Origin of the sequence: Paenibacillus sp., assembly GCF_035645195.1 — a bacterium.
Lineage (GTDB): Bacteria > Bacillota > Bacilli > Paenibacillales > YIM-B00363 > Paenibacillus_AE.
Map to the genome: position 1 here is coordinate 56,787 of NZ_DASQNA010000018.1, position 224,219 is coordinate 281,005.

242 protein-coding genes, 1 tRNA gene, 2 pseudogenes and 2 riboswitches (2 of these 247 cut by a window edge) are annotated in these 224,219 nt (G+C 61.3%); of the genes and pseudogenes, 213 read left to right on the forward strand and 32 right to left on the reverse strand.

Annotated features, from left to right (window positions below; genetic code table 11):
* The 3 genes from VE009_RS09265 to VE009_RS09275 all read left to right on the forward strand — a co-directional run.
* Positions 1-135, forward strand: partial view of a 5-oxoprolinase subunit PxpA gene (locus VE009_RS09265; protein WP_325007113.1) — the 3' portion only. The gene continues 636 nt to the left of window position 1, outside the view; 135 of the gene's 771 nt are visible here — the last part of the coding sequence; its start codon lies beyond the left edge, outside the window; it ends in the stop codon at positions 133-135.
* Positions 125-943: an inositol monophosphatase gene (locus VE009_RS09270; RefSeq protein ID WP_325007114.1), complete on the forward strand. Its 819-nt coding sequence runs from the start codon at positions 125-127 to the stop codon at positions 941-943. The genes VE009_RS09265 and VE009_RS09270 overlap by 11 nt, the downstream gene beginning before the upstream one ends.
* Before the next feature lie 118 nt (positions 944-1,061).
* Positions 1,062-1,202 carry a DUF4023 domain-containing protein gene (locus tag VE009_RS09275; RefSeq protein WP_325007115.1) on the forward strand — a complete coding sequence of 47 codons (141 nt, stop codon included), beginning with the start codon at positions 1,062-1,064 and terminating at the stop codon, positions 1,200-1,202.
* Positions 1,203-1,267: 65 nt separating this feature from the next.
* On the opposite strand, the gene VE009_RS09280 is transcribed toward VE009_RS09275, so the two are convergent.
* On the reverse strand, positions 1,268-1,483 hold the full coding sequence (locus tag VE009_RS09280) for a hypothetical protein (protein ID WP_325007116.1): 216 nt from the start codon (positions 1,481-1,483) through the stop codon (positions 1,268-1,270).
* A gap of 167 nt (positions 1,484-1,650) precedes the next feature.
* On the opposite strand from VE009_RS09280, the gene lepB reads away from it, so the two are divergent.
* The 11 genes and pseudogenes from lepB to VE009_RS09335 all read left to right on the forward strand — a co-directional run bounded on the left by lepB (position 1,651) and on the right by VE009_RS09335 (position 13,344).
* Positions 1,651-2,199, forward strand: coding sequence for a signal peptidase I (lepB, locus tag VE009_RS09285; protein WP_325007117.1), 549 nt, complete (start codon positions 1,651-1,653; stop codon positions 2,197-2,199).
* Positions 2,200-2,227: 28 nt separating this feature from the next.
* On the forward strand, positions 2,228-3,727 hold the full coding sequence (locus VE009_RS09290) for an amidase family protein (RefSeq protein WP_325007118.1): 1,500 nt from the start codon (positions 2,228-2,230) through the stop codon (positions 3,725-3,727).
* Between the two features lie 13 nt (positions 3,728-3,740).
* Positions 3,741-4,557 (forward strand): annotated as a pseudogene (locus VE009_RS09295) (Gfo/Idh/MocA family protein); the annotation flags it as partial.
* Positions 4,558-6,324: 1,767 nt separating this feature from the next.
* On the forward strand, positions 6,325-6,768 hold the full coding sequence (locus VE009_RS09300) for a hypothetical protein (RefSeq protein WP_325007119.1): 444 nt from the start codon (positions 6,325-6,327) through the stop codon (positions 6,766-6,768).
* A gap of 76 nt (positions 6,769-6,844) precedes the next feature.
* Positions 6,845-7,273: a Fur family transcriptional regulator gene (locus VE009_RS09305; RefSeq protein ID WP_414694817.1), complete on the forward strand. Its 429-nt coding sequence runs from the start codon at positions 6,845-6,847 to the stop codon at positions 7,271-7,273.
* A complete protein-coding gene (gene yidD, locus VE009_RS09310; RefSeq protein ID WP_325007121.1) occupies positions 7,270-7,506 on the forward strand; it encodes a membrane protein insertion efficiency factor YidD in 237 nt (78 codons plus the stop codon). Before VE009_RS09305 ends, yidD begins: the two co-directional genes overlap by 4 nt.
* 370 nt (positions 7,507-7,876) lie before the next feature.
* Positions 7,877-9,850 carry a methionine--tRNA ligase gene (gene metG / locus VE009_RS09315; protein WP_325007122.1) on the forward strand — a complete coding sequence of 658 codons (1,974 nt, stop codon included), beginning with the start codon at positions 7,877-7,879 and terminating at the stop codon, positions 9,848-9,850.
* Positions 9,851-9,959: 109 nt separating this feature from the next.
* Entirely contained in the window at positions 9,960-10,976 is a 1,017-nt protein-coding gene (locus VE009_RS09320) for a metal ABC transporter substrate-binding protein (RefSeq protein WP_325007123.1), read from the forward strand.
* An 18-nt stretch (positions 10,977-10,994) separates the two neighbouring features.
* The gene (locus tag VE009_RS09325) at positions 10,995-11,795 is read left to right on the forward strand and encodes a metal ABC transporter ATP-binding protein (protein ID WP_325007124.1); all 801 of its coding nucleotides are present in this window, start codon (positions 10,995-10,997) and stop codon (positions 11,793-11,795) included.
* 19 nt (positions 11,796-11,814) lie between these two features.
* Positions 11,815-12,621 (forward strand): metal ABC transporter permease, encoded by an 807-nt coding sequence (locus tag VE009_RS09330; protein WP_325007125.1) that lies wholly within the window; start codon positions 11,815-11,817, stop codon positions 12,619-12,621.
* 15 nt (positions 12,622-12,636) lie between these two features.
* A complete protein-coding gene (locus VE009_RS09335) occupies positions 12,637-13,344 on the forward strand; it encodes a cytochrome c biogenesis CcdA family protein (RefSeq protein ID WP_325007126.1) in 708 nt (235 codons plus the stop codon).
* A 24-nt stretch (positions 13,345-13,368) separates the two neighbouring features.
* Here the strand turns inward: VE009_RS09335 and splB are convergent, their stop codons facing one another.
* Positions 13,369-14,430, reverse strand: a complete 1,062-nt coding sequence (gene splB / locus VE009_RS09340; protein ID WP_325007127.1) for a spore photoproduct lyase — start codon at positions 14,428-14,430, stop codon at positions 13,369-13,371.
* A gap of 145 nt (positions 14,431-14,575) precedes the next feature.
* Between splB and mntR the strand changes: the two genes are divergently transcribed.
* Complete coding sequence (mntR, locus tag VE009_RS09345; protein ID WP_325007128.1) at positions 14,576-15,001, forward strand: transcriptional regulator MntR; 426 nt, start codon at positions 14,576-14,578, stop codon at positions 14,999-15,001.
* Between the two features lie 111 nt (positions 15,002-15,112).
* A complete protein-coding gene (locus VE009_RS09350) occupies positions 15,113-16,129 on the forward strand; it encodes a patatin-like phospholipase family protein (RefSeq protein ID WP_325007129.1) in 1,017 nt (338 codons plus the stop codon).
* Here VE009_RS09350 and VE009_RS09355 read toward each other — a convergent pair.
* Positions 16,126-16,431, reverse strand: coding sequence for a hypothetical protein (locus VE009_RS09355; protein ID WP_325007130.1), 306 nt, complete (start codon positions 16,429-16,431; stop codon positions 16,126-16,128). The two genes, VE009_RS09350 and VE009_RS09355, sit on opposite strands and share 4 nt — an antisense overlap.
* A 4-nt stretch (positions 16,432-16,435) precedes the next feature.
* Positions 16,436-17,410 (reverse strand): DUF1385 domain-containing protein, encoded by a 975-nt coding sequence (locus VE009_RS09360; RefSeq protein WP_325007131.1) that lies wholly within the window; start codon positions 17,408-17,410, stop codon positions 16,436-16,438.
* 153 nt (positions 17,411-17,563) lie between these two features.
* Here VE009_RS09360 and VE009_RS09365 point away from each other — a divergent pair, with 153 nt between their 5' ends.
* The 6 genes from VE009_RS09365 to VE009_RS09390 all read left to right on the forward strand — a co-directional run bounded on the left by VE009_RS09365 (position 17,564) and on the right by VE009_RS09390 (position 22,316).
* Entirely contained in the window at positions 17,564-18,091 is a 528-nt protein-coding gene (locus tag VE009_RS09365; RefSeq protein ID WP_325007132.1) for a YqhR family membrane protein, read from the forward strand.
* Positions 18,092-18,200: 109 nt separating this feature from the next.
* Positions 18,201-18,644 carry a type II 3-dehydroquinate dehydratase gene (gene aroQ, locus VE009_RS09370; protein WP_325007133.1) on the forward strand — a complete coding sequence of 148 codons (444 nt, stop codon included), beginning with the start codon at positions 18,201-18,203 and terminating at the stop codon, positions 18,642-18,644.
* Positions 18,645-18,650: 6 nt separating this feature from the next.
* On the forward strand, positions 18,651-19,730 hold the full coding sequence (locus VE009_RS09375; RefSeq protein ID WP_325007134.1) for a Xaa-Pro peptidase family protein: 1,080 nt from the start codon (positions 18,651-18,653) through the stop codon (positions 19,728-19,730).
* Positions 19,731-19,742: 12 nt separating this feature from the next.
* Complete coding sequence (gene efp / locus VE009_RS09380) at positions 19,743-20,300, forward strand: elongation factor P (RefSeq protein WP_325007135.1); 558 nt, start codon at positions 19,743-19,745, stop codon at positions 20,298-20,300.
* Between the two features lie 141 nt (positions 20,301-20,441).
* Positions 20,442-21,695: an aspartate kinase gene (locus VE009_RS09385; RefSeq protein WP_325007136.1), complete on the forward strand. Its 1,254-nt coding sequence runs from the start codon at positions 20,442-20,444 to the stop codon at positions 21,693-21,695.
* Positions 21,696-21,773: 78 nt separating this feature from the next.
* Positions 21,774-22,316, forward strand: a complete 543-nt coding sequence (locus VE009_RS09390) for a hypothetical protein (protein ID WP_325007137.1) — start codon at positions 21,774-21,776, stop codon at positions 22,314-22,316.
* Here the strand turns inward: VE009_RS09390 and VE009_RS09395 are convergent.
* Both VE009_RS09395 and VE009_RS09400 read right to left on the reverse strand, forming a co-directional pair.
* A complete protein-coding gene (locus VE009_RS09395) occupies positions 22,306-22,773 on the reverse strand; it encodes a DUF441 domain-containing protein (protein ID WP_325007138.1) in 468 nt (155 codons plus the stop codon). The genes VE009_RS09390 and VE009_RS09395 overlap by 11 nt on opposite strands.
* A 173-nt stretch (positions 22,774-22,946) precedes the next feature.
* The gene (locus VE009_RS09400; RefSeq protein WP_325007139.1) at positions 22,947-23,756 is read right to left on the reverse strand and encodes a phosphosulfolactate synthase; all 810 of its coding nucleotides are present in this window, start codon (positions 23,754-23,756) and stop codon (positions 22,947-22,949) included.
* A 155-nt stretch (positions 23,757-23,911) separates the two neighbouring features.
* Here VE009_RS09400 and VE009_RS09405 point away from each other — a divergent pair, with 155 nt between their 5' ends.
* From VE009_RS09405 to spo0A, 27 genes are all read left to right on the forward strand, one after another.
* Entirely contained in the window at positions 23,912-24,184 is a 273-nt protein-coding gene (locus VE009_RS09405) for a YqhV family protein (protein WP_325007140.1), read from the forward strand.
* Between the two features lie 104 nt (positions 24,185-24,288).
* On the forward strand, positions 24,289-25,314 hold the full coding sequence (gene spoIIIAA, locus VE009_RS09410; RefSeq protein ID WP_325007141.1) for a stage III sporulation protein AA: 1,026 nt from the start codon (positions 24,289-24,291) through the stop codon (positions 25,312-25,314).
* Between the two features lies 1 nt (position 25,315).
* Entirely contained in the window at positions 25,316-25,837 is a 522-nt protein-coding gene (gene spoIIIAB, locus VE009_RS09415) for a stage III sporulation protein SpoIIIAB (protein WP_325007142.1), read from the forward strand.
* A gap of 13 nt (positions 25,838-25,850) precedes the next feature.
* Complete coding sequence (gene spoIIIAC / locus VE009_RS09420) at positions 25,851-26,054, forward strand: stage III sporulation protein AC (protein ID WP_325007143.1); 204 nt, start codon at positions 25,851-25,853, stop codon at positions 26,052-26,054.
* A gap of 12 nt (positions 26,055-26,066) precedes the next feature.
* Positions 26,067-26,456 carry a stage III sporulation protein AD gene (gene spoIIIAD / locus VE009_RS09425; RefSeq protein WP_325007144.1) on the forward strand — a complete coding sequence of 130 codons (390 nt, stop codon included), beginning with the start codon at positions 26,067-26,069 and terminating at the stop codon, positions 26,454-26,456.
* Positions 26,457-26,490: 34 nt separating this feature from the next.
* Complete coding sequence (gene spoIIIAE / locus VE009_RS09430; protein WP_414694818.1) at positions 26,491-27,627, forward strand: stage III sporulation protein AE; 1,137 nt, start codon at positions 26,491-26,493, stop codon at positions 27,625-27,627.
* 28 nt (positions 27,628-27,655) lie between these two features.
* The gene (spoIIIAF, locus tag VE009_RS09435; RefSeq protein ID WP_325007146.1) at positions 27,656-28,471 is read left to right on the forward strand and encodes a stage III sporulation protein AF; all 816 of its coding nucleotides are present in this window, start codon (positions 27,656-27,658) and stop codon (positions 28,469-28,471) included.
* A 5-nt stretch (positions 28,472-28,476) separates the two neighbouring features.
* Positions 28,477-29,112: a stage III sporulation protein AG gene (gene spoIIIAG, locus VE009_RS09440; RefSeq protein WP_325007147.1), complete on the forward strand. Its 636-nt coding sequence runs from the start codon at positions 28,477-28,479 to the stop codon at positions 29,110-29,112.
* Between the two features lie 63 nt (positions 29,113-29,175).
* Entirely contained in the window at positions 29,176-29,919 is a 744-nt protein-coding gene (locus tag VE009_RS09445) for a SpoIIIAH-like family protein (protein WP_325007148.1), read from the forward strand.
* Positions 29,920-30,098: 179 nt separating this feature from the next.
* The gene (gene accB / locus VE009_RS09450; protein WP_325007149.1) at positions 30,099-30,581 is read left to right on the forward strand and encodes an acetyl-CoA carboxylase biotin carboxyl carrier protein; all 483 of its coding nucleotides are present in this window, start codon (positions 30,099-30,101) and stop codon (positions 30,579-30,581) included.
* A gap of 24 nt (positions 30,582-30,605) precedes the next feature.
* Complete coding sequence (gene accC, locus VE009_RS09455) at positions 30,606-31,949, forward strand: acetyl-CoA carboxylase biotin carboxylase subunit (protein WP_325007150.1); 1,344 nt, start codon at positions 30,606-30,608, stop codon at positions 31,947-31,949.
* A 102-nt stretch (positions 31,950-32,051) separates the two neighbouring features.
* Positions 32,052-32,465, forward strand: coding sequence for an Asp23/Gls24 family envelope stress response protein (locus VE009_RS09460; protein WP_325007151.1), 414 nt, complete (start codon positions 32,052-32,054; stop codon positions 32,463-32,465).
* Positions 32,466-32,580: 115 nt separating this feature from the next.
* Complete coding sequence (amaP, locus tag VE009_RS09465) at positions 32,581-33,138, forward strand: alkaline shock response membrane anchor protein AmaP (RefSeq protein ID WP_325007152.1); 558 nt, start codon at positions 32,581-32,583, stop codon at positions 33,136-33,138.
* Between the two features lie 9 nt (positions 33,139-33,147).
* Entirely contained in the window at positions 33,148-33,393 is a 246-nt protein-coding gene (locus tag VE009_RS09470) for a DUF2273 domain-containing protein (protein ID WP_325007153.1), read from the forward strand.
* Between the two features lie 44 nt (positions 33,394-33,437).
* Positions 33,438-33,896: a transcription antitermination factor NusB gene (nusB, locus tag VE009_RS09475; RefSeq protein ID WP_325007154.1), complete on the forward strand. Its 459-nt coding sequence runs from the start codon at positions 33,438-33,440 to the stop codon at positions 33,894-33,896.
* Between the two features lie 56 nt (positions 33,897-33,952).
* Positions 33,953-34,813, forward strand: a complete 861-nt coding sequence (gene folD, locus VE009_RS09480) for a bifunctional methylenetetrahydrofolate dehydrogenase/methenyltetrahydrofolate cyclohydrolase FolD (protein WP_325007155.1) — start codon at positions 33,953-33,955, stop codon at positions 34,811-34,813.
* Positions 34,801-36,171, forward strand: coding sequence for an exodeoxyribonuclease VII large subunit (xseA, locus tag VE009_RS09485; RefSeq protein ID WP_414694819.1), 1,371 nt, complete (start codon positions 34,801-34,803; stop codon positions 36,169-36,171). The genes folD and xseA overlap by 13 nt, the downstream gene beginning before the upstream one ends.
* Positions 36,172-36,199: 28 nt before the next feature.
* A complete protein-coding gene (xseB, locus tag VE009_RS09490; protein WP_325007404.1) occupies positions 36,200-36,418 on the forward strand; it encodes an exodeoxyribonuclease VII small subunit in 219 nt (72 codons plus the stop codon).
* Positions 36,411-37,334, forward strand: a complete 924-nt coding sequence (locus tag VE009_RS09495; protein WP_325007157.1) for a farnesyl diphosphate synthase — start codon at positions 36,411-36,413, stop codon at positions 37,332-37,334. The genes xseB and VE009_RS09495 overlap by 8 nt, the downstream gene beginning before the upstream one ends.
* A gap of 848 nt (positions 37,335-38,182) precedes the next feature.
* On the forward strand, positions 38,183-38,788 hold the full coding sequence (locus VE009_RS09500; protein ID WP_325007158.1) for a hypothetical protein: 606 nt from the start codon (positions 38,183-38,185) through the stop codon (positions 38,786-38,788).
* Positions 38,760-40,673, forward strand: coding sequence for a 1-deoxy-D-xylulose-5-phosphate synthase (gene dxs, locus VE009_RS09505; RefSeq protein WP_325007159.1), 1,914 nt, complete (start codon positions 38,760-38,762; stop codon positions 40,671-40,673). Before VE009_RS09500 ends, dxs begins: the two co-directional genes overlap by 29 nt.
* Positions 40,674-40,715: 42 nt before the next feature.
* A complete protein-coding gene (locus VE009_RS09510; protein WP_325007160.1) occupies positions 40,716-41,549 on the forward strand; it encodes a TlyA family RNA methyltransferase in 834 nt (277 codons plus the stop codon).
* Between the two features lie 72 nt (positions 41,550-41,621).
* Positions 41,622-42,071: a hypothetical protein gene (locus VE009_RS09515; RefSeq protein ID WP_325007161.1), complete on the forward strand. Its 450-nt coding sequence runs from the start codon at positions 41,622-41,624 to the stop codon at positions 42,069-42,071.
* 1 nt (position 42,072) lies between these two features.
* Entirely contained in the window at positions 42,073-42,522 is a 450-nt protein-coding gene (gene ahrC / locus VE009_RS09520) for a transcriptional regulator AhrC/ArgR (protein WP_325007162.1), read from the forward strand.
* A 13-nt stretch (positions 42,523-42,535) separates the two neighbouring features.
* On the forward strand, positions 42,536-44,233 hold the full coding sequence (recN, locus tag VE009_RS09525; protein ID WP_325007163.1) for a DNA repair protein RecN: 1,698 nt from the start codon (positions 42,536-42,538) through the stop codon (positions 44,231-44,233).
* Positions 44,234-44,362: 129 nt separating this feature from the next.
* Positions 44,363-45,688: a SpoIVB peptidase gene (gene spoIVB / locus VE009_RS09530; RefSeq protein ID WP_325007406.1), complete on the forward strand. Its 1,326-nt coding sequence runs from the start codon at positions 44,363-44,365 to the stop codon at positions 45,686-45,688.
* A gap of 143 nt (positions 45,689-45,831) precedes the next feature.
* The gene (gene spo0A / locus VE009_RS09535; RefSeq protein WP_325007164.1) at positions 45,832-46,674 is read left to right on the forward strand and encodes a sporulation transcription factor Spo0A; all 843 of its coding nucleotides are present in this window, start codon (positions 45,832-45,834) and stop codon (positions 46,672-46,674) included.
* 142 nt (positions 46,675-46,816) lie between these two features.
* On the opposite strand, the gene VE009_RS09540 is transcribed toward spo0A, so the two are convergent.
* Both VE009_RS09540 and VE009_RS09545 read right to left on the reverse strand, forming a co-directional pair.
* On the reverse strand, positions 46,817-47,872 hold the full coding sequence (locus tag VE009_RS09540; protein WP_325007165.1) for a hypothetical protein: 1,056 nt from the start codon (positions 47,870-47,872) through the stop codon (positions 46,817-46,819).
* Positions 47,873-47,935: 63 nt separating this feature from the next.
* On the reverse strand, positions 47,936-48,670 hold the full coding sequence (locus VE009_RS09545; RefSeq protein ID WP_325007166.1) for a WxL domain-containing protein: 735 nt from the start codon (positions 48,668-48,670) through the stop codon (positions 47,936-47,938).
* A 75-nt stretch (positions 48,671-48,745) separates the two neighbouring features.
* A riboswitch (cyclic di-GMP riboswitch) is annotated at positions 48,746-48,833 on the reverse strand.
* A gap of 238 nt (positions 48,834-49,071) precedes the next feature.
* Between VE009_RS09545 and VE009_RS09550 the strand changes: the two genes are divergently transcribed.
* From VE009_RS09550 to VE009_RS09570, 5 genes are all read left to right on the forward strand, one after another.
* On the forward strand, positions 49,072-50,646 hold the full coding sequence (locus VE009_RS09550) for a spore germination protein (protein ID WP_325007167.1): 1,575 nt from the start codon (positions 49,072-49,074) through the stop codon (positions 50,644-50,646).
* A gap of 1 nt (position 50,647) precedes the next feature.
* Entirely contained in the window at positions 50,648-51,754 is a 1,107-nt protein-coding gene (locus tag VE009_RS09555) for a GerAB/ArcD/ProY family transporter (RefSeq protein ID WP_325007168.1), read from the forward strand.
* Positions 51,751-52,968 (forward strand): Ger(x)C family spore germination protein, encoded by a 1,218-nt coding sequence (locus VE009_RS09560; RefSeq protein WP_325007169.1) that lies wholly within the window; start codon positions 51,751-51,753, stop codon positions 52,966-52,968. Before VE009_RS09555 ends, VE009_RS09560 begins: the two co-directional genes overlap by 4 nt.
* Positions 52,969-53,032: 64 nt before the next feature.
* Positions 53,033-53,713, forward strand: a complete 681-nt coding sequence (locus VE009_RS09565; RefSeq protein WP_325007170.1) for a GAF domain-containing protein — start codon at positions 53,033-53,035, stop codon at positions 53,711-53,713.
* A gap of 3 nt (positions 53,714-53,716) precedes the next feature.
* Positions 53,717-54,094, forward strand: a complete 378-nt coding sequence (locus VE009_RS09570) for a helix-turn-helix transcriptional regulator (RefSeq protein ID WP_325007171.1) — start codon at positions 53,717-53,719, stop codon at positions 54,092-54,094.
* A 20-nt stretch (positions 54,095-54,114) separates the two neighbouring features.
* Here VE009_RS09570 and VE009_RS09575 read toward each other — a convergent pair whose 3' ends face one another.
* Together VE009_RS09575 and VE009_RS09580 are read right to left on the reverse strand one after the other, a co-directional pair.
* Positions 54,115-55,794 carry a PAS domain S-box protein gene (locus VE009_RS09575; RefSeq protein ID WP_325007172.1) on the reverse strand — a complete coding sequence of 560 codons (1,680 nt, stop codon included), beginning with the start codon at positions 55,792-55,794 and terminating at the stop codon, positions 54,115-54,117.
* Positions 55,795-56,325: 531 nt separating this feature from the next.
* Positions 56,326-56,955, reverse strand: a complete 630-nt coding sequence (locus VE009_RS09580) for a hypothetical protein (RefSeq protein ID WP_325007173.1) — start codon at positions 56,953-56,955, stop codon at positions 56,326-56,328.
* Between the two features lie 236 nt (positions 56,956-57,191).
* Here VE009_RS09580 and VE009_RS09585 point away from each other — a divergent pair, with 236 nt between their 5' ends.
* Positions 57,192-57,566, forward strand: coding sequence for a hypothetical protein (locus VE009_RS09585; protein ID WP_325007174.1), 375 nt, complete (start codon positions 57,192-57,194; stop codon positions 57,564-57,566).
* A gap of 24 nt (positions 57,567-57,590) precedes the next feature.
* On the opposite strand, the gene VE009_RS09590 is transcribed toward VE009_RS09585, so the two are convergent.
* Positions 57,591-57,851: a DUF2627 domain-containing protein gene (locus tag VE009_RS09590; protein ID WP_325007175.1), complete on the reverse strand. Its 261-nt coding sequence runs from the start codon at positions 57,849-57,851 to the stop codon at positions 57,591-57,593.
* A 166-nt stretch (positions 57,852-58,017) separates the two neighbouring features.
* On the opposite strand from VE009_RS09590, the gene lpdA reads away from it, so the two are divergent.
* From lpdA to VE009_RS09610, 4 genes are all read left to right on the forward strand, one after another.
* Complete coding sequence (gene lpdA / locus VE009_RS09595; RefSeq protein ID WP_325007176.1) at positions 58,018-59,460, forward strand: dihydrolipoyl dehydrogenase; 1,443 nt, start codon at positions 58,018-58,020, stop codon at positions 59,458-59,460.
* A 136-nt stretch (positions 59,461-59,596) separates the two neighbouring features.
* Positions 59,597-60,553, forward strand: coding sequence for a thiamine pyrophosphate-dependent dehydrogenase E1 component subunit alpha (locus VE009_RS09600; protein WP_414694820.1), 957 nt, complete (start codon positions 59,597-59,599; stop codon positions 60,551-60,553).
* Positions 60,554-60,558: 5 nt separating this feature from the next.
* Entirely contained in the window at positions 60,559-61,539 is a 981-nt protein-coding gene (locus VE009_RS09605; RefSeq protein ID WP_325007177.1) for an alpha-ketoacid dehydrogenase subunit beta, read from the forward strand.
* Between the two features lie 24 nt (positions 61,540-61,563).
* Positions 61,564-62,928: a dihydrolipoamide acetyltransferase family protein gene (locus VE009_RS09610; RefSeq protein ID WP_325007178.1), complete on the forward strand. Its 1,365-nt coding sequence runs from the start codon at positions 61,564-61,566 to the stop codon at positions 62,926-62,928.
* Here VE009_RS09610 and prli42 read toward each other — a convergent pair whose 3' ends face one another.
* On the reverse strand, positions 62,929-63,027 hold the full coding sequence (gene prli42 / locus VE009_RS09615) for a stressosome-associated protein Prli42 (RefSeq protein ID WP_325007179.1): 99 nt from the start codon (positions 63,025-63,027) through the stop codon (positions 62,929-62,931). It lies immediately after the preceding gene.
* Positions 63,028-63,112: 85 nt separating this feature from the next.
* Here prli42 and VE009_RS09620 point away from each other — a divergent pair, with 85 nt between their 5' ends.
* On the forward strand, positions 63,113-64,249 hold the full coding sequence (locus VE009_RS09620; RefSeq protein ID WP_325007180.1) for a M20/M25/M40 family metallo-hydrolase: 1,137 nt from the start codon (positions 63,113-63,115) through the stop codon (positions 64,247-64,249).
* A gap of 78 nt (positions 64,250-64,327) precedes the next feature.
* Here VE009_RS09620 and mciZ read toward each other — a convergent pair whose 3' ends face one another.
* The gene (mciZ, locus tag VE009_RS09625; RefSeq protein ID WP_325007181.1) at positions 64,328-64,579 is read right to left on the reverse strand and encodes a Z-ring formation inhibitor MciZ; all 252 of its coding nucleotides are present in this window, start codon (positions 64,577-64,579) and stop codon (positions 64,328-64,330) included.
* 98 nt (positions 64,580-64,677) lie between these two features.
* Here mciZ and VE009_RS09630 point away from each other — a divergent pair, with 98 nt between their 5' ends.
* The 22 genes from VE009_RS09630 to sigF all read left to right on the forward strand — a co-directional run bounded on the left by VE009_RS09630 (position 64,678) and on the right by sigF (position 83,152).
* The gene (locus VE009_RS09630; protein ID WP_325007410.1) at positions 64,678-65,226 is read left to right on the forward strand and encodes an NUDIX hydrolase; all 549 of its coding nucleotides are present in this window, start codon (positions 64,678-64,680) and stop codon (positions 65,224-65,226) included.
* Between the two features lie 7 nt (positions 65,227-65,233).
* Positions 65,234-66,427: an endonuclease Q family protein gene (locus VE009_RS09635; protein ID WP_325007182.1), complete on the forward strand. Its 1,194-nt coding sequence runs from the start codon at positions 65,234-65,236 to the stop codon at positions 66,425-66,427.
* Between the two features lie 92 nt (positions 66,428-66,519).
* The gene (gene spoIIM, locus VE009_RS09640; RefSeq protein ID WP_325007183.1) at positions 66,520-67,239 is read left to right on the forward strand and encodes a stage II sporulation protein M; all 720 of its coding nucleotides are present in this window, start codon (positions 66,520-66,522) and stop codon (positions 67,237-67,239) included.
* Between the two features lie 66 nt (positions 67,240-67,305).
* On the forward strand, positions 67,306-67,776 hold the full coding sequence (locus VE009_RS09645) for a Fur family transcriptional regulator (protein WP_325007184.1): 471 nt from the start codon (positions 67,306-67,308) through the stop codon (positions 67,774-67,776).
* 145 nt (positions 67,777-67,921) lie between these two features.
* On the forward strand, positions 67,922-68,548 hold the full coding sequence (locus tag VE009_RS09650) for a spore coat protein (protein ID WP_325007185.1): 627 nt from the start codon (positions 67,922-67,924) through the stop codon (positions 68,546-68,548).
* A 223-nt stretch (positions 68,549-68,771) separates the two neighbouring features.
* Entirely contained in the window at positions 68,772-69,533 is a 762-nt protein-coding gene (locus VE009_RS09655; protein ID WP_325007412.1) for an SDR family NAD(P)-dependent oxidoreductase, read from the forward strand.
* A 97-nt stretch (positions 69,534-69,630) separates the two neighbouring features.
* Entirely contained in the window at positions 69,631-70,746 is a 1,116-nt protein-coding gene (gene ald / locus VE009_RS09660) for an alanine dehydrogenase (protein WP_325007186.1), read from the forward strand.
* A 103-nt stretch (positions 70,747-70,849) separates the two neighbouring features.
* Positions 70,850-71,083: a DUF4227 family protein gene (locus VE009_RS09665; RefSeq protein WP_325007187.1), complete on the forward strand. Its 234-nt coding sequence runs from the start codon at positions 70,850-70,852 to the stop codon at positions 71,081-71,083.
* Between the two features lie 149 nt (positions 71,084-71,232).
* Complete coding sequence (gene xerD / locus VE009_RS09670) at positions 71,233-72,135, forward strand: site-specific tyrosine recombinase XerD (protein WP_325007188.1); 903 nt, start codon at positions 71,233-71,235, stop codon at positions 72,133-72,135.
* Between the two features lie 36 nt (positions 72,136-72,171).
* Positions 72,172-73,383, forward strand: coding sequence for a phosphopentomutase (locus VE009_RS09675; protein ID WP_325007189.1), 1,212 nt, complete (start codon positions 72,172-72,174; stop codon positions 73,381-73,383).
* Between the two features lie 5 nt (positions 73,384-73,388).
* Positions 73,389-74,237, forward strand: a complete 849-nt coding sequence (locus VE009_RS09680) for a purine-nucleoside phosphorylase (protein ID WP_325007190.1) — start codon at positions 73,389-73,391, stop codon at positions 74,235-74,237.
* 40 nt (positions 74,238-74,277) lie between these two features.
* Positions 74,278-75,126, forward strand: a complete 849-nt coding sequence (locus VE009_RS09685) for a purine-nucleoside phosphorylase (protein ID WP_414694809.1) — start codon at positions 74,278-74,280, stop codon at positions 75,124-75,126.
* Positions 75,127-75,130: 4 nt separating this feature from the next.
* Positions 75,131-76,474 carry a pyrimidine-nucleoside phosphorylase gene (locus tag VE009_RS09690; protein WP_325007191.1) on the forward strand — a complete coding sequence of 448 codons (1,344 nt, stop codon included), beginning with the start codon at positions 75,131-75,133 and terminating at the stop codon, positions 76,472-76,474.
* The gene (locus tag VE009_RS09695) at positions 76,474-76,860 is read left to right on the forward strand and encodes a hypothetical protein (protein ID WP_325007192.1); all 387 of its coding nucleotides are present in this window, start codon (positions 76,474-76,476) and stop codon (positions 76,858-76,860) included. Before VE009_RS09690 ends, VE009_RS09695 begins: the two co-directional genes overlap by 1 nt.
* A gap of 85 nt (positions 76,861-76,945) precedes the next feature.
* On the forward strand, positions 76,946-77,851 hold the full coding sequence (locus tag VE009_RS09700; RefSeq protein WP_325007193.1) for an ABC transporter ATP-binding protein: 906 nt from the start codon (positions 76,946-76,948) through the stop codon (positions 77,849-77,851).
* Positions 77,848-78,645, forward strand: coding sequence for an ABC transporter permease subunit (locus VE009_RS09705; protein WP_325007194.1), 798 nt, complete (start codon positions 77,848-77,850; stop codon positions 78,643-78,645). Before VE009_RS09700 ends, VE009_RS09705 begins: the two co-directional genes overlap by 4 nt.
* Before the next feature lie 38 nt (positions 78,646-78,683).
* Positions 78,684-79,277, forward strand: a complete 594-nt coding sequence (locus tag VE009_RS09710) for a TetR/AcrR family transcriptional regulator (protein WP_325007195.1) — start codon at positions 78,684-78,686, stop codon at positions 79,275-79,277.
* Positions 79,278-79,374: 97 nt separating this feature from the next.
* Positions 79,375-80,019: a hypothetical protein gene (locus VE009_RS09715; protein WP_325007196.1), complete on the forward strand. Its 645-nt coding sequence runs from the start codon at positions 79,375-79,377 to the stop codon at positions 80,017-80,019.
* 204 nt (positions 80,020-80,223) lie between these two features.
* The gene (locus VE009_RS09720) at positions 80,224-81,384 is read left to right on the forward strand and encodes a D-alanyl-D-alanine carboxypeptidase family protein (RefSeq protein ID WP_325007416.1); all 1,161 of its coding nucleotides are present in this window, start codon (positions 80,224-80,226) and stop codon (positions 81,382-81,384) included.
* A gap of 204 nt (positions 81,385-81,588) precedes the next feature.
* Positions 81,589-81,942 carry an anti-sigma F factor antagonist gene (gene spoIIAA / locus VE009_RS09725; protein WP_325007197.1) on the forward strand — a complete coding sequence of 118 codons (354 nt, stop codon included), beginning with the start codon at positions 81,589-81,591 and terminating at the stop codon, positions 81,940-81,942.
* The gene (spoIIAB, locus tag VE009_RS09730; RefSeq protein WP_325007198.1) at positions 81,939-82,385 is read left to right on the forward strand and encodes an anti-sigma F factor; all 447 of its coding nucleotides are present in this window, start codon (positions 81,939-81,941) and stop codon (positions 82,383-82,385) included. The genes spoIIAA and spoIIAB overlap by 4 nt, the downstream gene beginning before the upstream one ends.
* Positions 82,386-82,396: 11 nt before the next feature.
* The gene (sigF, locus tag VE009_RS09735; protein WP_325007199.1) at positions 82,397-83,152 is read left to right on the forward strand and encodes an RNA polymerase sporulation sigma factor SigF; all 756 of its coding nucleotides are present in this window, start codon (positions 82,397-82,399) and stop codon (positions 83,150-83,152) included.
* 46 nt (positions 83,153-83,198) lie between these two features.
* On the opposite strand, the gene VE009_RS09740 is transcribed toward sigF, so the two are convergent.
* Positions 83,199-83,615 (reverse strand): GNAT family N-acetyltransferase, encoded by a 417-nt coding sequence (locus VE009_RS09740; protein ID WP_325007200.1) that lies wholly within the window; start codon positions 83,613-83,615, stop codon positions 83,199-83,201.
* A 137-nt stretch (positions 83,616-83,752) separates the two neighbouring features.
* Between VE009_RS09740 and VE009_RS09745 the strand changes: the two genes are divergently transcribed.
* The 25 genes from VE009_RS09745 (at position 83,753) to VE009_RS09865 (ending at position 107,744) form a co-directional block, all read left to right on the forward strand.
* Positions 83,753-85,150: a PLP-dependent aminotransferase family protein gene (locus VE009_RS09745; RefSeq protein ID WP_325007201.1), complete on the forward strand. Its 1,398-nt coding sequence runs from the start codon at positions 83,753-83,755 to the stop codon at positions 85,148-85,150.
* 64 nt (positions 85,151-85,214) lie between these two features.
* Positions 85,215-85,844 carry a stage V sporulation protein AA gene (locus VE009_RS09750; protein WP_325007202.1) on the forward strand — a complete coding sequence of 210 codons (630 nt, stop codon included), beginning with the start codon at positions 85,215-85,217 and terminating at the stop codon, positions 85,842-85,844.
* Positions 85,841-86,269 carry a stage V sporulation protein AB gene (locus VE009_RS09755; protein WP_325007203.1) on the forward strand — a complete coding sequence of 143 codons (429 nt, stop codon included), beginning with the start codon at positions 85,841-85,843 and terminating at the stop codon, positions 86,267-86,269. The genes VE009_RS09750 and VE009_RS09755 overlap by 4 nt, the downstream gene beginning before the upstream one ends.
* A gap of 43 nt (positions 86,270-86,312) precedes the next feature.
* A complete protein-coding gene (locus VE009_RS09760) occupies positions 86,313-87,992 on the forward strand; it encodes a spore germination protein (RefSeq protein WP_325007204.1) in 1,680 nt (559 codons plus the stop codon).
* 94 nt (positions 87,993-88,086) lie between these two features.
* The gene (lysA, locus tag VE009_RS09765) at positions 88,087-89,424 is read left to right on the forward strand and encodes a diaminopimelate decarboxylase (RefSeq protein WP_325007205.1); all 1,338 of its coding nucleotides are present in this window, start codon (positions 88,087-88,089) and stop codon (positions 89,422-89,424) included.
* An 82-nt stretch (positions 89,425-89,506) separates the two neighbouring features.
* Positions 89,507-89,938, forward strand: a complete 432-nt coding sequence (locus tag VE009_RS09770) for a peptidylprolyl isomerase (RefSeq protein WP_325007206.1) — start codon at positions 89,507-89,509, stop codon at positions 89,936-89,938.
* Between the two features lie 125 nt (positions 89,939-90,063).
* Positions 90,064-90,229, forward strand: a riboswitch (FMN riboswitch).
* Positions 90,230-90,370: 141 nt separating this feature from the next.
* Positions 90,371-91,543, forward strand: a complete 1,173-nt coding sequence (gene ribD, locus VE009_RS09775) for a bifunctional diaminohydroxyphosphoribosylaminopyrimidine deaminase/5-amino-6-(5-phosphoribosylamino)uracil reductase RibD (RefSeq protein ID WP_325007207.1) — start codon at positions 90,371-90,373, stop codon at positions 91,541-91,543.
* Between the two features lie 12 nt (positions 91,544-91,555).
* The gene (gene ribE / locus VE009_RS09780) at positions 91,556-92,227 is read left to right on the forward strand and encodes a riboflavin synthase (RefSeq protein WP_325007208.1); all 672 of its coding nucleotides are present in this window, start codon (positions 91,556-91,558) and stop codon (positions 92,225-92,227) included.
* A 42-nt stretch (positions 92,228-92,269) separates the two neighbouring features.
* Entirely contained in the window at positions 92,270-93,520 is a 1,251-nt protein-coding gene (locus tag VE009_RS09785) for a bifunctional 3,4-dihydroxy-2-butanone-4-phosphate synthase/GTP cyclohydrolase II (protein WP_325007209.1), read from the forward strand.
* 16 nt (positions 93,521-93,536) lie between these two features.
* Entirely contained in the window at positions 93,537-94,007 is a 471-nt protein-coding gene (ribE, locus tag VE009_RS09790) for a 6,7-dimethyl-8-ribityllumazine synthase (RefSeq protein ID WP_325007210.1), read from the forward strand.
* A gap of 30 nt (positions 94,008-94,037) precedes the next feature.
* Positions 94,038-94,823 (forward strand): segregation/condensation protein A, encoded by a 786-nt coding sequence (locus VE009_RS09795; RefSeq protein ID WP_325007211.1) that lies wholly within the window; start codon positions 94,038-94,040, stop codon positions 94,821-94,823.
* Positions 94,786-95,418: an SMC-Scp complex subunit ScpB gene (scpB, locus tag VE009_RS09800; protein ID WP_325007212.1), complete on the forward strand. Its 633-nt coding sequence runs from the start codon at positions 94,786-94,788 to the stop codon at positions 95,416-95,418. The genes VE009_RS09795 and scpB overlap by 38 nt, the downstream gene beginning before the upstream one ends.
* 57 nt (positions 95,419-95,475) lie before the next feature.
* Positions 95,476-96,159, forward strand: a complete 684-nt coding sequence (locus tag VE009_RS09805; RefSeq protein ID WP_325007213.1) for a DUF2953 domain-containing protein — start codon at positions 95,476-95,478, stop codon at positions 96,157-96,159.
* Positions 96,160-96,230: 71 nt separating this feature from the next.
* Entirely contained in the window at positions 96,231-96,749 is a 519-nt protein-coding gene (ytfJ, locus tag VE009_RS09810; RefSeq protein ID WP_325007214.1) for a GerW family sporulation protein, read from the forward strand.
* A 163-nt stretch (positions 96,750-96,912) separates the two neighbouring features.
* A complete protein-coding gene (locus VE009_RS09815; protein WP_325007215.1) occupies positions 96,913-98,346 on the forward strand; it encodes a CAP-associated domain-containing protein in 1,434 nt (477 codons plus the stop codon).
* A 149-nt stretch (positions 98,347-98,495) separates the two neighbouring features.
* Positions 98,496-99,689, forward strand: coding sequence for a D-alanyl-D-alanine carboxypeptidase family protein (locus VE009_RS09820; protein ID WP_325007216.1), 1,194 nt, complete (start codon positions 98,496-98,498; stop codon positions 99,687-99,689).
* Between the two features lies 1 nt (position 99,690).
* Entirely contained in the window at positions 99,691-100,311 is a 621-nt protein-coding gene (locus VE009_RS09825; protein WP_325007217.1) for a nucleoside recognition domain-containing protein, read from the forward strand.
* 21 nt (positions 100,312-100,332) lie between these two features.
* Positions 100,333-100,866, forward strand: a complete 534-nt coding sequence (locus tag VE009_RS09830; protein WP_325007218.1) for a spore maturation protein — start codon at positions 100,333-100,335, stop codon at positions 100,864-100,866.
* Positions 100,867-100,944: 78 nt separating this feature from the next.
* On the forward strand, positions 100,945-101,283 hold the full coding sequence (locus VE009_RS09835) for a hypothetical protein (RefSeq protein ID WP_325007219.1): 339 nt from the start codon (positions 100,945-100,947) through the stop codon (positions 101,281-101,283).
* Between the two features lie 18 nt (positions 101,284-101,301).
* Entirely contained in the window at positions 101,302-102,054 is a 753-nt protein-coding gene (locus VE009_RS09840; RefSeq protein ID WP_325007220.1) for a pseudouridine synthase, read from the forward strand.
* Between the two features lie 46 nt (positions 102,055-102,100).
* Positions 102,101-102,634 carry a redoxin domain-containing protein gene (locus VE009_RS09845; protein ID WP_325007221.1) on the forward strand — a complete coding sequence of 178 codons (534 nt, stop codon included), beginning with the start codon at positions 102,101-102,103 and terminating at the stop codon, positions 102,632-102,634.
* 49 nt (positions 102,635-102,683) lie between these two features.
* Positions 102,684-104,285, forward strand: a complete 1,602-nt coding sequence (gene resB / locus VE009_RS09850; RefSeq protein ID WP_325007222.1) for a cytochrome c biogenesis protein ResB — start codon at positions 102,684-102,686, stop codon at positions 104,283-104,285.
* Positions 104,282-105,538 carry a cytochrome c biogenesis protein CcsA gene (gene ccsA, locus VE009_RS09855; RefSeq protein WP_325007223.1) on the forward strand — a complete coding sequence of 419 codons (1,257 nt, stop codon included), beginning with the start codon at positions 104,282-104,284 and terminating at the stop codon, positions 105,536-105,538. Before resB ends, ccsA begins: the two co-directional genes overlap by 4 nt.
* Positions 105,539-105,583: 45 nt before the next feature.
* A complete protein-coding gene (locus tag VE009_RS09860; RefSeq protein ID WP_325007224.1) occupies positions 105,584-106,300 on the forward strand; it encodes a response regulator transcription factor in 717 nt (238 codons plus the stop codon).
* Position 106,301: 1 nt separating this feature from the next.
* Entirely contained in the window at positions 106,302-107,744 is a 1,443-nt protein-coding gene (locus tag VE009_RS09865; protein ID WP_325007225.1) for a sensor histidine kinase, read from the forward strand.
* A gap of 763 nt (positions 107,745-108,507) precedes the next feature.
* Here VE009_RS09865 and serA read toward each other — a convergent pair.
* On the reverse strand, positions 108,508-110,097 hold the full coding sequence (gene serA / locus VE009_RS09870; protein WP_325007226.1) for a phosphoglycerate dehydrogenase: 1,590 nt from the start codon (positions 110,095-110,097) through the stop codon (positions 108,508-108,510).
* A gap of 457 nt (positions 110,098-110,554) precedes the next feature.
* On the opposite strand from serA, the gene VE009_RS09875 reads away from it, so the two are divergent.
* Complete coding sequence (locus VE009_RS09875; protein ID WP_325007227.1) at positions 110,555-110,881, forward strand: rhodanese-like domain-containing protein; 327 nt, start codon at positions 110,555-110,557, stop codon at positions 110,879-110,881.
* Here VE009_RS09875 and VE009_RS09880 read toward each other — a convergent pair.
* Complete coding sequence (locus tag VE009_RS09880; RefSeq protein WP_325007228.1) at positions 110,878-111,789, reverse strand: hypothetical protein; 912 nt, start codon at positions 111,787-111,789, stop codon at positions 110,878-110,880. The two genes, VE009_RS09875 and VE009_RS09880, sit on opposite strands and share 4 nt — an antisense overlap.
* 78 nt (positions 111,790-111,867) lie before the next feature.
* On the opposite strand from VE009_RS09880, the gene VE009_RS09885 reads away from it, so the two are divergent.
* Both VE009_RS09885 and VE009_RS09890 read left to right on the forward strand, forming a co-directional pair.
* Entirely contained in the window at positions 111,868-112,497 is a 630-nt protein-coding gene (locus VE009_RS09885; protein ID WP_325007229.1) for a CPBP family intramembrane glutamic endopeptidase, read from the forward strand.
* The gene (locus VE009_RS09890; RefSeq protein WP_325007230.1) at positions 112,472-112,633 is read left to right on the forward strand and encodes a hypothetical protein; all 162 of its coding nucleotides are present in this window, start codon (positions 112,472-112,474) and stop codon (positions 112,631-112,633) included. The genes VE009_RS09885 and VE009_RS09890 overlap by 26 nt, the downstream gene beginning before the upstream one ends.
* Here the strand turns inward: VE009_RS09890 and VE009_RS09895 are convergent.
* Positions 112,618-113,529: a polysaccharide deacetylase family protein gene (locus VE009_RS09895; RefSeq protein WP_325007231.1), complete on the reverse strand. Its 912-nt coding sequence runs from the start codon at positions 113,527-113,529 to the stop codon at positions 112,618-112,620. The two genes, VE009_RS09890 and VE009_RS09895, sit on opposite strands and share 16 nt — an antisense overlap.
* 140 nt (positions 113,530-113,669) lie before the next feature.
* On the opposite strand from VE009_RS09895, the gene VE009_RS09900 reads away from it, so the two are divergent.
* The 57 genes from VE009_RS09900 (at position 113,670) to VE009_RS10180 (ending at position 160,152) form a co-directional block, all read left to right on the forward strand.
* Positions 113,670-114,080, forward strand: a complete 411-nt coding sequence (locus tag VE009_RS09900) for a hypothetical protein (protein WP_325007232.1) — start codon at positions 113,670-113,672, stop codon at positions 114,078-114,080.
* Positions 114,081-114,333: 253 nt separating this feature from the next.
* Positions 114,334-114,930, forward strand: a complete 597-nt coding sequence (locus VE009_RS09905) for a genetic competence negative regulator (protein WP_325007233.1) — start codon at positions 114,334-114,336, stop codon at positions 114,928-114,930.
* A 130-nt stretch (positions 114,931-115,060) separates the two neighbouring features.
* Positions 115,061-116,314 (forward strand): Glu/Leu/Phe/Val dehydrogenase, encoded by a 1,254-nt coding sequence (locus tag VE009_RS09910; RefSeq protein ID WP_325007234.1) that lies wholly within the window; start codon positions 115,061-115,063, stop codon positions 116,312-116,314.
* A 39-nt stretch (positions 116,315-116,353) separates the two neighbouring features.
* Positions 116,354-117,049 carry a glutamic-type intramembrane protease PrsW gene (gene prsW / locus VE009_RS09915; protein WP_325007235.1) on the forward strand — a complete coding sequence of 232 codons (696 nt, stop codon included), beginning with the start codon at positions 116,354-116,356 and terminating at the stop codon, positions 117,047-117,049.
* 52 nt (positions 117,050-117,101) lie between these two features.
* On the forward strand, positions 117,102-117,254 hold the full coding sequence (locus tag VE009_RS09920) for a hypothetical protein (protein WP_325007236.1): 153 nt from the start codon (positions 117,102-117,104) through the stop codon (positions 117,252-117,254).
* 58 nt (positions 117,255-117,312) lie between these two features.
* A complete protein-coding gene (ypeB, locus tag VE009_RS09925) occupies positions 117,313-118,680 on the forward strand; it encodes a germination protein YpeB (protein WP_325007237.1) in 1,368 nt (455 codons plus the stop codon).
* Between the two features lie 149 nt (positions 118,681-118,829).
* Positions 118,830-119,474: a flagellar brake protein gene (locus tag VE009_RS09930; RefSeq protein WP_325007238.1), complete on the forward strand. Its 645-nt coding sequence runs from the start codon at positions 118,830-118,832 to the stop codon at positions 119,472-119,474.
* 84 nt (positions 119,475-119,558) lie between these two features.
* Positions 119,559-119,801, forward strand: coding sequence for a hypothetical protein (locus tag VE009_RS09935; RefSeq protein ID WP_325007239.1), 243 nt, complete (start codon positions 119,559-119,561; stop codon positions 119,799-119,801).
* A gap of 94 nt (positions 119,802-119,895) precedes the next feature.
* Positions 119,896-120,585 carry a (d)CMP kinase gene (gene cmk, locus VE009_RS09940; protein ID WP_325007240.1) on the forward strand — a complete coding sequence of 230 codons (690 nt, stop codon included), beginning with the start codon at positions 119,896-119,898 and terminating at the stop codon, positions 120,583-120,585.
* Position 120,586: 1 nt separating this feature from the next.
* A complete protein-coding gene (locus VE009_RS09945) occupies positions 120,587-121,174 on the forward strand; it encodes a lysophospholipid acyltransferase family protein (protein ID WP_325007241.1) in 588 nt (195 codons plus the stop codon).
* A 235-nt stretch (positions 121,175-121,409) separates the two neighbouring features.
* Positions 121,410-122,567 (forward strand): 30S ribosomal protein S1, encoded by a 1,158-nt coding sequence (gene rpsA / locus VE009_RS09950; RefSeq protein ID WP_325007418.1) that lies wholly within the window; start codon positions 121,410-121,412, stop codon positions 122,565-122,567.
* A gap of 44 nt (positions 122,568-122,611) precedes the next feature.
* A complete protein-coding gene (gene fni, locus VE009_RS09955) occupies positions 122,612-123,658 on the forward strand; it encodes a type 2 isopentenyl-diphosphate Delta-isomerase (RefSeq protein ID WP_325007420.1) in 1,047 nt (348 codons plus the stop codon).
* A 61-nt stretch (positions 123,659-123,719) separates the two neighbouring features.
* Positions 123,720-124,346, forward strand: coding sequence for a YphA family membrane protein (locus VE009_RS09960; RefSeq protein ID WP_325007242.1), 627 nt, complete (start codon positions 123,720-123,722; stop codon positions 124,344-124,346).
* 70 nt (positions 124,347-124,416) lie between these two features.
* Positions 124,417-125,739, forward strand: a complete 1,323-nt coding sequence (der, locus tag VE009_RS09965) for a ribosome biogenesis GTPase Der (RefSeq protein WP_325007243.1) — start codon at positions 124,417-124,419, stop codon at positions 125,737-125,739.
* Between the two features lie 14 nt (positions 125,740-125,753).
* Positions 125,754-126,356, forward strand: a complete 603-nt coding sequence (plsY, locus tag VE009_RS09970) for a glycerol-3-phosphate 1-O-acyltransferase PlsY (protein ID WP_325007244.1) — start codon at positions 125,754-125,756, stop codon at positions 126,354-126,356.
* Positions 126,357-126,370: 14 nt separating this feature from the next.
* Positions 126,371-127,393: an NAD(P)H-dependent glycerol-3-phosphate dehydrogenase gene (locus VE009_RS09975; RefSeq protein WP_325007245.1), complete on the forward strand. Its 1,023-nt coding sequence runs from the start codon at positions 126,371-126,373 to the stop codon at positions 127,391-127,393.
* A 69-nt stretch (positions 127,394-127,462) separates the two neighbouring features.
* Positions 127,463-127,735 (forward strand): stage VI sporulation protein F, encoded by a 273-nt coding sequence (locus VE009_RS09980; protein ID WP_325007246.1) that lies wholly within the window; start codon positions 127,463-127,465, stop codon positions 127,733-127,735.
* A gap of 160 nt (positions 127,736-127,895) precedes the next feature.
* Positions 127,896-128,078, forward strand: coding sequence for a DUF2768 family protein (locus VE009_RS09985; protein ID WP_325007422.1), 183 nt, complete (start codon positions 127,896-127,898; stop codon positions 128,076-128,078).
* A 16-nt stretch (positions 128,079-128,094) separates the two neighbouring features.
* Positions 128,095-128,388, forward strand: coding sequence for a 2Fe-2S iron-sulfur cluster-binding protein (locus tag VE009_RS09990; RefSeq protein WP_325007247.1), 294 nt, complete (start codon positions 128,095-128,097; stop codon positions 128,386-128,388).
* Positions 128,389-128,416: 28 nt separating this feature from the next.
* The gene (locus VE009_RS09995; protein WP_325007248.1) at positions 128,417-129,058 is read left to right on the forward strand and encodes a nucleotidyltransferase domain-containing protein; all 642 of its coding nucleotides are present in this window, start codon (positions 128,417-128,419) and stop codon (positions 129,056-129,058) included.
* Positions 129,046-129,384, forward strand: a complete 339-nt coding sequence (locus VE009_RS10000; protein WP_325007249.1) for a 2Fe-2S iron-sulfur cluster-binding protein — start codon at positions 129,046-129,048, stop codon at positions 129,382-129,384. Before VE009_RS09995 ends, VE009_RS10000 begins: the two co-directional genes overlap by 13 nt.
* A complete protein-coding gene (locus tag VE009_RS10005; RefSeq protein ID WP_325007250.1) occupies positions 129,378-130,145 on the forward strand; it encodes a hypothetical protein in 768 nt (255 codons plus the stop codon). The genes VE009_RS10000 and VE009_RS10005 overlap by 7 nt, the downstream gene beginning before the upstream one ends.
* A gap of 282 nt (positions 130,146-130,427) precedes the next feature.
* Positions 130,428-131,906 (forward strand): stage IV sporulation protein A, encoded by a 1,479-nt coding sequence (gene spoIVA / locus VE009_RS10010; protein ID WP_325007251.1) that lies wholly within the window; start codon positions 130,428-130,430, stop codon positions 131,904-131,906.
* Between the two features lie 237 nt (positions 131,907-132,143).
* Positions 132,144-132,416, forward strand: a complete 273-nt coding sequence (locus tag VE009_RS10015; protein WP_325007252.1) for an HU family DNA-binding protein — start codon at positions 132,144-132,146, stop codon at positions 132,414-132,416.
* A 96-nt stretch (positions 132,417-132,512) separates the two neighbouring features.
* A tRNA-Pro gene (locus tag VE009_RS10020) sits at positions 132,513-132,589 on the forward strand.
* 75 nt (positions 132,590-132,664) lie between these two features.
* The gene (gene mtrB / locus VE009_RS10025) at positions 132,665-132,889 is read left to right on the forward strand and encodes a trp RNA-binding attenuation protein MtrB (protein ID WP_325007253.1); all 225 of its coding nucleotides are present in this window, start codon (positions 132,665-132,667) and stop codon (positions 132,887-132,889) included.
* A gap of 115 nt (positions 132,890-133,004) precedes the next feature.
* The gene (locus tag VE009_RS10030) at positions 133,005-133,547 is read left to right on the forward strand and encodes a hypothetical protein (protein WP_325007254.1); all 543 of its coding nucleotides are present in this window, start codon (positions 133,005-133,007) and stop codon (positions 133,545-133,547) included.
* A gap of 93 nt (positions 133,548-133,640) precedes the next feature.
* Complete coding sequence (locus tag VE009_RS10035) at positions 133,641-134,483, forward strand: heptaprenyl diphosphate synthase component 1 (protein ID WP_325007255.1); 843 nt, start codon at positions 133,641-133,643, stop codon at positions 134,481-134,483.
* 15 nt (positions 134,484-134,498) lie between these two features.
* Positions 134,499-135,209, forward strand: a complete 711-nt coding sequence (locus VE009_RS10040; RefSeq protein ID WP_325007256.1) for a demethylmenaquinone methyltransferase — start codon at positions 134,499-134,501, stop codon at positions 135,207-135,209.
* Between the two features lie 2 nt (positions 135,210-135,211).
* A complete protein-coding gene (locus VE009_RS10045; protein ID WP_325007257.1) occupies positions 135,212-136,075 on the forward strand; it encodes a UbiA-like polyprenyltransferase in 864 nt (287 codons plus the stop codon).
* Positions 136,072-136,698, forward strand: a complete 627-nt coding sequence (locus VE009_RS10050) for a flavin prenyltransferase UbiX (protein ID WP_325007258.1) — start codon at positions 136,072-136,074, stop codon at positions 136,696-136,698. Before VE009_RS10045 ends, VE009_RS10050 begins: the two co-directional genes overlap by 4 nt.
* On the forward strand, positions 136,682-137,572 hold the full coding sequence (locus VE009_RS10055) for a menaquinone biosynthesis protein (protein ID WP_325007259.1): 891 nt from the start codon (positions 136,682-136,684) through the stop codon (positions 137,570-137,572). Before VE009_RS10050 ends, VE009_RS10055 begins: the two co-directional genes overlap by 17 nt.
* A complete protein-coding gene (locus tag VE009_RS10060; RefSeq protein WP_325007260.1) occupies positions 137,569-138,537 on the forward strand; it encodes a polyprenyl synthetase family protein in 969 nt (322 codons plus the stop codon). Before VE009_RS10055 ends, VE009_RS10060 begins: the two co-directional genes overlap by 4 nt.
* 88 nt (positions 138,538-138,625) lie before the next feature.
* Positions 138,626-139,069, forward strand: coding sequence for a nucleoside-diphosphate kinase (ndk, locus tag VE009_RS10065; protein ID WP_325007261.1), 444 nt, complete (start codon positions 138,626-138,628; stop codon positions 139,067-139,069).
* Positions 139,070-139,107: 38 nt separating this feature from the next.
* The gene (locus tag VE009_RS10070; protein ID WP_325007262.1) at positions 139,108-139,902 is read left to right on the forward strand and encodes a protein-glutamate O-methyltransferase CheR; all 795 of its coding nucleotides are present in this window, start codon (positions 139,108-139,110) and stop codon (positions 139,900-139,902) included.
* 88 nt (positions 139,903-139,990) lie between these two features.
* The gene (locus VE009_RS10075; protein ID WP_325007263.1) at positions 139,991-140,161 is read left to right on the forward strand and encodes a hypothetical protein; all 171 of its coding nucleotides are present in this window, start codon (positions 139,991-139,993) and stop codon (positions 140,159-140,161) included.
* Between the two features lie 162 nt (positions 140,162-140,323).
* Entirely contained in the window at positions 140,324-141,487 is a 1,164-nt protein-coding gene (gene aroC / locus VE009_RS10080; RefSeq protein WP_325007264.1) for a chorismate synthase, read from the forward strand.
* A gap of 16 nt (positions 141,488-141,503) precedes the next feature.
* Entirely contained in the window at positions 141,504-142,607 is a 1,104-nt protein-coding gene (aroB, locus tag VE009_RS10085) for a 3-dehydroquinate synthase (protein WP_325007265.1), read from the forward strand.
* Complete coding sequence (gene aroH, locus VE009_RS10090) at positions 142,608-142,976, forward strand: chorismate mutase (protein WP_325007266.1); 369 nt, start codon at positions 142,608-142,610, stop codon at positions 142,974-142,976.
* Between the two features lie 277 nt (positions 142,977-143,253).
* Positions 143,254-144,816, forward strand: coding sequence for an anthranilate synthase component I (trpE, locus tag VE009_RS10095; protein ID WP_325007267.1), 1,563 nt, complete (start codon positions 143,254-143,256; stop codon positions 144,814-144,816).
* Between the two features lie 15 nt (positions 144,817-144,831).
* Positions 144,832-145,875 (forward strand): anthranilate phosphoribosyltransferase, encoded by a 1,044-nt coding sequence (gene trpD, locus VE009_RS10100; protein WP_325007268.1) that lies wholly within the window; start codon positions 144,832-144,834, stop codon positions 145,873-145,875.
* Entirely contained in the window at positions 145,862-146,656 is a 795-nt protein-coding gene (gene trpC / locus VE009_RS10105; protein WP_325007269.1) for an indole-3-glycerol phosphate synthase TrpC, read from the forward strand. Before trpD ends, trpC begins: the two co-directional genes overlap by 14 nt.
* A complete protein-coding gene (locus VE009_RS10110; RefSeq protein ID WP_325007270.1) occupies positions 146,653-147,327 on the forward strand; it encodes a phosphoribosylanthranilate isomerase in 675 nt (224 codons plus the stop codon). Before trpC ends, VE009_RS10110 begins: the two co-directional genes overlap by 4 nt.
* Positions 147,327-148,529, forward strand: a complete 1,203-nt coding sequence (trpB, locus tag VE009_RS10115; protein WP_414694812.1) for a tryptophan synthase subunit beta — start codon at positions 147,327-147,329, stop codon at positions 148,527-148,529. The genes VE009_RS10110 and trpB overlap by 1 nt, the downstream gene beginning before the upstream one ends.
* Before the next feature lie 5 nt (positions 148,530-148,534).
* Positions 148,535-149,365, forward strand: a complete 831-nt coding sequence (gene trpA / locus VE009_RS10120; protein ID WP_325007426.1) for a tryptophan synthase subunit alpha — start codon at positions 148,535-148,537, stop codon at positions 149,363-149,365.
* A gap of 112 nt (positions 149,366-149,477) precedes the next feature.
* On the forward strand, positions 149,478-150,587 hold the full coding sequence (gene hisC / locus VE009_RS10125) for a histidinol-phosphate transaminase (RefSeq protein WP_325007271.1): 1,110 nt from the start codon (positions 149,478-149,480) through the stop codon (positions 150,585-150,587).
* Positions 150,584-151,675 carry a prephenate dehydrogenase gene (locus tag VE009_RS10130; protein ID WP_325007272.1) on the forward strand — a complete coding sequence of 364 codons (1,092 nt, stop codon included), beginning with the start codon at positions 150,584-150,586 and terminating at the stop codon, positions 151,673-151,675. Before hisC ends, VE009_RS10130 begins: the two co-directional genes overlap by 4 nt.
* Positions 151,676-152,523: 848 nt before the next feature.
* Complete coding sequence (locus VE009_RS10135; RefSeq protein ID WP_325007273.1) at positions 152,524-153,117, forward strand: RNA polymerase sigma factor; 594 nt, start codon at positions 152,524-152,526, stop codon at positions 153,115-153,117.
* Positions 153,114-153,722 carry a zf-HC2 domain-containing protein gene (locus tag VE009_RS10140; RefSeq protein ID WP_325007274.1) on the forward strand — a complete coding sequence of 203 codons (609 nt, stop codon included), beginning with the start codon at positions 153,114-153,116 and terminating at the stop codon, positions 153,720-153,722. Before VE009_RS10135 ends, VE009_RS10140 begins: the two co-directional genes overlap by 4 nt.
* Positions 153,723-153,870: 148 nt before the next feature.
* Positions 153,871-155,223, forward strand: a complete 1,353-nt coding sequence (locus tag VE009_RS10145; protein WP_325007275.1) for a hypothetical protein — start codon at positions 153,871-153,873, stop codon at positions 155,221-155,223.
* 64 nt (positions 155,224-155,287) lie between these two features.
* Positions 155,288-155,476 (forward strand): IDEAL domain-containing protein, encoded by a 189-nt coding sequence (locus VE009_RS10150; RefSeq protein WP_325007276.1) that lies wholly within the window; start codon positions 155,288-155,290, stop codon positions 155,474-155,476.
* A 180-nt stretch (positions 155,477-155,656) separates the two neighbouring features.
* Positions 155,657-156,094 carry a DUF2487 family protein gene (locus tag VE009_RS10155; RefSeq protein ID WP_325007277.1) on the forward strand — a complete coding sequence of 146 codons (438 nt, stop codon included), beginning with the start codon at positions 155,657-155,659 and terminating at the stop codon, positions 156,092-156,094.
* 208 nt (positions 156,095-156,302) lie between these two features.
* Positions 156,303-156,848, forward strand: coding sequence for a ubiquinol-cytochrome c reductase iron-sulfur subunit (locus tag VE009_RS10160; RefSeq protein ID WP_325007278.1), 546 nt, complete (start codon positions 156,303-156,305; stop codon positions 156,846-156,848).
* A gap of 18 nt (positions 156,849-156,866) precedes the next feature.
* Positions 156,867-157,538: a menaquinol-cytochrome c reductase cytochrome b subunit gene (qcrB, locus tag VE009_RS10165; RefSeq protein ID WP_325007279.1), complete on the forward strand. Its 672-nt coding sequence runs from the start codon at positions 156,867-156,869 to the stop codon at positions 157,536-157,538.
* Between the two features lie 20 nt (positions 157,539-157,558).
* On the forward strand, positions 157,559-158,452 hold the full coding sequence (locus VE009_RS10170) for a c-type cytochrome (RefSeq protein WP_325007280.1): 894 nt from the start codon (positions 157,559-157,561) through the stop codon (positions 158,450-158,452).
* An 89-nt stretch (positions 158,453-158,541) separates the two neighbouring features.
* A complete protein-coding gene (locus VE009_RS10175; protein ID WP_325007281.1) occupies positions 158,542-159,219 on the forward strand; it encodes a DUF1405 domain-containing protein in 678 nt (225 codons plus the stop codon).
* Between the two features lie 42 nt (positions 159,220-159,261).
* Positions 159,262-160,152: a sporulation protein YpjB gene (locus VE009_RS10180; RefSeq protein WP_325007282.1), complete on the forward strand. Its 891-nt coding sequence runs from the start codon at positions 159,262-159,264 to the stop codon at positions 160,150-160,152.
* Positions 160,153-160,160: 8 nt separating this feature from the next.
* Here the strand turns inward: VE009_RS10180 and VE009_RS10185 are convergent, their stop codons facing one another.
* Positions 160,161-161,045 (reverse strand): YitT family protein, encoded by an 885-nt coding sequence (locus VE009_RS10185; protein ID WP_325007283.1) that lies wholly within the window; start codon positions 161,043-161,045, stop codon positions 160,161-160,163.
* Positions 161,046-161,237: 192 nt separating this feature from the next.
* Here VE009_RS10185 and VE009_RS10190 point away from each other — a divergent pair, with 192 nt between their 5' ends.
* From VE009_RS10190 to VE009_RS10320, 27 genes and pseudogenes are all read left to right on the forward strand, one after another.
* Positions 161,238-161,573 (forward strand): nucleotide pyrophosphohydrolase, encoded by a 336-nt coding sequence (locus VE009_RS10190; RefSeq protein ID WP_325007428.1) that lies wholly within the window; start codon positions 161,238-161,240, stop codon positions 161,571-161,573.
* 62 nt (positions 161,574-161,635) lie between these two features.
* On the forward strand, positions 161,636-162,154 hold the full coding sequence (locus VE009_RS10195; protein ID WP_325007284.1) for a tetratricopeptide repeat protein: 519 nt from the start codon (positions 161,636-161,638) through the stop codon (positions 162,152-162,154).
* The gene (gene dapB / locus VE009_RS10200) at positions 162,151-162,963 is read left to right on the forward strand and encodes a 4-hydroxy-tetrahydrodipicolinate reductase (RefSeq protein WP_325007285.1); all 813 of its coding nucleotides are present in this window, start codon (positions 162,151-162,153) and stop codon (positions 162,961-162,963) included. Before VE009_RS10195 ends, dapB begins: the two co-directional genes overlap by 4 nt.
* Positions 162,964-162,977: 14 nt before the next feature.
* Positions 162,978-163,382, forward strand: a complete 405-nt coding sequence (locus tag VE009_RS10205; protein ID WP_325007286.1) for a methylglyoxal synthase — start codon at positions 162,978-162,980, stop codon at positions 163,380-163,382.
* Positions 163,369-164,073 carry a bacillithiol biosynthesis deacetylase BshB1 gene (bshB1, locus tag VE009_RS10210; protein WP_325007287.1) on the forward strand — a complete coding sequence of 235 codons (705 nt, stop codon included), beginning with the start codon at positions 163,369-163,371 and terminating at the stop codon, positions 164,071-164,073. Before VE009_RS10205 ends, bshB1 begins: the two co-directional genes overlap by 14 nt.
* Positions 164,074-164,125: 52 nt before the next feature.
* The gene (bshA, locus tag VE009_RS10215; RefSeq protein ID WP_325007288.1) at positions 164,126-165,298 is read left to right on the forward strand and encodes an N-acetyl-alpha-D-glucosaminyl L-malate synthase BshA; all 1,173 of its coding nucleotides are present in this window, start codon (positions 164,126-164,128) and stop codon (positions 165,296-165,298) included.
* The gene (locus tag VE009_RS10220; RefSeq protein WP_325007289.1) at positions 165,295-166,596 is read left to right on the forward strand and encodes a CCA tRNA nucleotidyltransferase; all 1,302 of its coding nucleotides are present in this window, start codon (positions 165,295-165,297) and stop codon (positions 166,594-166,596) included. The genes bshA and VE009_RS10220 overlap by 4 nt, the downstream gene beginning before the upstream one ends.
* On the forward strand, positions 166,593-167,597 hold the full coding sequence (locus VE009_RS10225; RefSeq protein ID WP_325007290.1) for a biotin--[acetyl-CoA-carboxylase] ligase: 1,005 nt from the start codon (positions 166,593-166,595) through the stop codon (positions 167,595-167,597). The genes VE009_RS10220 and VE009_RS10225 overlap by 4 nt, the downstream gene beginning before the upstream one ends.
* Before the next feature lie 275 nt (positions 167,598-167,872).
* Positions 167,873-168,799 (forward strand): 3-methyl-2-oxobutanoate hydroxymethyltransferase, encoded by a 927-nt coding sequence (gene panB, locus VE009_RS10230; protein WP_325007291.1) that lies wholly within the window; start codon positions 167,873-167,875, stop codon positions 168,797-168,799.
* A gap of 8 nt (positions 168,800-168,807) precedes the next feature.
* Positions 168,808-169,680, forward strand: a complete 873-nt coding sequence (panC, locus tag VE009_RS10235; RefSeq protein ID WP_325007292.1) for a pantoate--beta-alanine ligase — start codon at positions 168,808-168,810, stop codon at positions 169,678-169,680.
* 63 nt (positions 169,681-169,743) lie between these two features.
* Entirely contained in the window at positions 169,744-170,127 is a 384-nt protein-coding gene (gene panD, locus VE009_RS10240) for an aspartate 1-decarboxylase (protein WP_325007293.1), read from the forward strand.
* 93 nt (positions 170,128-170,220) lie between these two features.
* Positions 170,221-170,880, forward strand: coding sequence for a tetratricopeptide repeat protein (locus tag VE009_RS10245; protein WP_325007294.1), 660 nt, complete (start codon positions 170,221-170,223; stop codon positions 170,878-170,880).
* Positions 170,881-170,972: 92 nt separating this feature from the next.
* The gene (dinG, locus tag VE009_RS10250) at positions 170,973-173,855 is read left to right on the forward strand and encodes an ATP-dependent DNA helicase DinG (protein ID WP_325007295.1); all 2,883 of its coding nucleotides are present in this window, start codon (positions 170,973-170,975) and stop codon (positions 173,853-173,855) included.
* A complete protein-coding gene (locus tag VE009_RS10255) occupies positions 173,852-174,499 on the forward strand; it encodes a redox-sensing transcriptional repressor Rex (RefSeq protein WP_325007296.1) in 648 nt (215 codons plus the stop codon). The genes dinG and VE009_RS10255 overlap by 4 nt, the downstream gene beginning before the upstream one ends.
* Complete coding sequence (locus VE009_RS10260) at positions 174,496-175,806, forward strand: amidohydrolase (protein ID WP_325007297.1); 1,311 nt, start codon at positions 174,496-174,498, stop codon at positions 175,804-175,806. Before VE009_RS10255 ends, VE009_RS10260 begins: the two co-directional genes overlap by 4 nt.
* A gap of 1 nt (position 175,807) precedes the next feature.
* Positions 175,808-176,350, forward strand: a complete 543-nt coding sequence (locus tag VE009_RS10265; RefSeq protein WP_325007298.1) for a hypothetical protein — start codon at positions 175,808-175,810, stop codon at positions 176,348-176,350.
* On the forward strand, positions 176,347-176,478 hold the full coding sequence (locus tag VE009_RS10270) for a hypothetical protein (protein WP_325007299.1): 132 nt from the start codon (positions 176,347-176,349) through the stop codon (positions 176,476-176,478). The genes VE009_RS10265 and VE009_RS10270 overlap by 4 nt, the downstream gene beginning before the upstream one ends.
* A 130-nt stretch (positions 176,479-176,608) precedes the next feature.
* The gene (locus VE009_RS10275) at positions 176,609-177,145 is read left to right on the forward strand and encodes a hypothetical protein (RefSeq protein ID WP_325007300.1); all 537 of its coding nucleotides are present in this window, start codon (positions 176,609-176,611) and stop codon (positions 177,143-177,145) included.
* A complete protein-coding gene (locus tag VE009_RS10280; RefSeq protein ID WP_325007301.1) occupies positions 177,138-178,643 on the forward strand; it encodes an AAA family ATPase in 1,506 nt (501 codons plus the stop codon). Before VE009_RS10275 ends, VE009_RS10280 begins: the two co-directional genes overlap by 8 nt.
* A gap of 82 nt (positions 178,644-178,725) precedes the next feature.
* On the forward strand, positions 178,726-179,601 hold the full coding sequence (locus VE009_RS10285; protein ID WP_325007302.1) for a 3-hydroxyacyl-CoA dehydrogenase family protein: 876 nt from the start codon (positions 178,726-178,728) through the stop codon (positions 179,599-179,601).
* Positions 179,598-180,812, forward strand: coding sequence for an acetate kinase (locus VE009_RS10290; protein ID WP_325007303.1), 1,215 nt, complete (start codon positions 179,598-179,600; stop codon positions 180,810-180,812). Before VE009_RS10285 ends, VE009_RS10290 begins: the two co-directional genes overlap by 4 nt.
* 27 nt (positions 180,813-180,839) lie before the next feature.
* On the forward strand, positions 180,840-182,150 hold the full coding sequence (asnS, locus tag VE009_RS10295) for an asparagine--tRNA ligase (RefSeq protein ID WP_325007304.1): 1,311 nt from the start codon (positions 180,840-180,842) through the stop codon (positions 182,148-182,150).
* A 20-nt stretch (positions 182,151-182,170) separates the two neighbouring features.
* Positions 182,171-182,884, forward strand: coding sequence for a DnaD domain-containing protein (locus VE009_RS10300; RefSeq protein WP_325007305.1), 714 nt, complete (start codon positions 182,171-182,173; stop codon positions 182,882-182,884).
* A gap of 194 nt (positions 182,885-183,078) precedes the next feature.
* Positions 183,079-183,332, forward strand: a pseudogene (locus VE009_RS10305) (DUF2164 domain-containing protein).
* On the forward strand, positions 183,329-184,000 hold the full coding sequence (locus VE009_RS10310; protein WP_325007306.1) for an alpha/beta hydrolase: 672 nt from the start codon (positions 183,329-183,331) through the stop codon (positions 183,998-184,000). The pseudogene VE009_RS10305 and the gene VE009_RS10310 overlap by 4 nt, the downstream one beginning before the upstream one ends.
* The gene (locus VE009_RS10315) at positions 184,000-184,710 is read left to right on the forward strand and encodes a DUF1361 domain-containing protein (protein ID WP_325007307.1); all 711 of its coding nucleotides are present in this window, start codon (positions 184,000-184,002) and stop codon (positions 184,708-184,710) included. Before VE009_RS10310 ends, VE009_RS10315 begins: the two co-directional genes overlap by 1 nt.
* Positions 184,711-184,802: 92 nt before the next feature.
* Positions 184,803-185,393 carry a VC0807 family protein gene (locus VE009_RS10320; protein WP_325007308.1) on the forward strand — a complete coding sequence of 197 codons (591 nt, stop codon included), beginning with the start codon at positions 184,803-184,805 and terminating at the stop codon, positions 185,391-185,393.
* A 44-nt stretch (positions 185,394-185,437) separates the two neighbouring features.
* Here the strand turns inward: VE009_RS10320 and mtnB are convergent, their stop codons facing one another.
* The 6 genes from mtnB to proB all read right to left on the reverse strand — a co-directional run bounded on the left by mtnB (position 185,438) and on the right by proB (position 191,499).
* Positions 185,438-186,073, reverse strand: coding sequence for a methylthioribulose 1-phosphate dehydratase (gene mtnB, locus VE009_RS10325; RefSeq protein ID WP_325007309.1), 636 nt, complete (start codon positions 186,071-186,073; stop codon positions 185,438-185,440).
* Positions 186,070-186,756 carry a 2-hydroxy-3-keto-5-methylthiopentenyl-1-phosphate phosphatase gene (locus VE009_RS10330; RefSeq protein WP_325007430.1) on the reverse strand — a complete coding sequence of 229 codons (687 nt, stop codon included), beginning with the start codon at positions 186,754-186,756 and terminating at the stop codon, positions 186,070-186,072. Before VE009_RS10330 ends, mtnB begins: the two co-directional genes overlap by 4 nt.
* 16 nt (positions 186,757-186,772) lie before the next feature.
* Positions 186,773-188,017 carry a 2,3-diketo-5-methylthiopentyl-1-phosphate enolase gene (locus VE009_RS10335; protein WP_325007310.1) on the reverse strand — a complete coding sequence of 415 codons (1,245 nt, stop codon included), beginning with the start codon at positions 188,015-188,017 and terminating at the stop codon, positions 186,773-186,775.
* Positions 188,018-188,195: 178 nt separating this feature from the next.
* On the reverse strand, positions 188,196-189,098 hold the full coding sequence (gene proC, locus VE009_RS10340; protein WP_325007311.1) for a pyrroline-5-carboxylate reductase: 903 nt from the start codon (positions 189,096-189,098) through the stop codon (positions 188,196-188,198).
* Positions 189,099-189,116: 18 nt separating this feature from the next.
* Complete coding sequence (locus tag VE009_RS10345; RefSeq protein WP_325007312.1) at positions 189,117-190,364, reverse strand: glutamate-5-semialdehyde dehydrogenase; 1,248 nt, start codon at positions 190,362-190,364, stop codon at positions 189,117-189,119.
* Positions 190,365-190,389: 25 nt separating this feature from the next.
* Positions 190,390-191,499: a glutamate 5-kinase gene (gene proB / locus VE009_RS10350; RefSeq protein WP_325007313.1), complete on the reverse strand. Its 1,110-nt coding sequence runs from the start codon at positions 191,497-191,499 to the stop codon at positions 190,390-190,392.
* Positions 191,500-191,938: 439 nt separating this feature from the next.
* On the opposite strand from proB, the gene VE009_RS10355 reads away from it, so the two are divergent.
* Entirely contained in the window at positions 191,939-192,598 is a 660-nt protein-coding gene (locus tag VE009_RS10355) for a hypothetical protein (RefSeq protein WP_325007314.1), read from the forward strand.
* Positions 192,599-192,618: 20 nt separating this feature from the next.
* Here the strand turns inward: VE009_RS10355 and VE009_RS10360 are convergent, their stop codons facing one another.
* Positions 192,619-193,362 (reverse strand): HAD family hydrolase, encoded by a 744-nt coding sequence (locus tag VE009_RS10360; RefSeq protein WP_325007315.1) that lies wholly within the window; start codon positions 193,360-193,362, stop codon positions 192,619-192,621.
* 55 nt (positions 193,363-193,417) lie between these two features.
* The gene (locus tag VE009_RS10365) at positions 193,418-194,602 is read right to left on the reverse strand and encodes a pyridoxal phosphate-dependent aminotransferase (protein WP_325007316.1); all 1,185 of its coding nucleotides are present in this window, start codon (positions 194,600-194,602) and stop codon (positions 193,418-193,420) included.
* A 143-nt stretch (positions 194,603-194,745) separates the two neighbouring features.
* Between VE009_RS10365 and VE009_RS10370 the strand changes: the two genes are divergently transcribed.
* Positions 194,746-195,528: a carbon-nitrogen family hydrolase gene (locus VE009_RS10370; protein WP_325007317.1), complete on the forward strand. Its 783-nt coding sequence runs from the start codon at positions 194,746-194,748 to the stop codon at positions 195,526-195,528.
* Here the strand turns inward: VE009_RS10370 and VE009_RS10375 are convergent, their stop codons facing one another.
* Entirely contained in the window at positions 195,529-195,879 is a 351-nt protein-coding gene (locus VE009_RS10375) for a hypothetical protein (protein WP_325007318.1), read from the reverse strand.
* Between the two features lie 68 nt (positions 195,880-195,947).
* Positions 195,948-196,850, reverse strand: a complete 903-nt coding sequence (locus VE009_RS10380) for a LysR family transcriptional regulator (protein ID WP_325007319.1) — start codon at positions 196,848-196,850, stop codon at positions 195,948-195,950.
* Positions 196,851-197,002: 152 nt separating this feature from the next.
* Here VE009_RS10380 and leuC point away from each other — a divergent pair, with 152 nt between their 5' ends.
* The 3 genes from leuC (at position 197,003) to VE009_RS10395 (ending at position 199,855) form a co-directional block, all read left to right on the forward strand.
* Positions 197,003-198,427, forward strand: coding sequence for a 3-isopropylmalate dehydratase large subunit (gene leuC / locus VE009_RS10385; protein WP_325007320.1), 1,425 nt, complete (start codon positions 197,003-197,005; stop codon positions 198,425-198,427).
* Between the two features lie 24 nt (positions 198,428-198,451).
* Positions 198,452-199,045, forward strand: coding sequence for a 3-isopropylmalate dehydratase small subunit (gene leuD / locus VE009_RS10390; RefSeq protein ID WP_325007321.1), 594 nt, complete (start codon positions 198,452-198,454; stop codon positions 199,043-199,045).
* 102 nt (positions 199,046-199,147) lie between these two features.
* Entirely contained in the window at positions 199,148-199,855 is a 708-nt protein-coding gene (locus VE009_RS10395) for a hypothetical protein (protein WP_325007322.1), read from the forward strand.
* Positions 199,856-200,212: 357 nt separating this feature from the next.
* On the opposite strand, the gene VE009_RS10400 is transcribed toward VE009_RS10395, so the two are convergent.
* The 3 genes from VE009_RS10400 to VE009_RS10410 all read right to left on the reverse strand — a co-directional run bounded on the left by VE009_RS10400 (position 200,213) and on the right by VE009_RS10410 (position 202,662).
* Entirely contained in the window at positions 200,213-200,818 is a 606-nt protein-coding gene (locus VE009_RS10400; protein WP_325007432.1) for a TetR/AcrR family transcriptional regulator, read from the reverse strand.
* A gap of 93 nt (positions 200,819-200,911) precedes the next feature.
* The gene (locus VE009_RS10405) at positions 200,912-201,943 is read right to left on the reverse strand and encodes an ABC transporter permease (RefSeq protein ID WP_325007323.1); all 1,032 of its coding nucleotides are present in this window, start codon (positions 201,941-201,943) and stop codon (positions 200,912-200,914) included.
* A complete protein-coding gene (locus VE009_RS10410; protein ID WP_325007324.1) occupies positions 201,940-202,662 on the reverse strand; it encodes an ABC transporter ATP-binding protein in 723 nt (240 codons plus the stop codon). Before VE009_RS10410 ends, VE009_RS10405 begins: the two co-directional genes overlap by 4 nt.
* A gap of 236 nt (positions 202,663-202,898) precedes the next feature.
* Here VE009_RS10410 and VE009_RS10415 point away from each other — a divergent pair, with 236 nt between their 5' ends.
* From VE009_RS10415 to VE009_RS10470, 12 genes are all read left to right on the forward strand, one after another.
* Positions 202,899-204,452, forward strand: a complete 1,554-nt coding sequence (locus tag VE009_RS10415) for an N-acetylmuramoyl-L-alanine amidase (RefSeq protein WP_325007325.1) — start codon at positions 202,899-202,901, stop codon at positions 204,450-204,452.
* Between the two features lie 21 nt (positions 204,453-204,473).
* Entirely contained in the window at positions 204,474-207,182 is a 2,709-nt protein-coding gene (locus VE009_RS10420) for an S-layer homology domain-containing protein (RefSeq protein ID WP_325007326.1), read from the forward strand.
* Positions 207,183-207,372: 190 nt separating this feature from the next.
* Positions 207,373-208,077, forward strand: a complete 705-nt coding sequence (nth, locus tag VE009_RS10425; RefSeq protein WP_325007327.1) for an endonuclease III — start codon at positions 207,373-207,375, stop codon at positions 208,075-208,077.
* An 18-nt stretch (positions 208,078-208,095) separates the two neighbouring features.
* Positions 208,096-208,380 (forward strand): NAD/NADP transhydrogenase alpha subunit, encoded by a 285-nt coding sequence (locus VE009_RS10430; RefSeq protein WP_325007328.1) that lies wholly within the window; start codon positions 208,096-208,098, stop codon positions 208,378-208,380.
* Positions 208,381-208,534: 154 nt separating this feature from the next.
* Complete coding sequence (locus tag VE009_RS10435) at positions 208,535-212,242, forward strand: dynamin family protein (RefSeq protein ID WP_325007329.1); 3,708 nt, start codon at positions 208,535-208,537, stop codon at positions 212,240-212,242.
* 193 nt (positions 212,243-212,435) lie between these two features.
* Entirely contained in the window at positions 212,436-214,220 is a 1,785-nt protein-coding gene (locus VE009_RS10440) for an ABC transporter ATP-binding protein (protein WP_325007330.1), read from the forward strand.
* Positions 214,217-216,079, forward strand: a complete 1,863-nt coding sequence (locus VE009_RS10445) for an ABC transporter ATP-binding protein (protein ID WP_325007331.1) — start codon at positions 214,217-214,219, stop codon at positions 216,077-216,079. Before VE009_RS10440 ends, VE009_RS10445 begins: the two co-directional genes overlap by 4 nt.
* A gap of 73 nt (positions 216,080-216,152) precedes the next feature.
* Positions 216,153-217,328, forward strand: coding sequence for a Xaa-Pro peptidase family protein (locus VE009_RS10450; RefSeq protein WP_325007332.1), 1,176 nt, complete (start codon positions 216,153-216,155; stop codon positions 217,326-217,328).
* A gap of 249 nt (positions 217,329-217,577) precedes the next feature.
* On the forward strand, positions 217,578-218,891 hold the full coding sequence (locus VE009_RS10455; RefSeq protein ID WP_325007333.1) for a hemolysin family protein: 1,314 nt from the start codon (positions 217,578-217,580) through the stop codon (positions 218,889-218,891).
* Between the two features lie 265 nt (positions 218,892-219,156).
* Positions 219,157-220,134 (forward strand): TAXI family TRAP transporter solute-binding subunit, encoded by a 978-nt coding sequence (locus tag VE009_RS10460; RefSeq protein ID WP_325007334.1) that lies wholly within the window; start codon positions 219,157-219,159, stop codon positions 220,132-220,134.
* 73 nt (positions 220,135-220,207) lie between these two features.
* A complete protein-coding gene (locus VE009_RS10465) occupies positions 220,208-220,738 on the forward strand; it encodes a DUF1850 domain-containing protein (protein ID WP_325007335.1) in 531 nt (176 codons plus the stop codon).
* 2 nt (positions 220,739-220,740) lie between these two features.
* Positions 220,741-222,684, forward strand: a complete 1,944-nt coding sequence (locus VE009_RS10470; RefSeq protein ID WP_325007336.1) for a TRAP transporter permease — start codon at positions 220,741-220,743, stop codon at positions 222,682-222,684.
* 43 nt (positions 222,685-222,727) lie between these two features.
* Here VE009_RS10470 and VE009_RS10475 read toward each other — a convergent pair whose 3' ends face one another.
* The gene (locus tag VE009_RS10475) at positions 222,728-223,234 is read right to left on the reverse strand and encodes a ferritin (RefSeq protein ID WP_325007337.1); all 507 of its coding nucleotides are present in this window, start codon (positions 223,232-223,234) and stop codon (positions 222,728-222,730) included.
* A 161-nt stretch (positions 223,235-223,395) separates the two neighbouring features.
* On the opposite strand from VE009_RS10475, the gene VE009_RS10480 reads away from it, so the two are divergent.
* Positions 223,396-223,986 (forward strand): DUF421 domain-containing protein, encoded by a 591-nt coding sequence (locus VE009_RS10480; protein WP_325007434.1) that lies wholly within the window; start codon positions 223,396-223,398, stop codon positions 223,984-223,986.
* Positions 223,987-224,055: 69 nt separating this feature from the next.
* Positions 224,056-224,219, forward strand: partial view of a GDSL-type esterase/lipase family protein gene (locus tag VE009_RS10485; RefSeq protein ID WP_325007338.1) — the 5' portion only. It continues 616 nt past the right edge of the window; 164 of the gene's 780 nt are visible here — the first part of the coding sequence; it begins with the start codon at positions 224,056-224,058; its stop codon lies off the right edge, out of view.

Consider the following 224,219-nt stretch of genomic DNA (forward strand, 5'->3'; position numbering starts at 1 on the left):
GCGGAAGCGTCCGTGAATGCGGATACGATCTGCATTCATGGGGACGGACCGCATGCGGCGCTGCACGCCGAGGCGATCTACAAGGCGTTGACGTCCGCAGGCATTCGGATCGGAGGCGGCGGACATGATGAATGAAGAACGTCGTTTGGCGCTAGCGAAGCGCGTTGCCGTGGAAGCGGCGCAGGCCGCAGGACGGCATGCGAAAAGCCGTTTTGCATCCGAGTACGCCGTTGCCGAAAAAGGCGACCACGGCGACTTGGTTACCGATGTAGATATCGAATCCGAGCGCATCATCCTTGATGCGATCCGCGCGGAGTTCCCGGACGATGAGATCCGCAGCGAGGAATCGGGTTGGAGCGGCGTTCAGGGCGATTGGCTGTGGCTCGTCGACCCGCTGGACGGTACGAACAATTTCGCTATTGGATTACCGGCTTTCGGCGTAGCAATCACGCTCCTGCACCGCCGACGGCCTGTGCTCGGCGTCGTTCACGAATCGATGACCGACCGCACGTATTGCGCCGTCGAAGGGCAAGGGGCGGAATGCAACGGAATGCCGTTCATCATCGGCGAGGAACGCGCCGGCAAGCCGCTGCTGCGCCGAACAGTCGGATGGATCCAAGGTCACCAGGTACAGAAGGATCCCGAGGCAATGCGGCTGAAGTCACTTCTCGATGAAAGCTGCAAACGCTCGCTCCGCTTATGGGCGCCCGCGTTGTTGTGGACAATGCTCGCTCGCGGGCAGCTCGACGGCATCGTGCTGTACGATTCGGAAGGCGACGACTTGTACGCGGGCGTATTGATCGCGAAGGAAGCCGGCGCGAGCGTCGTTCGGTTCGACGGCTCTCCGTTCGATGGGATGGACGACCATCCGTTCCTTGTCGCCGGGCGAGGCGACGGGCTGCGACAGCTGCTCGAACTTGTACGCCGAAGCGAAGGCGCGTAACTCGCACCCCGAAGCTTTCCCATATTCCGCATAAAACGGTTCCCCTCGCAGAACGCTAAACCGTACCCGTGGGAGAAAGACGGACACGGCGAAGTACGAACGCGAAGGAGGGAACGCCATGACGTCGAACACGTCCGAATTCGTGCGGAAGGTGCACGAGACGCAAGTGAAGGACGAGTTAAATCGTAAACGGCAGGGAGCCGGCCATCCGGACGAAAAGCTGCCGAACCATCAGCATCGCAAAGGCAGAGGCGACTAAGCCTTTGCCCCGACGCCCCGTCTTGTTCCGGCCCGACACGGTCCGCGACGAGGCGGGGTTTTTCGTTAACCGGCGGCGCGGATCGCTTCCGAGAGACGGTTTTTAATGAATTGGATTTTCTTCCGGGCGAAAAATTGAAGCGGCGCTCCCGACAAATCCTTAGGCTTGATCGCAGCGTCGGTCTCGTTGTCGATGATTAGCACCGTACCGTTCGGATAAAACCGAAACGTGTAGTCGTACCCGCGTTCGATAAAACGAAAAATTTGCAATTGGTTTGTCATAGGAACACCGCCTTATGGGAACGTTTGTTTGTGTTTATTATAGCAAACGTTTGTTCGGTTGTGAAGAGAAAATTTCCAATTTTGAGGAGGCGTGTTCCGAAGCAGGAATTTTTCGGGTTCCGTTCGAATACATAAAGGGAATCACTTATAAAGGCGGAGACTTCGGAATGATAAGCAGTGTATTTGTACGTTCGGTATGGGACTGGACGAAAACGGGCGTCGTCGCGGTAACGGCGGCCGTATTGATAAACTCGTATGTGCTTCAGGCGTTCCAGGTGAAGGGCGAGTCGATGCTTCCCACCCTGCATAATGCCGATTCCACGTTCGCCCTCAAAATTCAATCTTCCTATGATTATGGAGATATCGTCATCATTGACAGCCGCATCGGGCAGCCCCGGGATTGGCTCGACCCGGTGCTCGAGCACCCGCTCGTCGCCAAACTGCTTGGATCGGAAGCCGAATATTTGTGGGTCAAACGCGTCATCGGCAAGCCGGGCGACATGCTCGAGTTTCGGGACGGTCAAGTCATCCGCAACGGCGTTGCGATCGACGAGCCGTACGTGCTCGAACCGATGCAGGCAGCGCCGGACCCGGTCATCGTTCCCGAAGGGAAGCTGTTCGTAATGGGCGATAATCGAAACAACAGCTTGGACAGCCGCGTCATCGGGCCCGTACCGGTGTCGAACGTCATCGGTAAAGTCATTTTCTCGTATTGAATCCGACACCCATCAAGGAGACGCATCCGTGGACTTATACTTCAACGATACGCTGCGGCGCAAAGCCGAAAACTGGCTGCCGGAGCGGACGATCACCCAACTTGCGGAAGCGCTGCGCCTAGGCGAAACGACGAGCGAAGAGCTCGTCCTCATGTATATCTATCGCATCTGGATTCACGACCGCGCCGGCGCCGGCTTGAACTCCGTTCTGGAAATCAATCCTGACGCCATGCGCATCGCCCGGCAAAAAGACGAGGAACGCCGCCGCGGTCTCGCCGCAAACCCGCTTCATGGCATTCCCGTGCTGCTGAAGGACAACATCGACACGGCGGACAGAATGCATACGAGCGCAGGCTCCATCGCGCTCGCCGATTCGTTCGCGGACGAAGACGCCTTCGTCGCGGCCAAGCTGCGAAAGGCAGGGGCGATTTTGCTCGGCAAAACGAACATGACCGAATGGGCGAATTTCATGGCCGAGAACATGCCGTCCGGATACAGCTCCCGCGGGGGGCAAGTGCTGAATCCGTATCACCCGGGAACGGCGTTCGTGGGCGGCTCCAGCTCCGGATCGGGCGCGGCCGTCGCGGCGAACTTGGCAGCCGCGGCCATCGGCACCGAAACGTCCGGCTCGATCATATCGCCGGCCAGCCAGCATAACGCCGTCGGCATCAAGCCGACCGTCGGACTCGTCTCTCGCAGCGGCATCATTCCGATCTCGCCAAGTCAGGATACCGCGGGGCCGATCGCCCGGACGGTCGCGGACGCCGCGCTCGTCCTGACGGCGATCGCCGGCTTCGATCCTTCGGACGCCGCGACCAACGTAATAGCGGGGGCTGCGGCGATCGAATATACATCGTTCCTGGACAAGAACGGTCTGCAAGGCGCCCGCATCGGCGTGCCGCGCGGTTACTACAAGGAACTGCCGGAACCATCGGCGAGTTGCATAGACGAAGCGATCGACGCGCTTCGGCGGGCGGGGGCGGAAGTCGTTGATCCGGTGTCGATCCCGTCCGAAAACGATCCGTGGGATTACATCGTACTGAAGTACGAATTCAAACCTGCGCTTAACGCTTACTTAAGCCGCTTGGGACCGCATGTTCCGGTACATTCGCTGCGGGACGTCATTCGCTTCAACGAAGCGCATGCGGACGTCGCGCTTAAATACGGCCAGTCCGTGCTGCAGGAGTCGGAGGCGACGACCGGCGCCCTTGGGGAAGCCGAATATATTGAAGCGAGGCGCTCCGACCTCGAACGTTCCCGAACGCACGGCATCGACGCCGCATTGCGGGAGCATCGGCTGGATGCGCTCGTCTTCCCCAACAACTGGGGCTGCGGCATCGCGTGCAAAGCCGGCTATCCGCTCATCACCGTGCCTGCCGGGTTCGCCGAACGCGAGCCGGTCGGATTGACGTTCGTTGCGGGCGCCTTCTCGGAACCGCTGCTGATTCGACTCGCATACGCGTTCGAACAAGCGACGAAACATCGGCGCGCCCCCGATTTAACTTCGAACTCGGTTTTGCTATCATAATGTATGAAATGCTCCAGAGTATGCGGCACATCCGAATGTCGAAATCGTCGCCTTCGTCGATCCGGCCGCCGAACGAGCCCAGAAGCTCGCGGACAAATACGGCGGCAAAGAGTACACCGACCATCGAACGATGCTCGCAGCCGAAAAGCCTGACGCGGTAAGCGTATGCACGCCGAACGCGTTTCACGCGCCGATTTCGATTGATGCGGCGAACGCGGGCGCGCACGTGCTTTGCGAGAAGCCGAGGCCGTCTCCGCGGAGGAAGCGCAGCGCATGATTGAAGCGGCTCGCGGCAACGGCGTCTATCTCATGATCGGTCATAACCAGAGGTACATGCGTTCCGCACCTCCTTCGGCCATCCCGGACCGAAAAATTGGAGCGTCGAAGGAAAAGAGGGATGGTTTTTCCAAAAGCACAAGTCGTTCGTCGGCACGCTCCACAAGGAAAATACGGACGTTGACGATAACGCGACCTGCATTTTGCGTATGAAAAGCGGCGCGATCGGCTCCCTAGTCGCGTCCTGGACGTATTACCGCGGCGAGGACAATAGCACGGTGCTCTGGTGCGCGAATGGCGTCATGAAAATCGGCACGCATCCGGAGGATCAAGTCATCGTCGAGCTCCGGGACGGGGCGGTGGAAAAGTACAACGTCGGCGGCATTTCGACGAACGAGAAGCAACTGACGAGCGGCGTCATCGACGCGTTCATCGAATCCATCGTGACGAGCACGCCACCGTCGATCTCGGGCGAGGAAGGCGCAAAGTCGCTCGGCGTCATCCTAGCGGCAATGGAGTCGCAAGCGAAGGGCGCGATCGTGAAAGTGAACTAATCGAAACGTTATCGCTTGAGCAGGCAGCCAAGCTCTCCACCCCGGAACTTCGGGGACGGGGAGCTTTTTTCGTATTGGGCGTCGCGTTGCGTCTGTCCAAAAATGTCCAATGCAAGATGCTCCGATTCAACAAAGGAACAAGATAGTTAGCCGGGGGTGAGGAGGACAGCATCGAGATGGACAATTAGGGCCAGGAACTCGATCAACTGAAAGGCGGCCGCGAAGTGCATGGCATCGGTTTGATGAAAATGACCGCGGGGCCCGGACAACTGCGGTTCTCCGAATTGAGCGCGGCATTGCGTTTGTCCAAAAATGTCCAAGACCCGGTGGCCAGTCTCAAGAAAGGAACCAGATAGTTAGCCGGGGGAGGGTGGGACAGCACCGAGATGGACAATTAGGGCCGGGAACTCGATCAACTGAAAGTCGGACGCGAAGCACATCGCATCGGGTTTGATGAAAATGACCGCGGGACCCGGACAACGGCAGTTCTCCGAATTGAGCGCGGCAATCCGCTTGTCCAAAAATGTCCAAGACCCGGTGGCCAGTCTCAAGAAAGGAACAAGATAGTTAGCCGGGGGAGAGGAGGACAGCTCGGGACAATTAGGGCCAGGAACTCGATCAACTGAAAGTCGGCGCCGCGAAGCGCACGGCATCGGGGGGGTGATGAAAATGACCGCGGGACCCGGACAACGGCGGTTCTCCGAATTGAGCGCGGCAATGCGTTTGTCCAAAAATGTCCAAGACCCGGTGGCCAGTCTCAAGAAAGGAACCAGATAGTTAGCCGGGGGAGGGTGGGACAGCACCGAGATGGACAATTAGGGCCGGGAACTCGATCAACTGAAAGGCGGACGTGAAGCACATCGCATCGGGTTTGATGAACATGACCGCGGGGCCCGGACAACGGTGGATCTCCGAATTGAGCGCGGCGTTGCGTTTGTCCAAAAATGTCCAAGGCTCGGTGGCCAGTCTCAAGAAAGGGAACAAGATAGTTAGCCGGGGAGAGGAGGACAGCATCGAGATGAACAATTAGGGCCAGGAACTCGATCAACTGAAAGGCGGCCGCACAGCGCATCGCATCGGGTTTGATGAAAATGACAGCGGGGCTCGGACAACGGCGGTTCTCCATATTGAGCGCGGCAATCCGCTTGTCCAAAAATGTCCAAGGCTCGGTGGCCAGTCTCAAGAAAGGAACAAGATAGTTAGCCGGGGGAGGGAGAGACAGCACCGAGATAGACAATTAGGGCCGGGAACTCGATCAACTGAAAGGCGGTCGCGCAGCGCTTAGCATCGGGTTTAATGAAAATGACCGCGGGGCTCGGACAACGGTGGATCTCCGAATTGAGCGCGGCAATGCGTTTGTCCAAAAATGTCCAAGGCTCGGTGGCCAGTCTCAAGAAAGGAACAAGATAGTATTTCCGGGAAGGGGGAATGAGTCAAAAAGAACAATTGGGGAGCCGAATCAGAACAGCGACAGGGAGGGAATGGGAGAAGCGTGAAAGCGGGGAGCTAACGGACAATTGGTGAAGTAGGGAGCCGAAACAGGACAAACAACTGCTGAATGGGAAATTCGGTCGCATAAGCGAATGCAATAGGGATCTGGGGGCGTACAGCAGTTGGAGGGGGGAGGGGATTATTGGGACCTACTTGCGAGGAGCGGGCTGGTACGCAAAAAGAAGTCGCTAGAGCGAGGAGGGGGATGGCGTAATTCGGGAGGACGACACAAGCGGACAACACGTTTGCGAATACAACATTATTATGGAGGGGTAAATGATGCCGCGCATTCAATGGACATATCCAACGCATCCATACGATCTATCCAGAAAATTAAAAGTGGAAGACTACCTGCTGCCGAAAACGAAACAGGAGCGCCGGGGCGCACTGAGACGGATGGAGCTCGAGTTGGACAAGGAGGCGTTGCTGTCTCCTCTGAAGAGGTATAAGTATAACTGGGATTTACGTAAAGTAGTTGCTTTGCTGCTGTCGGAGCAGGTCCGAATCGTCGCGACGGCGGGAGCGGATACCGGAAGGTATGTGCTTGCGCGGCGAAAGCCGAAGCCGGAGGAGCTCTGGCTTCCGGTTCCGGAGGCGGCTCGCCATGCGGGGTTGACGCCTGCCGCTCTCTATAAACGGATCCAACGCGGGAGCGTCGAGGCGCGTCGGGATCCGATGAGGGGGCTCTGCGTCGATGCGCTTCGGCTGCGGCCGCTTTGACGGAATCGCGTTTTTCGTGCATCATAGTAGATACTACTATGGGAATCGGGAGGGATTCGACGTGTTGGCGCAGGAAATGATCGAGGCGATGTCGAAACGCGGACTTCGCGTGACGGACCAGCGGAAAACGTTGGCGCGGCTGTTCGCGGAGGCTCCCGGTTACTTGTCGGCGAAGGACGTTTACGAAGCGATGGGCAAAGTGTACGGCGGCCTCAGCTTCGACACGGTGTATCGGAATTTGCGGGTGCTTCAAGAGATGGGCGTGCTGGAGCAGTTCGTCTTCGAGGACGGCGTAAAGTTTAAGGCGCACTGCCAGGAGCACGGGCATCACCACCACGCGATTTGCATGAACTGCGAGAAGACGTACGCAGTGCCGTTCTGCCCGCTCGACATTCAAGTCGATTTGCCCCAGGGCTTTCAGGTCGTAAAGCACAAATTCGAGCTGTTCGGGTATTGCGAGGCGTGCGGCGCCCAAGCGGAGACTGGAGGGGCCGGCGCGAAATGAAGCGTGTCGTGCAGGCGCCGATTCACGTGTACCGGAAATTGATTTCGCCGCTGTTTCCGCCGACGTGCCGGTTTTACCCGACGTGTTCGGCTTATGCGCTCGAGGCGATCGAGGTGCACGGGGCGGCGCGCGGGAGCTGGCTGGCGGCGAAACGGATCGCGCGCTGCCATCCCTTCCACCCCGGAGGGATCGATCCGGTGCCTCCGAGGCGGGGTGGCGGCAGCGCGACTTGACTTCCGCTCGGCGGAAAATTATAGTGGTGAATAAGTAGATACTTGTCGATTTCTATGAAGAGATGAGTACGGGAACGCGCGATTATCGCAGAGAGCCGGGGCAGGTGGAAGCCGGCATAATCGGAGCCCGGAAGATGGTCTCGGAGAATTGTCCGGCGAGCCGCGCAATCGAAGATGCGCGCGTGAGGCGGGCACGCAGTTCCGGCGTTAACGGAAGAGTCCCGCCGCGCCTACGGCAGCGGAGCGAGGACTCGGCAAGCCGATCCGGCGCGAGCCGGACGGGAACACGGGTGGTACCGCGTGAGCGAACAGAGCTCTCGTCCCTTGGAGGGGATGAGGGCTTTTTATTTTGGAATGGAGGCAGAAAAGGATGAGCGAAACACGGAACACATTTTACATTACGACGCCGATTTACTACCCGAGCGACAAGCTGCACATCGGGCATGCGTATTGCACGGTGGCGGCCGACGTCATGGCCCGGTACAAACGGCTGCGCGGATACGATGTCCGGTTTCTGACGGGCACCGACGAGCACGGCCAAAAAATCGAGCGGAAGGCAAAGGAAAAGGGCGTTACGCCGCAAGCGTATGTGGACCACATCGTCAGCGGCATCAAGGAGCTGTGGAGCAAGCTGCACATTACGCATGACGACTTCATTCGCACGACGGAAGAGCGCCATAAGCGGTCCGTCGAGCGCATTTTCCAGCAGCTGCTCGATCAAGGCGACATCTACCTCGGCACGTACGAAGGCTGGTACTGTACGCCGGACGAGGCGTTCTTCACGGAGCGTCAGCTCGTGGACGGCAAATGTCCGGACTGCGGTCGCGAAGTCGAGCTGGTGAAGGAAGAGTGTTATTTCTTCCGGATGAGCAAATACGCGGACCGGCTGGTCGAATATTACGAGCAGCACCCTGGATTCATCGAGCCCGAATCGCGCAAGAACGAGATGATCAATAATTTCATCAAGCCGGGTCTCGAGGATTTGGCGGTGTCGCGGACGACGTTCGATTGGGGCGTGAAAGTGCCGTCCGACCCGAAGCATGTCGTCTACGTGTGGATCGACGCGCTGTCGAACTACATTACGGCGCTCGGCTACGGCTCTGAAAACGATGAGCTGTATCAAAAATATTGGCCGGCGGACGTGCATCTCGTCGGGAAAGAAATCGTGCGCTTCCACGTTATTTACTGGCCGATCATGCTGATGGCGCTCGGCCTGCCGCTGCCGAAAAAGGTGTTCGGCCACGGCTGGTTCATAACGAAAGAAGGGAAAATGTCGAAGTCGAAAGGCAACGTTATCGATCCGGTCGTGCTCATCGACAAGTACGGCATCGATGCGCTGCGCTATTTCTTGCTGCGCGAAGTGCCGTTCGGGACGGACGGGACGTTCACGCCGGAAGGGTTCATCGAACGAATCAATTTCGATCTCGCGAACGACCTCGGCAACCTGCTGAACCGGACTGTCGTCATGATCGACAAATATTTCGGCGGCGCGATTCCCGCGTACGTGCCGAACGCGACGGAGTTCGACGCAACGCTTGTCGAAACGGCGACGTCGACGGTGCGCAAGGTGGAGGAGGCGATGGAGGACATGCAGTTCTCCGTCGCGTTGACTGCGATTTGGCAGCTCATTTCGCGCACGAACAAGTATATCGACGAAACGCAGCCGTGGAGCCTCGTGAAGGACGAAGGCAAGCGGGAGCAGCTCGGCTCGGTCATGTACCATCTGGCGGAGAGCTTGCGCATCGCCTCGGTGCTTCTCCGTCCGTTCCTGGTCAAGACGCCGGACGCGATCGAAGCGCAGCTCGGCTTCGCGGGCGCAGGCTTCGGTTGGGACAGCGCGCGCGAATTCGGCCTGCTCGCATCCGGCACGCGGGTGAGCAAGGCGGAGCCGATGTTCCCGCGACTCGACCCGGAAGCGGAGATCGCGTACATCCTGCAATCGATGAGCAAAGGCGCCGCCCCGGCGGAAGCGCCGCAGCCGGAGAAAAGCGCGGCAGCGCCAGAAGCCGCGGAGGGCGTCGCGCTCATCGGCATCGAGGACTTCGCGAAGGTGGAGCTGCGCGTCGCGGAAATCGTCGCCGCGGAGCCGGTGCCGAAGGCCGACAAGCTGCTCAAGCTGCAGCTCGACCTCGGCACGGAGCGCCGGCAGGTCGTCTCCGGCATCGCGATGCATTATAAGCCGGAGCAGCTCGTCGGCAAGAAAATCATCTGCGTTACGAACCTGAAGCCGGTGAAGCTGCGCGGCGAGTTGTCGCAAGGGATGATTCTCGCCGCTTCGGCCGGCGACAAGCTGACGCTGGCGACCGTCGAAGGCGATATCGCGAACGGCGCGAAGGTTAAATAGTAGAAATTACGATTAAATCGTTGACATGGATTCCGCACCCGCCGTATAATCTGTCTAGTAAATCGGAATATTTACGATTAATAGACGGAAATACGGAGGGTCTTTTTCCATGAACAAACGGTTTGCACCGATGTTGATCGGTTTGACGGCGGCGCTCGCGCTTGCGACCGGCTGCGCATCCCAAGGCGGAAGCGAAGCGCCGGAGGGCAAGGTGAGCGTCGTGACGTCGTTTTTCCCGCTGTACGATTTCGCGAAGACGATCGGCGGCGAACATGTGCATGTCGTCAACTTGATTCCGACCGGCGTCGAGCCGCATGACTGGACGCCGAAAAGCCAAGACATGGCGACGATTTCGAAGGCGCAAGTATTCGCATTCCAAGGCGCCGGCTTCGAAGGATGGACCGACGACGTGCTGGGCGGCATCGACGCGGACAAATTGGTCATCGTCGAAGCGAGCGAAGGCATATCCTTAATGGAAGCGTCGGCCGAGGAAGCGGAGCATGCGCACGAAGCCGAGGACGCGCATGCGGACGAAGCGCACGCGCATGAAACCGAGGACGCGCACGCGGAAGAGGCGCATGTCGAGGAAGGCCACGACCATGGCGCGTACGACCCGCATACGTGGCTTAGCCCGCGTTCGGCGCTGCAGATGGCGGAGAACGTGCTGGAAGGCCTGAAGCGGGCCGATCCGGCGCATGCGGCCGATTACGAAGCGAATTACGAAACGCTGAAAGCCGATTTGGAGGCGTTGGACGCCGCTTATATGGAGAAGCTGTCCGCCGTCTCGAACAAAGAGATGGTCGTGTCCCATCAAGCGTTCGGATATCTTGCGCGGGATTACGGCCTCGTCCAAATGCCGATCATGGGCATCTCTCCCGAAGGTGAGCCGACGGCGCAGGATTTGAAGGAAATCAGCGAGTTCGTGAAGGAGCACGGCGTGAAATACATTTTCACGGAAGAGCTCGTCTCGGACCGGCTGGCGAAAACGCTGGCGAGCGACCTCGGCGTCCAGACGCTGCCCCTCCATCCGTTGGAAGGGCTGACGGAAGCGGAAATGCAGGCGGGCGAGACATACGTTTCCTTAATGGAGAAAAACTTAGAGCAACTAGTGACGGCGCTGCAATAACGCAAGGAGGCGGAACGAATGACCGCTCAACAAGGTAACCGCGACGCGTCCGGGGATACGCCGGTCGTCAGCATCCGGAACCTCGGGTTTCGTTATGACGATAAAACCGTGATCGAGGATTTGAATTTCGATATTCATGCGCGCGACTTCGTCGGGCTGATCGGCTCGAACGGCGCGGGCAAAACGACGCTGCTGAAACTGCTCGTCGGCCTGTTGAAGCCGACGTCCGGCGAGCTGCAGCTGTTCGGCAAGCCGATCCGCTCGTTCGACGAATGGCACCGGATTGGCTACGTGCCGCAGAAGAACGCGCTCAACCCGCTGTTCCCGGCGACGGTCCGCGAGGTCGTCTTGTCGGGGCTTTACGGCAAGCGCAAGCTGTACCGCCGCGTTACGATGGCGGACCGCCAGCGGTGCGACGACGCGTTGTACGCGCTGCAAATCGCCGATCTCGCGGATCGGCGCATCGGGCAGCTGTCCGGAGGGCAGCAGCAGCGGGCGTTCCTCGCCCGGGCGCTGGCGAGCAATCCGGAGCTGCTCGTGCTCGACGAGCCGACGGTCGGCATCGACGCGGAGACGCAGCGCGCGTTCTTCTCGATGCTGCGCCACATGCATGCGCATCATCGCATTACGTTCCTCATGGTGTCTCACGATGTGGACATGATGCGCTCGTACCTCGGCGAGAGCCCGGTCGTGACGAACGGCAAGCTGAAATTTTTCGTGAAATCGATGGACAATACGGCGACGTGCGCCGAAACCGATTTGACGCATGCGTTGAAGGATTGGCCGGGGGCGGGCGAGCTCGTTCCCGCATACCAATAAGGAGGGCGGCGGAACGACGATGTGGGACATTTTCACGTTTCCGTTTTTCCAGCGCGCGCTCATCGGCGGCCTCTTGATCGGAGGCATGGCGCCGTTGCTCGGGGTGTTCCTCGTGCTGCGGCGCCTCTCCATGATCGGGGATACGATCGCGCACGTGTCGATCGCGGGCGTCGCGCTCGGCTTTTTGATCAACGTGTATCCGGTCGGCGTCGGCCTCGTGTTCGCGCTGTTGGCGGCGTTCGCGATCGAACGGCTCCGGAGCGCGTACCGGACCTACGCCGAGCTGTCGATCGCGATTATTATGTCCGGCGGCGTCGCGCTGGCGACGTTCCTGTTCACGGTCGGGGCGGGCTTTAATATGAACGTGACGAGCTTTTTCTTCGGGAGCATTTATTCGCTCAACATGGTCGATTTGTATACGATCGCGGCGGTGACGGTCATCGTTTGGAGCGTCGTCGCGACGTATGCGAAAGAGTATTTTTTGCTGACGTTCGACGAGGACGCGGCGAGCGTATCCGGGCTGCCGGTGCGGATGCTGAATCTGCTGCTGACGGTGCTGACGGCGCTCGTCATTTCGGTGGCGATCAAAATCGTCGGCGCGCTGCTCGTTTCGTCGCTCCTGACGATTCCGGTCGCCTGCAGCCTGCTTGCCGGCAAAAGCTTCAAGCAAACGATCATTTGGGCGGTCGTTTTCTCGGAAACGGCGGTGCTGCTCGGCCTGCTCGGCGCGGGCTGGTTCAATTTGGCGCCGGGCGCGTCGATTGTGTTATTATTGATCGTAATGTTGATCGGGCTCTTGACGGTAAGGAAAGGGTTCCGATTGTAATCACGGGAGGTTCCGATGGACGTTACGATTTGGGTCGCGTTCGCGGCGGGGCTGGCCTCGTTCATTTCGCCCTGCTGCCTGCCCTTATACCCATCCTACTTATCTTACATTTCCGGCATATCGGTATCGCAGCTGAAAACCGATCATACGAAAGAAGTGCGGCTTCGTACGCTGAGCCACACTTTTTTCTTCATTCTCGGGTTTTCGATCGTCTACTACGCGTTCGGCGCCGGCGCCGGCATCGTGGCCGAGCTGTTCCGGGATTATCAGGACTTGATCGCGAAGCTGTCGGCCGTGCTGCTCATCTTGGTCGGATTGTTTTTGATGGGCATTTTTCAGCCTCAGTTTTTGATGCGCGACATGAAGCTGAAGGTGAGCGGCAAGCCCGCGACGTACGCCGGCTCGTTCCTGATCGGCATCGGCTTCGCGGCGGGCTGGTCGCCGTGCATCGGGCCGATTTTCTCCGCGATCATCGGCCTATCCGCGACGGAGCCGGGCATCTGGTTCCGCCTGACGACGGCGTACACGCTCGGGTTTGCGGTGCCGTTTTTCGTCATGGCGTTCTTCCTCGGCTCGACGAAATGGATTCTCCGGTATTCGAACCTCATCATGAAAATCGGCGGCGCGTTCCTGATCGTGTTCGGCATCCTGCTTTATACGGGCCACATGCTGCGCATCACCGTCTGGTTTAACGCCATTACGCCGGAGTGGCTGAAATTTTAATTTCGCGGCAACGCGCTGCGAGGCTTACGTAAAATAGTCGATGGACGCCTTCGGGAAGTTCTCGAAAATGAGCTCCGTGAGATGCTCCCGGAGCGCGTTCGCCTGCTCGTTGGGGTACACGTATTTTCCTTGCCCGTAGCGTCCCCATTTGTATTTTCGTTTCGCCTCGTCCATCTCGAGCTTCGTCTTCGGGTAGCGCGACTCGATGACGCGTTTCGCCGTTTTCGTGAACCGGTGCTGGATGAGCTCGAACGTAAGGTCCGGCTCCGCTTCGGGCGGCACCTCGGCCTTCAGCTTCCGCATCAGCTCGGCGTAGCCCTCTTCCCAGCCCTCATGCCAAATGATCGGCGCGACGATGAAGCCGAGCGGGTAACCGGCACGGGCGACCTTGCCGGCCGCGGCGATGCGGTCCGCGAACGACGACGTGCCCGGCTCGAAATTGCGGATGACGTAGTCGGCATTGACGCTGAAACGAATGCGCGTGTGTCCGTTGTGCCTTAAGCCGAGCAGCGAGTCGACGTTGTTGAACTTCGTCACGAACCGGAGCCGGCCGTGCTCCTGATCCGCCATAAATTCGATCAGATGCGCGAGCGACCCGGTAATATGCTCGAGTCCGACGGGGTCGGACGTACAGGCCGCTTCGAAGCGCGTAATTTCGGGCTCGCGTTCGGCGATGTACTTCCGCGCCCGATCGATAATATCGTCGATATTGACGTACACGCGGACATACGGCTTCGCGCCGAGCGTCGTTTGCAAATAGCAATAATGGCAGTGCGCCATGCACCCCGTCGAGATCGGGATGGCATATTCGGCGGACGGCTTCGACTGGTCGAATTCGAGCGTCTTGCGGATGCCGACGACGAGCGTGCGCTTCGCGATGCGGTACTTCTCGAGCTCGCCCTCGCCCGGCAGATTCGTGATGCGGTTGTGCGACGTCGTCATTCGGATCGGCAGCCCTTGCTGCTCCGCCCATTTCAGAATGCGCGCGCCCATCGGATATTCGAGCGCGTCCGGCTCGAAGTAGACGAGCTCGGGGATGAACACTTTGATGTCCGTCATCGGTTTGACGGGCGTATCCAAAGCCATGCGGAACGCCTCCTTTTTTAGCTTTAGCGTATGTCCGGCAAGGGCCGGCAAGTCGCGGGAAAAGCAGTCAATTTCTTGCGTTGCGAGGCTGTGCACGGTATAGTACAAAGAAACGCAATCTCATTTTCGGAAGGGGAAGCAAGGTGTGCCGACGCCAAGCATGGAAGATTATCTAGAGCGCATTTACCGTTTGATTCACGAAAAAGGGTATGCGCGGGTCGCCGACATTGCCGAGGGCTTGGAAGTGCACCCTTCGTCCGCCACCAAAATGATCCAGAAGCTGGACAAGGACGAATACGTGGTTTACGAGAAGTATCGAGGCCTCATTCTGACGCCGAAAGGGAAGAAGGTCGGCAAACGGCTTGTCGAGCGCCACCAACTGCTCGAGCAGTTTCTCGAGACGATCGGCGTGAAGCAGGAGAACATTTACAAGGATGTCGAAGGTATCGAACATCACTTGAGCTCGGATTCGATTTTGTGCATCGAATCGCTCGTCGAATATTTCCGAAGAGATCCGTCGCGCTTGAACGAGCTGCGTTCGCTCCGCGAGCAGATGGATATGGAGTCGTAAGGAGCGCCCTTGGGGGCGCTTCTTTTGCGTTTCGGCGGTCGATGCGCATCGGGACGCGCCCGCTTCGCATACATACTCATGAGAGGATGCGAACGGGAGGGGGAGCGAACGATGCAGGTGAACGGCGTATTTCAGGGAGGCGGAGTGAAGGGCATCGGATTGGTCGGCGCCGTTTATGCGGCGGAGCGGCGAGGCATTACGTTTCGGCACACGGCCGGCACGTCGGTCGGCGCGATCGTGGCGGCGCTGCTGGCGGCGGGGTATACGGGGGAAGAAATGCGCGACCTGATGATGAAAACGCCGTTCACCCATTTTTTGCGCAAAGGATGGCTGCATTACATTTACGTCATCGGTCCGACGATCCGTCTGCTCACGAAGAAAGGGCTGTATTCGGGCGACCCGTTGGAGGAATGGATCGAGGAGGCGCTTGCGCGCAAGGGAGTGCGCACATTCGCGGATTTGCCGGAGCACGCGCTGCGCGTCGTCGCTTCCGATATTACGTCCGGCAAAATGCTCGTGCTGCCCGAGGATATCGCCGGCTACGGCATCGATCCGATGAAGCTGTCCGTGGCGCGGGCGGTGCGGATGAGCAGCAGTTTGCCGTTCTTCTTCGACCCGGTCTTGCTGCGCGTCCGCGGCCGAGCCGGCAAAAGCAAAGCCGTATTCGGAGCTCCGACGTACATCGTGGACGGGGCGATCTTAAGCAATTACCCGCTGTGGATTTTCGACCGGGAGCTGAAGGAATGGCCGGCGCGCATACCGACGATCGGCTTTCAGCTCGTCGGCTCGAAGGATCCCGGGCCGCGTACGATCCGGGGGCCGATCACGATGCTGCAGGCGCTGTTTTCGACGATGTCCGCCGCTCACGATTTGCGCTACATCGAGCGCCACAGCCGGTTCCGGACCGTCAAAATCCGCTCCGACATGGTGCATACGACGGATTTCGCGCTGTCCGCGGAGAAGCAGAAGGAGCTGTTCGAGGCGGGGGTGCAGGCGGTCGACGAGTTTTTCGCCTCCTGGACATACAAGGGGTATTCCGATGAAATGGACAAATGGCTTCAGAAGGCCCGCCCGGATCTGAAAACGAAAACCGACGGCCCGAATGGGCCGCCGGCGAAAAAAGCTTAATGATATTTCGGCACGTTGTCGTTATCGTCGTCACGCTTGGAGCCTTGGATGACGCGAAATTTTGCGCGCTGCGTCTTCCGCCCCTTCTCCTTCGGCGAAGGCGGGGCGTACCTCGGCTTCGCTCGGAAGGAGAACGATTTCCACCGGTGCGGAGGGAACTTATACAGCAGAAACACGCCGCCGAGCACGATAATCGGAATGAGCATGCCGCCCGGGTTGCGGAACAACGAACTCAGGATGCCGACGGCGATCAGGCCAAGAATGACGTAAAACAAAATCTTTTGTCTTTGATCTCTTCTCATGGCGTCACGCTCCTACGGCTTTGCTCGCTTCCAAAGGACGCGCCGCGTTGCGGCGGTCGACTTCCAGCATGCGCTCGAACGAGGCGATGGCGACTTCCACTTGGTCGTCGGTCGGCTGCTTCGTCGTCAACAGCTGCAGCCATAGCCCGGGGTAGCCGAGGTACCGAAGCACCGGAATGTCTCGCACGCTGTTCGTGAACCGAAGCACTTCGTACGAAATGCCGATGACGACAGGGAGCAGCATTAGACGGATGACGACCCGTTCCAAAATCGAATCCCACGTAAAAATCGGCAAAGAATACAAGATGACGCCGACGAGGACGGTCAACACGATAAAGCTGCTGCCGCACCGGTAATGGAGCGTATTGTATTTCTGCACGTTCTCGACGGTCAGCGGATCGCCGTTCTCGTACGCGGTGATCACCTTATGCTCGGCGCCATGGTATTGAAAGAGGCGCTTGATGAGCGGCGTTTGGGCGATCGCCAAAATGTAGACCACTAAGAAGATAAGTTTAATTAATCCTTCCAGCAGGTTGTGCAGGAAAATGCTTTCGAACCGTCCCTCGAACAACAAGCTCTCCACGATGGCCGGAACGGCCGTAAAGACGACCTTCCCGACGATGAACGACAGCACGCCGACGACCGCGACGCCGAGCACCATCGTAATGCTGTCGCCGAGCGTCTTCTTCTGCGGAGCGTCCGACGGCGCCGCGCCCTCCTCCTCCGCGTACGTTTCGGCGGAAAAGTTCAAGTGCTGCGAGCCCTTCGCGCTGGAATCGATTAAAGCGACGAGGCCTCGAAGGAACGGAACTTTCTTCAGGCGGGTCACCCATGCTTTCTCGACCCTGGGCGATTCGAAATATGCGATGGAACGGTCTTTCTTCCTTACGGCGGTGACGTTCACGGTTTTTCCGGCGAACATGACGCCTTCGATCACCGCTTGTCCCCCGTAGGCGACCGGTTTTTGGGCCTCTGACATGACGTTCCTCCTCAAGTGCGTTTCCTACTATTTTACTTGATTCCACCCCCGTTTGCCACCGGAAACCCCTGCATCGCCGCCGCGCGAGTTTACGCGCCGCCGCTTTGATGCATACTACGCTTACGATTTTTGCGAAGGGGGACATTGGCAACGATGGCGCATCCGAAGGACGCGAACCGGCGAAAACCGGGCGTACAAACCATTCAACAAACGAAAAAACTGCCATTCGCCCTGCAGCTCGGCTTCTTCGCCGGACTGATTTGGGGCGGGGTTCGGTGGCTGTTTTATTATTTCGGCTTCACCGACGTCGTGCCCGGCTTTTTGGTGGAACCGTTTTTTCTGCATGACTTCTTGGCGGGAACCGCAGGCTATTTCGTCGGCTACGCTTCGTTCATCGCGATGTCGATGATCGCGTCGGTGCTCTACACGTTCGTCGCGTACAAGCTGAAAGGCCCGTGGCCCGGGGTCGCTTTCGGCATCGTATGGTACGCGCTTATCTACTTGTTGATCGGCCCGCTGCTCGGCATGCTGCCGCCGGTCGGGGTGAACGATTGGGATTCGCTCTGGTTCGACGGCGCCTTGTTCGTGCTCTGGGGCGTGTTCATCGGTTATACCGTCAACTACGAGTTCACGGACGAACGGGAGCGCGGACAAGGAAAAAGCCTCGTCAATTTGCAGTAAAAAGATTCGTTTTACCCGGAAATCCGGCCGTTTCGAGCGAACAGTTCTCAAATAGGGGAAATCTGTGGTAAAATTGCTCTTGGTGCAAATCGGGAGGATGGTGCGTTCGGTGAAAACGGTGTTGGTATTGAACGGTCCCAACTTGAACGCGTTGGGTTGGCGGGAACAGGGCGTATACGGCTCGATGACGCTCGCCGATATCGAGCGCAGCGTCGCCGCCTCGGCGGAGAAGCTCGGCCTCGCGGTCCGATTTTTCCAGTCGAACCACGAGGGAGCGCTGATCGACGAAATTCATGCGGCGCGGGGGACGGCGGACGGCATCGTGATGAATCCGGGCGCGTTCACGCATTACAGCTACGCCATCCGGGACGCGATCGCGGCCGTCGATCTGCCGGCGATCGAAGTGCATTTATCGAACGTTTATAAACGCGAGCCGTTCCGGCACGTGTCCGTCACCGCGCCGGTCATGCTCGGCGTCGTCGCCGGGCTCGGGCCGATCGGGTACGAGCTGGCGCTGCAAGCGCTCGCCGCACATTTTGAACACGGAAGGTGACGGGGAATGGCTCATACGGAACATCGGCTTGAAAAGCTGCGCGGCGTCCTTCGCTCGGAAGGCCACGAGGCGCTGCTCGTGACGAATCCGGTCAATCGCAAGTATGTATCCGGCTTTACAGGCACCGCCGGCTTCGTCGTCGTCACGGCGGACCGGGCCTTACTGTTTACGGACTTCCGCTACACGACGCAGGCGGCGGAGCAGGCGAAGGGCTTCGAGATCGTCGAGCACGGCGCCTCGGCGCTCGCCTCGATCGGCGACGCGCTGCGCGCGGCCGGGGTGAAGCGACTCGGCTTCGAGCAGCGGCATGTCAGCTACGGCTCGTACCTCGCGTACGGCAAGGAGATCGGCGAAGGGGTCACGCTCGAGCCGACCGACGGCCTGATCGAGCGGCTTCGCCGGATCAAGGACGAGCAGGAGCTCGAGGTGATGCGGCAGGCGGTAAGCATCGCGGACGCGGCGTTCGAGCACATTTTGACGGTGCTGAAGCCGGGGCTGCGGGAGCGCGACGTCGCGCTGGAGCTGGAGATGTTCATGCGGAAGCTCGGCGCGTCCGGCAGCTCGTTCGACATTATCGTCGCCTCGGGCGAACGGTCGGCGCTGCCGCACGGCGTGGCGAGCGACCGAGTCATCGGCAGCGACGAGTTCGTCAAGATGGACTTCGGCGCGCTCTACAACGGCTACTGCTCCGATCTGACGCGGACGGTGGTCATCGGCAAGCCGACGGCGAAGCACCGCGAAATTTACGACATCGTGCTCGAGGCGCAGCTGGCCGCGCTCGCGGGCATTCGCGCGGGGATCAGCGGCCGCGAAGGCGACGCGCTCGCGAGGGACGTCATCGCGAAGTACGGCTACGCGGAGCAGTTCGGGCACGGCACCGGGCATGCGGTCGGGATGGACATTCACGAAAGCCCGCGCCTCAGCAAGATGGAGCAGGATTCGCTCGAGCCCGGCATGGTCGTCACCGTCGAGCCCGGCATTTATTTGCCCGGATTCGGCGGCGTGAGAATCGAAGATATCGTCGTCGTGACGGAAAACGGCTGCGACGTCTTAACTAAATCTAAAAAAGACTTCATAACACTCTAGGAGGATTCACCCGTGATCTCAGTCAACGATTTCAAAACAGGCCTTACGATCGAAGTGGACGGCGACATCTACACCGTCATCGATTTCCAACACGTTAAGCCGGGCAAAGGCGCCGCGTTCGTCCGCTCCAAGCTGAAAGGCCTGCGCAACGGCAACGTCGTCGAGAAGACGTTCCGCGCCGGCGAGAACGTGTCCCGCGCCGTCATCGACAACCGGGCGATGCAGTACCTGTACAACTCCGGCAGCGAATACACGTTCATGGACAACGAGACGTACGACCAAATTACGCTCTCGGAGAAGCAGCTCGATTGGGAAAAGAACTTCCTCATCGAGAACATGAACATCAACATCAGCTCCTACCAAGGCGAAATCATCGGCATCCAGCTGCCGAACAGCGTCGAGCTGAAAGTCGTCGAAACCGAGCCGGGCGTGAAAGGCAACACGGCGCAGGGCGCGACGAAAAACGCGAAGCTTGAGACGGGCCTCAACGTGCAAGTGCCGCTCTTCATTAACGAGGGCGACGTGCTGCTGATCGACACGCGCGAAGGCAAGTACATCTCCAGAGCGTAAGCCGAAACTCCGCCGCCGGACAAGCGGCGGTTTTTTTTGTGGGCGTCGGATTGCTGCGATGAATTTTGCCATGTAGCTCCGCCGTCCTTATGCTATAATGATAGAATATGCTCGAAAGTAAGCCTGAGGGAGTGAGTCTTCTTGGCGTTAGTTGTCATGAAATTCGGGGGAAGCTCGGTCGGCGACGCCGAGCGCATGAAGCGCGTCGCCAAACGGGTCGTGGAGAAGAAGCGCGAGGGGAACCGGGTGGTCGTCGTCGTATCCGCGATGGGGGACACGACGGACGATTTGATCGATTTGTCCAAACAGCTGACTGACAAGCCGTCCGCGCGCGAGATGGATATGCTGCTGACGACGGGCGAGCAAGTGTCGGTGGCGCTGCTCGCGATGACGATTCACACGCACGGCGAGAACGCCGTTTCGTATACGGGCTGGCAGGTCGGCATGATGACGGAAGCGAATCACGGCCGCGCCCGCATCACCGACATTCGCCCGGACCGCATCTTCAAAGCGTTGGATGCCGACCAGATCGTCGTCGTCGCCGGCTTCCAAGGCATGAGCGAGGACGGAGAAATTACGACGCTCGGCCGCGGCGGCTCGGATACGACGGCGGTGGCGCTCGCCGCCGCGCTGAAAGCGGACCTGTGCGAAATTTACACGGACGTCGACGGCATTTACTCGACGGATCCGCGGATCGTGAAGGTCGCCCGCAAACTGAACGAAATCTCGTACGACGAAATGCTCGAGCTCGCGAATCTCGGCGCGGCGGTGCTTCATCCGCGCGCGGTCGAATACGCGAAGCATTATTCGGTGCCGCTCGTCGTCAGATCCAGCTTCAATTACAACGAAGGAACGATCGTAAAGGAGGACGCAGCCATGGAACAAGGCGTGGTCGTCAGCGGAATCGCGTATGATAAGAACGTAGCGAGAATCAGCATTTTGGGCGTGAAGGATGTGCCGGGCCAGCTGGCGAAGGTGTTCACGGCGCTCGCCGACGCGGGCATCAACGTCGACATCATCGTCCAGAGCGGCGTATTGGACGGCAAAGCGGACTTCTCGTTCTCGACGGGGTCGAGCGACGCGGAGCAGGCGGTGGCGGTTCTCCGCCGCATCCAAAACGACGTCGGGTTCGACGACGTGACGAGCGAGACGAACCTCGTGAAGGTGTCGATCGTCGGCGCGGGCATGGTCAGCAACCCGGGCGTCGCGGCGAAAATGTTCGAAGCCATCTCGAGCCAAGGCGTCAGCATCAAGATGGTCAGTACGTCGGAGATCAAAGTGTCCTGCGTCATCGACGCCGAGAAGTTCCAAGACATCGTGCGCGCCCTGCATACGGCGTACGGACTCGATACGAACGAGCAAGCGTTCGTCGGCGGTCCTTCCGAGCGGAGATAAGGCACAAGCAACAATCGAGAGGGCTGCCGAACGAGCGCGAACGCTCGCCGGCAGCCCCTTATATTGGAGTGGATTCGGTTGATCAAAAAAATCGTCATCGGCGCGACGGCCGCGGTGCTCGGCGCTTACTTGCTCTTCATGATCGTCAGTCAAGTGGCGCCGTACGTCCAATGGATGCTGCAGCGCGGGGAGACGGTGAAGCTGAGCTTCGCCGACGCCGAGCAGTTCCAAGCGTCGGACGACGTCGCGGCGCCGGCCAAGGCGTGGCTGCGGCTGCCGGAGACGCCCGAAGGCGCGGCGCTGACCGTCGTCGAGTACGCGGACGACGGATTCACGACGCCGCAAATTACGGCGCGGTACGAGACGGACGGACGCCGGTTCATCACTTACAGCATCGGGGGCAACTACGAGCTGGCGCATTACCGCGGCCTCAAGACCGTCGACATCGGGAACGGCCTCTCCGGGGAAGTGCTCGTCGGCCGCGACAAATCCGTCGTCATCAAATGGAGGGACCCGGCAGGCCCCCCCTATCGATACTTATATTTTTACGAGCCGTCTATGACGGAGGAGCAAATGATCCGGTTCGCGGAACGTTTCGCCGCGGCCGCCGCTACCACTTGAATTTGTCGAACAGGAACGTGAAGGTTTTCAGCAGAAACGCCGTGATGCCGGCCGCCATGAGCGGGCCGACGGGAATGCCGCGGAGAAACAAGATGCCGAAAATCGAACCGATGACGAGCCCGACGATCAACTCGGGATCGACCTTCAGCAGATCGAGCCCTTTGCCGTTCATATAGGTGGCGATGGCGCCGCCGAGCAGCGCCAGAATCCCCGGCACGCTCGTGAAGACGGAGAGGATGTCTTTGTGCGAAATGCGTTCGCTCGCGAACGGCACGAGGACGCCCATCGTGAGGAACAGCAGGCCGAATTCGAGGCCGCGCCGTTCGATCGTCGGCAAATATCGCTCCAGCGAGACGAGCTTGATGATCAGCAACACGCACGCGGCGGTCGTTATGATGTGGGATCGCCCCACCATGCCGATGATAATTAATATAACGAGCAGCAGTTCACCGTTCATCGCGAGACCCCTGTCCAAGTGGATTCCCTTTTATTGTATGAACGGTGTATCGTTTTAGAACAACTCGTCCGGAGTCGGGGGAGGCTTTGGGGGATCTGTTCCAAGAAGTCAACAATAGCGCTTCTCGCCTCGAAGCAGGCCGTCCCGTATGGGGCGGCCTGCTTCGTTTCCTATTATACCTTCGCTTGCTTTCCCAAATGGAACGTATCCGAACGCAGCCCGCGCCGCAGCGCCTCGAGCGACAAGGCGTCCTCCGGCGCGACGTTGCCGATGTTGACGTTCGGACCGAGCGCCTGCAGCAGCTCGGTTTGCTGCGACTTAAGAGGCGCCTCCCACATGAGCGCATGCCGGTTCGGCACGGCGTTCATGATCGCCTCCACGTCGTCGGTTTTGCATTCGCCGTTCTCGTCGAAAATGCCGACGCCCTTCCCCGACTCCCTCGCTTCGATCGTCACGAACGACGCCCCGAGACCCGTGTCGATTTCGACCGTCCGCGCCAGTTCCTCCCATTCGATCGTCGAGCCGAACAGCTTTTTGCCGTATTCCGTAAACACGGTGAAGCCGGCGTCGATGCTCTTCACGATCAACGCGCTTCGCTGGTCCCGATTCAGTTCGATCGTGCCGTCGGACACTTCGAGCGCGGTAAAGCCGTACGCTTTCGCCGTATCGAGGAACGCGTCGACCAGCTGCTGCGTCACCGCCACTTCGAGGAACGTGCCGCCCGGCATCACGTGCACGCCCGCTTCCCGCGCCGCTTCGATTTTCCGAACGAGCAGCTCCTCCGGGTACAGAGCGGAAGTGCCGAAGCCGAGTTTGACGACGTCGATATAAGGGGCCGCGAGGCGGATCATGTCCTCGAACGCGCGGAGGCCCAGCCCTTTGTCGATGACCATCGTGAGCCCGGCGTCGCGCGGCTTCGCCTCTCTACGCCCGGTCGGGTCGACCAGCGCCGGGGGCCATTCCCGTTTTGCGTTGTGCTCCATTCGACTAAACTCCTCGCTGTTCTGATAGATTTCCTGAATCTGATGGCATCATATGCATTCCCGCCCAAGGGTGTGCCCGCCGATGCTAAAACCGGACGACCCCGCATATAGATGTACAAGTCGGCTTGTCACAAATCAGGGGAGGAAACCGGAACATGATGTGGGTGAACAAAATCGTACTAAGCATGGCGCTGCTGCGCGTGCTGTCGGGCTCGATCGAATTGATCGCCGCCTTTCTCATCTATCGGTTCAACAACGTCGAGAAAGCGCTCGTGATCAACTCTTCGCTCGCGCTGGTCGGACCGCTCATCTTCATTACGATCACGACGCTCGGCCTCGTCGGCATCGCCGATAAACTGTCGATCGGGAAGCTGGCGTGGGTCGCCGCGGGGGTGGCTTGTCTATTAATCGGCATTCTGAAAAAATAGCTAGCTTGTCATAAATCGATAGGCCAAGCATACATATGGTTGTAAGTTGGGCCAAGCCGGACGCGCGCCGCTGGCCGACTGACCGCCGAAGGAGGACTCTAGCGATGTGGGACGCCGTGCTTCAATGGCTGCCGGGCAGCGTTCGCGCCGTCCTGGGGCGCGTGAGCGGCGAATGGCCGGATCGCGCCGAAGAAATCCGCATCCGCGAAGGGCGGCCGCTCGAGCTCGTCGCGTCGAACGATTACGCGTTCGTCGGACCCGACGGACGGACGACCCGGCAGCCGGAGGGCGCCTTCCGCCCCTCCCGCGACGATTGCCTGAAGCTGCTCGACCGGGTGACGAACCATTCCGTCTACACGATGGAGGAGCAGCTGCGGCGCGGGTACATCACCGTCCCGGGAGGGCACCGGATCGGTCTCTCCGGCCGGGCGGTGCTCGATCGGGGCGCGATCCGGACGCTGCAGCAGATCGGCGGCTTCAACGTCCGGATCGCCCGCGAAGCGCGCGGGTGCGCGGCGGGCGTCGTCCCGCTGCTGTGGAACGCCGAAGCGCGGCGGCCGCATCATACGCTCATCGTCTCGCCGCCGCAGCGCGGCAAGACGACGCTGCTCCGGGACGCGGCCCGCCTGCTGTCCGCCGGAGGATGGGCGGACGGCGCGGGGTTCGGCGGCGAACGGGCGGACCGGGCGCGCAAAGTCGGCATCGTCGACGAGCGTTCGGAAATCGCGGCGCTCGTCGACGGCCGGCCGTCGTTCGACGTCGGGCCGCGGACGGACGTGCTGGACGGCTGTCCGAAGGCGGAAGGGATGATGCTGATGATCCGCGCGATGTCGCCGGAGGTGCTCGTCGTCGACGAGCTCGGCCGCCCCGAGGACGCCGAAGCGGTGCTCGAGGCGCTGCACGCCGGCATCGCCGTTCTCGCCACGGCGCACGGCCGCGACTTGGCCGACGTCCGCGGGCGCCCGTCGCTCGCCCCGCTGTTCGAGGCGAAGGTGTTCGGGCGGATCGTGACGCTGACGCCGAGCGGTCCGACGGGCGCGGTGCTGGACGTTCGGGACGCGGAAGGCCGCAGGCTGGAAGCGCCGCCGGCCCGGCCGGTAAACATTCGCGGCTTGGGGGGCTCGACATGACATGCTGAAGTGGATCGGCGCGACGATCATCTTGGCCGCGGGCACGGCGTACGGCTTCGCGCAGGCGTCGCGATACATGCGGCGGCCGAAGGAGCTGCGCCAGCTCGGCGCGGCGCTCGGCACGCTCGAATCCGAGATCGTGTACGGGGTCTCGCCGCTCCCGGACGCGCTCGCGCGCGTCGCGTCGACGGCGCCTCCGCCGATCTCGCGCCTCTTCGCCGAAGCGGCGGCGCGCATGCGCGACAACGCCGCGGAGCGGACCGCCGGCGAATGCTGGAGCGACGCGATCCGCGCGGAGGCGTCGCGCACGGCGCTGCGGGAGCCCGAGCTCGCTTCGCTGCTCGCGCTCGCCCCGACGCTCGGACTGACCGATCGGGAGGACCAGGCGAAGCACTTGCGCCTCGCGATCGCCCAGCTTCGGACGGAGGAAGAAACGGCGAGGGACGAGGCGGCGCGGTTCGGAAAGATGTGGAAAAGCTTAGGCGCCTTACTGGCAGCATTGATCGTTATTTTAATGTATTGAGGATGGTGCTCGGATGAACGAGGATGTCAACTCCGTCTTTCTGATCGCCGCCGTCGGCATCATCGTCGCCATGATTCATACCGTCTTAAAGCAGATGGGGAAAGAGGATTTCGCGCATTGGGTGACGTTAGTCGGCTTCGTCGTGGTGCTGTTTATGGTCATTCGAAAACTGGATCAACTGTTCCAAGAAATTAAAACGATCTTTTTGTTTCAATAGGCGGTGGCCGCCGTGGATATGATCCAAATCGTCGGCTTCGGCCTGATCGCGACCGTGCTCATCTTGATCGTCAAGGAGCAGAAGGCGATGGTCGCCTTCCTGCTCGCCGCCTTCGCCGGCATCGTCATTTTCCTCGCCCTGATCGACAAAATTTCGGAAATCATCGCGATGCTCGAGCGGCTGGCGGATCAATCGAACGTGAACATGGTGTTTTTCCAAACGATATTGAAAATTATCGGCATCGCGTATATCGCGGAATTCGGAGCGCAGGTCGTGCGGGACGCCGGACAGGAGGCGATCGCCTCGAAAATCGAACTGGCCGGCAAGGTGCTTATTATGGTGCTCGCCATACCGATCATTTCGGTCATCGTCGAAACCGTCATGAAGCTGATGCCGGCATGACCCGCAGCGCTCCGCCGCGGCGGCAGAAAGGGGGATTACCGTGTCGGCAACCGCATCGCCGAGCGCCGGCGGCGCCGGCGCGGTCGAGGAATGGGTGAAGGCGCAAACCGAAATCGTGCGCACGGACGAGGTTTCGAAGTATTGGGACACCTTGATGAGGCAGTACGGCGGATGGTTTCCGAACGGAAACCCGTCGTTCCAAGAAGCGCTCATGCCGGGCGGCGACGGGTTCCAGTTGTCCGATCTCGCGACGGGGCTCTTGCAGTTCATGCTGCACGAGGTTTTCGTCAACGGCAAGCTGCTCGCGATGATCGTCATCTTGACGGTGTTCAGCATCGTGCTGGAGACGCTCCAGAGCGCCTTCGAGAAAACGACGGTGAGCAAAATCGCGTACGCCATCTCGTATCTGGTCATCGTGGTGCTGGCGATCAACAGCTTCCGGATCGGCATCGATTACGCGCAGGCCGCGATATCGGACATGATTCATTTCATGACGGCGATGATGCCGCTCCTGATGACGATGCTGGCTTCGATGGGCAACGTCGCGACGGTGTCGATCCTGCACCCGCTCATCGTGTTCATGATTCATACGGTGGGCAATCTCGTCCATTTTTTTATCTTCCCGCTGCTGTTTTTCTCCGCCGTTTTACATATCGTGTCGACGCTGACCGACAAGTACAAGGTGACGCAGCTCGCGCAGCTGCTGCGGACGGTAGCGATCGGCACGCTGACGGTGTCGCTGACCGTGTTCCTCGGCGTCATCTCGGTGCAGGGAGCGACGGGAAGCGTCACGGACGGCGTGGCGCTGAAAACGGCGAAATACGTGGCCGGCAACTTCGTGCCCGTCGTCGGGCGCATGTTCTCCGAAACGACGGACACGGTGCTCAGCGCTTCGCTCCTTATGAAGAACGCTATCGGGCTCGCCGGCGTCGTCATCGTCGTCCTGCTCGCGGCGTTCCCGGCGCTCAAAATTTTGGCGCTGGCGTTCATTTACGGCCTGGCCGCGGCGCTGCTCCAGCCGCTCGGCGATTCGCCGGTCATCGTATGCCTGCAGACGATCGGCAAGAGCATGACGTTCGTGTTCGCGGCGCTCGCCACGGTCAGCCTGATGTTCTTCCTCGCGATCACGATCCTGATCGCCGCCGGCAACGCGACGGTGATGATGCGATGAAGCGGTCACGAAAGGGGGCGGCGGCGGCATGATGGAGGCGTTGGCCGGATGGCTCAAGCAAATTATTCTCGTCGTGCTGCTCGCGACGTTCATCGATTTGCTGCTGCCGAACCGGACGATGCAGCGGTACGTCAAACTCGTCGTCTCCTTGTTCATCTTGATGACGATTTTGAGTCCGGTGCTGCAGCTGCTCGGGTCGAACGCGAATGTGCGCATGTTGGCCGCCTCCGTGGAAGGCTGGTCGATCGACGGTTCGACGCGGCCCCCGTCGGGGTCGGGGGGCGGACCGGCGGCCGGGACGTCGATTCCCGCGCTCGGCGAAGTGCTCGCCGAAGGCGAAGCGCTCGAGCAGAGGCGCAACGCACAGTCGCTCGAGCTGCTGGCGGCGCGGCTCGAGTCGATGGTCGCGGATCACGTCCGCGAGCAGCACGGCTACGACGCATCGGCGAAAGCGGCGCTCGAGCTGGACCGCGACGGCATGCCCGTCCTCCGCTCGATCCGGATCCGGCTCGGCGCCGCGCTGCCGGAAGCGGGGGGCGCCGAGAACGCCGGCGCCGAGGCGGAGGACGGCCGCATCGCGGAGGTGCGCATCGAGCCGGTCGAGATCGAACCGGTGCGCATCGAACCGATCGCCCCTTCGGAGCCGGCGCAGCCCGCCGCGTCGCCGCGGTCTGCAACCGCGGCGGAGAGTGCGCCGGGGGCGGCGACCGACAAGACGCGGCGAGAGATCGCGGCGTCCGTGGCGAAGGCGTGGGGCCTGCCGGCGGCGAAGGTCATCGTCGAAGCGGTCGAAGCGTCCGGAGCTCGGGACGATAACGAAGCGGCGTCGCCGCGAAGGGGGTGAGGCGAATGGCGAAGTGGTGGAGGGCGCTCGAGGAGCGGTTCGGCGGCGCGCCGGAAGGGAGGCCTCGGGGCAATACGTTCCGATGGCTGCTTATCGCCGTCGGCGTCGGCGCGGTGTTCATGATTCTGAACACGTACATGGCGGTAGAGGAGGTGCAGCCGTACGACGGCGGGCAGCGCAGCGCGGAGGCCGAAACGCCGCCGGGCGGCGACGTCGCCGCCTTCGGAAGCGGCGCCGCGAAGGAATCGAAATTCGCGGCGTACGAGTCGGCTTACGAAGACGAGCTGAAGGAGATTTTGGAGAAGCTCGTCGGCGTCGGCGAAGTGAGCGTGCTCGTGACGATCGAGGCGACCGAGGAAATCGTCGCGGAGCGGAACGTGAGCGAATCTCAGCAGACGACGACCGAGCGCGACTCGAACGGAGCCAATCGGCACATCACGCAAACGACGCGAAGCGGGGAAATCGTTCTGTACGAGCAAGGGCCGATCGTCCGCAAGACGATCAAGCCGCACATCCGCGGGGTGTTCATCGTCGCAGAGGGCGCGGAGAACGCGACCGTCAAAAAGATGATGATCGAAGCGGTCGAACGGGGCCTCGGCGTGCCGCCCCATAAAATATCCATCGCACCGAGCAAGAGGTAACAAGGCCGATACCGGCGTTCCCATATTTTCAAAATTCAGATGAGCGCAAGGAGGAAATGAAACATGAACACGAGAAGACAAACGGTGTGGCTCGTATCGATGCTGGGGTTGATGGTCGTCCTGTCCGCATATTACCTGTTTACCGACGAAGCGGATCAAATTCCGGTGAACACGGAGCAGACGGCGGAGACGGAGATCGTGGTCGAAGGCGTAGGCATGATGGATCCGACGGCGGCGCAGCAAAGCGTGTCGATCGAAAACATCGCGACGATCGAAGAAGGCGAAGCGGCGGAAGGCGGTACGACGACGGAAGGCGAAACGGCGGAAGGCGGAACGACGACGGAAGGCGAAACGACGGACGGCGCCTCGGCGAACGCGGAGAGCGAAGCGGCGGAGACGACGGGCGAAGCGGTCACGAACGAGCAGGTGCTCGAGCAGGTGGCGAACCAGAGCGGCGCCGACGCGATCACGGCGATGCAAATCGAGCGCGACTCGCAGTTCTCGAAGCGCTTCGAGGAGCTGACGGCGCAAATGACGAACGAAGAAGCGACGGAAGAGCAAATCGCGGAAGCGGCGAACCGCCAGAACGCCCTCATGGATCTCGAAACGAAGATGATCGCGCTCGAGGAAAAGCTGCTCGCCGACTACGAGAACGTCGCGGTCATGTACGACGAAGCGAAGGAGCACTTCACGGTTCACGTCTCGGCGGCGCAGCTCGAGAAGAGCGAGGCGGTGTCGATCGTGACCGAAGCGATGAAGGATCTCGGCATCGCGATCCATCAAATCACCGTCAAGCTGTACAACTAAGATATGAAGTAACGAAATCGGCCAGCGGCGCGGGATACAAACGGCTGGAGCCCGGGGAAACTGGGCTCTTTCCATTTACTTCTTTTGTGGTATAATTACAACGTCGCTTTGCGGCCTGAAACAAGCCGTACCGCGCGGCGCCGCGAAGATTTAACCGCTTGAGGAGATGACGCACGACAATGTACAAACTTAACGAGATCAAAGAACTTATCAAATTGGTAGACAGCACTTCCATACAGCAGCTCGATATCGAAATCGAGAGCGGCAAGATCAGCATCCGCAAGGCTGACGCAGGCGCCGCCCAATTCGTAGCGGCGCAGCCCGCAGCGGCGCCCGTCCAGCCCGCGTTCGTTCCGGCTCCGGCCGCGCCGCAGGCTCCGGCCGCAGCGGTCGCCGCAAGCGCGGAAGCCGACGCCAAAGCGGACCTGCACCAAATCACTTCCCCGATGGTCGGCACGTTCTATTCCGCGCCGTCGCCGGGCGCGCCAAGCTTCGTCAAAGTCGGCGACATCGTGAACGAGAAGACGGTCGTCTGCATCGTGGAAGCGATGAAGCTGATGAACGAGATCGAAGCGGAAGTGAACGGTCAAATCGTCGAAGTGTTGGTAGAGAACGGCCAATTGGTCGAGTACGGGCAGCCGCTCTTCTTGGTGAAACGGTAAGCGCGACAACGGGAGGAAATACGGATGAAGTTTCACAAAGTGCTGGTCGCGAACCGCGGCGAAATCGCCGTTCGGATCATTCGCGCCTGCAGGGAACTCGGCATAACGTCGGTAGCGGTGTATTCGGAGGCCGATCGCGACGCGCTTCACGTTCGCCTCGCGGACGAAGCGTACTGCATCGGGCCGGTTTCGTCGAAAGACAGCTATTTGAACTTGGCAAACATCATGAGCGTGGCGACGCTGACCGGCGCGGACGCGATTCACCCGGGTTACGGGTTCCTCGCCGAGAACGCGGACTTCGCGGAAATTTGCGAACGCTGCAACGTCGTCTTCATCGGGCCGTCCCCGGACGCGATCTCGAAGATGGGCGACAAGTCGGTGGCGAAGCAGACGATGCGCGACGCGGGCGTACCGGTCATTCCGGGCTCCGTCGGCCTTGTCGAAACGGTGGAGGACGCGGTTTCGATCGCGCGCGACATCGGCTACCCGGTCATTATCAAGGCGACCGCGGGCGGCGGGGGCAAAGGCATCCGTCTCGCCATGAACGAGGAAGAGCTCATTCAAGGCATCACGGCGGCGCAGCAGGAAGCTCAGAAGGCGTTCGGCAACGGCGGCGTGTATTTGGAAAAATATTTGACCGGCATGAAGCACGTCGAGATTCAAATTCTCGCCGACAAGCACGGCAACGTCGTGCATTTGGGCGAACGGGACTGCTCCGTGCAGCGCCGCCGCCAGAAGCTCGTCGAGGAGGCGCCTTGCCCGGTGCTGTCCCCGGACGTTCGCCAGCGCATGGGCGAAGCCGCGGTGCGGGCCGCGCGGGCCGTCGATTACGCCGGCGCCGGTACGCTCGAGTTTTTGCTCGGGCCGGACGGTCAATTTTATTTCATGGAAATGAACACGCGCATTCAGGTCGAGCATCCGGTAACCGAGATGGTGACCGGCGTCGACATCATTAAGGAAATGATCAGCGTGGCCGAAGGGCATCCGCTCAGCTTCCGCCAGGAGGATGTCGAGATCGAAGGCCATGCCATCGAATGCCGCATCAACGCGGAAGACCCGTCCAAGAACTTCATGCCATCGGCGGGCAAGATCGGCTTCTATTTGCCGCCGGGCGGCGTCGGGGTGCGCGTCGACAGCGCGGCGTATCCGGGCTATACGATTCCGCCGCATTACGATTCGATGATCGCGAAGCTCATCGTATGGGGCGCGAACCGCGAGGAAGCGATCGCGCGCATGAAGCGGGCGCTCGGGGAATTCGCGATCGACGGCGTGCATACGACGATTCCGTTCCATTCGAAGCTGATGGATCACCCGAAATTCCGACAAGGCGATTTCGACATCAAGTTTCTGGAAGAGTACGAAGTATAAGCTTGGCGCGTATAGGACATACCGCCCGTTTTTCATAGGTTTGTCATAATTTTGGGCGGGTGGTATAGTTATTACTATAAGACAAGGGGAGGATGATCGATAATGAACACGATTGCCCCGGAATTCGCCAAGACCGAGATGGGGAGCATTCAGATCGCTCCGGAGGTCATTGAGATTATCGCCGGCCTCGCCACGATCGAGGTGGACGGCGTCACCGGCATGAGCGGCGGATTCGCCAGCGGCGTTGCGGAACTGCTCGGTCGGAAAAATTTGTCCAAGGGCGTCAAAGTGGAAGTGGGCCAGCGCGAGGCGGCGGTCGACGTATCGGTCGTCATCGAGTACGGGCGCCGCATTCCGGAAGTCGCCGCCGAAGTGCAGGCGAACGTGAAGCACGCGATTCAATCCATGACCGGGCTGAACGTCGTCGAAGTGAACGTACATATTCACGACGTCATGTTCAAGGGCCAGGAACGGCTTGAAGAAGAAGAGGGTACCGTCGTTTCCCGCGTGAAATAATCGCGAACGGCCGCAAGCTGCGCGGTCAACCAGAAACCCCCCGACGAACGCGTTCGGGGGTTTCCTCGTATGTCAGCGGCGGCAGGGATCGGAACATAAGGAGGAGCAGCATTTCATGGGCAGAGTGGCCGACAAGTTTCTGTTGTTTCTATTCAGCATCGCCGTATTGATCGTATCCGGAACCGGCATCGTGCTGTCGCTCGGGTGGCTTGACCCGGCATTTTTCGAGACCTTCTTTGATGCCATGTATATGCCGGGCTCGGCCCAATATGCCTCGATCGCGTTGTGCGTCGCGCTGTTTTTGCTGTCGATCCGATTTCTGTTCGTCTCTCTCCGGCGCAGCCGCGAGCGGTCGGGCTCGATCGATCAGCGGACGGAATTCGGCGACATCCGCATCTCGCTCGAGACGGTCGAAAATTTGGCGCTCAAGGCGGCGGGCCGGAGCCGCGGCGTGAAGGACCTCCGCGCGCGCGTGCGCGTCGACGAGAGCGGGCTGGACATTCAAATTCGCACCGTCATCGATGGCGAAACGTCGATTCCGCAGCTGACGGAGGACATGCAGCGCAGCGTGAAAGAACATGTCGAGGAAATTACCGGCATTCCGGTGGCTCTGGTAACGGTGTACGTCGCCAACATCGTGCCGTCTCAAACGTTCAAAGCTCGAGTGGAGTAGGTGAGGCCGATGTGGAAGCGTATCGCGGAATCGATCGCCGAGTGGGCCATGGCCGGGCGGGTCGGCCGCATCGTCGGCTCCGCGGCCGGAGTGCTCCTCGGGTTCGTATATTTGATTTGGGGGTTTTGGGATATGCTCGCGTTCGCGTTGATCGCCTTCGCGGGATATACGTTAGGTTTAAAATCGGACAATCGGGAAAAATGGGTGGATAGAAACGCCATCGCCCGATGGTTCACCGACAGATGGTATCGATGAATCCCATGGTGTGGGATTTTTTCGTTAGGGAGGATGTTACGATTATGAAGCGAAGATCCGCGCGGATTGTCGCGGTCCAATGCTTGTACCAAATGGAAATGAATCGCGTCGCGCCGGACGTGGCGCTGCACGCGGCCATGGAGGAGGCGCTGACGGACAACGAGGCGGGCACGGACGTGACGAACGCGGACGCGCTGCTCTCTTATGTGAAGGAGCAGCTTAAGCGGATGGTTCCGCTTATTCCGGAGATCGACCGGATGCTGACCGAATTTTTGACCGGATATCAGGTCGATCGGCTGTCGAAGGTCGACCGGGAAGTGCTGCGCCTTGCGGTGTACGAGATGATTTATTCGGACGACGTGCCGCCGAAGGTGGCGGTCAACGAGGCGATCGAGGTGGCGAAGCATTTCGGCACGGAGGAGTCGGGCCGGTTCGTGAACGGCGTGCTCGGCAAAATGGTGAAAAAAATCGACGAGCTGAAAGCGAACGTCGAGACGAAATAAACGGTTAGGGCGAATCGAAACAACGAATCGAACGGGGAAAAGGGGCGTTTCTATCCATGACGGCGACGATCATCGACGGGAAAAAGGTGTCGAGCGAGCTGAAAGCGGCGCTCGCGCAGGAAGTGCAGCAATTGACGGAGGCGGGCGTCCGGCCCGGGCTCGCGGTGATTTTGGTCGGGGAGGATCCGGCTTCGCAGGTGTACGTGCGTAACAAAGAGAAAACCTGCATCGATCTCGGCATGCATTCCGAGGTTCACCGGCTGCCGGCGGACACGCCGCAAGCGGATCTCATCGCGCTCATCGAGAAGTTGAACGCGAGCGACGCGATCCACGGCATACTGGTGCAGAAGCCGCTTCCAGGCCAGATCGACGAGAAGGCGGTCATCGGCGCGATCGCGGTCGAGAAGGACGTCGACGGCTTCCATCCGATCAGCATCGGCAATCTGCTCATCGGGGACGAAGGCTTCGTGCCGTGCACGCCGGCTGGCGTCATCGAGCTGCTGCGCGCATACGACATTCCGCTTGAAGGCAAGCGCGCCGCGATCATCGGGCGCAGCAACATCGTCGGCAAGCCGATGGCGGCGCTGCTCATCCGCGAGAACGCGACCGTGACGGTATGCCATTCGCGCACGGCCAACTTGCCGGAGGTGACGCGCGAAGCGGATATCGTCATCGCCGCGATCGGCCGTCCGAACATGGTCACCGCCGAGTACATCAAGCCGGGCGCCGTCGTCATCGACGTCGGCATCAATCGTCTTCCGAGCGGCAAGCTCGCGGGCGACGTCGATTTCGAATCGGCGAAGGAAGTCGCTTCGGCCATTACGCCGGTGCCGGGGGGCGTCGGGCCGATGACGATCGCGCTGCTTATGAAAAATACGGTCGAATCGGCGCGGAAGGCGCTGGCATCGCGGCAGTGAACGAGAATCAGCGCATTTTTTCGATCCGGGATTTGACCCGGTACATCAAAATGAAGCTGGACGCGGACGCGGTGCTCCAGAACGTGTGGGTGCGCGGCGAAATTTCGAATTTCACGAGACATTCCAGCGGGCACTTATACTTCACGTTGAAAGACAAGGACAGCCGCATCAAATGCGTCATGTTCGCGGGACAAGCCTCGCGCCTGCCGTTCGCGCCGAAGGAAGGCGCGAGAGTGATCGCGAACGGCAGCGTATCCGTCTACGAGCGGGACGGGCAGTACCAGATGTACGTGACCGGAATGCAGCCGGACGGGATCGGCAGCCTCTACCTCGCGTTCGAGCAGCTGAAGAAGAAGCTCGAGGAGGAAGGTCTGTTCTCCCCCGCGCGCAAAAAGCCGATCCCGAAGTTTCCGACCGCGATCGGCGTCATTACGTCGCCGACCGGCGCCGCCGTGCGGGATATTCTGATTACGCTGCAGCGTCGCAATCCGGCGGTCCCGGTGCTCTTGTACCCGGTCTCCGTGCAGGGGACCGCGGCGGCGCCGTCGATCGTGAAGGCGCTTCAAGCGATGAACGCGCGCCGCGAGGTCGATGTCCTGATCGTCGGCCGCGGCGGCGGCTCGTTAGAGGAGCTGTGGGCGTTCAACGAAGAGATCGTCGCCCGCGCCATCGCCGCGTCGGACATCCCGGTCATTTCCGCGGTCGGGCACGAGACGGACACGACGATCGCGGATTTCGTCGCCGATTTGCGCGCGGCGACGCCGACGGCCGCGGCGGAGCTCGCGGTGCCGAGCCGGCTCGAGCTGCGCCAGCAGCTTGCGCATTTGCGCCAGCGGATGACCGGCGCCCTGAATGGCTCGGTCGCCTCCCGGCGCGAAGCGCTGCTGCGCCTCAAACGTTCGCCGTTCCTGACGAACCCGAAGCGGCAGCTCATGATGCAGCAGACGGAGCGGCTCGACCGGTATACGGCGGCGCTCGCGTACCACGCGCGCTCCGCGAAGCGGGAGGCGGCGGACCGGCACGGCCGCCTCGACCGGCGCCTTGCGGCGGCGAGTCCCCGCGAAGCGGCGCGGCAGGCGTCGAAGGCGCTCGACGTCGCGAAGCTGAAGCTGCTCCAGCGGATGAACGCGGCGATGAAGGAGAAGCGGCACGCGTTCGACTCGCAGGTGCAGCGGCTCGACGCGCTTAGCCCGCTTAAAGTGATGCAGCGGGGCTACAGCCTCGTCTACGACGACAAGCAGCGTTTGGTGAAGTCCGTGCGGAGCGTGCAGCTCGGCGATCCGGTGCGCGTTCGGCTCGCCGACGGCGAGCTCGACTGCACCGTATGGGCGATGAAGGAGGAACGAGACGGTGACTGAGACGGAATCGATACAATTCGAAGAAGCGATGGAGAAGCTCGAGGTGATCGTCGCGAAGCTCGAAAGCGGCGACGTGCCGCTCGAGCAGGCGATCGAGCTGTTCCAGGAGGGGATGCGGTTATCCCGCATTTGCAGCCAGAAGCTCGAGAGCGTCGAACGCAAAATCGAGATGCTGCTCGAAGAGGACGGCCAAACCGTGAAGAAACCCTTCACGGCGGCTTTGGAGAAAGGTGACGCCCTTGAATAACGCGCATTCCGCGCCGCTCGAGCCGATCGAGCATTTTATATCCGATATCGCCAGCCGCGTCGCGGACGAGCTGACGGTCATCGTCCCCGCGTCGTGGGACGTGCCGGCGAAGCTGCGCGAGGCGATGGCGTATTCGCTGCTCGCCGGCGGCAAGCGGCTGAGACCGGCGCTCGCGATCGCGGCCGCGGAAGCGGTCGGCGGCTCGACGGAGCCGGCGTTCCCGGCCGCTTGCGCGGTCGAGCTGATTCATACGTACTCGCTGATTCACGACGATCTGCCGGCGATGGACGACGACGACTTCCGCCGGGGCCGCCCGACGAACCACAAGGTGTTCGGCGAGGCGATGGCGATTTTGGCCGGAGACGCGCTGCTGACGCACGCGTTCCACGTGCTCGCCGCCATACCCGAGAAGCACCCGAGCGTCCCTGCGGCGGCCGCGCTGCGCGTCGTGAAGGAGCTCGCGGCTTACGCGGGCGCGCCGGGCATGGTCGGCGGGCAAGCGGCCGACATGCTCGGCGAGCAGGGGGCGACGACGCTTAATGAGCTGGAGTATATCCACCTGCACAAGACGAGCGATCTCATCGTCGCGTCGCTGCGCTCGGGCGCAATCGTCAGCGGCGCGACCGAAGCGCAGCTCGACGCGCTCGCCGTGTTCGGGCGGTCCGTCGGCCTCGCGTTCCAAATCCAAGACGACATCCTCGACGTCGTCGGCGATCCGGCGAAGCTCGGCAAAAGCACGAACAGCGATGCCGCGCAGCAGAAGGTAACATATCCGTATTTGATCGGGCTCGACGAGAGCCGGCGGAAGGTCGCCGAGCTGACCGCGGAGGCGAAAGCGGCGGTCATGAACGGCGAACTGCCGGCGCCGGGGCGGCTCCTGCAGCTCGCCGACTATTTGCTGTCCAGAGAATACTAATAGACGAGCTTTACGCGCTTTCGGCCTTGCCGGAGGCGCGTTTTCGTTTGCGAGTGCAGGGCGCGGAACGGAACTGAGCGGCACTTCCATTGAGCCGAGTTTTCGCATTGTGGTATAATAGCGACAGGATTCGGAGTGGCGCAGTATTCTAGTCGGCCTACCGCTTTGAGGGCGAGCCTAAAAATTCGCCGAAGGGCACATCGATGAAGTTCCTGGTGCCGGCTTTCGACGCCCAGTCGGGGGCTGGTGGTGGGAGTTAAGGTTGCAGGGCGATCCGCAATGGCATGCGGGCGTTGACCCTGCTTCCGCGGAGGCCCAAGTGCGTGGCGGCGGGCTTGTCGTCTTGCTGACGATCAAGTGACCGGCCATGGCTCGGGGTATGAACCTGCTACCGTGCCGGCGTGATTTTGAAGTGATTTATTCGCTTATAAGATTACCGCAGGGTGCGGTGCAGCGTAGCCTGCCTTGAGTGGGCCAGCAGGGATTATAGATATAGGCGCATTCGGTCCTCGGCCAAGGACGTTTGCCGCCCACGCTATATGAAATCTGGTCTGCAAAAGAGGCTAAGAAGCGGTTCTTGAGCTGCCCGAGGAAAACTCCTAGACTGTTCATATCCATGAAGCTTCTTGGGGATTATAGTGTGGACTAAGTGGTAATCCAGTCTGACGAGCGGCAACGTCGTCAAGGCGCTCTTAAAGGGGAACCGCCCAGCCGGCGACGGGGGGTGAGCGCTTGGGAAAACCTACTGGACCTAAGCCACAGCATTTACTCAAGAAGCTGCCACTCCTACATATCCTTAAGAGAGGAAACTAACGCGCAAATTTATGAAACCTATCTGGAAGCACTCCATGCAATGGAGTATTTTTATTTCCATAGTAACCTTCGTGCTGGCGAGCGTGTTTTCGGTTGTCTCCACCGCGATGCTACAAGGCGTCGTTTGGGGCGTCGGCGTTCTGGTCGTGATGGTCATCGTGGCGATCGGCATCTTTTTCGACATGATGGGCATCGCGTCCGCGTCGGCGAACGAGCGTCCGTTCCATGCGATGGCGGCGGAGAAGGTGCCCGGCGCGAAGCAGGCGATCGCGATCGTCCGCAACGCGGACCGGTTCTCGAACTTTTGCAACGACGTCGTCGGCGACATCTGCGGCATTATCAGCGGCACGGCTTCGGCGCTCGTCGTCGTTCTGATGATCGGCGACGCCGGAGAAGGCGAAGGGTTGATGACCGCCGTCGTGACGGTCGTGTTTTCCGCGGTCGTCTCCGCGTTCACGGTCGGCGGCAAAGCGCTCGGTAAATCGTTCGCGATACACAATTCCATCCCGATCGTGCTTTGGATCGGCAAAGCGTTCTACGTGGTGGAGCATCGGTTTGGCATCCGCGTGTTAGGCGGCAGAAAGAAAACCAACGGAAAGCGGGGGAGCAAACGTGCTGCTCGATCGGATTCATCAGCCTAGCGATCTGAAGTCGCTCGATGTCGCCCAGCTGGAGCAGCTGGCCCAAGAAATTCGGGAGTTCCTGATTACGACGCTGTCCTCGACGGGCGGACATCTCGCGCCGAACCTCGGCGTCGTGGAGCTCACGCTCGCGCTGCACTACTTGTTCGACAGCCCGAAGGACAAATTGATTTTCGACGTAGGCCACCAAGCCTACGTACATAAGCTGCTTACGGGTCGGAAAGATCGCTTCCCGACGCTGCGCAAATACAAAGGCCTCTGCGGCTTCGTGAAGCGCTCCGAATCCGAGCACGACGTCTGGGAAGCGGGTCACAGCTCGACGTCGTTGTCGGCCGCGATGGGCATGGCCGTCGCGCGCGATTTGCAGGGCCAAGATTACAAGGTCATCGCCTTGATCGGCGACGGGGCTCTAACCGGCGGCATGGCGTTCGAAGCGCTCAACCATATCGGTCACGAGAAGAAAAATTTGACCGTCGTGCTGAACGACAACGAAATGTCGATCGCGCCGAACGTCGGCGCGCTGCACAATTACTTGTCCAAGGTACGTACGGACAGAACGTACATAAAAGCGAAAGAAGAAGTCGAAACGCTGCTCAAAAAAGTGCCCGCCATCGGCGGAACGCTCGCGTCGTGGGCGGAGAAAGTGAAAGACAGCCTCAAATACCTCGTCGTGTCCGGGGTGCTGTTCGAGGAACTCGGCTACACGTATTACGGACCGATCGACGGGCACAATTTGCCGGTGCTGCTCGAAACGTTCCGCCAAGCGTCCAAGGTGGAAGGCCCGGTGCTCGTGCACGTCGTCACGACCAAAGGCAAAGGCTACGCGCCGGCGGAGAAGGACTCTCACACGTGGCATGGCCTCGGGGCGTATAAAATCGAATCGGGCCAAGTGCTGAAATCGGCCGGCCCTCCGATGTACACGGAAGTGTTCGGCAAGACGCTCATCGAGCTCGCGGAGCGCGACGACCGGATCGTCGCCGTCACGCCGGCGATGCCGGGCGGCTCGGGGCTGCTCAAATTCGCCGACCGGTTCCCGAACCGGATGATCGACGTCGGCATCGCCGAGCAGCACGCCGCTACGCTGTGCGCCGCCATCGCGATAGAAGGCATGAAGCCGGTGTTCGCCGTGTACTCCACCTTCCTGCAGCGCGCCTACGACCAGGTCGTGCACGACATTTGCCGGCAAAATTTGAACGTCGTCTTCGCCATCGACCGAGCCGGCTTCGTCGGTCCCGACGGAGAAACCCATCATGGCGTATACGACATCGCGTACCTGAGGCACGTGCCGAACATGGCGATTCTGATGCCGAAGGACGAGAACGAGCTGCGACATATGCTGCACACGGCGATTCAATACGACGGCGGCCCGATCGCCGTCCGCTACCCGCGGATCCAAGGCACGGGCGTCGACTGGAACGACGAGCTGAAGCTCATCCCGTTCGGCGAATGGGAGACGGTGCGCGACGGCCGCGACGCGGTCGCCCTCGCCGTCGGTCCGATGGTGCAGGTCGCGTTAGACGCGGCGGAGAAGCTGGCTTCGCAAGGCGTATCGCTGCGGGTCGTCAACGCGCGCTTCCTGAAGCCGCTCGACGGCGCGATGCTGTCGGCGCTCGCGGAAGAACGTCTGCCGATCGTGACGATCGAAGAAGGCGCCGCGGCCGGCGGCTTCGGCAGCGCGGTGCTCGAATGGTTCGCCGCGGAAGGCGCGTACGGCGTGCCGATCAAAGTCATGGGCGTGCCGGACCGGTTCGTGGAGCACGGCTCGATTCAAGAGCAGCGCGACGAAGTGGGCCTTACGGCGGAAGAGCTCGCGGAGACGGTGAAACGGCTGCGCCCGAAGGCGGCCGCCGCCGAGAAGCCGCTCATGACGGGCACGAATATGTAATGCGGTAATTACGGATTTCGGGACGGAGCGGAAGGAACACGTATGTCGGATTCAACCGGGAAGGAACGCATCGACGTCCTGCTCGTCGAGCAAGGACATTTCGACAGCAGGGAAAAAGCGAAGGCCGCCGTCATGGCTGGCCTTGTCTTTTTAGAAGGGGTTCGTTTGGAGAAGGCGGGCATGAAGGTGCCCGCGAACAGCAAATTTACGGTGAAGGGCGAACTGCACCCGTACGTGAGCCGCGGCGGGCTGAAGCTGGAGAAGGCGATTCGGCATTTCGGCCTGGACCTTGCGGGCGCCGTCATGATCGACATCGGCGCTTCGACGGGCGGCTTCACCGACTGCGCGCTGCGGCACGGAGCCGCGTTCGTCTACGCGATCGACGTCGGCTACAATCAGCTCGATTGGTCGCTGCGGAAGGACGAGAGGGTGCGCGTCATGGAGCGGGTCAATTTCCGCTACGTGACGCCGGCGGATCTCGTCGGCCCGCAGCCGACGTTCGCGGCGACGGACGTGTCATTCATATCGCTGCGGCTCATTCTGCCGCCGCTGAAGCCGCTGCTCGCGCCGGGAAGCAAGCTCGTCGCGCTCATTAAGCCGCAGTTCGAGGCGGGGCGCGAGCTCGTCGGCAAGAACGGCATCGTCCGCGAGCCGAACGTTCATCGCGACGTGCTGCGAACAGTCGTCGGCTTCGCCGCCGCGGAAGGCTACGTCCTCGAAGGGCTGACGTATTCCCCGATTACCGGAGGCGAGGGCAATATCGAGTTTTTGGCGCTCTGGCGGTTCGACGCTTCAGGAGCCGAACTTCCGGCGAACGTCGACGACCTCGTCGAGGCGGTCGTGCGGGAGGCGCACGAAACGCTGCACCGTTCGTAAACTTTTTCGCGGAGGAAGAAGCAGGAAACGGCCGCTTCGCCGCGAATACGTTTACCGTGGAGGTGCAGCGTTTTGAACGACGATGCGCTTGGACTGACGGTAGTGCTTTTGGTGCTGGCGGCGTGGGGAGCGGTCGCGTTCCGGCGCTGGCTGCGGCAGGCGCCCGGCGTGAAAGCGCCCGAAGAGTCGCCGTCGCGGCGGCCGCGGGACGACGTCGCGCAGCTGCTCGCCGAGCACGGCTACGAGGTGACGCACGGGAAGCGCAAGGTGAATATCGGCGTCCTCGTCGACGACAAGGAGCTGGGAAGCAGCCTGTTCGTCGACTACTTCGCGCGGCGGGACGGCCGCGTCTACGTCGTCAAAGTGGCGCGAACCCGCAAGCCGCTGGACCTCGCGGCGGGGAGCGCGGTCCGGGAGCAGTTGCTGCCGTTCGCGCTGCTGTACGACGATGCGGGCGGCGTGCTGTATGTGGACATGCAGACGCGCCAAGTTCACCAAATTCGATTCGAGTTGGAGTTGTGACATGAAAGGGCAGCGACATATCAAGATCAGGGAAATCATCACGGGGAAAGAAATCGAAACGCAGGACGAGCTGGTGGACGCGCTGCGCGCGGCGGGCTTTCCCGTCACGCAGGCGACGGTGTCGCGCGACATCAAGGAGCTGCAGCTCGTGAAGGTGCCGTTATCGGACGGCCGGTACAAATATTCGCTTCCGTCCGACCAACGATACAACCCGGCGCTCAAGCTGAAGCGCGCGTTGATCGACTATTTCGGCTCGATCGATCATGCCGACAACCTGGTCGTCATGAAAAGTCTTCCGGGCACCGCGAACACGATCGGCGAACTGATCGACAATTTGGACTGGCCCGACGTCATGGGCACGATTTGCGGCGATAATACGGTACTCATCATTTGCCGCAGCGGCGAAGCGAGCCAACGCGTCGTCGACGAAATTCTCGGCATGCTCTCATAAGGGGGAATCCTTGTTGCTCCTTGAATTGAATGTAAAACATTTGGCCGTGATCGAAGAGGTGCGCGTCTCGTTCCAGAACGGTTTCCACGTCTTTACGGGGGAGACGGGAGCGGGAAAGTCGATCCTCATCGACGCATTGAGCCTGGCCATCGGAGGAAGAGCTTCAGCCGACCTTGTTCGTCACGGATACGACAAAGCGGAGATCGAAGCTCTTTTTGACGTTCCGGCGCATCATCCGGCGCGCGCCCAGCTGCGCGAGCTCGGCATCGCCGCGGCGGAGGACGAGCCGCTCATCGTACGCCGCGAAGTGACCGCGGCGGGCAAAAGCACCGCGCGCGTCAACGGGCAGCTCGTCACGATTCTCGCGCTCAAGTCGATCGGCGAAACGCTCGTCAACATACACGGCCAGCACGAGCATCAGTCGCTGCTGCAAACCGAGCGGCATCTGGAATGGCTGGACGCGTTCGGCGGCGAGCGGGTGGCGCCGGCGAAGGCGGCGTACCGCGAGGCGTACGAAGCGTACACGTCAACGAAGCGGGAGCTCGAGCGCATCGAGCAATCGGGCAAGCAAGCGCTGCAGATGGCCGATTTGTACCGATTCCAGTGGGAAGAGATCGAAGGGGCGAAATTGAAGCCCGGCGAGGACGAATGGCTGCTGGAAGAAAAGCAAAGACTATTCTATGCGGAGCGGTTGTTCGCTGCCGCGAACGACGGCTACGAAGCGCTGTACGGAAGCAAGAAAGCGCTGGAGTGGACGACGAAAGCCGTTCAGCGCATCGCCGACATCGCGAAATACGATCCCGCGAAGCTGAATCCGCTGCTCGAGCAAGTGCAGTCGGCGTATTACCAGCTTGAGGACGCGGCGTTCCAGCTGCGCGACTACCGCGAGGGGATCGAATTCAATCCGGACAAGCTCGAGCAAATTGAGGATCGGCTGCAGACGCTGCATTCGCTGAAGCGCAAATACGGCGATTCCGTCGAGGATATCCTCGCGCACGCGGCGAACATTAAGCGCGAGCTCGATATGGTCGAAAATCAGGAAGAGCGGGTCGCCGAGCTGTCGGCGAAGCTTGCGGCGCTCGAGGGGGAGCTGCGCGCAAGGGCAGAGACGCTGTCCGCCGCGCGGAAGGATGCGGCCGAACGGCTCGCCGCGAAGCTGATGGATCATCTGAAGGACTTACATATGGAGAAGACGCGCTTCCAAGTCGTTCTTCGCTCCGGCGAAGCCGGGTATCGGGCGGACGGCTGGGATCAAGCGGAATTCATGATTGCGCCGAATCCGGGCGAACCGCTGCGAGGCCTTGCGAAAATCGCCTCCGGCGGGGAGCTGTCCCGCATCATGCTGGCGATGAAATCGATCTTCGCGGCGGTGGACGAGGTGCCGACGCTCATTTTCGACGAGGTGGACACGGGCGTCAGCGGCCGGGCGGCGCAAGCGATCGCCGAGAAGATGGCGCAGCTCGCCCGCGGCGTGCAGGTGTTCGCGATTACGCACTTGCCTCAGGTCGCCTGCATGGCGAACGCGCATTATGCGATCGAGAAGAAGGTGAAGGACGGGCGTACGTTCACGGAGGTCAACGCGCTGCAAGGGGACGCGCGCGCACAGGAGCTGGCGCGCATGCTCGGCGGGGTCGAAGTGACGGATACGACGCTGCGTCATGCGCAAGAAATGCTTGCGATGGCGAATAGCAGAAAGTCGGGATGGATATAGGGGCGTCAGGAATCATTTCCGAGTTTAAAACGAGCGGCCCGGGGTACCTTAAAGGTACGTTATTGGCGACCGCGCCAAGCGGCTCAGGAAGTGGCTTAAGGCGTGAGAACGAAAAGGAGCGTGAGGCGTTTGACTTCCGGCAGCAAGAAAAAACTTTTCGGACTTATGCTCGTTTTACTCGTATTTATCATTACCTGCTCTCCTCCGTTTCAACGATTCGCGACGTTCCCGGAGACGCTGCGCGCGTTCGCGGGCGAACGCAAAGAGATCTCGCTCAGCATGCCGGTGCATGCCGTCGGGCTCGTCAAAGACCCGAACATCGTTGAGGTGAACGGTTCGAGCGAGCCGACGTTCGATCTCAATCTCGAAGAGCCGATTTCGCTTCGCACGCATAAGGCGGGACAAACCGAAATGCAGCTGAAGCTGTTCGGGAAAATTCCGTTCAAAACGGTCAAAGTGGACGTCGTGCCGGACTTGAAAGTCATTCCGGGCGGCCAAACGATCGGCGTCAAAATCAAATCGAAAGGCATCCTCGTCGTCGGACACCATCTCGTCCCATCCGAGGACGGCCGCAAGACGTCTCCCGGGGAAGAAGCGAAGCTGACCGTCGGCGACGTCATCCTCGAGATGGACGGCCAAAAGCTGAACGACGTCAATAAAGTGGCGGATATCGTGCAAAAAGCGGGCCGCGCGAACCGGCCGATCGAGTTGGTCGTGCTGCGAGCCGGCCAAAAGTTCAACACGACGATCACGCCGACGTACGACCCGTCGGATAAGGCGTATCGGCTCGGCATCTACATTCGCGATTCGGCGGCGGGCGTAGGCACCTTAACGTTCTATGCGCCCGATCAGAAGGCGTACGGCGCGCTCGGCCACGTCATCACCGATATGGATACGCAGACGCCGATCGTCGTCGGAGGCGGTCAAATCGTCCACTCGAACGTCACATCGATCGACAAAAGCGAGAACGGCGAGCCCGGCGAGAAGCGGGCGGTGTTGATCGACGAAGATAAAGTGCTCGGCGACATCCGCAAAAACACCGACTTCGGCATCTTCGGCAAAATGTACGAAGCCCCCGAGTACGCGAGCATGAAAGAACCGATTCCGGTCGCGTTCGCGGACGAAGTGAAGGAAGGTCCCGCGCATATTTACACTGTTGTCAACGGCCAGAAGGTTGAGAAATTCGACGTCGAAATCGTGCATGTCGCGAAGCAGACGTTCCCCGCGACGAAAGGGATGATCATCAAAATCACCGATCCCCGGCTCGTCGAGAAAACGGGCGGCATCGTGCAAGGCATGAGCGGGAGCCCGATTATACAAAACGGAAAGCTGATCGGCGCGGTGACGCACGTATTCGTCAACGACCCGACGAGCGGATACGGCTGCTTCATCGAATGGATGCTCCGCGATGCGGACATCTTGGTGGACAGCCGGGCGAATCCTAAGGCGAGTTAACCGGCCTTGGGGTTTTTTTTATGCCATTTTGTCGGAAATTAAATAATTTTCGACAGAAGGAATTTTCCTCCTCATGTCGAATTCATAAAAGACCAAGTTTTGGATGACACAACTGCTTTCATGACGTCTAAGGAGGATTCGCTTTGCACAAGATTGAAGTGTTGTTGGCAGACGATAATCGGGAGTTTGCGAATTTATTGTCGGAGTACATCGGCGAGCAAGACGATCTAGAGGTAGTCGGGGTAGCATATAACGGGGAAGAAGTGATGGAAATCATCGAGGACAAGGGCATCGTGCCCGACGTTCTCATTTTGGATATTATCATGCCGCATCTCGACGGGCTGGGCGTGCTCGAGCGTCTCCGGGAACTGAATTTGGAGCCGGCCCCGAAAATCGTCATGCTGACCGCGTTCGGCCAGGAAAACATTACGCAGAAAGCTGTACAGCTCGGCGCGTCATACTATATTCTAAAGCCGTTCGACATGGACGTGCTGGTCAATCGCATTCGCCAGCTCGCGTCCGGTCCGGTTCCGGCCGGCGGCAGCATGAACGGCGCCGGCTCGATGAACGGGCTCGGATCGCAGATGCGCAAGCGACAGACGTCTCTCGTGCAGACGAAGCCTCAAGGCAAGCCGAATTTGGACGCGAGCATCACGAACATCATTCACGAAGTCGGCGTTCCTGCGCATATCAAAGGGTACCAATATTTGCGCGATGCCATCACCATGGTTTACAACAATATTGAACTGTTAAGCGCTGTTACGAAGACGCTGTATCCGGCGATTGCCGAGAAATACCGGACTACTCCGTCCCGCGTGGAGCGCGCGATTCGCCATGCCATTGAGGTCGCTTGGACGCGCGGCAACATCGACAGCATTTCGCACCTGTTCGGCTATACGATCAACATTTCGAAGGCGAAGCCGACGAACAGCGAATTCATCGCGATGGTCGCGGACAAATTGCGCATCGAGCATAAGGTGGGGTAAATTGCGTCCAATTAAAGGGTCTCGTATGTAATTTACAAAAAATGAAAAACGAATGAACACCCCTATGGATTGGTTTGACAGTAAACCAATCGATAGGGGTGTGTTGTTTTGCTTATAATAAAGAAGAAGCCCGCGGGCGGCGTTACCTCCCGGGGGCTTGTCGGTTCGAACCGTTCTTTCTTCGGCGGATGATGAAGACTAGCGCGATAATGAGAACGATCGAAGCGGCGACGACGCCGGCAATCTTCAAGGCATCGGACTTCGTAATAATGATGGCCTCTTCCGAGAACGTCTCGCCGGTTTGTTGGTAATGGGTCGCTTCTGCGCGAGACACGCTCACACCCGTAAGGTTGTAGGCGAACGTTGTGCTTTCCGTCACCCCGGCGTACTCCCATGTCACTTCCGCCGTGTATTCTCCCGCTTTCTTCAGCGCGTTCGGCAGCTGTTGGAGGTTGTAGATGCCAACCTTCCCCGGGTAAATCGAGCCCATTTCGGCTTTTTCTGTATGCAGCAACGTTCCGTCTCGATAAATCCGAATTTCGCCCTTCAATCGTTCCACTTTATTTCCGTCATTGCGAATGGAAAGCGCCAATCCCAAGTTTGCGCCGTCCCATTGCGTTTCCATAGAAGCGAGCGTCAGCTTGTGCGTCTCCGCGCCCGGCACCGTGACCAGCACGCCGATCGCCTGCGCATAAGCTTTATTGATCGTTACCGATGTGCCGTCTTCGATCTCTTGCCGTTCTTGTTCCTTCAACAGGTGACGAAGGGTGAGAACCGCGACGTGGTCGCCCGGAGCGGCATCTTTCGGGATGGTAAGTTGAAGCGTAACGTCTTTTTTCTCGCCGGCACGCAGATGGATTTCTTGTTCCGGAACAAGGAACCAGGACCCGATTCCGCCGCGCTGGATATGTTCCGGATCGACCGCGCCCATGCCGCCGCCGATGGCGACCGGCGCATCGGAGACATACAAGAAACCGTTGGCGATGTGGGCGCCAGACGTATTCCGCGTTCCCAACTCGAAGGTAATGATTTCGCCGGGCTTCCCGATGAAGGAGTAATAACCGGCAACGACTTGATCCCCTTTGGCTTGAATGGCGACGATCCCTTCTTCGGCATCAGCCGCCGAAACCCGCGGTTCCATTCCGTATATCGTCAACAGCATAGCGGCCATAATGATCCCAAAGCATTTTGCGATCATTCATATCCCCCTTCCATAAAAAAGGCAACCAGCTCGAGCAGAGTGGTCGCCTGTGATTCATGCTTACGGCCCCGTTGCAACGGTGTAGGTTACCGTTGTGCTGTACGAACCTTCGAACAAACCGACTTGAGCAGGACGGTTCGAATTGGTTGCCTCATATTGAGAGCCCGCAGCGATATCGGAGAGTTGAGCAATCGAAATATATTGTGGAAGCTTCAAAGTGTAACGAAAACGTTGCGTATAGGCGCCTTGACCGAACATGACGTCCGCGTCCATGATGCGCACGCCGGAAGTCGTGACTTGACCGCTGTAAGCGGAGACGTTCGTCGTGTCCGACGAGTTCACGCCTGTCAGCGTGCCGTCCTGTACGACCTGAAGAATCGGCGTATTCGTATTATGAATAGGGTCCGGATTTGTGCTGTCCACCGGAAGATTTACCTTGAAGGTAGCCCCGTTCAAGGAAGGATCGTTCACGGTAGCGCGCAAGTCGGATGCCGAGACCGTGACTTTCCAACCGGCGCCTTGCCCCGTGTTGTCGTCGACCCGCACATAATCGTTGGCCGTAATGGCCGGCACGGCCGACCCCATGTCGATCAAGTACGAACCGAGCGACATTTGCGAAGTCGATTGTATCGTCGTAGGGGTTGTTGCCGGCGCTTGGTTCGGGTCCGAGGACACGTATACGTTGTCCGCCCCGTTAACGGCGGTGCCCGATGCCGCAGCGGTCGGTGTTCCAATGCTTGCGACGGATGCCGCGATCGCGGCGATCGCCGCGATAGTACGAAATTGCTTCTTCATCATATGACCCTCCATTTTGGCATAAAAAAATCCATCTGCCGAGGGGGATGGAAGTCGTGCTTGTATGTCCATCCTTCCAGCGGCCTGGCGATCGTGGCAGCATGGCTGCGTTAGACCCACGGCTTTGCGTCCCCGCGTTTCCGCGGGTTTGCCTTTGTTACAGGATTCAGTTTTCGTCGGAAAGCGGATCGCGATCACGTCTTACCTTACTGAGTATATTCGAATTTGCATCAAAAGCAATACTCCAAGTATAGACAACATGATAGATTCGATGAATCGTTTCCAATACGAAGAAGTCTCGGTTTCCGGTTCTGGGACGAGCTGCATGCGAAGTACGCGTTTTGCGTACAATAATTGCTACGCAATCGTACGCGAAGAGCGTACCTCCGAGGGGTGTAGCGATGTACCGCAAGTCCAATGCAGCCGGAACGGTTCGGTCGAAGGGCAAGGCGCCTTTCGGCCAAAGCTCGACTGCCGGATCGTCGTTTCAGGAGAAACTCGAATATTTCAAGTCCGTCTTCCATCATACGCAGGATTTCGTTATTCGGGATTTCGACGCGTTCGGCGGTACGTCGGCGGCCGCGCTGTTTTTCACGAGCTTGGTCGATAAGGACATGATCTCGGAAACCGTCATCAAGCCATTGATGCAGCTTTCGGCGAAGCCTGAGCCGGCGGATTCGTCGCGGGCCGCGGAACTCGTTCTCAAGCAAACGATGTTTCATGCGGACGGGAAAACCGCGCCGGATTGTCGGCTAGCCGTGAGCGACTTGCTGGCGGGGAGCGCCGTCGTGCTGATCGAAGGCTTCGACGAAGCGATCGTCGTGAACGTGCAGAAGGTCGAGCAGCGCGCCGTGGAGCAGCCGAAGAGCGAGCAGGTCATTCGGGGGCCGAGGGACGGCTTCATCGAAAATTTGCAGACGAACATTGCGCTGATTCGTACACGGCTCCCCACGGAACAGCTGAAAATGAAGACGCTGCAGCTGGGGCGGCTTACGAAAACGAGCGTCATATTGTTGTATTTGGACGGCATCGCGAACCCGAAGCTCGTCGAAGACGTGGAGCGGCGGCTGAATGCGATCGACATCGACCGCATTCTCGATGCAGGTTACATCGAGCAATACGTTCAAGACAACCCATGGTCGCCGTTTCCGCAAATTCGGAACACGGAACGGCCGGATGTAACGGTCGGCAATTTGCTTGAAGGCCGCGTCGCTATTTTGACGGACGGTTCACCGTACGCGTTGCTGTGTCCGACGTCCTTCGCGATGTTCTACCAAACGTCGGAGGATTACAACGAACGGGCGGGCATCATGAGCATGCTTCGGCTCGTCCGCTTGATGGCGCTGCTGTTTTCGCTTATTACGCCTTCGTTGTACATCGCCATTTTGTCGTTCCATCCGGAGCTCATCCCGACGAAGTTCGCCGTCGCCGTCGCCAGCGGCCGAGCCGGGGTGCCGTTCCCGACGTTTCTCGAGGTGTTCGTCATGGAAGTGGCGGTGGAGATTTTGCGGGAAGCGACCGTTCGCATGCCGCAGCAAATCGGCGGCGCGCTGTCGATCGTCGGCGTGCTGGTCATCGGGCAGGCGGCGGTCATGGCCGGCTTCGTCAGTCCGATCACCGTCGTGGTGATCGCGCTGACGACGATCAGCTCGTTCGCGACGCCGGCGTACAACGCCGCGATGGCGTTCCGTATGCTCCGGTTTCCGATTATCGCTGCCACCGGTCTATTCGGTTTCTTCGGCTTGATCTTGGCGTTGTTTCTCGTGAACAACCATCTGATTTCGCTGCGCTCGTTCGGCGTGCCGTTCCTCGCCCCGGTCGCGCCGCTGAATGCCGCGGGCCTCAAGGACGCGATCATACGAGCGCCGATCCGGTTTCTGCTGGACCGGCCGGCGGAGCTGCGACCGCGCGAGCGGCTTCGCGCCGCGCCGTATCCAAACCCGCGGAGCGGCTCGAACGGAAGGGGGACATCGTAGCATGCGCGAACGTCAAATTACGGCGGTGCAGGCTGCGGCCGTGCTCGTATCCAGCTTAATCGGCATCAGCGTCCTCGCGCTGCCGCGCATAACGGCCGAACGCGTGAATTACGGGGCGCCGCTGGCGACGCTCGTCGGTCTCGCCATTACGGCCGCAGGCCTCGTTGCGATAACGTTCCTTGGCACCCGGTTTCCTAGGGATTCGATCATAGAATACGCCAGGAAGCTGATCGGACGTCCTTTGGGTGATACGTTAGGATTTCTTTACGTTTCGTTCATTGCGGTTCTGTTAAGTTTAGCCGTACGGGAGTTTGCTGATATGATGAACACGATCGTGCTGTCGACAACGCCCTTTGCCGCGATCATTGCGGCCGTCTTGATCGCCGTCGGGCTGACCAGCCGCAGCGACGTGACGACGTTCGCGTATATTCAATTTTATTACGCCCCGCTGACGGCTGCGGCGATGCTGCTGCTGATCGCCTTAAGCGCGACGGAAATGAAGCTCGTCAACTTGCTGCCCGTGTGGGGCAACGGCACACATATCGGCGATTTTTGGTCGGCGGGCGTCCTCGTGGCGAGCATGCCGTTCGCGCAAATCGGCATGTGTATCTTAACGGTCGTCATTCCTTCGATGGCCGATCCCCGGCAGGCGTTCAAGGGAATGACGGCGGGGTTGATCGTCTCCTCGTTGCTTGTCGTGCTTACCGTCGCGGCGACGATGGCCGTCATGAGCGCGGAGGAGGCCGCGAACGACGTTTGGCCGGCGATGGCGCTGACCCGGATGATGCAGCTGCCTGCGCAAATTTTGGAGCGAATCGATCTCCTGTACTTAATGGTTTGGGTCGGCACGGCGTTGACCACGTTCTTGTCCGGATATTATTTGATCTGCTGCCTCGCTTCGCGCTTGTTCGGCCTGCGCAGCCACCGCACGGCGGCCATGCCGCTGATCCCGGTGTTGTTCGCTCTCGCCCTCGCGCCGCGCAATACGCTGCACACCTACTCCCTAATCCAGCTCGTCGGCGTCGGGGGGCTGGGGTTGACCGTCGGCTTTCCGATCTTGCTCGCGCTCCTGTCGGCATGGCGCGGGAAAGGACGGTCCGCCGCATGAGCAAAGGAACGATCGCGCTGTTGGCGCTGGCGATGCTGCTGACGGGCTGCTGGGATCGTGTGGAAATCGAGGAAAGGGGAACGGTGCTGGCGCTGGCGATCGATCCGGCGAGCGAAGAGGAGGCGGCCGCGGAGCCGCTGGTGAGCCATCCGAAGGGCGCCGCTCCGGCTTCGAAGAAAGGTAACCTGCTCAAAGTGACGGCGCAGCTCGCGATTCCGGGACAAATTCCGCTGGGGCCCGAGAGCGGCGGCGCGGGCGGCAACGGGGCGCAGGACAAGGTATGGGTCGTATCCGCGGTCGGGCATACGATGGACGACGCGCTGCAGAATTTACAGCAGTCGATCGCGAACGAGCTGTTTTTCGGCCATCTGCAGGTGGTCATTTTGAACCGGAACATTGCGGAAAACGGGATCGACGACATCAACGAATATTTGCGGCGCATGCCCGAGATCCGACGCACCGTGTGGCTTGTGGTCAACCATACCGACGCGGCCGGCACGATGACCGTTTCGCCGAAGCTGGAGCGCGTTCCCGCCCTGTATTTCGCCCAAACGTTCCGCCAAGCGACGAAGATGGGGAAATTGCCGGCATCGACGATGGGGCGATTTTGGATCGACCGGAGCAAAGAGGGAAAAGACGGATTTCTTCCCTACATTACCGTCAAAAACAAAGAAAACATCGAAGTGTCCGGGGTCGCGTACTTTCGCGACGACAAGATGCAAGGCGTGCTGAGGCCGCACGAAGTCGCCTACTTCAACGGGCTGACGGAGCAAAATCCGGGCGGCGCTTCGGCATATATCACCGTTCCGGGTACCGGGGGAGAAGCGATCATGTTTCAATCCGTCCATCGGGACGCTCGGTACAAGCTCTCGTTTCGCGGCGGTCGTCCGCACTTCGATGTGTACGTAACCGTCAAGGGAATCGTCAAGGAAAAGTCGAGCATTAAGGTCGATTTGGAAAAACCGGAGGACGTGGCCGCGATCGAACAAGGGGCGGAGGAGCAATTCCGGAAGGCGTTCGAATCGGTTATTCGGAAGACGCAGGCGGCGGAGGCCGATATTTTCGGTTTCGGAGATCAAATTCGCGCCTTCGCTCCAGGGTACTGGGACGCTCGAATTCGGGAAGCCGCCCGATGGCATCAGCAATATGAACAGCTGTCTGTATCGGTGCATCCGACGATTCGCATCATTCGCATGGGCATGAGTCCGAGGTGAGCATGGCGGGGCAAGCGTTTGCGCCGGGCGTTTCCTGGAAAAGATAGGTTACAGGAGGTATGACATGACACCTAGAAACGGCAGCAAGAGCGGCGGCGAATCGCGGATGCAGGAAATCGTTACGTACATGAAGAAATATTCGTTAAACAAAGAGGTGAAGCGGCTGCTCAGCGTCGTGAATCCGCTTCTCGCCCGCAAGGAAACCAATATACGCGTCCATCTGGAAGCGCTCAAGGATTGCGTCATCACCGAGGACGAATTCCGGACGATCGAAGCGAAAATCCAGTTGGGGCGATTGTGTCTCGATCTCGAGAAACTCATTCCGAAAACGCGCGTGACGCTCCTGTTTTACGATCAGGAAGAAAACCGCATTTATCACGGAGCCGCGCCGAGCATTCCCGTCGAATTTTTCGATTTTTTCGAGACGATCAACGAGGAAAACCTTCTCGACGAAAACTGCGGATCGTGCGGAAGGGCGATCTACAGCAAAACCGTCGCCATCACCGATATCGCAACAGATCCGGTGTGGCAGCCTTTCAAGGAACACGCGTTTCGGTACGGGTTCCGATCTTGCTGGTCGGTTCCGTTCTTCCGGGAGGAACAGGTGCTCGGGACGTTCGCCATTTATTCCTGGCTCCCGCTCGTCCCGACGCGCAAACAGATTCGTTTGATCAAGGACCGTGTCGTCCTGTACCGCGACGCCATTTTTCGAGTGTCGCACGAACTTACCAAGAAAGAGGCGTAGCCCATGCCCGTACCCTACGGACAACGTTTGAAAACCCTTCGCCAGTTGCACAAGATGACGATGAGCCAAGTCGCCGGGAAAATCGGCGTCTCCAAATCCAGCTATGCCGGATACGAGCAAAATTATCGCCATCCGCCGATGGACAAGCTGCTGCTGCTGAGCGAATTGTTTCAAGTGTCGGTCGATTATATTTTGTGCCGAACCGAAGATCTGTCCGCTTCCCGGCATACGACCAATGCCAAGGAGCTGCTGAAAACGAAGGATCTGCATTGGGACGGCGTGCCATTGTCGGAAACGGATCTTGAAGCGATTTTTCAGATGCTGGACCGCTCTTCTGCCCAGCGCAGAGGCGAAGCGCGTCTCGCCGGCGGAGATTCGTAAAGCCCGCGCGGGCGCGCCCTTCATCGCCCGCCGCGATAAAACCGATACGCGTCCGCCTTCGACTGTTTTGCCTCGTACAGCGCCTCGTCCGCGCATTTTTCGAGCCTCTTCCGACTGGCCGCGTCGACCGGGTACAGCGCGATGCCGATGCCGGCTCCGAGCGGAATCGCATGCCCTTCGTACTGCAGGGGCGTCCGGAACGAGGCCAGCATCCGTCGCGCGATCGTCTCGGGCGTCTCGGCGCCGTCGATGGCGGGCAATATAACCCCCATCTCGTCTCCGCCCAATCGGGCGACCGTATCCGTCGACCGAACGCAGCGCTTGAGCCGATCGGCGAACTCCTTGATGACGGCGTCCCCCGCGTCGTGCCCGTATTGGTCGTTCACCTTCTTGAAGTTTCGGCCGTCCAGCAGCATGACCGCGACCTGCTCGCCGGTGCGATCCGCTTCGCGAAGGGCCGTCTCCAGCCGATCGTCGAACGTCCTTCGGTTCGGCAGCCCTGTCATATAATCGTAATAGGCCAGCTTCTCCAGCATTTCCTCATGGTTTTTTCGTTCGGTCACGTCGCGGCTAATGATGACGATCTGTTTGATTTCTCCGTCTTCTATTACAGGGGTCGCCGTTCCTTCCACCCACAGCCAATGTCCTCCTTTCCGCTTTAATCGCGCCATCATTCGGGTCGATTTTCCGCTGTTTACTTTGGCCAAATGCTTCCCGACCTCAGGCAGGTCCTCAGGGTGAATAAGGTCTGTATAGTGGATCCCGATGTATGTTTCCTTCGCGTAGCCTAATGTATTTTCGCTGGAAGGAGAGATGTACTCTACGATCCCAGCCGGATTTGCTAACGCGATAATGTCGTAGGCGTGTTCCGCGATGACTCGGAACCGCTCCTCGCTTTTGCGCAGCTCCCTGGCGGCCGCCTTCAGGAGGGCGATGTCGTGCAGCGCGAGCTTTTCGGTCGTGACGTCCTTCGCGATGCCGTAGACGCCCGCGACTTCGCCGTCCACGACGATCGGGATATTGGTAACGCCGACGAAGACGCGTCGGCCGTTCTTATGAAGAATCGTCAGCTCGTAATGAACGGCTTCGCCGGACAAGCAGCGCGAGAAATAGGCGCGAACCGCTTCCCGGTATTCCGGCGCGACGAACGGCTCGAACGATTTCGAGCGCAGTTCGTCTTCGCTGTACCCGATAATTTCCATGGTACGGCCGTTAAAGCTCGAAAACGTGCCGTCTCTCGTGAGCGAAAACACGGCGTCCGGATTATGCATGAATAAAGACATATAACGCTGTCTGCTGTCCTGCAGCATCCGCTGCGCCTCTTTCTGCGCCCGAATGTCCCGGAATACGAGCGATACCGCCGTCAGTTTCCCGTCCTCGTCCAATACCGGGCTGTATGAGGCGGACACGTCGATCAGCGTGCCGTCCTTGGCCTTGCGCTGCGTCTCGAAGCCCGGCAGCTGCTTGCAGGACAAGAACGATTCGATGATGCGGCGCACCTCGTCGCGCTTGTGCTCCGGAATGATCGGCAGCTGCGCTGCTTTTAATCCGGCGACTTCGCTCTCTTCGTACCCGAACATATCCGTGAACCCACGATTGACCGCGATAACGGTTAGTTCCCGGTCCAGCACGACGATGGCGTCCGACATCTGTTGAAGCACCGATTGCAGAAACCGGGGATCGTCGAAGTACTCCTTCATGGCGATTCGCACCTCCTTACGGGGATGGAACGGCTTGCTCCAATGTCTTAGGGCGGTTCGGCAGGGAAGACGATGCTTGCGCCGGCCGCGGACGGTCCATACAACGAAAAAGGACCCGGTTTCCCGGGTCCCCGACGGCGCCGTTGGTAGTTTCACTTCTTCATCGAAAGCAAATCCGGTATTGCTACCGCGCGTCTAAAGCCCGTTACGAGTCTTTAGCGCATCCCTCGCCCTCTATTTCGAGTGAGAACCCTCCGAAGAACTGTCACGTTCCGCTGAATTCCTTACGTCCTCCAACGCAACCACGACCTTTCTCGTCGCCGTCGTAAGTATAGTATGTCCGCCGTTCGCCGTTTTAAACGTCCGCCCGCAGGAAATTTTCGCCAATGCGCGGCGTATCGTCTTTTCCCGTTCCGGAAAAACTAAAACAATCTAGGCTTATCCGAAGTCGGAATCGAGGAGGTTTTCGAACAGATGAACGGGTTGCTTCAATGGATCAACAAGCTAAACTTGGCCCTCGCGTTCCTGGTGTTATTCGCCGCGCACGGGCTGCTCTATTTCGGACTCGGCAACGGGGACTGGTTTTTCCTCGCGCTGTCGGCCGCGCTCGTCTGGACGGGCGTGCTCGCCGCCGTGCAGCTGTTCTCGCGGGGCCGCGCCCGCTCCAAGTGAACCGGCGGCGCGGCGCGCCCGAACGGCCGCCGCGCGCTTCGCCACCGGGGCGAGCAGCCACTGCGGCTTCAGATGCTCCGGGAGGTCGTCCCGAACGTATTTGCGAATGTCTTCCCCCAAATATTTGCGCATGCGCACCTCGGTCTCGGCTTTGGCGAAATGCCACAGCATCTCGAAGCTGGCCTTGTAGCCGCGGCACCAGTAGACGCAGCCGACGCCTTCCTCGTCCCGCCGCTCGTCGGTCACCTTGATGCCCTTCGTCCGCAGCCGGTGGCGGAGCTTCGCCAAATCGGCGGCGACGTCGTCCATCGCCCGCTGCAGCAGGTCGAGGTACGGCTGCTTCGTCTTCAGCTTGCTTTCCCGCAGCACCTTGGCGTCCCGGTCGAACACCGTCATCAGCAGGTTCAAAATCAACGTTTCTTTGATCGTGCCGAGCTCGTCGACGGCGGTGACCGGCGGGATGGTCGGGATCCGTTCTTGCTTCGCCATCTTGTCATCACCCACGATACGAATGTATGTTCTTATTCTATGCGATAACGGTGTTTCTATGCAAGGGGCGGAACCATTTTACAGGGCGGGACGAGGTATGATATAGTTACTTTTGGCTTCGCGCTTTAGAAAATTGTTCGAAATTTCGTCATGTTTGGAGGGAGCAGCATTCTCCCAAAAAGCGGGCGAGTCTTTATAATAGTAGGATGTAAACCGTTTGAGGGGGAAGACAGTGCATGTACAAGTGGATTATGGCGGTGCTCTTTTTCGGGTCGGCCGCGCTTGGCGTCGGCATCTTGTTTAACGAGCTTCCGCAGCCGCCGAGTGAAGAAGAATTAGCCGAAGCGGCGAACACGCTCGAAATCGTGGCAAGCAACTGGGAATTCGATCAGCAGGAGTACGTCGTCGAAGCGGGCTCCACGATGACGGTCAAGCTCGTGAACGATCAAGGGGTGCACGGAATTAACATCAGCGGCCTCGGCGTCGATTTGCAGGGCGCGCACCTGTCCCAAGAAGTGACGTTCGGCGAACCGGGCGAGTACGAAATCACTTGCATCGTTCTGTGCGGCGAAGGCCACGCGGAAATGAAAGCGAAGATTGTCGTTCAGTAAATAGGGAAAAATAAAAACAGCACCTTAGCGGCGCTGTTTTTTCTTTTCGCGAAAACGGGGGGCGACGTAGTTTCGCTTGCGGTCGCGGTAAAAAATCCAGCCGCCGATGAAGGCGACGCCGAGGATAAACAGCAGCAGACCCGCGAGAAACGACAGCCACGGGAACGCGCCGGGGCCGAACGAGGCGAACACCGCGTTCTTCATCAGCAGAAAGCCGTACGTCGCGGCCCAGCCCGGGATGACGAGCAGCAGCACGGCGATGAAACGCGAAAACTTCGTAGGCATGGTGAGATAGTTCCTTTCCATACATGTCGTCTTATTTTACCCTATCCCGGCATCGCGTAAAAAGAGTACAATAAACAAAGAGTCTAACAAATTCATGAACGAATATTTAGCGTCATAGACTCATAGTACAGGCATGCGGTTAGCCTATTATTTGGAGGATCTATCATTGACTCGTACATACGATATCGTAGTGCTCGGCGGCGGTCCGGGCGGGTACGCGGCGGCGATTCGCGCGGCGGAGCTCGGCAAGTCGGTCGCCATCGTGGAGAAGGCGGGGCTCGGCGGGACATGCCTGCATAAGGGATGCATCCCGAGCAAGGCGCTGCTGCGCAGCGCAGAAGTGTATCAAACCGTAAAGCGCGGGGAGGAATTCGGCATCGTCGCCGGCGGAGGAGCGGAGCCGTTCATCGACTTCGCCCGCGTGCAGGCGCGGAAGGCCGCCGTCGTCGAGGAGCTGCACCGCGGCTTGCAGCTGCTCATGAAGAAGCATAAGATCGACGTATATTACGGGAAGGGACGGCTGATGGGCGCCTCGATCTTCTCGCCGCAGACGGGCACGATCGCGGTCGAGACGGCGGACGGCGAGCCGGAGACGCTCGTCAACGAGCGGCTCATCATCGCCACCGGCTCGCGCCCGCGCGTCATTCCCGGCCTCGAGCCGGACGGCCGCTTCGTGCTGACGAGCGACGAGGCGCTCGAGCTGCCGGCGCTGCCGCAATCGATCGCGATCGTCGGCGGCGGCGTCATCGGCGTCGAATGGGCGTCGATGATGATCGACTTCGGCGTCGACGTCACGCTGCTCGAAGCGGCGGACCGGCTGCTGCCGACCGAGGAGGAGGACGTCTCGCGGGAGATGGCCGCGGCGCTGACGAAGCGGGGCGTCCGCATCGTCACCGGCGCGAAGGTGCTGCCGGAGACGCTGCGGAAGCGCGAAGCGGGCGAGCGCACCGAGGTGCGCATCGAGGCGGAGCGCGGCGGCGAGCGGATCGCCGTCGAGGCGGAGACGCTGCTCGTCGCGGTCGGACGAGCCCCGAACATCGAAGGCATCGGCCTCGAGAACGCGGACGTGGCGCTTGAGCGGGGCGCCATCCGGGTGAACGGCTGGATGCAGACGAGCGAGAAGCACATCTACGCGATCGGCGACGTCGTCGGCGGTCTGCAGATGGCGCACGCGGCGACCCGCCAGGGCGTCGTCGCGGCGGAGCATATTTGCGGCGCCGCGCAGCGTCCGTACGACGCGGCCGCCGTGCCGCGCGCCGTCTTCTCGCACCCGGAAGTCGCGTCGATCGGCCTTACGGAGGCGCAGGCGAAGGAAGCCGGCCGCGACGTCGCCGCCGCGAAGCTGCCGCTGCGCGCCGCCGGGAAATCGGTCGTGTACGGCGAGCCGGGAGGCTTCGTCAAAATCGTCGCCGACCGGACGACGAACGACGTGCTCGGCGTTCACATGATCGGGGCGAAGGTGACGGAACTGATCGGCGAAGCGTCGCTCGCTCAGCTGGTCGAAGCGACGCCGGGCGAGCTGGGCCAAGCGATCCGCCCGCATCCGACGCTGTCGGAGGCGGTCATGGAAGCGGCGCAGGCGGTTGACGGTCGTATCGCGGGACGGTAAGATGAACGAAAGGGGATTATGACCTGGTCATAATACTCGGTGCTAAGGAGGCGATCCGGTGATTGACGAAAAGGCGTTGAAAAACGGTCAGTCGAAGCATGCGCAAGTAGGCCTCAGCGACGACGATGTCATAAACATGTACATTACGATGGTGAAGGCGCGCAAGTACGACGAGCGCGCCACGGTGCTGCAGCGCGCCGGGAAGGTGCCGTTCCACGTGTCCGGCGTCGGCCAAGAATGCGCTCAGGTCGCGGCGGCGTTCGCGCTGCGGCCCGGCACCGATCTGTTCTTCCCGTACTATCGCGACTACGGCTTCGTGCTGTCCGTCGGCATGACGATTCGGGAGCTGATGCTCGCCTTGTACTTCAAGGCGGAGGATCCGAACAGCGGCGGGCGGCAGATGGCCGGCCATTTCGGCTGCAAGCGGCTCGGCATCTTCACGGGCTCGAGCCCGGTGACGACGCAGGTGCCGCACGCCGTCGGCGCGGCGTACGCGGCGAAGCTGCGCGGCGAAGAGAGCGTCGCGTTCGTGACGTTCGGCGAAGGCTCGAGCAATCAGGGCGACTTCCACGAGGGCTGCAACTTCGCGGGCGTCCATAAATTGCCGGTCATTCTCATGTGCGAAAACAACCGATACGCGATTTCGGTGCCGGAGAGCCAGCAGGTCGCGGGCCGCATCGTCGACCGCGCCATCGGCTACGGCTTCCCGGGCGTCCGCGTGGACGGCACCGATCCGTTCGAGGTGTACGCGGCCGTGAAGCAGGCGCGCGAGCGCGGCCTCGCGGGCGAGGGCCCGACCTTGATCGAGGCGATGATGTACCGCATCTCGCCGCATTCGACGTCGGACAACGATTTGCTGTACCGGACGAAGGAAGAAGTCGAAGAGCATAAAGCGAAGGACGGCCTTCCGAAGCTGAAGGCTTATTTGATCGAGCAAGGCCTATGGGACGAAGCGCGGGAAACGTCGCTGCTCGAGGCGATTCGCGCGGAGCTCGACGAAGCGACGCAGTACGCCGAGCAGGCGCCGTACCCGCGTCCGGAAGATACGCTGTTGTACGTCTACGGCGACGACGACGCGAGCGGGAGGAGCTGAAGCGCATGGCGACGATGAAATATTTGGAGGCGATTCGCGCCGCGATGCACGAGGAGATGGGGCGCGATTCGCGCGTGTTCGTGCTCGGCGAGGACGTCGGCAAGGGCGGCGTGCTCAACGCGACCAAAGGGATGCGCGACGCCTACGGGCCCGCGCGCGTGTTAGACACGCCGCTCGCCGAATCGGCCATCGCGGGCGTCGCGATCGGCGCGGCGATGCACGGCATGCGGCCGATCGCGGAAATGCAGTTCGCCGATTTCGTGTTCCCGGCGACGAACCAGATCATCTCGGAAGCGGCGAAAATCCGCTACCGTTCCAATAACGATTGGCATTGCCCGATCGTCGTGCGGCTGCCGTACGGCGCGACGGGCGGCGGCGCGTTGTACCATTCCCAATGCCCGGAGTCGGTGTTTTTCGGAACGCCGGGGCTGAAAATCGTGGCGCCGTCCACGCCGTACGACGCCAAAGGGCTCATGCTCGCGGCGATTCGCGACGCGGATCCGGTGCTGTATTTCGAACATAAGAAATGCTATTTGTCGATCTCGGGCGAAGTGCCGGAGGGCGATTACGTCGTCCCGATCGGGAAGGCGGACGTGAAGCGCGAAGGCGACGACCTGACGGTCATTACATACGGCATGACGGTGCATTACGCCTTGGCCGCCGCGGAGCAGCTCGCGGAGGAAGGCATCAGCGCCCACGTGCTCGATTTGCGGACGCTGCAGCCGCTCGACAAGGAGGCGATTCTCGCCGCCGCGTCGAGAACGGGCAAGGTGCTGATCGTGCACGAGGACAATAAGTCGGGCGGCGTCGGCGCGGAAGTGTCCGCGATTATTGCCGAGGAGCTGCTGTTCGACCTCGATGCGCCGATCATGCGGCTGTGCGGCCCGGACGTGCCGGCCGTCGGGTCGAGCCCGACGACGGAGAAGTTTTTCTTGCTGAACGCCGACAAGCTGAAGGAAGCCATGAGAACCTTGGCGTTGTACTAGAGTCGGTGCGAGAGGAGAGCGAAGATGAGCGATACGAAAACGATCGACGGCATCCCCGGCATCGCCGTGACGGTGCCGCACCTCGCGGAGAGCCTCGTGTCGGCCACCGTCGGCAAATGGTTGGTTGCGCCGGGGGATTACGTGAAACAATATGATGTCATTTGCGAGCTGGTGACGGACAAAGTGACGACGGAAATGCCGTCCCCGGTGGAAGGCGTCGTCACGCATCTGCTCGTGAAGGAAGGCGTGGAGGCGGCCGTCGGCGAGCCGCTGTGCATCTTGGCCGGCGCGGACGCGGCGAACGCGGCGCAGGCGCCTGCGTCCGCGCCGTCGGCCGCAACGGGCGGCGGGACGCCGCCTACGTCCGGCGCGGGCGCGATGCGCCGCCGGTATTCGCCGGCGGTGCTGACGCTCGCGGCGGAGCACGGCATTCGGCTCGACGAGGTCGATATCGTCGGCACCGGGCTCGACGGGCGCATTACGCGCAAGGACGTGCTCGCGTTCGTCGCCTCGGGCGCTCACAAGGCGCAAGCGGCGCGGCCGCAGGCGGCTTCGCCGGCTCCGGCTGCGGCGCCGCCCGCCGCCGTCCACGCGGAGTCGGCTCGTCCGGCCGAAACGCCGGTCCGTACGAGCGGGCTCCACCTGTCCGAAGAGCCTCGCATTCCGTCGATCGAAATCGAGCAGGGCAACGAGCGCGAATATTTGATCGACGTCACGCCGGTCCGAAGCACGATCGCGAGCCGCATGCGGCAGAGCGTCAGCGAAATTCCGCACGCGTGGACGATGATCGAAGCGGACGTGACGAACCTCGTCAATTTGCGGAACAAGGTGAAGGACGAGTTTTTCAAGCGGGAAGGCGTCAACTTGACGTACATGGCTTTCATGCTGAAGGCCGTCGTCAACGCGATCAAAGACTACCCGATCATGAACTCCGTGTGGGCGGTCGACAAAATCATCGTGAAGCGGGACATCAACGTGTCGCTGTCGGTCGGCACCGAAGACAGCGTCATGGTGCCCGTCATCAAGCAGGCGGATCGGAAAAACATCGCCGGCCTCGCCCGCGAAATCGACGAGCTCGCGCGCAAAACGCGGGCCGGGAAGCTGACGCTGTCGGATATGCAGGGAGGCACGTTCACGGTCAACAACACCGGCTCGTTCGGCTCCATTTTGTCGTATCCGATCATCAACTACCCGCAGGCGGCGATCATTACGTTCGAATCGATCGTGAAGCGCCCGGTCGTCATCAAGGATATGATCGCCGTCCGATCGATGGTGAACTTGTGTTTGTCGCTCGACCACCGGATTCTCGACGGCGTCATTTGCGGCCGGTTCCTGCAGCGAGTGAAAGAAAACTTGGAAAGCTTCGACGAATCGACCAATCTCTATTAATTAGGCGCCGAAGAAGCTGACGCCCATCAACAGCGTAGACACGATCATCGAGATCAGCGTCGCCCAAACGACGACTTTGATCCATACGCGATTACCCATAGCGAAACAACGCTCCTTTCGATGATGAACAAGCTTTAAGCCTGTATCCATTGTAACGCAACGACTTGACGGGAGGAAACCGAAAATGGTGGTGCAACAGCGACTGATCGACGAATTTTTCGAGCTCGTCCGCACCGACAGCGAGACGAAGCACGAGCGCGAAATTTGCGACCTGCTGATCCGAAAGTTTACGGAACTCGGTTTGGACGTGTACGAGGACGACACGGCGGCGAAAACCGGCCACGGGGCGGGCAATCTGTTCGCGACGTGGGCGGCGACGCCGGGCATGGAGGACGTCGCGCCGTTCCTGTTCACGTGCCACATGGATACGGTCGCGCCGGGGAAAGGCATTCAGCCGCGCCTCGACGACGACGGCTTCATCCGCAGCGACGGGACGACGATTCTCGGCAGCGACGATAAAGCGGGCCTCGCGGCCATCTTCGAAGCGATCAAGGTCGTGAACGAAAACAACGTCCCGCACGGGCGCATCCAGTTCGTCATCACGTCCGGGGAAGAGAGCGGCCTCGTCGGCGCGCGCGCGATGGATCCGAAGCGTCTCGACGCGAAATACGGCTACGCGCTCGATTCGGACGGCAAAATCGGCGAAATTTGCACGGCCGGCCCGACGCAGACGAAAATGCGCATCACCGTCGTCGGCAAATCCGCGCACGCGGGCGTCAATCCGCAGGACGGCATCAGCGCGATCACGGTGGCGGCGAAGGCGATTTCGCGCATGCCGCTCGGCCGCATCGACCACGAAACGACCGCGAACATCGGCCGCTTCGAAGGCGGCGGCGAGACGAACGTCGTCGCCGACCGCGTCATCATTACGGCGGAGGCGCGCAGCCTCGTGAACGAGAAGATGCAGGCGCAGGTGCAGAAAATGCGCGACGCGTTCGAATCGGCGACGAAAGAGTTCGGCGCGACGTACGAGTTCGAAGAAAATTACTTGTACCCGGCCTACAAATTCGACGACGACGCGCCGGTCGTGCGCGTCGCGGCCGACGCGTTCGATGCGCTCGGCATCCCGTGGAGCACGTTCCCGTCGGGCGGCGGCAGCGACGCCAACATGTTCAACGGCATGGGTGTGCCGACGGTCAATCTTGCGATCGGCTACGAGCACATCCATACGACGAAGGAGCAAATCCGCTTGTCCGATCTGATCGGCGCGGCCCGCATGGTCGTGGAGATCGTCCGGCAATCCGTCAAGGTGAAAGCGTAAGCGAACGCGCGTCAGAAAGGCCGCCTCCGGAAGAGAGCATCTCTTCCGCGAGGCGGCCTTTTCGCGCCGAAGCCGGCGTTACACCATCGGATACGAGCGGTAATCGCCGACGATCCGTTCCGCGCCGGCGCGTCCGGGCGAAACCGAAGCCGGCGCGCCGGACGCCGCGTTCGATTCGAGACCGAAGAACGCGGCCTCGGTCCGCGCGCGGAGCATGGCTTGAAGCGAGACAGCATCTCCGGATTCCCGGCGAAGCTGGCGAAGCTTCCCTCGAATTTGCCATGCTTTGCCGACCAGCCGCATCTGTCGGTCCCCGTAGTAGCTTTTCATAGTTTCAGCGCACCCTTCGTTTGATCTGGTATAATCACCGTATGCGCGAATGAGACGACTTATGACGGGGAGGCTATCCAAGAGTGGAAACGAAACCTATGGATTTGACGGAACGCACGATTTCGACAAGGCCGATATTCAACGGCCGCATTATATCGCTGCAAGTGGACGAAGTGACGCTGCCGAACGGCGGGACCGCGACGCGGGAGATCGTGAAGCATCCGGGAGCGGTGGCGGTCATCGCGGTAACCGGCGGCAAGCTGCTCGTCGTCGAGCAGTACCGCAAGCCGCTCGAGCGGCTGCAGGTCGAAATTCCGGCGGGCAAGCTGGACGGCGGAGAAGATCCGGCGGAAGCCGCGAAGCGCGAGCTGCGGGAAGAGACCGGATACGACTGCGAGAAGGTCGCGCTGCTGCATTCGATGGCGACGTCGCCCGGCTTCGCGGACGAGGTCATTCACCTGTACGTGGCCGAAGGGCTGACGAGCGGCGACGCGAGCCCCGACGAGGACGAATTCTTGAACGTCTTCGCATATACGCCCGAAGAAGCGTCGCAGGCGATCGCGGACGGCCGCATTTGCGACGCGAAGACGCTGATCGCGGTGTACGCGTGGCAGCGTTACATGTCCACAGGCAGCTGGGGAGTTTGATTCGACGTTGAACGATACAGACACATTGCGCACTTACTACGCGGACCTGCATATCCACATCGGCCGCACCGAAGCCGGGGCGCCGGTGAAAATCACCGGCTCGCGCGATCTTACGTTCTTCAACATCGCCCATGAGGCGAGCGTGCGCAAGGGTATCCACATGACGGGCATCATCGATTGCCAATCGCCCGCCGTGCAGGAGGAGATCGAGCGGTATTTGGACGCGGGCGAGATGGACGAGCTCGCGGGCGGCGGCATTCGCTACCGCGACACGACCGTGCTGCTCGGCAGCGAGCTGGAGGTGAAGGATCCCGGCTTCGGCCCGATGCACATGCTGATCTTCCTCCCGAAGCTGTCGGCGATGAAGGAATTCACCGCTTGGCTGAGCGGTCGGATGAAGAACGTGTCGCTCAGCTCTCAGCGGGTGTACGCGCTCGCGCGGGAGCTGCAGGAGGAGGCGGTCGGCCGCGGCGGCATCGTTATCCCGGCTCACATTTTCACGCCGCATAAGAGCTTGTACGGCAGCTGCTGCTCGCGGATGGAGGACGTGCTCGATCCCGCCGACGTCGCCGCCGTCGAGCTGGGCCTCAGCTCCGACACGGCGATGGCGGATACGATTCCGGAGCTGCGCCGGCACGCCTTCGTAACGAATTCCGACGCGCATTCGCTGCCGAAGATCGCGCGGGAATACAACGCGCTGCGGCTGGGCGAGCCGACGTTCGAGGAACTCGTCAAAGCGCTGCGCGGCGAAGGCGGACGGGGCATCGAAGCGAATTACGGCCTAACGCCGCAGCTCGGCAAGTATCACAAGACGTACTGCGAAAGCTGCGACGCGCTGATCGAAGCCGAAGCCGCGGCGTTCGCTAAGACGTGCCCGGCCTGCGGCGGCACGAAGCTCGTGCGCGGCGTGCATGACCGGATCGCGTTCCTCGGGCAGGCGGGGGAGCGGGACGTCCCGGTGCCGGAGCGTCCGCCGTACCGCCATCAGGTGCCGCTCGAATTCGTGCCGGGACTCGGGCCGAGGAAGCGGGAAGCGCTGCTCGCGCGGTTCGGCACGGAAATGCGCATTTTGCACGACGCCCCCGAGGCGGAGCTCGCCGATCTCGCGGGACCGGGCCCCGCCGCCGTCATCGCCGCGGCCCGGATCGGCGGCGTCGAAGTCGCTTCCGGCGGCGGCGGCAAATACGGCAAACTCAAGTAAATTGCATTCAAGGAATCTCTTACGCCCGTCATAGTTTCCCTTCTAGCTTCATATATTTGGTTACGAAGCGACATGGAAGGATGGGACTGCCGATGACGGGCGTTTTTCGTTTGTACTCCAAAGATTTGCTGCCTCTCTACTTATTTGTTTGCATCTTGTTCGTCATGGGCGTCGTGTTCGGCGCGCTGCTCGTCAATGCGCTTACGCTGCAGCAGAAACACGACGTCGCGCAATATATGAACAACTTTCTCGCGAACTATGGGGCGACAGGCGTTCCGGCGGGAACCGGCGACGCCGCCGGCGCTGCAGGCGCTGGCGCGGGCGGGGCGAACGCGGCGCCGGCATCCGCCGCGAGCGAGTCGAAGTCGCCGGCCGCCTCGGTATGGGACACGTTCGGCGCGCACGTCCGCTGGGTGTTTTTCATTTGGATTCTCGGTCTCTCCGTGGTAGGCGTGCCGATCATTTTGCTGCTCGATTTTCTGAAGGGCGTACTGATCGGGTTTACGGTCGGCTACTTGGCGGGTCAATGGTCGTGGGACGGCGTCGTGTTCGCCCTCGCCTCGGTCGCGCCGCAGAACGTCGTCGTCGTGCCGGCGATCATCATCTGCAGCGTCGCCGCCATTTCGTTCAGCAGCCTGCTCGTGAGCAACCGGCTCATGAACCGCTCCGGGACGATCAAGAAGCCGTTCGCCGCATTTTCGCTGACGGCGCTGCTGCTGGCCGCGCTCATGTTCGGCGTGTCGATGTTCGAGGTGTACGTTTCTCCCGAATTGCTGGAATGGGCCGCGCCTCGGCTGCTCGCCTCCGTTTGACGGGCGACAGTCCTCCCCCTATAATGAATAGAAGAGTCATAGAGGTGCGTGAGGGGGGACGACGCTTTGGAGGCGCGCATAGAGAAAATCAAGCAGCAGCTGCAGTCGCAAGGGTACAAGCTAACGCCCCAGCGCGAAGCGACCGTCCGGGTCCTGCTGGAGAACGAGGAGGATCACCTCAGCGCGGAAGACGTGTTCATGCTCGTGAAAGACAAAGCCCCCGAGATCGGCCTTGCTACCGTGTACCGCACGTTGGAGCTGCTCAGCGATCTTCACGTGGTCGAGAAGATGAATTTCGGAGACGGCGTCGCCCGCTACGACCTGCGCAACGACAGCGCGCATCACCACCATCACCATTTGATTTGCGTCCAATGCGGCGCGGTCGATGAAATTATGGAAGATTGGCTGGGCGAATTGGAAGAGAGACTCGAGCGCGAATTCCGCTTCGCGGTGCTCGATCATCGCCTCGACTTCCAAGGCATTTGCAGCCGCTGCCGAGACCAAGGCGTACCGGTTCCGAACCGAGCGAAGATGTAACGCGAACACTCCTTTCCGAACGGAAGAGGGGTGTTTTTATTTTGCGTTCGCCCCCCTCTCGAGGGAATAATTTCCTGTCCGTTGCAAAACAATGATAACGTGCCGCATAGGCGCAACATTACGGACGGGGGTCACGGAAACGACGATGAACACGTTAGGCGCACATGAATTGTTGGAACTGCACGAAGTATTGAGCGACGCGATCCACGGCTTGAACACGCTGAAGCTGTATCGGCCGCATGCGCGGGACAGGCAGCTTGCGGCGATGGTCGACGCCCATATGCATGCGCTGACGATGGAGTACAACGAGATGGTGCAGATGGCGCACCGAATGGGCGGCTCGCAGGCGGTGCCGATGCGCCGAAGCGCTTCGGCGGCGGGTATGGGCGCAGGCTTCGGAGGGCAGCGGCAGGCAGCGTTCCAGCCGACGTACGGACTGCACCAGCCGCAGCCGCAAACGCCGGCGTCCGGCGCCGAGGACATCGACGACGTCGACGTCGCGATCTGCCTCGTCAACTGCCACAAGCAAACGGCCTCGCTCAAAATGAAAGCGACGCTCGAAATGGCGCATCCGACGCTGCGGAGCATGCTGCAGTCGGCGGCCAACGCGTCGGCGAACATGGCGTACGAGGCGTTCCAGTACGCGAACCAGCGCGGTATGTACCAAGTGCCGACGATGAAGGACACGACGACGGAAACGTTCCTGTCGGCGTATGGCAGCGCCCCTTCCGCGTCGCAGGCGAATGCGCAGGGACAGCCGTATATGATGTAAACCAACGAGGGGAGTCGAGAGACTCCCTTTTTTCGTTGCCGGACGGCTGCGCGGCATCGTACATAATTTCCCATGGCGGAAGCAATCTAACGGGGAATAGCGAAGGGAAGGAAAGGAAGGTGTCGAATCTTTTATGGTGATATCGTTGTTCGCGAAGGAAGACAAGCGCGGGAGCGAACCGTCCGACGCCGGACGGGCGCCGGCGCGGCGCAGGCTCGAAGGCATGGCCGCGTTCGTGACCGGGGCGGGGTCGGGCATCGGCCGCGCGGCGGCGATCCGGATGGCCCAGGAAGGGGCGCGGGTGTGCCTCGTCGATTTGAAGGAGCGCAACGCGGACGCGGTGCGCGAGACGATTGAATCGCTCGGCGGGGAGGCGATCGTGACGGATACGGACGTGTCGGACCCGGGGCGCGTCGAGGAGGCCATGCAGGCGGCGGTAGACGAGTTCGGGAGGCTCGACGTCGTCTTCGCCAACGCGGGCATCAACGGGACGATGGCGCCGATCGAGACGATGACGCCGGAGCAGTGGGCGCACACCTTGACCACGAACTTATACGGCACGTTCTACGCGGTGAAATACGCGATTCCGCATTTGAAGGAAGACGGCGGCAGCATTATCATTACGAGCTCGATTAACGGCAACCGGAAGTTTAAAAATTTCGGCGGCGCGGCGTACAGCGTGTCGAAGGCGGGGCAGGTCGCGTTCGCGAAAATGGCGGCGCTCGAGCTGGCGCAATACCGGATTCGGGTCAACGCGATTTGCCCGGGGGCGATCCAGACGAACATCGGCGAAAATACGCAGCAGACGGACGAAGTCCAATCGATCGAAATTCCCATAAAATATCCCAAAGGCAGCCAACCGCTCGCGCATCGGGCCGGGCGGCCCGAGCAGGTCGCGGAGCTGGTCGCGTTTTTGGCGAGCGCCGAATCGAGCCACATCACGGGAACCGAGGTGTACATCGACGGGGCGGAGTCGCTGCTGTAGCCTAAACGCGCGGCGAGCGCCGAAGATACGGGGAGGCGCGTCAGGATGCGCGCGGATGCGCGGAGAAGCGCAAGGAGCCCAGAGGAGGAATGCGAACGTGATCGTAGGGGTGCCGAAGGAAATCAAAAATAACGAATACCGCGTCGCGCTGACGCCGGCGGGGGCGGCGATGCTGGCCGCCGCGGGACATACGGTCGTCGTCGAGGCGGGCGCCGGCGCGGGCAGCGGCTTCGAAGACGCCGACTACGCGGCGGAAGGGGCGCGCGTCGAGCCGTCGGCCGACGCCGTCTGGGCCGAAGCCGACATGATTCTGAAGGTGAAAGAGCCGCTTCCCGAGGAGTACGGACGGTTCCGGGAAGACCAAATCTTGTTCGCCTATTTGCACCTCGCCGCGGCGGGGGACCTTACCGACGCGCTGATCGAAAAGCGAGTGTCGGGCGTCGCGTACGAAACGATTCAAGCGCCGAACGGTTCGCTGCCGCTGCTGACGCCGATGAGCGAGGTCGCCGGACGGATGGCGGTGCAGATCGGCGCGCGCTACCTCGAAGCGTACCACGGCGGCCGAGGCATCCTGCTCGGGGGCGTGCCGGGCGTGCCGCCGGCCGAAGTGATCGTGCTGGGCGGCGGCATCGTCGGCCTCAACGCGGCGCGCATGGCGCTCGGCCTCGGGGCGCAGGTCGTCATTATCGAGCGCAGCCCGGAACGAATGCGGTATATCGACGAAGCGTTCGACGGGCGCATCTCGACGCTCATGTCGAATCCGCACAACATCGCCAGCGCCGTTCAGAAGGCCGATCTGCTGATCGGCGCGGTACTCATTCCCGGCGCGCGGGCGCCGAAGCTCGTCACCGAAGAGATGGTGATGCGCATGAAGAAAGGGGCGGTCATCGTCGACGTCGCCGTCGATCAGGGCGGCTCGATCGAGACGATCGACCGGGTGACGACGCACAGCGCCCCGACCTACGAGAAGCATGGGGTCATCCATTACGCCGTAGCGAACATGCCCGGCGCGGTGCCGCGCACGTCGACGCTGGCGCTGACGAACGCGACGATGCCGTATGTGCTCGAGCTCGCGAACAAAGGGCTCCGCCAGGCGGCGATGGAGGATGCCGCGCTGCGAGGCGGCGTCAACGTATACAACGGCCGCGTCGTGCACCGCGCGGTCGCCGACGCCGTCGGCAAGCCGCATGTGCCGTTGCTGGACATTTTGTGAGCGGAGAGCGGTCCTCAGCCGAGGGCGACAGACATAGCGGCCGGGACAAGTTCATATGATAAGCGTATACGTGCCTATCGTTCGCGGGAGGTGGCCCGAAGTTATGATCGTACCGGCGAAACGCTGGCTTCAGCGGCTGAAATATATTCTGCTGTTCATCGCGCTCACCTACGCGATGTACCATTTGTTCGATGTCGTCACCGCTTGGATCGAGCCCGACAAATATCGGGAGCCCGGCGGACGCGCCGTCAAGGCGTTCCAATCGGAGACGCCGCTGCGGGAGCATGAGGAAACGGCGCTCGACCGGCTGCGGCTGTTTTATTGGTACGGCGAATGACGCGCGCGCAGGGCGCCGGCGGCCGAAAGGCGCGCGGCGCCTTTTTCTTTGCCGCGCCCCGGCGGCAGGAATCGATTCGCCCCGCGGCGAACGTTATAGGTCGGAGCGCGCGGAAGGGCATTCGCGCGACGCAAAGGGGCGATCGATACGTGAAACATTTGCTGCGACAGTTCATCGATTATATCGCCGTGGAACGCGGCCTGTCCCGCAATACGCTGGACGCGTACGAACGGGATTTGACGCTGTATCTCGAGTATTTGAAGGAGAACGGCGTGGACGGCGTCGAGGCGACGACGTCCGCGCATGTGCTCGGCTTCATGACGGCCGGGAAGCGCAGCGGGAAGGCGGCGTCGACCGTATTTCGGCGGCAGGTGGCGATCCGCTCGTTTTATCGGTTCCTGACGGAGGAACGCCTCATTCCCGCGGATCCGACGGCGACGATGGGGACGCCGAAGCCGGGGAAGAAGCTGCCGTCCGCGCTGACGAGCGAGGAGGTGGAGCGGCTGCTCGCCGCGCCGTCCGCCGCCACGCCGAACGGGGTGCGCGACCGGGCGATGCTCGAGCTGCTATACGCCACCGGGATGCGGGTGTCCGAGCTGCTCGATTTGAATCTCGGCAGCGTCCATACCGGCATGGGCTTCGTGAAGGCGGTCGGCAAAGGCTCGAAGGAACGCATCATCCCGATCGGCCGCATGGCGATTTCGTGCTTGAACGACTATTTGCAGGGAGCGCGCGGGAAGCTGCTGAAAGGCGGGCGCCGGGCGGAGGACGACGCTTTGTTTCTCAACCATCTCGGCGGCCGCATGACGCGGCAGGGCTTTTGGAAAATCGTCAAAAAATACGCGCTCGAGGCGGGCATCCGGAGCGAGCTGACGCCGCACACGCTGCGCCATTCGTTCGCGACCCATCTGCTCGAGGGCGGCGCGGACCTAAGGGCGGTGCAGGAAATGCTCGGCCACGCCGACATATCCACGACCCAGATATACACCCACGTCGCGAAAACGCGGCTGAAAGAAGTGTACGACCGGACTCACCCGCGGGCGAAACGGTGACGCGCCGTTTTGCATCCTTCCTGGCGGAGTGAGATAATGGAAACTGACCTATGTTCGAAGGAGGAACGCGCCTTGCGCACATTCGATAAAATTTGCATGATCGTGCTCGACAGCGTCGGCATCGGCGAGCTGCCGGACGCGGAGAAGTTCGGCGACGCCGGGGCGCACACGCTGGGGCATATCGCGGAGCGCGTGCCGACGCTCTCGCTGCCGCATTTGCGCGAGCTCGGGCTCGGCAACATCGCGGGCGTCACGGGCATCGCGCCGGTCGAGAGGCCGAAGGGCGCGTACGGCAAAATGGCCGAAACGTCCGCAGGCAAAGACACGATGACGGGCCACTGGGAGCTGATGGGCCTGAACGTGACGATTCCGTTCCAGACGTACCCGAACGGCTTCCCGCCGAAGCTGATCGAGGCGTTCGAGAAGGAAACCGGCCGCCGCGTCATCGGCAACAAACCGGCGTCGGGCACGGAAATTCTCGACGAGCTCGGCGAGGAGCAGATGAAGACGGGCGCGTGGATCGTCTACACGTCGGCGGACAGCGTGTTCCAGCTCGCCGCCCACGAAGAGGTGATCCCGCTCGAGGAGCTGTACGACGCCTGCCGCGTCGCCCGCCGCCTGACGCAGGGCGAATTCGCCGTCGGGCGCGTCATCGCGCGGCCGTACGTCGGGGGACCCGGCGCGTTCCAGCGGACGAGCAATCGTCACGATTACGCGGTGAAGCCCCCGGCGCCTACGGCGCTGAACGTCCTGAAGGAAGCCGGCAAGGACGTCATCGCGGTCGGGAAAATCGGCGACATTTTCTCGATGGAGGGCATCACGGAATCGCTGCCGACGAAGAGCAACGCGGACGGCGTCGACAAGACGATCGCCGTCATGAAGCGGGATTTCAACGGGTTGTGCTTTACGAACCTCGTCGATTTCGATTCGCTCTACGGCCATCGCCGCGATCCAGTTGGGTACGCGCGGGCGCTTGAAGCGTTCGATCGGTCGCTGCCGGCGCTGATGGAGACGTTCACGGAGCGGGACCTGCTCATCGTGACGGCGGACCACGGCAACGATCCCGTCCATGCGGGCACCGATCATACGCGGGAGTACGTGCCGATTTTGGCGTGGAGCCCGGGGCTTGCCGGAGGCGGGACGATCGGCGTGCGCGAGACGTTCGCGGACGCGGGCGCGACGATTTTGGACAACTTCGGCCTTCGCCCGATGGAGCACGGCACTTCATTTCTTAAGGAGTTGAACTGATACTTATGGCAAACGCAAACGGCAGCCTGACCGCTTCGATTCGGGAGGCGGCGGCTTACATCGCGGAGCGGACGACGATCCGTCCGCAAATCGCTCTGGTGCTCGGCTCGGGGCTCGGCGTGCTCGCCGAAGGCATCGAGGACGCCGTGTCGATCCCGTACAAAGACATTCCGCACTTCCCGGTTTCGACCGTCGAAGGCCACGCCAGCGAGCTCCTCGTCGGCATGCTGGCCGGCAAGCCCGTGCTAATGATGAAAGGCCGGTTCCATATGTACGAAGGGTACGGGCCGGAGACGGTGTCGTTCCCGGTGCGCGTCATGAAGGAGCTCGGCGTGACGACGCTGCTCGTGACGAACGCGGCCGGCGGCGTGAACGCGTCGTTCCGCCCGGGCGATCTGATGCTGATTAAGGACCATATCAATTTCATGTTCCGCAACCCGCTGATCGGTCCGAACGACTCGTCGATCGGCGTGCGCTTCCCGGATATGTCCGAGGCGTACAGCCGCAAGCTGCGCGAGCTCGCCCGGTCCGTCGGGGAGAAGCTCGGCGTCGAGTTCCAAGAGGGCGTCTACGCGGGCGTGCTCGGGCCGTCGTTCGAGACGCCTGCCGAAATCCGGATGTTCCGCGCCCTCGGCGCCGACGCGGTCGGCATGTCGACGGTGCCGGAAACGATCGCCGCGCGCCATTCCGGCATCGAGGTGCTCGGCATTTCGTGCATTACGAATATGGCCGCAGGCATGCTCGACCAGCCGCTCAGCCACGACGAAGTGATGGAGACGGCGGAGCTCGTGAAGGAAGCGTTCATTCGGGTCGTAAAAGGGATCGTCGCGGAGCTGCCGGACGCGAAAGCGTAACCGGCGCTGCACGCGGCTTAACGGGAGGATGCTATAACTGATGGCTACATATATCGAACAACTGCAAGAAGCGGCGGACGCGCTCCGCGCGAAGCTCGGCGGCCGGCAGCCGAAGATCGGCCTCATTCTCGGCTCCGGCCTCGGCGACCTCGGCGACGACATCGCGGACGCGGTGAAGGTGCCGTACGACGAGCTGCCGCATTTCCCGGTGTCGACCGTGGAAGGACATGCGGGGCAATTCGTGATCGGCGAGCTGGAGGGCAAGACGGTCATCGTCATGCAGGGCCGCTTCCACTATTACGAAGGGTATGCGATGCGCAAAGTCGTGTTCCCGGTGTACGTCATGAAGCTGCTCGGCGTGTCGACGCTCGTCGTCACGAACGCGGCGGGCGGCATGAACCGCTCGTTCCAAGCGGGCGATTTGATGCTGATCGCGGACCATATCAATCTGACGGGCGACAACCCGCTCGTCGGCGCGAACGACCCGCGGCTCGGCGTCCGGTTCCCGGACATGTCGACCGCGTACGACGCGGAATACCGCGCGCTGGCTCGCCGGCTCGCCGAGGGCGTCCGGGGCGAGAGCGGCGAGCCGCTGCGCCTTGTGGAAGGCGTCTACTGCGGCATTAGCGGTCCGACGTACATGACGCCGGCCGAGCTGATCATGCTCGCCCGCGTCGGCGGCGACGCCGTCGGCATGTCGACGGTCGGCGAGACGATCGCCGCGCGGCATGCGGGCATGCGCGTGCTCGGCATCTCCTGCATCACGGACATGGCGATCGGCGAAGAGCTCGAGCCGCTCACGCACGAGCAGGTCGTCGCCGTGGCGAACCGGACGAAGCCGAAGTTCAAGTCGCTCGTCCGCGCGTTCGTGCGCGACGTCGAGGTGTAACGCGATGCGCGCGGTCGATCTCATTCGGGCGAAGCGCGACGGAGCGGAGCTGACGCCGGAGCAAATCCGGTTTCTCATCGAGGGCTACGTCTCCGGCGAGGTGCCGGATTACCAAATGTCCGCCTGGGCGATGGCGGTGTTTTTCCGGGGTATGACCGCGAGGGAAACGGCGGCGCTGACGCTCGCCATGGCGGAATCCGGCGACACCGTCGATTTGTCGGCCGTGCGCGGCGTGAAAGTCGACAAGCATTCGACCGGCGGCGTGGGCGACACGACGACGTTGATTTTGGCGCCGCTCGTCGCGAGCTGCGGCGTGCCCGTCGCCAAGATGTCCGGCCGCGGCCTCGGCCATACCGGCGGCACGATCGACAAGCTGGAGTCGATCCCCGGTTTTCGGGTGGAGCTGTCGCAGCAGGAATTCGTCGCGCAGGTGAATCGGATCGGCGCGGCGGTCATTTCGCAGTCGGGCAACATCACGCCGGCGGATAAGCTGCTGTACGGGCTGCGCGACGTGACGGCGACGATCGAAGCGGTGCCGCTCATCGCGAGTTCCGTCATGAGCAAGAAAATCGCCGCCGGGGCCGATGCGATCGTGCTCGACGTGAAGACGGGCGGCGGCGCGTTCATGAAGACGGTCGACGATTCGATCCGGCTGGCCGAAGCGATGGTCGCGATCGGCACGGAGGTCGGCCGCCGCACGGTCGCGGTCATCAGCGACATGAACCAGCCGCTCGGCAACGCGATCGGCAACGCGCTCGAGGTGCGCGAAGCGCTCGCCGTCCTGCGCGGGGAGAGCGGCGTGTCGCCCGATTTGATCGAGGTGACGCTGACGCTCGGCGCGCATATGCTCGTGCTCGGCGGCGCGGCGCCGTCGGTCGAGGCGGCGAAGGAGACGCTGCGGGCGAAGCTCGCCTCCGGCGAGGCGCTGCGCAAGTTCGCCGAGCTGCTCGGCGCGCAGGGGGGCGATCCGGCCGTCGCGGACGACCCGTCCCGCTTGCCTAGCGCCGCGCGCGTCGTACCGGTGCCTGCGCCTCGCGCCGGCGCCGTGACCGCCATCGAGGCCGAGGCGCTTGGCACGGCGGCGATGCTGCTTGGCGCGGGCCGCGCCACGAAAAGCTCGAGCATCGACCTGTCGGTCGGCATCCGCCTGCTGAAGCGGATCGGCGACACGGTCGACGCGGGCGAGAGCGTGGCGGAGCTGCACGTGAACGCGGCGATGGGTGGCGAGGCGCTGGACGACGTCCTGCGCCGGACGGCGGCCGCGTTCGAATTGCGGGACGCCGCGGCGGCCCCGCCGCCGCTCGTCCGCGCGGTCGTGACGAAAGACGGCGTCGAGCGGTTCGATTGATGATTAAGCCTGCGTCCTTAATTGGGACGCAGGCTTTTCTTGTGCTGGAGGGAAGCTCGCCGTCGCCCGCAGGCCCCCGCACCGCTGCCTCTCGCCGGAACCGCACAAAAGTTGTGCTCTTCCCGGCGAACCGCACAAATTTTGCGCTGTCGCCGCACATCCGGCTGCCTGCCGCACCCCGCGCCGCCGCCGTCACCCGCCGGAACCGCACAAAATTTGTGCTCTTGCAGGCGAACCGCACAACAGTTGTGCAAACCCACGGTGAGTGCGGCGTGCCAAAAATTTTTTTTAAGATTAGTACAATTTCTCATTTCAATCCCGGCGCGGTTTCGGAGACGTTCGAGCTTTATTTTTATACTCTTCGAGTATACCAATTAAATAAATAAAAGTATAAAAACGGTTGACACATGCACTAAATGAGAGTTAAAAATATACTATAAACAAATATAAAGTATAAATGAGGTGTCCGACATGCTAGCAATCGAAGCCGTGCGCGTGACGAAGACGTACGGCGCTGCCCGCGGCGTCAGCAACGTCGACCTTGCCGTGGAGCCGGGCGAAATATTCGGCTTTATCGGCCCGAACGGAGCCGGCAAATCGACGACCATCCGCATGCTGATGGGGCTGTCCCGGCCGGACAGCGGCGCCATCAAGCTCCTCGGCCGGCCGGTGCGGGGAGATGCGGCGGAGCTGCGGGCGTCCGTCGGCTATTTGCCGTCGGAGGTCGAGTTTTACCCCGAACTGACGGGCGAGCAGCTGCTCGCGTTCGCGGCGCGCGCCTACGGCTTGCGGCTCGAGCGAACCCGCGCCCGCGAGTATGCGGAGCGCCTCCAATTCGACATGTCGCGCCGCATCAAATCGTATTCGCTCGGCAACCGGAAAAAGCTCGGCATCATCGCCGCCTTGATTCACGAGCCGGAGCTGCTCATCCTCGACGAACCGACGTCGGGGCTCGACCCGCTCGTCCAGCAATCGTTCTTCGAGCTGCTGCGGGAGCGGAACCGGGAAGGGGCGACGATCTTTTTCTCGACGCACGTCCTCACCGAGGTCGAACGGCTTTGCAAACGGGTGGCGTTCCTGAAGGACGGGGAAATTCGCCACGTGTCCGAGGTGGACGCCATCCCCGGGCGCAGCCGGCTGCATATCGCGGTCGCCTACCAGGAGCCCGGCAGCTTGATCGAAAAATACGAGCTGCGGGCGATCGATCCGCAAGTCTCATACCGCGACGGCGTGCATCATTTTACGGCGGAGGGGCCGGCGATCCATGAGTCGCTCCGGGATATCGCGCGCTTGCCGATCGCAGACATCGACATCCGCAAGCCGACGCTGGAAGAGTTGTTCATGGCCTATTACGAGAAGGGAGGCGCCCGCCAATGATCAAAGCGAATGTGATCCAACTGGAATGGAAGCTGGGACGGCGGGGCTTCGCGACCGCGGCGGTCGTCGTTCTGTCGTTCCTCGCGATGTTCGCCGGCGTCGCGGACATGTATACCGGAAACGAGGAACTCATGAAGCTGGTAGAATCGTATCCGCCGGCACTGCTCGCCGCCGTCGGCATCGACCCGGCCGCGCTGACGACGTTCGAAGGCTGGATGTCGACGCAGCCGTACACGTTCTACACGCTGCTGATGGGCGTCTTCGGCTCGATGTGGGCGGCGGCGTCGATCGCCAAGGAGCGGGACCGCGGCACGGCGGAGTGGCTGTTCTCGCTGCCGTACGGCCGCGCGCAAATCTATTTCTCGAAAGCGGCGGCGCATGGACTGCAGGTGACCGCGGTGTACGCGCTCGGCGTCGCGGCGACGCTCGGCGTCGGATACGCGGCGGCGGACGTGAACGAGCCCGGTAAGGTGGCGCTGCTGCTGACCGGCGGGTATTTGACGGCGCTGGCGTTCAGCGGCCTCGGCTTCGCGCTGACGGCGCTGCTGCGGTCGGAACGCTCGGCGATGGGCGCCGCGGCCGGCATCGTCGTCGTTTCGTTCCTGCTGAACATGCTGGACGGACTGCAAGGCGGCATCCGCCGGCTGGCGCAGCTCAGTCTATTCCAAGCGTTCGACAGCGGCGACATCTTGGCCGAAGGCGTCTTGACACCGCTCGGCGTCGGGACTACATTAGGGATATATATCGTCGGCTTGCTCGTCGGATGGGCGGTGTTGCGCCGTCAGGACGTGTAAAGGGGAAGCGCGGCGGCGGCAGCGAGGAGCAGGGTAAGGTGAACGAACCGAAAAAGCCGAAAGAACAGGAGAAGCGCCGAAGCATCGTCGAAACGGCGGAGCGGCTGTTTTGCAGCCGGGGCATCGCCGAGACGAGCATGGACGACGTCGCGGAGGCGGTTCCCGTCTCGAAAATGACGCTGTATAAATATGTGGGGAGCAAAGACCAGCTGCTCGATTTGGTGCTGGACGCCTTGATGGAACGCGGGCAAGAGGACTTTCGGTCGATGCTGGAAGGCGCGCCGTCCCCGCTCGAAGCGTTCAAAGCGATGGCGCAGTACCGCGGAATGGATCATATCAACGGCGCGTTCGTGAGCGATTTGATGCGGCTGTATCCGGAGAAGGCGAAGCGGATCGTGCAGCTGCAGTATCAGACCGTGACGCCGCTGATGGAACGGCTTATTTTCGAAGGCCAGCAGAAAGGCCAAATCCGCAAAGATTTGTCGCCCCACGTCGTGCTGCTGTTCATGATGGGGCTGAAAGATTTCGTCGCCCGCTCCGAGGCGATGGGCGGCCCGCTCGACGTTCGTACGGTCGGGGAGCAGCTGCTCTCGATTTTGTATTATGGCATCGTCGCCCCGGATCAGGTATAATTTATAAAAAATACGGCCGCGAAGCACGCGCCGCTCGGTTCTCTTCAGGAGAACGGGCGGCGTTTTTGCGTTTCGCGGCGCAGGAGGACACGCGCGATTGAGTACGACGGCCGCATTCGAAACCGAGTATAAAAGCTGGCTCGTAAGCTTCGCGGCGGCGGGCGCCGGAGGGAGGAGGCCGACGCGGGCGGAGCGGCTGTTCGCGCGGCGCGTCTGGTGGCCGGCGTTCCGCTCGTTCGAGCGGCTGCGCCCCGGGGAGCGGGCGGGGGACGAGCGCGCGGGCCGGTTCGAATACGCCCGCGAGCCGTTCGCCATCGCGGTGGAAATCGACGGAGGCGATCCCGCGAAGGAGGCGAACGCCGCCTCGCGGCCGGCGCGCCCGCCCGAGACAACCGGGGCCGCGCCGACGATACGCGTCGCCGTCCGGTTCTCGTACGGCGACGTGCGGGACGCTCCCGAGCGGTGCCGCGAAGCGCTGGCCGCTTTGTTCGCGCGGCTGTATCCGGAATCGATCGCGAGCGACGGCCTCGCCCCGTGCGAGCGGGAAATCGCCCGTCTGGCGCAGCAAGCGCCGCGGCCGATTACGCCGGCGGACGTCTCCCGCCTGCTGCGAGTCTGCGACAAGACGGCCCGCAAAAAGCTGAAAGCGTTGGTCGCCAAGCGGGTGCTGCGTCCCGCCGGGCGAGGCGCGGGCCGCATCCGCGCATACAAGCCCGCCGAGGCGCGGGCGACCCTCCGCTGACGCCGGGAAATTTCCCGCGAAAAAAAGGCGCCGCCGCGCCTCGAGGGCGGCGTCCTTCCGGTATAAAACGGTCCAGCGCCGTCAACAATGGTAAAAGCGCACAAACCGCATTTTGCCAATTTCTCGCGAAGGGCAATGCAGAATCAGGAGGGGTAGAATTTGTTTAAAGCACAGACGAAACGACTTGCAACGACCATCCTCGCCATGCTTATCGCTTTATCGTTCAGCACCGCCGCCAGCGCTTCCATCGGGGCGGACGAAGCTGCCACCGCGCAGGCGCCGGCGGTCGACCTCGCGCCGAACGCGCGGTCCGCGATTTTGATGGACGCCGACACCGGCACCGTCATCTTCGAGAAAAACAAGGCGGAGAAGCTGCCTCCGGCATCGATCACGAAAATTATGACGATGCTGCTCATCATGGAGGCGCTGGACGCCGGCAAAATCAAGTTCGACGACCCCGTGACGACGAGCGAATACGCGGCTTCGATGGGCGGCTCGCAAATTTTCCTCGAGGTCGGCGAGACGATGACGGTCCGCGAAATGCTGAAGGGCATCGCGATGGCGTCCGGCAACGACGCGTCCGTCGCGATGGCCGAGAAAATCGCCGGCAGCGAAGCAGCGTTCGTCCAAATGATGAACGAGCGCGCGAAAGAACTCGGCATGAACAACACGAATTTCGTGAACGTGAACGGATTGCCGGCGGACAACCACTATACGACGGCGGAAGATATCGCGATCATGTCGCGCGAGCTCATGAAGCACGAGGAAATTACGTCTTTTACGAGCGTCTACCAAGACTATCTGCGCAAAGATTCCGAGAAGCCGTTCTGGCTCGTCAACACGAATAAGCTCGTCCGCTTTTATTCCGGCGCGGACGGCCTGAAGACGGGGTATACGAGCGAAGCGAAGTTTTGTTTGTCCGCGACGGCGAAGCGGGACAACTTCCGCGTCATCGCGGTCGTGCTCGGCGAGCCGGACACGAAAACGCGCAACGCCGAAGTGACGGCGCTGTTCGATTACGCGTTCGCTCAATTCCAGAACCACATTCTGATTAAGGACGGCGACCCGATCGGCACGATCCGCGTCGAGAAGGGACAGCAGCCGTACATCGAGCTGAAAGCCGACCACCAATACAGCGTGCTGCTCCGCAAAGGCGAGTCGACGAACGACATCCGCTACGAGTTAACCTACGACGAAAACTTGAAGGCGCCGATCGCCATCGGCCAACGAATCGGCAAAATCGTCGTCTATAAGGGCGACGGGGTGCTACGAGAGTACGATATCGAGTCGCCGGTCGACATCCAAACCGCCAGCTGGTGGACCATCCTGAAGCGAACCGCATCGAAGCTGTTTTTGATCGAGTGACCGAGTTCCGACCCTAACGTCCCCGCCGACATTCCGGCGGGGGCGAGGCGTCGTTCCGACGCTCATATCAACCTAGCAAATTCCCGAGGTTCCTGCGAAATAGAGTGGAAAATGTCGCATTGCTTCTAGTTTTGTCGGCAGGCAGGAAAGGAAGAACCTTCCGTAGAATTGGAACGGACAAGACCAGGAAGGAGAGGGAACAGCATGAGCTTCGGCATTCATATGGAGCAGCATCGTCAAGCGCTCATCGTCCGGATGACCGGCGAATTGGACCATCATTCGGCGGACTCGGCTCGCACGCAAATGGAAGACGCCATTATTCGGGGGAACGTCACGCATCTCGTGTTAAGCTTGAAAGATTTATCCTTCATGGACAGCTCCGGCATCGGCGTCATCTTGGGCCGGTACAAGCTGATCACGAGCCGGGGCGGCCGCATGGTCGTCTGCGACGTATCGCCGGCGGTTCGCCGCCTGTTCGATATGTCCGGCTTGTTCAAGATCGTATCGATCGAACAAAACGAGCGAGAGGCGCTCTCGAGTCTGGGGGTCGTATCATGAGCGAAACGAATTTCATGACGCTGCAGTTCGCCAGCCGGTCCGTGAACGAATCGTTCGCGCGCGTCGCGGTCGCGGCGTTCGCGAGCCAATTGGACCCGACGCTCGACGAGCTGACGGATATCAAGACCGTCATCTCGGAGGCGGTGACGAACGCGATCATTCACGGGTACAACGAGGACCCGAGCGGCGTCGTCACGATCCGCGGCCGGATCGAAGGCGACATGCTGTATTTGACCGTCGAAGACGAGGGCGGCGGCATCGAAGATTTGGAGCTGGCGCGCACGCCGCTCTACACTTCGAAGCCGGAGCTGGAGCGCTCGGGCATGGGCTTTACGATTATGGAAAACTTCATGGATCGCGTCGAGGTGTTCTCCGAGCCCGGCAAAGGCACGAAGGTAGAGATGGCGAAGCGGATCGAGTCGAAAAAAGTGATGTATAACTAGGAGTTGGGCAGATGGATGTCGATGTAAAGAACGCCTCGCACAGCTACCTTGACGACGCCGAAGTCAAGCGCCTGATCGCGCTCAGCCAAGCCGGCGAAACGACCGCGCGCGACACGCTCGTCAATTGCAACATCCGCTTGGTCTGGTCGGTCGTGCAGCGGTTTCTCAACCGCGGGTACGAACCGGAGGACCTGTTCCAAATCGGCTGCATCGGGCTGCTGAAGTCGATCGATAAATTCGACTTGTCCTACGACGTGAAGTTTTCCACGTACGCCGTGCCGATGATTATCGGGGAAATCCAACGATTCCTCCGGGACGACGGAACGGTGAAGGTGAGCCGATCGCTCAAGGAAATGGCGAACAAGGTGCGCAAGACGAAGGACGAGTTGTCCAAGCGCCTCGGCCGGCTGCCGACGATCGGCGAAGTCGCGGAGGAGCTCGGCGTCACGCCGGAAGAAATCGTGTTCGCGCAGGAGGCCAACAAGCCGCCGTCTTCGATCCACGAGACGGTGTTCGAGAACGACGGCGATCCGATTACGCTGATGGACCAAATCGCGGACGACTCGCAGGAGCGATGGTTTGACAAGCTGGCGTTGGGCGAAGCGATCAACGCGCTGTCCGAACGGGAGCGCTTGATCGTTTACCTAAGGTACTACAAGGACCAGACGCAATCCGAGGTCGCCTCCAGGCTGGGCATTTCCCAGGTGCAGGTGTCGAGGCTCGAGAAAAAGATATTGCAAAGCATCAAAGACCAGATCGCCCAATAGGGCGGTCTGGTTTTTTGGCTTGTTCGCGAAGGTGCGCCGCCGCAAGTCAGCCGGCCGTCCCGCCGATCCGCCGCACCATCGCTTCGCGGCGCACGAAGCCGTACTGCTCGTACAGGCCGTGCGCGTCCCGCGTGCCGAGCCCCATATGCGTATCCTTCAGCGTCGGATGCTCGACCGCGGCGGCGACCAACCGTTTGCCGACGCCCCGGCCGCGATGCGCCTCGTCGACGATGACGTCGCAAATCCAAGAGAACGTCGCCCCGTCCGTAATCGCGCGCAGAAATCCGACCTGCTTCCCGCCGGCGAACGCCGAGAGGCAGACCGAGCCTGCGATGCTCCTTAGAATCGTCGCCCGGCTCCGTTCGGCCGCCCAATACGAGCCCGCCAGCCATCCGCACAGCGCGTCGACGTCGATGCGCTCCGCTTCGTCCGTAATCGTGAGGTCGTCCCAAGTCCATTCCATGTCGGTTTGCCTCCTTGATCCTTCTCGAAATCTAGTTCCTTGGGTATGATTGGTATAATACCTTGAAAGCGAGATCCTCAGGAAGCGCGAGTTCGTTCGATTGTACGGGTACAAATTGCGCGGAAGGCGGCGATTCGATGAAAGAGGACAGCAAATACGCGGCGTTGGTGCGCTATGCGCTGGAGCGGATGGACGAAGGCGCTTGGAAGCCGGGGACGAAGCTTCCGTCCGTCCGGGAGATGGCGGCGCAGCGCGGCTGCAGCGTCAATTCGGTGCTTCGCGCCTACGAATACTTGCGCGACGAAGGCTATTTGTACGCGAAACCGAAGGCGGGTTTTTACGTCGCGACATCGGGCGGCGATGCCGCGGAGCGGCGGGACGCGGACGTCGTCGACTGGATGTCGGCCTCGCCCGATGCGTCGGCGATGCCGTACCGGGAGTTTCAAGCGGCGATGAACAAGGCGATCTTCCTGCATAAGGGGGCGCTGTTCGATTACGGCGACCCGCAGGGGCTGCCGTCGCTTCGTCGCGCGATCTCGCGGCAGCTGAAGGAGCTCGGCTGGTTCGCGGACGAATCGCGCGTGTTCGTCACGTCGGGCGCGCAGCAGGCGCTGCAGCTGCTCGCCGCGATGCCGTTCCCGAACGGCAAGACGCAGGTGCTCGTCGAGCAGCCGGCGTATCACGGCATGCTGCGCGCGCTGCGTCTTATGAACGTGCCGGCGATCGGCATCGAGCGGACGCGGGACGGCGTCGATTTGGACGAGCTCGAGCGGCATTTCCGCAGCAACCAGATCAAGTTCTTCTATACGACGAGCCGCTACCACAATCCGACCGGCTGGTGCTATTCGAAATCGCAGCGAGAATCCATCGCGCGGCTCGCGCGCAAGCATGACGTGTACATTCTGGAAGACGACTATTTGGCCGATCTGGCCGCCCCGGGCGCGAAGCAGGCGCCGATCGTCGCGAGCGACGGAAGCGAGCGGGTCATCTACGTGAAAAGCTTCTCCAAAACGATGCTGCCGGACCTTAGGCTCGGCGCGGCCGTGCTGCCGACGGCGCTCGCGGGAACGTTCCGCGCGTACAAGTCGGCTTCCGACCTCAGCTCCTCGACGCTGTCGCAGAACGCGCTGGAGCTGTTCATCGAGAACGGCATATACGCGCGGCACGCGGAAGCGATGCGGGGGCTGTACCGCGCCCGAATGGACGCGCTCGTTCGGCTGTGCCGCGAGGCGCTGCCCGACGCGTTCGCGATCGACGCGCCGGCGGGCGGCATTTTCGCCGCGCTGCGCCTTCCCGCGTCGCTGCCCGAGACGGAGCTCGTCCGCGCGCTGCGGGAGGCGGGCGTGCTCGCGCTGCACGGGGAGCCGTTCTACCTCCCCGACTTCCCGCGTCCGCAGCTGCTGCGCCTGTCCGTCATCCGCGCGGACGAAGCCGCGCTGCGAACCGGCGTCGAGCGGCTCGCCGCGGCGGCCCTGCGGCTGCTCCGCACGACGCCGAGAGAGCGCGCCGCGCTGCGGAACGAGCTGTGGCTGTAGACCGACGCGCATGACGAGCGGTCCCCTCACCCATACTATGGACACATGGTAGGAGGGGACTGCGATGAAGCCTGTTGTCTATTTGCGCCTTCGCAAGCGTTCGCGCGTGCCGCGGGGCGGCGTCGTCCGATTGCGGGACGTGGCGCAGCTGCTCACGGAGCCGGAGCTCGAGGCGAAGCTGCTTCCGCTCGTCGTGCATCGGCCGGACCGTTCGGAAGGCAATTTGGTGCTGATCGACATTTTGCGCGTGATCGAAACGATTCGCCGGGAGGCGCCGGAGGCGTCGGTCGAGGCGTTCGGCGACCCGCATACGCTCGTCGAAGTGTACGCGGGCCGCAAACCCGCGAGCCGGATCGGTTTCGTGATCGTTTGGCTGCTGTTGTTTTTCGGCTCCGGGCTTGCGATTATGAATTTTCATGAAGACGTGTCGATGCCGGCGGTCCATCAACGGATCGTCTTTTTGCTGACCGGCCGCACGGTGGAACATCCGTACGCGCTGCAGATCCCGTACTCGTTCGGCATCGGGCTTGGCATGGTCATCTTTTTCAACCACGTGTTCAAGAAAAAAATCAACGAGGAACCGAGTCCGTTGGACGTGGAGATGTTCAAGTACGAAGAGAGCGTTCATCAATACGTCGTGACGGAGGAATACAAACGGCTGGACGAAACTAAGCGGGAGAGGGGACGCCGATGACGGAAGCGCTCGCGTACGCGGCGGAGGCGTTCCTCGGTCTCGCCAGCGGACTCGCCGTCGGCAGCGGTCTCGTGGCGTTCCTCGTCGTGCTCGACGTCATCCCCCGCCTCGCGCAAATTACGGGCTCCACCTCGCGAGGCGCGGATCTCGAGCTCGCGGTCGTCGCCGGGGCGGTGTTTTGGACGTGCGCCGACCTGTTCGGCTTCTCGCTCGGCCTCCCCGAATGGGTGCTGCTCGCTGTCGGCTTGCTGACGGGCGGATTCATCGGCACGGTGGCCGCGGCGCTCACGGAGGTGCTTAACGTATTCCCGATTTTGGCGAGGCGGCTTCGGATGGAGCTGCAGCTGCGCTGGCTGCTCGCCGCCATGGTGCTCGGCAAGGTGCTCGGTTCGCTGTTTGAATGGCTGGCGTTCAGGACACATTAAAGGCAATGCAAGGCACCAGAGGACTTCTAAGGAGTGAGCGAGGATGAGCGCGACGGATCAGCGCGAACCGAACGGGACGAAGGATGTCGTATTCGTACCGGAAGGGAACATCGATGCGGTATTCGAGCCGGACGTGCCGTTCGGCGGGGCGGAGCCCGACTTGAAGGAACGCATTCGGGAAGGCATCCCGGCGAAGAAGGAGCCTCCGGAAAACGACTTATACGTGTATACCGAGGCGGAGAAGGCGTTCCTGTATACGGACGACATCCCGACGAATCTGGACGACGTCCTGCGAGTTATGGAAGAGCGAGCCGGATTCAACGCGAGCTTCGACGCGATCACGCGGGAGATGACGTTCGGCGGCAAGCGCACGATTTTGTTTTATTTAAACGGCTTCGTCAAAGACGAAGTGCTGACGATGATCATGAACCGCCTATCGCTGCTGTCGCCGAAGGAGCTGACCGCGGGAGCGGCCAAGAAGCTGTTCGAAAACTACCTCGTGCACGTGCAGGTCGACGAGCTGAAGACGATGACCGAAGTGATCGGCAAGACGCTCGCGGGCGGCAGCGCGCTGTTCATCGAAGGCGAAGCCAAGGCGCTCGTCATGGACGTGAAAAGCTTGCCGCAGCGCGGTACGGAGGAGCCGTCCGTCGAGAAGGTCGTACGCGGCTCGCGCGACGGCTTCATCGAGACGCTGTTGACGAACGTCACGCTGCTGCGCCGGCGGCTGAAGGACCCGCGGTTGAAGCTGGAGGCCGTCAAGGTAGGCAGGCGGACGAAAACGGACGTTTGCATCGCGTACATTCAGGATATCGCGGACATTAGTCTCGTGCAATCCGTTAAGAAAAAGATCGAGGCGCTCGATATCGACGGGCTCGCCATGGCGGATAAGGAGCTGGAAGAGGCGATCATCGGCAAAGGCTGGAATCCGTTCCCGACGGTGCGGTATACGGAACGGCCGGACGTGGCGGCGTACCATTTGCTCGAAGGCCATGTCTGCTTGTTCGTCGATACGAGCCCGAGCGTCATCATTTTGCCGGCGACGTTTTTCCATCATGTGCAGCATGCAGAGGAATATCGGCAGACGCCGTTCGTCGGAACGTATTTGCGCTGGGTGCGCTTTTTCGGCGTGTTCGCGTCGATTTTTTTGCTGCCGCTCTGGTTTTTGTTCGTGCTCAAGCCCGAGCTTCGTCCGATGGCGTTCGCCTTCGTCGGTCCGCAGGAGCCCGGCCGGCTGCCGATCATTGCGCAGTTTTTGCTCGTCGAGGTCGGCGTCGACATGATGCGGCTCGCCGCCATCCATACGCCGACGCCGCTCGCCTCCGCGATGGGCCTTATCGCCGCGATTCTCATCGGCGATATCGCGATTAAGGCGGGGCTGTTCATCAACGAGGTCATTCTGTATATGGCCGTCGCCGCGATCGGCATGTTCGCGACGCCGAGCTACGAGCTGGGGCTTGCGAACCGGCTCGTGCGGATCGGGCTGATCATCGCCGTCGCGATGTTCGGCATCCCCGGCTTCGCCGTCGGCACGATGCTGGTGATGCTCATGCTTATTACGCAGCGTTCTCTCCGCACGCCGTACATGTGGCCGTTCATTCCGTTCAACGCGCGGGCGCTGATGGACATCATTTTCCGCCGGCCGTTCCTTACCCATAGGTACCGGATGACGCTGACGAAGCCGCAGGACCGGACCCGGATGGCGCCGGGTGGACGCAAGTGATTTTTTATGGAAGCGGGCGTCCGGTTCTGTTTTTCCCCGCGGTTTTGTGATAATGTCAGTCAGAGAGGATTGACAAGCCAAAGGGGATACGAACATGCATTTATACGGAACGAGTCGCATTAATCGCCACGGCCGATTGGAAATCGGAGGGGTCGACACGGCGGACCTGGCCGAAAGGTTCGGGACGCCTTTATATGTGGTGGACGAGGCGCTCGTCCGCCAGCGGTGCCGGGAATTCATGGACGCGTTCCGCGCCTCCGGCGTGCCGTTCGAGGTGTCGTACGCGAGCAAGGCGTTCTGCGTGAAAGCGATCGTCCGCGTCGTCGAGGAAGAAGGGCTGGCGCTGGACGTCGTGTCGGACGGCGAGCTGTACACGGCGCTCGAGGCGGGCTTTCCGGCGCGCCGCATTCATTTCCACGGCAACAACAAGACGCCGGAAGAGATCGCGATGGGGTTAGAGGCGGGCATCGGCTGCTTCGTCGTCGACAATTTCACGGAAATCGCGCTGCTGAACGCGATGGCCGGCGAGCGGGGCATCCGCGCGAAGGCGCTGCTCCGCATTACGCCGGGCGTAGAGGCCCACACGCACGAATTTATCTCGACCGGACAGGAAGATTCGAAGTTCGGCTTCAACCTCGCCGGCGGCGCGGCGTTCGAAGCGGTCAAAGCGGCCGCCGAAGCGCCGCATCTCGAGCTGCTTGGCGTTCATTCGCATATCGGCTCGCAAATTTTCGAAGTCGAAGGCTTCCGCCTCGCCGCCGAGAAGGTGGCGGATTTCGCCGCGGACGTGAAGAAGCGGCTCGGCGTAACGTTCCCGGTCGTCAATTTGGGCGGCGGGTTCGGCATCCGCTACGTCGAAGGCGACCTGCCGCTCGCGGTCGGCGAGTACGTCAAGGCGATTACCGACGCCGTCAAGGAGCGGTTCGGGGCGCACGGCCTCGAAATGCCGAGCATTTGGATCGAGCCGGGCCGGAGCATCGTCGGCGACGCGGGCACGACGCTGTACACGGTCGGGTCGGTGAAGGACATTCCGGGCGTGCGCAAGTACGTCGCCGTCAACGGCGGCATGACGGACAACCCGCGCCCGGCGCTGTACGGCGCCGTGTACGAAGCCGTCATCGCGAACCGCGCGAACGACGCGCCGGAGGAGAAGGTGTCGATCGCCGGCAAATGCTGCGAAAGCGGCGACATGCTCATCTGGGACGTGGAGCTGCCGAAAGTGCAGACGGGCGACACGCTCGCGGTGTTCTGCACGGGCGCGTACAACTACTCGATGGCGAGCAACTACAACCGGCTGCGCCGCCCTGCGGTCGTGTTCGTGAAAGACGGCGAAGCCGATCTCGTCGTCCGCCGCGAAACGTACGAAGACCTCGTCTCGAACGACGTCATTCCGGAGCGTCTCCGAAAGCAGCCGGCGGTGAACGGACGATAACGGCGCGTTTGCGCCGGATTTGTCGCGGGACGGGGAATCGGGTACAATACGGTAGATATCGACTCAGGAGTGTGAGGAACGCATGACTAAGCAAGCAGTGATCAAACTGGCGGACGGCAACGAGGTCAAAATCGAGCTGTTCGAGAAAGACGCGCCGAACACGGTAGCGAATTTCGAAAAACTGGCGAACGAGGGCTTCTACGACGGCCTGACGTTCCACCGCGTCATTCCGGGCTTCGTCGCGCAGGGCGGCTGCCCGAAGGGCAACGGCACGGGCGGCCCGGGCTATACGATCAAGTGCGAAATCAACCCGAACAAGCATGAGCGCGGCGCGCTGTCGATGGCGCACGCCGGTCCGAACACGGGCGGCAGCCAGTTCTTCATCGTGTACAAGCCGCAGCCGCATTTGGACGGCGTGCACACGGTGTTCGGCAAAGTGATCGAAGGCATGGAGCATGTCGATGCGTTCCAAGGCCGCGACCGGATGGAATCCGTCCGCGTCACGGAAGTATAAGGTTCGATGGACCGAAGCCGGGTCTCTCCTCGCGGGAGATGCCGGCTTTTCGTCGCCTCGGGACCTGCCTAAGGTTGCAAAATGCGGTCCAAGGTGATATTATCGGCACAATAATACAATATTTTACGATCCTTCGGGGCCGGGTGAAATTCCCGACCGGCGGTGATGCGCCTTGGCAAGATCGCAAGACGCTCAGTCCGTGACCCGACGCGCACGGAAGCAGTACGCGCGGCGGTGGACTCGGTGAAAATCCGAGACCGACAGTTACAGTCTGGATGGGAGAAGGAGACGCAATGGCTTGAACGGCGGTTTATGTGCAATTTTTCACATGAATCAAACCGTTATTTTGCGTTGACCTAAAAACCGGACGCCCCGAAATCGGAGGCGTCTTTTTTGTTGCGGACGCCCGGTTCGACGGGAGGGATAAACCGAATGAACGACGTGGATTACATGCGAATGGCTTTGACGATCGGACGGACCGCGCTCGGGCAGACGGGAACGAATCCGTCCGTCGGCTGCGTCGTGGTGAAGGACGGGCGCGTGCTCGGCATGGGTGCGCATCTTCGCCAAGGCGAAGCGCACGCGGAGGTGCACGCCTTGAACATGGCCGGCGCCGAAGCGGAAGGGAGCACGGTGTACGTCACGCTCGAGCCGTGCAGCCACCACGGCCGGACGCCGCCCTGCGCGGACAGGCTCGTGCGAGAGAGGGTGAAGCGAGTCGTCGTGGCGACGACCGACCCGAATCCGCTCGTCGCCGGACGGGGCGTGGCGCGGCTGCGCGAGCACGGCATCGACGTGACGGTCGGCGTGCTCGAGGAAGAGGCGGCCGCGCTGCACGAGCACTTCTTCCATTGGATTCGCGCCGGACGCCCGTTCGTCGCCCTGAAGACGGCGATGACGCTCGACGGCCGCGTGGCCGCGCCGACCGGCGACAGCCGGTGGATTACGAACGCCGCCTCGCGCGCGTTCGTGCACGAGCTGCGGGAGCGGTATCAAGCGATTCTCGTCGGCGTCGGCACGGTGCTCGCGGACGACCCGCAGCTGACGGCGCGGGGCGACGCAGCCCCGAAGCGGGACCCGGTGCGCGTCATCGTCGACTCGCGGCTGCGCACGCCGCCGGACGCCGCCGCGCTGCGGCCTCGCGAAGACGGAGCGCCGCCGGCGATCGTGCTGACGACGACCGGCGCCGACGCGTCGGCCCGCGCCGCGCTTACAGCGCGCGGCGCGCTCGTCGTCGACTGCGGCCCGGGGCCGCGCGTCGACTTGGAAGCAGGTCTTAGGGAGCTGGGTCGGCTCGGGATCGCTTCCGTGCTCGTCGAAGGCGGCGGCACGGTGAACGGAGCGATGCTCTCGGCGAGGCTCGCCGACAAGGTGTACGCCTTCGTCGCGCCGAAAATCATCGGCGCCGGCGGCCCGTCCGGCTTCGAGTTTCCGGGGCCGCCGCGCATGGCGGAGGCGATCGCGCTGACGCGGCTGAACGTTCGCACGTTCGACGGGGACGCGCTGTTCGAAGGATACCCGGCATACCCCGAACGGCCCGGCGAAGCCGCAGGCTCCGGCGCCGAAGCGGCTCGATCCGGCGGGGATGCCGCAGAAACGAGGTGACGCACGACCGACATGTTTACTGGACTAATCGAAGAAATCGGCACGCTGCAGCAGGTGACTAGACAAGGCGAAGCGCTCGTCCTGACGATCCGCGCGAAGCGCATTCTCGAAGGCGTGAGGCTCGGCGACAGCATTTCCGTGAACGGCGTCTGCTTGACGGCAATCCGGTACGACGCGAACACGGTGTCGATGGACGTCATGCCGGAGACGTTCCGGCGCACGACGCTCAACCGGCTCGCGCCCGGCGACCGAGTCAACCTCGAGCGGGCGATGCAGGCGACGGACCGGTTCGGCGGCCACATCGTGCAGGGGCACGTGGACGGCACCGGCGCGATCCGCGGCCGTGAGTCGCTCGACAACGCCGTCTATTTCACGATCGAGCCGCACGACCCCGCCCTGTTTCGCTACATTTTGCCGAAGGGCTCCATCGCGATCGACGGTATCTCGCTGACGGTGGTGGACGCGGCGGAGCGGACGTTCCGCGTATCCATCATCCCGCATACGCTCGCCGAAACGGTGCTGCAGTACAAACACCCGGGCGACGAAGTGAACCTGGAAACGGACATCGTAGGCAAGTACGTGGAACATTTGCTGTCGTGGACGGCAAAGGGGGGCGCCGCGGCGCGGCCGGCCGCGAAATCGGCGCTCAGCGAGTCGTTCCTGAGGGATCACGGATTCGCATAAAGAAAACGATAAGAATCGGAGAAGCGGAGGAGGAGAATCCCTATGGCGAACGAGAAAATCAAGTTCGATACGATCGAGGAAGCGATTTACGACCTGATGATGGGGAAATCGATCATCGTGGTCGATGACGAGAACCGCGAGAACGAAGGCGATTTTATCGCCTTGGCCGAGAAGGCGACGCCGGACGTCATCAACTTCATGATCAAGGAAGGACGCGGGCTCGTCTGCGTTCCGATCACGGAGGAGCGCGCGACGGAGCTCGATTTGCCGCCGATGGTGCAGCGCAACACCGACTACCACGGCACGGCGTTCACGGTGTCGATCGACCATGTCGGCACGTCGACGGGCATTTCGGCGGCGGAGCGGGCAGCGACCGTCAAAGCGATGATCGATCCGCGGGCGAAGCCGTCCGATTTCCGCCGGCCCGGCCACATCTTCCCGCTCATCGCGAAGAAAGGCGGCGTGCTGCGGCGCGCGGGGCATACGGAGGCGGCCGTGGATCTCGCCCGCATGTGCGGCAGCTATCCGGCGGCGGTCATTTGCGAAGTGATCAAGGAAGACGGCGAAATGGCGCGCGTGCCCGATCTGCGCGAAATCGCCGACAAGTTCGGCCTGAAGCTGATCACGATCGAAAACTTGATCCGGTACCGCAACGAGAAAGAGAAGCTCGTGCGCCGCGAGGTCGAAGCGAACCTGCCGACGGACTTCGGCACGTTCCGCGCCGTCGCGTATACGAACGAGATCGACGGGAAGGAGCATGTCGCGTTCGTCAAAGGCGACATCGACCCGGAGAAGCCGGTGCTCGTCCGCGTCCACTCGGAATGCCTCACCGGCGACGTGTTCCATTCGCATCGGTGCGACTGCGGTCCGCAGCTCGCCGCCGCGATGGAAGCGATCGAGAAGAACGGCTCCGGCGTGCTGCTGTATATGCGCCAGGAAGGCCGCGGCATCGGCCTCATCAATAAATTGAAGGCGTACGTGCTGCAGGAGCAGGGATTGGACACCGTCGACGCGAATATTAAGTTAGGCTTCGCCCCGGATCTGCGGGATTACGGCATCGGCGCGCAAATTTTGAAAGATTTGGGCGTGCGGACGATCCGGCTGCTCACGAACAACCCGAGGAAAATCGCCGGTCTGGAAGGATACGGCTTATCGATCGCGGAGCGGGTGCCGCTCCAAATGACGGCGAACAAAGACAACAGCCGCTACCTGCATACAAAGAAAGAGAAGCTCGGCCACCTGCTGCAGTTCGAGGAGCAGGGCGAGCCGGCCGCGGAACCGACAAAATTGTAAAGGAGATCTCACATATATGGTACACTTGTACGAAGGCAATCTCATTTCCCAAGGCAAAACGTACGGCATCGTCGTCGGCCGTTTCAATGAATTCATTTCCTCGAAGCTGCTCAGCGGCGCGCTTGACGCGCTCAAGCGGCACGGCGCCGCCGAGGACGAGATCAGCGTCGCGTGGGTGCCTGGCGCGTTCGAAATTCCGCTCGTCGCCCAGAAGATGGCCGAAAGCGGCCGTTTCGACGCGGTGATCACGCTGGGCGCCGTCATCCGCGGTTCGACCCCGCACTTCGACTTCGTGTGCAACGAAGCGGCCAAAGGCGTCGCGGCGATTGCGCTGAAAACCGGCGTGCCGACGATTTTCGGCGTGCTGACGACCGATTCGATCGAGCAAGCGGTCGAGCGCGCGGGCACGAAAGCGGGCAACAAAGGCTGGGAAGCGGCCGTCACCGCCATCGAGATGGCGAACCTCGTGTCCCAGTTCCAAAAGTAATTACCTTACTGCAAACGGACTGAAGCCTGAATGAGCGTAACCTACAAGCTGCCAGCCTTCGAAGGACCGCTGGACCTGCTCCTCCACTTGATCGACAAGGCGGAAGTGGACATCACGAATATCCCGATCAGCGACATAACGGACCAATATTTGGGGTACGTGTCGATGATGGAGGAGCTCGAGCTGGAAGTGGCGAGCGAGTTTCTCGTCATGGCCGCGACGCTGCTGTCGATCAAAAGCAAAATGCTGCTGCCGAAGCCGCCCGCGATCGACCTCGACCTCGAGTACGAGGAGTACCCGGAGGACTCGCTCGAGGAGCTCGTGCACAAATTGATCGAGTACCGCAAGTACAAATCGATCGCGGAGCATCTGCGGGAAAAGGAGCTGGAGCAGAGCCTCGTCTATACGCGCGAGCCGCACGATCTGTCGCCGTATGCCGTAGAGATCAAGCGGAATCCGGTCGAGGGGCTCGACACGTTCGATTTGCTGCTCGCCTTCCAGAAGGCGCTCAAACGCGCGGCGAACCGGAACGTCGTGGCGAAAATTCGCCGCGACGAAGTGTCGGTCAAAGACCGCATCCGCGACATGATCCTCCTGCTGCGGAACGAGGGCGGACGCCTCTTGTTTTCCCAATTGTTCGACGAGACGGCGACGCGCGACGACCTCGTGGTGTCCTTCTTGGCGCTGCTTGAGCTCATGAAGATGAATAAGGTATCGTGCTACCAGCACGACCGATTCGGCGACATCGTCATCCAGGCGAAGGAAGGAGCGGATACCGATGACGAAGAGCTGGAACGATTGGAAATCGATCATTGAGGGTCTGCTGTTCGCGGCCGGCGACGAAGGGCTGGACGTCCGCGAGATCGCCGACGTGCTCGAAATCGATTGGCGCGTCGTCGAAGAGCTGATCGAGGATATGCGCGAGGCGTATGTCAGAGAAAATCGCGGCTTTCGGATCGCGAAAATCGCCGGCTCGTACCAGCTGACGACGAACCCGGACCATGCGCCGTACTTCGCGAAGCTGGCGCAGGCGCCGACGCGCGGCTCGCTGTCGCAGGCGGCGCTCGAGACGCTCGCCATCGTCGCGTACCGCCAGCCGATCACTCGAGTCGAGATCGACGAGATCCGCGGCGTCAAATCGGATCGCGCGCTGCATACGCTGATGGCCAAAGAGCTCATCCACGAGGCGGGCCGCGCCGAGGCGGTAGGCCGTCCGATTTTATACGAAACAACCAAGCAATTTTTGCAATATTTCGGCCTCTCCGGTCTGAAAGATTTGCCCGACGCCGAACGGTTCGCGGGCGAGATCGATCTGGAGGCGGAAACGCGCATGCTGTTCGAAAAGCTGGAAGAAAAGCAAATGACGATCGACGATTTACCGGAATCATCCAATTCCATCGATGACGCATGAAACGGCGGCCTCCGACCCGATACTAAGATGCAACGTATTGGGAACGGAGGTTTTTTTATGTGGTGGTGGATCGCATTGGCCGTCCTCGCCGTTCTGTCGTTCGCGGTGCTGCTATCCAACGTATGGATCGGGGCGGCCTATGTGCGCGAAGGGGAGAACGACGAAATCGATCTTTCCGTCCGCGCTTTGTTCGGGCTCGTCCGGCTGCGATACAAGGTGCCGACCGTGGAGCTGAAGCCGTGGCTTCGCGGCCTTCGACTGAAGGTGGACGAGGAGGAAAGCAGCACTTCGCTGCCCGTGCTCGATTTTACCCGCGAGGAAATCCACAATTTTATTTTGCGGGTGCGCGAGCTGATTCAACATATGAAAAACGTGCGGGCGTTCCTCGCGGGCACGCTGCAGCATATTCATGTCACCGAGATCGTCTGGTCGACGCGGTTCGGGGTCGGCGACGCCGCCGAAACCGGCATGACCGGCGGCGTCGTGTGGGGGCTCAAGAGCGCGGTCATCGGGTATTTGTCGCGCTGGGTGACGCTCGAACGCCGGCCCGAGATCCAAGTGGTCCCGGCGTTCAACAAAACCGAATTTCGCACGGACTTCCGTCTCGAAAGCCGCGTGCGGGTCGCGAAGCTGTTCGTCATCGGCGCCATGCTGTTTTACCGCGTGCTGAAGCGGCCGGGCGGCTGGAAGGTGTGGCTGCGGGAGCTGTTCCTGCGCGCTCCGGACGAGCGACCTGCCTAAGCCCGCATATTTTGGAGGGGCGGCGGGGATAGTACCGGAAGGGACAAACCCTTACCGAGGAGGAATAGCACATGAGCGAACACCCGATTCAAGGCTTAATGCGGACGGCGATGGAAAACCTGAAGCAGATGGTCGATGTCAATACGATCGTCGGCGATCCGGTGACGACGCCGGACGGTACGTTGATTTTGCCGATCAGCAAGGTCGGGTTCGGCTTTGCGGCAGGCGGCAGCGAGTTTACGGTCGAGCACGAGGACGACCGCGCGGATGTGACGGATCGCGGCGTGACGCCGTTCGAATCGAGAGCGACGTCGCAGGTCGGCTTTCCGTTCGGCGGGGGCAGCGGCGGAGGCGTGTCGATTACGCCGATCGCGTTCCTCGTCGTCGGCACGCACGGCGTCAAAGTGGTGCCGCTCGATAATTCGTCGCGCCTCGTGGAGCGCATTTTCGACTCCGCCCCGGGCCTTGTCGAGAAAATCACGAGTATGTTCGGCGGAGACAAGTCGAGCCCGAACGTGACGATGAACGAGTTCAACGACGTCACCATCGGAGCGCCGATGGAGCCGATCCCGAAAAGCACGATTTCTTAACAGATTGTCGTCTGTCGTCATCTGGCCTACCCGCCGCGGAGCTCCGCTCCGTCGGCGGTTTTTTGCTTGTAAATGTTTCCATTTGTCTCCTGGCGGTTTCTCTGCCTCCTCTAACCTCTTATACTGGAATAAGAGGCTTGACCTACTGGAGGGAGAGAACATCATGCGGCAATTTCAGATGCGGCATGCGATGCTGGCCATGATCGCGTTTCTGCTTACGTTCGGCGTCGCAAATTCCGCGGAAGCGGCTTCGTTCAAGGACGTTTCGGGGCATTGGGCGGCGGATACGATCCAATGGGGCGTCGAGACCGGTGCCGTGAATGGATTTCCGGACGGGAGCTTTCGGCCGAACGGCGCCGTGACCGAGGCGCAGTTCGTCGCCATGCTGTTCCGGGCGTTCCCGGACAAAGCTCCGAAGGAGAGCGGGCCGTATTGGTACAGCGCTTATTATCGGTTAGCGGCCGAGTGGAACTGGCCTGTCGACGCCGCCAAGGCGAACGCGCCGATGAAGCGCGGGGCGGTGGCGCAAACGGTGGCGGCCGCGTTCGGCAGCCAGCTGAGCGTCGAGGACGCCGTGGCGTTCCTGCTCGACAACGGGCTCGCGCAGGGGCGCCGGGCGGCGAACGGACGCGTCGACTTCGGAGAGAACGGTACGCTGACGCGCGCAGAGGCGGTACAGTTCGTGCGCAATGCGGCGTTATTCGCTCGAGATATCGGACCGGCGGACAAACCGCCGGCGAAGCCGAGCGACGCGGCGGCGATTCGCGTATCCGGCGTCGCGATCGGCGATACCGAAGCCGAGCTGCTGCAGGCGCTCGGCGCGCCGGCGCGCAAAGACGCGAGCGAATACGGCTTCACGTGGTACGTCTACAACAAGGACTACACATCCTTCGCGATGGTCGGCGTGAAGAACGGCGCCGTCGTCGCCTTGTACGGGAACGGCGCGAGCTTGCATCTGCGCGGCCTTCCGGACGGCGCCGTCGCGGCCGACGCCCGGAAGGCGTTCGGCAAGCCGCTCGCGCACATTTTGAAGGGAAATACCCAATTCTTGATCAGCTCCGACGGCGAATACGACGTGTTCGATACCGGCGGCGCGTTCCTTACTGTCTTCTACGACATTGTCGACGGCGGCGTCGTCGTCGGAGCGCTCGCGGTCGAGAAGAAGACGGAGTTGTCGCTCGCCGGCTTCTACGGTAACCCTTCCGCCGCGTTGAGGGACGCCTTCGAACGGCAGTCGCTCGACCTCGCGAACAGCGCTCGGGCGGCGCGCGGATTGTCTATCCTTACGTGGCACGAGGGGGCGGCGGCCGTCGCTAGAGGCCACAGCGAGGATATGGCGGAGAACGCCTTCTTCTCGCACACGAACCTGCGCGGCGAATCGCTCGGCGGTCGGCTCCAGGACGGGGATGTCGACTACCGGTCGGCAGGCGAGAATATCGCCTATGGCCAAACGAGCGCGATTTTCGCCCATGAAGGCTGGATGAATTCGCCGGGTCACCGCAAAAACATGCTCGGAGCTTTCGAACGCCTCGGCGTCGGCGTCGCCTTCGCGAAGGAGAAAGTGCCGTATTACACGCAAAACTTCGTTACGCCATAATCCTTGTAACTTTCGACAGGCCTCTTGCGGCCGGCGCCCCCGCCGGTTTTCGCAGGAGGCTTGTTTGCCGTTCGAATATCCGAGATGGATAAGCATATACATGTAGTAACTGTCGGACGGACAAACAGACCTACTGTCGGGAGGTACCGATGAAACCTGCATCTTTTCGTTTCGCTTCACTACTTGCTTCCGTCACCGCCGCGACGGTTTGGCTTGCGTCCGCGGCGCTGCCGGCGCCCGCGAAAGCGGAGCCGCCGCGCATTTCGACCCATGCGGCCGCCTCTTCGGTCATCGACGTCAAGTCGAACCGGATTGTGTTTCAAGAGAACGGCGACGAGCGGATGCGCATCGCTTCGCTGACGAAGGTCATGACGGCGATCGTCGCGATCGAGAACGCCGACTTGACGGACATCGTGAAGGTGAGCTCGCGCGCGTACGGGAAAGAAGGCTCGTCCATTTATTTGCACCTCGGCGAAGAAATGACGCTCCACAATATGCTGTACGGACTTATGCTGCGCTCCGGCAACGACGCGGCGACGGCGATCGCCGAGCATGTCGGCGGCTCTGTCGAAGGGTTCGTCTATTTGATGAACGAGAAGGCGCGCATGCTCGGCATGAAAAACTCGAGCTTCAAAAACCCGCACGGTCTCGACGAGGAAGGGCACTACTCCTCGGCGAACGACATGGCGGTGCTGACCGCTTACGCCTTGAAGAACAAAGTGTTCCAGGAAATCGTCAAAACAAAGGTCAAACGGGCGCCGAACCCGAACGAAGATTGGGACTACAAATGGGTCAACAAAAACAAAATGCTGAACATGTACGAAGGCGCCGACGGAGTCAAAACCGGTTACACGAAGCTGGCGCACCGCACCTTGATCTCTTCGGCGACGCGGAACGGCCAGCAGTTCGCGGTCGTGACGCTTAACGACGGCGACGATTGGAACGATCATAAACGTCTCCTGGATTACGCCTTCCAACATTACCCGTCGACGACGATCGTGCGCGCCGGCGAACGGGTCGAAGCGCCGAACCTCGTCGTGGCGCGGTCGTTCGAATACCCGCTCGCCCAAGGGGAAATCGGAGATTTGCGCAAAAAAATCGTGCTCGAAGACGAACTGTCGACGGATTACCGGCTCGGCGAGCGCGGACGGCTGGAGCTGTATCTGAAGGGCAAGCTGATCGGCTCGCTTCCGCTGTTCGAAGACGGCAGCGAACGCTATAAAGTGCAGGAACAGGCGACGTTCCTCTATACGAAATACGAGGAGCGGGAACAGAGCTACGGCGACGTGTTTCGGACGCTGCTCAAGGAGCTGCTGACGGGCGGCGCGAAAGAGGGTCCGTAATATGGTCAATTACATTTGGTTGTTCTTTATCGCCGGCGGCTTCGTCGTCGCGGCGATCAACGGCAACGTCGAGGAAGTGACCGCGGCGGCGTTCGACGGAGCGAAGACGGGCGTGACCGTCTGCTTCGGGCTGATCAGCGTGCTCGTCTTCTGGCTCGGAATGATGCGCATCGCCGAGGATGCGGGGCTGCTGCAGAAGCTGGCGAAGCTGCTCAGCCCGTTCGTGCGCTTCTTGTTTCCGTCGCTGCCGCGGGATCATCCGGCGTTCGGATACATCTTGTCGAACATGAGCGCGAACGTGCTCGGGCTCGGCAACGCGGCGACGCCTGCGGGCATTAAAGCGATGCAGGAGCTGCAGAAGCTGAATCCCGACAAAACGAAGGCGAGCGCGGCGATGTGCACGCTGCTCGCGATCAACACGGCCAGCATCACCTTGATTCCGACGACGATGATCGCGATCAAAATGAATTTCGGCTCGGAGCATCCGACCGATATCGTCGGCACGACGCTCGCCGCGACGGCGGTGTCGCTGCTGGCCGCGATTATGCTCGACAAATGGTACCAGCGGCGGGAGGCGCCGCCAGCCGAGGCGAAGCCGCCCGCTCCGCCGGCCGACAACTAGAAGGAAAGGGGAACGAACGCGATGTCTTCGCTGATTACCGCCATATCCGCTTGGGCCGTGCCCGTGATGATCGTGTTCATTCCCTTGTATGCCGCTTACCGCAAAGTGCCGGTGTACGAGTCGTTCACGGAAGGGGCCAAAGAAGGCTTCGACACGGCGATCCGCATCATCCCGCATTTGGTCGGCATGATGGCCGCCATCTCCGTGTTTCGCGCCTCGGGCGCGATGGACATGCTCGTGGGCTTGTTCCTCCCGCTGTTCGCTTGGCTCGGCGTGCCGGCGGACGTGCTTCCGCTCGCCTTGCTGCGACCGATCACGGGCGCGGGATCGCTCGCGTATACGACAGACCTCATGAAAACGCACGGCCCCGACTCGTTCGTCGCCCAGATCGCCGCGACCGTGCAGGGCAGCACCGATACAACGCTGTATGTGCTTACCGTCTATTTCGGAGCCGTCGGCATCCGGAACGCCGGCTACGCGCTTCGCGTCGGGCTGTTTTCCGACCTCGTCGGCTTTTTCGCCGCCGTCGCCGTCTGCTACCTCGCGTTCAGGTAATTCCTTCCTCGCAAGAACCCCCGCCGCCGGCCCCGCATAGTCTGTTACCATGGATCGGAACGGAAGGAGTTTCCGCGCATGGCAACAGGCATCGTCGTTCACCATTCCGCCTGTCCGTCGATCAACGGCAAAGGCTATGATTTTTACGTTACCCGCACGGGCTTCGTCATTCCCGGCGCCGAGCCGACGGAGCCGGGCGGGCGCATTCATGTCTGTCTCGAAGGCGATTTCAGCCGATACGACGGCACGGACCCCGATACGGAGGAACAGCTGTTCGTGGCGGCGAAGCTGATCTCCCGGCTCGCGGACGCGCTCGGATTTTCGACGGCCGCGATGTATCGTCACGAGGCGCATTGCCCCGGCGAACGGTTCCCTTGGGCAAAACTTGTGATTTCCATATCGGATGGGTATCATTAGCTTGAGGTGAAGCCCATCATGGAACGATTACAGAAAGTGCTCGCCGCCGCGGGCCTGGCTTCGCGGCGCAAGAGCGAAGATATTATTCGGGAAGGTCGAGTCACGGTCAACGGCAAACCGGTGACGGAACTCGGCGCGAAGGTCGACCCGACGGCCGATGAAATCGCGGTGGACGGAAAACCGATCGCGAAGCAGAAAAAAATATATTTGGCGTTTTATAAGCCCAAAGGCGTCATTTCGAGCGCGAAAGATCCCGAGGGACGGCAGACGGTCATGGATTATATGCATGGCATCAAAGAGCGCGTGTACCCGGTCGGCCGGCTCGATTACGACACCGAAGGGCTCATTTTGCTTACGAACGACGGCGAGTTCGCGAATTTGCTTATGCATCCGAGCTTTCACGTGCCGAAGACGTACCTGGCGACGACGAAAGGGGTGCCTCACGGTACGCTGCTGGACAAGCTGCGCAGCGGCATCCAGCTCGAGGACGGCATGACGGCGCCTGCGGAAGTCGAGTACGCCGACGTCGATCCGGACGGCAAAGAGGCGGTCGTGCAAATTACGATCACCGAGGGGCGGAACCGCCAGGTGCGCCGCATGTTCGATGCGATCAAGTTCCCGGTCGTTCGGCTCAAGCGCATCCGCTTCGGCTCCGTTCTGCTCGGCGGCCTGCAGCGAGGCAAATATCGGCATTTGACGAAAGCGGAGGTGGACGAGCTTCGGGCGCTGGCGGAACAACACGCGACACATAAAGTTCATAAAGGACAGTAAGCGTCCGCCCGAGGTTATCGTTATAATAAGTGTAGGGTGAAAAATCATGGGCAAACATAAAAAATGGATTCAGCTTTCCATCTTCGCCTTCGTCCTGTTGATCGCCGCGTATACGGTGGCGGGCAGCGTGTTCGGGGACGAGGAGCGGCCGCCGGAGGTCGGCGACCCCGTCGCGCCGTTCCAGCTCGCCTCGCTCGACGGAGAGAAGCTCGGCCCCGCGAGCTACGCGGGCCGTCCGACGGTTATCAATTTTTGGGGCACGTTCTGCCCGCCGTGCGTGGAAGAAACGCCGGCGTTGCAGCGCATGTACGAGAAATACGAGGAACAAGGCGTCGTCATCATCGGCGTCAACCTCGGCGAGAAACCGGTCGTTCGCGTGGAACAATTCGCGAAGCAATTCGGCGTCACGTATCCGATTTTGCTCGACCCGGATCTTGCGGTGCGAGACCGCTACGGCGTACGCTCGTATCCGACGACGTTCTTCGTCGACGCTTCGGGCGTCGTTCGCGAAGTGAAGGTCGGCGGCATGACGGAAGGGTATATCGAGGCCGCGATTCAGCGGCTGTTGCAACAATCATAATAACGCGGCCCGCCGTTTCGGCGGGCTGAAAGTGCGGGAGGTGGCGCGCGTGAGCGAAACGCCGAAGCCGCTCGACATGCGTTACGACGGCGCTCCCAGACGTTCGCAAAAGGCAGAGAAAGATTGGCTCGACCACGTGTGGAGCTTTTTTTCGTCGGTGAAGGTCGGGGTGTGGCTGATCGTATTGACGCTGGTCGGCGCGGCGATCGGATCCGTCTATCCGCAGGAGGAGGCTTTTCTTTCTCCTCCCGGATTGGATTATTACGCGGAGCGGTACGGCACGCTCGGCAAGTGGTACTACTTGCTAGGGTTCAGCCATACGTATACGTCTTGGTGGTTTCAACTGTTGGTGCTCATGCTCGGTACGTCCATCGTCGTCGCTTCGCTCGACCGGGGCGTTCCGCTGTACAAAGCGCTCAAAAAGCAAAAGCCGGATCGCACGGTCGATTTTTTGCGCAGGCAAGCGCTGTCGTACGAAACGGATCTGCCTTTCGACGCGGCGTCGGGCGAGGAAGCGGCGCGCCGGGCGGACGAGCTCGAGGCGGCGCTGAAGAAGCTGCGGTATCGGACGAGCCGCGCCGGCAATGCTGTTTTAGGCGAGAAAAATCGTTGGTCCCGGTGGGGACCGTACGTCAATCACGTCGGTCTGATCATCTTTTTGCTGATCATTCTGGTACGCACCTTGCCCGGCTTTACGCTGGAGGAATACGTGTCCGTGCTCGAAGGGGATACGGTTCCGATCCCGGGCACGAACTACTATGTGAAAAACGAGAAATTTACGGCGGAGTTTTACGACAACGAGGAGCTTCGGGGGCAATTTCGGGAGGAGCAGCGTCTCGTGCCGAAGCTGTACAAAACCGAAGCGGTGCTGTACGAGTGCATCGACCGATGCGGCACGTCCGCCCCCGAGCTCGTCGAAGTGAAGCGCGGTGACATTCTCGTCAACCAGCCAATGGAATACCGGGGGTTGTCGGTTTATCAGTTCGGCTACGAGGCGACGCCGCAAATCCGCAGCGTCACCGTGACGCTGAACGATAAGGAGACCGGCGAAGCGCATGGGCCGTTCACGCTGAAGACGCACGATCCGGATCTTGCGTACGAAGCCGGACCGTACAAGCTCCGGCTCGTCAACTATTATCCGGAATTCGCGCTCGACGCGAACGGGCAGCCGACGACGACGTCGGCGGCGACCCCGAACGCGCCCGCGTACATTTTCCAAATCACGGGTCCCGATTTGCCGGAAGAAGGCGCATCTTACTTGTACTTCCCTAGGGAGATCGACAAGGTGCGGTTCAATCAAGACGCGATCAACGCCGCGGTCGGCATCGGGAACAAGTTCGAAATCGCGGCGGGGGGCATGGAGAACGTCGAAATCGCTCAATTCACGAGCACCCTGACGGCTCGCAAAGATTTGACGGTGCCGTATCTGCTCGTCGGCGGGGCAATCTGCATGCTCGGTCTCGTTATGGGCTTCTATTGGCAGCATCGCCGCATTTGGGTGCGGATCGACGGCAATCGGCTGACGCTCGGCGCCCATACGAATAAAAATTGGCACGGCATGAAACGGGAGACGGCGAAGCTGTTCGAGCTGGTCGGGCTTGAGCCCGCGGCCGCGTTGTCCGCCGGCACGAAAGAGAGGGAGTCTACTTGACGTTGTACGACATTAGCAATACGGCGCTCGTGATCGCATTGTTTACGTATATCGCGGCGTTCGTCGCGTTCACGATCACGATCACGGGGCGCGGGTTCGGCGCGGCCGGCGCCTCCGCCGGCGCCCCGGCCGTTTCGTCGAAACGGGCGAATCGCGCGTTCGGCATCGCGCTTGCGGGCCTTGCGTTTCATTTGATTTATTTCGTTGTGCGTTGGATCGCCAACGGGTTCATCCCGGTCAGCAACTTATTCGAATTTATGACGTTCCTGTCGATGATGATCGTCGTCGCTTTCATCATCATTTATTTGATTTATCGCAAGCCGCTGCTCGGCGCGTTCGCGACGCCGGTCGCTTTCATTATTCTTGCGTACGCGATGGTGTTTCCTTGGGAGGCGCAGCCGCTCATTCCGTCGCTGAATCACGCATGGCTGTACATTCACGTCACGACCGCCGCGGCCGGGGAAGCGTTCTTCGCCGTCGCATTCGCCTCGGGGCTGATGTATTTGCTCCGCGTCGTCGATTTTAAGTCTTCCGACAAACGCGCGCGCCGGCAGCAGCGCGGCGTCGAGTTTACGCTATTTTCGCTGCTGATCGTCGTCGGTTTCATCGTGGCGTCGTTCACGTTCCGCGGCATCGGCTACGAAGCGTCGTTCGTCGGCGAGGCGACGGTCGAAGGCCAAGTCGTGGAGGAGACGATCGAATATACGATGCCGCCGATCGCCGCCCCTTACGGGTACGAGCTGGCCCAGATGGATTCGTTCCTCGGCATTCAGCAGCCGCTGTCCACCGCCCCGGAGTGGATGAAAGGGGTGAACGCGGGTCGGAAGTTCAATACGATCATATGGTCCGTATTGTTCGGTCTGTTGCTTTACGCGGCGATCCGGCTCGTCCTTCGCAAACCTCTCGGTTCGGCCATTCACCCGCATTTAAACGGCATCGATCCGGATGATTTGGATGAAATTACGTACCGCGCGGTCGCGATCGGGTTCCCGATTTTCACGCTCGGCGCGCTCATTTTCGCAATGCTCTGGGCGCATATCGCGTGGAACCGGTTTTGGGGCTGGGACCCGAAAGAGGTTTGGGCGCTCATTACATGGCTGTTCTACAGCGCCTATCTGCACCTTCGGCTCGGCCGCGGCTGGCTCGGTCTCCGGTCGGCATGGCTTGCGGTGCTCGGTTTCGTCGTCGTCATGTTCACGCTGATCGGGGTCAATCTCGTCATCGCGGGCTTGCATTCATACGCGGGCGTATAAGCGAACGGCTCGCAAGGTTCTCATTCGAGAAGGGAGCGGATAAGCATGGAAGAACGACAGCATTCGATTCTCGTGGTGGACGACGAAGAACGCATTCGCCGCCTGCTGCGCATGTATTTGGAGAAGGAACATTTCCATATCGACGAAGCGGAAGACGGAGAAACGGCGCTGCGGATGGCGCTCGAGACGGATTACGACCTCATCTTGCTCGACGTCATGCTGCCGGGCATCGACGGGGTCGAGGTGTGCTCCCGTCTGCGCGTGCAGAAGGCGACGCCCGTCATCATGCTGACGGCCAAGGGCGAGGAAGCGAACCGCGTGCAGGGCTTCGAGGTCGGCGCGGACGATTACGTCGTCAAGCCGTTCAGCCCGCGGGAAGTCATTTTTCGGGTCAAGGCGATTCTTCGCAGGTCGTCGGCGACGGCGTTCCTCGCCAAGGAATCGACGCCTTCCAGCACGATCGTGTTCCCGCATTTCATGATCGAGCACGACGCCCATCGCGTCACGGCGGACGGGCAGGAGGTCAGCCTGACGCCGAAGGAATACGAGCTGCTGCATTATTTGGCGGTGTCGCCGGATAAGGTGTTTTCCCGCGAGCAGCTGTTGAAGGACGTGTGGAATTACGAGTTTTTCGGCGATCTGCGCACCGTCGACACGCACGTGAAGCGGCTTCGCGAGAAACTGAACAAAGTGTCCCCGGAGGCCGCGGCGATGATTACGACGGTATGGGGCGTCGGGTATAAGCTCGAGGTGCCGAGGTAACGTGGCGCTCTGGAAAAGCGTAGTCGGCAAACTGTGGATGACGATCATCGTGCTCGTCGCCGTCGTCCTATGTTTGCTAGGCGTGTTTCTGCTGCCGTACATCGATATGGAGTTCACCTCGAACTCTTACGAAGTGAAGCGGCTGTTCGTCATTATCTGCATCATCGGCTTCTCGCTGACGACATTCTTCGCCTTCTTCTTGTCGTTCAAAATCACGCAGCCGCTCCTTCAATTGAAACGGGCCGCCGACATGATTACGATGGGCGAATACAAAACGAAGGTCGCGATCCGCTCGAGCGACGAAATCGGTCAACTCGCCCGCGCTTTCAATCATATGGGCGAGAAGCTGGAAGGCACGATTCGCGATTTGAATTACGAGAAGGAGCATCTAGCCAGCATTCTCGGCTCGATGACGGATGCAGTCGTGACGTTCGAGGCGAACGGGCGCATTATCTCGTCCAATCCGCACGGGGAGACGCTTCTCGCTGTGTGGCGGGAATTGATGCCGGCGGAAGGGGAAGACTTGCTCGGCCGCATCCCCGAACCGCTTAAGGAAGTATTCAAGGCGGTCGTCGCCGAGGAGAAGGAAGTGACGACGAAGCTGCACGTCGGCAGCGGCGTTTGGTCGGTCGTCATGGCGCCGCTGTATACGTCGGGAACGCTGCGCGGGGCCGTCGCGGTGCTTCGCGACGTGACAGAGGAAGCGCGGCTCGAGAAGCTGCGCAAAGACTTCGTCGCCAACGTGTCGCACGAGCTGCGAACGCCGCTGTCGATGCTTCAAGGGTATAGCGAGGCGCTGCTCGACGATATCGTTTCGACGCCGGAGGAGCGGCGCGAGCTGGCGCAAGTCATCTATGACGAGTCGCTCCGCATGGGCCGGCTCGTACAGGACTTGCTGGATCTCGCGCGCATGGAGGCGGGGCGTCTCGTGCTCAATGCGGTCGAGACCGATCTTACGCCGCTGCTGCAGCGGGTGCACCGCAAATTCGCCGCGCACGCGCGGGAGCGGGGCGTTACGATTACCCTCGAAGCGGACGCCGCGCCGGGCGCGTTGACGCTGCTCCGCGCGGACGAGGACCGTCTCGAGCAAGTGTTCACGAATTTGCTGGACAACGCGATTCGGCATACGCCCGCCGGCAACCAAATCATCCTTCGCGCCGCTCGGCTCGAAGGGGAGCAAGGAGCGTCGGTGCGGATCGAGGTGGAGGATCAGGGCGACGGCATTCCGGCCGAGGATGTGCCGTATATTTTCGAGCGCTTCTACAAAGCCGATAAGGCGCGGAAACGGTCGACGGGCACCGGCCTCGGGCTCGCGATCGTCAAAAACTTGGTCGACGCCCACGAAGGCACCGTCGCGGTGCGCAGCCGGATCGGACAAGGAACGACATTCACCGTCATCCTTCCGGTCGTGCCCAAATCGCTTTCTGTTGAAAAAAGAAGATAATTCTTGTTGTTCGTGGAACATCCGCGAACGAGCGCAAAAAGGATCGCCAGACGGCGGTCCATTTTTTTTTGCTTGTTAATGGGTGGGGGCGGGGTGGTGGGCGCGTCGGAAGGCGGTGGACGCGGCGGTCAGTGTGGCGGAAGGCGGCAAGCGTCGACAGCACAAATGTTGAGCGGTCGGCGGGGAGGAGCACAAAAAGTGTGCGGTCGCGGCGGAACTTGGGTTCGGCGGTGGACGCGGCGGTCGGTGTGGCGGAAGGCGGCAAGCGGCGACAGCACAAATGTTGAGCGGTCGGCGGGGAAGAGCACAAAAAGTGTGCGGTCGGCACGTGGGATAGACGAAGTGCAGGAAATTCGAAGGAGCGCGACTCGCTCGTAAAGTCCGGGCCAACACAAAATTTGTGCGGTCGGCGGGGAAAAGCACAAAAAGTGTGCGGTCGCGGCAGTACTTGGGTTCGGCGGTGGACGCGGCGGTCGGTGTGGCGGAAGGCGGCAAGCGGCGACAACACAAATGTTGAGCGGTAGGCGGGGAGGAGCACAAAAAGTGTGCGGTCGGTACGTGGGATAGACGAAGTGCAGGAAACGCGAAGGGGTGTGACTTGTCCGCAGCGCTCGGGACAGCACAAGATTTGTGCGGTCGGCGGGGAGGAGCGCAAAAAACGTGCGGTCGCGGCGGAAGGTCGGGTGCGATAGAAGTAAGGTCCACAGCACCGTACAAGCGCAAATCAAAAGGCGGCAGGAATCCCTGCCGCCTTCATGATGCATTACAACGTAATTTCTTTGGCGTTCGTCAAATCCGGAAGCTTCGTGAGCTCGTCGATGACGTGCTTCGGCGCCGGCTTGTCGATCGTGAGCACCATGATCGCGGAACCGCCGACGACTTTCCGGCCGACCTGCATCGTCGCGATGTTGACGTCGTTCTGGCCGAGCAGCGTGCCGACGCGGCCGATGATGCCGGGCTTGTCCGTGTGCGAAATCAGCAGCAGATGACCTTCCGGCGGAATGTCGACCGGGTACGGATCGATCTGCACGATGCGCGCGCCGTAGCCGTTCAACAGCGTGCCCGCGGCCGAGTGCTGGCCTTCGCGCGTTTTCAACGTGACGCTGATCAAGTTCGTGAACCCTTTCGTGGCGGTCGACTTCTGGACGACGACTTCGACGCCGCGCATCTTCGCAAGGTGGAAGGCGCTGACGATGTTCACCTGCTCCTTGCCGAGATGGTGCGCCAGAACGCCCGTCAAGATGTGGCGCGTGAGCGGCGTCGTGTCGACGTCCGTCAGCTCGCCGGAATAGCTGACCTGCACTTCGCTGACCGCGCCTACCGCCTGCTGCGCAAGGAACGAGCCCAGCTTCGTGCCGAGCGCGAAATACGGCTCGAGCTTCGCCAGCACAGCCGGCGGAATCGGCGGCATGTTGACGGCGTTCTTGAACGCTTCGCCGCGGAGAATGTGCAGCACTTGCTCGGATACGTCGATCGCGACGTTCTCCTGCGCTTCGATCGTCGATGCGCCGAGATGCGGCGTGACGATGATTTTCGGATGCGTCAGGAACGGATGGTCCGGGCGAGGCGGCTCTTCTTCGAAGACGTCGAACGCGGCGCCGGCCACGATGCCTTCGTCGATCGCTTCCTTCAGCGCCATCTCGTCGATGATGCCGCCGCGCGCGCAGTTAATGATACGCATGCCGCGCTTCATGACTTCGAATTGCGGCTTCGCGATCATATGACGCGTTTCTTTCGTGAGCGGCGTGTGTACCGTGATGAAGTCGGCTTGACGGATGATGTCGTCGACGGAGCCGAGGCGGACGCCCATCTTCTCCGCGCGGTCTTCCGACAAGAACGGATCGTATCCGATGATATCCATGCCGAACGCTTTCGCGCGCTTCGCCACTTCGGAGCCGATGCGGCCCATGCCGAGGACGCCCAGCACCTTGTTGCGAAGTTCGACGCCGAGGAACGACTTGCGGTCCCAGACGCCTTCGACCGTCTTGCGGTACGCCTGTGGAATGTGACGCGCGAGCGCCATCATCATGGCGAAGGTGTGTTCGCAGGTCGTGATCGTGTTGCCGTCCGGCGCGTTGATGACGATGATGCCCCGCTTCGTGGCGGCGTCCAGATCGATGTTATCGACGCCGACGCCGGCGCGGCCGACGACTTTCAGCTTCGTGCCCGCTTCCAAAATGCGCTCGGTCACGCGAGTTTGGCTACGAACGAGCAGTGCATCGTACTCGCCGATGATGGCGACGAGCTCGTCCTCGGACAGGCCGGTCTTTTTCTCTACGGCGATGTCTGGGGCGTCCGTCAACTGCTGCAGACCCTGATCGCTGATCGGATCCGAAACTAATACCTTAAGCATGGTTTCTTGTCTCCTCCCGGAATTTGGAAAAATAAGAAATAAAAAAACTCTCGACGCCATACGGGTTCCGTATGAAGGGACGAGAGTTTGATTCCGTGGTACCACCCTACTTCGCTGCCGATTCGCATCTGCAGCCTCATGCGGTCTTATACGCTAAGACCAGGAAGGATAACGGCATCCTTGGCCGGCTGCGTCTACTAATCCCGCTAGGGGATGTTCCACGCCGCAACTCCGGAGCGCTAGGGGGCTTCTCGCATCCGCCGATTCGCACCTTCCATCGGCTCTCTGGAGGATACCGCAAAGTCCCTTCTCCGTCATCGTTTGTGTCGTATTCGAACGTTTCGGCAAATCATTAATTCTGCACAATAATGTAACATGGGGTGGTAACCATGTCAATATGCAGGCAGACCTTATTGTTGCTATAATGGGATAACGCGCGCGCGGAGGAGGATGGAGAATGTACGAGTACGAGCATATAACGCCTTATGAATTTTTGCGGAAATACGATCGCGGGGAATTAGAAAACGGCCTCGTCATCGATGTGCGAGAGCCGTTCGAATGGGACTATTATCATTTGGACGATACCGTCTTGATGCCGCTGCAGACGATCCCCGGCAAGCTGAACGAACTGCCGCGGGACAGAACGCTGTACGTCGTCTGCGCCCACGGCGTCCGCAGCGAAACCGCCTGCAGATACCTCGCTCAGCAAGGCTACGAGCATCTGATCAATGTGCTCGGCGGGATGGCAGCGATCGCCGCGGCTAGAGGTTTCGCGTACGATTAATGAAAGAACGGCAGCTGCGGAAGCGTTTCGTCCCGGTATAGCTTTTCCTTAGAATGGATATAGTCGCCGCTGCGAATCGCGCCGGTTCGCAGCATCGTCGACATGGCGGAGCGCAGGTCGGTCCATTGAAGTTCGCCGATGCGCCCGGCCGCGTCGAGATCGTCGATACGAGCGGCCATATCCTGCGGGTAGAACGGAACGAACGTGCCGAGGCTTTGCAGCGCATTGGCGAGAAATACGTTTTTGCCGTTCAGCGGCAGCGTCCGCCATTCGTCGAACGTCAAATTGGGTTTGCCGACGAGCTCGGTCCCTGCGATACCGGGATCGTTCGCCTCGTGCCATTTCCAAATCGCTTCGTAATATTGGGCTTGAGCCTCGAGCGCGTAGCCGGACGCTTCGGCGACGTAGCCGTCTTGACGAACCGTCTCGGCGAGCGCTTTGCCGTCCGGACCGGACTGCAGCCGGTCCGCCGCTTCCGCGAACAAGGTTAAACTTTTTAAATAGTTTTTTTGAGCGTCCTGAAGCAGCGGAGACGCTTCGGGAATCGTCATCGGCTTGATCTCGTTCGTCTTCTCGCGGGCCAGCCTGCCGAGCTCCTTCAGCAGCGCGTCGGCGTCCGTCGTGCTGCCGCCGGTTTCGATCGTTTCCATATGGCGGAACCACGTATCCTGGAATTCGCGAAACGGCAGAAGCACCGTATGATAGAAAGAGACGAGCTGCTGTTGATGGTAAGAAATATTTTCGCTGTTCCTCTCGTCGGTCAGCTCTGCGAGGACCGCCTTGTATTTCGCGTCGATCTGCTCTTTCCCGGTTTGGAGTCCGAAGAAGAAGGCGCCGACCCCGACGATTAGCGTGAAAATAAAGCCGAGCACCAGAAGAATGTCGAATTTTGAAAGTTTTTTATTCATGCGAACCCCTCTGCTTCGGAGTGACCAACTATCTGTTTTAGTATAGGGGATACGCGCCAAAAAAGGAATTGTTGTTCTGTGAAAAAATACGACTTTAATAAATGGCGCCAGCTCCGTTTTCAAAAAGCGGATTTGTCGAAACTTGACGATTTCACGCTGCTGGTCAACGTATATTTGACGCAGGCGTTAACGCTCCTGTTGGCCGTCGGTTTGTTCTGGATCCAAGGGCGATCGCCGGTCGATGCGTTGAAATTCCCGAGCGGATCCGAACCGTGGCTGTGGGGGGCGGGCTTCGCCGTGCTCGTGCTGCTCGTCGACGGCCTCGCCGCCCGCTGGGTGCCGGAGGAAGTGACCGACGACGGGGGCATCAACCAAATGCTGTTCGGACGCCGTGCGCTTTGGCATATCGCCGTCCTGTCTTTCGTCGTGGCCGTCTGCGAGGAAATGCTGTTTCGCGGCGCGATTCAGCACTGGCTCGGCCCGTACTGGACGAGCATCCTGTTCGCGCTCGTGCACGTGAGGTACTTGAAGCATTGGCTGATGACCGGCCTCGTGTTCTCGATCTCGTACGGTCTCGGATGGATCGCCGTGCGGACGGGGACGCTCTGGACACCGATCGCCGCGCATTTTATCATTGATTTAATCATGGGAGTCATTATTCGTTATCGGGGGACCGAAAGCCGTGGAGATGGAAAAGAAAGAGGATGAACCGCTTCCGCCGAGAAGCCGCATTCATCCTTCCAATAAAATGAAGATGATCCGCATTTTTTACAATGTGCTGGTCGCCGCGTTTCTGCTGCTGACCGGCGGACTGATCGCATGGGGGTTTCAGCTCTTGGAATAGTCCGGATCGATGCGGGCCGGATCCAGGACGGAATACCCTTTTTCTTTTAATGCGTTCAGCAGCCCGTCGAGCGCCTCGGCGGTCCACGGAAGCTCGTGCATTAAGATATTGCTGCCCGGGTGAAGCTGCTCCAGCACGCTCTCGATCACCTTCCTCGGGTCGTCGTACCCTTTTTCCCAATCGCGCGAGCCGTTGGACCACGTCATGTACAATAGGCCGGCTTCCTTCGCCTTCGCTCGGACCGCCTCGCCCCCGGACCCGAACGGCGGACGGAAAAACGCCGGCGCCTCGCCGGTCGCCTCGCGCACGAGCGTCTGCACGTCGTCGATTTGCCGTTCCATTTCTTCCGGAGTCTGCTTCTTAAGGTCGACGTGATCCCAGGCATGGTTGCCGATATGATGGCCGCGTTCGCGCATCGACTTCAGCAGCTCCGGCTGGCGCTTCGCCCGGTAGCCGTTGACGAAAAAGATCGCCTTCGCTTCGTGCCGGTCCAACGCGTCGAGCATCGCCGCGAGCGTCTCCTCGTCCTTCGGACCGTCGTCGAAGGTGAGCAGCACGACCCGCTTGTCGCCCGATTCGTCCTTCGGACGCAGGATGAAGTTGGCGTCCATGTAATAGTCCCGATCGACGGGGACTGGGGCGGGCTCCGATTCGTCGGCGCGTTCTTCCGTCGGTTCGTCGGCGTTCCCCCCAGACGGGTCGCTAGGCTCGGACGGGGCCGGGGCCGCAGGAGCCGCAGGCGCGCCGCTTTCCGCGGGGACGGGTGCGTCGGTTCCGGACTCGGTTTCCGGCGGGACGGCGCCCGCGCCGCAGCCCGCCAGCAGCGCAATGGCCGCGATCGCCGCGATTCGGCCGAACATCCTCATGGTCGTCACGCTCCGTTTATCGAATTTCATTTCGGAACTGGATACCTCCATTGTAGCATGCCCCGAGCTTGTCCTTGACTCGTCCGATTTACCTTATTTTCAACAGCATGTTTTGCGGACCGGGGAGACAAAATAGGGCTGTAGTTATTCTTGAAATGGAGGGATATCCGTTGAAAATGAACGGGTTTGTCGTCGGCGGATTGTTGGGTGCCGCCGCGGCCATGTACTTCAGCCGCAGCAACAAGTCGTTCAGCTTCTCGGGCCTCAGCTCGGCCGGCCAAGCGCTGGACAGCATGGTTGAAAAGGCGCGCAGCAAAATGATGGACCCCGATAAGCGTTCGTATTACGGCGGGCAGTCGGGCTCGTCGAACGCTTCGAGCTCGAACGCTTCTTCCTCGATGTCCGGCACGTCGCCGATGTCCGGCACGTCGCCGATGTCCGGAACGACGTCGATGTCCGGCGCGTCGAGCAGCGCTTCCGGACTCGATCGGGTAGAATCGATCGTGAAAGAAGACCCGGTTTTGAAAAGCCAAGTGAACGACATTTTGTCGCAAAACCGCGACACCTCGACGATCCGCTAAGCGCGATCGCAGCGGACGCGGGAACGAAGCCGCCGGAGTACTCCGGCGGCTTTTTCGCATGCCGCAAGAAAGCGCAATACGCCCGAAAAAAGGGGGCCATTTCATAGTGCATTCCCGGAAAAATAATGATAACATGGGAGTACGCCGAGACAAGCGAACTTTTCCGGTAAAGCGTCTTCCTCGGCACACACCATTCCGGTCAAAGAACATACCTTGTTGTAACCGGATTTCTCGGATAAAGGAGGATCCTGCGATGAAAATCGAGAGGTTGGGCCATGATAAGATTCGGATTTTCCTTACATTCGACGATTTAACGGAGCGGGGCATCCAGAAGGACGACATGTGGCGCGAAATCCCGAAAGTACACGAGCTGTTCAACGAAATGATGGACCAAGCTTACTCGGAATTCGGCTTCGAAACGAACGGACCGCTCGCGGTCGAAGTGTTCGCGATGCCGGCGCAGGGCATGGTCGTCATCGTCACGAAAGGAAAGCATACGGACAAGAAAGACCCGTTCGACGATGACGATGAAGACGTATTCGAGATGGAAGTAACGCTCGAAGAAAGCGATCTGATTTCCTATACGTTCCGCGACATCGAACATCTCATTTCGGCTGCGAAACGAATCGGACCACAATATACGGACGCCGGCGTGCTGTATTCGTACCAGAACAAGTGGGTGCTGCAGCTGGAATACGATACGGAGGACGACCGCATGTTCGACAACCTCATTTCGGTGCTGTCCGAATTCGGCGAACCGAATTCTTATACGGACGCCATGCTGGAGGAATACGGCAAGGTCGTCATCGCCGAAGGCGCCATCGGCGTCCTTCGCACCCGCTTTCAATAAAAGCGTCAACGGCAGAAGCATCTTCTCCCTCCCGAGGCGAGAGATGCTTTTTGTCCATGTCCGCATGATCCGCTGGCCCATTTCGAACAATAGATACCATATCCTATGCAAACCGAACGAGGTGGCGTACGTGTCCGATACCGAAACGAGCAACGTGCTGACGTCGACGCAGACGGTCATTCGAGAGGCGCTGAAACGACTGGGTTATCCGGACGAAATGTTCGAGCTGCTGAAGGAGCCGCTCCGGATGCTGACGGTAAGGATTCCGGTCCGAATGGACGATGGCAATATCAAAGTGTTCACCGGGTACCGGGCGCAGCACAACGACGCCGTCGGTCCGACCAAAGGCGGCGTCCGCTTTCACCCCGATGTGACGGAGGACGAGGTAAAGGCGCTGTCGATTTGGATGAGCCTCAAATGCGGCATCGTCGATCTTCCGTACGGAGGCGGCAAAGGCGGCGTCGTGTGCGATCCGCGGCAGATGTCGTTCCGCGAGCTGGAGCGGCTGAGCCGCGGTTACGTGCGCGCCGTTTCGCAAATCGTCGGCCCGACGAAGGATATCCCGGCGCCGGACGTTATGACGAATTCGCAGATTATGGCATGGATGTTCGACGAATACAGCCGTATTCGCGAATTCGACGCGCCGGGCTTCATCACGGGGAAGCCGCTCGTGCTCGGCGGGTCGCGCGGACGCGAGACGGCCACCGCCAAAGGCGTCACGATCATGATCCACGAAGCGCTGAAGAGGAGGGGCATCGATATCCGCGACGCCCGCGTCATCGTGCAGGGCTTCGGCAATGCGGGAAGTTATCTCTCGAAATTTATGCACGAGGCCGGCGCGAAGGTGGTCGGCATTTCGGACGTGTACGGCGCGCTGTACGATCCGAACGGGCTCGACATCGAATACCTGCTGGACAAGCGCGATTCGTTCGGCACCGTGACGAAGCTGTTCGAAAAGACGGCGATCACGAACGAAGAGCTGCTTGTGCGAGATTGCGATATTCTCGTGCCGGCAGCGATCGAAAACCAAATTACGATCAAGAACGCCGCCGACATTAAGGCTTCGATCATCGTGGAGGCGGCGAACGGTCCGACGACGCTCGAAGCGACCAAGATCGTGACGGATCGCGGCATTCTGCTCGTCCCGGACGTGCTGGCGAGCGCCGGGGGCGTCATCGTGTCCTATTTCGAATGGGTGCAAAACAACCAGGGCTATTATTGGTCCGAGGAGGAAGTGCACGCGAAGCTGGAGGCGCTAATGGTGAAAGGCTTCGAGAACGTATACCAGGTGCACGCGACCCGCGGCGTCGACATGCGGCTCGCCGCGTATATGGTCGGCGTGCGCAAAATGGCCGAAGCGGTTCGCTACCGAGGCTGGATATAACCGTTCGGCCGCATACTTTTGTGGAAAGGGGGGCGCCCCATGGCAGTATTTTCGATCGCCGCGGCGGCCGCCGCTCCCGGGATCGCTTTGCTTTCTTATATTTATTTGAAAGATCGTTACGAAGCCGAGCCGATCGCCATGGTCGCGAGGCTGTTCGTTTTCGGACTGTTGTCCGTGTTTCCGGTCATGGTGCTCCAGCGGGGGTTCGAGCTGTGGCTCGACACGTCGAACCCGTTTCTATTCTCGTTCGTGACGACGGCCGCCCTGGAGGAATCCGCGAAATGGCTCATCATCGCCTTCGCCGTCCTCCGGCACGCCGAATTCGACGAGCCGTACGACGGCATCGTATACGCCACCGCCGTCTCGCTCGGCTTCGCGACGATGGAGAACATGTTTTATGCGTTCCTCGAGCCGTTCTCGATGTCGTCGCTCATGGTCCGCGCGCTGCTGCCGGTGTCGGGTCATGCCCTGTTCGGAATTATCATGGGCTACTATTTCGGCCGCGCGAAGTTCACCAAAGCGGAAAAGAGCAAGTTTTTCGCGTTCTCTTGGCTGTTTCCCGTGTTTTATCACGGCTTGTTCGACTTCATCCTGCTGACGGCGGCGCCGCGCTGGATGTGGCTGATCGTGCCGTTAATGGCCTTCTTGTGGGCGAGGGGGCTGCTGAAGATCAAGCGGGCGAATCAGCGATCCCCGCTGCGCGGATTTACGCGAGAAGAAGAGTTTAAAATGTAACCGATCCGTCGAGACTGAAGGAAGCATTACGACAAAAGGACGGGTTACAAGCATGACGAGAGTAAAAGTCTCGATTCGCTGCAACCGATGCGGCGAGCGTTTCGTGCTGCGGGGCAAAAAGGAGAAGGGCCGGATCGATACCGGCTTCAAACGCTGCCTCTGCGACAACGAGCACGATTTTCAAGTCGACGAAGGAAATGTATAACGGAGCTTCCTTCAACGAAAGCTATCGGTAAGTTTTCGTTGAAGGGGGACCATCCGAAGTGTACCAACGATTGAGCGCCGTCCTATTCCCGATTTTCGCGGTGTTGCTCGCCGGGACCGCATTCTGGGGATACCAGGAGCACCAGGAGAAGAACCGGATTCTCGTTAAGGCGGAAAATCAGTATCAACGCGCCTTCCATGATTTGTCTTATCATATGGACCAATTGCACGAAGAGCTGGGCAACGCGCTGGCGGTCAGCTCCACGTCGAATTTCCATCGGAAGGGCTTGATCAACATTTGGCGGCTGACGAGCCAAGCCCAATCCGAGGTAAATCAGCTCCCGCTGACGCTCATGCCGTTCCACGAGACGGAGTCGCTTCTGGCCAATCTGGCCACGTTTTCATACAAGACGGCCATGCGCGATTTGCAAAAGCAGCCGCTCAGCGCCCAAGAAATGAAAGTGCTGACGACGCTGTATCAGCAATCGAAGGAAATCAAGAACGATCTGCGCAAAGTGCAGGAATCGGTAATCAACAACCATCTCCAGTGGATGGACGTCGAAGTGCTGCTCGCTTCGGGCAAAGAAAACTACGATAACGATATTATCGACGGCTTCCAGCTGATGAACAAGCGCGTCGGCGAAAACGGCGATGTCGATTGGGGTCCGACCGTCTCCGCGATGAACCGGCGGCTGACGATGAAATCGCTCGACGGCCCGGAGATCACGCCGGAGGAAGCGAAGAAGAGAGCCGCGCAATTTCTGGGTCAAAGCGACATGTCGAACATGAAAGTGGTCGAAAACGGAGCCGACACCGATTTCGTGACGTATACGGTATCGATTCCTCGCAAAAACCAAGAGCCGATGCAGCTCGAGTATACGAAAAAAGGCGGCAAGCTCGTCTACTTCTTGACGGAACGAACGGTACCGCAGATGAAGCTGTCGATCGACCAAGCGGTGGCGAAAGGCGGCGAGTTCCTCAAGGAGCATGGGTACGACGGTATGAAGGCTGTAGCGTTCGACGAATACAACAACGTCGCAAGCATCGTGTTCGCCCGCGTCGTGAACGGCGTCACGGTATACCCCGAGAAGCTGACCGTCAAGGTGGCGCTCGACAACGGCGAAGTGAGCGGGCTGTCGGCGGGCGAGCTGCTCCAAGGCGGCCTGACGGACCGCATTCACGATCCGGGAATGACCGAAGCGGACGCGCGCAAGCTGCTCAACCCGAATTTCCGGGTGAAGGACGTCGGGCTCGCGATCATCCGCAACGATCTCGAAGAAGCGGTGCTGTGCTACGAGTTTCTGGGCAGCATCAACGGCGGCGATTACCGAATTTACTTGAACGCCGATTCCGGGTTCGAAGAAAAAATCGAACGCATTCGGACCTCCGACGCCGAAGCGTCGGACGGCAACAACCAAACGCAATGACCGTGCAGCGGGCCGAAAGGCCCGCTTTTTTTGCGCGTCTTACGGATTCTTATCTTCCCTTTTCTTCCGGCCCGTTGGTATAATGACGATAAACGAGCATATAGGACGTTGGGACCATCGACGGAACGGCAGAGAGGAGCCCGGATCGCGTGAAAATCAATCAAACTTTATTCCTTCAGGTGGCGTCTCTCAGTGAAGAGGAAAGCAAAAAACAATTCAAAACCCGGATCGCCGATATCGGCAGCGACAATATCGCCGTCGAGGTTCCGCTGGACGAAAAGACGGGCCGGCTGAAGCGGCTGGAGATCGGGGATCAAATATCCGCGCATTTCGTAACGAACGACGGCGTGAAAAACTTCTTCGAAACCGAAGTGCTCGGCTACCAAATGGACGTCGTGCGGCTCGTGCTGCTGCGAAGGCCCGAACCGGAAGCGATCAGCCGCGTGCAGCGCCGCACGTTCCTGCGCGTGCCGGCGACGCTCGAGGTCGCGTGCAAGCTGGGCGAGCATCTGCAGTTTTTGGCGATGACGGAAGACGTCAGCGGCGGCGGCATCTCGATCATTTGCGACGGGCACATCCCGGTTAAGTCGAACGATACGCTGAGCTGCTGGCTGCTCATTCATTACCGCAACGGAGCGATCGAGCACGTGCCGTTCAAGGCGGAGATCATTCGCACGAAGCCGCTGGAGACGGGAAAACAGCTCGTCATGATGCGGTTTTCGGACATCGCGGGAATCGAGCAGCAGAAGGTGATTCGCTACTGTTTCGAGCGTCAGTTCGAGATTCGCAAATAACGGCGCGCGCTTTGAATAAGAACCTTCCAAGGGCGGCAAAGTAAGGAGTGATTCGATTCCTATCGCCGCAAGGACGGATGCACGATGACTCCTCGATTCCAAGACCGCGTCGCCGAAGAAGAAAACAACTATATCGGTCGGTTTCTCAAGCTGTCCGCCGCCGTCGAGAAACGTCTGCTGCAAGCGATCGTCACGCTGCTTGCGCTGCTCGCGATATTTCAGGCGCTGCTTGCGATTGACGGCGTGCGAGAGCGAATCAGCCCGGTGGATCGACTGGAAGGACGTCCCACCGCCTTTGCACCGCAGCCGGATCATGTGTTATACTAGAACGGCGCGAAAGCAGGCCATAGCCTGCTTTTCTCTGCGCGGCGGCAACGTCTCGGGCCAAATGGACCGCACATGACGAAAGGGAGTACCTGCTTTGAATTGGCCTACTACTGGGAAGATTAACGTCGCGATCGACGGGCCGGCCGGTGCGGGAAAAAGCACGGTCGCGCGCAAAGTCGCGGAGAAATTGGGTTACATATACGTCGATACGGGCGCGATGTACCGCACCGTGACGTTGAAAGCGATCCGCGCCGGCGCGGACATGGAGAACGCGGAAGCGCTCGCCGACATCGCCGGCCGCGTGGACATCCGTCTCGTTCCCGAAGCCGGAGGGCAGAAGGTGTTCATGGACGGGGAGGACGTCACGGACCCGATCCGCGCGCAGGACGTCACTAGACTCGTATCTCAGGTGGCTGCCGTCCCCGACATCCGCAGCGTGCTGGTGCGTCTGCAGCAGGACATCGCGCGCGAGCGCGGCGTCGTGATGGACGGCCGCGATATCGGCACGAACGTGCTCCCGGACGCCGAAGTGAAGGTGTTCATGACGGCCAGCGTTCGTATCCGAGCCGAGCGCCGCTGGAAAGAGCTGAAGGACAAAGAGCCGAACGTGACGGTCGAAAGCTTGATGGAAGCGATCGCCGAGCGGGACAAGTCCGATTCGGAGCGGGAGGCATCGCCGCTGCGCCAAGCGGAGGACGCCGTGCTGCTGGATACGTCGGAGATGACCGCGGACGAAGCGGCCGATCGCATCGTCGAGTTGTGCCGGCAAGCGCTGGAGGTGTAACGTGATATATACCGTTTCCCGCGCCGTCGTCAGGTCGCTGCTGCTGCTCGTGTTCCGCGTCCGCGCGTCGGGGGGAAGCAACGAACCGCCCGAAGGGCCGGTCGTCGTCTGCGGCAACCACCGCAGCCTGCTCGATCCGCCGATGATCGCCTGCTTCCTCAAGCGGAAAGTGAAATTCATGGCGAAAGCCGAGCTGTTCAACATTCCGGTGTTTTCGTCTTTCATCCGCGCATGCGGCGCGTTCCCGGTCAACCGGGGCGGCATGAGCATGGAAACGATGAAAACCGCCATCAACGTGCTGAAGGAAGGAAATATGCTCGTCATTTTCCCCGAGGGCACGCGGCAGAAAACCGGCAAGCTCGGCGAAGGCAAGAAGGGCGCCGCCAGCATGGCGCTGCGCAGCGGAGCGCGCATTTTGCCCGTCGCGATCATCGGGCCGTATAAGCCGTTCCGCCGGATGAGAATCGTCTACGGCGAGCCGTTCGACGCTGCGGAAGCGGTCGCGGATTTGCCGTCCTCCGAACGCGGAGACGCGCTGACGGCGAAAATCATGACGGCCATTCAAGACTTGCTGGATCGCCATCAATAGTCGATATTAGATTACAAGTTTCCGAATGCCGGGCCCGTACAATTGATTTCTAGCGTATGGAAATGGTATTTTGGAATTATACTACATTCATCAAAAGGGTTTCTTGGAAACTGAGGAGGGTATCGTTATGACGGAAGAAACGAAAGTACACGGCAGCGAAGGGACCGAATCGGTCGGCGAGGCCGGTGCGAAGGCTGTGAACGAGGAAGCGGCGGATTCCGCGGATACGGTGGACATGGCGGAGGTGTCGACGGTAAAGAAGGGCGACATCGTCAAAGGGACCATCGTGAAGGTGGAGGATAACCAGGCGTACGTCGATATCGGTTACAAGTACGACGGCGTCATCACCGCTCGCGAGTTCTCTTCCGTCCCTCTTGACAATATATCGGACGTCGCTCAATTGGGACAGGAAGTCACTTGCAAGGTCATCAGCATCAACGACGCGAAAGAAACGTTGACGCTGTCCAAGCGCCAAGTCGAAGGCGAAAAAGCTTGGGATAAAATGCAGGAGCTCATGGACAACAACGAGACGATCGAAGCGAAGGTCGTCGACGTCGTCAAGGGCGGCCTCGTCGTGGACGTAGGCGTTCGCGGCTTTATCCCGGCATCGATGGTAGAGCGTCATTTCGTCGAAGATTTCAGCGACTACAAAGGCCGCACGCTGCGCCTGAAGGTCAAAGAGATCGACAGAGCGAACAACAAGCTGATCCTCTCCCAGAAGGACGTTCTCGAAGAGGAGTACCAAGCGAAGAAGCTGGAAGTCATGGAAAACTTGAAAGCCGGCGACGTGATCGAAGGCACGGTGCAGCGCTTGACGCAATTCGGCGCGTTCGTCGACGTCGGCGGCGTGGACGGTCTCGTGCACATCTCCGAGCTGAGCTGGCAGCATGTCGAGAAGCCTTCCGACGTCGTGAAAGAAGGCGACAAAGTAAAAGTAAAAATTCTTAAAGTCGATCCGGCGAACGAGCGCATCTCGCTCAGCATCAAAGCGGCTCAACCGGGTCCGTGGGAGCAAGCGGGCGAGAAATTCCAGATCGGCGATATCATCGAAGGCACGGTTCGCCGCCTCGTCGACTTCGGCGCGTTCGTGGAAGTCGCTCCGGGCGTGGAAGGTCTCGTTCACGTATCTCAGATCGCTCATCGCCGCATCGGCACGCCGCACGAGGTGCTTAAGGAAGGCCAGCAGGTGAACGTGAAGGTGCTCGACATCAACGTCGCCGAGAAGCGCATCTCCCTCAGCATCAAAGAAACCGAAGAAGCTCCGGAGCAGCCGCAGCGCCAAGAGCGTCCGGCTCGCGCGCCGCGCCAGCAGCAAGTGGACATTCCGGATGCGCAGTCGCTCAACTTGACTCTCGGCGAGCGCTTCGGCGACAAGCTGAGCAAGTTTAAGTAAGAAACGTGGAACACGGGGAATCGCGCGCGCGTCAGTCGCGCAAGATGGATCATATCCGCTATGCGCTGAGCACCGGCCAAAGCGGCCGCAACGGCCTCGCGGACGTTCGCTTCGTGCATAATCCGCTCCCCGACACGTCCCTAGACCATATTTCGCTTCATACCCGAATCGGCGAACTCGTTCTGAGCTCGCCGATTCTTATTAATGCGATGACGGGCGGGGCGGAGGAGACGGAGTCGCTCAATTACGCCTTCGGCGAAGCGGCGCGGGCGGCTGGCGTCGCGATGGCGGTCGGTTCGCAAATGGCCGCCGTGCGGGACCCGGTTCTCGCCGCGACGTACGCGGCTGCGAGGCGGGCGAATCCGGACGGCGTGTTGTTCGCGAATCTCGGCAGCGAGGCGACGCCGGATCAGGCGATGCGAGCGGTCGAGATGATCGAAGCGGATGCGCTGCAAATTCATTTGAACGTCGTGCAGGAGCTCGTCATGCCGGAAGGCGACCGCGATTTTACGGGGGCGCTGCGCCGAATCGAGCGCATCGCTCGCGCCGTCGGCGTGCCCGTCGTCGCCAAGGAGGTCGGCTTCGGCATGACCGCGGAGGCGGCGGGGCGGCTGTTCGAAGCCGGCGTCGCCGCGGTCGACTGCGGCGGCAGCGGCGGCACGAACTTCGCCGCGGTCGAGAACGCCCGCCGGGACAAGCCGATCGATTGGTTCGACGACTGGGGCATCCCGACGGCCGCATCGCTGCTTGAGGCCGGCGCGGCATCGCCGAGCGGGAGCCTCATCGGCTCCGGCGGCATTCGGACGGGGCTCGAGGCGGCGAAGGCGATCGCGCTCGGCGCGGACGCGGTCGGCGTCGCCGGGGCGTTCCTGCGCGTCCTTCGCGAGGAAGGAACGGAGGCGCTCGCCGCCGCGATCCGGGCCATGCATGACGAGCTGCGCCTCGTCATGGCCGCGGTCGGCGCACGCACCGTCGCCGAGCTGCGGCGGGCGCCGGTCGTCGTCGGGGGCGACACGGCCGTATGGTGCGCGGCGCGGGGCATCGACGCTTCGAAACTCGCGCGGCGATCCATCCGGAGCCGAACGGAGTAAAACGCCGCCTTGCGTGCGATAATAGGGAAAACGACGACTGTCGTGATCCGGAGGATGACGCATGAATCCCGGGTATCTTTCCTATATCGCGTTAACGCTCTCGCTGATTTTGGTCGGCTTCGGCTTTCGCGCGCACGCGATCGGGCGGAGCTCCGCCTGGTCGGCGGCGTCGTTTAGCGCCGCGTGGATCGTTGCCGCGGCCGTCGATTGGAACGTCGGCGCCGCCTCGGGGACGCTCGTGTACGCGCCGCTCCTCGCGCTGATCGCCGCCGGGTTCGCGGCGGAGCCGCTCGGGCTGAAGGAGAGCGCTTCGGCGCTGACGTTCGGCCTGCTGCTGGGCGCGCTCTATTCGCTCGTCGAGCTGGTCGAATCGGTCGATCCGCTCATCATCGCGGTGCATCCGTCCGTCGATCCGGCGCTGCTGACGACTGCGCTCGTCGTTTGCTTTACGCATCGCCCCGCGCTGCAGTTCGCGCTCGTCTCGATCGCGGCAATCGTGAACGACGCGTACATGGCGATGCTGTACGCGGAATGGCAGACGCCGTACTTCGGGGGACGGGCGTTCCAAGACGCATGGTGGCTGTGCGCCTTCTCCGTGCGGCTCGCAACCGTCGCCGCCGGAGCTGCCGCGGCCGCGCTGCGGCGGGGAGGCTCCCGGTGGCGCAAAGCCCCGAAAGCGAAACGATGACGCTTCGCAATCGGGGCTTCTTTTTGTTATGATGGTGGCTAGTAGTTCGTACATATAAGGGAGTGAAAGCATGGCCAGACCGATCGTGGCCATCGTGGGCAGGCCGAATGTAGGCAAGTCGACGATTTTTAACCGTATTATCGGGGAACGGCTGGCAATCGTCGAAGACCGCCCGGGCGTGACGAGAGACCGCATTTACGGTTCCGCCGAATGGAACGGCAAAGCGTTCAGCATCATCGACACGGGCGGTATCGAAATTTACGATGAAGACGAATTGCTCAAGCAAGTGCGGATGCAGGCGGAACTCGCCGTCGAAGAATCCGACGTCATTCTGTTCGTGGCGGACGGGAAAGTCGGCCTGACGCCGGCGGACGAGACGATCGCCCAGCTGCTGTTCCGTTCCAACAAGCCGATCGTGCTCGCCATCAACAAGATGGACAATCCGGCGAAGATGGACGAGGTGTACGAGTTTTATACCCTCGGCATCGGCGATCCCGTGCCGGTATCCGGCACGCACGGCACCGGCATCGGCGATTTGCTGGACGAGCTCGTGAAGCGCCTTCCGGAGAAGCCGGAAGACTTGTACGGAGAAGAAGTGATTAAAATTGCGCTCATCGGGCGCCCGAACGTCGGCAAATCGTCGCTCGTCAACGCGATTCTTGGGGAAGAACGCGTCATCGTCAGCGACATCGCCGGCACGACGCGAGACGCGATCGACACGCCGTTCGAGAAGGACGGGCAGAAGTACGTGCTGATCGACACGGCGGGCATCCGCAAGCGCGGCAAAGTGTACGAGACGACCGAGAAGTTCAGCGTCATGCGTTCGATGCAGGCGATCGAACGGGCGGACGTCGCGCTGATCGTCATCAACGGCGAGGAAGGCATTATCGAACAGGATAAGCATATCGCGGGCTACGCGCACGAAGCGGGCCGCGCGGCCGTGTTCGTCGTGAACAAGTGGGACGCCGTCGAGAAGGACGACAAGACGATGCAGCGGTTCACGGAAACGATCCGCGACCACTTCTTGTTCATGCCGTACGCGCCGATCGTCTACGTGTCCGCGACGACGAAGCAGCGGCTGCACAAGCTGCTGCCGGTCGTGCAGCACGTCGCGGAGCAGCATTCGATGCGCGTGCCGACGAACGTCCTGAACGACATCGTCGCCGACGCGGTAGCGGTCAATCCGCCGCCGACGGACAAAGGCCGCCGGCTGCGCATCAATTACGTGACGCAGGTGGCCGTCAAGCCGCCGACGTTCGTCCTATTCGTCAACGACCCGGAGCTGATGCATTTCTCGTACGAACGGTACTTGGAAAACCGCATTCGAACCGCGTTCCCTTTCGAAGGCACGCCGGTCAGGTTCGCGACGAAGCGTAAAAACGAAGGGGAATAAGGGGAGAGAAACACGTGAACACCGTGATCGCGGTTGTTTTGGGGTATTTGCTCGGCTCGATCAGCTTCAGCTTTTTGTTTGGACGTCTGTTTCAGGGCATCGACATTCGCAAGCACGGGAGCGGCAACGCCGGCGCGACGAATACGCTTCGCGTCATGGGCGTCGGTCCGGCCGTCACCGTGCTCGCGCTCGATATCGCGAAGGGCGTGCTCGCCGTATGGTGCGGCTGGTGGCTCGCGCCGGAATCGACGCTGGCGCCGATTTTGGCGGGTCTCGCCGCCATCATCGGCCACAATTGGCCCGTGTTCTTCGCGTTCCGCGGCGGCAAAGGCATCGCGACGATGATCGGCGTCGTCGCGACGCTCTGCTTCCTGCCGGGCCTTGCGGCGGGACTCGTCGGCATCGCGTCGATCGTCGCGACGCGCTACGTGTCGCTCGGCTCGCTGCTATTCGCCGGGCTGCTGCCGTTCTCGCTGCTGCTCTTCGGCCGCGAGCTCGAGCTCGTCTGGTTCAGCGTCGCTTTGGCCGCGCTCGCGTTCTACAAGCATCGCGGCAATCTCGTCAAGTTGGCGCAAGGGAAGGAAAATAAGATTTCGTTCCGGCGCTCGAACGGATAAAGGGGGCCGCTGCGATGAAGAAGGCAACCGTTTTCGTAGCGGGCAGCTGGGGCACCGCGCTCGCGAGCGTCCTCGCGGACAACGGCCTCGACGTGCTGCTGTGGACGAGGAACGAAGCGCAGGCCGCGGAAATCAACGAGCGCGGCACGAACGAGAAATACGTGCCGGGCGCGAAGCTGCCCGCCGGCATTCGCGCCACGACCGATCTGGAGGCGGCGGCGCGCCACGGGGAGGCGCTCGTGTTCGTCGCCCCGTCGTCCGCGCTGCGCGACGTCGCCCGCCGGGCGAAGCCGTTCGTCCGGGACGACCAATTGATCGTCCACGCGACGAAAGGGTTCGAGACCGAGACGCTTCACCGCATGTCGACGGTGCTGGAGGAGGAGCTCGAGCTGCGCGAGCCGCGCGGCGTCGTCGTCCTGTCCGGCCCGAGCCATGCGGAGGAAGTCATTCAGCGGTCCCCGACGACCGTGGTGGTCGCCTCGACGACGCCGTCGCTCGCCGAGGCGGCGCAGGATTTGTTCATCACGCCGTCGTTCCGCGTCTATACGAATCCGGACGTCGCGGGCGTCGAGATCGCGGGCGCGCTGAAGAACATCATCGCGCTCGGCGCCGGCATGTCGGACGGACTCGGCTACGGCGACAACGCGAAGGCGGCGCTGCTGACGCGCGGCCTCGCGGAAATCGGCCGGCTCGGCGTCGCGATGGGCGCGAATCCGCTCACGTTCGCGGGTCTCGCCGGCGTCGGCGACCTCGTCGTCACGTGCACGAGCCGCCACAGCCGCAACTGGCGCGCAGGCTACATGCTCGCGCAAGGGCGGCCGCTCGACGACGTGCTGAGCTCGCTCGGCATGGTCGTCGAAGGCGTGCGCACGACGAAGGCGTCGATGGCGCTCGCGGAGCGGTACGGCGTCGAGCTGCCGATCGCCTCCGAGCTGCACGCCGTCCTGTTCCAAGGCAAAGATCCCCGCGCCGCCGTCGAGGATTTGATGGGGCGCGGCCGAACGCACGAGATCGAGCATATCGTTCGCGACGTCTAGCGCCCGAAGCGCCTACACCAACCCTCTCTCCGTCTCATAGGATAAGGAAAACGGCGGAGGAGGTAGCGTATGGCGAAGCAAATCGGCAAGGACGTGCTGAACGTCGTCAAGAAGAAAACCGGGAAGTCGATTTCCGAAAAGGACATCCACAAGCTCGCGAGCGGCGTCAAACCGTCCACGATGCAGAGCGAAGCCGAGCTGAAGAAGCTGATCAAAAAGGTCGGCGCGATGGCCGGCGTGAACGTCTCGGATTCCCTCGTGCAGGAAATCGCGTCCGCGGTCAAGAAGAGCGGCATGAATCCGAACAATATGGAACAGATCATGAAAATGATGATGAAATAATCGGCATGCGTGGGCGTTACTCCGCTCACCGCGGGCGTTCGTCCTTCCGGGCGGACGCCTGTTTGCGTGCGGGGGCTCCCCAAGCTATGGTATACTGGAATGAAAAGCAAAAAAATCGATGCCGCGGCGCTGGCCGCCGCGGCCGGAAAAACAGGTGAGAATGATGTCGCCGCTGGATAAAATGTGGGCTTCGTTCGTCGCGATCGGGCTGATGGCGTTCGCCTCGGTGCTGATCACGTTCGCGCGGGCCAAAACGCAAGGCGCCGTGCGCCTCACGCTGTCGATCATCGCCTTCGCGATGCTCGTGCTGATGCTGCCGTTCGCGCTGCTATCGATGTTATAACGCCGGAGGACAAGCTATGCTGACGCTGAAAGGAAGAACCGTCTCGAAGACGGTGGACATCAAGATCGGCTCGACGCTGCTCGATCACGCGCTTGCGAACGGCATTGACCTCGGCTTCTCGTGCACGCGGGGCACGTGCGCGCGCTGCCGCTGCTACGTCGAGGAGGGCCGCGATCTATTGAACGCGCCGACGGACGCGGAGTACGACCGCATGGACGACGAAGAGCTGGAGCAGGGGTACCGCCTCGGCTGCCAAGCGGCCGTCGTCCGCGAAGGCGACGTGCGCGCCGTCAACCGCACGTATTTTTGAAGTGAGTTTCTTGCCGGGGGATGACGAAGTGAAGAATAGGACCGATACGCTGCCCGCGCCGCTCGCGCACGCCATCCGGACGGCCGCCGCAAGCTGGTCGAGCGTGCCCGCCCCGTGGCTGGTGGGCGGCAGCTGCGGGCTGGCGCTCCATGACGTGCCGCTCGGCGCGACGCCGCGGGACGTCGACATTTACATCGACGCGGAAGGAGCCGCGGCGTTCCATGACGCGCTGCGCGATTACGCGTCGGACGAGCAGCACTACAGCGAAACCGAGCGGTACCGCTCGACGCTGTCCCATTACGATATCGGCGGCGTCACCGTCGAGCTCGTCGCGGGCTTCGAGGTGCGCGCCGCCGGCGCGGACTACCGCATTGCCATCGCCGGCGCGATGGAGCGCCACGCGCTGCGCGCGGAGGTCGGCGGGGAGCCGGTCGGCGTCATGCCGCTCGCGCACGAGCTCGCCTTCAATTTGCTTCGCGGGCGCGAGGACCGCTACGAGGCGATCGCGGCGGCCATGCGCGCCGACCCCGCGGCGCATCTGCCCGCGCTGCGCGACATCGTGGCGGACAACCGGTTCGACGCGGCGTGGCGGGGGCGGCTGACCGAGCTGCTCGGGCTGACCGAGGACGCGTTCGCGCCCGGGGAAGGAGCGCCGCGATGCCGCGAGTAACGTTCTTGCCCGACGGCAAGACGATCGACGTGCGCCTCGGCACGACGCTGCTCGCCGCGGCCAGGATGGCCGGCGTCGGCGTTCGCACGCGATGCGGCGGCGTCATGGGCTGTCTCATGTGCAAGGTGAGCGTGCGCGACGGCTCCGCCGTTTCGCCGCCGCAAGAAGGGGAACGCCGGAAGATGGGCGCCGGCGCCGGCGGCATGCGGCTGTCGTGCCAAGCGAAGGCGCTCGGGGACGTCACGGTCGAAGTGCCGGAGGATCCGCTGAAGGCGGCGGTCCGCAAGCAGCTCGAACGGCAGAAGGAGGACGAGGATTTATGGTAACCGCGGGAGCCGTCCGGAGATGGACGCGGGCGGCGGCGTTGGCGCTGGCGCTGGTCCTGCTGTCCGGATGCATGTACCGCGCCGAGATCGAACGGCAAACGGCCAATCCGGCGTTCATCCGGGAGGAGCTCGACCGCGTCGCGGGAGCCGTGAAACGGTACTACGAGGCGCGAAGCGTGTATCCGATCGCGAATGCGAACGAATCGACGCCGATGTACGAGAAATACGTCATCGATTTGAACCGGCTCGTGCAGGCCGGCATGCTGAGCGGCGTGCCGCGGAATGCGTTCGAGGCCGGAGGGAATTATTATTATTTGTTGATCCGGCCGGAGACCGAACCCGAGCCGGTCGTCATGCTGATGGATATCGCGGCCGTGCAGGCGGTCGCCGAGCTGCAACGGCAGATCGACGGCTACCGGCGCGAGAACGGCCGGCTGCCCGTCGGACCGGAGACGGCGCCGGGCTTCTTCGCGGTCGACTACGACGCGCTGAAGCGCAAGGCGCCAGGGATCGTCAGCCGGCTGACGAACCGAACGCTGCCCGTGCTGCTCCACGAATCGGGCGAGGCGCTCATCGATTACGGCCTCGACATCGTGGAGGCGGCGCGGCGCGCGGGAGAAGGCGCTTCGCTCGCCGATGGAGCCGACGCCAGGGAGTGGCTCGTCCGCGCTTCGCCGCTGGCGCCCGTCCGCTCGTATCCGTACGCGTGGCGAAACGGGGAGCCGCAGCTCGTCGCGCCGTCGGCCGAGCTGCCGAAATAATAGATTCGACTTTGAAACCGCCGACAATCGGCGGTTTTTCGCGTTTCCGACATATTTCCGAACCATCAACCATACACCTAAGAAAGATTGACCGTTTCCGCGGCACTCCGTCCGAAGGGGGCGAAAACGCGCAAAGAAAATCAGTCATATCGGCCGCCGGAGTACATATATTGATACTAGTCCATTTGCATGTACGAGTTCCGACGTCTCACAAGGCTTGCCTAGAACGACGTGCGGCGACATCCTCATGACGAAACCAATACTGGCTGGGAGGAGATCTCATTGGAAAAAGTCGATATTTTCAAGGACATCGCGGAGCGTACGGGTGGCGACATTTATCTAGGGGTCGTGGGCGCGGTCCGTACAGGTAAATCCACGTTTATCAAGCGCTTCATGGAGGCCGTGGTGCTGCCGAACATCCCGAACGAGGCGGAGCGCGCTCGAGCGATCGACGAGCTGCCGCAAAGCGCCGCAGGCAAGACGATCATGACGACGGAGCCGAAGTTCGTGCCGAATCACGCGGTGCGCGTGCGCGTCGCGGAAGGGCTCGACGTCAACGTCCGCATGGTCGACTGCGTCGGCTACGCGGTGGAAGGCGCCAAGGGGTACGAGGACGAGAACGGTCCGCGCATGATTTCGACGCCGTGGTTCGAGGAGCCGATTCCGTTCCAGGAAGCGGCGGAGATCGGCACGCGGAAGGTCATTCAAGAGCATTCCACGCTCGGCGTCGTCATTACGACGGACGGCACGATTTCCGACATTCCGCGCGTATCGTACGAAGCGGCGGAGCAGCGCGTCGTCGACGAGCTGAAAGAAGTCGGAAAGCCTTTCATCATGATCGTCAACTCCACGAAGCCGCGCAGCCCGGAAACGCTCGAGCTTCGCGCGCAGCTCGCGGAGAAATACGATATCCCGGTCATTTCGGCCAGCGTCGCGACGATGACGGAAGACGAAATCTACGGCGCGCTGCGCGAAGTGCTGTACGAATTCCCGGTGCACGAAGTGAACGTCAACCTGCCGAGCTGGGTTATGGTGCTCGAAGAGCGCCACTGGCTGCGGGCGAGCTTCGAAAACTCCGTCCGCGAGACGGTCAAGGACATTCGCCGTCTGCGCGACGTCGACCGCGTCGTCGGCCAGTTCGGAGAATACGAGTTCATCGAGCGCGCGGGACTGTCCGGCATGAACATGGGCCAGGGCGTCGCGGAGATCGATCTGTACGCGCCGGATGAGCTGTACGATCGAATCTTGATGGAAGTCGTCGGCACCGAAATTCGCGGCAAGGATCACCTGCTGCAGATGATGGTCGAGTTCACGCATGCGAAGAAGGAGTACGACCGCTTCGCCGAGGCGCTCGAGATGGTGAAGACGACCGGCTACGGCATCGCCGCGCCTTCGCTCGAGGAGATGGCGCTCGACGAGCCGGAATTGATCCGCCAAGGCTCGCGCTTCGGGGTGCGCCTCAAAGCGACGGCGCCGTCGATCCATATGATCCGCGTCGACGTCGAAAGCGAGTTCGCGCCGATCATCGGCACGGAGAAGCAGTCCGAAGAGCTGGTGCGGTACCTGATGCAGGATTTCGAAGAAAATCCGGTGAAAATTTGGGAATCCGACATTTTCGGACGGTCGCTCCACTCGATCGTGCGCGAAGGCATTCAAGGCAAGCTCGCCATGATGCCGGACAATGCGCGCTACAAGCTGCAGGAAACGCTCGCGCGCATTATCAACGAAGGCTCCGGCGGCTTGATCGCCATCATCTTGTAACGCCTGCTTTCGCCCGCTCCCCGGTTCGGAGACTCCGAATCGGGGAGTCTTTTAATTAAGGGCATAAAGAAGATGCTTGCCAACGGTCATAGGTTTGTTTTATGATAATCAATGTCCTTGATTTCCTTAGGAATTCCTTGGAAAAAGTTGCGCGTTTTCGAATAGGGTATGTATATTCTTAATAGAAAACGTAAAAACAAAGAGTAGGACGCTTAAGTCGGTTGGGAGGTGAATGGAATGAACAAAACGGATTTGATCTCCAAAGTCGCCGAAACGACGGAGCTGTCGAAGAAGGACGTGACGGCCGTAGTGGAAGCCGTGTTCGATTCGATCGCGGACGCGCTGCAAAACGGCGAGAAAGTGCAACTGGTAGGGTTCGGGAATTTCGAGGTTCGCGAGCGCACGGCACGCAAAGGCCGCAACCCGCAGACGGGCGAAGAAATCGATATCCCAGCGAGCAAAGTTCCTGCTTTCAAGCCGGGCAAGGCGTTGAAGGACGGAATTAAATAATCGATACATAGGGATTGAGAGGCGGCCGCGGGCGGAGACGTTCGCGGCCCTTTACTGTCGCGCGACAAATTGCTATAATAACTTCTGTTACGGTTTCGGGGTATGGCGCAGCCCGGTAGCGCGCACCCTTGGGGTGGGTGAGGTCGCAGGTTCGAATCCTGTTACTCCGACCATGATAGAGACATCGTCGAAGTCGGTGTCTCTTTCTTTTTATCCGAACGGGCAGTCGCACTTCTTAAGGAGGTTCAATGATGGAGAACGCCCACAACGATTATTTCATCGTCAAGGCGAAGGAAAACGGCGTGCACGTCATCGGCTTGACCCGGGGGGCGGACACCCGCTTCCACCATACGGAGAAGCTGGACAAGGGCGAAGTGATGATCGCGCAGTTTACGGACCATACGTCGGCGGTGAAAATTCGCGGCAAAGCGATCATCGTGACGAAGCACGGCACGATCGAAACCGACGGCTGATCCGGTCATCCCGAGGACGGCCCGACCTTACACGCGCGTACAAGACGGCAGGCATAGCCTGCTTTTTTCTTTTGTACAATGTGTTAAGGGGTAAGAAGAAAGGGCGGTAGTCTCGATGACAGCATTCGTTCGTCTCGGCACGGCGGTGTCGATTGCGATTCTCATTGCGCTGGCCATTTCGTGGGTCGGGGAGCTGGACCGGTCCATCGTGGCGCCGAGCGGCGCGCCCGCGGTCGTCTACAGCGAGCACCGCGTCCGGACGATTTCCGAAGAGACGATCGTCGACGAGCTGTCGGCGCTCTCGCTCGCGGCGGACATTCGCCGGGTGACGCTCCGTTCGTCGATGCTGCAAATCGATCTCGAGGTGAGGGAAGGGTCCGCCGATCCGGACGACGTGCTCGCCGACGTCGGGGAGCTCGCGAAGCTGGCGCTCGCGGAGTCCGGCAACATCGCGCGCGTGTTCATCCGCGTGCTGGAATCGGGCGACCGCGGCGGCGGCGAGACGCTGCTGCTCGCGCTCGCCGGCGCGAAGACCGAGTTCCGCGAGGCGGAGCTGCAGCGGCTGCGCGACGGGGAGGCGCTGCCGGCCTCGTGGTTAGATGGCAAAATGCGGCTCACCGTGACGGATCGGTGGCGGGAATGGCAGGCGCAGCGCTGAATCTCGGGCCGCCGTGCGTCCGGGATGGCGTTATGCTATAATGTCAAGCATGAATGCGTACGAACCACGTCATCGGAGGGTGCCGAGATCGCAATGGACGGATTTAAGGAGACAGCCAGAAAATATACCGAGCACGATTTGATTAGCGCACATACGAAGCTCCCCGAATTTCCGGAGCTGCGCTCGCGGGTGTTCGCCGCTTTCCTGCGATACGCGACGACCAAGGCGCCGCACCCGAAGCTTCAAGAAGCGATCGGGCTCGCCGTATCGCTTATGCAGCATGGGCTCGACACGCACGAGCTCGTGGACGGCGCGGGAGAGACGCGCCGGCGCCAGATGACGGTGCTGGCGGGGGATTATTTCAGCAGCCGGTTTTACCAGGTGCTCTCCCAGGCGGAAAGCGTGCAGACGATCGGCCTCGTGTCCCAGGCGGTATGCGAGGTAAACCGATTCAAGATGAACATGTACTTGAAGGCGAAGCGGCTGCTGCTGACCGCAGAGGAATATTTGCGCGCGACGGTCGATATTAACACGCACCTGTTTCTTACGTTCACGTCGTGGATGGAAGAGGTGTACCGCAAGACGTGCCCGGCCGTGCTGCGCGCGGTCGCCGAGTGCGAAGTGATCGCGGCGGAGCTGACGCGGACGCGGCCGGACAACGTGAAGGACGGCTGGGCGTACTGGTACGTCGTCGAGAACGGCACGCCGGAAGAGGTCGAACTGCTCGTGAGCGGTCGGATGGACGAGAGCAGGCTTCAATCGGTGCTGCTGAAATACAATTTGATCGGCCGGCTGACGGATCGTCTCGAAGCGAACATCGAAGAGCTGCGGCAGCTGCTTCGGGGAATCGGTTCGGACAAGCTGGCGGAGGAGCTGCTCCGCCTCGCGGAACCGCTGTTCGCCCAACGAACGACGACGAGAGCGCAGGAAATTTGAGGTGAACGCGGAACGATGCGAGATATGAAAAACAAAGAGAAGCACGTGCATTCGGTGTTCGAAAGCGTCGCCCCGAAGTACGACATGATGAACGACGTCATCAGCTTCCGGCGGCATAAAGCTTGGCGCGATTACACGATGAAGGTGATGAACGTTAAGCCGGGCCAAACGGCGATCGACGTCTGCTGCGGCACGTGCGATTGGACGATCGCGCTCGCGAAGGCGAGCCGCACGGGCGAGGTCGTCGGGCTCGACTTCAGCAAGAACATGCTCGACATCGGCCGCCGGAAGGTGGAAGACGAAGGGCTCGCGAAGCAAGTCGAGCTCGTGCAGGGGAACGCGATGAGCCTGCCGTTCGAGGACGGGCGGTTCGATTTTGCCACGATCGGGTTCGGGCTGCGCAACGTGCCGGACATCGACGTCGTGCTGTCGGAGATGGCCCGCGTCGTGAAACCGGGCGGCAAAGTCGTCTGCTTGGAAACGTCCAAGCCGACGGCGGAGCCGTTCCGGACGGTATACTATTTCTATTTCGAACGCGTGCTTCCTCTGCTGGCGAAGTGGTTCGTGAAACGGTACGAGCAGTACAAATGGCTGCCCGAATCGCTCGTCACGTTCCCGAACCGCGAGGAGCTCGAGGAGAGGTTTCGCAAAGCGGGCCTCAAGGACGTAACGTCGCATGCCTTTTTCTTCGGCGCTGCGGCGCTGCATATCGGAACGAAGGTGTAGACATGAACAAGGTAAAAGTATTTTTAGAAATGATTAAGTTCGAGCATACGATCTTCGCGCTGCCGTTCGCGTATATGGGAGCAATTTTGGCGTCCATCGTCTCGAACGACGCGCTGCCCTCTTGGGCGCAAATCGGCTGGGTGACGCTCGCGATGGTCGGCGCCCGCAGCGCGGCGATGGGGCTCAATCGCCTCATCGACGCGGCCATCGACGCGGAAAACCCGCGCACGGCGCTTCGCGCCATTCCGGCCGGGCTGCTGTCGAAGAAGGAAGTGCTGCTGTTTATCGCGGCGTCGTTCGTCCTGTTGTTCGTCGCGGCCGCGCAGCTGAATCCGCTGTGCGTGAAGCTTTTGCCGATTGCGGTCTTTTTCTTAACGTTCTACTCTTACACGAAGCGGTTTACCTGGTTGTGCCACGTCGTACTGGGGCTCACCATCGGCCTCGCCCCGCTCGGCGGCTGGATCGCGGTCACGGGCGCGTTCGACGTCCCGGCGCTCGTCTTGTACGCGGCCGTTGCGTTCTGGATCGCAGGTTTCGATATTCTGTATGCCTGCCAGGACGCCGAGTTCGACCGGGAGAAGGGGCTGCACTCGATTCCGCAGCGGTTCGGCGTCGCCCGCGCGCTGCGCATCGCCCGGTGGTTCCATGTCGCCACGGCGATCGGCCTCGTTTCGATTTGGCTGCTGGCCGACCTGAACTGGATTTACTTGATCGGCCTCGCCATCGCGTATGTCGCGCTGTTTAATCAGCACCGGCTCGTGAAGCCCGGAGACTTGTCCCGCATTAATACCGCGTTTCTGACGATGAACGGGATTTTGAGCCTCGTGATGTTCACCTTCACGCTAATCGACGTGGCGGTATTATGAGCGCGGCGGGAAAACGCGGCTGGATCGTCGGATTGACCGGCGCGAGCGGGGCGGCGTATGGCATACGGCTGTGCGAACGGCTGCTCGAGATGGGCATTCCCGTCCATCTGATCGTCACCGACGCCGGCTGGCGCGTGCTGAAGGAAGAGCTCGACTGGGACGTCGCGAAGCGGGCGGCGACGCTTGCGGAGAAGTTCGGCGGACGGAAGGCTCAAATTCGATATTATCCGAATCAAGATATCGGCGCGGCGGTAGCGAGCGGTTCGTTCCGCGTGGACGGCATGGTCGTCGTTCCTTGCTCGATGGGGACGCTGGCCGCGATCGCGCACGGCATGTCCGACAATTTGCTCGAACGCGCGGCAGACGTAACGCTCAAAGAAGGGCGCAAGCTCGTGCTCGTGCCGCGGGAGACGCCGCTGCACGCCGTTCATCTGCAAAACATGCTGACGCTCGCCCAAATGGGCGTCCGCCTGCTGCCGGCGAATCCGGGGTTTTACAACCGGCCGCAAAGCATCGAAGACATCATCGATTTCATTGTCGGCAAGACGCTCGACAGCATGGGAATCGATCACGAATTGTATCCGCGTTGGGGAGAGGGAGCGCCGCATGACGAGGCCGATTGACGACAACGAAAGAGAGACGCGGGACATCCGCCTCGGCAAAATCGTATTCACGAACGTGTGGCCCGTGTTTTACGGCTTCCCTCCCGCGGGGCTGGAATCGCGCATTCGCGTGACGACGCAGACGCCGACGCAGCTGAACGCCGCTTTGTCCGCAGGGGAGATCGACGTCGCGTCGATTTCCTCGTTCGCTTATGCGAAGCACGCGGACAAGCTATTGCTGCTGCCCGATTTGTCGGTCAGCGCGAAGGGCTCGGTCGGTTCGCTGTTTTTGTTCACGCGGCGCCCGCTTTCGGAAGCGCTGCCGCAGCGGATCGCGCTGGCGACGACGTCCGCGACGACGGTCCATTTGCTGAAAATAATTATGGCGAAACGATTCGAATTTGTTCCCGAGTATGTAGATATGGCGCCGAATTTGGATACGATGATGGATACGTGCGACGCCGCGCTGCTGATCGGCGACGACGCGATTCGGGAGTGCCGTACCGGGGAACGACTCGGATTGCATCGTTACGATCTATGCACGCTGTGGACGGAGTGGACCGGCTACGGCATGACGTTCGCGGTGTGGGCGGTGCGGGAGGAGTGGGCGAGGGCGCGCGAGGCCGACGCAGCGCTCGTCCACGAGGCGCTGCTCGCTTCGAAGCGCGAAGGCACGAGGCTGCCGGAAGCGCTGCTCGACGAAGCCGCGAAGGCGGTCGGCGGCAGCCGGGACTTCTGGCGCGCGTATTTCGGCAATTTGATCTACGATTTCGGATCCGAGCAGCGGCAAGGGCTGGAGCTGTATTTCCGCTTCGCGCACGAGCTCGGCTATCTCGAATCCGCCCCGCCCCTGAGGGTATGGCGAAATCCCAAGATGACGCAGGTGACGGAATGAAGCTCTTGGATATATACGCGAAAATGACCGAGGATATCCAGCACATCGAACGGAGGCTGGACGAAAGCGTCCGTACCGAGGAAGCGGAGCTGAACGCCGCATCGCTGCATCTCCTGAAAGCCGGGGGCAAGCGGATTCGGCCCGTGTTCGTTCTGCTGGCGGGCCGTTTCGGGACGTACGACCTGGATCGACTGTCGCATGTGGCGGTCGCCTTGGAGCTGATTCATATGGCGACGCTCGTGCACGACGACGTCATCGACGACGCGGCGACGCGGCGCGGCCAACCGACCGTGAAGGCGAAGTGGGACGAGCGCATCGCGATGTACACGGGCGACTACATATTAGGCAAGGCGCTCGCGGTGGCGGCGCAGCTCGAGCGGCCGGACATACACCGCATCTTGTCCAAGGCGATGGTGCAGATGGTCATCGGGGAGATGGAGCAGTTCCGGCTGTTTTACCGCCTCGACCAATCGGTACGGGACTATTTGCTGCGCATCCGCCGCAAGACGGCGCTCCTCATCGCCGTCTCCTGCCAGCTGGGTGCGCTCGCGGCTGGCGCGTCGGACCGGGCGGCGCAGCGGCTGTACGCGTTCGGCTACAACGCCGGCATGGCGTTCCAAATTCGGGACGATATTCTCGATTTGATGGGCACGGAGCAGCAGCTCGGCAAGCCGCCGGGCAGCGACATGCGCCAAGGCAACGTGACGCTGCCGGTGCTGTACGCGATCCGGGACGAACGGGTGCGCGAGGCGGTGCGGGCGGCGACGAACGCGGAGCGGCCGGACGAAGCGGCGCTCGCGCGGGCGATCGAGCTCGTGCGGAGCAGCCCCGGCATCGAGGAAGCGGACGCGCTGTCGCGAAGGTACATCGACAAGGCGATTCGGGCGCTCGACGAGCTGCCGGACATTCCGGCGAAGGACGATTTCGAAGCCATCGCGAATTTTATCGCGGAACGCGCGTATTAACGTTTGTTTTCTCGGAAAATTGCAGTATGATAGGAACGATATGGCATAACGGACAAGCCCATGAACACATCGCAATGGAGGTATGGTCATGCAACGTACGTTTTTGATGGTGAAGCCGGACGGGGTGCAGCGGGGATTGATCGGGGAAATCGTCGCCCGCTTCGAACGCAAAGGGTTTCAATTGGTCGCCGCCAAACTGCTGCAAGTGACGCGGGAGCAAGCGGAGTTCCACTACGCGGAGCATAAAGAGAAGCCGTTCTTCGACGACTTGGTCGGCTTCATCACGTCGGGCCCCGTGTTCGCGATGGTCTGGCAGGGAGACGACGTCATCGCGCTGTCGCGCCTCGTCATCGGCAAGACGAACGTAGCGGACGCGCTGCCGGGCACGATCCGCGGCGATTTCGCGGCGCATACGCCGCGCAACCTGATCCACGGCTCCGACTCGCCGGAGAGCGCGGAGCGCGAAATTTTCAACTTCTTTACGGAAGCCGAGCTGGTCGGCTACGACAAGACGATCAACGCTTGGATCTGATCCGCGCAGCGGATTCGCTCGGAAGGAATGGGAACGGCATGGGAGAATGGGAAGGGGAGCACGATCCGGATTACGCAGCGTTTGTCCAAAGCTTCAAGAAATTGACGGGGATCGATTTATCGTTGTACAAAGAGGCCCAAATGAAACGGCGCCTCACGACGCTGCGGCAGCGGCGGGGGTATGATAGTTTCGCTTCGTACGTGCAAGCGGTCGCAAGGAGCCAGGAGCTGCTCGCGGAGCTGCTCGACCGGATGACGATCAACGTGTCCGAATTTTGGCGCAACCCGAACCGGTGGGAGGTGCTGGAGCAGCGTTTCCTGCCGGAGCTGCTCGAGCGGTCGCGCAGGCTCAAATGCTGGAGCGCGGCTTGCTCCACCGGGGAAGAACCGTATTCGCTGGCGATGATTTTGGCGGGCAAAGGGCTGCTCGACGCGTCTAAAATTATCGCGACCGACATCGACGACAACGCGCTCGCCCGGGCGAAAACGGGACTGTATCAGGAACGCAGCTTGAAGGACGTTCCGCAGTCGTACATAGACGCCTATTTTCGACGGTCGGGCGAATCGTACGCCGTCAGCGACGAGCTGAAGCGGGCCGTAACGTTCGCCAAAGGCAATCTGCTGACCGATCGGTTCGATACGGGCTACGATTTGATCATTTGCCGCAACGTCATGATTTATTTCACCGAGGAAGCGAAGACGATGCTCTATCGGAAATTCGCCGACGCGCTGCGACCCGGCGGCATTCTGTTCGTCGGGTCGACCGAACAAATCTTTACCCCGGGACAATACGGGCTCTCCTCCGCGGACACGTTTTTTTACCAAAAAGACTAATGCCGCTCTGGATGTATAAGCATTTCCAACAATTCCTATACTAAGGAAAGAACATGCTTATCGACAGGTCAGGAGGAGCCACCTACGAATGGACAAACGCAAAGTGATCACCGCTTATCGACGCGGCTTTCTCACGATCCAAGAATGCGCGCAAATTTTGGGCATCGACTCGCCGCAGATCATGAAGCTGGTGAACGATCCGCAAATGTCCGAGACGAAACCGTTCGCGCTGCCGAAAATGCCGGCGAAAACGGTGTAGCTTGAATTCGGAGCCCCCGGGAGAAACGCTCTCGGGGGTTCCGTTTTTGCGTTAAGGATGGTACACTATAGTAATGCAAAACACATTCGCGCATAAAAGCGTTAAAGTCCCGAAGGAACCGAAAGGGACTAGCGGCGGGATGGACTAAAGGAGGAACCGGTTGTGAGGTTTTTAACGGCGGGGGAGACGCACGGACCGCAGCTGACGGTCATCATCGAAGGAATGCCGAGCAACGTGCCGCTCACGGCGGAGACGATCAACGAGCAGCTTGCCAGAAGGCAAAAAGGATACGGCCGCGGCCGTCGGATGCAAATCGAGAAAGACGAAGTCGAGATCGTCGGCGGCGTGCGTCACGGCAAAACGACCGGCGCGCCGATCGCGCTCGTCGTCCACAATAAAGATTGGAAGCATTGGACAAGCATTATGGGCGCGGAGCCGATGGAAGAGGATGCCGAGGCGAAGCGGCGCGTCAACCGGCCGCGTCCGGGGCATGCCGACTTGAACGGCGGCGTGAAATACAACCAGCGCGACCTGCGCAACATTCTCGAGCGATCGAGCGCCCGCGAAACGACGGTCCGCGTCGCAGTCGGCGGCGTGGCGCGCGCGCTGCTCGCTCACTTCGGCATCAAGGTCGGCGGGCATGTCATCTCGATCGGCGACGTCGAAGCGCCTCCGGTCGACCTGCCGCTCGACGAGCTGATCGCGATTACCGAGGAGTCTCCTGTACGCGTCGTCGATAAGGCGGCGGAAGAGCGCATGATCGCCGCGATCGACGCGGCGAAGGCGGACGGCGACACGCTCGGCGGCATCGTCGAGGCGATCGTCGAAGGCGCGCCGATCGGCCTCGGCTCCCACGTGCAGTGGGATCGCAAGCTCGACGGGCGCATCGCGCAAGCGGTCGTGTCGATCCAGGCGTTCAAGGGCGTCGAAATCGGCATCGGCTTCGAAGCGGCGCGGCTGCGCGGCTCGAAGGTGCACGACGAGATCCATTACGATCCGGAGAAGGGCTTCGTGCGGCCGACGAACCGCGCAGGCGGATTCGAGGGCGGCATGACGACCGGCGCGCCGATCGTCGTGCGCGGCGTGATGAAGCCGATCTCGACGCTGTACAAGCCGTTGCAGAGCGTCGACATCGACACGAAGGAGCCGTTCACCGCGCAGGTGGAGCGGTCCGACACGTGCGCCGTGCCGGCGGCCGGCGTCATCATGGAGAACGTCGTCGCTTGGGAAGTCGCGAAGGCGATGGTCGAGAAGTTCGGCGGCGATTCGATCGAAGAGATGCGCCGCAACTACGACTCCTACCTTGAGTACGTAAGGAACTACTAATATGGGCGAGAACCGGATGAGAGAATTGACGGTTGATTTGGGCGACCGCTCCTATCCGATTTATATCGGGGAACATTTGCTGGACCGCTTCGGGGAAACGGCGGTCAAGCACGCGCTGCCGAAGAAGTCGCCGATCCTGCTCGTCAGCGACGCGGAGGTCGGCCCGCTGTACCTTCCGCAAGCTTCGGCGTCGCTGGAGGCGGCGGGCTATACGGTCGCGACGCATACGGTCGAGAGCGGCGAACAGGCGAAGCGGCTAGACGCGCTCGGCGACATCGTAACGACGGCGCTGGAAGCCGGCCTCGACCGCGATTCGACGATCGTCGCCTTGGGCGGCGGCGTCGTCGGCGATCTCGCCGGCTTCGCGGCGGCTTCCTACATGCGCGGCGTCCGCTTCGTGCAGGCGCCGACGACGATTCTCGCGCACGATTCCAGCGTCGGGGGCAAAGTGGCGGTCAACCACCCGCTCGCCAAAAACATCATCGGCGCGTTCCACCAGCCGGAATTCGTGCTGTACGACACGTCGACGCTGCGAACGCTGCCGCCGCGAGAGGTCCGCTCGGGCCTCGCCGAGGTGGCGAAGCACGGTCTCATCATGGACCGCGCGTTCACGGAGTGGGTCGAGGCGAACGCCGACCGGCTGCTTGCCCTCGATCCGGAGGCGCTCGCGTACGCGCTGTACGTCGGCTGCGGCGTCAAAGCGCGCGTCGTCTCGCAGGACGAACGGGAAGGCGGCCTGCGCGCGATTCTCAACCTTGGCCACACGATCGGGCACGCGCTGGAAGCGGTGGCCGGCTACGGCGAGCTGACGCACGGGGAAGCGATCTCGATCGGCATGTGCGGTTCGGCGCGTCTCGCCGTGCGGCTCGGCCATGCGCCGGAGGACGTGTACGCGGCGACGCGCCGGGTGCTGTCCCGCCTCGGCCTGCCCGTCGCGCTCCCTGCGCATTTCGATACGGATGCGATCATGGAAGCGATGATGCACGACAAAAAGTTCCGCGGCGGCGAAATGGTGTTCGTGCTGCCGAAGGAGATCGGCGTCGTCGATATCGTGAAGGGCATTCCGTCGTCGCTCGTGAGAGACGTCGTCGAATCGTTGAAACAAGGGGAGAGCGCGTAGATGTATACAAGGGGAATACGGGGAGCCACGACGGTAGAGCATAACGATAAGCAGGAAATTTTGGACGCGACGAGGGAGCTGCTTTCGACGATTATCGCCGAAAACGGCCTCGTGCCGGAAGATATCGGGTACGTGTTCATCACGGTCACCTCGGATCTCGACGCCGCGTTCCCGGCCGTCGCGATCCGCGCGCTGGACGGCTGGGATCTCGTGCCGCTCATGTGCGCGCTCGAGGTGCCGGTGCAGGGCGCGCTGCCGCGATGCATTCGGCTGATGGTGACGGTCAATACGACGAAATCGCAAAAGGATATGGTGCACGTCTACCTGAACGAAGCGAAATCGCTGCGCCCCGATTTGGCGAAGCGTTGACCGCGAACGGACAGCTGGTGTATAGTGGGGAGGAGCCGAGTTAGAGCCGAGTTGATTTTCGAGATGAGTGGAGTTCAGTCGAGACGAGCGAAAGCGTTAGCCTTTTGGGGGAAGACCTCGTTTGTTCGCGTTGCCGCGAAACGGGTCCGCCTGCCTTCGGGACGCTTTGCTTTTCCATGAAATCAATCCACCGGCCTCTACCGCAGCGTAGGGGCCTTTGTTTTTTTCGGAGGTTCATCCCGGCGCAACGGCACAATCACAGGACGGAGGCGTTCGTATGTTGTACCCCAACCGCGAAGCGTTCGGGCGATATGCCCGAGACTACAATTTGATCCCGGTGACGCGCACGCTGCTTGCCGATACGGAAACGCCGATCCGCGTCTTCCAGCAGTTCAGCGAAGAGCCGCACGCGTTCCTGCTCGAGAGCGTGGAGGGCGGAGCGAAATGGGCGCGTTATTCGTTCATCGGCACCGATCCGTTCCTCGTCGTTCGCGGCAAAGGCGGCAAGCTCGAGGTCGAGCGCCGCGGCGTGTATGAGACGTACGCGGAGCAGCCGGTCGACTTCCTGCGCGGGCTGCTGGCGCAGTACCGGAGCCCGCAGTTCGAAGGGTATCCCCGCTTTATGGGCGGCGCGGTCGGCTTCTTCGGCTACGATCTGCTCCGCTATTACGAGAAGAAGCTCCCGCCGCATCGCGTCGACGACCTCAAGATGAACGACGTCCAATTCATGTTCTGCGACCAACTGATCGTATTCGATCATTTGAAGCAGCACATGATGATCGTCGCCAACGCGCATGTGCCGTTGAACGCCGGCGAAGCCGAGCTCGACGAGGCGTACCGCGCCGCGAACGAGCGGATCGACCGGGCGGTCGCCCGGCTGCAGGGGGGCGGCGGAGCGGCCGCGAACGCGTTCACGCCGCGCACGCCGAGCGAGCCGGTCGCCATACGGGCGGAAGATTTGCGTTCGAACCTCACGAAGGAGGCGTTCCTCGACAACGTCGTGAAGGCGAAGGAATATATCCGCGCCGGGGACATTTTCCAAGTGGTGCTTTCGCAGCGGTTCGAGATGGATACGGACGTTTCGCCGCTGCACGTATACCGCGTGCTGCGCACGATGAACCCGTCGCCGTACATGTATTATTTGAAAATGGGCGAGGAGCGCATCGTCGGCACGTCGCCGGAGCTGCTCGTCCGCGTCGAAGGCGACAAGGTGCAGACGCGCCCGATCGCGGGCACGCGGCCGCGCGGCCGGACGCCGGAGGCCGATCTTGCGCTCGAGCGCGAGCTGCTCGCCGACGAGAAGGAGCTCGCGGAGCATCTGATGCTCGTCGACCTCGGCCGCAACGACATCGGCCGCGTGTCGGTGCCGGGCACGGTAAAGGTCGACGCGTACATGGACATCGAGCGGTATTCGCACGTCATGCATATCGTGTCGAACGTGTCCGGGACGCTGCGGAAGGATAAAGATTTTTACGACGCGTTCCTGTCGTGCATGCCGGCGGGCACCGTGTCGGGCGCTCCGAAGCTGCGCGCGATGGAAATCATCGCGGAGCTCGAGCAGGAGGCGCGCGGCGCGTACGCGGGCGCGATCGGCTACCTCGGCTTCTCGGGCAACCTCGACACGTGCATTACGATCCGGACGATCATTTTCCGCGAAGGCAAAGCGTACGTGCAGGCCGGCGCCGGCATCGTCTGGGATTCCGTGCCGGAGAAGGAATACGAAGAGACGGTCAACAAGGCGAAGGGCATGCTGACCGCGATCCGGACCGCCGAGGCGATCTTCGGCGGCGCGGCGCGCGAGGCCGTCACCGTCAATCAAGATTATTACGGTCAGCCGTAAGGGAGGGGACGAACGATGAGCGAAAAATCCATCGTACAGACGGCGATCGCGTCCGTCATCGACGGCGCGTCGCTCCCCCGGGAGACGGCGCGGCAGGTTATGGAATCGATCATGGACGGCGAGGCGACGCCGGCGCAAATCGGCGCGCTGCTGGCCGCGCTGCGCATGAAGGGCGAGACGGTCGAGGAGGTCGCGGGCTTCGCCGCGGGCATGCGCGCGAAGGTGAACCGGGTCGATACGCTGCAGGAAGGGCTGCTGGATACGTGCGGCACCGGCGGAGACGGCATGCATACGTTCAATATTTCGACCGCGTCGGCGATCGTCGCCGCGGCCGGCGGCGTCCGCGTCGCGAAGCACGGCAATCGGGCGATGTCGAGCAAGAGCGGCAGCGCCGACGTGCTCGAAGCGCTCGGCGTCAACATCAATCTCGGCAGCGAGCAGGCGGCGGCCTGCCTCCGCGAAGTCGGCCTCTGCTTCATGTTCGCGCAGGTGTACCATCCGTCGATGAAGCACGCGGCCGCGCCGCGGCGCGAGCTCGGCGTCCGGACGGTGTTCAACCTGCTCGGACCGCTGACGAACCCGGCCGGGGCGGACCGGCAGCTGCTCGGCGTGTTCGACCGCGCGAAGACCGAGCTGATGGCGGAGGTGCTGCGCGAGCTCGGCACCGCGCGGGCGCTCGTCGTCGCGAGCCACGACGGGCTCGACGAGATCAGCCTGTCGGCGCCGACGCGCGTGACCGAGCTGAAGAACGGCGAGCTGCGCACGTACGACATTACGCCCGACGATCTGGGGCTGCGCGAGTGCTCCGTCGGCGACATCGTCGGCGGCGACGCGGCGGAGAACGCCGATACGATCCGGCTCGTTTTCTCCGGGGCCAAAGGGCCGTATCGCGACATCGTCCTCGCGAACGCCGGCGCGTGCTTCTACGTCTCCGGCGTCAGCGGCACGCTCCAGGAAGGCGTGAAGCGGGCGGCGAACGCGATCGATTCGGGCGAAGCCGCCCGCAAGCTGGACCAATTGGTACAAGTAACGGAGGCGCTCAGCCATGTTTCTCGATAAAATCGTAGCGGTGAAGCGGGAAGAAGTCGCAAAGCTCAAGGAGCGTACGAGCGTCGCGGCGCTGGAGCGCGAGATCGCCGGCATGCCGGCGACGCTCGGCTTCCGCGCGGCGCTCGTCGAACGCGCGAAGCGGCCGACGGCGCTCATCGCCGAGGTGAAGAAGGCGTCCCCCTCGAAGGGGCTCATCCGCCCCGATTTCGATCCGGTGGCGATCGCGCGTTCGTACGAAGCCGCCGGCGCGGACTGCTTGTCCGTGCTGACGGACGAGCCGCATTTCCAAGGCAGCAACGCGTATTTGACCGCGGTGCGCGCGGCGGTGAAGCTGCCGCTGCTGCGCAAAGATTTCACGGTCGATCCGATCCATATTTACGAGGCGCGCGCGATCGGCGCGGACGCGATTTTGCTCATCGCGGCGATTTTGACGAAGGACGAGCTGAAGTCGTATCTCGCGGAGGCGGCGGGGCTTGGGCTGGACGCGATCGTCGAAGTGCACGACCGCGCCGAGCTCGACGTCGCGCTCGACATCGGGGCCGACTTGATCGGCATTAACAATCGGAATTTGAAAACGTTCGTCACGGATTTGGCCGTAACGGAGGAGCTGCTGCGCGACATTCCGCGGGATCGGTTCGTCATCAGCGAGAGCGGTCTCTCGAAGCCGGAGGATATCGTCCGGGTGCGGGAAGCCGGGGCGCGGGCGGTGCTGATCGGAGAGCATTTCATGCGGCAGCCGGACGTCGCGGAGGCGGTCGTCGCGCTGATGGGCGAGGCGGCGGTCCGATGACGGGCGCTCCGCTGCTTAAGGTGTGCGGGCTTCGCGACGCGGCGACCGCCGCCGGCGCCGCGAAGCTTGCGATCGATTATATCGGCTTCGTGTTCGCGCCGAGCAAGCGGCGGGTGACCGCGTCGGAAGCGCGGGACCTGATCGCCGCGATGCGGGAGGAAGGCGGCAGGCAGCGCTTCGTCGGCGTGTTCGTCAATCCGTCGCTCGATGAATTGGACGCGGTACTCTCGGAGGCTCCGCTCGACGTCGTGCAGCTGCACGGCGCCGAAACAGCGGACTTCGTCCGCGCCTTCCGGGAGCGCCATCCCGGCGTTCGCGTTTGGAAGGCGCTCGGCGTCTCCGGGGAAGCGGATCACAGCGCCGAGGCGGTCGCTTCGCGTTTGGCGCCCTTTGCGGGATTGTTGGACGGATTGCTGCTTGATGCGTACGATCCGCATGTCGGCGGGGGCACGGGCAAGACGTTCCGCTGGGACGCGATCCCCGCCTACGCGGCATGGACGGAGCGGGAGGGCATCCCGCTGTTCGCCGCCGGCGGGCTGCACGCGGACAACGTCCGCGAGCTGCTCGCGGCGCACGCGGTCGGCGGCGTCGATGTGTCTAGCGGCGTGGAAACGGACGGCGCGAAAGATTTGACCAAGATTCGTACATTCGTGGAAAGGGTGAAGCCGTGATGGCGATTTCGTTCGTGCCCGACCAGCAAGGCCGCTTCGGCAAGTTCGGCGGGCGGTACGTGCCGGAAACGTTAATGAACGCGCTCCTCGAGCTCGAGGAAGCGTATAAGCATTATTCCCAGGAGGAGTCGTTCCAACGGGAAATCCAGGAGCTGTACCGGCAATATTCCGGGCGCCCGACGCCGCTGTACTACGCGGAGCGTCTCTCTGAGCAACTCGGGGGCGCGCGCATTTATTTGAAGCGGGAAGATTTGAACCATACGGGCGCGCACAAGATCAACAATACGATCGGCCAAGGCGTGCTCGCGAAGCGGATGGGCAAGAAAAAGGTGATCGCGGAGACGGGCGCGGGCCAACACGGCGTCGCGTCGGCGACGGTCGCCGCCCTGCTCGGCATGGAGTGCAAGGTGTTCATGGGCGAGGAGGACACGAAGCGGCAGCAGCTAAACGTGTTCCGGATGAATTTGCTCGGCGCGGAAGTCATTCCGGTGACGTCCGGCACGCGCACGCTGAAGGACGCCGGCAACGAAGCGCTTCGCTACTGGGTCAGCCACGTCGAGGATACGTTCTACATTCTCGGCTCGGTCGTCGGGCCTCATCCGTACCCGATGATGGTGCGGGATTTCCAGCGCATTATCGGCGATGAGACGAAGGCGCAAATGCTCGAAGCGCACGGCCGTCTGCCGGACGCGATCATCGCCTGCGTCGGCGGCGGCAGCAACGCGATGGGCATTTTCTATCCGTTCGTCGACGACACGGACGTGCGCCTCATCGGCGTCGAAGCGGCCGGCGAAGGCGTCGACACCGACCGGCACGCGGCGACGATGACGCACGGCAAGCCGGGCGTGTTCCAAGGCTCGATGAGCTACTTGCTGCAGGACGAGCACGGTCAGGTGCAGGAGGCGCATTCGATTTCCGCGGGCCTCGATTACCCGGGCATCGGGCCGGAGCATTCGTACCTGAAGGACGTAGGCCGCGCGGAATACGTGCCCGCGACGGACAAAGAAGCGCTCGACGCGCTGCAGCTGCTGTCGCGCACGGAGGGCATCATTCCGGCGCTCGAGTCCGCGCACGCGATCGCGCACGCGCTGAAGCTTGCGCCGACGATGGGGCAAGATCAGATCGTCGTCGTCAACTTGTCCGGACGCGGCGACAAGGACGTCGAATCGATCATGAAATATATGAGGGGGAACGGCCAATGAACGCGGTGAACGCCATCGATGCGAAGTTCGCGCAATTGAAAGAAGAAGGCCGCACGGCGCTCATTCCGTTCCTGACGATCGGCGACCCCGATTTGGACGCGTCGCTCGCCTTGATTCGAGAGCTCGAAGCGGCGGGCGCCGACATGATCGAGCTCGGCGTGCCGTATTCCGATCCGCTGGCCGACGGTCCCGTCATTCAGCGCGCCTCGATGAGGGCGCTGTCCGGACGGCTTACGACGATCGTCGACGTCATCCATCTCGCGCAGCGGGCGAAGGAAGCCGGCGTGAAGCTGCCCTTTATCCTATTTACTTACTATAATCCGATTCTGCAGCTCGGCTTCGACCGCTTCTTCGATTTGGCGAAGGCGAACAATATCAGCGGCATGATCGTGCCCGATCTTCCGGTCGAAGAGGACGAAGAAATGCGCGCGTTGGCGGAGCGGCACGGGCTGCATCTGATTCCGCTCGTCGCGCCGACGTCGAAGCTGCGGGTCGAGCGCATCGCCGCCAAGGCGCGCGGTTTCGTCTACTGCGTGTCGTCGCTCGGCGTCACCGGGGAACGGTCGCAGTTCGCGGCCGACCTCGACGCGTTCCTCGACACGGTGCGCGGCGCGGCGACGGTGCCGATCGCCGTAGGCTTCGGCATTTCGAACCGCGAGCAGGTCGCCCGTTTCGAGGGCCGCTGCGACGGCGTCATCGTCGGCAGCGCCATCGTGCGCAAAATCGAAGAACAGGTCGAGAAACTCCGCGACCCGGCGACGCGCGACGAAGGCGCGAAGGCCGTCGGCGATTTCGTGCGGGAGCTGCGCGGCGCGGGCGCCGGCGCGAAAGCGTAAGCGCGCGAGCGCGTAATTGGAAGGGCACAGACGAGTTTTTAGGCGTGGATGCAGGTCCGCGTTTGCGCTACAATAACAGTAAATGACAGATTGGGCGAGGAGAGGTCGACGCATGCAACCGAAAGCGCGAATTATGCACCTGCCGGTGTACCAGCCCGGCAAACCGATCGAAGAAGTGAAACGCGAGCTGGGCCTCACGCACGTAATCAAGCTCGCTTCCAACGAAAACCCGTTCGGCTGCTCGCCGAAGGCGAAGGAAGCGATCATCGCGAACCTGGATCAAGCGAATATGTACCCGGACGGCGCGAGCGTCGATTTGAAGGCGGCCCTGTCCGCCCTGCACGGCGTGGAGCCGGATCAAATCGTGTTCGGCGCGGGCTCCGACGAAGTGATCCTGATGATCGCGAGGGCGTTCCTGTCCCCGGGCGACGAAACGATCATGGCGGATCGGACGTTCCCGCAATATAAGCATAATGCCGAAATCGAAGGCGCGACGGTCATCGAGGTGCCGCTCAAAGAGGGCACGCACGATTTGGACGCGATGCTGGCGGCGGTGACGGACAAGACGAAAATCATTTGGGTGTGCAATCCGAACAACCCGACAAGCACGATCGTCACGAAGGACGAGGTGGATGCGTTCCTGGCGAAGGTGCCTTCCTCCGTCATGGTCGTGCTGGACGAAGCGTACGTGGAATACGTCGTCGATGAGCGGTTCCCGAACGGCCTCGAGCTGGTGAAACGGTACCCGAACGTCGTCACGCTCCGGACGTTCTCGAAAGCCTATGGCCTGGCGAGCCTCCGAATCGGTTACGGCATCGGCCGTCCCGAACTGATTAAATCGATTAACCAAGTGCGCGAGCCGTTCAACACGACGCTGTTCGCGCAGGTCGCGGCGCTTGCGGCCGTACAGGATCAAGAGTTCATCGCCCGCTGCCGCGAGGCGAACGCGGCCGGCATCGCGTACCTTCGCGAGCAGTTCGACCGCCTCGGCCTCCGCAGCTTCCCGGCGCACGGCAACTTCGTACTCGTCGACGTCGCGCGCGATGCGAAGACGGTGTACGAAGAGTTATTGAAGAAAGGCGTTATCGTCCGCGGCGGACATACCGCGTCGATCGGCTTCCCGACGATGATTCGGGTAACGGTCGGCTCCGAAGAGCAAAACCGTACGTTTATCGAAGCATTGACCGCGGTGCTGGAAGAGACGGCTGTGGCTGCGGAATGACGAAAATCGCTATATTCGGCGTCGGGCTGATCGGCGGCTCGCTGGCGCTTTGCTTCAAAGGCAAGCCTGGCTTCCACGTCGTCGGCCATTCGCCGAAGGAAAGTTCCGCCCGGAAATACGTAGACCGGGGCGTCGTCGACGAAGCGACGACGTCTCTGACGGAAGCGGCGGAGGGCGCCGACTTCCTGTTCCTCTGCGTTCCGGTCGGCATGCTTGAGGATTATTTGGAGCAGCTGTCGCGCTGCCGGCTGAAGCCGGGCGCGATCATTACCGACGTCGGCAGCACGAAGGGCGAGGTCGTCGAAGCGGCAGCCCGCTACGACTTCGGACAAGCCGTCTTCATCGGCGGCCATCCGATGGCGGGCAAGGAGCGCTCCGGCGTGGAGGCGGCGACGTCGAAGCTGTTCGAGAACGCGTACTACGTGCTTACGCCGACGCCTGGCACGCCCGCCGATGCGTACGAAGCGCTGCACGGGCTGCTCGAGCACACGAGGGCGAAGCTCGTGAAGCTGGACGCGCGCACGCACGATGAAATCGTCGGCGCGGTCAGCCATCTGCCGCACATCGTGGCGGCGATGCTCGTCAATCTCGTGTCGCGGTTGAACGAGAGCGACGACGGTTATGAGAAGCTTGCCGCGGGCGGCTTCCGGGACATTACGCGGATCGCCTCGAGCGACCCGACGATTTGGCGCGACATTTGCGTAAGCAATCGCGGAGTGCTGCTGCAGCTGCTCTCGGAATGGATTCGCGAGACGGAGCGGTTCATGGCGCTGCTGCGCGCCGGGGACGGCGAAGGCATCGCGGGCGAATTCGCGTCGGCTTCCGCGTTCCGCAGCGCGCTGCCGGAACGGCGCGTCGGCATTGCGACGACGCATTATGAGTTTTACGTCCCGGTATCGGACGAGCCGGGCACGATCGGCAAGGTGACGACGCTGCTTGGCCGGGAAAGCATCAACCTGCGCAACATCGGCATCTTGGAGCCGACGCCGGGCGGACCGGGTTCGCTGCGGCTGTCGTTCGGCAACGAGGCCGATATGCATCGCGCGAAAACGCTGCTGGAAGCGGCGGGACATTGCGTGCACTTCTAAATGTGAACAGCCTCTCCGGGTCGCCGGAGGGGCTGTTTTTGCGTTGGCGGGGAGCGGCGGAAGTGCTTGCGAGCTGGCGAAGAAGGGAAGGAGGGTAGCAAAAGAAGCCACCCCCCAACTCATAAGAAGGGTAGGGTGTACACATAAGGCGTGCGGAGGAGCGGCGGAAGCGCGGCGAACGCTCAATCGAGTGGCGGCACAACTAGGCCATGCGAGCTCACGAGGCTTGCATGGGGGCTGCAAGCCGTCCCGGAGTGAGGCGAAAGGGAAGCCGAACGACGGAACGCCAGGAGGAGACAGCAACCGACCGGCAGGTCAGCGAGCAGGGCAAGGAACAGGCAGAGGACAGTGCAGGGAGCAGGGCAGCAAAAGCAGGGCCTTACGAAACAGCTGGGCGAGGCCGGTGCAATTAAACTTGTAAGCGCAATCTGAAAGCGTTTATAAAAAAGTGTTGACAAATTGAAAACGTATACATATACTAAAAGTACAGTATGGTTTCTCTCCACTCCTATCCGATATATGGCACTCTGTGCAACCGCCGATGAGGCGGTCTTTTTTTTGCCTTTTTGCTAAAAAACCCTCAGTTAATTATTTCCCTATAGCCATAAAATGGAATTTTCGTGTAAACTAATGGAATAGAATAAGGAGGGGATTATTGGGAATTGTCGAAGAAAGCAGGAATTACGCGAACGAACTCGAATATCATTCTACATATTAGGTTTTATCGCAATAGGTACATCGAATGAATTATTTTTTGATATAAAGCACCGCAACTTTTCCGTTCGGGGGAAGTATACAACAGTAAGACTCGAACGGAATCGATCACGGAAGCGGCAAGGAGGTTTTCCATGACCGATTCCCAGTTGATTCGGGAAATCAAGGACGGGAACGTTCAGCTCTATAGGGAACTGGTTGCGCGGTACGAGCGGAAAATCTTGCTTTTCATTTTTCATATGCTGAAAAATACGCGAATGGACCATATGGCGGAAGATATGTGCCAAGAGACGTTCTACAAGGCGTACCGGAGCCTGCATTCGTTCCGGGAAGTCGAAGCGTCTTTTTCCACATGGCTGTATACGATCGCCCGAAACACGGTCCTCAGCGAGCTTCGCAAAAATCGCAACGGCAACGTCTACCTGGAAGACAGCGGCTTCGAACCGATCACTACGACCGAAGCGCTGCCGGAACAGACGGTGCTTCGCAGCGAGAAGGTTAATAAAGTTCGCGAAGCGATCAACAGCTTACCGGAAAAGCAAAGATCCGCCTTAATTTTACGAGAATACGACGGACTAGACTATCAGGAGATCGCCAACATCCTCGGTCAAACGGTATCCTCCGTCAAATCGTTGTTGTTCCGTGCCAGGGCCAGCGTGAAAACCCAATTAGAAACGTATATGGGTGAACCGATCCTAGAGGAATATGAAGGGATGAAACAACGATGAAATGCGAAGAGATCCGGGAGATGATGCCCGATTACTGGGATCTGCCCGAGGGCGATTGGAATCGCGTACGCATCGATGAGCACGTGAAGCGTTGCGCGGACTGTGCGGAAGAATTTCAGATATGGAAGGAGAGCGCCGAGCTTATTCAGACGGCCGGATGGGGGGAGCTTGAGGAGCTACCCGCGAAGGGGAACGTCTCTTCCTCCGTCATGGAACGCATCTATTCGGACGAGAGCTGGCGCTTGCCGGTCGCGGAACGGCTGTATTCGATACCTCACCGCCTCCGCGTGCGGCTGCTGTCCCTCGTGGCAGGGTGTCTTGCGTTGTTCGGTTCCGCGTTTTTCTTCAATTTAGTAACGCCGGACGCGCCGTCGCCCACGGCGCCGAGCGCGGGCGTCATCGACGTGAGCGCGCTTGGCGAAGGCGAGATGACCGAATTTTCGCTCGCGAGCATTGAAGGCGTGCCGGTCGCCTCCATAGGAGACCCGGTCGTACTGAGCTTGCCGGTCGTAGATTCGTATCCGGACTATTTGTTCGTCCTGTCGATGCTCGGCCTCATCTGCGCCCTGCTGACGATGAATTGGCTCGCTCGCATTCGCGTGTAAATAGACGATGTCCGACAGCAGCGCCCCTTCGGGGGCGTTTTTTTTTGTGCCCAATTTTTCAAAAAAAATGTAGAACGGCGAATACTTTCTGTAAAAAGCCCAATAATGGGTAACAAAAGCGAGAGACGAAAGGCGGGAACGGCAAACGATGAATTTGGCTGACATGCTGAGCTATGCGGACATTCACCAGTTGAACCGAATCGCCAAACACTACGCATGCGACTGCAACACGAATTCGAAGCGAGAGCTGATTCAATCGATTCTCAACACGGTCAACCGGAGCGACGTGTTCGAGCGGTATGTCGAGCAATTGACGCTGGAGGACATCCGGTTTCTCAATTCGCTGCTGTTCGATCAGCGGGATGCGTTTTCGCTGGAAGAGCTGCTGGCTCGGGCGCAGATCAGCCGTTACGAAGCGGCGAAGCCGACCGGCTCGCTCTCCGCGCCCGGCGCGGGCAGCGAGCTGCTGACGACGCTCACCGTCGATCTGCGGGGGCTCGCGGAACAGAAAGCGGAGAAGAAGGAAAAGAAGCGCGAGACGAAAAAAGGGAAGGCCGCGGCGGAAGCGGAAACGAAGCCGTGGAGCCCGCGCGAGATGATCGTGAAATTCGCGCACCAAGGGTGGTTGTTCAACGGCTATTCGCAGCAGACGAAATATTTGTATCAGGTGCCTGCGGATTTGAAGCGGCGCTTCGGCGACTCGCTGACGCGCGCCTTCCAGCGGAGGCTGTCGTACATCGAGGAGCCGCACGCCTATCGAGACGAACAGCGGCTGCTCGCGGAGGACGTCCGAAAGTTTCTATCCTATCTGCGGTTTAACGACGTGGAGCTGACGGCGGAAGGCACGATGTACAAGCGGTCCCAGCTGGCGATTCTCGAATCGCTGCACGTGAAAGAGGAGCCGGTCGGCAAAGGCGGCTGGCGCTTCGGGTACGGACGGAAAATCAAAGACTACCCGAACCGGTTTTCGCTCATCTACGATTATTGCTATTACGAAGGGCTCATCGAAGAGGGTCCCGGCGCGCTGACGCTGACCGAGAAGGGCGAAGCGTTCGCGGCCGAAGGGCGGCTCTCCGATCCGGGCGCCATCTACCGATTCTGGCTCAAGCTGTATAAGAACCCGATCCACAACCTGCAATCGCTGACGCATTGGATCGATCGCCTCGCGGGGCGGTGGGTGACGCTGGAGTCGCTGAGCGACGTGTTGACCCCGCTTATTAAGCCGTTCTACTACGACGCGCCGGCTTCGATTTTATCGAATCGGATCGTCATGATGATGATGCACCAAGGGCTGCTGCGCATCGGAGAGCATCCCGAGGCGGGGACGGTCGTCGAAATGACGAAGCTCGGCAGCAGCATCGTCCGCGGCGTCTACGTGCCGGACGAGGACAAAATCGCGCTGCCCGACGAAGCGGCGGCGCCGTTCGCCAAAGGCGGTCCCGACCGCGTCTTCCCGGGCGGGCACGCGTACATTCCTAATCCCGGAGGGCGTTCGAACTAAGCGGCGCTCCCGTTTCCGAATATACAAAAGTATCACATTTAGATCCAGCCATGGAGGGTGACGTATGGATAAAATGGTTCCGGCAAACGAAGCGCTGCGCCATCTCATCGCGGAACTGATTCTGGACAAAGCCATACGCGAATACAGGGAAAAGGAACTCTACCGAGAGATCGACAAGGCGTTGGCGCAGGGGGATGAAGAAGCTTTTCTGCTGCTTACAAGCGAGCTTCGGTCGCTGCAGGGCATCGCGTAGCGGCTCGAGAAACAAGCGGTCTATGCCCGGAGGAAGGCATAGGCCTTTTTGTGCGGAAGCGGGAAAGCTGCGTTTTGCCGGAACGCCGTTTGGCTTCGAGGGGAGTTTATGGTATTTTGATGAATGACTGCGGCCGACGAGCGGCCCAGCTTCAAAGACTTTCGGCAAGGCGGGAAGAGGATGAAATTCAGCGATATCGACAAAGAACGATGGCCGGAGCTGCAGCCTTACATAGACACGGCGCTGCTCCCGTTAAGCGGACTGACCGGGAGGGAATCCCCGCACGAGGCGACGGAGGCGCTCGAGCGGCTGCGAGACGCGCTCGACCCGATCGAGACCGCGTACCGCGGACGCGTGGTCACGTATCCGGCGCTCCATTACGCGGAAGACGACGACGCGCTCGCGGAGCTGGCGGACAAGCTGTGCGCGCGCTTGCTCGACAGCGGCTTCGCTTATTGCGTGGCGGTCGCGGGCGACCCGAGATTGGCGGCGCTTAACATTCCGAACGCGTCCGCGCTAATCGCTCCGGAGCCGGCGAATCCGAACGCGCCGAGCGAGCAGTACCGTTCTCGGGCGAAACGGTTGATCGAAACGCTCTGGATGCGGCCGAAGGGGTGACGAATCCCGTCGGACCGAGGGCTGCATCGAGCGGACACAGTTGTGACAATTTCGTAACAGTTTCCATGAGACCCGCGTCCTGGCGCGATTTGCGCGGCCCGGTTTCCTTGACGCTTACTAGGTCGTAGGCTATTATAATTTATGACTTTGCATGTACTATTTTAGAGGCGATTTGACAGGTTTCGGCAAAGGGGGGTAACAACCGAATATGAGCGAACATCAACACCATGACAATCACGGGTCCGAACACAAGGAATCGAAGCGGCGCGAGATGTCCCGCCGTCAGTTCCTTTCCTATACGCTCGGCGGCGCCAGCGCGTTCATGGCGGCCGGTGTCGTCATCCCGATGCTCCGTTTCGCCGTCGATCCGGTGCTTCAGGCGAAGAGCGAGGGCACGTTCGTGAAAGTGGTCGAGGTCGAGAAGATTACGGAGGAGCCGACGGAGTTTTCGTTCAACGTGCATCAAGTGGACGGCTGGTACGAGAGCGACCCGAAGTTGGTCGCATGGATTTCGAAGGACGCGGAAGGCAACATTTTCGCGCTTTCGCCGGTGTGCAAGCACCTTGGGTGCGCGGTCAACTGGAACACGAATCCCGAGTATCCGAACCAGTACTTCTGTCCGTGTCATGGCGCACACTACACGGCTGACGGCAAGAACATGGCCGTTGCGCCGGCGCCGCTCGACGAGTATGAAGTGAAGATCGAGAACGGCTTCGTATACTTAGGACCGATCAAACCGAACGAACGGGTGTAAGAGGGGGCGTAAAGTCGTATGTTAAAAACTGTATACAACTGGATCGACGAGCGTCTCGACATTACGCCGATTTGGAGAGACGTTGCGGATCACGAGGTGCCGGAGCACGTCAACCCGGCGCATCACTTCTCCGCGTTCGTCTACTGTTTCGGCGGTCTGACGTTTTTCATCACCGTCATCCAAATTTTGTCCGGCATGTTCCTGACGATGTATTACGTGCCGGATATCGTCAACGCATATGCGTCGGTCGATTACTTGCAGCATAAGGTCGCGTTCGGCGTCATCGTCCGCGGCATGCACCACTGGGGCGCGAGCCTCGTCATCGTCATGATGTTCCTGCATACGCTCCGCGTGTTCTTCACGGGATCGTACAAACATCCGCGCGAAATGAACTGGGTCGTCGGGATGCTCATTTTCGGCGTCATGCTCGGCCTCGGCTTCACGGGATATTTGCTGCCGTGGGACAACAAAGCGTACTTCGCGACGAAGGTCGGCATCCAGATCGCTGCGTCCGTGCCGTTCATCGGCCAATCGATCGCAGTGTTCCTTCAGGGCGGCGACATCGTCGGCGCGCAGACGATCGCTCGTTTCTTCGCACTGCACGTATTTTTCCTGCCGGCCGTTTTGCTTGCGCTGCTGGGTACGCACTTCTTCCTGATCCGCAAGCAGGGCATTTCCGGACCGTTGTGATAAGGGGGTAACGAACAATTATGGCCGGTCATCATAACGGTAACCACGGCAATGAGAAAATCGTCTACGTCGGCGACTCTCGCGTGCCGAAGCCGACGAAAGTATATACGCCGAGAGACTACTCGGCGTATCCCGGCAAGTCCGAAGCGTTCATTCCGAACTTCCTGCTTAAGGAATGGATGGTCGGCTGCGTCTTCTTGGTGGGCGTGCTCGTTCTGACGGTTTCCCACCCGGCGCCGCTCGGTTATCCGGCGGATCCGACGAACACCGGCTTCATTCCGATGCCGGACTGGTACTTCTTGTTCATGTACCAGCTGCTCAAGTACCCGTACATGGCCGACGAATTCATCGTGCTCGGTACGGTAGGCATCCCGGGCCTCGCCTTCACGGCGCTGCTGCTCGCTCCGTTCCTCGACAAGAGCCCGGAGCGCCGCTTCTATCGCCGTCCGGTTACGTCGGCCGCGATGCTGTTGTCGCTCGCTGCGATCGTGTACCTGACGAACGTGTCGTGGACGCACTACCAGCACGAGCTCGAAGTGAACGGCATCACGCCGGAGCACATCGAGCGCGAGGAGAAGATGCGCGAAGAGCGCAAAGCGCGCGAAGCCGGCGAAGAGCCGCCGAAAGAAGCGACCTCGGTCGTGTTCGAGGACGATCCGGCTGCGGAAGTGTACCAGAAAGCGACTTGCGTCGCTTGCCACGGCACCGACCTTCGCGGCAACGGCGGCGTCCCGGGTCTCATCGGCGTCGGCGATCGGTATACGGAAGAGGAAATCGCCGGCATTATCCATGACGGCAAAGGCGGCATGGCGCCGCAATATGAAGAGAACATCAAGAAGGGCCTCACCGAAGAAGAGATCAACTCGCTGATCACTTGGCTCGCTCAACAGAAGGCCGAGAACGAAGGCAAATAATCTCGACGACGGGAAGCTTGGAATCCACGAATAGACAGACCTGACTGCAGCTGCAGTCAGGTCTTCTTCGTAAAGAGAGGTTGTATGACGTGTTCGAACGAATCGGCTTTTTGTGGAGCCGCGCCTTCTTGCTGTCGCCTTGGCTGCTCCACGCCTTGTTTTGGGTCAATGCGCTGGGTACGGTTTACGGCTATGAATGGTATCGCAAGCAGTTGATCGACACTTGGGTCAATTACGGGGAATGGCTCGTCGTATTCGTGCCGGATAGCCCGACGGCGAGTCTCTTTTTCTGCATCACGCTGCTGTATTTGCTGCGAGACGTCCGCGCCGAAGGACGGTCCGGGGCGCGTCTTGCGTCCGCCGGCGCGGCGCCGCTTGTGACGTGGCGGGGCGTGTTGGAAGCATTGGCCGTCATTACGCAAGTGAAGTACGGCATTTGGGCGGTCGCGATCATTTTCTGGGGCGCCTCGCAAGGGGACGCGCTGCAGTGGCAGGATTGGATGCTGGTCGTCTCGCATTCGGCGATGGCCGTCGAGACGCTGCTCTACATGCGTTTCTATCGTTTCACGGCGCTCGCGGTCGCCGTCGGCGCGATCTGGACGCTGACGAACGATTTCGTCGACTATACGTTCGGCGTGTATCCTTGGCTGCCGCGGCCGCTGTGGGACCAAGTCGGGGACGTGCAAATATTCACCGTCGCGCTGTCCGCGCTCGGCATCGCGTGCGCGTACACCGGCGTGAAGCTCGCGGCAAAATATCGCGTCTAAAGCGGGACATCCCTCCATATCATGTGATAGGAGGGATGTCCTATGGTGTTTACCCGGCGAATCCGCCGTGGCGCGTTGCTGTGTCTCGGAGCGGCGATCCTCGCGTTCGCCTCCGGCTGCGGCAGCGAAGCGCCGCGGCCGGAGACGGAATCGAATTCGAAGAAAGTGATTACGGATCTGCAGCGTCAGACGATGCGGCAAATGGACGAGGCGGCGGAGAGCGCGTTCCAAAGCGCTCAACGGGGAGACCTATCGGAAACGAAAACGCGCGTCGCGCAGCTCTCCGTTCTGTCGACGAAGCTGTCATACGACGGCCTCACGACCGTCGAAGGCGTGGAAGCGGTGACCGGCTCGATTACCGGCGCGATGCAGGCGCTCAACAGCGTGTCGCCGGACAAGGGAGCGGTCGTGACGAAGGTGGCGAGCGTGCGCCTTGCGGTCGACGCGCTCGCGCACCGGCAGCAGCCGATGTGGCTGGAGTACCGGGCGCCGCTCGAGGAGACGCTCGATCGAATGGCGTCGGCCGTCGAAGCGAAGGACGATCCGCAGGCGAGCGAGGCGCTGGCGGCGTGGCGCGTCCGCATCGCGGTCGTTCGTCCGGCGATCGTCGTGTCGCGCGACGCGGCGGAAGCGGTCAAGCTCGATTCCATCACGGCGTTCCTGACGAACGGTTTGCGTTCCGCCGATTGGGACGGCCTCGCGCAGGCGATGCCGAGCCTGAAGTCGGCGCTCGTCGAAGTGTTCGCCGGCGAAGATCGCGAGACGGTCAGCCCGCTGCTGCCGACGGCGGAGCCGCCGCATCCGATTCTTTGGTCGTTCGGGCTGGGCAGCTTCATCGTCGCGGTGCTGGGCTACGTCGCATGGCGCAAATATACGGGCGAACAAGGCGTCGCCCGCGTGAAGACGGAGCGCGATTTCGAAGGGCGCTGGTAAGGGGCGGACTACTCGTCCGCTCCGCTTTCCGATTTGAAGCCTTCCCCGAGAACGTCTTGCACTTCCGATACGATGACGAACGCACGAGGATCGACCCGCCGCACGAGTCTTTCGAGCCGGCGGGTTTCGTGTCTGTACACGACGCAGTACAGCATCTCTTTCGGCTGCCCCGTGAAGGCGCCTTTCGCGGGGATGAGCGTTACCCCTCGCTCGAGCTCCAGCATGATCTGCTTCGAGATCTCCTCCGTCCGCTCCGAAATGACCGTGAACGCCCGCGCTGCATATTCCCCTTGCTGAATGACGTCGATCATTTTCGCCGCGATAAAAACGACGATAAGCGTGTACAGCACGCGATCCATAGAAATATAGAAGAGCGATACGCCGATGACGATCGCGTCGAAATACAAGAAAAACTGCCCGATGCTCCAGCCGTATTTGCGATTGACGAGGCGCGCCAGGATGTCGACGCCGCCGGTCGTGCCGCCGAACCGGAACACGATGCCGAGTCCCGCCCCGAGCGTGACGCCGGCGTATAAGGCCGCGAGCAGCAAATCGTTCTCCGAGGCGAACGGCCGAATCACCCCCGAGTGCAGCACGCGTTCGAAGACGTAGAGGAAGAAGGCGAGCGACAGCGTGCCGAAGCCGGTCAGCCACATGCCGCGCCGCCCGAGGTACCGGAGGCCGAGCAAAAACAGCGGGACGTTCAGCACGATCGTCGATATCGACAGCGGCACGCCGAACGCGTAGTGGAGCAAGATGGAGATGCCCGTGACGCCGCCTTCCATCAGCTCGTTCGGCACGATGAAATAGTGAATGCCGAATGCGTAGATTGCCGTGCCGAGCAAGATCGGCGACAATTGTTTCGCGGTATTCCAAACGTTGAGACCTTTCATCTCGATAACCCCTGTCCTCTGCGAGTGTAAGCGGATCCGGATCCTCGGATCCGATTCGATTGTACCATTATTTTCATCCACCGTTCAAAAACGATTCTCCCTTACGCTCGTTTCCTTTCTTGTACAATCGCCCTAGTTTGCAGTAACATAGGAATAAACCTGAGGATGGAGCGAAAGGCGGAGAGCAAACGGATGCCGGATAAGTCGATGCGGCAAATGCAAAAAGAAGTCGACGCATACATATCTCAATTTAAAGAAGGTTACTTCAGTCCGCTCGCCATGCTGGCGCGCATGACCGAAGAAGTCGGCGAGCTGGCGCGCGAAGTGAACCATGCCTACGGCGAAAAGCCGAAGAAAAAGGACGAAGCGGAAAATTCGATCGAGTACGAGCTCGGCGACATTTTATTTATCGTCATTTGCTTCGCCAACTCGCTCGGCATCGATTTGCAGAAGGCGCACGATCTCGTGCTCGAAAAATTTAATACGCGGGACAAAGATCGCTGGACGAAACGGGACACCGAAGCGTAACCGCTCGAATATCGTATACCATCACCTTATCGGCAGTTTCAACCGCAAAGGGGGTGGTCGAGATGAGCGGAGAGAAGGAACTGCAGAAGGCTTACGAATCGCTCCTCGGGCAGCATTTCGAAGAAGCGGTGGAATGGTTTCAGCGGGCGATCGAGCAGGATCCCGACAATGCGGACTATCATTATAAATTGTCGATCACGTACGCTCGGAACGGCCGGGTGGAGGAAGCGCTCGATCATGCGCGCAAGGCGCTCTCGCTCGCGCCGGACGACACGGCGTGCGGCATTCATCTGCGGGTGCTCGAGGCGAAGCAGCTTCGGCGCGAGGCGGAGCGGCTGCTCGCAACCGGCGGGGGCGAAGCGCTCGCGGCGTCGTATTTGCGCGAGGCGCTCCGGCTTGATCCGCTGGAGGAAAGCACTTATGTGCTGCTCGCTTCCGCCTGCGCCCGGATGCATGAATACCAAGAGGCGCTCGCGGCGCTTCGGGAGCTGCTCGAGCTCGATCCGGAACATGCGACGGCTCGCGCGTTGATCGAACAGTACAAACAACGATTCGCGGAATATTTGGGGGAGAAGACATGAACGAACGAAACATACGCGTGGCGGTCGCCGGCGCAGGCGGCCGGATGGGCCGGGAAGTCGTGAAAATGGTGCTCGCGGAGAGCGATTTCGAATTGGCGGCGGCGATTTCTCCGTCGTCTAAGGGCAAGGACGCCGGCGAGCTCGTCGGCTTGCCGGCCTGCGGCGTCGCCGTAGGAAGCGATCTGGCGGAGGAACTGCTGAAGCTGGACGTCAAGCCCGACGTGCTCGTCGACTTCACGACGCCGCAGCTCGCGGTGCCGCATACGCGGATCGCCATCGAGCACGGCGTCCGCCCGATTATGGGGACGACCGGCTTCACGCCCGACGATATCGACAAGCTGGACAAGCTGTGCCGGGAGCGGGGCATCGGCGGACTGATCGCGCCGAACTTCTCGATCGGGGCGATCCTGATGATGAAATTCGCGCAGGAGGCGGCGAAATATTTCCCGCATCTGGAAATCATCGAATATCACGGGGATCAAAAGCTCGACGCGCCGTCCGGCACGGCGGTGAAGACCGCGGAGCTCGTCGCGGAGACGCGCAAGAAGCTGAAGCAGGGCAATCCGAACGAGCACGAGACGATTCCGGGAGCTCGCGGCGGCGAATTCGAAGGCTTCCGCATTCACAGCGTCCGACTGCCCGGCGTGTTCGCGCAGCAGGAGGTCGTGTTCGGCGCGTTCGGCCAAACGCTGAAAATTCGGCACGATTCGTACGACCGCGCAGGGTATATGGCCGGGGTCGCGACGGCGGTCCGCAAAGTGATGCATACGACGGGGCTCATCTACGGCTTCGAGCACATGATGGATTGACGGGGGAGAACGCCATGAACATTTCATTGATCGCGCACGACCGCAAAAAAGACGACATGGTCGACTTCGCCATCGCTTACGAGTCGGTGCTCGCGAAGCATCGCTTGTTCGCGACCGGCACGACGGGGCAGCGCATTATGGACAATACGGAACTGAAGGTGCATCGATTTTTGTCCGGGCCGCTCGGCGGCGACCAGCAGATCGGCGCGATGATCGCCCAGAACGAGATGGATTTGATCATATTCCTGCGCGATCCGCTGATGGCGCAGCCGCACGAACCGGACATTATCGCCTTGCTCCGGCTGTGCGACGTGCACAACATTCCGCTCGCGACGAATCTCGGTACGGCGGAAGCGCTCATCAAAGCGCTCGATCGCGGCGACTTGAGCTGGCGCGAGGTCGTTCATGCCGAGCCGTAAACCGGACAAGCTGGACCTGCTCGTCTTCGGCGCCCATCCCGACGATGCCGAGATCGGCATGGGCGGCACGATCGCGAAGCACGCCGCGGCGGGTTTCGCGGTCGGCATTTGCGATTTGACGCTCGCCGAGATGTCGTCGAACGGCGACCCGGATCTGCGGCAGCGGGAAGCGGCAGCGGCGTCCGAGGCGCTCGGACTCGCGTATCGCTCCAACCTCGCCCTGCCCGACCGCGGCTTGCGGGGCGGAGACGAACAGATCGAACGCATCGTGCGGGAAATACGCGCGCTGCGGCCGCGATTCGTCTTCGCGCCGTACTGGAAGGACCGCCATCCGGACCATGTGGCGTGCAGCGCGCTGATCGAGGAAGCGGTGTTCAACGCGAAGTTGCGTCGGTGGAAGCCCGAGACGCCGGCATGGACGGTGGAGAAGTTATACTTCTATTATATTAACGACGTGGAACCGCCGGCGGTCGCGGTGGACGTGACCGAGACGTACGAGGCGAAGACGGCGGCGCTGCGCGCGTACCGCAGCCAGTTCGAACCGACCGGGAGCGACGCCGTCGCGACGCCGCTGACGCAGGGGTACCTTCGGAAGGTGGAGCAGCGGGACGCTTTGCTCGGGAACGCGCTCGGCGTCCGCTATGCGGAAGGATTCGCGGCGAAATCGCCTCAGCTCGTTTCTCTATTTTGACGGATCCGCACATATACTACTACGAAAAGCTTGCCGGTCGGAGGTGACGCAAGTGAAAGAAACGTTAAACATCGGCATCACGTGCTACCCGTCGCTCGGAGGCTCCGGGGTCGTGGCGACGGAGCTCGGCAAACTGCTGGCGGAGCGGGGGCATCAGGTGCATTTTATAACGCACAGCATGCCGTTCCGGTTAAGCGGATACCATAAAAACATTTTTTACCATGAGGTCGAAGTTCCCGACTACCACGTCTTTAAATATCCGCCGTACGACTTGTCGCTCGCGGCGAAAATGGCGCAAGTCGCCCAAATGCAAAAGCTGGACGTGCTCCACGTCCATTACGCGATTCCGCACGCGGTGTGCGCGTATTTGGCGAAAGGCATGGTCGAGCAGCCGCTGAAGGTCGTGACGACGCTGCACGGCACCGACATTACGATTTTGACGCATGACGAAAGCATGGCGGATTTGGTTCGCCTCGGCATCAACGCGAGCGACGCGGTGACGGCGGTATCGAACGATTTGATCCGCGAGACGGTCGAGCGGCTCCATATTACGCGGCCGATCGATCTAACGTATAACTTCGTGGACAAACGGGTGTATTACCCGCGGGATTGTTCGCGTTACCGGACCGATTTCGCTCCGTGCGGCGAGAAAATTTTGATGCACGTCTCGAATTTCCGGCCCGTGAAACGGATCCAGGACGTCGTGGACGTGTTCTATCGGGTGAACGAGGAAGTGCCGTCGCGTCTCGTGTTCATCGGGGAAGGGCCGGAAATGTCGCGCACGATGGCGCGCGTCCGGGAGCTCGGGCTCGAGGAGCGCGTCTTGTTCCTCGGCAAGCAGGACGAAGTGGCGGAGCTGCTGTCCGTCGCCGACGTCATGCTGCTGCCGTCCGAGAAGGAGAGCTTCGGGCTCGTCGCGCTCGAAGCGATGGCATGCGGCGTGCCGACGGTCGGATCGACCGCAGGCGGCATTCCCGAGGTGGTCACGCATGGGGAAACCGGATATTTGTCGCCCGTCGGGGATGTCGCCTCGATGGCGGACGACTGCATCCGGCTGCTGACCGACCCGACGCTGTACGCCCGAATGTCCGAAAACTGCATTCATCGGGCGCGGACGGCGTTCTGCAACGATTTGATCATGCGGCAGTATGAGGACATCTACTACCGGATCCTCGGGCGGGAACGCCGTCCGGCGGAGCTGGAGCGGGTGTGCACGGCCGAATGACGGATTCGATTCGCTTCGAAGGCGGGATGGGAGAGGGCGGCATGGAAATCGTCCGGCGGTTGGCCGAGGCGGGACATGCCGCTTATTTCGTCGGCGGATGCGTGCGGGACGCGCTGCTCGGACGCGCGGTGAAGGATATCGATATCGCCACGTCGGCCAAGCCGGAAGCGGTGCTCGAGCTGTTTCCGAACGCGATCCCGACGGGGCTGAAGCACGGGACGGTGACGATCCCGCTGCGGGATTGGCAGTACGAGGTGACGACGTTCCGCGCGGAATCGGAGTATTCGGACGGGCGCCGTCCGGACGAGGTCGTCTTCATCGACGACGTAGAGGGCGATTTGGAACGGCGCGATTTCACCGTCAACGCGATGGCGGTCGGCGCGGACGGGCGTCTCGTCGACCCGTTCGGCGGTCGGCGCGACCTCGCCGCCAAGATGCTGCGAGCGGTCGGCGACCCGGCCGAACGGTTCGGCGAGGACGCGCTGCGCATGCTTCGCTTCGTCCGGTTCGCGGCCGAGTACGGCTTCGCGCCGGACGAACGGACGTGGGCGGAGGCGAAGGCCGGGGCGCCCGGACTCGCGGCGATCGCGATGGAGCGGGTGTTCGGCGAGCTGTCGCGCATGATCGCGGGCGCCGACCCGTACCGCGCGCTGCGGCTGCTCGCGGAGAGCGAGCTGCTCCGTTGGACGAAGGAGCGGCTGCGGCTGCCGCGGGAGCTCGGGCTCGCCGCGGGCGTCTCGGACGACCCGCTTCCGCGGCTCGCGCGCGTGCCGGACGAGCTTGCCCGGTGGGCGCTCTGGTTCGACCGGATGGGGCTCGGCCCCGAGGAGGCGGATCGGGCGTGTAAGGCGCTGCGGACGTCCGGCGCGTTCGCGGACGCGATCCGGCGGACGCTCGGGCTGCACGCCCACCTGCGGGGAGCGCCGGAGGCGGCCGCGCGGCGAAGCTGGATCACTGGCGCGCTGCGGTACGGCGAGGAGACGAGCCGGCGCTGGCTGGCGCTCGCCGCGGCGGCCGCGGAAACGGAGCCGTACGGCTGGGCCGCGCGCTACGTCGACTCCGGGCCGCTCTGGCTCGCCGAGATGAGCGCGCGCACGCTGAAGGAGCTCGCCATCTCCGGCGCGGACGTGCTGGCGGCGGCGGAAGGCCGCAAGGCCGGGCCGTGGCTGCAGGCGCTGCTGCAGCGCTTGCTCGAGCATACGGCGCTCGGCGAGCTGCCGAACGAGCGCGAAGCGCTGCTCGCGCAGGCGCGGGTATGGCTCGCGGAATCGGATGGAAGGAAGCGAGACGGCATATGAACGAGAAGCTGATCCGCTGCTTCGAGGAAGCGGCGGGCGAATACGTATCCGGCGAAAGGTTGAGCCGGGAGCTGGGCATCAGCCGGACGGCCGTGTGGAAACGGATCCGCAAGCTCGAAGAGGAAGGCTACGTGTTCCAGTCGTCCACGCGGCTCGGCTACCGGCTCGTCAGCGGGCCGCAGCGGCTGCGCGTCGACGCGCTGCTCGCCCGGCTCTCGGGCACCGGCTTCGAGCATGCGGTGCAGGTGCTGGAGAGCGTCGATTCGACGCAGAACGCCGCCCACGAGGCGCTGCTGGCCGGCGCTCCGGAAGGGGCGCTCGTGTTCGCCGAGGCGCAAACCGAAGGACGCGGGCGGCTCGGACGGGCGTGGTATTCGCCGCCCGGCAAGGGCATTTACATGAGCTTCATCCTAAAGCCCGACGTGCCGCTCGCGCTCGCTCCGCAGATGACGCTGCTGATCGCGGTCGCCTTGTGCCGCGCGATTCGCAAGGAAACGGGAGCGGACGCGACGATCAAATGGCCGAACGACATTCTGATCGGCGGCCGCAAGGTGAGCGGCATCCTCGTCGAGACGATGCTCGAGGCGGATGCGGTCAAAGCGATGGTGGCGGGCGTCGGCATTACCGCGAACGTCCGCGAGGAGGAGTTTCCGGAGGAGCTCCGCCCGCGGGCGACGTCGCTGCTCGAAGCGACGGGGCGGCCGACGGAGCGCGAAGCGCTCGTCGGCGCGTTCTTCGAGCAGTTCGCGCAGCTGTACGCCTTGTATAAGACGGATGGTTTCGCTCCGATCCGGTCGCTGTGGGAGGCGCTCTCGTCGACGCTTCACGGCCGCGTCGCGATCACGACGGCGCAGGGCGTCGTTACCGGCGCGGCGGAAGGCATCACCGACGAAGGGGCGCTGGTCGTGCGGGAGGACGACGGCCGCTTGCGCAAGCTGTATTCCGGCGACGTCGCCGCGCCGGCGCCGTCGTCCGGCGGCGGATCGGGTCGAACGGGCTGATCGCCGCCGAGTCGCCGCCGAGTCTATGTACAAATGAACATAGTTTGCTATACTAAAGAGAACGCAGAGGACGGCATCTTCCCAGAGCCGTACCTCGTGAGGCGTTCTCTTTTTTCTATGATGTTTCTGCTCTGAGCCGAAAGGACCGAGACAGAAGGATATCGCCGCGCCGCCCAGGCGCAGGTCTCTTTTTGTGTTGGATTCCTTTTCGGGTTCGGGCCCGGGAAGGTTTTTTTCGTTTCAAGGAATCCTATCCTCAAGGAGGGACAAAAGCGATGACGGATGCTGCAGGATCCAGAAAACCCCTGACGACGACGCGGCTGCGCGCCATGAAGGGGAAAGGCGAACCGATTACGGTGATTACCGCTTACGACTACCCGTCCGCCCAGCTGGCGGAAGCGGCGGGCGCCGACGTGCTGCTCGTCGGCGACTCGCTCGGCAACGTGGTGCAAGGACGGGAAACGACGCTGTCGGTGACGCTCGACCACATTATATATCATACGGAAATCGTCTCGCGGGCGGTGCGAACGCCGTTCGTCGTGGCGGATTTGCCGTTCGCGACGTACCACGGCAGCGTGGACGCGACGCTCGCGAACGTCGCCCGCGTCATGCGCGAAGGCAATGCGAAAGGCGTCAAACTGGAAGGCGGGCGCGACATCGTGCCGGCGGTGAAGGCCGCCGTCGCCGCGGGCGTGCCCGTGATGGGCCACCTCGGCCTAACGCCGCAGTCGGTGCACGTCATCGGCGGCTACAAAGTGCAAGGCAAGCAGTCCGCGGCGGCGAGCAAGGTGCTCGACGACGCGCTGCGGCTCGAGGACGCGGGGGCGTTCGCGCTCGTGCTGGAGCTCGTGACGGACGAACTCGCGGCGGCGGTGACGGAGCGGCTGTCGATCCCGACGATCGGCATCGGCTCGGGACCGCGCTGCGACGGTCAAGTGCTGGTGTTCCACGACATTTTGCAGTACGGGCTCGATTCCGCGCCCAAGAAGTTCGTGAAGTCGTACGCCGACGTCGGTACGATCATCCGGAACGCGCTAGCCGCATACGTCGGCGACGTGAAAAACCGGAGCTTCCCCGAAGAGTCGCATACGTTCCATATGGAAGAAGCTACGATCCCGCAGCTGTACGGCGCATCCGACCCCGGCGTCGGCGGAGAGCCGGAGGAAGCGCGCCGGGAAGCCGTTCCGGCCGATAAGGAGTGACGCCCGCTATGCGCATTTTTCGAACGATCGACGAATACAAGCGGTTTCTGGCGGAGCTGCCCGCCTCCCGGACCGTCGGCTTCGTGCCGACGATGGGGTATTTGCACGCGGGGCATCTGTCGCTCGTGGAGCGGGCGAAGCGGGAAAACGACGTCGTCGTGATGAGCGTCTTCGTCAACCCGCTCCAATTCGGGCCGAACGAAGATTTCGAGCGGTACCCGCGGGACGAAGCGCGCGATCTCGCGCTGATGGAAAGCGCCGGCGTCGACGCGGCTTTCCTGCCCGGCGTGCGGGACATGTACCCGAACGGCGCCGTGAAGACGACGGTGCGCGTCGCGGGCGTGACGGAGCGGCTGTGCGGCGCTTCGCGGCCGGGCCATTTCGACGGCGTGGCGACCGTCGTCTCCAAGCTGTTCCACATCGTTGAACCGACGCGGGCGTATTTCGGCCTTAAGGACGCGCAGCAGGTCGCCGTTATCGAGACGATGGTCGCCGATCTCAACATGAACGTGACCGTCGTGCCATGCCCGACGCTCCGGGAGCCGGACGGGCTCGCGATGAGCTCGCGCAACGTTTATTTGACGCCGGAGCAGCGCGAGCGCGCGACGGTGCTGTACGCTTCGCTCCAAGCGATCGACGGCTGGCGCCGGGCGAATCCGGACGTGACCGCCGCCGAGCTCGAGGCGAAGCTCGCCGAAGCGATTCGCCGGACGCCGGGCGCCGAGCTCGACTACGCGCAGGTGATGACGTACCCGGCGCTCGAGCCGATCGAAGGTCCGGTTCGCCGGGCCGGCCGGTTTATCGCCGCGCTGGCGGTCAAATTCGGCGGCACGCGCCTGATCGACAACCGTTTGTTCGAAGGCGAGGACACCGCTACCTAAGCCGGAGCACGCAATGATTTTTTATATACACTGAACCGATTTATAAGAAAGAGGTGAGCGCCCATGTTTCGCACGATGATGAAATCGAAAATTCATCGCGCCGTCGTCACCGAGGCGAATTTGAATTACGTCGGCAGCATTACGATCGACGAAGACTTGATGGACGCGGTCGACATTTGGCCGAACGAGAAGGTGCAGGTCGTCAACAATACGAACGGCGCTAGGCTGGAGACGTACGTCATTCCGGGCCCCCGCGGCGAGGGCACGATTTGTCTGAACGGCGCGGCGGCCCGCCTCGTGCAGCCCGGCGACGTCGTCATCATCATTTCGTACGCGGCGATGTCGGAGGAAGAAGCACGCCATTATAAGCCGAAAGTGGCCATTATGGGGGCGGGCAACAAAATCGTCCGGACGGACGACCACGAGGTTCACGCGACGATTTTGTGAAGTCCCATAAGCATTTGGCAGAATGAAAAGCCTCCCGGGCGCAAACAATGAGGGTACCTCGCGTCGCGAATCCAACCGAAAGGTGGGAGGCCCATGTTCAAGTACTTGTTTCAATCGATGAACGAGAAGCTGGACGGCATTCTCGAGGCGCTGCCCGTCGCACACGGGACGGCCAAGCAAGCGCTGCTCCGCCAGCTGCAAGAGCTAAGGGAAATCAGCGACGGCATGATCGAGGAATGGCTGCTGTTCGAAGAAAAACTTGCCCAGGCAGGCAAGCGGTCTTCGCAGCCCGCGGCCGCGTCGCCGGCGGGAAGCGCGGGCAAGCTGTTCGACCTGCCTGCGGAAGCCTCCGAGTCGCCGATGCAAACGATGCAGTACCAGCGGGGCGAAGGGTATTTCAAGCTGTACATGTTCGCCGAAGCGGCGAGGGAATTTCAGGCGGTCGTGGCGAAATTTCCTGAGTTTTTGCAAGCCCGGTTGTACTTGGCGTTATGCCTTCTCCAGAACGAAAACGTCGCGGAAGCTTACAGCCATCTTCAAATCTTAATATCGCTCGCGGACGACGGGAAGATGAAGGCGATCGCGTACAATGCGCTGGGCTGCGTGAACGCCGTGAAAGGAAACGTCGACCAGGCCTGCGAATGTTTTCGCACGTCGCACGCCTTGGATCCGAACTTTCAAGACCCTGTTAATAATTTGAAAGCATGCCAGACGGAAGGCGGCGTGCTCCATCTCGGCGTCGCCATCGGGTAAGTGGAGGTTTCTTCTATTTCCTTTTCGTCCGGCCGTTTGGTATCCTAAAAGGAACGAAACCACGATTATGCCGGAGAGGGAACGAAGAACGAATGAGATTTGCCGTATTGGATCTGGAAACGACGGGCGATCAGGCCGGCCGCGACGAAATTATCCAGGTCGGACTCGTGATCGTCAACGACTTTGAAATCGAACATACGTACGCTTCGTTCGTTCGCCCCAGCGCGCCGATCCCGCCGTTCATCCGCTCGCTGACCGGCATTACGGACGAGATGGTGGCGGACGCGCCGGAGCCGGACGACGTCATGAACGAGATCGTGCCGCTGCTGGACGGGGCGGTGCTCGTCGCGCACAACGCGATGTTCGACGTGGCGTTCCTGCAGCGCTCGCTCGGCAATGCGGGTTATCCCGCCTTCGCCGGGCGTATCCTCGATACGCTCGATTGGCTGCGGATGCTGTTCCCGACGCTGTCGAGCTATCAGCTGTCGTTCGTCTCCGCGGCGTTCGGCATCGAGCACGATCGGCCGCATCAAGCCGACAGCGACGCCGAAGCGACTGCACGCATTTGGATCCGCTGCATGGAGAAGCTGTTCTCGCTGCCGCTCATGACGCTGCAGCGGCTCGGCTTCTTGTTCGCGCATCCGGACATGGCCGGCGGGGATAACGCCTGGTTTTTGGAAGAAGTCGTCGCGTACAAGGAGCAGATAGCCGATGGGAGCGACCGAGAACCGGCGAAATCCCACCGGCAATTTGCGTTGGGCGTGGACGATTGGGCGACCGGCGAGGACGAGGGGCGCGAAGCGCTGGACCTCGATTTCGAAGCGTTCTACGAAGAAATGAAGCGCCGCATTCGCGAGAAGGTGCCGGATTACGAGGAACGACCGGCGCAGGAGCGGATGATGCAAGAAGTGTCGCAATCGCTCAACGACGAGAAGCATCTCGTCATCGAGGCGGGCACGGGCACGGGCAAATCGCTCGGCTATTTGATCCCGTCCATTCATTACGCGCTGCAGCATAAAGAGAAGGTCGTCGTCAGCACGCATACGATCAATTTGCAGGAGCAGTTGAGGCAGAAGGAGCTTCCGCTGCTGCACGAGCTGTCGCCGGCGCCGTTCAAATCGGCGGTGCTCAAAGGGCGCAGCCATTATTTATGCCTCCGCAAATTCGAACATAAGGTAAACCTGCAGGACTTCCCGAACGAGCGCGAAGATCGGATCATCGCCGCGCAGATGATCGTTTGGCTCGGCGAAACGGCGCACGGCGACGAAGAGGAGCTGAACCTCGGTCAAAAGGGCGGCGAATTTTGGTCCCACGTCGCGTCGGATGCGGATTCGTGCTTGAACCGGGCATGTCCTTGGTTCCGCAAATGCTTCTATCATCGCGCGCGGAACGAAGCGAACGAAGCCGACGTTATTATTACGAATCATTCCTTATTATTCACCGACGTGAAAGCGGAGCACCGCATCCTTCCCGCATATGGAAGACTGGTCGTCGACGAAGCCCATCATCTCGAGGACGTAGCGAGCCAGCATCTCGGATTGGAGCTGTCGTATTTCTCGCTCGTCGGCGCGCTGACGACGCTGCTCAAGGACAGCAAAACCGGTCAGCTGCCGCTGCTGAAGTCGCTCCTCGAGCAGCATCCGAACGCGAAAACCGAAGGCTGGAGCGAACGGCTAGGCGAGCTGTTCCCGGAGATCGTCAAAGCGAAAGAGACGTGGGACGAGCTGTTCGAAGCGCTGTACGACCGATTTCTTGCGCGGGAAGCGGCGGCGTCGGCGGAGGGCGGCGGCACCGTCGCGGTCCGCTTAAAGCACGATAAGCTTCCGCACGATTGGAATCAGTTCGAAGCGATGGAAGACAATCTGTATCTTACGCTGTCGAAAGTGCTCAAGGTGCTCGATCGGCTGATCAACGAAGGGAAAGAGGATGCCGACGATTTCGGGCTGGAGAGCCTCCTTACCGATCTCTCCGGCACCGTGAAGGACGTCTACCGGGCCCGCGACGCGCTCCGCCTGCTCATTAAGGCCGACGACTCCAACATGGTGTATTGGCTCGAGGCGAGTCCGCATTTCAAGTCGCGTTCCGTCCGGCTGTATGCCGCCCCGATCGACGTTTCGGGCCTCATGCGGGAGCACTTCTGGGAGCGGAAAGACGCCGTCGTCATGACGTCCGCGACGCTGACGGTCGAGAAATCGTTCGACTACGTCAAATCGCAGCTAGGCCTAAAAAGCGGCGGCGAAGACGGAGAGCGGCTGGCGACGGTGCAGCTGCCGTCTCCGTTCAAATACCGCGAGCAGGCGCTCGTGCTCATTCCCCGCGATTTCCCCGGCCTCAAAGGGGCGAACGCCGACCCGGCGTTCCTCGAGCGGCTCGTCGAGTCGCTGCGCGATGCGGCGGTCGTCACGAACGGCAAAATGCTCGTGCTCTTCACGTCGAACAAAATGTTAAAGCAAACGCACGGGCCGCTGCGAGACGCGCTGCAGCCGCACGGCATTCACGTGCTCGGCCAAGGGGTCGACAGCGGCAACCGCAGCAAGCTGACCCGGTTGTTCCTGCAGGCGAATTCGGCGGTGCTGCTCGGGACGAGTTCGTTCTGGGAGGGCGTCGACATCCCCGGCGAGGCGCTGACGTGTCTCGCCATCGTGCGCCTGCCGTTCCAGCCGCCGAACCATCCGATGGTCGAGGCGAAGAGCGAATATTTGCGGGCCCGCAACGAAAATCCGTTCACGAAGCTGTCGGTGCCGCAGGCGGTCATTCGATTCAAGCAGGGCTTCGGGAGGCTCGTCCGCACGGCGAGAGACCGGGGCATCGTGCTGATTTACGACACGCGCGTCATCGAGACGAACTACGGGAAACATTTCTTGTATTCGCTGCCCGGACCGAAAATCGAACATCTGCCTTGCGGATCGATTCCGGGGCGTATGCGCGAGTGGCTGGACGCGCCTTGGCCGGCGGGGAAGGAGGAAGCGACTTGAAATTTCCTAAAATTTCGGAGGCGGTCGTCCGCCGCCTGCCGATGTATTTGCGCAACTTGAACGAGCTCGCCAAGAGCGACGTGCAGACGGTGTCGTCCCAGGAGCTGGGAAGGCGCCTCGATCTGAACCCGGCGCAAATTCGGAAAGATCTCGCTTATTTCGGCGAGTTCGGGAAGAAAGGCATCGGGTACGACGTCAACTATTTGGTCGAGAAAATTCGAGGCATTTTGAAGCTTGACCAGGAAATCCGCGTCGCGCTCGTCGGCGCGGGCAACCTCGGGCATGCGCTGTGCAATTATAACGCTTATTTGAAGGATAATATGCGCATCTCCGCCGTGTTCGACGCCAATCCGAAGCGGGTCGGCGAAAGCATCAACCAGCTCAGCGTCCAGCCGATGCACGAGCTGGTCGAGACGGTTCGGGAGCAGCGCGTCCGCATCGGCATCATTACGGTGCCGGCCGCGGAAGCGCAAAACGTGGCCGACCAGTTCGTGGAGGCGGGCGTCGAGGGGATTCTCAATTTCGCCCCTTCGATCATCAAGGTGCCGCATCATATTCGGGTGCATTACGCCGATTTCACGATCGAGCTGCAAAGCCTCGCGTATTATTTGAATCGGAACGAGACGGAGGAAGACGAAGAATGACGAAGCGCACGGTAATTCGGAACGGCGCCATCCTGACGATGGCGGAAGGCGAACAGGGCACGACCGTGTTCGAAGGAACGCTGGTCATCGCGGGCGACCGCATCCAATACATAGGCAAGGAGCCGGTCCAGCCGGTACCGGAGGACGAAGTCGTCGACGGACGGGGCAAGCTGTTCATGCCCGGCCTCGTCAATACGCACGGCCACGCGGCGATGTCGCTGCTGCGGGGGCTCAAGGACGACGTCAATCTGCAGGTGTGGCTGCAGGAATACATGTGGCCGACGGAGGCGAAGTTCACGGCGGCGGACGTGCGGGCGGGAACGATGCTCGCGCTCGTGGAGATGCTGAAGAGCGGAACGACGACGTTCATGGACATGTACGACCACATGGACCAAGTGGCGGAAGCGGCGGCGGACGCGGGCATTCGGGCGTGCCTGACGCGCGGCGTCATCGGACTTTGTCCGGAAGACGTGCAGCGCGCGAAACTTGCCGAAGCGATCCGCTTCGCGAAGACGTGGCACGGCGCGGCGGACGGCCGCATCACGACGGCGATGGCGCCGCACGCTCCGTATACGTGCCCGCCGGAGTATATCGCGAAATTCGTCGAGGCGGCGCATGAGCTCGATCTGCCGATCCACACGCACATGTCCGAAACGGCGCGCGAGGTGGCCGACAACGTCGAGGCGTACGGCGCCAGACCGGTCGAACATTTGCTGAGGCTCGGCGTCTTCTCCCGCCCATGCCTCGTCGCGCACGGCGTACATCTGACGGACGAAGAAATCGCGATATTGGCGGAGCACGGCGTCGGCGTGTCGCACAACCCGGGCAGCAACCTGAAGCTGGCGAGCGGCGTCGCCCGCGTGCCCGAGCTGTTGAAGGCGGGCGTGCGCGTGTCGCTCGGCACCGACAGCGCCGCGAGCAACAATAACTTGGACATATTCCGCGAAATCCGGCTCGCCGCGCTCATCCACAAAGGCTTCAGCGGCGATCCGACCGCGGTGCCGGCGGCGACGGCGCTTCGAATGGGCACGGTATTCGGCGCGCGCTCGCTGTGGTTGAACGACGTCGGGACGCTCGAGGCGGGCATGAAGGCGGACGTCGTCGCGGTGGACGTGACGAAGCCGCACTACCAGCCGGAAGCGGATCTCGTGTCGCACATCGTCTACGCCGGCTCGGGCGGGGACGTGACCGACGTATGGGTGAACGGCAAGCGGGTCGTCAGCGGAGGGGCGTGTCTCACGCTCGACGAAGAGCGGATTAAAGCCGAGGCGAACGCGGCCTTGCGCCGGTTGAAGGGAACCGCGTAACATGGCCGAGCGGATGTGGAACGACGACGACCGGCGCCGAAAGCTCGGTTTGCGGACGATCCTCGCCGCCGGCTTGCTGCTGGCGGTCGGCGCTTTGTTCGGCAGCCGGTTTTACGGCACGGTGCAGGAGCCTTACTGGGACGTCGTCGAGCGAGCGGAGTCGCGAGCGATGGAAGAGCTGCAGTTCGCCGCCGTCACGTCCGTCGAACGGTTCGTCGGCGACCAGCCGATTACGGTCGTCACCGGCGTATACGGCGAGGGCGAGGAACGAACGCCCGTCATCGCTTGGCTGTGGGGCGAAGACGGGGCGCATGTCGAGCGCCTCGACGCGGGCGTCGCCCGCGAGGAGCTGAAGGCGCGCGTGCTGCGGGAGCGGCCGGAAGCGCGTCTCCTGCGCATCGCGCCGGGCAAGCTCGGCGAGGAATACGTATGGGAAGTGTACTACGAGGTTCAAGAAGACGAGGCGAGCCGGAAATATTACGAGTATTACCGGTTTCGCGACGGCGCGAAGCTGGAGACGTACCGGCTCGCGCTCGAGCGATGACGCGGCGCCAGACGCCGCCGAACGGAGGAACAGAGCAACGCATGAAGTGGTCGTGGAGAACGAAGCTGTGGTTTTGGTTGACGGTGATTTTCGGCGTGCTGCTGGTGCTGTCGCTGCTCATTCGATAACCGAATATTCAGGCGCCCAGCGCGCAAACGAGGCGCAGCCTTCCACACATTGCATCCCCTTTTTGAGCGTCTATTGTGATATACTCTCGTATATACGATCATGATAGATACTAGAAAGGGGGACGAAGTTGTGAAGCTGCGTCTCTTACCTGTCGCTATAACGTTAGTCGTTTCCTCCGCCGTCTTGTTCGGCGGTTGGTTTATGTATCAGGCGGTCGCGATGGAGGACCCGTTCCTCGAATCGATCGCCGCCGTGCCGGGCGTCGAAAGTCCGGAGCTCGAGCTCGGCCGCGAAGCGGCCGTCGTGCGTTTCACGCTGTCGCCCGACGCTAATTTGCGCGAGGCAGTGCAAGATATCGCCGCAGCGGCGGAATCGTCCCTTGGCGGACGCGCCGTCGCGATGCAGCCGGTCGGCCAGCCGAGCCGCGCGCTCGACGATTGGTGGGCCGGCGCGCTGTTCGACGTCGCGCAAGCGATGGAGACGCGTCAATATTCGCTTATTCCGGAACGGCTGAACGCCTTGGCGTCCCAATCGCCATCCGATATCCAGGTCGTCACCGAAATGGACGACGTGAACGTCTACATCACGATCTCGAACGGCGAAAACCGCAAATACGTCGTGCTGCCTCGCACGCCGGCGATGATGGGGGTGTGGCCGAATGAGTAAGTATGGGAAAGAGATCGCCATCGGCTTCGTACCGGTGCTGCTCGCGTTCTTGTTCTTCATCGGCGTCAATCCGGTTCCGCTGCTGCTCGTCGCCGTCATCGCCGGCTCGCTGCTGCTGATGACCCGGATGCGGGGCGGCGCCGGACTCGTCGGCGGCGAACGTTCGAAGCCGCGGGCGAAGCTGCCTTCGTTCCTGACGTTCGACGATATCGGCGGGCAGGATCGGGCGAAGAAAGAGCTGATCGAGGCGCTCGACTTCCTCGTGAAGCCGGAACTGATCGAGAAGTTCGGCATTCGTCCGCTGAAGGGCATCCTGCTGATGGGTCCTCCGGGAACGGGGAAAACGTTGATGGCGAAGGCGGCCGCCCACTACACGGACAGCGTGTTCGTCGGCGCGAGCGGCTCCGAATTCGTTGAAATGTACGTCGGCGTCGGCGCGTCCCGGATGCGCGACCTATTCAAGGAAGCGCGTCAGAAGGCGACCAAGGAAAACAAAGCGAACGCGATCATCTTCATCGACGAGATCGACGTCGTCGGAGGCAAACGGGACGGCGGGCAGCAGCGCGAATACGATCAGACGCTGAACCAGCTGCTCACCGAGATGGACGGCCTGCATACGTCGGAGTCGCCGCGCATCTTGATCATGGCCGCGACGAACCGGAAAGATATGCTCGATTCCGCGCTGCTGCGTCCGGGGCGATTCGACCGGCACATTCAGGTCGACCTGCCGGATGCCAAGGGGCGGCTGCACATCCTCGAGCTGCATGCGCGCAATAAGCCGCTGGCCGAAGGCGTATCGCTTCGGAAAATCGCCGATCAGACGTTCGGCTTCTCCGGCGCGCAGCTCGAGAGCCTCATGAACGAGGCGGCGATTTACGCGATGCGCGAGACGGCGGAGCGCATCGAAGAGCGCCATTTGCTGCAGGCGATCGACAAAGTGATGATGGGCGAGAAGACGGACCGGGAAGCGGCAGCGGAAGAGCGCGAGCGAGTAGCGATTCACGAACTCGGGCATGCTATTGTCGCCGAATCGGTGCGTCCCGGCTCGGTCAGCCAGGTCGCGCTCAGCCCGCGCGGGCAAGCGCTCGGCTACGTACGGCACAACCCGCCAGGGGACAAGTACCTATACACGAAACGGTACTTGGAGGAGCAAATTATGATCGCGCTCGGCGGCTCGGCCGCGGAGGAGATGTTCTACGGCGAGCGGAGCACCGGCTCTCGCAACGACTTCGAGCAGTCGCTCGGACTCGTGAAGACGATGATCGATTCCGGCCTTACCGAACTCGGCATCGTCGAATCGTCGATGCTGACCAAAGAAGAGTACAGCAAGGCGAACGCCGACATTTTGGACGACTTGACGGCGCGGACGAGGGAGCTGCTCGCCGCGTATCGACCGGTGTTCGACGCGTCGCTCGACATTTTGAAGAAGGAAGAGACGCTGTCCGGCGATCAATTCCGCGAACTGCTTCGCGGCGTCGAATTGCAGCCGACTGCATAACGCAAGATCCGACATGCTCCGGAAACGCGGTTCGCCGCGTCCCTCCGGAGTATCTTCATACATAATTGAGGTGTGGAAGAGCATGACAAGTTTAAAACGAATCGGCGTCATCGGCGCGGGCACGATGGGTCAGGCGATCGCCGAAATGTTAGGACATAAAGGGCTCGACGTCTATATCGCGGAGAAAAGCGCGAAAAACCTGGAGCACGGCCTGAGAGGCATCGAGATGAGCTTGGATAAGCAAATCGAAAAATGGGCGCTTACCGAAGCGGAGAAAAAGGTGATCCTCTCCCGCATGCACGCGGTCGACGGGCTCGAAGGGCTTGCCGATTGCGAGCTGATCATCGAAACGATCAGCGAAGATCTCGACGCGAAGAAGGACGTATTCCGACGCGTCGGCGATTTGTGCGGCGAAGACGTCATTCTGGCGAGCAACACGTCGACGCTCAGCCTCACCGAGCTGGCGGGCGTCGCGCGTTTCCCGGCCCGGGTCATCGGGCTCCATTTCATTCACCCGGTGTCGAACATCGACATGGTCGAGGTCATCCGCGGGCTGCAGACGTCGGACGACACGTTCCAGCGGACGCGCTCGTTCGTCGAGGACGTGCTCTCGAAGAAAAGCATTCTCGTGTACGAGTCTCCCGGCTTCGTCACGACGCGCCTCATCTGCACGTTGATCAACGAAGCGATGCATACGCTCGCCGAAGGCGTCGCCTCCGCGGAAGACATCGACAACGCGATGCGCCTCGGCTACGGGTTCAAGCACGGACCGCTCGAAATGGCGGACCGGTTCGGCCTCGACGCCGTGCTCGCCGCGCTCGAGCGCATGTTCCGCGACTACGGGGACCTCAAGTACCGTCCGGCCGTGCTGCTGCGCAAAATGGTTCGCGCCGGGCAGCTCGGCGTCAAGACGGGCTACGGTTTCTTCCGTTACGACGAGGATGGTGATAGAATATGAAGGTGTTGGTCATTAACGCCGGCAGTTCTTCCTTGAAATATCAGCTCTACGACATGACCGACGAGTCGGTGCTGGCCGCCGGCCGCGTGGAGCGCATCGGCATGGAATCCGCCATCTTGACCCATGAGCCGGCGGGGAAGCCGGAGGTGCGCGAGGTCAGCGAAATCCTGGACCATACGGCCGCGATCCGAAAAGTGCTGGCCGTCATTGTACATAGCGAGCACGGCGTCATCCGCTCGATCGAAGACATTCAAGCGGTCGGACACCGCGTCGTGCACGGCGGGGAATCGTTCCGCGAATCCGCGATCGTCACGCCCGAGGTGAAGCAGGAAATCAAGCGGTTGTTCGATTTGGCGCCGCTGCACAACCCGGCCCACATGATGGGCATTTCGGCGGTGGAAGCGAACTTGCCGGGCGTGCCGCAGGTCGTCGTCTTCGACACCGCGTTCCACCAGACGATGGACCAGAACGCGTACCTGTATCCGATCCCGCTGGCGCTGTACCGCCGGCACAAAATTCGGAAATACGGCTTCCACGGCACGTCGCACATGTACGTCAGCCGGCGCGCCGCAGAGTTCCTCGGGCGTAAACTCGAGGAGCTCAAAATCGTAACGTGTCACATTGGCAACGGCGCCAGCGTCACGGCGGTGAAGGGCGGCAAATCGGTCGACACGTCGATGGGCATGACGCCGCTCGAAGGCCTCATGATGGGCACGCGCAGCGGCGATTTGGATCCCGCGGTCGTCCCGTTCGTCATGGGCAAGGAAGATTTGACGATCGGCGAAGTGAGCTCGATGCTGAACAAGCACAGCGGCCTCATCGCCATCTCCGGCATTTCGAGCGACATGCGCGAAATTCAGGAGGCGATGGAGGAGGGGCATCCGAACGCGAGGCTCGCGTTCGAGATGTACGAGTACCGGCTGCGCAAATATATCGGCGCGTACGCCGCGGCCATGAACGGCATCGACGCGATCGTCTTTACGGCGGGCGTCGGCGAAAATTCGTGGCTGCTTCGGGCGAGAACGTGCCTGAATTTAGCGTATTTGGGCGTAGAAATCGATCCCGAAGCGAATTTGGTGCGCTCGAAGGAGGATCGGCGCATCTCGACGGCGAATTCGAAAGTCGAGGTGCTCGTCATTCCGACCAACGAAGAGCTCGTCATCGCAAGGGATACGTACGCGTTGGTGCGGTCGGAAGAGAGCGGCGCGTAATTTTTATCGAAAAGTAGGGGTCGAACTATGAGCGGAACGGATTCGATTCGAACGACGATACGGGACGTGTCTGCCCACGTGGGCCAGACGGTAACCATCGGCTGCTGGCTGCACCGGAAACGGTCCAGCGGCAAAATTTCATTCCTTCAGCTGCGCGACGGCACGGGCTTCATCCAAGGCGTCCTCGCGAAGAACGACGTCGCGGAAGACGTCTGGGCGGCGGCGGACAAGCTGACGCAGGAGTCGTCCTTGTGGGCGACCGGGGTCGTCCGCGAAGATCCGCGCAGCCCGAGCGGGTACGAGCTGACGCTGACCGGCGTCGACATCATTCATCTGACGTCGGACTATCCGATCACGCCGAAGGAGCACGGCGTCGATTTCTTGATGGACCACCGCCATCTGTGGCTTCGCTCGCCGAAGCAGCACGCGATTTTGACGATTCGCGCGCAAATCGTGCGGGCGATTCAAGAGTTTTTCGACACGCGCGGCTTTACGCAAGTGGACGCGCCGATTTTGACGCCGACGTCCGCCGAGGGCACCACGAACTTGTTCCATACGAAATATTTCGACGAGGACGCCTTCTTGACGCAGAGCGGCCAGCTGTACATGGAAGCGGCCGCGATGGCGCTCGGGAAAGTGTATTCGTTCGGCCCGACGTTCCGAGCGGAAAAATCGAAGACGCGGCGCCACCTGATCGAGTTTTGGATGATCGAGCCGGAGATGGCGTTCGTCGACCACGAGGAAAACCTGCGCGTGCAGGAGCAGTTCGTCTCGCATATCGTGAGCAGCGTGCTCGAGCACAACCGGAAGGAGCTCGCGGTGCTGGAGCGGGATACGTCGAAGCTCGAGAAGGCGATCGCGCCGTTCCCGCGCATTACGTACGACGACGCGGTCAAGTTTTTGAACGCGAACGGCTTTCCGGAGTTTACGTGGGGCGAAGATTTCGGCGCGCCGCACGAAACGGCGATCGCCGAAAGCTATGAGAAGCCGGTATTTATTACGCATTATCCGACGTCGCTGAAGGCGTTCTATATGAAACCGGATCCGAACCGGCCGGAAGTGGTGCTGTGCGCCGACTTGATCGCGCCGGAAGGCTACGGGGAAATTATCGGCGGCTCGCAGCGCATCGACGACCCGGCGCTCATGGAGCAGCGGTTCGAAGAGCATCATCTGTCCAAGGAAACGTACCGTTGGTACTTGGATTTGCGCACGTACGGCTCCGTACCGCATTCGGGTTTCGGGCTCGGCCTCGAGCGAACCGTTGCTTGGATTTGCGGGCTCGACCACGTGCGGGAGACGATTCCGTTCCCGCGTCTTCTCTATCGTCTGTACCCTTAAAGAGAAACGGAGGAACGACCATGGCGCCACTGGACGCGTACCGGGAAGGGCTTCGCGCGGGGTTGCGCCTCGGCGCGGCATCCGTTCCCGGCTTATTCTTGCAAACATACGCCCGGCTGGGCCTCTCGGAGATCGAAGCGATGCTTCTGATCCATCTGATGTATTTCCAAGAGCGGGAGCATACGGTGTTCCCGACGCCCGAGCAGCTCGCCTCGCGCATGTCGACGTCGCCCGATCGGGTGCTGTCGGCGATCGAGCGGTTCGTCCGCGAAGGCTTCCTGACGATCGAAGACGACGTCGACGCCGTCACCGGCGTCCGCGGCGAGCGGTACGATCTAGCGCCGCTGTACGACAAGCTCGCGGCGGCTTGGTCGGCGCAGCCGGAGTTAGACGAGTACGATGCTACGGTCGAGCCGGAGACGTACCGCCAGACGGCGGCGTCCTCGCCTGCGCCTCGCGAGACGGCCGCCTCGCGGCGCAAAGATCTGTTCACCGTCTTCGAGAGCGAATTCGCCCGTCCGCTGTCTCCGCTGGAGTACGAGACGATCGTCAATTGGCTCGACCAGGACAAATATACGGATTCGCTCATCATGGCGGCGCTGAAGGAAGCGGTGTTCGCCGGGAAGGTGCATTTCCGTTATATCGACCGCATCCTGATGGAGTGGGCGAAAAACCGAATTACGACGCCGGAGGAAGCGAAGGCGTATACGGAGCGGTTCCGGGGCGGTCGTTAACGGTTGCGCCCCTGCCCGGAGCGCCGCTCCTCGATACACCGTCCGACGCGCAGCATTGCGCGCGGGCGGTGTTTTTGTCGTTGCGCCGCCCGACTCGGCGCGGGGAGGGACCCGCGCTTCGGACGGTGCTTCCCGTCGTCCGGCTGTGATAAAATGGAAGGCGACTGCAATTCACGGAAACGAGGGCGAAGCGTATGTGGATCAAGCTGCCGAGAGAGCAGAAACAAGATATCGTCGAAGCGGTGCAGCGTTATTTCGAAACGGAGCGGGACGAATCGATCGGGTCGGTCGCGGCCGAGGGGATCGTCGACTTTTTTGTCGAGGCGCTGGCCCGCATCTGTATAACCAAGGCGTCAACGACGCGCGCCGCGTCGTCGCGGAGCGGATCGCGGCGGTCGAGGACGAGCTGTACGCGCTGGAGCGGCCGAACCCGCGATTAGGTCGATGAGCCGGAATCGCGCGTGTTTGCTGCTGCACGGATTTACGGGCGGCCCGTACGAGGTGGAGCCGCTGGCGCGCCATTTGCGCGCTTGCGGCTGGCATTGCGTCGCGCCGACGCTGCCGGGCCACGGGGAATCGCTGCGGGCGTTGAAGAACGTCCGGTACGCGGACTGGCTCGCGGCGGCGTCGGCCGCCGCCGAGTCGCTGATTGCGCGCACCGGCCCGATCGACGTCGTCGGATTCAGCATGGGCGGTCTGCTTGCCGCGCACATTGCGAATCGGTATCCGGTCCGCCGGGTAGCGCTGCTGAACGCGGCGGTCTATTATATTAGCCCGATGCGGTTTTTGCGCAACGCGGCAAGGCAGGTGCGCTCGGACGGATGGAAGGGGCTGCGCATCAAGCGCGAGACGCCGCCCTCGGCGATTCTCGAGTTCGCGAAGCTCGTTCGGGCGGTGCGTCCCGAGCTGTATCGCGTCGCCCAGCCGACGTTCATCGCGCAATCGGAGCAGGACGAAATCGTTCATCCGCGAAGCGCGCAGTACATTTATCGAGCGGTGCGGGGCGAGAAGGAGGCGGTCTTGTACCCGAACTCGCTGCATATGATATGCGGCGGACCGGATGCAGGGCTGTTATTCGCCCATATCGAACGCTTTTTTGCGAAGGGGGACGATTGATGCTTACGCTCGAGGTGCGGAGAGGGTCTTGGCTGGGCCATCCGGCGACGGCGGCGCTGTGCGCGGCATTGTCCGCCGGCTGCTGCGCCATGCTGGCGTTCCGGCCGACGCTGGCGGAGGAAGTGCGGTTTTTATTTTTAGGCTGGAATTTGTTCCTGGCGTGGCTGCCTTACGTCGCCGCGGCTGCGGCCGCGCTGCTGCTCCGGTCGCCGGCGCTGCGGCCGCTCTGCCGAGCCGGGGCAATCGCCTCGGGGATCCTCTGGCTGCTTTTTTTGCCGAACGCCTTGTATTTAGCGACCGATTTGATCCATTTGATCGCCGGGCGCAACCGGTATATCGAAGGCGGCTCCATCAGCTATTTGGTCTGGTACGATCTCTGTTTGTTTTTGGCGTTTTTTTGGTGCGGCGTGTTTCTCGGCTTTTTGTCCACGCTCATCATGCACCGGCTGACGGCGGACCGGTTCGGCCGCCCGGCGGGTTGGGCGTTCGTCGCCGTCGTGTCGCTGCTGTGCGGGTACGGCGTCTTTTTGGGCCGCATCGTACGATTGAACAGCTGGGATGCGTTGGTGCGGCCGAATGAGTTGATCGAGGAAGTATTGGGAAATCTACATTGGCGAGGGGCGGCGTTCAGCCTGCTGTTCGCCGCGTTCGCGGGAGTGACCTATTTATTTTTGTATCTGCTGCAGCGGCGGGGCGGGCGAGAGGATTAGGCGGGGCGAGTCTGACATACACTGAGAACGAACACGAGAGAAAGGGGACTTGCCTTACGAAAGGATCCGGAAAACTCGTTGTTTGCGATTTATTGTTTTACGCATTGCTCCCGTACGCCATCTGGATGTTCGCGCGCCATGCCGTTTCGGACTACCACGCGCTGCTGCTGTCGACCGTTCCCGGCTTCGCCTATACGATCGGGCGGTTCGCGATGGAGCGGAGCTGGAACGTCACCGGGCTTTTCTTGATCGCCGCGCTGCTCATCGGCACGACGATCGATTTGCTGTCGGGCGACGCGGAGACGATGATCCGCAATCATATTCGGACGCTGCTCGCGTTCGGGATGTTCTTTTTCCTTACGATGCTGGTGAAGCGTCCGATGGCGCTCTATTTTTTCGAGGATACCGCGCGGGTGCTCGGCTGGATGCCGGAGTCGATGCGCGACCGGGAGACGCTGCGCAGCGGGGGCCTGCTCCCGTATTTTCAAGCGCTGACGCTGCTGTTCGCGCTGCGGTACGTCGTCATCGCGGCGGTGAAGACGGTCATGTTTTCGATCCATGGCATCGAAGGGTACGGGCTGCTCATTTGGTGGCGCGTCGCCTTAAGCTGGGGCTTCGGAGCGATCATTCTGCTGGCGTCGCTGTACGTCGCCGGCCGGGTCAGGGAGCGGCTGGGGAGCTGAGCGGCTCGCCGGCCATACATAAAAAAACGGCGCCGAGGCGCCGTTTATTTCGTCAGGAGCAAATATTTGTAGCGGTGCTCGAACAGGAATTCGAACGCCTCCAGATGACGCTTCGCTTCGAACGCGTTCGCGCCCCAGGCGTAAATGCCGTGGTTGCGGAGCAATATGCCCGGAACGTTCGGACGGATCGCGCCGCCCACCAGCTCGGCGATGCGCGGAATGTCGGCGTAGTTCGGCAGGATCGGCACCTCGATAGCCGCGTTTTCCTCCCAAATGTTGAACGCTTTGATCAGCTCGACGCCTTGAATCGGCACATGGCCGAGGGACGCGTCATACTCCGAGATAATGTTGTTGTAAATCGTATGGACGTGGAAAATGGCGCCGCAGCCCGTGTGCTTGTAAATTTCGCAGTGGATGAGCGTTTCGGCGGAAGGCTTCAGCCCCGTCGGCTCCGTCGGCTTGCCGTCTTGGTCGACGAGCAGAAAATCTTCCGGCGTGTTGACGGATTTGTCTTTGCCGCTCGACGTGACGGCGAACGTAAACCGGTCCTGCGTGAAATCGCCGACGCGGACGGACAAGTTGCCGCTCGTGCCGGCGAACCAGCCTCGCGCGGCGAAATCGGTTTTGATCGCGCGCAGCTCGGCGAATGCGGCCATGCGCTGCTCTAATGGAAGGGTCATCGGACGTTCTCTCCTTGCGTTTCGGTAATGGTGTTCAGGACGCGAATGACGTCGTGGAACGTTTCGTATTCGTAATGCGGCAATCCGAGCTCGCGGCAGCGGACCGCGAGATGGGAGCGCGCGAACACGATGTCGGCGATTTTCGCGCCTTCGAAATCGGTGATGCTGTCGCCGATTAGCATTCGATAGTACTCTTCCTTCGGAAAGCCCCGCATGACGCGCGTTTTGCACATGCCGCAGTCGTTCGAGCAGGCGTCGTCGCACGGATGCGGCCACAAAATCTCGATGTGCTCCCCGCTGAAATCGGCCGAATTGCAATAGATGCGATCCTCGTCGATGTCGAAGGGCGCGAGCAGCGGGCGCAGGAAAAAGTCGACCCCGCCGCTCGTGACGTAGAACGGAATGCCTTTCGCCTTGCACAAGGCGAGCAGCTCGGCGAAGCCGGGGCGGATGCCGGCGGTCTCAAGCACGTAGTTCGTAATGGCCTCCTTCATGCCGGAGGGCAGAAGGGCGAACATTTCGCCGACGCCTTGACGGATGCTTTTGCGGCCGCCGACGATTGTATCGACGATGCCGGACCACCCCGGCGGATCGAAATGGCGCATGATCGCCACGATGTTGTCGCTGAGCGTGATCGTGCCGTCGAAGTCGCAGAATATGATCGGTTGTTTGCCTTGCGGCACGGCGTGGGCATTCACGTTACCGTTTCACTCCCCATCGTTCGATTGCGGTTTTCAGCGCTTCCCGGCCGGGCTCGGCCGCGTACGCTTCGAGGTCGACGCACGCGAGCGCCGCGTCGATCGCCTGGCGGAACGCTTGTCCGCCCGCCGCGGTGCCGAGCGGGTGACCGTGAATGCCGCCGCCGGCGTTGACGACCGACTGCAGGCCGAAGTCGCGGAGCAGCCAAGGCACAAGGCCCGGGTGAATGCCAGCGGACGGCACCGGGAAGCTCGTCTTGAGCGCGCCCGCGTCGGCGCGCAGCGCGTCGGCGATCGCCAGCGTCTCTTCCTTCGGCATGACGACGGAACCGTACGGCGACGGGAACAAGACGAGGTCGGCGCCGGCGAGACGCATCAGCTTGCCGAGCAAGAGCGGCGAAGCGACCCCGTATTCGAGCGCCGGGTACATCGCGCCCGCGAACGCCGGATGCGCCGCGATCGGGATGTTGATGTCGGGGTCCTCGGCGAGCTCCTGCAGCACGTCGAACCCGTATGCGAGCACGTTGAACAGCAGCGCGTTCGCGCCGGCGTCGATCGCCCGCTTCGCCCGTTCGCGCAGCTGCGACGTCCGGCCGGTCAAGTTCGCCGCGTACAGCAGCTTCTGGCCGGTCTGCTTCTCCGCCTCCTTAGCCGCGGCGATGCACGCTTCTACGCGCTTTTCGATCGGGGTCAGCGGGTTCTCGAACAAAATTTCGTCGTCCTTGATCAGGTCGACGCCGCCGAGCGCCTGGTGGTAGAACTGCTCGCGCAGCTCCGGCAGGTCGTAGCCGACGACCGATTTGAAAATGCTCATGAGCAGCGGGCGGTCATGTACGCCAAGCAGCTCGCGAACGCCGTCGATGCCGAATTTCGAGCCGCGGAAGCCGGCGCGGAACTCGTCGGAGAAGTCGAGGTCGAGCAGCTTGATGCGGCCGTCCATCGACAGCTTGCCGAACGCCGTGACGAGCAGCGCCGGAATGTCCCGGCTGAAGTTGACGTCCGGGTACGCGATTCTGATGTCCGCATAGCGGAGGGAGGCGAGGCTGCCGGGCGCGGCGCCGGCTTCCGGCTCGTGCACCTCGACGGACACGACCTTCCCGAGATGCTTCTCCATGTCTTTCTTCTTCGCTTCCGGCAGCTCGGTCCAGCTTCCTACCGTCAGACCGACCGCGATGCCGGTCGCTTTCTTATCGAAATCCGCTTTGTCGTCGAACGCGCGGTATGTAGCCGTACAATACGAATTCATGATCGAAAAACACCGCCCTTTATTAAAAATCGGTTCGCTAGCCGCAAACAACAGTTAATTATACTAGAAAAGCGGGACGGGGTAAATTTCGCCAGCAGCGGCGGCAGCGCCGGCCGAGGCCGGCGCGGACGCGAAACCGCCCGAATCGGCGCGGAGCCGAATTCGGGCGGCGGCGGGGTTACTCTTTCGCTTGCTGCAGCACGGAGGCGGCGATGTCGTCGCCCATCTCCCCGGCGCGGTCGGCCGCGCGCTGGATCGCTTGGACGACGCCCTCGCGGAATTGGAACCGCTCCAAGACGCCGATGGCGGCGAACGTCGTGCCGTTCGGCGATGTGACCTTGGCCCGCAGCGCCGCCGGATCCTCGCCGGTCGTCTCGACCATGTGCGCCGCGCCGAGCACCGTCTGGACGGCGAGCGCCCGGGATTCCTCGGCGGACAGGCCGCCCTGCACGCCGGCTTCGATCATCGCTTCCATCAGGTAGTACACATACGCGGGGCCGGATCCCGAAAGACCGGTGACGATATTCAGCTTGTTTTCTTCGACCGGCACCGTTGTGCCGACGGCCTGCAGCAGCTGCGTCGCCATCTCGCGCTGCGCCGCCGACACCGATTCCGAGAAAGCGAGGCCGGTCGCGCCGAGCCCGATCGTCGACGACGTGTTCGGCATCGTGCGGACGATCGGCTGCGGGCGGCCGAGAAGTCTCTGCATCGTGTCGATCGAGAGGCCCGCGACGACGGAGACGAGCAGCTGTTCCGGCCGGAAGGCGGAGCGGAACTCGATCATCGCGGCGCCGACGTCCTTCGGCTTCACGGAGAGTACGACGATATCGGCGTTCGCGACGAGCCGCTGCCGCTCGTCGTGCGCGTTCGTTTCCGGCGCGCGAATGCCGTATGCGGATTGCAATGCGTCGATACGGCTCCGGTCGTTCCGGTAGAGCGCGACGACGGATTGCGGGCGGACGAGCTTCGCTTCGACGATGCCGCGCAGGAGCGCTTCCGACATCGAGCCGGCGCCGATGAAGACGATTCGCTGTTCGGACAACGCCGCGCTCGTCGCGGCGGATTGCGAGGAAGTGTTCATGGTGTATCGATTTCTCCTTTAGCCGCGGATTTGGCCGTCGCCCGCGACGATGTATTTCGACGATGTGAGCGCCGGCAGCCCCATCGGGCCGCGCGCGTGCAGCTTCTGCGTGCTGATGCCGATTTCGGCGCCGAAGCCGAATTCGAAGCCGTCCGTGAAGCGGGTGGACGCGTTATGGTACACTGCTGCGGCGTCGACCTCTTGCAGGAACCGCTCCGCGTTCGCCGCGGAGGCGGTCACGATGCATTCGGAATGCTTCGTGCCGAACCGCTCGATATGCTCGAGCGCTTCGTCGAGCCCGCCGACGACTTTCACGTTCAGGATGTAGTCGTTGTATTCCGTCGCGTAATCGGCGTCGCCCGCTTCGTTCATCCACGGCACGAGGCGGCGGGCTTCGCCGCAGCCGCGCAGCTCGACGTTCTTCTCGCGGAACGCCTCGGCGAACGCAGCCAGGTGCGCTTCCGCGAAAGCGCGGTGCACGAGCAGCGTCTCCATGGCATTGCAGACGGACGGCCGCTGCACCTTCGCGTTCAGCGCGATGGCGAGCGCCATCGCCGCGTCGGCCGACTCGTCGACGAACGTGTGACAGATGCCTGCGCCCGTCTCGATGACCGGCACCGTCGCGTTCTGGACGACCGTCTGGATGAGCGACGCGCCGCCGCGCGGAATGATGCAGTCGAGCAGGCCGTTCAGCTTCAGCATCTCGTCGACGGAGGCGCGGCTCGGATCGGCGACGAGCTGGACCGCGTCCGCGGGCAGGTCGGTCTGCTCGAGCGCGTGCCGGATCGCGTCGACGATCGCCCGGTTGGACGACAGGGCGGAGGAGCCGCCGCGCAGCAGGACGGCGTTGCCGGTCTTCAGGCACAGCGCCGCGGCGTCGACCGTCACGTTCGGACGCGCTTCGTAGATGATGCCGATCAGGCCGATCGGCACCCGCACCTGGCGGATGCGCAGCCCGTTCGGCCGGTCGAAGGCGGCGAGTTGCTCGCCGACCGGATCCGGCAGCGCGACGACTTCGCGGACGCCCTGCGCCATCGCTTCGATGCGCTGCGGCGTCAAAGCGAGCCGGTCGAGCAGCGACGCGCTCAGTCCCGTTTCCCGGCCCCGCTTAAGATCCTCTTCGTTCGCCGCCACGAGCTCGGCGGTGCGCTCGATCAACGTATCGGCGATGCGCAGCAGCGCCGCATTTTTCGCTTCCGTGGACAGCGCCGCGAGCCGGTTCGTCGTCCGCTTCGCCAGCGCCGCTTTTTCTTTCACTTCGCTCATGTTCGTTTCTCCTCCTATAAACTCGTTAAAATAGGACCCATTCGTCGCGATGAATGACTTCGATGCGGGCTACGTCGAGCCGGCGCTGCACTTCCTCCGTCGACAGACCCGCGGCCGCCTGCAGCTGCCAAGACGCGTAATTGACGACGCCCCGGCCGATCGCCCGGCCGTCCTCCAGCGCCACCTCGATGACGTCGCCCGGATGGAAGTCGCCTTCGACGCGGCGGACGCCGGCGGGCAGGAGGCTCCTGCCGCCTTCGGCGAGCGCCTTCCTCGCGCCTTCGTCGACGATGGCGCGGCCCTGCGGCACGGAGTGGAAGCCGACCCATTGCTTCTTCATCGACAGCGTCTGCAGCTCGGCGTCGAAGTATGTGCCGTCGCCTTCGCCGTTCGCCGCCCGCCGCAGGTCGCCTTCCGCGGCCGCCCGGCCGATAAATACTTGCACGCCGCCGCGGATGGCGATCCGCGCCGCCTCGAGCTTCGATCGCATGCCGCCGGTGCCGACGTTCGAGCCGCTGCCGCCCGCCATGCGGAACAGATCGTCGTCGATCGCCTTCACGCGTTCGATGCGCCGGGCGTCCGGGTTTTTCCGCGGATCTTCCGTGTACAGCCCGTTCATGTCGGTGCAGATGACGAGGCAGCGCGCTTTGACGAGGTTCGCGACGAGCGCCGACAGCGTGTCGTTGTCGCCGAACTTCAGCTCGTCGACCGAGACGGTGTCGTTCTCGTTAATGATCGGCACGACGCCTCGGTTCAGCAGCTCCTCCAGCGTGGCGGAGGCGTTATGGATGCGGCGGCGGTTCGAGAAATCGGACCGCGTCAGCAGCACCTGCGCGACGACGAGGCCGCGCTTCGCGAACGCCTCGTTGTACGCCTGCATGAGCAGCGCCTGCCCGACGGCGGCGGACGCCTGCTTCTCGTGCGTCAGCTTCGGCCGCTTCTCGAAGCCGAGCCGGGCGAAGCCGGCGGCGACGGCGCCGGAGGTGACGAGAACCACCTGATCGCCGGCGTTCGCGAGCTTCGCAAGCTCCTCCGCGAAATATTCGATTTGCTCCCGGCGCAGCCCGCCAGCTAGCGCGGTAAGCGAGCTGCTGCCGATTTTGACGACGATGCGTCGCCGATTCGAGCCGTTCATGTTGAAGGCGCCTCCTTGCATGCAACTTTTTGAAAAAAAATAAGCTTCCGTCCTCTACTTCGCATAACAAGTAAAGGACGAAAGCTATCGGTTGTCGATTGTTCCGCGGTACCACCTTTATTGACGGCTCGTTCATCGGTCGGAACGCGCTTCGAGCGCATGCCGCGGCAGCCGTCCGGCTCCATGCCCTCATATCAGGAGGGTGCTGTCCGGCTCATCGCCGGCCGTTCCGGGGTGGGTCGGCAAACTCGCGGCGACGGAATCTTCCAGCCAATGAATCCGTTCTCTGTACGCCCGTACGAATGCTTACTGTCCCCTTCATCACGTTAGGGTATCAAGTTTTCCAATACTATATCATCTTCGCAGGCGGTTTGTAAATAAGCAGCCCGCCCGCAACATAAGGTCGTTCGCCGTCGTCTGCTAAAGTAAGAGGTGAGGGATGGTGTACAAAATGTCGTTCGGATCGATTTTGATCATGTGCCTCCTTTGCTTCGCGATCGGCGGACAAGACCGTCTGCTTTGGACGGCGATGCCGCAGGAGCTGGCCGCCGGCTTGACGGCGGCGAGCGAGCGGCAGGGAGCGGAGGAAGCGCCGGCGGATGTTGCGATCGCGGGCTTTGCGGTCGAATCGGCGCCGCTCCCGGGGGCGCGGCTCGAGACGCCCGGCTCGCAGCCGGGGGGAGCGGGGGCGATGGGGACGGTATCCGCGGGAGCCGCCGCCGTCGCGTGCGCGGCAGGCTTTCCGCTCGCGCTGCCGCCGGAAGCGACGTTAACATATGCGGTGCACGATTGGATGATCGAAAAAGGGAGAAAGGCGACGATCCGGTACGAGACGTCGGACGGCGGCCTGCTGGAGCTGACGCAGACCGCAGGCGCCGCGGGCGACACCGCGATGAAGCTGGCGCTGCCGCTGCCGCGGCACCCGGCCGCCGCCGGGCAGCCGGCCTTCGAAGCCGTCTGGCAGGACGGCGGCCGGACGTACGCGCTGCGCGCGTACGGCGTGCCGGAGGAGGCGGCGCGCCTGTGGGCGAACGCGCTGAGAGCGCCCGCGGGGTGTCCGCTCGCCGGAGAAGAAAAAAACGTCGGGCCCCTGAACTAAGGGGCGCCGACGTTTTTCTATCAACGGGCGAGAATGCCTGCCACCGCGTCCGGCACCTGCGCGATCGATTCCAGCTTCAGCAGCCGGTCCGTCTCGCCAAGCGTTACTTCCACGAGGTCGAACGCCCAATTGGACAGCGGCGGGATGTACATCGCGCCGATGCCGCATTCGATCGCGGGCGCGATGTCCGTGCGGAGCGAATTGCCGATCATCCACGTCCGGGACCGGTCGAAGCCGGTCTCCGTCAGGATGCGCGCGAGCGCCTCGCTGTTTTTATGCTGCGCGACGAAGATGCGGCCTTCGAAGAAGGGGGCGAGATTCACTTTCTCCGCTTTGCGGCGCTGGATCTTCTCGTCTCCGCCCGTGTACAAGGAGATCACGTGCCCGTCCTTCTTCAGCCGCTCGAGCGTCGCGACGACGTCCGGGTACAGCTCGAACTCGCTGTCGTACACGGTGTAGCCGAGCTCGACGACTCGCTTGCGCTCGTCCGCGTCGCTCGGGCGGCCGTACAACGCGCTGTAATGGTCGTACGTTTCCCCGAACGATTCCGGGAATCGATCCGCCGCGAACCCTTCGACGCGGATGCCGGCCAGGTCGAGCTCGAGCTGCGTTTTTTTCAGGTCTTCTTTGGAGAGCGGGAAGGAAGCAAACCAGGTCAGCATCAATTCGGCGAATTGGTCGATGACCAAATCGAAATATTTATTGCAATGGATGAGCGTGTCGTCCAAATCGAAAAGCAAGTTCAGCGTCGCTTTCTCCGCCATCGTTCCACTCCGTTCGCGTCTCGCTTCTTTGTTTCTATGAACTTATGAACCCCGCTTAAAACAATCCCAACCGGCCGATGCGCGCCGCCGCCTCGCGAAGCCGCTCCTCGGAGCTGAGCAGCCCGACGCGCACGTAGCCGTCGCCGTGGTCGCCGAAGCCGATGCCGGGGGCGACGACGACGTCGGCCTCCGCGAGCAGCTTGTCGGCGAACGTCGCCGACGTATAACCGCCGGGCACCGGCAGCCAGCAGAAGAAGGAGCCGGCCGGCTTCGGCGCGCGCCAGCCGATGTCCGCGAGCGCATCGAACAGCGCGTCGCGCCGCGATTCGTACGTCGCGACCAACTGGCGCACGGAATCCTGCGGTCCGGTCAGCGCTTCGGCAGCCGCGTACTGCACCGCGCCGAACAAGCTGACGTAGTAGTGGTCCTGCATTAAATTGATGAGCCGGATGATTTCCTCGTTGCCGATCGCGAACGCGACGCGCCAGCCCGCCATATTGTAAGTTTTGGACAAAGTATAAATTTCAATTCCGACGTCCATCGCGCCCGGCGTTTCGAGGAAGCTGATCGGGCGGTTGCCGTCGAAGCCGATCGCGCCGTAGGCGAAGTCGGAGACGGCGAGAATGCCGTGCTTCGCCGCGAACTCGACCGTGTCCTTATAGAAGGAAGCCGGGGCGACGGCGCTCGTCGGGTTGTTCGGATAATTGAAAAACATCAGCTTCGCCTTCGCGAGATCCTGCGCCGGCACGGCGCCGTAATCGGGCAAATAGCCGTTCGCTTCCGTCAGCGGCATGAACGACATACGGCCGCCCGCCAGCGCGACGCCGGACCAATAATCCGGGTAGCCCGGATCCGGCACGAGGCAAACGTCGCCCGGGTTTAGCATGATTTGGCTGATTTCGACGAGACCGGTTTTGCCGCCGAACAGGACGGCGACCTGCGTTTGTGGATCGACCGTCACGCCGTAATCTTCTTTATACCGTTTCGCGACCGCTTCCTTAAGGAAGCTAAAGCCCGAAAACGGGGGATACCGGTGAAACTGCGGATTGTCGGCGGCTTCCCGAAGCGCCCGCACGACGTTGTCCGGCGTCGGCCGATCGGGATTGCCTTGTCCGAGATTAATGACGTCCCGGCCCGCCGCGACGGCGGCGTTCGCCTTCTGGACGAGAGAGGCGAAAAATTGCTTCGGCAGCGCGGTCATCCGGTCCGCGGGCCGAAAGCGCAGCTTGGATTCGTTCATGGGAAAGCTCCACTCCGTTCATCGCACGTAAATGCTATCTATCTTACCAAAAACGGTTAGCGCTGTACACCGAATCGCGCCTTGACTTCGGAGGGGAGTCGCGTATCATGAAAGGAAATGTTTTGCGAAGGGGGAAGGGACGCATGAAGGTTGCGGTAATTCAAATGGACGTTACGATCGGCGAACCGGAGGCGAATCGCGAGCGCGCCCTCGCGCGCATGAGCGAAGCTGTGAGCGGGCCGGACAAGCCGGACGTCGTCATGTTGCCGGAAATGTGGAACACGGGTTACTCGCTTGAAAATATCGAAGACATCGCCGACGACGAGGGAGAGCCGACGCGCGCGCTGATGGCTGACTTCGCGGCGAAGCACGGCGTGAACGTCGTGGCCGGTTCGGTCGCGACGAAGTCGGACGGCGGCGTCAAAAATACGATTTTGGTTTTCGATCGCACGGGCAAGCAAACGGCGGATTATTCGAAAATTCATTTGTTCCGGTTGATGGAGGAAGAGAAATATTTGAAGCAGGGCGGGGCGATCGGGAAGCTTGCGGTAGACGAGGCTCCGGCCGGCATGATGGTGTGCTACGACATCCGGTTTCCGGAGCTGACGCGCAGGCTCGCCCTGGACGGGGCGAAGGTGCTGTTCGTGCCGGCGCAGTGGCCGAAGCCGCGATTGCACCATTGGCGAACGCTGCTGCTGGCGCGGGCGATCGAAAACCAAATGTTCGTCGTCGCCTGCAATCGGGTCGGGACGAGCCGCGGCACCGAATTTTTCGGGCATTCGATGATCATTTCGCCGTGGGGCGACATTTTGGCGGAAGGCGGGGAGGAAGAGGCGATTTTGACGGCCGACCTCGATCTTGCCGAAGTCGACCGGGTCCGAGGCACGATCCCGGTATTCCAGGATCGCCGCCCCGAGCTTTATTAATTACGCGTTCGTCAGCAGCCCCGCCATGACGCGGTAATTGTCGTGGCGGCGGCGCAAAAAGTCGACCTCGGCTTTCCAGCGGTCCGCTTCCTCCTGCGCTTCGAGCAGCTCCGCAAGCAGGGCGGCGGCGTTCGGCGCCGGCGCGGCGGCGCTCGATCTCCGATACGCCGCCCGCTCCGCCGCGAAGGCGTCGGCTTTCGCCTCGGCTTCGGCGAGCAGGCTCCGCTTCTCGGACAGCCGGCGCTCGGCTTCGTAATAGCGGGTTTCCGCTTTGCGGAGCAGCTCGGGCAGCACCTGGAGCTCGTCGATAATCGTTTCGGTCAGCAATCGGCGCGTGGCGTGGGTCGTCATTCGGATCATCCTTTGGTCCGTCGCATAGGACAAGTTTTTACTAGAAATGTATGCGGCGGCGAAGGACGTTATGACTGTTCGAGCCGTTTCGTCACTTCCATCAGCGTGTCGATGAACGCTTCCGCGGCTTTCGTGAAATATCGACCGCGGCGTTCGGCAATGACGAGCGTCCGGCTCGGCGCCGGATCGGTAAGCGATTTATAAACAGGGACGTAGCGGCCCTTTTTCGACTCGGCGACCATGCTCGGGATGAACGCGACGCCCATGCCCGCGGCGACGAGCGACTGCACCGTCTCGATGTTGCTGCTTTCGAACACGATGCGCGGCGCGAATCCGGCTTCCGCGCAAATATCTTGGGCGATTTGGCGGAAGCCCTGCCCCTTTTTCAGCACGACGAACGCTTCCTGGGCCAGCGCGCGGACCGGGATCGGCTCGGGGCGCGCCGCGAGCGGATGAGCTTCCGGCACGGCGAGCAAAATGTCTTCCGTCGCGTAAGGGCGATAATCGAGCGTGGGCTCCTCGATCGGCAGCGACAAGAGGCTCAGATCGACGGCGCCCGACGACGTGAGGTGCTCGAGATTGGCGCTGGTGTCCTCGACGAGCGAAATCTCGATGCCGGGGTGGCGCTTCGCGAATTCGGGCAGCACGATCGGCAAAATGTGCGATCCGGTGATCGGCAGCGTGCCGACGACGAGCTTGCCTTTGCGCAAATTCGAAATGTCGTTCATCTCGCTCTTCAGCTGTTCGACGAGGTCGAGGATACGCTGCGCCTTCGCGACGAACACTTCGCCGGCGTGCGTCGGCTCGACGGCGTTCGTCGTCCGGTGAAACAGCGTCACGCCGAGCTCCTTCTCGAGCTTGGCGAGCTGCTGGCTGAGCGACGGCTGCGCGATGTGCAGCTTTTCCGCGGCGCGCGAAAAATTTTTCTCGAAATAGATTTGAACGACGTACAGCAGCTGGCGGAATTCCATAGGGGATCATCCTTTGTTCGCCGATCGGCGATGTCGTTATAAGAATTACCAATCAAATTTATAGATATTATATCTTGGAACAATGACGAAAGAAATGATAGGATACGTTATAGAGGTTTTGTACAATGCGAAAACGGGGAGAGGTGAACTGAATGACGAAACGTACGATGTTCGAGAAAATTTGGGACAATCACGTCATTCATCAAGAAGAAGGCAAACCTAGCATTATTTATATCGATTTGCATTTGGTGCACGAAGTGACGAGCCCGCAGGCGTTCGAAGGCCTGCGCCTCGCCGGCCGCAAGGTGCGCCGTCCGGAATTGACGTTCGCGACGATGGACCACAACGTGCCGACGAAAGACCGTTTCAACATTACGGATCCGATCTCGAAGCAGCAGGTCGACACGCTGACGAAGAACGCGCAGGAATTCGGCATCACGCTGTACGATCTCAACTCGATCGACCAAGGCGTCGTTCACGTCATGGGTCCTGAGCTCGGTCTCACGCACCCTGGCAAAACGATCGTCTGCGGCGACTCGCATACGTCGACGCACGGCGCGTTCGGCGCGCTCGCGTTCGGCATCGGCACGTCCGAGGTCGAGCACGTCCTCGCGACGCAGACGCTGCAGCAATCGAAGCCGAAGACGATGGAAGTGCGCGTGAACGGCCAGCTGCCGTTCGGCGTGACGGCGAAGGATTTGATTTTGGGCATCATCGCCAAATACGGCACGGATTTCGCGACGGGCTACGTCATCGAGTACACGGGCGAAGCGATTCGCGGCCTGTCGATGGAGCAGCGCATGACGGTCTGCAACATGTCGATCGAAGCGGGCGCGCGCGCCGGCATGATCGCTCCGGACCAAACGACGTTCGACTATCTCCGCGGCCGCGAGCACGTTCCGCAAGGCGCCGAGTTCGACGCGGCGGTCGAGCGCTGGAAGCAGCTCGTGACGGACGAAGGAGCGACGTATGACCGCGTCGTCGAGTTCGACGCAACGACGCTCATCCCGCAAGTCACGTGGGGCACGAGCCCGGGCATGGGCACGAACGTGCTCGCGCAGGTGCCGAATCCGGCGGACTTCCCGACGGAGAACGAGCGCAAAGCGGCCGAGAAGGCTTTGGAATACATGGATTTGAAGCCGGGCACGCCGATGACGGAAGTCGAGATTAACTACGTGTTTATCGGCTCCTGCACGAACGGCCGCATCGAAGACCTGCGCGCGGCGGCGAAAGTCGCTCGCGGCTACAAGGTGTCGCCGAACGTGACGGCGATCGTCGTTCCGGGCTCCGGCCGCGTCAAGCTGCAGGCGGAGAAGGAAGGCTTGGATAAAATCTTCATCGAAGCAGGATTCGAATGGCGCGATGCCGGATGCTCGATGTGCCTCGCGATGAACCCGGACGTCCTGAAGCCGGGCGACCGCTGCGCATCGACGTCGAACCGTAACTTCGAAGGCCGCCAAGGCCGCGGCGGACGCACGCACCTCGTGTCGCCGGAAATGGCTGCCGCTGCTGCCGTTACGGGTCGCTTCGTCGACGTGCGCGATTGGAAATTCAAGACGGAAGTCGAAGTCGGCTAATCGAGGCCGGAGGAGGATACGAACATGCAAGCATTCACGAAACATACGGGCATCGTCGCTCCGGTCGACCGCGTGAACGTCGACACGGACGCGATCATTCCGAAGCAGTTTTTGAAGCGCATCGAGCGCACGGGGTTCGGCCAGTTCCTGTTCTTCGAATGGCGCTGGGACGAACAAGGCAACGTGAACGAAGATTTCGAAATGAACAAGCCGCGCTACCAGGGCGCATCCGTCCTGATTTCGCGCGCGAACTTCGGCTGCGGCTCCTCCCGCGAGCACGCGCCTTGGGCGATTCTTGACTACGGCTTCCGCGTCGTCATCGCTCCTTCGTTCGCGGACATTTTCTACAACAACTGTTTCAAGAACGGCATCCTGCCGATCAAGCTGAGCGAGGAAGAAGTCGAAGACTTGTTCCAGCGCACGGCGAAGCACGAAGGCTACAAGCTGAACGTCGACCTCGAGAACAAAACGATTACCGACGACTACGGTTTGTCGCTGTCGTTCGATCTCGACGAGCACCGCCGCCAGTTCTTGCTGCAAGGTCTCGACGATATCGGCCTGACGCTGCAGCACGAAGACAAAATCGCCGCGTACGAAGCCGCTCGCGGTTTGGCATAATAGGTTCATATTCGCGTTAACGACGCAAAGCATGCGCCGTCTCCCGGTTCGGGGGGCGGCGTTTTTGCGTTGGGGCCATTACTATTATGGGGAGGTTTTGTCGTGGACAAATCTTTCGAGGAAGCTCATGGGCTTTGGTTTCGTAAGCATTGGAAAGAAAGCGGCGGAGAGCGCCGCCGGCTGCTGGAGCGAAGGGTGGAGAAAGAGGAGAAATTCGGCGAAGACGCTGCGGAAAAACGGTTCTTGCGGGACGTGTGGTGGCCGGTTTTCGGATGTCTGGACGAGCTGCATCCCGAATACGAAACGGTCGACGCGCTTGGACGCACTCGTTTTCTGGATATTGCTTATATTCGATTTCCGCTGTTGGCGGATATAGAAATCGATGGATTCGGGCCGCATCTGAAGAACGTATCTCGTTACGACTTTGCGGACGAACGGCGTCGGGATGCCGCATTAGGCGTGCTGGGGTGGAGGGTTTTGCGGTTCTCGTATGACGATGTGAGGGAGAATCCGTTGCTGTGTCGGGAGTTGTTAAGGCGGTGGATGGAGGCTGCGGCTCCGAAGGAAGCGACGGAAGATGCCGTTAGGGAGGAAGTAATCCGGTTGGGATATTACCAATCCTCGTTCGGGATCAGCGATGTGATGAAACTGCTGGGTTGGTCCGAAAACCCTGCCAGAAGTCTCCTCAAGCGCATGCTGGCCGACAAGATGTTGGTCTCGCTCAGCGGGAGCGTGCGCCGGGTTCATCAATATGCACTTCATGAAAATTATAGGCGTGCTTATCTTTCGTCAATTATAAGGTACAAATGAAACTGGGATGGCGGTCGGCGGGTCGTTTGGCGGGGGATAGGCGCAAAAATGCAGCTATATCTCGGTCAGCGGGTCGTTTGGCGGGGGATAGGCGCAAAAATGCAGCTATATCTCGGTCAGCGGGTCGTTTAGCGGGCAATAGGCGCAAAAATGCGGCTATATGGCGGTGAACGGGGCGTTTGGCGGGGGATAGGCGCAAAAATGCGGCTAAATGGCGGTCAGCGGGTCGTTTAGCGGGGGATAGGCGCAAAAAAGCGGTTATATCTCGGTCAGCGGGGCGTTTGGCGGGGAATAGGCGCAAAAATGCGGCTGCACGAACGGGCCGCGGCTCCCCAAGAGGAGTCACGGCCCGACGGACTACGCGCGAGGAGCGCCGAGGCCATGTATGATGAAATCGATCGTGCGCTCGATTTCCGCTTCGTCGTCCCAGGCATATTCGGGCAATAGGAAGTAACGCGCCAGCAAAAAGCCGAGTATGTTCGTCATCGTCAACCGAACGATAGACTCCGGCGGGAAGTCCACGCGTAGAGAACCTTGCGCCTGAAACCGCTCGGCGACGTTCCGAAGGCGCGGGATGATGTTGGCGGCGACCATGTCTTTGAACGGTTCGCGCAGCTCTTCCTGAAACGGGATTTCCTGCAGAAAGATGCGAAGCGCCGGCAAATGCTTATGAATGAAGTCGATCCGATTCCGCAGCACCGCGCGCAGGAAACTTTCGTACGTCGAGTACGGAGCGTCCAGCACCCTATAAAAATCTTTCATAACGAACGGAGCGACGAGCTTAGCGACAATCGGCGTCACGATGGAAAACAGCAAATCTTTCTTCGTTTTATAATGGCGAAATATCGTTCCTTCGGCGACGCCGGCTTTGGCGGCGATTTCGCTCGTGGACGAACCGGAGTAGCCTTTCTCGACGAACACCTCCATGGCGGCGTTGACGATTCTAAGCTGCTTTTCCGTCATTTTCGTATCGTCATCCGCCGTGCGGAGCAATTCCTCGAGCCATTGCTCCTGGCGTTCCTCCCGGCCGTTCCGTTCCTCCACGGTCGTTCCCCCTTACACCTTGCGGAATTTGCGCAGCGCCAGCACATTGGCCGCCATGAATACGGCGGAGAATCCTAGCAGCACATAGACGTAAAAAGCAATATCGCTCCAGCCGCCGCCGCGCACCATCACTTCGCGCAGCGCGTCAGCGCCGTAGGTAAGCGGCATCGCGTACGATATCCATTGCAGCCACGGATCGAGCGAGTCGATCGGAAACAGTCCGCAAAAAAATACTTGCGGCACGATGACGAGCGGGATGAATTGAATCATTTGGAACTCGTTGGCGGCGAACGCCGACAGGAAGATGCCGAGCGACAGCGCGGTAACCGACAGCGCGGCCGTGACAAGGAGCACGTATCCGAACGAGCCCGCTAAAACCATATCCAGTATACCAACCGCGAACCAAGCGATCAATCCGGCCTGCGCGAGCGTAAAGACGCCGAACCCGAGCACGTAGCCGGCGACGATTTCATGGCGGCGGAGCGGGGAAACAAGCAGCCGCTCCAGCGTGCCCCCGGTCCGCTCGCGCAAGAACGCGATGCCCGCGATCAGGAATACGAAGAAGAACGCGAAGACGCCGATCAATACGGGGCCGAACCAATCGAACGAAACGGCGTCCTCGGACCCGTGCAAATACGCGACTTCGAGCGGCGGGGAGACGTCGGCGGAAGGAGGAGCGAACGCGCCGGAGAGAAACATGCGCACCCCGGCCGCGACGTTCGGATTGCTGCCTTCGAGAACGAGGCGGGGGGCGCCGGCGTCCGCGAAAAACAGCGCAGCGTCCGCTTCGCCGCTCGCGAGCAGCGCGTCGGCTTCCTCGGCGCCCGAAACCTCGACGGCGCGGGCGCCTTCGTTCTCGAGACGCTCGAGCAGCGCCGGCGGCGCGTCCACCGCAGCGATTGTGGGTTCGTAAGGATCGCCGTTAAACAGCAGCGACATTAACGTTAAGATGAGCAGCGGCGCGGCGTACATCATGGCGAGCGTCCTTTTGTCGTGCAAAAATTGGCGGCAGATGCGGGTAAACAGGGCGGCGACGCGTCTCATACGGCAGCCCTCCCATACGCGAGGAACGCTTCCTCGATCGTGGCGCTGCCGGTGGCGGCCTTGAGCTCAGCCGGCGAGCCCGCAGCGATCAAGGCGCCTTCGCGCATCAGCGCGAGCGTTCCGCAATGCTCCGCTTCGTCCATCACATGCGTCGTGACGAGAATCGACGTGCCGGACCGGCGAATCCGCTCCAGCTCCGCCCAAATATCGCGCCGCAGCAGCGGGTCGATGCCGACGGTAGGCTCGTCGAGAATGAGGACGGCGGGCTCGTGGAGCAGCGCGACGGCGAGCGACAGCCGCCGCTTCATGCCGCCGGAAAATTGACCGACGCGCTTGCGGCGATCCGACGCGAGATTGACGAGCTCGAGCGCCGCTGCGACGCGAGCTTCTTTCCTGACGCCGCGAAGTCCGTACAAGGAGGCGAAAAAGTCAAGATTTTCGCCGGCCGTCAAATCCGCGTACAGCGCATCCGACTGCGCCATGTACCCGATGCGGGGCTGCAGGGACAGCTTCGGCATCCGCTCGCCGAGCACCTCGACCGAACCGGCGCTCGGCGTTTCGAGGCCGGCGATCATTTTGACGACGGTCGTTTTGCCGGCGCCGGACGGTCCGAGCAAGCCGTAAATGTGGCCGGGCGGCACGTCGAGCGTGACGTCGCGGACAATTGTGCGCGCGCCGTACGCTTTGGTTACGCGGGTCAAACGAATTCGTGCTTCCATGGGAATCACCCTCCGAATAAAAGTGAGTAATTACTCACTCGCATTATATGCCAACAGTTTGCGTTTGTGAAGTGAGTAATCACTCACAACCAAAAATTTTTCTCTTTCGACCCAATCTAGCAACTTTTGCTATTTTCCTGCGTCTATTAATTGTCGCTTTTGTCGGAACGACCGCCTCTATGTTTTTTTCTGGCGGTTTTTGATAGACTTAACATGTGCTAGATTCGGAGGGGCTTATGAGAAACGGATGGAAGACGTTGAGCTGGGCGCTCGGCGGGTTGGTCGCCGCGGCGGTTTGGACGGCGGCGGGAACGCCGGCGACGGCGCTCGCCGCGGAGAAAGAGTCGGTTCTGTTCGTCGACGGGAAAGAGAGCGAGCTTTCCGCGGTCGTAAAGGACAAAGTCCCGTATATCTCTTTGGAGGCCGCGGCTTCGTTGGGCGCTAAGGTGAAGGCCGAGACCGGCGGCGATACATACACGATTACTTCCGGCAATAAGGAAGTGCGTTTTACGATGAAAGAGAAGCGGCGCTTCGTCGACGGCACCCCGGTAACGGACGAGCAGCTCGCCTTGCAAGTCGACAAGCGCGTGTACGTGCCGGCCGCCTGGCTGAAGGACATGCTTCAATTGAAGATCGTTACCGACCGGTTCACCTCGTCGGTGTATGTGTTTCGGCAGCAGGACGGCGGCGCGAAAACGTATTCGGCGCCGGCGGCGCCGCCCGCCGGACAAACGCCCGTCGGTGCCGCCGCCCCGTCTATCGGGTCGCAGGGGGCCGGCGCGGTCAAGCCGAGCGCGGGAGCAGGGACGAACGCGCCTTCGGGAAGCGCAGGGACGAACGAGGGAGTAGCTCCTGCAGCAGGGGCGCCAATGATCGACGCGGCGCCGGGGGCCGGAGCGCCCGTGACGGTCGTCACGGCGCCTCCGACAATGACGGCGCTCGAGCTGTCCGGCGACTCGCTGCGCATCGCGACGACGGGGGAAGTGAGCCCGAACGTGTTCGTGCTCAAATCGCCGAACCGGATCGTCGTCGACCTGCCGAACGCGACGATCGAGAAAGCGTTGGACGGCAGCGTCAGCGGCTCGGTCGCGGTGTCCGCGGACCATCCGTACGTCGCCGGCATCCGGTACTCGCTGTTCGCCGCTGAGCCGTCTACGGTTCGCGTCGTCATCGACCTGAAGGCGCCGAAGCCATATCGTCTCGTCGCTGCGGAAGACGGAACGGGCGCCGTGCTGCATTTCACCGAAGCCGAGCCGGTCCGGGTCATGATCGACGCCGGGCACGGCGGCACAGACCCCGGCGCGATTTCCGTGACGGGCAAATTCGAGAAAAACCTTACGATGCCGATCGCTTTGAAGGTGTACGAGCGCTTGAGCCGAACGTCCGCGATCGAACCGGTGCTCGTCCGCTCGGACGACACGTATTCGTCTCCCGCGGATCGGGCGAAAGCCGCGAATCAAGCCGACGTCGATCTTTTTATCTCGATCCATGCGAACACCGCGCCGTCGGCGTCGGTCAGCGGCACGGAAACGTACTACTGGCGCGACGACAGTTTGAATTTCGCGAACGCCATCCATAAGGCGCTCGTCAAAACGATCGGCTCGCCGGACCGCAAAGTGAAAAAAGAGCGCTTCGTCGTCGTGCGCGATACGACGATGCCCGCCGTATTGCTGGAGCTGGGATTCCTGACGAACCCGTCGGACGAAGCGAAGCTGTACAACGAAGAGATGCAAAACCGTATCGCCGATACGATCGTCGAAACCATTAAATCGTATTATTCCATTCCATAATCCACGCAGGAGGAATCGCCCATGAAATCAAAGGTACGTATCCCGTTCGCCGTCCTGACGTCCGCCGCCTTAAGCGCTTCGCTGCTGCTTGGTACGGGCGCGGTCCCGGCGCACGCGGAAACGACGCCGACGACGCAAGCGTCCGCCGCCGTTACCATTACGTTCCCAGACATCGTGCCTACGCATTGGGCGAGAGGCAGCGTCGCGAAGCTCGCCGCTGCCGGCATCATCAGAGGATATCAAGACGGCAACTTCAAGCCATCGCAAGAAGTGACCCAGCAGGAAGCCGTCGTCATGGTAATAAGAATGATCGGTCTCGAGGACGAAGCGAACCAAATCATGGACGGCGTCGTCACGGGGCTGCAGGAAGACGCGTTCTTCACGAAGTACGTCGTGAAGGCGCTCGAAGAGCGGATTCTCGATTTGACGGCGGAAACCGTCGCCGCTTCCACCGGAGATACGCCGTGGGGCAAACGGCCGGCGACGCGCGAGTGGGTGGCGAAGCTCGTCGTGCGCGCCATCGGCGAGCGGCCGGCGGCCGGCGGTTTGACGTTCGCGGACGCGAGCGCCGTCTCCGCCGACGCGGCGGGCTACGTCGCCAAATCGCAGGAGCTCGGTCTCGTCACCGGCTTTACGGATAACACGTTCCAGCCGAAGACGGCGGTCACCCGCGCGCAGATCGTCACGATCCTCTCGCGCGCCGATAAGTACATCCCTGACGACGAGTCTCGCTACGCGAGCGGCACGGTCGCGGCCGTCGACGGCACGACGCTTCAAGTGCGAACGTCGACCGGAGCGACGCGCTCGTTCGGTCTGAACGGCGAGTCGCTCGTGTTCGACGCCGAAGGCAGACAGCTTGACGTCGCCGATCTCGTCGAAACGACGCCGGTCCGGGTGCTGTACCAGAACGGCCAGGCGTATTACATCGAAATCTCTCCTGCGACGGAGGCCGTATCCGTTCAGCTCGAAACGTTCGAAGGCGAGCTGGCCGCGCTCGACATCGCCGCGGGAACGCTCGTGCTGGAGCATAAGGACGGTTCGCTCGAGCCGTTCAAGCTCGCGGCGAACGCGACCGTGACGGACGCGCGGGGGACAGGTTTGTCGCTCTCGCAGCTGACGGAAGGGAGCGACCTGAGGCTGCAGCGCGCTCAGGGCGCGGCCGACGTTACGGCGGTCGTCGTGCTGGAGGCGGCGTTCAACGCGACGGGAACCGCGGTGGCGCAGGCGGTGAACGCCGCAAGCCGCACCGTGACGTTCGCGGACGCGCAGGGCGCAGCCGTCACGTATCCGGTCGACGCGAACGCGTCCTTGAAGCTGAAAGGCGCCGCGATCGCGAGCCTCGATACGCTGCAGGTCGGCGATACGTTCGCATACGAAATTAAAGACGGCGTCATCGTGTCGCTCGACATCACCGTACAGAAAACGGCGACCGTGTCCGGCCAATACCAAGGCTACGCAGGCAATACGATCACGATCATGGAAAACGGAACAGAGCCGCGAGCATATTTGTTGAAAACGAACGTGGAAGTCAAAATCGAAGGGCTGACGGGGACGACGATCGACGATCTGCAGCAGGGCGATCTCGTGCAGCTGCGCATCTCGGGCGCGACGAACCAGGTCGAATCGATTACGGTCTCGAATCGGAACGTCACGAAAATCCAAGGCGCCGCGATCGAATCGTTGAAGGACGATTACTTGACGGTGCGGGACGACAAAGGCAAGCCGTATTTGCTTTATATTACGTCTCGCTCGAAGTTCGTGCTCGACGGGACGGAGATGACGAAGCAGCTGTATACGGCGTACTTGACGACCGGCCGCAAAGTAAACATCAGCGTATCGGCGGACCAGCTCGTGCGTCTCGACGTCGTAACGAAGGTGAGCGGCACGGTGACGGAGCTCAATACGGCGTCCCGCACGATTACGGTTCGCACGGCGAACGGCGAAACCGTCAAGGTGCCGTACGCGCAGTACGTCAGCATCGAAGTGCCGCAGCAGTCGAGCGCGGGCCTCGCCGATATCGGCGTCGGCAGCGTCATCCATTTGAACATGGGCATGAATTCGGACGCCGCGAGCTCGATCCAAGTCGAGCGCTCCTTCGTCTACACGCTGACGTCGGCGAACGCGTCGACGCGGACGCTGTACGTCACCGACGCCAAAGGCACTCCGCTGACGTTCACGCTGCCGAGCGACGCGCGGGTCCTCGGCCGCGACGGGCAACCGGCGTCGTTGAGCGCGCTCGCGGCGGGCAATCCGATCGTGCTCAATTATGCAGGACGCGCCATCATCTCCGTTCAGGAGCCGGCGGCGACGCTCGGCAAAGTGTCCGCGCTGGATACGACCGGCGGCAGGCTGTCCGTGACCGATCTCGCCGGCAATGTAAAAAGCTTCAGCTTAAGCGGCGGCATTAACGTTCAGAAAGGGAACACGTTGACCGCTTCCGCATCGGCGCTGCAGTTGAACGACCGAGTGCTCGCGGTGACCGACGCGCAAGGGAAACCGTACGTGTTCGTGGCGCGGACGGAAGTTCGCAAATTCAGCTCGTACGATGCGTCGAAGCACGAGATCGCGCTCAAAATCGCGAAGCTCGGCGACCAGAGCAAATACGCGCTGAGCCCGAGCGTGACCGTCCGAACCTCGGCCGACGCGCCGCTCGCGCTCAACCAGCTGAAAGAAAACGACCAAATCACGATCTATTTGCTTCAAGGCAAAATCGTCGAGATCGTAAAATAACCACGGTGCCCTGCGGCGCGCGCGGGCGGGACGCAGTCGTCCCGCCCGCATTTTTGTTTGAAGAATGTTCGAAATCTCCCCGCTCTGGCACCTGATTAGCCATTGAAAAAGAAGTGGCGGTTCGTTACACTAGAAGACGCTACTATCTTTCGACGGTTTTCGCGCGAAAAGGAACGGGAGGGACGGACGAATGAACAAGGCGCAGATTCGCGAAGCGTTGGACATCGTGGCCGGCATGTTCCCGGACGCGCATTGCGAGCTCGTTCATTCGAACCCGTTCGAATTGACGATCGCCGTGCTCCTGTCCGCGCAATGCACGGACGAAACGGTGAATAAAGTCACGAAGGATTTATTCCGCAAATACCGTACGCCGGAAGATTACTTGTCCGTTCCCTTGGAGGAACTGGAGAACGACATCAAGCGGATCGGCCTGTTCCGCAACAAGGCGAAGCATATTCGCGCATTATGCCAGATGCTGCTGGACGAGTACGGCGGCGAAATTCCTTCCGCCCACGAAGAGCTCGTCAAGCTGCCGGGCGTCGGGAGGAAAACGGCCAACGTCGTCGTGTCTACGGCGTTCGGCGTTCCGGCGATCGCGGTCGACACCCACGTGGAGCGCGTCTCCAAGCGGCTTGGTATCGCCGATTGGGACGATTCGGTGCTGGAAGTCGAGAAGAAGCTGATGCGCAAAGTGCCGAAGGACGAATGGACGGCGACGCATCACCGGCTCATCTTTCTGGGACGGTACCACTGCAAGGCGCAGCAGCCTCGCTGCGACGGCTGTCCGCTGCTTGCGCTGTGCCGCGAGGGCAAACAACGTATGAAACCGAAGAAAACTAGAAAGACTAGTGCTAAAAGTAGAGAACCAGAGCGCGTCGACGCGGCTCGCGGCTAACAGAAGGGTGAGAACGCAATGAAATGCATTTCCGTGTATACGAACAACTTCGAGCAGTTTTCGGACATTTACGATAAAGTGCTGAACACGAAGCTGGCAGAAGACGAAGAAACGGTCGTCGAAGGCGTGACCGTCATGGAATCCGGCGAAGTGCCGGAGCACTATATCGATCGGATGCGCGCCAAGCGCGGCGTCGTCGTGATGAAGGAAAAAGAGCGGGACATTACGATCCTGCAGCACGGCGAAGTGTTCGAAATTTTGGTGCCGGAGGCGCACGAGATCAAGACGGCCTCCGTGCAATAACGATCGGGCGGTACGATAAACACCCGTTTCGCGGCGAACGATGCCGAGAAACGGGTGTTTTTTGTCGAATCGGCGCTGTCCGACGCCGCCAGGCTGTTGTATAATTACATTCTGTGCGTAACGAGAACGGGTGCGGAGTAGGAGTAGATGAGAGATGGGTGCGGAGAACAAAAACCGGGTGCTTGAGGAATTGGCGGCGCTGGAGCGGGCGCTGCGGGGACAAGGCGACGAGCCGCTCGCGGAGAAGGCCGCCTCGCTGGCGGACAAGGGGCGAGAGGATGCGCTGTACATCGCGTTCTGCGGTCATTTCTCGGCGGGGAAATCGAGTTTGATCAACCATTTGTGCGGGGCGCGGCTGCTGCCGTCGAGCCCGATTCCGACGAGCGCCAACATCGTGGCGATCAAAAGCGGCGAGACGTCCGAAGCGGTGCTGACGTACCGGGACGGCCGCGAGGCGCGGGTAAGCTTAGATGAGGTGACCCGTTTCGCCAAAGAAGGGGAAACGGTGCGCTCGGTGGAGCTGCGCCATCCGATTGCGCTGCTCGGCGAACGAGGCGTGCTGCTCGACACGCCGGGCGTCGACTCGACGGACGACAATCATCGGCAGTCGACGGAATCGGCGCTCCATTTGGCCGATATAGTCGTCTACGTTATGGATTACAATCATGTGTTATCCGAGATGAACATGGACTTCGCGAAGCGGCTCTCCGGGATGGGCAAGCCGCTCATCCTCGTCGTCAACCAGATCGACAAGCACCGCGAAGAAGAGGTGTCCTTCGAGGACTTCCAAGCGGGCGTCGCCGACGCGTTCCGTTCGTGGGGCGTCAAGCCGGCGGCATGCTTGTATACGACGTTGAAGGAGCCGGACCATCCGTGGAACGAGTCGCATCGGCTGCGTGCGCTGCTCGCGGCGGCGGTGCGGCAGGGCTCTGAGCTGGCGCTTGCGGGACTCGCGTCCGCCGCGGTGGAGCTCGCCGAGGAGGGGGGCCGCGCCGTGCGCGGGCGCAACGAGGAGCGCCGAGGAGCGCTCGAGCGGCTGGCCGCCGCCGAAGACGAAGGCGCGGCGGCGCGATACGAGGCGCTGCAAGCGGAGCTCGCGGCGCGCGCGTCGGTGCGCGAGCGGCTCGCCGACCGGCTGAAAGCGGAGGCGGCGAGCATCGCGGAGAACGCGAACTTGACGCCGGCGACGACGCGCGATTTGGCGCACCGGTTCCTCGAGAGCCGGCAGCCGAACTTCCGCGTCGGGCTGCTGTTCGCGGCGGCCAAGACGGAGGAGGAGCGCCGCCGGCGTCTTGCCGCGTTCCGCGAGGAGTTCGCGGAGCATGTGGAGGCGCGGCTCGTGTGGCATGTGCGCGACGCGGTGCAGAAGGCCGGGCGGGAGCTCGGCCTCGCGGACGCGGCGGTGGAGGCGGCCGCCGCGGCGGTCGACATCGCCGTGACGCCGGAGTGGCTCGCGGGCAAAGTGCGCCCGGGCGCCGTCGTTTCGGGCGAGTATACGCTCAACTACGCTAAGGAGATCGCCGGCGACGTGCGGCAGGAAGCGCGGCGCGCGGCCGCCCGGGCGGCGGAGCTGCTAGCTGACGCGGCCGAAGCGATGTACGCGCAGGACAACCGCGCGCTGGAAGAAGAAGCGGAGGCGCTCGCGGAGAAGCTGTCGCATCGCCGCGAGCTGGCCGCCCTGGAAGCGCAGGAGCGCGAGGCGCGCGAGCGGCTGCTGGCGCTGCTGCCGACGGCGCGGGCGCTCGCGAGCGAAGGCGTGCGGCTGCCGGACGCGAGCCTGCTGCCGAACGCGCCGCAGGAGAGCGGAGCCGCGCCGGCCGCCGCGCCGACCGCGCCGCGGTCCGCGGCGCTCGATTTGTCGCAGGCGGCCGCCAGCGGCGCCGCTGCCGGCGGCGCGTCGGCCGGCGAACCGGCGGCGCGCGCGGCCGGGCTCGACCTGACGGCCGGCTTCGCGGCGGCGGCGGCGCTGCTCGAGGAGGCGAGCCGCGCGGCGGCGGCGCTGCCCGCGCTGCAGGACGCGGCGGACGCGCTGCTCGAGAAGGCGGGGCGCCTCAGAGAGCAGCGGTTTACGGCGGCGCTCTTCGGCGCGTTCAGCGCGGGCAAGTCGTCGTTCGCGAACGCGCTGCTCGGCGAGCCGGCGCTGCCGGTGTCGCCGAACCCGACGACGGCCGCGATCAACACGATTCAGCCGCCGACGCCGGAATGGCCGCACGGCACCGCCCGCGTCACGATGAAGTCGCGCGAGGCGATGATCGACGGGCTGCGCCACTCGCTCGCCGCGCTCGGCGACGAGCCGCCGGCGAACGCGGACGCTCCCGCGCTGCTGAAGCGCATCGCGGCGCTGCTCCGGACGCGCGACGACGTTCCTCCGGGCGGCAAGCCGCATCTCGCGTTCCTGAAGGCCGCCTCGGAGGGCTGGAGCGACGCCGAGCCGACGCTCGGGACGGAGGTGCGCGCCGATCGGGACGCGTTCCGCGCATTTGTCGCCGAAGAGCGCAAGTCGGCGTTCGTCGAACGCATCGAGCTGTACTACGAATCGGCGCTGTCGCGCCAAGGCGTGACGCTCGTCGACACGCCGGGAGCCGACTCGGTCAACGCGCGGCATACCGGCGTCGCGTTCAATTACATGAAGAACGCCGATGCGATCTTCTTCGTAACGTACTATAATCACGCATTCTCCCGCGCCGATCGGCAGTTTCTCGAGCAGCTCGGCCGGGTGAAGGACGCATTCGAGCTCGATAAAATGTTCTTCATCGTCAACGCCGCCGACCTCGCCGCAAGCGAGGAGGAGCTGAACGACGTGCTCGAGCACGTTCGCTCGAACCTGCTCGCGTTCGGCATCCGCCATCCGCGCCTGTTCCCGGTGTCCTCGCTGCAGGCGCTGCAGGCGAAGCTCGCCGGCGACGCCGCGGCGGTCGCCCGCTCCGGCCTCGCCGGCTTCGAGGAGCAGTTCGCCCGCTTCGCGCGCGTCGAGCTGTCGAGCCTCGCGTACCGCGCGGCGGGCGCCGAGCTCGCCCGCGCGGCGCAGCTCGCGGCGACGGCGCTCGAAGGCGCGAAGGCCGGCGAGACGGAACGGCAGGCGGCGATGGAGCGGCTGTCGGCAAGCGAAGCGGCCGCGACGGAGGCGCTGCGGGCGATCGAGCTGGACGCCGTTCGCAAAGACGCGTGGAAGGAAGCGAACGAACAGCTCTATTACGTGAAGCAGCGGTTCCAGTTCCGCTTCGGCGACTGGTACCAAGCGTCCTTCAATCCGTCCGCCTTAAGGGAAGACAGGGGGAACGTGAAAGAGGCGCTCGCCTTCGCCTGGCGGGATCTTGTCGCGTACGTGCAGACCGAGCTGACGAACGAAGCGTTGGCCGTCTCGCTGCGGCTGGAACGCTTTCTTAACCGTTCGCTGGGCGACGCGGTCACCCGGTGGAACGACTCGATCAAACGGGCCGCGCCGGCGTACGAACCGCCGGCCTGGGAGGATTTCCCGATCGCGACGCCCGACGTCGGGACGGTGTGGGACGGCGAATCGCCGGACGCGAAGTTGCTCGCCGCGCATTATAAATCCGCGAAGCAATTTTTCGAAGGCGACGGGCGGAAGGCGCTCCGGGAGGCGTTGGAGCGCAGGTGGCAGCCTTCCGTCGCGCAGGCGGTCGATGCGCTGTCCGACCGGTTCGCATCGTGGATCGACGAAGAGCTGCGCAGGCTCCATCCGGCGCTGAACGAGCGCTTGGAACGAGCGATCGCACAGTCGATTCGGAACGCCCGCGCTTCCTGGGAGCGGCCGGTCGATCCGGCGGCGGCGGAGCGGACATGGCGGCAACTGCAGGGGCTGCAAGCCCGATTCGAGGACGCTTCGAGGATCCGGCAGTAATGTCGCTCGAAAACGGAAGATTTTAATGAATGGTTCCTGTTGTGCGAACATTTTGTGGAAATAAGCGAAAATAAACCAATATATGCCGGAATACCCTTTTTGAATGTTCTGTGACACGGTGCTAAACTGCACTAAGGTTCGAAAACGTTACACAACAGCTTGCTTGAGGCGGGCGGGCGAGAGGGGATCCGGCATGGAGGTTTTTAAACAGCTACGAAGTTTTTATTGGCCAGGGAAACTAAAGTATCTGGCGATGGCATCGATCGGATGCTTGGCGATTTCAACGGCGCTTGGTCTAGTATATCCCTACATGTTGAAGGTGTTGGTCGACGACGTCATCATGTTGGGGAACTATGACCAGGTGCCGTTCGTCGCATTGACGGTGTTTGGGGTCGTTTTGGTGAAAGCGCTTTTCCAATTTCTGCACGGCTTTTCGGGGGGGCGGCTCGGCAACCGGGTGGCATACAATCTCCGCAAAGCGCTGTATGAAAAACTGCAGTACTTATCGTTCCAATATTACGATAAAGCGCGCACGGGCGATCTGATGTCGAGGCTGACGGGCGATCTGGACGGCATCCGTCAATTTATCGGCTTCGGGTTCCCTCAATTTTTAAACCTGTTCCTCATGGTCGGCTTCGGGGCGGCGATGATGACGTCGCTGAACTGGAAGCTCATGCTCATTACGCTGGTGACGATGCCGTTCCTCGTGTTCACGGCGTTCCGGTTCGAGTCGAAAATTCATCCGGCGTTCCGCGAAATCCGCAAATCGATGTCCGATTTGACGACGGCGGTGCAGGAGAACATCACCGGCGTGCGCACCGTCAAGTCGTTCGCGAGAGAGGCGTTCGAGGTCGAAAAGTTCGCGGCGCGCAACGAACATTTCCGCGACAACTTGACCGGCACGGCGTTCATCTGGGCCCGGTACTTCCCGATCATGGAAGTGCTCGCGAACCTCAGCATCGTCATTCTGCTCGGCGTCGGCGGCGCGATGGTCGTAAATAAGGAAATGACGACGGGCGAGCTGCTCGCGTTCTTCTCGCTCATCTGGTACATCATCGGTCCGCTGTGGGGCCTCGGGTTCCACATCAACCAATATACGCAGTCGAAGGCGTCAGGCGAGCGCGTGCTCGAAATTCTTAACCAGTACGTTCACGTGAAAAATAAACCGGGCGCGGCGGATTTGACCGACGAAGAGTCCAAGGGCCACATCCGCTTCGACAACGTGACGTTCGCGTACCCGGAAAGCGCGCCCGCATTGATCGATTTCTCGGTGGACGCGAAGCCCGGCTCCGTCATCGGCCTGCTCGGCCCGACGGGCTCCGGCAAGTCGACGGTGTTCCAGCTGCTGCTGCGGGCGTATAACGTCAAGGACGGCCGCATCACGTTCGACGGAAAGGACATCCGGGACGTAACGCTGGAGAGCCTGCGGTCGCAAATCGCGATTGTGTTCCAAGAAACGTTCCTGTTCTCGTCCACGATTCGCAACAATATCGCGTACGGGCAGCGGGACGTGCCGATGGACAAAATCATCGAAGCGGCGAAGCTCGCGCAGGCGCACGATTTCATCATGGAGCTGCCCGAAGGCTACGACACGATCGTCGGGGAGCGCGGCATGGGGCTCTCCGGGGGGCAGAAGCAGCGTATTGCCATCGCGCGCGCGCTGCTCGAAAACCCGAAGGTGCTGCTGCTCGACGACGCGACGAGCGCCGTAGATATGGAGACGGAGCACGTGATCCAGCAAGGGCTGAAGCAAGTGATGAAAGGGCGGACGACGTTCGTCATCGCGCACCGAATTTCGTCGCTGCGGCATGCGGACGAAATTCTCGTCCTGGACGGCGGCCGCGTCGTGCAGCGCGGGACGCATGAGGAGCTGCTCGCGCAGCCGGGGCGGTATCGCGAGACGTACGATATTCAATATGCCGATCATCCGGACGTGGCGGCGAAACGGATGTCGGAGCGGGGAGTGGCGCACGGATGACGACGAACACGAAGGCGGAGCGGCCGGGGGCGGCGGCCTCCGCCGCGGCGGAAGCGAAGGAGAAAGAACGATTCGTCTACCAAGACGACGAGGTGATGGAGAAGCCGTTCGACTGGGGCCAATTCAGACGGCTAGCCTCCTATATTAAACCATATGCGCGGCAGCTGCTGCCGGTCATCATCGTCATGATGGTGCTCGGCACGATCACGAAGCTGCTCGTGCCGCTGCTTATCGGGCTCGCGGTCGACGAGATCGGACCGAAAGGCGATCAAAGCATGCAGCAGCTTTGGACGTACTGCGGCGCGATCGCCGCGCTGTTTCTTGTGCAGTGGGGCGCAGGGTACTACCGGATCCGATTCACGAACTTGATCGGGCAGCGGGTCATTTTCGATCTCCGGGCGCATTTGTTCCGGCACATTCAGAAGCTCAGCTTCCGCTTTTTCGATAAGCGGCCCGCCGGCTCGGTGCTCGTGCGCATCACGAACGACGTCAACTCGCTGCAGGAACTGTTTACGAACGGGGTCGTCAACATCCTGATCGACTGCGTGCAGCTGGTGGGCATCATCATCATTTTGCTGGCGCTGAACGTCAAGCTCGGGCTCGCGATCATGGTGACGGTGCCGATCATGTTTTTCCTGTCGACGTCGCTCCGCAAACGGATTCGCCGCGTGTGGCAGGACGTGCGGATGAAGCAGTCGCGCATTAACGCGCATTTGAACGAAAGCATTCAAGGCATCAAGGTGACGCAGGCGTATACGCAAGAGAAAGAGAACATGAAATTCTTCGACCGAATGAACACCTCGAACCGCAAAGCGTGGGACCTCGCGTCGATGATGAACCAGGCGTTCAACCCGCTTATCGAAGTGACCGCCGGCATCGGAACGTTCATTCTGTTCTTCTACGGCGCAGGGCTCATCCAAAGCGGGGAGCTGACGCTCGGTCTGCTGCTTGCGTTCGCGACGTACGTCGGCAACTTCTGGGAACCGATCAACCGGCTCGGCCAGATGTATTCGCAGCTGCTCATCGCGATGGCGTCGTCGGAGCGAATTTTCGAGTTCATCGACGAGGAGCCGACCGTGGCGGAGAAGCGCGAAGCGAAGACGATGCCGCCGATCCGCGGCGACGTCTCGTTCCGCGACATCGTGTTCGAATACGAGAAGAACCGTCCCGCGCTGCGAGGCGTCAGTTTAGAAGCGAAAGCGGGACAAACGATCGCGCTCGTCGGGCACACGGGGTCGGGCAAGAGCACGTTCATCAACCTGCTGTGCCGGTTTTACGATCCGGTCGGCGGCGAAGTGCGCATCGACGGCATCGACATACGCGACGTCACGATTCAAAGTTTGCGTTCGCAGATCGGCATCGTGCTGCAAGATACGTTCATTTTCTCGGGCACGATCCGGGAAAATATCCGCTTCGGCAAGTTGGACGCGACGGACGCGGAAATCGAAGAGGCGGCGAAGGCGGTCGGCGCGCACGAATTCATCGTGAACATGCCGAACGGCTACGATACGCAAGTCGAGGAGCGCGGCAACGTGCTGTCGATGGGGCAGCGCCAGCTGATCTCGTTCGCGCGCGCGCTGCTTGCCGACCCGCGCATCTTAATTTTGGACGAAGCGACGGCGAGCATCGACACGGAAACCGAGGCGAACATCCAAAAGGCGCTCAAGAAGCTGCTGCACGGCCGGACGTCGTTCATTATCGCGCACCGTCTGTCCACCATTCGCGGCGCGGATCAAATCGTCGTGCTCGACCACGGCCGCATCGTGGAGCAGGGCAATCACGACGAGCTGATGCGGGTGAAGGGCGAATACTGCGGCCTTATCGAAGCGCAGTACCGTTTTCTAGAGGAAGTCGGCTGATGCGAACCGGGCCTGGGGAGGCGACTTCCCGGGCTTTCGTCATCCATATATAACGAAGGAGGAGCGGAACAAAATGCATAACCAACGAATCGAGCGGCTGCAGGACAAGCTGCGAACGGAGGGGCTGGACGGCTTCGTCGGCACGCACCCGGTCGACAATTTTTATTTTACCGGCACGATGCAAAGCGGATTTCTGGTCGTCCCGGCGGACGGGGAAGCGGTGTTTTTCGTGCGCCGCAGCGTCACGAGGGCGAAAGAGGAGGGCGCGGTGCGCGTGGAGCCGCTCGGGAGCCTCAAGACGTGGAAGGATCGCGTCGGGGCGGCGATGCCGCGTCTCGGATCGGGCTGCAAGCTGGCGGCGGCGTTCGACACGCTCGTCGTCGACGGATTCGAGCGGCTGCGCGCGGCGCTGCCGGAGGCGGAGTGGGCGAACGGCTCCGCGCTCGTGCGCGCGGTGCGCATGACGAAGGACGAGCAGGAGCTCGACTGCATGCGCCGGGCGGCGCGCAACGTCGACGAAGCGCTGCGGGAGGCGCTGCCGAAGCTGAAGGCCGGCATGCGGGAGATCGAGCTGCTCGCCGAGATCGAATATGCGCTGCGCCGCCGCGGGCATCTGGGGCTGATGCGCGTCCGGGCGGCGGGCGCCGAGCTGGTGACCGGCATCGCGGCGAGCGGCGCCGCCGTCGCGAAGCCGTCGGCGTTCGACGGTCCGGCCGGCGGCGAAGGGCTGCATCCCGCGTTCTCGAAGGGTGCAGGCTGGAGCACGATCGAAGCGGGCGAACCGATTCTGCTCGATATCGGGTGCAACGTAGACGGTTATGTCACCGACCAGACGCGGACGGCCGTCATCGGCGAGCTGCCGGCCGATCTCGCGGCCGCGTACGACGCGTCGGAGGCGATTCTTCGCGAGATAGAATCGATGCTGAAGCCGGGCGCGGTATGCGAGGAGTTGTACGAGCGGTCGGTTGCGATGGCGGCTGAATTCGGCCTCGCAGAGCACTATATGGGGTTCGGCCAGGACGCGGTCAAGTTCGTCGGGCACGGCATCGGCCTCGAAATCGACGAGTGGCCGGTGCTCGCGCGCGGCTTCCGAACCGAGCTCGCCCCCGGCATGGTGCTCGCGATCGAGCCGAAATTTACGTTCCCCGGCCGCGGCGTCGTCGGGATCGAGAATTCGTACGCGATCACGGAAGACGGCTTCGAGAAGCTGACGATTTCGCCGGAGGGGCTGTGGCGCATCGAACCTTAAGCGTCTCTAGGGCGAAAAAACGGCGCCGCGTTTCGGTTTTTCCAAAATTTCGTGTATAATATATTGTTAATTACGTAACCGGGAGGGAAACCGATGGACGACGAGCCCGGGGAAGCGGACAGTAGAGCGACGATTCCCCCAGTATTGATTAGAGTAAAGTACAGGAACGGCACCATGTTCGAATTGACCGAGTGAGTGAACGAATCAACCGACCCGCATATTAATTTGGAAAAAGAAGGGGATAGGGATTTGTTCACCGCATTCATTATTCTAATCTTGCTGATCGTACTGAATGCTTTCTTCGCCGCTTCGGAAATCGCGCTCATTTCGCTCAACGACAACAAAGTCAAGACGATGGCCGAAGAGGGACATAAGAAAGCAAAGCTGCTGCAGCATCTACTTAGTGAACCGAGCCGTTTTTTAGCCACGATCCAAATCGGCATTACGCTTGCCGGCTTTATGGCCAGTGCGTTTGCCGCGGACCAGTTCTCCGGACCTTTCGCAGACTTGTTGTACGAGGCAGGGGTTCCGCTGCCGATCCGAACGCTGGACGCGATCGCCGTCGTATTCATTACGATCGTATTATCGTATTTTACGCTCGTGTTCGGCGAGCTCGTTCCGAAAAGGCTCGGCATGAACAAAGCCGAACCGATCGCGATGTTCGCCGCCGTGCCGCTGACGCTGCTGCTCAAGGTTTCCGCTCCGTTCGTGAAACTGTTGACCGTCTCGACGAATTCGCTCGTAAGGCTGTTCGGGGTCGACCCGAATGCGCAAAAGGAGCAGGTGACCGAGGAAGAGATTCGCATGATGGTCGATATCGGGAAAGAGAACGGCGCAATCCAGGAAAACGAAAAGATCATGATCAACAACATTTTCGAACTGGATAACAAAACGGTTTCCGACATTATGACGCATCGCCGTTACGTCGTCGGCTTGTCGGTCGACACGCCGCTTCGCGAAGCGGCCGAGCTCATCAATCGGGAGAAGTTTACGAGGTTTCCCGTGTATGACGAAAATATCGACAGCATCGTGGGGATCTTGCACGTGAAAGACTTGTTCCAGTACATCGGAGCGGAACTCGTCGAACCGGTGGAGCTTTCTCGGCTCATGCGCAAGCCGTTTTACGTTCCCGAAAGCAAGCGCACCGACGAGCTTTTGAAAGAAATGCAGACCAATAAAATTCACTTGGCCGTCGTCGTGGACGAGTACGGAGGCACGGCCGGCATCGTGACGATCGAGGATTTGCTCGAAGAGATCGTCGGCAATATTTACGACGAACACGACGAAGTGGAGAAAGAGATCGAGAAAATCGACGAGTCGACGTACGTCGTGAACGGAACGACGAGCTTGCGCACCGTGCGAGAACTGTTCGACATCGATGTGCCGTTAGACGAATACGATACGCTGAGCGGATGGATCATTGGGGAGTTGGGAAAAATACCCCAGACGCACGAAGAGGTATCCTTCTCTTGCGGCGGCGTCGAATTTACCGTGTCCCAAGTCGACGAAATGCGGATCGCCAAAGTGACGGTTCGCCGTTTGCCTCAAATCCAGCACTCATAAACCATCACACGTCGCCCCGCAGGGAAGCCGCTTGAAGCGTCCACCCCGCGGGGCGTTTCGGTTACGTCAAGGCATCGGAAGGCGAAGATTACAGATGATGTCATATATATAAGGAAATCGAATATTATATTACCTAAGGTCAATTTTTTCAATCCCTATATATGAAAACGATATCAGAATTGACCACGAATTAATTTAATTATCAGATTTATTGATAACTGAAAGGTTTTGGTTTAATATGTTGAAAAAAGAGAGGAATGATTCTATGAAGCGTTACAAAAAGGCGGTCTTAGTACTTATGGTTTCGGCGTTCGGCGCGCTCGCGGCATGCTCCGGCGGCGGCGGCAGCGGCGGCAGCAGCGATCCGAGCTCGCTCAGCATCGCGACGGGCGGCGCATCGGGCACGTATTACCCGCTCGGCGGCGGCATGGCGCAAATTTTCACGGACAATGTCGTCAATACGACGGCGGAAGTGACGGGCGCCTCGGTCGAGAACATGCAGCTGATTAAAAACGGCGACGTCGACCTCGCATTCGTGCAAAGCGATATCGCGGATTACGCCTCCAAAGGCATTCTCATGTTCTCGGAAAGCGGCGCGGTCGAAAACTTGAACGCGGTCGCTTCGTTGTACAACGAGACGGTGCAGGTCGTCGTCGCGGCGGACAGCGATATTCAAAGCTTCGAAGATTTGAAAGGCAAACGCGTCTCCATCGGCGCGCCGGGCAGCGGCGTCGAAGCGAACGCGCTCCAGCTTCTCGAAATTCACGGCATGAGCGAAGCCGATCTCGGCCAAGTGCAGCGTCTGTCGTTCGGCGACTCGACGAGCTACATCCAAGACGGCACCCTCGACGCCGCGTTCGTCACGGCCGGCACCCCGACGTCCGCCGTCACCGAGCTCGCGGCAACGAAGGGCGTACGCGTGCTGAACATCGCGGACGACAAGATCGCGGCGTTGATCGAGAAGTATCCGTATTACGCGGAGCAGACGATCGAAGGCGGCACGTACACGGGCTTCGAGGAAACGGTGAAAACCGTAGCGGTGAAAGCGCAGCTCGTCGTTCGTTCGGAGTTGAGCGAAGATCTCGTATACAACCTGACGAAATCGCTGTTCGAGAACCTGGACGCGATGGCGGCCGTCCACGCGAAGGGCGGCGAAATCAAGGCGGAGGGCGCGCTGGAAGGCGTCAGCCTGACGGTTCACCCGGGCGCCGCGAAATATTTCAAAGAAGCGGGAATTCAGTAACTCGGCTATAATAAATGTATCGCGGAGAGAGGGGGCGCGGCCTCCTCTCTTTTTCGGGAAGCGGGGATCTTCGATGCTCGATTCTATGCGGCAACGCCGCTTCCGCTTGGCGGCGCTCCTTTTGACGGGGGCGTCCCTTGCATGTCTGCTGCTTTTTTGGCCGTTCACGCTGTCTTTAACGGTAACCGAGGAGGAGACGAACGAGCTCGCGCTCGCCGTGTCCGTCCGCCCTGGCGACACGTTCGGCATCCGCTTCATCCATTCGGTGCATCGAACGCCGGTGGAGGAGACGTACCGCATCGATGCGAATTCGGTCATGGTACTGGAGCGGGTCGTGTACGAGACGTACGGCGTCGGCAATCCGTCCGGCGCGGAGCCGGGGCAGCGGTTCCGCATCGAAGACGGCAAGCTGATCGTCGAATCGTTCGGCCGTACGTTCGATGTTATCCGACTGCGCATCGGACAGAAGGTCGCTAATCACGAGTTAATCGCGGACGGGGTATCGGTTCCGCTGGCGAATGTGAGCGAACCGGGAAGCCGCGTGCGCATTGAAATCAAAAAATTGTCCGTTTGGCGTTTGCTTCACGCGACGGAGAGGAGGTAACTATGACGAGTACGAATCAAACGGCGGCGCCGGCGGATCCGAACGAGCTGCTTTCCGCGTACGATCCGGAGTCGAGATACCGCAAGCTTGGCGGAAAGCTGGGCTGGCTGGTCGGCGCTTGGCTGGTTGCATTTTCGTTGTATCAGGTCGTGTTTTCGATTCGGCCTGCGCCGCCGGCGCAAATGCACTTGGCGATTCATCTGGCGTTCGGTCTGGGAGCGATGTTTTTGCTGTACCCGGCGACGAGAAACAGCGCCAGGACGAAGGTCGCGCCTTACGATTTCGCTTTGGCTGGGATCGCCGTTGCGGCGGCCGGCTACTGGGTGTATAACTTTGACGCCTTGCTGCAGCGTATCGGCAATTATTCGCCCTTGGATTATTTCGTGGGCGCCGTCGTCATTATATTGATTTTAGAAGCGGCCCGGCGCGTCGTCGGCATCCCGATCGTCGTCATCGCGACGCTGTTTTTGCTGTATGCGATGTTCGGCGATTATCTCGGAGGATTTTTGCAGCACCGCGGATACAGCTGGGAGCGGGTCGTCAGTCAAATGTATTTCACGACGGAGGGGATCTTCGGAACGCCTCTGCAGGTGTCCGCCAAATACATTTTCTTATTTCTTTTGTTCGGGGCGTTCTTGGAGAGAACCGGCGTCGGGGCGTATTTTAACGAGCTGTCGCTGGCGATCGCCGGCCGGCGCGTCGGGGGTCCCGCGAAGGTAGCGGTATTCTCTAGCGCCCTGCAGGGGACGATCTCGGGCAGCTCCGTGGCCAATGTCGTCACTTCGGGTTCGTTCACGATTCCGATGATGAAGCGGATGGGGTACAAGAAGGAGTTCGCCGGCGCCGTAGAGGCGGCTTCGTCGACGGGCGGGCAAATCATGCCGCCGATCATGGGCGCCGCGGCGTTCCTGATGGCGGAATTTACCGGCGTCGACTACTGGAGCATCGCGCTGGCGGCCGCGATCCCTGCCGTGCTGTATTTCACCGGCATTTGGATCATGGTGCATTTCGAAGCGCGGCGGCTCGGCCTGCGCGGATTGAACGAGGAGGAGATGCCGGATCGGTGGGATGTGCTGAAGCGATCGTATTTGCTCGCGCCGATATTGGTCGTCATTCTATCGCTTATGTTCGGCGCGTCGCCGATCCGCGCGGCGCTGTACGGCATCGCTGCGTGCATCGCCGTCAGCTTCTTCCGCGCGGACACCCGCATGTCGATCGCGGATTTCGTGCTGACGCTGCGCAACGGGGCGCGGTCCGCGCTCGGCGTCGTCGCGGCGACCGCGGCGGCCGGCATGATCGTAGGCACCGTCCTGCTGACGGGTCTGGGCCTTAAGTTCGCCAACGGGCTTATCGATTTGTCCGGCGGCGTGCTGCTGATGACGCTGCTTCTGACGATGTTCTCCTCGATTTTGCTCGGGATGGGCACGCCGACGACGGCGAACTACATCATTACGGCGACGATCGCCGCGCCGGCGCTGATTCAGCTCGACGTGCCGATTTTGGCGGCGCATATGTTCACGTTCTATTTCGGGATCGTCGCCGACATTACGCCTCCGGTGGCGCTGGCCGCGTTCGCGGCGGCGGGCATATCGGGCGGCGGGGCGATGCGGACGGGCGTGCAGTCGAGCAAGCTGGCGATCGCGGCCTTCCTGATCCCGTACGTGTTCGTGTTGTCGCCGGCGCTGCTGTTGATCGACGCGGCATGGTACGAGACGCTGTTCGTGGCGCTGACGGCGACCGCCGGCATGTTCGGGGTCAGCGCAGCCCTCATCGGCTTCTGGCTGCGGCCGCTTAAGGTCTGGGAGCGCGTATGGTCCGCCGCGGCGGGACTGCTTTTGATCGTCCCGGGCTGGCTCACCGATTCGATCGGCCTCGGTTCGCTGGCTCTTCTCGTCGCGCTGCAATGGGTGGATACGCGACGCGCGAAACAGCAAGCGAACGCATAAAAATAAGCCGGGCGTCCCGAAGGTGCGGGGTGCCCGGCTTCTTTTATTCCGCCGGCGGCGTGAACGTCCGCTTGGCGAATTCGGCGTCCATCATGATGAACGCGTTCGAATCTTTTTCGATCAATTTCAGCTTATGTACGATATTGTCGAACAGCGCTTCTTCCTCCACCTGTTCGTCGATGAACCATTTCAGGAAGTGCATCGTCGCGTGCTCGCGTTCGTTCAGCGCGATATCGGAGAGGCCGTAAATGCGCCGCGTCACTTCTTTTTCATGCGCGTAGCCTTTCTCGAAGGCGTCCCGGATCGAGTCGAATTCGACGACAGGATCTTTCATGCCGGTCACGATCGCCCGTTTGCCCAGCGTATTGATAAAACGATAAATTTTCATGGCGTGGAACTTCTCTTCTTCCGCCTGCACCTCGAAGAAATTCGCGAATCCGTCGAAGCCCTCCGCGGCGCAATACGACGCCATGGACAAATACGTTTGGGAAGAATAAAACTCGTAGTTCATTTGTTCGTTCAACGCTTGTAATAAGTTATCGCTTAACATCAGGTCTCGCCTCCCCTAGTTTTCGTTTCATTGTACACGAAGAATCATCTCCACTGCAAAAGGTCGCTATGCGTCCGGCGCGAGAGCGGGAGGCGATTTTTTTCCAATGCGGCGGGGTACGTTATAGGGAAAAAGAGGGAGGCTCGAACCGCGTGAAGGGGATGGATTGGATCTGGATGGCGGTGCTGATGACGCTGACGGGATTCGTGCTTCTACGCCTCGTCGGCCGAAAGTCGATTTCGCAGATGACGATCCCGACGACGGTCATCATGATTTCGATCGGGTCGATCATCATACAGCCCTTCATCGAGAAAAACATTTGGAAAACGATCGGCAGCGCATTCATTATCGTGTTGCTGCTCATACTCGTGGAGAAGCTGCAGCTCAAATTTCCATGGGTGGAAAAATTGTTCGGCGGTCAGGCGCTGCTCGTCGTCGAGAACGGCAAATTGCTACCCCGCAATCTGAAAAAAATGCGCATGACCGTCGATCAGCTCGAAATGCGGCTGAGGCAGATGGGCCACGGCGGTTTCGAGGAGATCGAGACGGCGACGGTCGAATCGAACGGCCAAGTCGCGGTGCTGCCGAAACCGGAATATCGGCCGCTCACGCCGAAGTCGCTGCGCGAAGCGTTGGACGCTTATTTTGCGGCGAAACCGGCCGAATCCGGCGAACGCGAGCTTCCGCCGCTGTTCCGGGAAACGGCGGAATCGGGCCATCCGGAAAAGGACATTCCGCGTTCGCTGGAATAGCCGATTTGCGCGCGGGCGGCAAATTAGCTTACTCTGAATAAGAAAGCAAGCGCGACGGAGGGGAAGAACATGCAGCGTTCGAGATGGTTGTGGAGGACGATCGCCTTGTGCGGCGTCGCGTTCACGGCGCTGTTCGTCTTCGGCTTCGCGTACGCGGTGAAGACGGTCATGCTGCCCGAAGGGGCGGCGCCGCCCGCCGCCCGCGCGCCGGAGACGCCGATGGCCGGCGCGGA

What these genes read in the sequence shown, in the direction of transcription:
- VE009_RS09270 (WP_325007114.1), top strand. Translation starts at nt 125, where the DNA reads ATGATGAATGAAGAACGTCGTTTGGCGCTAGCGAAGCGCGTTGCCGTG.
- VE009_RS09275 (WP_325007115.1), top strand. Translation starts at nt 1,062, where the DNA reads ATGACGTCGAACACGTCCGAATTCGTGCGGAAGGTGCACGAGACGCAA.
- VE009_RS09280 (WP_325007116.1), bottom strand. Translation starts at nt 1,483, where the DNA reads ATGACAAACCAATTGCAAATTTTTCGTTTTATCGAACGCGGGTACGAC.
- lepB (WP_325007117.1), top strand. Translation starts at nt 1,651, where the DNA reads ATGATAAGCAGTGTATTTGTACGTTCGGTATGGGACTGGACGAAAACG.
- VE009_RS09300 (WP_325007119.1), top strand. Translation starts at nt 6,325, where the DNA reads ATGATGCCGCGCATTCAATGGACATATCCAACGCATCCATACGATCTA.
- VE009_RS09305 (WP_414694817.1), top strand. Translation starts at nt 6,845, where the DNA reads ATGATCGAGGCGATGTCGAAACGCGGACTTCGCGTGACGGACCAGCGG.
- yidD (WP_325007121.1), top strand. Translation starts at nt 7,270, where the DNA reads ATGAAGCGTGTCGTGCAGGCGCCGATTCACGTGTACCGGAAATTGATT.
- metG (WP_325007122.1), top strand. Translation starts at nt 7,877, where the DNA reads ATGAGCGAAACACGGAACACATTTTACATTACGACGCCGATTTACTAC.
- VE009_RS09320 (WP_325007123.1), top strand. Translation starts at nt 9,960, where the DNA reads ATGAACAAACGGTTTGCACCGATGTTGATCGGTTTGACGGCGGCGCTC.
- VE009_RS09325 (WP_325007124.1), top strand. Translation starts at nt 10,995, where the DNA reads ATGACCGCTCAACAAGGTAACCGCGACGCGTCCGGGGATACGCCGGTC.
- VE009_RS09330 (WP_325007125.1), top strand. Translation starts at nt 11,815, where the DNA reads ATGTGGGACATTTTCACGTTTCCGTTTTTCCAGCGCGCGCTCATCGGC.
- VE009_RS09335 (WP_325007126.1), top strand. Translation starts at nt 12,637, where the DNA reads ATGGACGTTACGATTTGGGTCGCGTTCGCGGCGGGGCTGGCCTCGTTC.
- splB (WP_325007127.1), bottom strand. Translation starts at nt 14,430, where the DNA reads ATGGCTTTGGATACGCCCGTCAAACCGATGACGGACATCAAAGTGTTC.
- VE009_RS09350 (WP_325007129.1), top strand. Translation starts at nt 15,113, where the DNA reads ATGCAGGTGAACGGCGTATTTCAGGGAGGCGGAGTGAAGGGCATCGGA.
- VE009_RS09355 (WP_325007130.1), bottom strand. Translation starts at nt 16,431, where the DNA reads ATGAGAAGAGATCAAAGACAAAAGATTTTGTTTTACGTCATTCTTGGC.
- VE009_RS09360 (WP_325007131.1), bottom strand. Translation starts at nt 17,410, where the DNA reads ATGTCAGAGGCCCAAAAACCGGTCGCCTACGGGGGACAAGCGGTGATC.
- VE009_RS09365 (WP_325007132.1), top strand. Translation starts at nt 17,564, where the DNA reads ATGGCGCATCCGAAGGACGCGAACCGGCGAAAACCGGGCGTACAAACC.
- VE009_RS09375 (WP_325007134.1), top strand. Translation starts at nt 18,651, where the DNA reads ATGGCTCATACGGAACATCGGCTTGAAAAGCTGCGCGGCGTCCTTCGC.
- VE009_RS09395 (WP_325007138.1), bottom strand. Translation starts at nt 22,773, where the DNA reads ATGAACGGTGAACTGCTGCTCGTTATATTAATTATCATCGGCATGGTG.
- VE009_RS09400 (WP_325007139.1), bottom strand. Translation starts at nt 23,756, where the DNA reads ATGGAGCACAACGCAAAACGGGAATGGCCCCCGGCGCTGGTCGACCCG.
- VE009_RS09405 (WP_325007140.1), top strand. Translation starts at nt 23,912, where the DNA reads ATGATGTGGGTGAACAAAATCGTACTAAGCATGGCGCTGCTGCGCGTG.
- spoIIIAA (WP_325007141.1), top strand. Translation starts at nt 24,289, where the DNA reads ATGTGGGACGCCGTGCTTCAATGGCTGCCGGGCAGCGTTCGCGCCGTC.
- spoIIIAB (WP_325007142.1), top strand. Translation starts at nt 25,316, where the DNA reads ATGCTGAAGTGGATCGGCGCGACGATCATCTTGGCCGCGGGCACGGCG.
- spoIIIAC (WP_325007143.1), top strand. Translation starts at nt 25,851, where the DNA reads ATGAACGAGGATGTCAACTCCGTCTTTCTGATCGCCGCCGTCGGCATC.
- spoIIIAF (WP_325007146.1), top strand. Translation starts at nt 27,656, where the DNA reads ATGATGGAGGCGTTGGCCGGATGGCTCAAGCAAATTATTCTCGTCGTG.
- spoIIIAG (WP_325007147.1), top strand. Translation starts at nt 28,477, where the DNA reads ATGGCGAAGTGGTGGAGGGCGCTCGAGGAGCGGTTCGGCGGCGCGCCG.
- VE009_RS09445 (WP_325007148.1), top strand. Translation starts at nt 29,176, where the DNA reads ATGAACACGAGAAGACAAACGGTGTGGCTCGTATCGATGCTGGGGTTG.
- accB (WP_325007149.1), top strand. Translation starts at nt 30,099, where the DNA reads ATGTACAAACTTAACGAGATCAAAGAACTTATCAAATTGGTAGACAGC.
- accC (WP_325007150.1), top strand. Translation starts at nt 30,606, where the DNA reads ATGAAGTTTCACAAAGTGCTGGTCGCGAACCGCGGCGAAATCGCCGTT.
- VE009_RS09460 (WP_325007151.1), top strand. Translation starts at nt 32,052, where the DNA reads ATGAACACGATTGCCCCGGAATTCGCCAAGACCGAGATGGGGAGCATT.
- amaP (WP_325007152.1), top strand. Translation starts at nt 32,581, where the DNA reads ATGGGCAGAGTGGCCGACAAGTTTCTGTTGTTTCTATTCAGCATCGCC.
- VE009_RS09470 (WP_325007153.1), top strand. Translation starts at nt 33,148, where the DNA reads ATGTGGAAGCGTATCGCGGAATCGATCGCCGAGTGGGCCATGGCCGGG.
- nusB (WP_325007154.1), top strand. Translation starts at nt 33,438, where the DNA reads ATGAAGCGAAGATCCGCGCGGATTGTCGCGGTCCAATGCTTGTACCAA.
- folD (WP_325007155.1), top strand. Translation starts at nt 33,953, where the DNA reads ATGACGGCGACGATCATCGACGGGAAAAAGGTGTCGAGCGAGCTGAAA.
- xseB (WP_325007404.1), top strand. Translation starts at nt 36,200, where the DNA reads ATGGAGAAGCTCGAGGTGATCGTCGCGAAGCTCGAAAGCGGCGACGTG.
- VE009_RS09500 (WP_325007158.1), top strand. Translation starts at nt 38,183, where the DNA reads ATGCAATGGAGTATTTTTATTTCCATAGTAACCTTCGTGCTGGCGAGC.
- VE009_RS09510 (WP_325007160.1), top strand. Translation starts at nt 40,716, where the DNA reads ATGTCGGATTCAACCGGGAAGGAACGCATCGACGTCCTGCTCGTCGAG.
- ahrC (WP_325007162.1), top strand. Translation starts at nt 42,073, where the DNA reads ATGAAAGGGCAGCGACATATCAAGATCAGGGAAATCATCACGGGGAAA.
- VE009_RS09540 (WP_325007165.1), bottom strand. Translation starts at nt 47,872, where the DNA reads ATGATCGCAAAATGCTTTGGGATCATTATGGCCGCTATGCTGTTGACG.
- VE009_RS09545 (WP_325007166.1), bottom strand. Translation starts at nt 48,670, where the DNA reads ATGAAGAAGCAATTTCGTACTATCGCGGCGATCGCCGCGATCGCGGCA.
- VE009_RS09550 (WP_325007167.1), top strand. Translation starts at nt 49,072, where the DNA reads ATGTACCGCAAGTCCAATGCAGCCGGAACGGTTCGGTCGAAGGGCAAG.
- VE009_RS09555 (WP_325007168.1), top strand. Translation starts at nt 50,648, where the DNA reads ATGCGCGAACGTCAAATTACGGCGGTGCAGGCTGCGGCCGTGCTCGTA.
- VE009_RS09560 (WP_325007169.1), top strand. Translation starts at nt 51,751, where the DNA reads ATGAGCAAAGGAACGATCGCGCTGTTGGCGCTGGCGATGCTGCTGACG.
- VE009_RS09565 (WP_325007170.1), top strand. Translation starts at nt 53,033, where the DNA reads ATGACACCTAGAAACGGCAGCAAGAGCGGCGGCGAATCGCGGATGCAG.
- VE009_RS09570 (WP_325007171.1), top strand. Translation starts at nt 53,717, where the DNA reads ATGCCCGTACCCTACGGACAACGTTTGAAAACCCTTCGCCAGTTGCAC.
- VE009_RS09575 (WP_325007172.1), bottom strand. Translation starts at nt 55,794, where the DNA reads ATGAAGGAGTACTTCGACGATCCCCGGTTTCTGCAATCGGTGCTTCAA.
- VE009_RS09580 (WP_325007173.1), bottom strand. Translation starts at nt 56,955, where the DNA reads ATGGCGAAGCAAGAACGGATCCCGACCATCCCGCCGGTCACCGCCGTC.
- VE009_RS09585 (WP_325007174.1), top strand. Translation starts at nt 57,192, where the DNA reads ATGTACAAGTGGATTATGGCGGTGCTCTTTTTCGGGTCGGCCGCGCTT.
- VE009_RS09590 (WP_325007175.1), bottom strand. Translation starts at nt 57,851, where the DNA reads ATGCCTACGAAGTTTTCGCGTTTCATCGCCGTGCTGCTGCTCGTCATC.
- VE009_RS09600 (WP_414694820.1), top strand. Translation starts at nt 59,597, where the DNA reads ATGTACATTACGATGGTGAAGGCGCGCAAGTACGACGAGCGCGCCACG.
- VE009_RS09605 (WP_325007177.1), top strand. Translation starts at nt 60,559, where the DNA reads ATGGCGACGATGAAATATTTGGAGGCGATTCGCGCCGCGATGCACGAG.
- VE009_RS09610 (WP_325007178.1), top strand. Translation starts at nt 61,564, where the DNA reads ATGAGCGATACGAAAACGATCGACGGCATCCCCGGCATCGCCGTGACG.
- prli42 (WP_325007179.1), bottom strand. Translation starts at nt 63,027, where the DNA reads ATGGGTAATCGCGTATGGATCAAAGTCGTCGTTTGGGCGACGCTGATC.
- VE009_RS09620 (WP_325007180.1), top strand. Translation starts at nt 63,113, where the DNA reads ATGGTGGTGCAACAGCGACTGATCGACGAATTTTTCGAGCTCGTCCGC.
- mciZ (WP_325007181.1), bottom strand. Translation starts at nt 64,579, where the DNA reads ATGAAAAGCTACTACGGGGACCGACAGATGCGGCTGGTCGGCAAAGCA.
- VE009_RS09630 (WP_325007410.1), top strand. Translation starts at nt 64,678, where the DNA reads ATGGATTTGACGGAACGCACGATTTCGACAAGGCCGATATTCAACGGC.
- spoIIM (WP_325007183.1), top strand. Translation starts at nt 66,520, where the DNA reads ATGACGGGCGTTTTTCGTTTGTACTCCAAAGATTTGCTGCCTCTCTAC.
- VE009_RS09650 (WP_325007185.1), top strand. Translation starts at nt 67,922, where the DNA reads ATGAACACGTTAGGCGCACATGAATTGTTGGAACTGCACGAAGTATTG.
- VE009_RS09655 (WP_325007412.1), top strand. Translation starts at nt 68,772, where the DNA reads ATGGCCGCGTTCGTGACCGGGGCGGGGTCGGGCATCGGCCGCGCGGCG.
- VE009_RS09665 (WP_325007187.1), top strand. Translation starts at nt 70,850, where the DNA reads ATGATCGTACCGGCGAAACGCTGGCTTCAGCGGCTGAAATATATTCTG.
- VE009_RS09675 (WP_325007189.1), top strand. Translation starts at nt 72,172, where the DNA reads ATGGAAACTGACCTATGTTCGAAGGAGGAACGCGCCTTGCGCACATTC.
- VE009_RS09680 (WP_325007190.1), top strand. Translation starts at nt 73,389, where the DNA reads ATGGCAAACGCAAACGGCAGCCTGACCGCTTCGATTCGGGAGGCGGCG.
- VE009_RS09685 (WP_414694809.1), top strand. Translation starts at nt 74,278, where the DNA reads ATGGCTACATATATCGAACAACTGCAAGAAGCGGCGGACGCGCTCCGC.
- VE009_RS09690 (WP_325007191.1), top strand. Translation starts at nt 75,131, where the DNA reads ATGCGCGCGGTCGATCTCATTCGGGCGAAGCGCGACGGAGCGGAGCTG.
- VE009_RS09695 (WP_325007192.1), top strand. Translation starts at nt 76,474, where the DNA reads ATGATTAAGCCTGCGTCCTTAATTGGGACGCAGGCTTTTCTTGTGCTG.
- VE009_RS09700 (WP_325007193.1), top strand. Translation starts at nt 76,946, where the DNA reads ATGCTAGCAATCGAAGCCGTGCGCGTGACGAAGACGTACGGCGCTGCC.
- VE009_RS09705 (WP_325007194.1), top strand. Translation starts at nt 77,848, where the DNA reads ATGATCAAAGCGAATGTGATCCAACTGGAATGGAAGCTGGGACGGCGG.
- VE009_RS09720 (WP_325007416.1), top strand. Translation starts at nt 80,224, where the DNA reads ATGCTTATCGCTTTATCGTTCAGCACCGCCGCCAGCGCTTCCATCGGG.
- spoIIAA (WP_325007197.1), top strand. Translation starts at nt 81,589, where the DNA reads ATGAGCTTCGGCATTCATATGGAGCAGCATCGTCAAGCGCTCATCGTC.
- spoIIAB (WP_325007198.1), top strand. Translation starts at nt 81,939, where the DNA reads ATGAGCGAAACGAATTTCATGACGCTGCAGTTCGCCAGCCGGTCCGTG.
- sigF (WP_325007199.1), top strand. Translation starts at nt 82,397, where the DNA reads ATGGATGTCGATGTAAAGAACGCCTCGCACAGCTACCTTGACGACGCC.
- VE009_RS09740 (WP_325007200.1), bottom strand. Translation starts at nt 83,615, where the DNA reads ATGGAATGGACTTGGGACGACCTCACGATTACGGACGAAGCGGAGCGC.
- VE009_RS09745 (WP_325007201.1), top strand. Translation starts at nt 83,753, where the DNA reads ATGAAAGAGGACAGCAAATACGCGGCGTTGGTGCGCTATGCGCTGGAG.
- VE009_RS09750 (WP_325007202.1), top strand. Translation starts at nt 85,215, where the DNA reads ATGAAGCCTGTTGTCTATTTGCGCCTTCGCAAGCGTTCGCGCGTGCCG.
- VE009_RS09755 (WP_325007203.1), top strand. Translation starts at nt 85,841, where the DNA reads ATGACGGAAGCGCTCGCGTACGCGGCGGAGGCGTTCCTCGGTCTCGCC.
- VE009_RS09760 (WP_325007204.1), top strand. Translation starts at nt 86,313, where the DNA reads ATGAGCGCGACGGATCAGCGCGAACCGAACGGGACGAAGGATGTCGTA.
- lysA (WP_325007205.1), top strand. Translation starts at nt 88,087, where the DNA reads ATGCATTTATACGGAACGAGTCGCATTAATCGCCACGGCCGATTGGAA.
- VE009_RS09770 (WP_325007206.1), top strand. Translation starts at nt 89,507, where the DNA reads ATGACTAAGCAAGCAGTGATCAAACTGGCGGACGGCAACGAGGTCAAA.
- ribD (WP_325007207.1), top strand. Translation starts at nt 90,371, where the DNA reads ATGAACGACGTGGATTACATGCGAATGGCTTTGACGATCGGACGGACC.
- ribE (WP_325007208.1), top strand. Translation starts at nt 91,556, where the DNA reads ATGTTTACTGGACTAATCGAAGAAATCGGCACGCTGCAGCAGGTGACT.
- VE009_RS09785 (WP_325007209.1), top strand. Translation starts at nt 92,270, where the DNA reads ATGGCGAACGAGAAAATCAAGTTCGATACGATCGAGGAAGCGATTTAC.
- ribE (WP_325007210.1), top strand. Translation starts at nt 93,537, where the DNA reads ATGGTACACTTGTACGAAGGCAATCTCATTTCCCAAGGCAAAACGTAC.
- VE009_RS09795 (WP_325007211.1), top strand. Translation starts at nt 94,038, where the DNA reads ATGAGCGTAACCTACAAGCTGCCAGCCTTCGAAGGACCGCTGGACCTG.
- scpB (WP_325007212.1), top strand. Translation starts at nt 94,786, where the DNA reads ATGACGAAGAGCTGGAACGATTGGAAATCGATCATTGAGGGTCTGCTG.
- VE009_RS09805 (WP_325007213.1), top strand. Translation starts at nt 95,476, where the DNA reads ATGTGGTGGTGGATCGCATTGGCCGTCCTCGCCGTTCTGTCGTTCGCG.
- ytfJ (WP_325007214.1), top strand. Translation starts at nt 96,231, where the DNA reads ATGAGCGAACACCCGATTCAAGGCTTAATGCGGACGGCGATGGAAAAC.
- VE009_RS09815 (WP_325007215.1), top strand. Translation starts at nt 96,913, where the DNA reads ATGCGGCAATTTCAGATGCGGCATGCGATGCTGGCCATGATCGCGTTT.
- VE009_RS09820 (WP_325007216.1), top strand. Translation starts at nt 98,496, where the DNA reads ATGAAACCTGCATCTTTTCGTTTCGCTTCACTACTTGCTTCCGTCACC.
- VE009_RS09825 (WP_325007217.1), top strand. Translation starts at nt 99,691, where the DNA reads ATGGTCAATTACATTTGGTTGTTCTTTATCGCCGGCGGCTTCGTCGTC.
- VE009_RS09830 (WP_325007218.1), top strand. Translation starts at nt 100,333, where the DNA reads ATGTCTTCGCTGATTACCGCCATATCCGCTTGGGCCGTGCCCGTGATG.
- VE009_RS09835 (WP_325007219.1), top strand. Translation starts at nt 100,945, where the DNA reads ATGGCAACAGGCATCGTCGTTCACCATTCCGCCTGTCCGTCGATCAAC.
- VE009_RS09840 (WP_325007220.1), top strand. Translation starts at nt 101,302, where the DNA reads ATGGAACGATTACAGAAAGTGCTCGCCGCCGCGGGCCTGGCTTCGCGG.
- VE009_RS09845 (WP_325007221.1), top strand. Translation starts at nt 102,101, where the DNA reads ATGGGCAAACATAAAAAATGGATTCAGCTTTCCATCTTCGCCTTCGTC.
- VE009_RS09860 (WP_325007224.1), top strand. Translation starts at nt 105,584, where the DNA reads ATGGAAGAACGACAGCATTCGATTCTCGTGGTGGACGACGAAGAACGC.
- serA (WP_325007226.1), bottom strand. Translation starts at nt 110,097, where the DNA reads ATGCTTAAGGTATTAGTTTCGGATCCGATCAGCGATCAGGGTCTGCAG.
- VE009_RS09875 (WP_325007227.1), top strand. Translation starts at nt 110,555, where the DNA reads ATGTACGAGTACGAGCATATAACGCCTTATGAATTTTTGCGGAAATAC.
- VE009_RS09880 (WP_325007228.1), bottom strand. Translation starts at nt 111,789, where the DNA reads ATGAATAAAAAACTTTCAAAATTCGACATTCTTCTGGTGCTCGGCTTT.
- VE009_RS09895 (WP_325007231.1), bottom strand. Translation starts at nt 113,529, where the DNA reads ATGAAATTCGATAAACGGAGCGTGACGACCATGAGGATGTTCGGCCGA.
- VE009_RS09905 (WP_325007233.1), top strand. Translation starts at nt 114,334, where the DNA reads ATGAAAATCGAGAGGTTGGGCCATGATAAGATTCGGATTTTCCTTACA.
- prsW (WP_325007235.1), top strand. Translation starts at nt 116,354, where the DNA reads ATGGCAGTATTTTCGATCGCCGCGGCGGCCGCCGCTCCCGGGATCGCT.
- VE009_RS09920 (WP_325007236.1), top strand. Translation starts at nt 117,102, where the DNA reads ATGACGAGAGTAAAAGTCTCGATTCGCTGCAACCGATGCGGCGAGCGT.
- VE009_RS09935 (WP_325007239.1), top strand. Translation starts at nt 119,559, where the DNA reads ATGACTCCTCGATTCCAAGACCGCGTCGCCGAAGAAGAAAACAACTAT.
- rpsA (WP_325007418.1), top strand. Translation starts at nt 121,410, where the DNA reads ATGGCGGAGGTGTCGACGGTAAAGAAGGGCGACATCGTCAAAGGGACC.
- fni (WP_325007420.1), top strand. Translation starts at nt 122,612, where the DNA reads ATGGATCATATCCGCTATGCGCTGAGCACCGGCCAAAGCGGCCGCAAC.
- VE009_RS09960 (WP_325007242.1), top strand. Translation starts at nt 123,720, where the DNA reads ATGAATCCCGGGTATCTTTCCTATATCGCGTTAACGCTCTCGCTGATT.
- der (WP_325007243.1), top strand. Translation starts at nt 124,417, where the DNA reads ATGGCCAGACCGATCGTGGCCATCGTGGGCAGGCCGAATGTAGGCAAG.
- VE009_RS09975 (WP_325007245.1), top strand. Translation starts at nt 126,371, where the DNA reads ATGAAGAAGGCAACCGTTTTCGTAGCGGGCAGCTGGGGCACCGCGCTC.
- VE009_RS09980 (WP_325007246.1), top strand. Translation starts at nt 127,463, where the DNA reads ATGGCGAAGCAAATCGGCAAGGACGTGCTGAACGTCGTCAAGAAGAAA.
- VE009_RS09985 (WP_325007422.1), top strand. Translation starts at nt 127,896, where the DNA reads ATGATGTCGCCGCTGGATAAAATGTGGGCTTCGTTCGTCGCGATCGGG.
- VE009_RS09990 (WP_325007247.1), top strand. Translation starts at nt 128,095, where the DNA reads ATGCTGACGCTGAAAGGAAGAACCGTCTCGAAGACGGTGGACATCAAG.
- VE009_RS10000 (WP_325007249.1), top strand. Translation starts at nt 129,046, where the DNA reads ATGCCGCGAGTAACGTTCTTGCCCGACGGCAAGACGATCGACGTGCGC.
- VE009_RS10005 (WP_325007250.1), top strand. Translation starts at nt 129,378, where the DNA reads ATGGTAACCGCGGGAGCCGTCCGGAGATGGACGCGGGCGGCGGCGTTG.
- VE009_RS10015 (WP_325007252.1), top strand. Translation starts at nt 132,144, where the DNA reads ATGAACAAAACGGATTTGATCTCCAAAGTCGCCGAAACGACGGAGCTG.
- mtrB (WP_325007253.1), top strand. Translation starts at nt 132,665, where the DNA reads ATGATGGAGAACGCCCACAACGATTATTTCATCGTCAAGGCGAAGGAA.
- VE009_RS10030 (WP_325007254.1), top strand. Translation starts at nt 133,005, where the DNA reads ATGACAGCATTCGTTCGTCTCGGCACGGCGGTGTCGATTGCGATTCTC.
- VE009_RS10035 (WP_325007255.1), top strand. Translation starts at nt 133,641, where the DNA reads ATGGACGGATTTAAGGAGACAGCCAGAAAATATACCGAGCACGATTTG.
- VE009_RS10040 (WP_325007256.1), top strand. Translation starts at nt 134,499, where the DNA reads ATGCGAGATATGAAAAACAAAGAGAAGCACGTGCATTCGGTGTTCGAA.
- VE009_RS10045 (WP_325007257.1), top strand. Translation starts at nt 135,212, where the DNA reads ATGAACAAGGTAAAAGTATTTTTAGAAATGATTAAGTTCGAGCATACG.
- VE009_RS10050 (WP_325007258.1), top strand. Translation starts at nt 136,072, where the DNA reads ATGAGCGCGGCGGGAAAACGCGGCTGGATCGTCGGATTGACCGGCGCG.
- VE009_RS10055 (WP_325007259.1), top strand. Translation starts at nt 136,682, where the DNA reads ATGACGAGGCCGATTGACGACAACGAAAGAGAGACGCGGGACATCCGC.
- VE009_RS10060 (WP_325007260.1), top strand. Translation starts at nt 137,569, where the DNA reads ATGAAGCTCTTGGATATATACGCGAAAATGACCGAGGATATCCAGCAC.
- ndk (WP_325007261.1), top strand. Translation starts at nt 138,626, where the DNA reads ATGCAACGTACGTTTTTGATGGTGAAGCCGGACGGGGTGCAGCGGGGA.
- VE009_RS10070 (WP_325007262.1), top strand. Translation starts at nt 139,108, where the DNA reads ATGGGAGAATGGGAAGGGGAGCACGATCCGGATTACGCAGCGTTTGTC.
- VE009_RS10075 (WP_325007263.1), top strand. Translation starts at nt 139,991, where the DNA reads ATGGACAAACGCAAAGTGATCACCGCTTATCGACGCGGCTTTCTCACG.
- aroB (WP_325007265.1), top strand. Translation starts at nt 141,504, where the DNA reads ATGAGAGAATTGACGGTTGATTTGGGCGACCGCTCCTATCCGATTTAT.
- aroH (WP_325007266.1), top strand. Translation starts at nt 142,608, where the DNA reads ATGTATACAAGGGGAATACGGGGAGCCACGACGGTAGAGCATAACGAT.
- trpE (WP_325007267.1), top strand. Translation starts at nt 143,254, where the DNA reads ATGTTGTACCCCAACCGCGAAGCGTTCGGGCGATATGCCCGAGACTAC.
- trpD (WP_325007268.1), top strand. Translation starts at nt 144,832, where the DNA reads ATGAGCGAAAAATCCATCGTACAGACGGCGATCGCGTCCGTCATCGAC.
- trpC (WP_325007269.1), top strand. Translation starts at nt 145,862, where the DNA reads ATGTTTCTCGATAAAATCGTAGCGGTGAAGCGGGAAGAAGTCGCAAAG.
- VE009_RS10110 (WP_325007270.1), top strand. Translation starts at nt 146,653, where the DNA reads ATGACGGGCGCTCCGCTGCTTAAGGTGTGCGGGCTTCGCGACGCGGCG.
- trpB (WP_414694812.1), top strand. Translation starts at nt 147,327, where the DNA reads ATGGCGATTTCGTTCGTGCCCGACCAGCAAGGCCGCTTCGGCAAGTTC.
- hisC (WP_325007271.1), top strand. Translation starts at nt 149,478, where the DNA reads ATGCAACCGAAAGCGCGAATTATGCACCTGCCGGTGTACCAGCCCGGC.
- VE009_RS10130 (WP_325007272.1), top strand. Translation starts at nt 150,584, where the DNA reads ATGACGAAAATCGCTATATTCGGCGTCGGGCTGATCGGCGGCTCGCTG.
- VE009_RS10135 (WP_325007273.1), top strand. Translation starts at nt 152,524, where the DNA reads ATGACCGATTCCCAGTTGATTCGGGAAATCAAGGACGGGAACGTTCAG.
- VE009_RS10140 (WP_325007274.1), top strand. Translation starts at nt 153,114, where the DNA reads ATGAAATGCGAAGAGATCCGGGAGATGATGCCCGATTACTGGGATCTG.
- VE009_RS10145 (WP_325007275.1), top strand. Translation starts at nt 153,871, where the DNA reads ATGAATTTGGCTGACATGCTGAGCTATGCGGACATTCACCAGTTGAAC.
- VE009_RS10150 (WP_325007276.1), top strand. Translation starts at nt 155,288, where the DNA reads ATGGATAAAATGGTTCCGGCAAACGAAGCGCTGCGCCATCTCATCGCG.
- VE009_RS10155 (WP_325007277.1), top strand. Translation starts at nt 155,657, where the DNA reads ATGAAATTCAGCGATATCGACAAAGAACGATGGCCGGAGCTGCAGCCT.
- VE009_RS10160 (WP_325007278.1), top strand. Translation starts at nt 156,303, where the DNA reads ATGAGCGAACATCAACACCATGACAATCACGGGTCCGAACACAAGGAA.
- qcrB (WP_325007279.1), top strand. Translation starts at nt 156,867, where the DNA reads ATGTTAAAAACTGTATACAACTGGATCGACGAGCGTCTCGACATTACG.
- VE009_RS10170 (WP_325007280.1), top strand. Translation starts at nt 157,559, where the DNA reads ATGGCCGGTCATCATAACGGTAACCACGGCAATGAGAAAATCGTCTAC.
- VE009_RS10180 (WP_325007282.1), top strand. Translation starts at nt 159,262, where the DNA reads ATGGTGTTTACCCGGCGAATCCGCCGTGGCGCGTTGCTGTGTCTCGGA.
- VE009_RS10185 (WP_325007283.1), bottom strand. Translation starts at nt 161,045, where the DNA reads ATGAAAGGTCTCAACGTTTGGAATACCGCGAAACAATTGTCGCCGATC.
- VE009_RS10190 (WP_325007428.1), top strand. Translation starts at nt 161,238, where the DNA reads ATGCCGGATAAGTCGATGCGGCAAATGCAAAAAGAAGTCGACGCATAC.
- VE009_RS10195 (WP_325007284.1), top strand. Translation starts at nt 161,636, where the DNA reads ATGAGCGGAGAGAAGGAACTGCAGAAGGCTTACGAATCGCTCCTCGGG.
- dapB (WP_325007285.1), top strand. Translation starts at nt 162,151, where the DNA reads ATGAACGAACGAAACATACGCGTGGCGGTCGCCGGCGCAGGCGGCCGG.
- VE009_RS10205 (WP_325007286.1), top strand. Translation starts at nt 162,978, where the DNA reads ATGAACATTTCATTGATCGCGCACGACCGCAAAAAAGACGACATGGTC.
- bshB1 (WP_325007287.1), top strand. Translation starts at nt 163,369, where the DNA reads ATGCCGAGCCGTAAACCGGACAAGCTGGACCTGCTCGTCTTCGGCGCC.
- VE009_RS10220 (WP_325007289.1), top strand. Translation starts at nt 165,295, where the DNA reads ATGACGGATTCGATTCGCTTCGAAGGCGGGATGGGAGAGGGCGGCATG.
- VE009_RS10225 (WP_325007290.1), top strand. Translation starts at nt 166,593, where the DNA reads ATGAACGAGAAGCTGATCCGCTGCTTCGAGGAAGCGGCGGGCGAATAC.
- panB (WP_325007291.1), top strand. Translation starts at nt 167,873, where the DNA reads ATGACGGATGCTGCAGGATCCAGAAAACCCCTGACGACGACGCGGCTG.
- panC (WP_325007292.1), top strand. Translation starts at nt 168,808, where the DNA reads ATGCGCATTTTTCGAACGATCGACGAATACAAGCGGTTTCTGGCGGAG.
- panD (WP_325007293.1), top strand. Translation starts at nt 169,744, where the DNA reads ATGTTTCGCACGATGATGAAATCGAAAATTCATCGCGCCGTCGTCACC.
- VE009_RS10245 (WP_325007294.1), top strand. Translation starts at nt 170,221, where the DNA reads ATGTTCAAGTACTTGTTTCAATCGATGAACGAGAAGCTGGACGGCATT.
- dinG (WP_325007295.1), top strand. Translation starts at nt 170,973, where the DNA reads ATGAGATTTGCCGTATTGGATCTGGAAACGACGGGCGATCAGGCCGGC.
- VE009_RS10260 (WP_325007297.1), top strand. Translation starts at nt 174,496, where the DNA reads ATGACGAAGCGCACGGTAATTCGGAACGGCGCCATCCTGACGATGGCG.
- VE009_RS10265 (WP_325007298.1), top strand. Translation starts at nt 175,808, where the DNA reads ATGGCCGAGCGGATGTGGAACGACGACGACCGGCGCCGAAAGCTCGGT.
- VE009_RS10270 (WP_325007299.1), top strand. Translation starts at nt 176,347, where the DNA reads ATGACGCGGCGCCAGACGCCGCCGAACGGAGGAACAGAGCAACGCATG.
- VE009_RS10280 (WP_325007301.1), top strand. Translation starts at nt 177,138, where the DNA reads ATGAGTAAGTATGGGAAAGAGATCGCCATCGGCTTCGTACCGGTGCTG.
- VE009_RS10285 (WP_325007302.1), top strand. Translation starts at nt 178,726, where the DNA reads ATGACAAGTTTAAAACGAATCGGCGTCATCGGCGCGGGCACGATGGGT.
- VE009_RS10290 (WP_325007303.1), top strand. Translation starts at nt 179,598, where the DNA reads ATGAAGGTGTTGGTCATTAACGCCGGCAGTTCTTCCTTGAAATATCAG.
- asnS (WP_325007304.1), top strand. Translation starts at nt 180,840, where the DNA reads ATGAGCGGAACGGATTCGATTCGAACGACGATACGGGACGTGTCTGCC.
- VE009_RS10300 (WP_325007305.1), top strand. Translation starts at nt 182,171, where the DNA reads ATGGCGCCACTGGACGCGTACCGGGAAGGGCTTCGCGCGGGGTTGCGC.
- VE009_RS10310 (WP_325007306.1), top strand. Translation starts at nt 183,329, where the DNA reads ATGAGCCGGAATCGCGCGTGTTTGCTGCTGCACGGATTTACGGGCGGC.
- VE009_RS10315 (WP_325007307.1), top strand. Translation starts at nt 184,000, where the DNA reads ATGCTTACGCTCGAGGTGCGGAGAGGGTCTTGGCTGGGCCATCCGGCG.
- mtnB (WP_325007309.1), bottom strand. Translation starts at nt 186,073, where the DNA reads ATGACCCTTCCATTAGAGCAGCGCATGGCCGCATTCGCCGAGCTGCGC.
- VE009_RS10335 (WP_325007310.1), bottom strand. Translation starts at nt 188,017, where the DNA reads ATGAATTCGTATTGTACGGCTACATACCGCGCGTTCGACGACAAAGCG.
- proC (WP_325007311.1), bottom strand. Translation starts at nt 189,098, where the DNA reads ATGAACACTTCCTCGCAATCCGCCGCGACGAGCGCGGCGTTGTCCGAA.
- VE009_RS10345 (WP_325007312.1), bottom strand. Translation starts at nt 190,364, where the DNA reads ATGAGCGAAGTGAAAGAAAAAGCGGCGCTGGCGAAGCGGACGACGAAC.
- proB (WP_325007313.1), bottom strand. Translation starts at nt 191,499, where the DNA reads ATGAACGGCTCGAATCGGCGACGCATCGTCGTCAAAATCGGCAGCAGC.
- VE009_RS10355 (WP_325007314.1), top strand. Translation starts at nt 191,939, where the DNA reads ATGGTGTACAAAATGTCGTTCGGATCGATTTTGATCATGTGCCTCCTT.
- VE009_RS10360 (WP_325007315.1), bottom strand. Translation starts at nt 193,362, where the DNA reads ATGGCGGAGAAAGCGACGCTGAACTTGCTTTTCGATTTGGACGACACG.
- VE009_RS10365 (WP_325007316.1), bottom strand. Translation starts at nt 194,602, where the DNA reads ATGAACGAATCCAAGCTGCGCTTTCGGCCCGCGGACCGGATGACCGCG.
- VE009_RS10370 (WP_325007317.1), top strand. Translation starts at nt 194,746, where the DNA reads ATGAAGGTTGCGGTAATTCAAATGGACGTTACGATCGGCGAACCGGAG.
- VE009_RS10375 (WP_325007318.1), bottom strand. Translation starts at nt 195,879, where the DNA reads ATGACGACCCACGCCACGCGCCGATTGCTGACCGAAACGATTATCGAC.
- VE009_RS10380 (WP_325007319.1), bottom strand. Translation starts at nt 196,850, where the DNA reads ATGGAATTCCGCCAGCTGCTGTACGTCGTTCAAATCTATTTCGAGAAA.
- leuC (WP_325007320.1), top strand. Translation starts at nt 197,003, where the DNA reads ATGACGAAACGTACGATGTTCGAGAAAATTTGGGACAATCACGTCATT.
- leuD (WP_325007321.1), top strand. Translation starts at nt 198,452, where the DNA reads ATGCAAGCATTCACGAAACATACGGGCATCGTCGCTCCGGTCGACCGC.
- VE009_RS10400 (WP_325007432.1), bottom strand. Translation starts at nt 200,818, where the DNA reads ATGACGGAAAAGCAGCTTAGAATCGTCAACGCCGCCATGGAGGTGTTC.
- VE009_RS10405 (WP_325007323.1), bottom strand. Translation starts at nt 201,943, where the DNA reads ATGAGACGCGTCGCCGCCCTGTTTACCCGCATCTGCCGCCAATTTTTG.
- VE009_RS10410 (WP_325007324.1), bottom strand. Translation starts at nt 202,662, where the DNA reads ATGGAAGCACGAATTCGTTTGACCCGCGTAACCAAAGCGTACGGCGCG.
- VE009_RS10415 (WP_325007325.1), top strand. Translation starts at nt 202,899, where the DNA reads ATGAGAAACGGATGGAAGACGTTGAGCTGGGCGCTCGGCGGGTTGGTC.
- VE009_RS10420 (WP_325007326.1), top strand. Translation starts at nt 204,474, where the DNA reads ATGAAATCAAAGGTACGTATCCCGTTCGCCGTCCTGACGTCCGCCGCC.
- nth (WP_325007327.1), top strand. Translation starts at nt 207,373, where the DNA reads ATGAACAAGGCGCAGATTCGCGAAGCGTTGGACATCGTGGCCGGCATG.
- VE009_RS10430 (WP_325007328.1), top strand. Translation starts at nt 208,096, where the DNA reads ATGAAATGCATTTCCGTGTATACGAACAACTTCGAGCAGTTTTCGGAC.
- VE009_RS10435 (WP_325007329.1), top strand. Translation starts at nt 208,535, where the DNA reads ATGGGTGCGGAGAACAAAAACCGGGTGCTTGAGGAATTGGCGGCGCTG.
- VE009_RS10440 (WP_325007330.1), top strand. Translation starts at nt 212,436, where the DNA reads ATGGAGGTTTTTAAACAGCTACGAAGTTTTTATTGGCCAGGGAAACTA.
- VE009_RS10445 (WP_325007331.1), top strand. Translation starts at nt 214,217, where the DNA reads ATGACGACGAACACGAAGGCGGAGCGGCCGGGGGCGGCGGCCTCCGCC.
- VE009_RS10450 (WP_325007332.1), top strand. Translation starts at nt 216,153, where the DNA reads ATGCATAACCAACGAATCGAGCGGCTGCAGGACAAGCTGCGAACGGAG.
- VE009_RS10460 (WP_325007334.1), top strand. Translation starts at nt 219,157, where the DNA reads ATGAAGCGTTACAAAAAGGCGGTCTTAGTACTTATGGTTTCGGCGTTC.
- VE009_RS10465 (WP_325007335.1), top strand. Translation starts at nt 220,208, where the DNA reads ATGCTCGATTCTATGCGGCAACGCCGCTTCCGCTTGGCGGCGCTCCTT.
- VE009_RS10470 (WP_325007336.1), top strand. Translation starts at nt 220,741, where the DNA reads ATGACGAGTACGAATCAAACGGCGGCGCCGGCGGATCCGAACGAGCTG.
- VE009_RS10475 (WP_325007337.1), bottom strand. Translation starts at nt 223,234, where the DNA reads ATGTTAAGCGATAACTTATTACAAGCGTTGAACGAACAAATGAACTAC.
- VE009_RS10480 (WP_325007434.1), top strand. Translation starts at nt 223,396, where the DNA reads ATGGATTGGATCTGGATGGCGGTGCTGATGACGCTGACGGGATTCGTG.